General features: G+C 69.3%; 217 protein-coding genes, 5 tRNA genes and 2 pseudogenes (2 of these 224 running past the window's edge). 77 read left to right on the top strand and 147 right to left on the bottom strand.

Going from position 1 to position 223,240, the window contains the following annotated elements; all coding sequences use genetic code 11:
- Together ACYVGQ_RS09155 and ACYVGQ_RS09150 are read left to right on the top strand one after the other, a co-directional pair.
- Window positions 1-640 carry the 3' portion of a glycerophosphodiester phosphodiesterase family protein gene (locus ACYVGQ_RS09155; protein ID WP_460784317.1) on the top strand. 134 nt of this gene lie to the left of the window's left edge, so the window shows 640 of its 774 coding nt (coding positions 135-774); the start codon falls outside the window, past its left edge; the stop codon is at window positions 638-640.
- A gap of 114 nt (window positions 641-754) precedes the next feature.
- Window positions 755-1,138, top strand: a complete 384-nt coding sequence (locus tag ACYVGQ_RS09150) for an RNA polymerase-binding protein RbpA (protein ID WP_460784316.1) — start codon at window positions 755-757, stop codon at window positions 1,136-1,138.
- Here ACYVGQ_RS09150 and lnt read toward each other — a convergent pair.
- The 9 genes from lnt to ACYVGQ_RS09105 form a co-directional block, all read right to left on the bottom strand.
- Entirely contained in the window at window positions 1,135-2,667 is a 1,533-nt protein-coding gene (gene lnt / locus ACYVGQ_RS09145; protein WP_460784315.1) for an apolipoprotein N-acyltransferase, read from the bottom strand. The two genes, ACYVGQ_RS09150 and lnt, sit on opposite strands and share 4 nt — an antisense overlap.
- Window positions 2,668-2,690: 23 nt before the next feature.
- Window positions 2,691-5,165, bottom strand: a complete 2,475-nt coding sequence (locus ACYVGQ_RS09140; protein ID WP_460784314.1) for a DEAD/DEAH box helicase — start codon at window positions 5,163-5,165, stop codon at window positions 2,691-2,693.
- A complete protein-coding gene (tatC, locus tag ACYVGQ_RS09135) occupies window positions 5,162-5,923 on the bottom strand; it encodes a twin-arginine translocase subunit TatC (RefSeq protein WP_460784313.1) in 762 nt (253 codons plus the stop codon). Before tatC ends, ACYVGQ_RS09140 begins: the two co-directional genes overlap by 4 nt.
- Before the next feature lie 62 nt (window positions 5,924-5,985).
- On the bottom strand, window positions 5,986-6,240 hold the full coding sequence (tatA, locus tag ACYVGQ_RS09130) for a twin-arginine translocase TatA/TatE family subunit (RefSeq protein ID WP_460784836.1): 255 nt from the start codon (window positions 6,238-6,240) through the stop codon (window positions 5,986-5,988).
- 29 nt (window positions 6,241-6,269) lie between these two features.
- Window positions 6,270-7,265, bottom strand: coding sequence for a helix-turn-helix transcriptional regulator (locus ACYVGQ_RS09125; protein ID WP_460784312.1), 996 nt, complete (start codon window positions 7,263-7,265; stop codon window positions 6,270-6,272).
- Window positions 7,262-8,251 carry a helix-turn-helix transcriptional regulator gene (locus ACYVGQ_RS09120; RefSeq protein WP_460784311.1) on the bottom strand — a complete coding sequence of 330 codons (990 nt, stop codon included), beginning with the start codon at window positions 8,249-8,251 and terminating at the stop codon, window positions 7,262-7,264. The genes ACYVGQ_RS09125 and ACYVGQ_RS09120 overlap by 4 nt, the downstream gene beginning before the upstream one ends.
- Complete coding sequence (locus tag ACYVGQ_RS09115; RefSeq protein WP_460784310.1) at window positions 8,251-9,192, bottom strand: FKBP-type peptidyl-prolyl cis-trans isomerase; 942 nt, start codon at window positions 9,190-9,192, stop codon at window positions 8,251-8,253. The genes ACYVGQ_RS09120 and ACYVGQ_RS09115 overlap by 1 nt, the downstream gene beginning before the upstream one ends.
- A gap of 10 nt (window positions 9,193-9,202) precedes the next feature.
- On the bottom strand, window positions 9,203-10,222 hold the full coding sequence (locus ACYVGQ_RS09110; protein ID WP_460784309.1) for a tRNA (adenine-N1)-methyltransferase: 1,020 nt from the start codon (window positions 10,220-10,222) through the stop codon (window positions 9,203-9,205).
- On the bottom strand, window positions 10,219-10,905 hold the full coding sequence (locus ACYVGQ_RS09105; protein ID WP_460784308.1) for an HAD family hydrolase: 687 nt from the start codon (window positions 10,903-10,905) through the stop codon (window positions 10,219-10,221). Before ACYVGQ_RS09105 ends, ACYVGQ_RS09110 begins: the two co-directional genes overlap by 4 nt.
- Window positions 10,906-11,009: 104 nt before the next feature.
- Between ACYVGQ_RS09105 and ACYVGQ_RS09100 the strand changes: the two genes are divergently transcribed.
- Entirely contained in the window at window positions 11,010-11,861 is an 852-nt protein-coding gene (locus ACYVGQ_RS09100; RefSeq protein ID WP_460784307.1) for a PAC2 family protein, read from the top strand.
- Between the two features lie 18 nt (window positions 11,862-11,879).
- Here the strand turns inward: ACYVGQ_RS09100 and ACYVGQ_RS09095 are convergent, their stop codons facing one another.
- Together ACYVGQ_RS09095 and ACYVGQ_RS09090 are read right to left on the bottom strand one after the other, a co-directional pair.
- Window positions 11,880-12,707, bottom strand: a complete 828-nt coding sequence (locus ACYVGQ_RS09095; protein ID WP_460784306.1) for an undecaprenyl-diphosphate phosphatase — start codon at window positions 12,705-12,707, stop codon at window positions 11,880-11,882.
- A 30-nt stretch (window positions 12,708-12,737) separates the two neighbouring features.
- Complete coding sequence (locus ACYVGQ_RS09090) at window positions 12,738-14,033, bottom strand: M20/M25/M40 family metallo-hydrolase (protein WP_460784305.1); 1,296 nt, start codon at window positions 14,031-14,033, stop codon at window positions 12,738-12,740.
- Window positions 14,034-14,143: 110 nt separating this feature from the next.
- On the opposite strand from ACYVGQ_RS09090, the gene ACYVGQ_RS09085 reads away from it, so the two are divergent.
- Window positions 14,144-14,228: transfer RNA gene (locus ACYVGQ_RS09085), tRNA-Leu, on the top strand.
- A 43-nt stretch (window positions 14,229-14,271) separates the two neighbouring features.
- Here the strand turns inward: ACYVGQ_RS09085 and ACYVGQ_RS09080 are convergent.
- From ACYVGQ_RS09080 to ACYVGQ_RS09065, 4 genes are all read right to left on the bottom strand, one after another.
- The gene (locus ACYVGQ_RS09080; protein ID WP_460784304.1) at window positions 14,272-15,090 is read right to left on the bottom strand and encodes a shikimate 5-dehydrogenase; all 819 of its coding nucleotides are present in this window, start codon (window positions 15,088-15,090) and stop codon (window positions 14,272-14,274) included.
- 42 nt (window positions 15,091-15,132) lie between these two features.
- Complete coding sequence (locus tag ACYVGQ_RS09075) at window positions 15,133-16,227, bottom strand: VIT1/CCC1 transporter family protein (protein ID WP_460784303.1); 1,095 nt, start codon at window positions 16,225-16,227, stop codon at window positions 15,133-15,135.
- 133 nt (window positions 16,228-16,360) lie between these two features.
- Entirely contained in the window at window positions 16,361-16,930 is a 570-nt protein-coding gene (locus ACYVGQ_RS09070; protein ID WP_460784302.1) for a YdcF family protein, read from the bottom strand.
- Window positions 16,931-17,140: 210 nt separating this feature from the next.
- Window positions 17,141-18,886, bottom strand: a complete 1,746-nt coding sequence (locus ACYVGQ_RS09065; protein WP_460784301.1) for a DEAD/DEAH box helicase — start codon at window positions 18,884-18,886, stop codon at window positions 17,141-17,143.
- 124 nt (window positions 18,887-19,010) lie between these two features.
- Here ACYVGQ_RS09065 and ACYVGQ_RS09060 point away from each other — a divergent pair, with 124 nt between their 5' ends.
- The gene (locus tag ACYVGQ_RS09060; protein WP_460784300.1) at window positions 19,011-19,838 is read left to right on the top strand and encodes an SGNH/GDSL hydrolase family protein; all 828 of its coding nucleotides are present in this window, start codon (window positions 19,011-19,013) and stop codon (window positions 19,836-19,838) included.
- A 217-nt stretch (window positions 19,839-20,055) separates the two neighbouring features.
- Here ACYVGQ_RS09060 and ACYVGQ_RS09055 read toward each other — a convergent pair whose 3' ends face one another.
- The 4 genes from ACYVGQ_RS09055 to ACYVGQ_RS09040 all read right to left on the bottom strand — a co-directional run bounded on the left by ACYVGQ_RS09055 (window position 20,056) and on the right by ACYVGQ_RS09040 (window position 24,331).
- Window positions 20,056-20,889, bottom strand: a complete 834-nt coding sequence (locus ACYVGQ_RS09055; RefSeq protein ID WP_460784299.1) for a tetratricopeptide repeat protein — start codon at window positions 20,887-20,889, stop codon at window positions 20,056-20,058.
- A gap of 174 nt (window positions 20,890-21,063) precedes the next feature.
- Window positions 21,064-21,672, bottom strand: coding sequence for a hypothetical protein (locus tag ACYVGQ_RS09050; protein ID WP_460784298.1), 609 nt, complete (start codon window positions 21,670-21,672; stop codon window positions 21,064-21,066).
- Window positions 21,673-22,032: 360 nt separating this feature from the next.
- A complete protein-coding gene (locus tag ACYVGQ_RS09045) occupies window positions 22,033-23,139 on the bottom strand; it encodes a DUF4240 domain-containing protein (protein WP_460784297.1) in 1,107 nt (368 codons plus the stop codon).
- 4 nt (window positions 23,140-23,143) lie between these two features.
- Entirely contained in the window at window positions 23,144-24,331 is a 1,188-nt protein-coding gene (locus tag ACYVGQ_RS09040) for a DUF4240 domain-containing protein (RefSeq protein WP_460784296.1), read from the bottom strand.
- Window positions 24,332-24,730: 399 nt separating this feature from the next.
- Here ACYVGQ_RS09040 and ACYVGQ_RS09035 point away from each other — a divergent pair, with 399 nt between their 5' ends.
- Window positions 24,731-25,069: a hypothetical protein gene (locus ACYVGQ_RS09035; protein ID WP_460784295.1), complete on the top strand. Its 339-nt coding sequence runs from the start codon at window positions 24,731-24,733 to the stop codon at window positions 25,067-25,069.
- Between the two features lie 16 nt (window positions 25,070-25,085).
- On the opposite strand, the gene ACYVGQ_RS09030 is transcribed toward ACYVGQ_RS09035, so the two are convergent.
- Complete coding sequence (locus tag ACYVGQ_RS09030) at window positions 25,086-25,907, bottom strand: TrmH family RNA methyltransferase (protein WP_460784294.1); 822 nt, start codon at window positions 25,905-25,907, stop codon at window positions 25,086-25,088.
- Window positions 25,908-26,000: 93 nt separating this feature from the next.
- On the opposite strand from ACYVGQ_RS09030, the gene ACYVGQ_RS09025 reads away from it, so the two are divergent.
- Window positions 26,001-26,564, top strand: coding sequence for a hypothetical protein (locus tag ACYVGQ_RS09025; protein WP_460784293.1), 564 nt, complete (start codon window positions 26,001-26,003; stop codon window positions 26,562-26,564).
- A gap of 66 nt (window positions 26,565-26,630) precedes the next feature.
- Here ACYVGQ_RS09025 and ACYVGQ_RS09020 read toward each other — a convergent pair whose 3' ends face one another.
- Window positions 26,631-29,123, bottom strand: coding sequence for an Ig-like domain-containing protein (locus ACYVGQ_RS09020; RefSeq protein WP_460784292.1), 2,493 nt, complete (start codon window positions 29,121-29,123; stop codon window positions 26,631-26,633).
- Between the two features lie 273 nt (window positions 29,124-29,396).
- On the opposite strand from ACYVGQ_RS09020, the gene ACYVGQ_RS09015 reads away from it, so the two are divergent.
- Both ACYVGQ_RS09015 and ACYVGQ_RS09010 read left to right on the top strand, forming a co-directional pair.
- Window positions 29,397-30,257, top strand: a complete 861-nt coding sequence (locus tag ACYVGQ_RS09015) for a Sir2 family NAD-dependent protein deacetylase (protein WP_460784835.1) — start codon at window positions 29,397-29,399, stop codon at window positions 30,255-30,257.
- On the top strand, window positions 30,254-30,838 hold the full coding sequence (locus tag ACYVGQ_RS09010) for a histidine phosphatase family protein (RefSeq protein ID WP_460784291.1): 585 nt from the start codon (window positions 30,254-30,256) through the stop codon (window positions 30,836-30,838). The genes ACYVGQ_RS09015 and ACYVGQ_RS09010 overlap by 4 nt, the downstream gene beginning before the upstream one ends.
- A 180-nt stretch (window positions 30,839-31,018) precedes the next feature.
- Here the strand turns inward: ACYVGQ_RS09010 and ACYVGQ_RS09005 are convergent, their stop codons facing one another.
- Genes ACYVGQ_RS09005 through ACYVGQ_RS08985 form a run of 5 tightly spaced genes read right to left on the bottom strand, consistent with a single transcriptional unit; the run spans window position 31,019 to window position 36,967 of the window.
- A complete protein-coding gene (locus ACYVGQ_RS09005) occupies window positions 31,019-31,837 on the bottom strand; it encodes an HpcH/HpaI aldolase/citrate lyase family protein (RefSeq protein ID WP_460784834.1) in 819 nt (272 codons plus the stop codon).
- Window positions 31,837-32,310 carry a MaoC family dehydratase gene (locus ACYVGQ_RS09000; protein WP_460784290.1) on the bottom strand — a complete coding sequence of 158 codons (474 nt, stop codon included), beginning with the start codon at window positions 32,308-32,310 and terminating at the stop codon, window positions 31,837-31,839. The genes ACYVGQ_RS09005 and ACYVGQ_RS09000 overlap by 1 nt, the downstream gene beginning before the upstream one ends.
- 10 nt (window positions 32,311-32,320) lie before the next feature.
- Window positions 32,321-33,469, bottom strand: coding sequence for an acyl-CoA dehydrogenase family protein (locus tag ACYVGQ_RS08995; protein WP_460784289.1), 1,149 nt, complete (start codon window positions 33,467-33,469; stop codon window positions 32,321-32,323).
- A complete protein-coding gene (locus ACYVGQ_RS08990; protein WP_460784288.1) occupies window positions 33,450-35,417 on the bottom strand; it encodes an acetyl/propionyl/methylcrotonyl-CoA carboxylase subunit alpha in 1,968 nt (655 codons plus the stop codon). The genes ACYVGQ_RS08995 and ACYVGQ_RS08990 overlap by 20 nt, the downstream gene beginning before the upstream one ends.
- Window positions 35,414-36,967, bottom strand: a complete 1,554-nt coding sequence (locus ACYVGQ_RS08985) for a carboxyl transferase domain-containing protein (RefSeq protein WP_460784287.1) — start codon at window positions 36,965-36,967, stop codon at window positions 35,414-35,416. Before ACYVGQ_RS08985 ends, ACYVGQ_RS08990 begins: the two co-directional genes overlap by 4 nt.
- 96 nt (window positions 36,968-37,063) lie before the next feature.
- Here ACYVGQ_RS08985 and ACYVGQ_RS08980 point away from each other — a divergent pair, with 96 nt between their 5' ends.
- Window positions 37,064-37,651, top strand: coding sequence for a TetR/AcrR family transcriptional regulator (locus ACYVGQ_RS08980; RefSeq protein WP_460784286.1), 588 nt, complete (start codon window positions 37,064-37,066; stop codon window positions 37,649-37,651).
- Window positions 37,652-37,662: 11 nt separating this feature from the next.
- Here ACYVGQ_RS08980 and ACYVGQ_RS08975 read toward each other — a convergent pair whose 3' ends face one another.
- Genes ACYVGQ_RS08975 through pdhA form a run of 3 tightly spaced genes read right to left on the bottom strand, consistent with a single transcriptional unit; the run spans window position 37,663 to window position 41,160 of the window.
- Window positions 37,663-39,036 (bottom strand): dihydrolipoamide acetyltransferase family protein, encoded by a 1,374-nt coding sequence (locus tag ACYVGQ_RS08975; RefSeq protein ID WP_460784285.1) that lies wholly within the window; start codon window positions 39,034-39,036, stop codon window positions 37,663-37,665.
- A complete protein-coding gene (locus ACYVGQ_RS08970) occupies window positions 39,033-40,043 on the bottom strand; it encodes an alpha-ketoacid dehydrogenase subunit beta (protein WP_460784284.1) in 1,011 nt (336 codons plus the stop codon). The genes ACYVGQ_RS08975 and ACYVGQ_RS08970 overlap by 4 nt, the downstream gene beginning before the upstream one ends.
- Before the next feature lies 1 nt (window position 40,044).
- A complete protein-coding gene (pdhA, locus tag ACYVGQ_RS08965) occupies window positions 40,045-41,160 on the bottom strand; it encodes a pyruvate dehydrogenase (acetyl-transferring) E1 component subunit alpha (RefSeq protein ID WP_460784283.1) in 1,116 nt (371 codons plus the stop codon).
- 169 nt (window positions 41,161-41,329) lie between these two features.
- Here pdhA and ACYVGQ_RS08960 point away from each other — a divergent pair, with 169 nt between their 5' ends.
- Window positions 41,330-41,803 carry an Lrp/AsnC family transcriptional regulator gene (locus tag ACYVGQ_RS08960; RefSeq protein WP_460784282.1) on the top strand — a complete coding sequence of 158 codons (474 nt, stop codon included), beginning with the start codon at window positions 41,330-41,332 and terminating at the stop codon, window positions 41,801-41,803.
- On the opposite strand, the gene ACYVGQ_RS08955 is transcribed toward ACYVGQ_RS08960, so the two are convergent.
- Complete coding sequence (locus ACYVGQ_RS08955; RefSeq protein ID WP_460784281.1) at window positions 41,775-42,668, bottom strand: alpha/beta fold hydrolase; 894 nt, start codon at window positions 42,666-42,668, stop codon at window positions 41,775-41,777. The genes ACYVGQ_RS08960 and ACYVGQ_RS08955 overlap by 29 nt on opposite strands.
- A gap of 86 nt (window positions 42,669-42,754) precedes the next feature.
- On the opposite strand from ACYVGQ_RS08955, the gene ACYVGQ_RS08950 reads away from it, so the two are divergent.
- Window positions 42,755-43,483, top strand: a complete 729-nt coding sequence (locus ACYVGQ_RS08950) for an exonuclease domain-containing protein (protein WP_460784280.1) — start codon at window positions 42,755-42,757, stop codon at window positions 43,481-43,483.
- A gap of 42 nt (window positions 43,484-43,525) precedes the next feature.
- Window positions 43,526-43,828, top strand: a complete 303-nt coding sequence (locus ACYVGQ_RS08945; protein ID WP_460784279.1) for a hypothetical protein — start codon at window positions 43,526-43,528, stop codon at window positions 43,826-43,828.
- Window positions 43,829-43,918: 90 nt separating this feature from the next.
- Here the strand turns inward: ACYVGQ_RS08945 and ACYVGQ_RS08940 are convergent, their stop codons facing one another.
- The 3 genes from ACYVGQ_RS08940 to glgA all read right to left on the bottom strand — a co-directional run bounded on the left by ACYVGQ_RS08940 (window position 43,919) and on the right by glgA (window position 46,255).
- Window positions 43,919-44,176: a type B 50S ribosomal protein L31 gene (locus ACYVGQ_RS08940; protein WP_460784278.1), complete on the bottom strand. Its 258-nt coding sequence runs from the start codon at window positions 44,174-44,176 to the stop codon at window positions 43,919-43,921.
- Window positions 44,177-44,267: 91 nt separating this feature from the next.
- Window positions 44,268-45,053, bottom strand: coding sequence for an ABC transporter ATP-binding protein (locus ACYVGQ_RS08935; RefSeq protein ID WP_460784277.1), 786 nt, complete (start codon window positions 45,051-45,053; stop codon window positions 44,268-44,270).
- Between the two features lie 17 nt (window positions 45,054-45,070).
- The gene (gene glgA, locus ACYVGQ_RS08930; protein ID WP_460784276.1) at window positions 45,071-46,255 is read right to left on the bottom strand and encodes a glycogen synthase; all 1,185 of its coding nucleotides are present in this window, start codon (window positions 46,253-46,255) and stop codon (window positions 45,071-45,073) included.
- A gap of 46 nt (window positions 46,256-46,301) precedes the next feature.
- Between glgA and ACYVGQ_RS08925 the strand changes: the two genes are divergently transcribed.
- The 3 genes from ACYVGQ_RS08925 to ACYVGQ_RS08915 are packed head-to-tail and all read left to right on the top strand — an operon-like array spanning window position 46,302 to window position 48,962.
- Window positions 46,302-47,546: a glucose-1-phosphate adenylyltransferase gene (locus ACYVGQ_RS08925; RefSeq protein ID WP_460784275.1), complete on the top strand. Its 1,245-nt coding sequence runs from the start codon at window positions 46,302-46,304 to the stop codon at window positions 47,544-47,546.
- A 37-nt stretch (window positions 47,547-47,583) separates the two neighbouring features.
- Entirely contained in the window at window positions 47,584-48,219 is a 636-nt protein-coding gene (serB, locus tag ACYVGQ_RS08920) for a phosphoserine phosphatase SerB (RefSeq protein WP_460784274.1), read from the top strand.
- A 50-nt stretch (window positions 48,220-48,269) separates the two neighbouring features.
- Entirely contained in the window at window positions 48,270-48,962 is a 693-nt protein-coding gene (locus ACYVGQ_RS08915; RefSeq protein WP_460784273.1) for an alpha/beta fold hydrolase, read from the top strand.
- A gap of 27 nt (window positions 48,963-48,989) precedes the next feature.
- On the opposite strand, the gene fabG is transcribed toward ACYVGQ_RS08915, so the two are convergent.
- On the bottom strand, window positions 48,990-49,700 hold the full coding sequence (gene fabG / locus ACYVGQ_RS08910) for a 3-oxoacyl-ACP reductase FabG (protein WP_460784272.1): 711 nt from the start codon (window positions 49,698-49,700) through the stop codon (window positions 48,990-48,992).
- Between the two features lie 102 nt (window positions 49,701-49,802).
- On the opposite strand from fabG, the gene ACYVGQ_RS08905 reads away from it, so the two are divergent.
- The 5 genes from ACYVGQ_RS08905 to ACYVGQ_RS08885 all read left to right on the top strand — a co-directional run bounded on the left by ACYVGQ_RS08905 (window position 49,803) and on the right by ACYVGQ_RS08885 (window position 52,795).
- On the top strand, window positions 49,803-50,654 hold the full coding sequence (locus ACYVGQ_RS08905; protein ID WP_460784271.1) for a DUF4190 domain-containing protein: 852 nt from the start codon (window positions 49,803-49,805) through the stop codon (window positions 50,652-50,654).
- A 54-nt stretch (window positions 50,655-50,708) separates the two neighbouring features.
- Entirely contained in the window at window positions 50,709-51,065 is a 357-nt protein-coding gene (locus ACYVGQ_RS08900; RefSeq protein ID WP_460784270.1) for a DUF3099 domain-containing protein, read from the top strand.
- Window positions 51,062-51,274: a hypothetical protein gene (locus ACYVGQ_RS08895; protein WP_460784269.1), complete on the top strand. Its 213-nt coding sequence runs from the start codon at window positions 51,062-51,064 to the stop codon at window positions 51,272-51,274. The genes ACYVGQ_RS08900 and ACYVGQ_RS08895 overlap by 4 nt, the downstream gene beginning before the upstream one ends.
- Window positions 51,271-52,098, top strand: a complete 828-nt coding sequence (locus tag ACYVGQ_RS08890; RefSeq protein ID WP_460784268.1) for an SURF1 family cytochrome oxidase biogenesis protein — start codon at window positions 51,271-51,273, stop codon at window positions 52,096-52,098. The genes ACYVGQ_RS08895 and ACYVGQ_RS08890 overlap by 4 nt, the downstream gene beginning before the upstream one ends.
- 133 nt (window positions 52,099-52,231) lie before the next feature.
- Window positions 52,232-52,795, top strand: coding sequence for a GrpB family protein (locus ACYVGQ_RS08885; RefSeq protein WP_460784267.1), 564 nt, complete (start codon window positions 52,232-52,234; stop codon window positions 52,793-52,795).
- Window positions 52,796-52,883: 88 nt separating this feature from the next.
- On the opposite strand, the gene ACYVGQ_RS08880 is transcribed toward ACYVGQ_RS08885, so the two are convergent.
- The gene (locus tag ACYVGQ_RS08880) at window positions 52,884-54,482 is read right to left on the bottom strand and encodes an ABC-F family ATP-binding cassette domain-containing protein (protein WP_460784266.1); all 1,599 of its coding nucleotides are present in this window, start codon (window positions 54,480-54,482) and stop codon (window positions 52,884-52,886) included.
- A gap of 147 nt (window positions 54,483-54,629) precedes the next feature.
- Here ACYVGQ_RS08880 and ACYVGQ_RS08875 point away from each other — a divergent pair, with 147 nt between their 5' ends.
- The 4 genes and pseudogenes from ACYVGQ_RS08875 to ACYVGQ_RS08860 form a co-directional block, all read left to right on the top strand.
- On the top strand, window positions 54,630-55,292 hold the full coding sequence (locus ACYVGQ_RS08875; RefSeq protein WP_460784265.1) for a DedA family protein: 663 nt from the start codon (window positions 54,630-54,632) through the stop codon (window positions 55,290-55,292).
- On the top strand, window positions 55,289-56,548 hold the full coding sequence (locus ACYVGQ_RS08870; RefSeq protein ID WP_460784264.1) for a sensor histidine kinase: 1,260 nt from the start codon (window positions 55,289-55,291) through the stop codon (window positions 56,546-56,548). The genes ACYVGQ_RS08875 and ACYVGQ_RS08870 overlap by 4 nt, the downstream gene beginning before the upstream one ends.
- Window positions 56,545-57,213 (top strand): response regulator, encoded by a 669-nt coding sequence (locus ACYVGQ_RS08865; protein WP_460784263.1) that lies wholly within the window; start codon window positions 56,545-56,547, stop codon window positions 57,211-57,213. The genes ACYVGQ_RS08870 and ACYVGQ_RS08865 overlap by 4 nt, the downstream gene beginning before the upstream one ends.
- Window positions 57,214-57,346: 133 nt before the next feature.
- Window positions 57,347-58,390, top strand: a pseudogene (locus ACYVGQ_RS08860) (acyltransferase family protein); the annotation flags it as partial.
- Window positions 58,391-58,644: 254 nt separating this feature from the next.
- On the opposite strand, the gene ACYVGQ_RS08855 reads toward ACYVGQ_RS08860, so the two are convergent.
- The 7 genes from ACYVGQ_RS08855 to sufB all read right to left on the bottom strand — a co-directional run bounded on the left by ACYVGQ_RS08855 (window position 58,645) and on the right by sufB (window position 65,271).
- Window positions 58,645-60,018 carry an MFS transporter gene (locus ACYVGQ_RS08855; RefSeq protein ID WP_460784262.1) on the bottom strand — a complete coding sequence of 458 codons (1,374 nt, stop codon included), beginning with the start codon at window positions 60,016-60,018 and terminating at the stop codon, window positions 58,645-58,647.
- Entirely contained in the window at window positions 60,015-61,166 is a 1,152-nt protein-coding gene (locus ACYVGQ_RS08850) for a MalY/PatB family protein (protein WP_460784261.1), read from the bottom strand. The genes ACYVGQ_RS08855 and ACYVGQ_RS08850 overlap by 4 nt, the downstream gene beginning before the upstream one ends.
- Window positions 61,167-61,262: 96 nt before the next feature.
- Window positions 61,263-61,592, bottom strand: coding sequence for a metal-sulfur cluster assembly factor (locus ACYVGQ_RS08845; RefSeq protein WP_452329823.1), 330 nt, complete (start codon window positions 61,590-61,592; stop codon window positions 61,263-61,265).
- 9 nt (window positions 61,593-61,601) lie between these two features.
- Window positions 61,602-62,372, bottom strand: coding sequence for a Fe-S cluster assembly ATPase SufC (sufC, locus tag ACYVGQ_RS08840; protein ID WP_460784260.1), 771 nt, complete (start codon window positions 62,370-62,372; stop codon window positions 61,602-61,604).
- Window positions 62,373-62,699 carry a non-heme iron oxygenase ferredoxin subunit gene (locus tag ACYVGQ_RS08835; protein WP_460784259.1) on the bottom strand — a complete coding sequence of 109 codons (327 nt, stop codon included), beginning with the start codon at window positions 62,697-62,699 and terminating at the stop codon, window positions 62,373-62,375.
- A complete protein-coding gene (gene sufD, locus ACYVGQ_RS08830; protein ID WP_460784258.1) occupies window positions 62,696-63,850 on the bottom strand; it encodes a Fe-S cluster assembly protein SufD in 1,155 nt (384 codons plus the stop codon). Before sufD ends, ACYVGQ_RS08835 begins: the two co-directional genes overlap by 4 nt.
- 2 nt (window positions 63,851-63,852) lie before the next feature.
- Complete coding sequence (sufB, locus tag ACYVGQ_RS08825) at window positions 63,853-65,271, bottom strand: Fe-S cluster assembly protein SufB (RefSeq protein WP_460784257.1); 1,419 nt, start codon at window positions 65,269-65,271, stop codon at window positions 63,853-63,855.
- 232 nt (window positions 65,272-65,503) lie between these two features.
- Between sufB and ACYVGQ_RS08820 the strand changes: the two genes are divergently transcribed.
- Together ACYVGQ_RS08820 and ACYVGQ_RS08815 are read left to right on the top strand one after the other, a co-directional pair.
- Window positions 65,504-66,622, top strand: coding sequence for a COX15/CtaA family protein (locus ACYVGQ_RS08820; protein ID WP_460784256.1), 1,119 nt, complete (start codon window positions 65,504-65,506; stop codon window positions 66,620-66,622).
- A gap of 34 nt (window positions 66,623-66,656) precedes the next feature.
- Window positions 66,657-67,091: a hypothetical protein gene (locus tag ACYVGQ_RS08815; protein WP_460784255.1), complete on the top strand. Its 435-nt coding sequence runs from the start codon at window positions 66,657-66,659 to the stop codon at window positions 67,089-67,091.
- 57 nt (window positions 67,092-67,148) lie between these two features.
- Here the strand turns inward: ACYVGQ_RS08815 and ACYVGQ_RS08810 are convergent, their stop codons facing one another.
- Entirely contained in the window at window positions 67,149-68,069 is a 921-nt protein-coding gene (locus ACYVGQ_RS08810) for a heme o synthase (RefSeq protein WP_460784833.1), read from the bottom strand.
- Between the two features lie 222 nt (window positions 68,070-68,291).
- Here ACYVGQ_RS08810 and tkt point away from each other — a divergent pair, with 222 nt between their 5' ends.
- The 6 genes from tkt to pgl are packed head-to-tail and all read left to right on the top strand — an operon-like array spanning window position 68,292 to window position 76,400.
- Window positions 68,292-70,388, top strand: coding sequence for a transketolase (gene tkt, locus ACYVGQ_RS08805; RefSeq protein ID WP_460784832.1), 2,097 nt, complete (start codon window positions 68,292-68,294; stop codon window positions 70,386-70,388).
- Window positions 70,385-71,497, top strand: a complete 1,113-nt coding sequence (tal, locus tag ACYVGQ_RS08800; RefSeq protein WP_460784254.1) for a transaldolase — start codon at window positions 70,385-70,387, stop codon at window positions 71,495-71,497. The genes tkt and tal overlap by 4 nt, the downstream gene beginning before the upstream one ends.
- Complete coding sequence (locus ACYVGQ_RS08795) at window positions 71,494-73,101, top strand: glucose-6-phosphate isomerase (RefSeq protein WP_460784253.1); 1,608 nt, start codon at window positions 71,494-71,496, stop codon at window positions 73,099-73,101. Before tal ends, ACYVGQ_RS08795 begins: the two co-directional genes overlap by 4 nt.
- 34 nt (window positions 73,102-73,135) lie before the next feature.
- Window positions 73,136-74,683 (top strand): glucose-6-phosphate dehydrogenase, encoded by a 1,548-nt coding sequence (gene zwf / locus ACYVGQ_RS08790; protein ID WP_460784252.1) that lies wholly within the window; start codon window positions 73,136-73,138, stop codon window positions 74,681-74,683.
- A complete protein-coding gene (locus tag ACYVGQ_RS08785) occupies window positions 74,680-75,615 on the top strand; it encodes a glucose-6-phosphate dehydrogenase assembly protein OpcA (protein ID WP_460784251.1) in 936 nt (311 codons plus the stop codon). Before zwf ends, ACYVGQ_RS08785 begins: the two co-directional genes overlap by 4 nt.
- 5 nt (window positions 75,616-75,620) lie before the next feature.
- Window positions 75,621-76,400 (top strand): 6-phosphogluconolactonase, encoded by a 780-nt coding sequence (gene pgl, locus ACYVGQ_RS08780; RefSeq protein WP_460784831.1) that lies wholly within the window; start codon window positions 75,621-75,623, stop codon window positions 76,398-76,400.
- Here the strand turns inward: pgl and ACYVGQ_RS08775 are convergent.
- Window positions 76,394-77,389, bottom strand: a complete 996-nt coding sequence (locus ACYVGQ_RS08775) for a DMT family transporter (RefSeq protein ID WP_460784830.1) — start codon at window positions 77,387-77,389, stop codon at window positions 76,394-76,396. The genes pgl and ACYVGQ_RS08775 overlap by 7 nt on opposite strands.
- 61 nt (window positions 77,390-77,450) lie before the next feature.
- Between ACYVGQ_RS08775 and def the strand changes: the two genes are divergently transcribed.
- From def to ACYVGQ_RS08760, 3 genes are all read left to right on the top strand, one after another.
- Complete coding sequence (gene def / locus ACYVGQ_RS08770; RefSeq protein WP_460784250.1) at window positions 77,451-78,017, top strand: peptide deformylase; 567 nt, start codon at window positions 77,451-77,453, stop codon at window positions 78,015-78,017.
- Window positions 78,018-78,158: 141 nt separating this feature from the next.
- A complete protein-coding gene (locus ACYVGQ_RS08765; protein ID WP_460784249.1) occupies window positions 78,159-78,677 on the top strand; it encodes a septum formation family protein in 519 nt (172 codons plus the stop codon).
- Between the two features lie 31 nt (window positions 78,678-78,708).
- Entirely contained in the window at window positions 78,709-79,032 is a 324-nt protein-coding gene (locus tag ACYVGQ_RS08760) for a hypothetical protein (RefSeq protein ID WP_460784248.1), read from the top strand.
- A 492-nt stretch (window positions 79,033-79,524) separates the two neighbouring features.
- Here the strand turns inward: ACYVGQ_RS08760 and ACYVGQ_RS08755 are convergent, their stop codons facing one another.
- The 7 genes from ACYVGQ_RS08755 to dusB form a co-directional block, all read right to left on the bottom strand.
- Window positions 79,525-79,977, bottom strand: coding sequence for a helix-turn-helix domain-containing protein (locus ACYVGQ_RS08755; protein ID WP_460784247.1), 453 nt, complete (start codon window positions 79,975-79,977; stop codon window positions 79,525-79,527).
- A gap of 17 nt (window positions 79,978-79,994) precedes the next feature.
- Window positions 79,995-80,681, bottom strand: coding sequence for a hypothetical protein (locus tag ACYVGQ_RS08750; protein ID WP_460784246.1), 687 nt, complete (start codon window positions 80,679-80,681; stop codon window positions 79,995-79,997).
- Window positions 80,682-80,771: 90 nt separating this feature from the next.
- A tRNA-Asn gene (locus ACYVGQ_RS08745) sits at window positions 80,772-80,844 on the bottom strand.
- A gap of 96 nt (window positions 80,845-80,940) precedes the next feature.
- A complete protein-coding gene (locus ACYVGQ_RS08740; RefSeq protein WP_460784245.1) occupies window positions 80,941-81,714 on the bottom strand; it encodes an ATP-binding cassette domain-containing protein in 774 nt (257 codons plus the stop codon).
- A gap of 36 nt (window positions 81,715-81,750) precedes the next feature.
- The gene (gene dnaG, locus ACYVGQ_RS08735) at window positions 81,751-83,616 is read right to left on the bottom strand and encodes a DNA primase (protein WP_460784244.1); all 1,866 of its coding nucleotides are present in this window, start codon (window positions 83,614-83,616) and stop codon (window positions 81,751-81,753) included.
- Window positions 83,616-84,977: a deoxyguanosinetriphosphate triphosphohydrolase gene (locus tag ACYVGQ_RS08730; RefSeq protein WP_460784243.1), complete on the bottom strand. Its 1,362-nt coding sequence runs from the start codon at window positions 84,975-84,977 to the stop codon at window positions 83,616-83,618. Before ACYVGQ_RS08730 ends, dnaG begins: the two co-directional genes overlap by 1 nt.
- The gene (gene dusB, locus ACYVGQ_RS08725) at window positions 84,967-86,121 is read right to left on the bottom strand and encodes a tRNA dihydrouridine synthase DusB (protein WP_460784242.1); all 1,155 of its coding nucleotides are present in this window, start codon (window positions 86,119-86,121) and stop codon (window positions 84,967-84,969) included. Before dusB ends, ACYVGQ_RS08730 begins: the two co-directional genes overlap by 11 nt.
- 62 nt (window positions 86,122-86,183) lie before the next feature.
- Between dusB and ACYVGQ_RS08720 the strand changes: the two genes are divergently transcribed.
- Window positions 86,184-86,678 carry a glutathione peroxidase gene (locus tag ACYVGQ_RS08720; RefSeq protein WP_460784241.1) on the top strand — a complete coding sequence of 165 codons (495 nt, stop codon included), beginning with the start codon at window positions 86,184-86,186 and terminating at the stop codon, window positions 86,676-86,678.
- Between the two features lie 7 nt (window positions 86,679-86,685).
- Here the strand turns inward: ACYVGQ_RS08720 and ACYVGQ_RS08715 are convergent, their stop codons facing one another.
- Window positions 86,686-87,450: a helix-turn-helix domain-containing protein gene (locus tag ACYVGQ_RS08715; RefSeq protein ID WP_460784240.1), complete on the bottom strand. Its 765-nt coding sequence runs from the start codon at window positions 87,448-87,450 to the stop codon at window positions 86,686-86,688.
- Window positions 87,451-87,587: 137 nt separating this feature from the next.
- Between ACYVGQ_RS08715 and ACYVGQ_RS08710 the strand changes: the two genes are divergently transcribed.
- The 5 genes from ACYVGQ_RS08710 to ACYVGQ_RS08690 are packed head-to-tail and all read left to right on the top strand — an operon-like array spanning window position 87,588 to window position 92,955.
- Window positions 87,588-88,670 (top strand): ABC transporter substrate-binding protein, encoded by a 1,083-nt coding sequence (locus tag ACYVGQ_RS08710; RefSeq protein WP_460784239.1) that lies wholly within the window; start codon window positions 87,588-87,590, stop codon window positions 88,668-88,670.
- Between the two features lie 10 nt (window positions 88,671-88,680).
- Complete coding sequence (locus tag ACYVGQ_RS08705) at window positions 88,681-89,721, top strand: FecCD family ABC transporter permease (RefSeq protein ID WP_460784238.1); 1,041 nt, start codon at window positions 88,681-88,683, stop codon at window positions 89,719-89,721.
- Window positions 89,718-90,797 (top strand): FecCD family ABC transporter permease, encoded by a 1,080-nt coding sequence (locus tag ACYVGQ_RS08700; protein ID WP_460784237.1) that lies wholly within the window; start codon window positions 89,718-89,720, stop codon window positions 90,795-90,797. Before ACYVGQ_RS08705 ends, ACYVGQ_RS08700 begins: the two co-directional genes overlap by 4 nt.
- The gene (locus ACYVGQ_RS08695) at window positions 90,794-91,630 is read left to right on the top strand and encodes an ABC transporter ATP-binding protein (protein WP_460784236.1); all 837 of its coding nucleotides are present in this window, start codon (window positions 90,794-90,796) and stop codon (window positions 91,628-91,630) included. Before ACYVGQ_RS08700 ends, ACYVGQ_RS08695 begins: the two co-directional genes overlap by 4 nt.
- On the top strand, window positions 91,627-92,955 hold the full coding sequence (locus ACYVGQ_RS08690) for an alpha/beta hydrolase (protein WP_460784235.1): 1,329 nt from the start codon (window positions 91,627-91,629) through the stop codon (window positions 92,953-92,955). The genes ACYVGQ_RS08695 and ACYVGQ_RS08690 overlap by 4 nt, the downstream gene beginning before the upstream one ends.
- Here ACYVGQ_RS08690 and ACYVGQ_RS08685 read toward each other — a convergent pair.
- Complete coding sequence (locus ACYVGQ_RS08685) at window positions 92,922-93,611, bottom strand: DsbA family oxidoreductase (protein WP_460784234.1); 690 nt, start codon at window positions 93,609-93,611, stop codon at window positions 92,922-92,924. The genes ACYVGQ_RS08690 and ACYVGQ_RS08685 overlap by 34 nt on opposite strands.
- A gap of 52 nt (window positions 93,612-93,663) precedes the next feature.
- On the opposite strand from ACYVGQ_RS08685, the gene ACYVGQ_RS08680 reads away from it, so the two are divergent.
- Window positions 93,664-94,245: a P-loop NTPase family protein gene (locus ACYVGQ_RS08680; RefSeq protein ID WP_460784233.1), complete on the top strand. Its 582-nt coding sequence runs from the start codon at window positions 93,664-93,666 to the stop codon at window positions 94,243-94,245.
- Window positions 94,246-94,310: 65 nt separating this feature from the next.
- Here the strand turns inward: ACYVGQ_RS08680 and ACYVGQ_RS08675 are convergent, their stop codons facing one another.
- Both ACYVGQ_RS08675 and recO read right to left on the bottom strand, forming a co-directional pair.
- Entirely contained in the window at window positions 94,311-95,114 is an 804-nt protein-coding gene (locus tag ACYVGQ_RS08675; protein ID WP_460784232.1) for an isoprenyl transferase, read from the bottom strand.
- The gene (gene recO / locus ACYVGQ_RS08670) at window positions 95,111-95,839 is read right to left on the bottom strand and encodes a DNA repair protein RecO (protein WP_460784231.1); all 729 of its coding nucleotides are present in this window, start codon (window positions 95,837-95,839) and stop codon (window positions 95,111-95,113) included. The genes ACYVGQ_RS08675 and recO overlap by 4 nt, the downstream gene beginning before the upstream one ends.
- A 36-nt stretch (window positions 95,840-95,875) precedes the next feature.
- Between recO and ACYVGQ_RS08665 the strand changes: the two genes are divergently transcribed.
- Entirely contained in the window at window positions 95,876-96,562 is a 687-nt protein-coding gene (locus ACYVGQ_RS08665; protein WP_460784230.1) for a trimeric intracellular cation channel family protein, read from the top strand.
- A 77-nt stretch (window positions 96,563-96,639) separates the two neighbouring features.
- On the opposite strand, the gene leuA is transcribed toward ACYVGQ_RS08665, so the two are convergent.
- A complete protein-coding gene (gene leuA, locus ACYVGQ_RS08660) occupies window positions 96,640-98,400 on the bottom strand; it encodes a 2-isopropylmalate synthase (protein WP_460784229.1) in 1,761 nt (586 codons plus the stop codon).
- 193 nt (window positions 98,401-98,593) lie between these two features.
- Here leuA and ACYVGQ_RS08655 point away from each other — a divergent pair, with 193 nt between their 5' ends.
- Complete coding sequence (locus tag ACYVGQ_RS08655) at window positions 98,594-99,247, top strand: hypothetical protein (RefSeq protein ID WP_460784228.1); 654 nt, start codon at window positions 98,594-98,596, stop codon at window positions 99,245-99,247.
- A 7-nt stretch (window positions 99,248-99,254) separates the two neighbouring features.
- Here the strand turns inward: ACYVGQ_RS08655 and ACYVGQ_RS08650 are convergent, their stop codons facing one another.
- Genes ACYVGQ_RS08650 through ACYVGQ_RS08610 form a run of 9 tightly spaced genes read right to left on the bottom strand, consistent with a single transcriptional unit; the run spans window position 99,255 to window position 106,231 of the window.
- The gene (locus ACYVGQ_RS08650) at window positions 99,255-100,190 is read right to left on the bottom strand and encodes an NADP-dependent oxidoreductase (RefSeq protein ID WP_460784227.1); all 936 of its coding nucleotides are present in this window, start codon (window positions 100,188-100,190) and stop codon (window positions 99,255-99,257) included.
- Between the two features lie 6 nt (window positions 100,191-100,196).
- Complete coding sequence (locus ACYVGQ_RS08645; protein ID WP_460784226.1) at window positions 100,197-100,706, bottom strand: peptidase inhibitor family I36 protein; 510 nt, start codon at window positions 100,704-100,706, stop codon at window positions 100,197-100,199.
- Window positions 100,703-101,689 carry a hypothetical protein gene (locus tag ACYVGQ_RS08640; protein ID WP_460784225.1) on the bottom strand — a complete coding sequence of 329 codons (987 nt, stop codon included), beginning with the start codon at window positions 101,687-101,689 and terminating at the stop codon, window positions 100,703-100,705. Before ACYVGQ_RS08640 ends, ACYVGQ_RS08645 begins: the two co-directional genes overlap by 4 nt.
- Window positions 101,673-102,239 carry an RNA polymerase sigma factor gene (locus tag ACYVGQ_RS08635; RefSeq protein WP_460784224.1) on the bottom strand — a complete coding sequence of 189 codons (567 nt, stop codon included), beginning with the start codon at window positions 102,237-102,239 and terminating at the stop codon, window positions 101,673-101,675. The genes ACYVGQ_RS08640 and ACYVGQ_RS08635 overlap by 17 nt, the downstream gene beginning before the upstream one ends.
- Entirely contained in the window at window positions 102,197-103,093 is an 897-nt protein-coding gene (gene era, locus ACYVGQ_RS08630; RefSeq protein WP_460784223.1) for a GTPase Era, read from the bottom strand. The genes ACYVGQ_RS08635 and era overlap by 43 nt, the downstream gene beginning before the upstream one ends.
- On the bottom strand, window positions 103,086-104,360 hold the full coding sequence (locus tag ACYVGQ_RS08625) for a hemolysin family protein (RefSeq protein WP_460784222.1): 1,275 nt from the start codon (window positions 104,358-104,360) through the stop codon (window positions 103,086-103,088). The genes era and ACYVGQ_RS08625 overlap by 8 nt, the downstream gene beginning before the upstream one ends.
- Window positions 104,357-104,815, bottom strand: a complete 459-nt coding sequence (gene ybeY / locus ACYVGQ_RS08620; RefSeq protein WP_460784221.1) for an rRNA maturation RNase YbeY — start codon at window positions 104,813-104,815, stop codon at window positions 104,357-104,359. The genes ACYVGQ_RS08625 and ybeY overlap by 4 nt, the downstream gene beginning before the upstream one ends.
- Window positions 104,812-105,834, bottom strand: coding sequence for a PhoH family protein (locus tag ACYVGQ_RS08615; RefSeq protein ID WP_460784829.1), 1,023 nt, complete (start codon window positions 105,832-105,834; stop codon window positions 104,812-104,814). The genes ybeY and ACYVGQ_RS08615 overlap by 4 nt, the downstream gene beginning before the upstream one ends.
- Window positions 105,835-105,883: 49 nt before the next feature.
- Window positions 105,884-106,231: an HIT domain-containing protein gene (locus ACYVGQ_RS08610; protein ID WP_460784220.1), complete on the bottom strand. Its 348-nt coding sequence runs from the start codon at window positions 106,229-106,231 to the stop codon at window positions 105,884-105,886.
- A 46-nt stretch (window positions 106,232-106,277) separates the two neighbouring features.
- On the opposite strand from ACYVGQ_RS08610, the gene ACYVGQ_RS08605 reads away from it, so the two are divergent.
- Both ACYVGQ_RS08605 and ACYVGQ_RS08600 read left to right on the top strand, forming a co-directional pair.
- Entirely contained in the window at window positions 106,278-106,934 is a 657-nt protein-coding gene (locus tag ACYVGQ_RS08605; RefSeq protein ID WP_460784219.1) for a hypothetical protein, read from the top strand.
- Entirely contained in the window at window positions 106,931-108,211 is a 1,281-nt protein-coding gene (locus tag ACYVGQ_RS08600; RefSeq protein ID WP_460784218.1) for an HNH endonuclease signature motif containing protein, read from the top strand. Before ACYVGQ_RS08605 ends, ACYVGQ_RS08600 begins: the two co-directional genes overlap by 4 nt.
- A 50-nt stretch (window positions 108,212-108,261) precedes the next feature.
- Here the strand turns inward: ACYVGQ_RS08600 and ACYVGQ_RS08595 are convergent, their stop codons facing one another.
- The 7 genes from ACYVGQ_RS08595 to lepA form a co-directional block, all read right to left on the bottom strand.
- The gene (locus ACYVGQ_RS08595; RefSeq protein ID WP_460784217.1) at window positions 108,262-108,990 is read right to left on the bottom strand and encodes a 16S rRNA (uracil(1498)-N(3))-methyltransferase; all 729 of its coding nucleotides are present in this window, start codon (window positions 108,988-108,990) and stop codon (window positions 108,262-108,264) included.
- A 3-nt stretch (window positions 108,991-108,993) separates the two neighbouring features.
- Complete coding sequence (dnaJ, locus tag ACYVGQ_RS08590; protein WP_460784828.1) at window positions 108,994-110,103, bottom strand: molecular chaperone DnaJ; 1,110 nt, start codon at window positions 110,101-110,103, stop codon at window positions 108,994-108,996.
- Window positions 110,104-110,105: 2 nt separating this feature from the next.
- Window positions 110,106-111,134 carry a heat-inducible transcriptional repressor HrcA gene (gene hrcA / locus ACYVGQ_RS08585; RefSeq protein WP_460784216.1) on the bottom strand — a complete coding sequence of 343 codons (1,029 nt, stop codon included), beginning with the start codon at window positions 111,132-111,134 and terminating at the stop codon, window positions 110,106-110,108.
- A 91-nt stretch (window positions 111,135-111,225) separates the two neighbouring features.
- Complete coding sequence (gene hemW, locus ACYVGQ_RS08580; protein ID WP_460784215.1) at window positions 111,226-112,443, bottom strand: radical SAM family heme chaperone HemW; 1,218 nt, start codon at window positions 112,441-112,443, stop codon at window positions 111,226-111,228.
- Entirely contained in the window at window positions 112,443-113,096 is a 654-nt protein-coding gene (locus ACYVGQ_RS08575) for a DUF1990 family protein (protein ID WP_460784214.1), read from the bottom strand. Before ACYVGQ_RS08575 ends, hemW begins: the two co-directional genes overlap by 1 nt.
- Window positions 113,097-113,106: 10 nt before the next feature.
- Window positions 113,107-113,604: a DUF1990 family protein gene (locus tag ACYVGQ_RS08570; protein ID WP_460784213.1), complete on the bottom strand. Its 498-nt coding sequence runs from the start codon at window positions 113,602-113,604 to the stop codon at window positions 113,107-113,109.
- A complete protein-coding gene (gene lepA, locus ACYVGQ_RS08565; protein WP_460784212.1) occupies window positions 113,605-115,458 on the bottom strand; it encodes a translation elongation factor 4 in 1,854 nt (617 codons plus the stop codon).
- Window positions 115,459-115,697: 239 nt separating this feature from the next.
- Here lepA and ACYVGQ_RS08560 point away from each other — a divergent pair, with 239 nt between their 5' ends.
- From ACYVGQ_RS08560 to ACYVGQ_RS08540, 5 genes are all read left to right on the top strand, one after another.
- Window positions 115,698-116,681 carry an ABC transporter permease gene (locus ACYVGQ_RS08560; protein WP_460784211.1) on the top strand — a complete coding sequence of 328 codons (984 nt, stop codon included), beginning with the start codon at window positions 115,698-115,700 and terminating at the stop codon, window positions 116,679-116,681.
- Between the two features lie 2 nt (window positions 116,682-116,683).
- Entirely contained in the window at window positions 116,684-117,598 is a 915-nt protein-coding gene (locus ACYVGQ_RS08555; RefSeq protein WP_460784210.1) for an ABC transporter permease, read from the top strand.
- On the top strand, window positions 117,595-119,526 hold the full coding sequence (locus ACYVGQ_RS08550; RefSeq protein ID WP_460784209.1) for an ABC transporter ATP-binding protein: 1,932 nt from the start codon (window positions 117,595-117,597) through the stop codon (window positions 119,524-119,526). Before ACYVGQ_RS08555 ends, ACYVGQ_RS08550 begins: the two co-directional genes overlap by 4 nt.
- A gap of 219 nt (window positions 119,527-119,745) precedes the next feature.
- A complete protein-coding gene (locus tag ACYVGQ_RS08545; RefSeq protein WP_460784208.1) occupies window positions 119,746-121,458 on the top strand; it encodes an ABC transporter family substrate-binding protein in 1,713 nt (570 codons plus the stop codon).
- A 67-nt stretch (window positions 121,459-121,525) separates the two neighbouring features.
- The gene (locus ACYVGQ_RS08540; protein ID WP_460784207.1) at window positions 121,526-122,254 is read left to right on the top strand and encodes an alpha/beta fold hydrolase; all 729 of its coding nucleotides are present in this window, start codon (window positions 121,526-121,528) and stop codon (window positions 122,252-122,254) included.
- Here the strand turns inward: ACYVGQ_RS08540 and ACYVGQ_RS08535 are convergent.
- Entirely contained in the window at window positions 122,202-123,476 is a 1,275-nt protein-coding gene (locus ACYVGQ_RS08535) for an MFS transporter (RefSeq protein ID WP_460784206.1), read from the bottom strand. The two genes, ACYVGQ_RS08540 and ACYVGQ_RS08535, sit on opposite strands and share 53 nt — an antisense overlap.
- A 203-nt stretch (window positions 123,477-123,679) precedes the next feature.
- On the opposite strand from ACYVGQ_RS08535, the gene rpsT reads away from it, so the two are divergent.
- Window positions 123,680-123,940: a 30S ribosomal protein S20 gene (gene rpsT, locus ACYVGQ_RS08530; RefSeq protein WP_460784205.1), complete on the top strand. Its 261-nt coding sequence runs from the start codon at window positions 123,680-123,682 to the stop codon at window positions 123,938-123,940.
- A 244-nt stretch (window positions 123,941-124,184) separates the two neighbouring features.
- On the opposite strand, the gene holA is transcribed toward rpsT, so the two are convergent.
- The 5 genes from holA to ACYVGQ_RS08505 all read right to left on the bottom strand — a co-directional run bounded on the left by holA (window position 124,185) and on the right by ACYVGQ_RS08505 (window position 132,394).
- Complete coding sequence (holA, locus tag ACYVGQ_RS08525) at window positions 124,185-125,216, bottom strand: DNA polymerase III subunit delta (protein ID WP_460784204.1); 1,032 nt, start codon at window positions 125,214-125,216, stop codon at window positions 124,185-124,187.
- A 10-nt stretch (window positions 125,217-125,226) separates the two neighbouring features.
- Window positions 125,227-127,557 carry a ComEC/Rec2 family competence protein gene (locus ACYVGQ_RS08520; RefSeq protein ID WP_460784203.1) on the bottom strand — a complete coding sequence of 777 codons (2,331 nt, stop codon included), beginning with the start codon at window positions 127,555-127,557 and terminating at the stop codon, window positions 125,227-125,229.
- On the bottom strand, window positions 127,554-128,156 hold the full coding sequence (locus tag ACYVGQ_RS08515; protein ID WP_460784202.1) for a ComEA family DNA-binding protein: 603 nt from the start codon (window positions 128,154-128,156) through the stop codon (window positions 127,554-127,556). The genes ACYVGQ_RS08520 and ACYVGQ_RS08515 overlap by 4 nt, the downstream gene beginning before the upstream one ends.
- A gap of 280 nt (window positions 128,157-128,436) precedes the next feature.
- Window positions 128,437-131,016 carry a leucine--tRNA ligase gene (gene leuS / locus ACYVGQ_RS08510; RefSeq protein ID WP_460784201.1) on the bottom strand — a complete coding sequence of 860 codons (2,580 nt, stop codon included), beginning with the start codon at window positions 131,014-131,016 and terminating at the stop codon, window positions 128,437-128,439.
- 61 nt (window positions 131,017-131,077) lie between these two features.
- A complete protein-coding gene (locus ACYVGQ_RS08505; RefSeq protein WP_460784200.1) occupies window positions 131,078-132,394 on the bottom strand; it encodes an anthranilate synthase component I family protein in 1,317 nt (438 codons plus the stop codon).
- Window positions 132,395-132,437: 43 nt separating this feature from the next.
- On the opposite strand from ACYVGQ_RS08505, the gene ACYVGQ_RS08500 reads away from it, so the two are divergent.
- From ACYVGQ_RS08500 to ACYVGQ_RS08490, 3 genes are read left to right on the top strand one after another with little or no spacing between them, the layout of a single operon-like run.
- A complete protein-coding gene (locus ACYVGQ_RS08500) occupies window positions 132,438-133,127 on the top strand; it encodes a DedA family protein (RefSeq protein ID WP_460784199.1) in 690 nt (229 codons plus the stop codon).
- A gap of 13 nt (window positions 133,128-133,140) precedes the next feature.
- The gene (locus tag ACYVGQ_RS08495) at window positions 133,141-134,169 is read left to right on the top strand and encodes an App1 family protein (protein WP_460784198.1); all 1,029 of its coding nucleotides are present in this window, start codon (window positions 133,141-133,143) and stop codon (window positions 134,167-134,169) included.
- Window positions 134,169-135,020 (top strand): 3-methyladenine DNA glycosylase, encoded by an 852-nt coding sequence (locus tag ACYVGQ_RS08490; protein ID WP_460784197.1) that lies wholly within the window; start codon window positions 134,169-134,171, stop codon window positions 135,018-135,020. The genes ACYVGQ_RS08495 and ACYVGQ_RS08490 overlap by 1 nt, the downstream gene beginning before the upstream one ends.
- Here the strand turns inward: ACYVGQ_RS08490 and ACYVGQ_RS08485 are convergent, their stop codons facing one another.
- The 3 genes from ACYVGQ_RS08485 to ACYVGQ_RS08475 are packed head-to-tail and all read right to left on the bottom strand — an operon-like array spanning window position 135,021 to window position 137,001.
- Window positions 135,021-135,674 carry an NAD(P)H-binding protein gene (locus ACYVGQ_RS08485; protein WP_460784196.1) on the bottom strand — a complete coding sequence of 218 codons (654 nt, stop codon included), beginning with the start codon at window positions 135,672-135,674 and terminating at the stop codon, window positions 135,021-135,023. It abuts the gene before it with no gap.
- Between the two features lie 5 nt (window positions 135,675-135,679).
- On the bottom strand, window positions 135,680-136,213 hold the full coding sequence (locus ACYVGQ_RS08480; RefSeq protein ID WP_460784195.1) for a hypothetical protein: 534 nt from the start codon (window positions 136,211-136,213) through the stop codon (window positions 135,680-135,682).
- Entirely contained in the window at window positions 136,213-137,001 is a 789-nt protein-coding gene (locus ACYVGQ_RS08475; RefSeq protein ID WP_460784194.1) for a hypothetical protein, read from the bottom strand. The genes ACYVGQ_RS08480 and ACYVGQ_RS08475 overlap by 1 nt, the downstream gene beginning before the upstream one ends.
- A gap of 144 nt (window positions 137,002-137,145) precedes the next feature.
- Here ACYVGQ_RS08475 and ACYVGQ_RS08470 point away from each other — a divergent pair, with 144 nt between their 5' ends.
- Window positions 137,146-137,868 carry a hypothetical protein gene (locus ACYVGQ_RS08470; protein ID WP_460784193.1) on the top strand — a complete coding sequence of 241 codons (723 nt, stop codon included), beginning with the start codon at window positions 137,146-137,148 and terminating at the stop codon, window positions 137,866-137,868.
- On the opposite strand, the gene ACYVGQ_RS08465 is transcribed toward ACYVGQ_RS08470, so the two are convergent.
- The gene (locus ACYVGQ_RS08465; protein WP_460784192.1) at window positions 137,843-138,949 is read right to left on the bottom strand and encodes an NAD(P)-binding domain-containing protein; all 1,107 of its coding nucleotides are present in this window, start codon (window positions 138,947-138,949) and stop codon (window positions 137,843-137,845) included. The genes ACYVGQ_RS08470 and ACYVGQ_RS08465 overlap by 26 nt on opposite strands.
- 84 nt (window positions 138,950-139,033) lie before the next feature.
- On the opposite strand from ACYVGQ_RS08465, the gene ACYVGQ_RS08460 reads away from it, so the two are divergent.
- Window positions 139,034-139,106 (top strand) — tRNA-Ala (locus ACYVGQ_RS08460).
- Window positions 139,107-139,246: 140 nt separating this feature from the next.
- On the opposite strand, the gene ACYVGQ_RS08455 is transcribed toward ACYVGQ_RS08460, so the two are convergent.
- Window positions 139,247-140,089 (bottom strand): helix-turn-helix transcriptional regulator, encoded by an 843-nt coding sequence (locus ACYVGQ_RS08455; RefSeq protein ID WP_460784191.1) that lies wholly within the window; start codon window positions 140,087-140,089, stop codon window positions 139,247-139,249.
- A gap of 102 nt (window positions 140,090-140,191) precedes the next feature.
- On the opposite strand from ACYVGQ_RS08455, the gene ACYVGQ_RS08450 reads away from it, so the two are divergent.
- A complete protein-coding gene (locus ACYVGQ_RS08450; protein WP_460784190.1) occupies window positions 140,192-140,869 on the top strand; it encodes an SDR family NAD(P)-dependent oxidoreductase in 678 nt (225 codons plus the stop codon).
- A 171-nt stretch (window positions 140,870-141,040) separates the two neighbouring features.
- Here the strand turns inward: ACYVGQ_RS08450 and ACYVGQ_RS08445 are convergent, their stop codons facing one another.
- Window positions 141,041-141,694: a TetR/AcrR family transcriptional regulator C-terminal domain-containing protein gene (locus ACYVGQ_RS08445; RefSeq protein WP_460784189.1), complete on the bottom strand. Its 654-nt coding sequence runs from the start codon at window positions 141,692-141,694 to the stop codon at window positions 141,041-141,043.
- Between the two features lie 83 nt (window positions 141,695-141,777).
- Here ACYVGQ_RS08445 and ACYVGQ_RS08440 point away from each other — a divergent pair, with 83 nt between their 5' ends.
- Window positions 141,778-142,752, top strand: coding sequence for an NAD(P)-dependent alcohol dehydrogenase (locus ACYVGQ_RS08440; protein ID WP_460784188.1), 975 nt, complete (start codon window positions 141,778-141,780; stop codon window positions 142,750-142,752).
- Window positions 142,753-142,763: 11 nt separating this feature from the next.
- Complete coding sequence (locus ACYVGQ_RS08435; protein WP_460784187.1) at window positions 142,764-143,156, top strand: hypothetical protein; 393 nt, start codon at window positions 142,764-142,766, stop codon at window positions 143,154-143,156.
- On the opposite strand, the pseudogene ACYVGQ_RS08430 reads toward ACYVGQ_RS08435, so the two are convergent.
- The 8 genes and pseudogenes from ACYVGQ_RS08430 to ACYVGQ_RS08395 all read right to left on the bottom strand — a co-directional run bounded on the left by ACYVGQ_RS08430 (window position 143,144) and on the right by ACYVGQ_RS08395 (window position 152,030).
- Window positions 143,144-144,128 (bottom strand): annotated as a pseudogene (locus ACYVGQ_RS08430) (NAD-dependent epimerase/dehydratase family protein). The gene ACYVGQ_RS08435 and the pseudogene ACYVGQ_RS08430 overlap by 13 nt on opposite strands.
- Before the next feature lie 40 nt (window positions 144,129-144,168).
- The gene (locus tag ACYVGQ_RS08425) at window positions 144,169-145,203 is read right to left on the bottom strand and encodes an Lrp/AsnC family transcriptional regulator (RefSeq protein WP_460784186.1); all 1,035 of its coding nucleotides are present in this window, start codon (window positions 145,201-145,203) and stop codon (window positions 144,169-144,171) included.
- Window positions 145,200-146,099 carry an alpha/beta fold hydrolase gene (locus ACYVGQ_RS08420; protein ID WP_460784185.1) on the bottom strand — a complete coding sequence of 300 codons (900 nt, stop codon included), beginning with the start codon at window positions 146,097-146,099 and terminating at the stop codon, window positions 145,200-145,202. Before ACYVGQ_RS08420 ends, ACYVGQ_RS08425 begins: the two co-directional genes overlap by 4 nt.
- 22 nt (window positions 146,100-146,121) lie before the next feature.
- A complete protein-coding gene (locus tag ACYVGQ_RS08415; protein ID WP_460784184.1) occupies window positions 146,122-147,303 on the bottom strand; it encodes a M24 family metallopeptidase in 1,182 nt (393 codons plus the stop codon).
- A 10-nt stretch (window positions 147,304-147,313) separates the two neighbouring features.
- Window positions 147,314-148,213 carry an ABC transporter permease gene (locus ACYVGQ_RS08410; RefSeq protein WP_460784183.1) on the bottom strand — a complete coding sequence of 300 codons (900 nt, stop codon included), beginning with the start codon at window positions 148,211-148,213 and terminating at the stop codon, window positions 147,314-147,316.
- Window positions 148,210-149,172, bottom strand: a complete 963-nt coding sequence (locus tag ACYVGQ_RS08405; RefSeq protein WP_460784182.1) for an ABC transporter permease — start codon at window positions 149,170-149,172, stop codon at window positions 148,210-148,212. Before ACYVGQ_RS08405 ends, ACYVGQ_RS08410 begins: the two co-directional genes overlap by 4 nt.
- A 30-nt stretch (window positions 149,173-149,202) precedes the next feature.
- Complete coding sequence (locus tag ACYVGQ_RS08400) at window positions 149,203-150,822, bottom strand: ABC transporter substrate-binding protein (protein ID WP_460784181.1); 1,620 nt, start codon at window positions 150,820-150,822, stop codon at window positions 149,203-149,205.
- Window positions 150,822-152,030, bottom strand: a complete 1,209-nt coding sequence (locus tag ACYVGQ_RS08395; RefSeq protein WP_460784180.1) for a dipeptidase — start codon at window positions 152,028-152,030, stop codon at window positions 150,822-150,824. The genes ACYVGQ_RS08400 and ACYVGQ_RS08395 overlap by 1 nt, the downstream gene beginning before the upstream one ends.
- A 159-nt stretch (window positions 152,031-152,189) precedes the next feature.
- On the opposite strand from ACYVGQ_RS08395, the gene ACYVGQ_RS08390 reads away from it, so the two are divergent.
- Window positions 152,190-153,854 (top strand): dipeptide ABC transporter ATP-binding protein, encoded by a 1,665-nt coding sequence (locus tag ACYVGQ_RS08390; protein WP_460784179.1) that lies wholly within the window; start codon window positions 152,190-152,192, stop codon window positions 153,852-153,854.
- A gap of 24 nt (window positions 153,855-153,878) precedes the next feature.
- On the opposite strand, the gene ACYVGQ_RS08385 is transcribed toward ACYVGQ_RS08390, so the two are convergent.
- Window positions 153,879-154,664, bottom strand: a complete 786-nt coding sequence (locus ACYVGQ_RS08385) for a helix-turn-helix transcriptional regulator (protein ID WP_460784178.1) — start codon at window positions 154,662-154,664, stop codon at window positions 153,879-153,881.
- A gap of 75 nt (window positions 154,665-154,739) precedes the next feature.
- Here ACYVGQ_RS08385 and ilvD point away from each other — a divergent pair, with 75 nt between their 5' ends.
- Entirely contained in the window at window positions 154,740-156,659 is a 1,920-nt protein-coding gene (ilvD, locus tag ACYVGQ_RS08380; RefSeq protein ID WP_460784177.1) for a dihydroxy-acid dehydratase, read from the top strand.
- 137 nt (window positions 156,660-156,796) lie between these two features.
- Here ilvD and ACYVGQ_RS08375 read toward each other — a convergent pair whose 3' ends face one another.
- The 10 genes from ACYVGQ_RS08375 to rplU form a co-directional block, all read right to left on the bottom strand.
- Window positions 156,797-157,486, bottom strand: a complete 690-nt coding sequence (locus ACYVGQ_RS08375; RefSeq protein WP_460784176.1) for an SDR family oxidoreductase — start codon at window positions 157,484-157,486, stop codon at window positions 156,797-156,799.
- Between the two features lies 1 nt (window position 157,487).
- The gene (rsfS, locus tag ACYVGQ_RS08370) at window positions 157,488-157,868 is read right to left on the bottom strand and encodes a ribosome silencing factor (RefSeq protein WP_460784175.1); all 381 of its coding nucleotides are present in this window, start codon (window positions 157,866-157,868) and stop codon (window positions 157,488-157,490) included.
- Window positions 157,868-159,010, bottom strand: coding sequence for a hypothetical protein (locus ACYVGQ_RS08365; protein WP_460784174.1), 1,143 nt, complete (start codon window positions 159,008-159,010; stop codon window positions 157,868-157,870). The genes rsfS and ACYVGQ_RS08365 overlap by 1 nt, the downstream gene beginning before the upstream one ends.
- The gene (gene nadD, locus ACYVGQ_RS08360; protein WP_460784173.1) at window positions 159,007-159,609 is read right to left on the bottom strand and encodes a nicotinate-nucleotide adenylyltransferase; all 603 of its coding nucleotides are present in this window, start codon (window positions 159,607-159,609) and stop codon (window positions 159,007-159,009) included. Before nadD ends, ACYVGQ_RS08365 begins: the two co-directional genes overlap by 4 nt.
- Before the next feature lie 8 nt (window positions 159,610-159,617).
- Entirely contained in the window at window positions 159,618-159,842 is a 225-nt protein-coding gene (locus ACYVGQ_RS08355; RefSeq protein ID WP_460784172.1) for a hypothetical protein, read from the bottom strand.
- Between the two features lie 52 nt (window positions 159,843-159,894).
- A complete protein-coding gene (locus tag ACYVGQ_RS08350) occupies window positions 159,895-161,184 on the bottom strand; it encodes a glutamate-5-semialdehyde dehydrogenase (protein WP_460784171.1) in 1,290 nt (429 codons plus the stop codon).
- A gap of 46 nt (window positions 161,185-161,230) precedes the next feature.
- The gene (gene proB, locus ACYVGQ_RS08345) at window positions 161,231-162,016 is read right to left on the bottom strand and encodes a glutamate 5-kinase (RefSeq protein ID WP_460784170.1); all 786 of its coding nucleotides are present in this window, start codon (window positions 162,014-162,016) and stop codon (window positions 161,231-161,233) included.
- The gene (obgE, locus tag ACYVGQ_RS08340; RefSeq protein ID WP_460784169.1) at window positions 162,013-163,530 is read right to left on the bottom strand and encodes a GTPase ObgE; all 1,518 of its coding nucleotides are present in this window, start codon (window positions 163,528-163,530) and stop codon (window positions 162,013-162,015) included. The genes proB and obgE overlap by 4 nt, the downstream gene beginning before the upstream one ends.
- Window positions 163,531-163,605: 75 nt before the next feature.
- Window positions 163,606-163,863, bottom strand: a complete 258-nt coding sequence (rpmA, locus tag ACYVGQ_RS08335) for a 50S ribosomal protein L27 (RefSeq protein ID WP_452329693.1) — start codon at window positions 163,861-163,863, stop codon at window positions 163,606-163,608.
- A 19-nt stretch (window positions 163,864-163,882) separates the two neighbouring features.
- Window positions 163,883-164,191 (bottom strand): 50S ribosomal protein L21, encoded by a 309-nt coding sequence (rplU, locus tag ACYVGQ_RS08330; protein ID WP_460784168.1) that lies wholly within the window; start codon window positions 164,189-164,191, stop codon window positions 163,883-163,885.
- A gap of 215 nt (window positions 164,192-164,406) precedes the next feature.
- Between rplU and ACYVGQ_RS08325 the strand changes: the two genes are divergently transcribed.
- Window positions 164,407-164,673, top strand: coding sequence for a DUF4031 domain-containing protein (locus ACYVGQ_RS08325; protein WP_460784167.1), 267 nt, complete (start codon window positions 164,407-164,409; stop codon window positions 164,671-164,673).
- On the opposite strand, the gene ACYVGQ_RS08320 is transcribed toward ACYVGQ_RS08325, so the two are convergent.
- Window positions 164,638-167,154, bottom strand: coding sequence for an Rne/Rng family ribonuclease (locus ACYVGQ_RS08320; RefSeq protein WP_460784166.1), 2,517 nt, complete (start codon window positions 167,152-167,154; stop codon window positions 164,638-164,640). The genes ACYVGQ_RS08325 and ACYVGQ_RS08320 overlap by 36 nt on opposite strands.
- Window positions 167,155-167,423: 269 nt before the next feature.
- On the opposite strand from ACYVGQ_RS08320, the gene ACYVGQ_RS08315 reads away from it, so the two are divergent.
- Window positions 167,424-168,041 (top strand): vitamin K epoxide reductase family protein, encoded by a 618-nt coding sequence (locus tag ACYVGQ_RS08315; protein ID WP_460784165.1) that lies wholly within the window; start codon window positions 167,424-167,426, stop codon window positions 168,039-168,041.
- 267 nt (window positions 168,042-168,308) lie between these two features.
- Here ACYVGQ_RS08315 and ndk read toward each other — a convergent pair whose 3' ends face one another.
- The 7 genes from ndk to ACYVGQ_RS08280 form a co-directional block, all read right to left on the bottom strand.
- On the bottom strand, window positions 168,309-168,722 hold the full coding sequence (ndk, locus tag ACYVGQ_RS08310) for a nucleoside-diphosphate kinase (RefSeq protein ID WP_460784164.1): 414 nt from the start codon (window positions 168,720-168,722) through the stop codon (window positions 168,309-168,311).
- 1 nt (window position 168,723) lies between these two features.
- Window positions 168,724-169,122, bottom strand: a complete 399-nt coding sequence (locus ACYVGQ_RS08305; protein ID WP_460784163.1) for a DUF4233 domain-containing protein — start codon at window positions 169,120-169,122, stop codon at window positions 168,724-168,726.
- A complete protein-coding gene (locus ACYVGQ_RS08300) occupies window positions 169,119-170,471 on the bottom strand; it encodes a bifunctional folylpolyglutamate synthase/dihydrofolate synthase (RefSeq protein ID WP_460784162.1) in 1,353 nt (450 codons plus the stop codon). Before ACYVGQ_RS08300 ends, ACYVGQ_RS08305 begins: the two co-directional genes overlap by 4 nt.
- 33 nt (window positions 170,472-170,504) lie before the next feature.
- Complete coding sequence (gene ileS / locus ACYVGQ_RS08295; protein WP_460784161.1) at window positions 170,505-173,825, bottom strand: isoleucine--tRNA ligase; 3,321 nt, start codon at window positions 173,823-173,825, stop codon at window positions 170,505-170,507.
- A gap of 460 nt (window positions 173,826-174,285) precedes the next feature.
- Window positions 174,286-174,813 carry a GNAT family N-acetyltransferase gene (locus tag ACYVGQ_RS08290; RefSeq protein WP_460784160.1) on the bottom strand — a complete coding sequence of 176 codons (528 nt, stop codon included), beginning with the start codon at window positions 174,811-174,813 and terminating at the stop codon, window positions 174,286-174,288.
- The gene (locus ACYVGQ_RS08285; RefSeq protein ID WP_460784159.1) at window positions 174,813-175,502 is read right to left on the bottom strand and encodes a VOC family protein; all 690 of its coding nucleotides are present in this window, start codon (window positions 175,500-175,502) and stop codon (window positions 174,813-174,815) included. The genes ACYVGQ_RS08290 and ACYVGQ_RS08285 overlap by 1 nt, the downstream gene beginning before the upstream one ends.
- The gene (locus tag ACYVGQ_RS08280; RefSeq protein ID WP_460784158.1) at window positions 175,499-175,648 is read right to left on the bottom strand and encodes a ribbon-helix-helix domain-containing protein; all 150 of its coding nucleotides are present in this window, start codon (window positions 175,646-175,648) and stop codon (window positions 175,499-175,501) included. Before ACYVGQ_RS08280 ends, ACYVGQ_RS08285 begins: the two co-directional genes overlap by 4 nt.
- Window positions 175,649-175,712: 64 nt before the next feature.
- On the opposite strand from ACYVGQ_RS08280, the gene ACYVGQ_RS08275 reads away from it, so the two are divergent.
- Window positions 175,713-176,363: a pentapeptide repeat-containing protein gene (locus tag ACYVGQ_RS08275; RefSeq protein ID WP_460784157.1), complete on the top strand. Its 651-nt coding sequence runs from the start codon at window positions 175,713-175,715 to the stop codon at window positions 176,361-176,363.
- 100 nt (window positions 176,364-176,463) lie between these two features.
- Here ACYVGQ_RS08275 and ACYVGQ_RS08270 read toward each other — a convergent pair whose 3' ends face one another.
- From ACYVGQ_RS08270 to ACYVGQ_RS08255, 4 genes are read right to left on the bottom strand one after another with little or no spacing between them, the layout of a single operon-like run.
- Complete coding sequence (locus tag ACYVGQ_RS08270; protein WP_460784156.1) at window positions 176,464-177,957, bottom strand: dipeptide ABC transporter ATP-binding protein; 1,494 nt, start codon at window positions 177,955-177,957, stop codon at window positions 176,464-176,466.
- Window positions 177,954-178,766, bottom strand: coding sequence for an ABC transporter permease (locus ACYVGQ_RS08265; protein WP_460784155.1), 813 nt, complete (start codon window positions 178,764-178,766; stop codon window positions 177,954-177,956). The genes ACYVGQ_RS08270 and ACYVGQ_RS08265 overlap by 4 nt, the downstream gene beginning before the upstream one ends.
- Complete coding sequence (locus tag ACYVGQ_RS08260) at window positions 178,763-179,698, bottom strand: ABC transporter permease (protein ID WP_460784154.1); 936 nt, start codon at window positions 179,696-179,698, stop codon at window positions 178,763-178,765. Before ACYVGQ_RS08260 ends, ACYVGQ_RS08265 begins: the two co-directional genes overlap by 4 nt.
- A 16-nt stretch (window positions 179,699-179,714) precedes the next feature.
- Window positions 179,715-181,334, bottom strand: a complete 1,620-nt coding sequence (locus ACYVGQ_RS08255) for an ABC transporter substrate-binding protein (protein WP_460784153.1) — start codon at window positions 181,332-181,334, stop codon at window positions 179,715-179,717.
- Between the two features lie 167 nt (window positions 181,335-181,501).
- On the opposite strand from ACYVGQ_RS08255, the gene valS reads away from it, so the two are divergent.
- Window positions 181,502-184,075, top strand: a complete 2,574-nt coding sequence (gene valS / locus ACYVGQ_RS08250) for a valine--tRNA ligase (RefSeq protein ID WP_460784152.1) — start codon at window positions 181,502-181,504, stop codon at window positions 184,073-184,075.
- Window positions 184,075-184,290, top strand: a complete 216-nt coding sequence (locus ACYVGQ_RS08245) for a hypothetical protein (RefSeq protein WP_460784151.1) — start codon at window positions 184,075-184,077, stop codon at window positions 184,288-184,290. Before valS ends, ACYVGQ_RS08245 begins: the two co-directional genes overlap by 1 nt.
- 5 nt (window positions 184,291-184,295) lie before the next feature.
- Here ACYVGQ_RS08245 and ACYVGQ_RS08240 read toward each other — a convergent pair whose 3' ends face one another.
- The gene (locus ACYVGQ_RS08240) at window positions 184,296-184,514 is read right to left on the bottom strand and encodes a hypothetical protein (protein WP_460784150.1); all 219 of its coding nucleotides are present in this window, start codon (window positions 184,512-184,514) and stop codon (window positions 184,296-184,298) included.
- On the bottom strand, window positions 184,511-185,125 hold the full coding sequence (locus ACYVGQ_RS08235) for an ArsR/SmtB family transcription factor (protein WP_460784149.1): 615 nt from the start codon (window positions 185,123-185,125) through the stop codon (window positions 184,511-184,513). Before ACYVGQ_RS08235 ends, ACYVGQ_RS08240 begins: the two co-directional genes overlap by 4 nt.
- 99 nt (window positions 185,126-185,224) lie before the next feature.
- Here ACYVGQ_RS08235 and ACYVGQ_RS08230 point away from each other — a divergent pair, with 99 nt between their 5' ends.
- Complete coding sequence (locus ACYVGQ_RS08230; RefSeq protein WP_460784148.1) at window positions 185,225-187,273, top strand: M3 family metallopeptidase; 2,049 nt, start codon at window positions 185,225-185,227, stop codon at window positions 187,271-187,273.
- Between the two features lie 223 nt (window positions 187,274-187,496).
- Here ACYVGQ_RS08230 and clpX read toward each other — a convergent pair whose 3' ends face one another.
- From clpX to ACYVGQ_RS08180, 10 genes are all read right to left on the bottom strand, one after another.
- Window positions 187,497-188,765: an ATP-dependent Clp protease ATP-binding subunit ClpX gene (gene clpX, locus ACYVGQ_RS08225; RefSeq protein WP_460784147.1), complete on the bottom strand. Its 1,269-nt coding sequence runs from the start codon at window positions 188,763-188,765 to the stop codon at window positions 187,497-187,499.
- A gap of 98 nt (window positions 188,766-188,863) precedes the next feature.
- Window positions 188,864-189,715, bottom strand: a complete 852-nt coding sequence (locus tag ACYVGQ_RS08220) for an aldehyde dehydrogenase family protein (protein ID WP_460784146.1) — start codon at window positions 189,713-189,715, stop codon at window positions 188,864-188,866.
- A complete protein-coding gene (locus ACYVGQ_RS08215; RefSeq protein WP_460784145.1) occupies window positions 189,712-191,154 on the bottom strand; it encodes an aldehyde dehydrogenase family protein in 1,443 nt (480 codons plus the stop codon). The genes ACYVGQ_RS08220 and ACYVGQ_RS08215 overlap by 4 nt, the downstream gene beginning before the upstream one ends.
- 19 nt (window positions 191,155-191,173) lie before the next feature.
- Window positions 191,174-192,142 carry a deoxyribose-phosphate aldolase gene (deoC, locus tag ACYVGQ_RS08210; protein WP_460784827.1) on the bottom strand — a complete coding sequence of 323 codons (969 nt, stop codon included), beginning with the start codon at window positions 192,140-192,142 and terminating at the stop codon, window positions 191,174-191,176.
- 29 nt (window positions 192,143-192,171) lie between these two features.
- Entirely contained in the window at window positions 192,172-193,107 is a 936-nt protein-coding gene (locus ACYVGQ_RS08205) for a sugar-binding transcriptional regulator (protein ID WP_460784144.1), read from the bottom strand.
- A gap of 213 nt (window positions 193,108-193,320) precedes the next feature.
- Window positions 193,321-193,962 (bottom strand): ATP-dependent Clp protease proteolytic subunit, encoded by a 642-nt coding sequence (locus ACYVGQ_RS08200; RefSeq protein WP_460784143.1) that lies wholly within the window; start codon window positions 193,960-193,962, stop codon window positions 193,321-193,323.
- Window positions 193,963-193,983: 21 nt separating this feature from the next.
- On the bottom strand, window positions 193,984-194,580 hold the full coding sequence (locus tag ACYVGQ_RS08195; RefSeq protein WP_460784142.1) for an ATP-dependent Clp protease proteolytic subunit: 597 nt from the start codon (window positions 194,578-194,580) through the stop codon (window positions 193,984-193,986).
- A gap of 80 nt (window positions 194,581-194,660) precedes the next feature.
- The gene (locus tag ACYVGQ_RS08190; RefSeq protein ID WP_460784141.1) at window positions 194,661-195,155 is read right to left on the bottom strand and encodes a tetratricopeptide repeat protein; all 495 of its coding nucleotides are present in this window, start codon (window positions 195,153-195,155) and stop codon (window positions 194,661-194,663) included.
- Window positions 195,156-195,224: 69 nt separating this feature from the next.
- Window positions 195,225-196,727 carry a trigger factor gene (tig, locus tag ACYVGQ_RS08185; protein ID WP_460784140.1) on the bottom strand — a complete coding sequence of 501 codons (1,503 nt, stop codon included), beginning with the start codon at window positions 196,725-196,727 and terminating at the stop codon, window positions 195,225-195,227.
- Window positions 196,728-196,788: 61 nt separating this feature from the next.
- Window positions 196,789-196,862, bottom strand: a tRNA-Pro gene (locus ACYVGQ_RS08180).
- A 108-nt stretch (window positions 196,863-196,970) separates the two neighbouring features.
- Between ACYVGQ_RS08180 and ACYVGQ_RS08175 the strand changes: the two genes are divergently transcribed.
- Window positions 196,971-197,041, top strand: a tRNA-Gly gene (locus ACYVGQ_RS08175).
- A 34-nt stretch (window positions 197,042-197,075) separates the two neighbouring features.
- Complete coding sequence (locus ACYVGQ_RS08170) at window positions 197,076-198,266, top strand: hypothetical protein (protein WP_460784139.1); 1,191 nt, start codon at window positions 197,076-197,078, stop codon at window positions 198,264-198,266.
- Window positions 198,267-198,420: 154 nt separating this feature from the next.
- Here ACYVGQ_RS08170 and ACYVGQ_RS08165 read toward each other — a convergent pair whose 3' ends face one another.
- The 16 genes from ACYVGQ_RS08165 to ACYVGQ_RS08090 all read right to left on the bottom strand — a co-directional run bounded on the left by ACYVGQ_RS08165 (window position 198,421) and on the right by ACYVGQ_RS08090 (window position 214,292).
- Window positions 198,421-198,777: an RNA polymerase-binding protein RbpA gene (locus ACYVGQ_RS08165; protein ID WP_460784138.1), complete on the bottom strand. Its 357-nt coding sequence runs from the start codon at window positions 198,775-198,777 to the stop codon at window positions 198,421-198,423.
- The gene (gene secG, locus ACYVGQ_RS08160; RefSeq protein ID WP_120228415.1) at window positions 198,777-199,025 is read right to left on the bottom strand and encodes a preprotein translocase subunit SecG; all 249 of its coding nucleotides are present in this window, start codon (window positions 199,023-199,025) and stop codon (window positions 198,777-198,779) included. The genes ACYVGQ_RS08165 and secG overlap by 1 nt, the downstream gene beginning before the upstream one ends.
- Window positions 199,026-199,104: 79 nt before the next feature.
- Window positions 199,105-199,899, bottom strand: a complete 795-nt coding sequence (tpiA, locus tag ACYVGQ_RS08155) for a triose-phosphate isomerase (protein ID WP_460784137.1) — start codon at window positions 199,897-199,899, stop codon at window positions 199,105-199,107.
- Window positions 199,890-201,104 carry a phosphoglycerate kinase gene (locus ACYVGQ_RS08150; protein WP_460784136.1) on the bottom strand — a complete coding sequence of 405 codons (1,215 nt, stop codon included), beginning with the start codon at window positions 201,102-201,104 and terminating at the stop codon, window positions 199,890-199,892. Before ACYVGQ_RS08150 ends, tpiA begins: the two co-directional genes overlap by 10 nt.
- 9 nt (window positions 201,105-201,113) lie before the next feature.
- Entirely contained in the window at window positions 201,114-202,124 is a 1,011-nt protein-coding gene (gap, locus tag ACYVGQ_RS08145; RefSeq protein WP_460784135.1) for a type I glyceraldehyde-3-phosphate dehydrogenase, read from the bottom strand.
- A 100-nt stretch (window positions 202,125-202,224) separates the two neighbouring features.
- Window positions 202,225-202,851: a superoxide dismutase gene (locus tag ACYVGQ_RS08140; protein WP_460784134.1), complete on the bottom strand. Its 627-nt coding sequence runs from the start codon at window positions 202,849-202,851 to the stop codon at window positions 202,225-202,227.
- Between the two features lie 151 nt (window positions 202,852-203,002).
- Window positions 203,003-203,980, bottom strand: a complete 978-nt coding sequence (gene whiA, locus ACYVGQ_RS08135) for a DNA-binding protein WhiA (protein ID WP_460784132.1) — start codon at window positions 203,978-203,980, stop codon at window positions 203,003-203,005.
- 90 nt (window positions 203,981-204,070) lie between these two features.
- Entirely contained in the window at window positions 204,071-204,943 is an 873-nt protein-coding gene (rapZ, locus tag ACYVGQ_RS08130) for an RNase adapter RapZ (protein ID WP_460784130.1), read from the bottom strand.
- Between the two features lie 25 nt (window positions 204,944-204,968).
- Complete coding sequence (gene uvrC / locus ACYVGQ_RS08125) at window positions 204,969-206,873, bottom strand: excinuclease ABC subunit UvrC (protein ID WP_460784129.1); 1,905 nt, start codon at window positions 206,871-206,873, stop codon at window positions 204,969-204,971.
- The gene (gene uvrA / locus ACYVGQ_RS08120; RefSeq protein ID WP_460784127.1) at window positions 206,873-209,761 is read right to left on the bottom strand and encodes an excinuclease ABC subunit UvrA; all 2,889 of its coding nucleotides are present in this window, start codon (window positions 209,759-209,761) and stop codon (window positions 206,873-206,875) included. The genes uvrC and uvrA overlap by 1 nt, the downstream gene beginning before the upstream one ends.
- A 47-nt stretch (window positions 209,762-209,808) precedes the next feature.
- Window positions 209,809-210,348: a hypothetical protein gene (locus ACYVGQ_RS08115; RefSeq protein WP_460784125.1), complete on the bottom strand. Its 540-nt coding sequence runs from the start codon at window positions 210,346-210,348 to the stop codon at window positions 209,809-209,811.
- Window positions 210,345-211,646 carry a DUF58 domain-containing protein gene (locus tag ACYVGQ_RS08110; RefSeq protein WP_460784123.1) on the bottom strand — a complete coding sequence of 434 codons (1,302 nt, stop codon included), beginning with the start codon at window positions 211,644-211,646 and terminating at the stop codon, window positions 210,345-210,347. Before ACYVGQ_RS08110 ends, ACYVGQ_RS08115 begins: the two co-directional genes overlap by 4 nt.
- On the bottom strand, window positions 211,643-212,638 hold the full coding sequence (locus tag ACYVGQ_RS08105; protein WP_460784121.1) for an AAA family ATPase: 996 nt from the start codon (window positions 212,636-212,638) through the stop codon (window positions 211,643-211,645). Before ACYVGQ_RS08105 ends, ACYVGQ_RS08110 begins: the two co-directional genes overlap by 4 nt.
- Complete coding sequence (locus ACYVGQ_RS08100; RefSeq protein WP_460784119.1) at window positions 212,635-213,105, bottom strand: hypothetical protein; 471 nt, start codon at window positions 213,103-213,105, stop codon at window positions 212,635-212,637. Before ACYVGQ_RS08100 ends, ACYVGQ_RS08105 begins: the two co-directional genes overlap by 4 nt.
- Window positions 213,102-213,815 (bottom strand): DUF4129 domain-containing protein, encoded by a 714-nt coding sequence (locus ACYVGQ_RS08095; RefSeq protein WP_460784118.1) that lies wholly within the window; start codon window positions 213,813-213,815, stop codon window positions 213,102-213,104. The genes ACYVGQ_RS08100 and ACYVGQ_RS08095 overlap by 4 nt, the downstream gene beginning before the upstream one ends.
- A 27-nt stretch (window positions 213,816-213,842) precedes the next feature.
- The gene (locus tag ACYVGQ_RS08090; RefSeq protein WP_460784117.1) at window positions 213,843-214,292 is read right to left on the bottom strand and encodes a MarR family winged helix-turn-helix transcriptional regulator; all 450 of its coding nucleotides are present in this window, start codon (window positions 214,290-214,292) and stop codon (window positions 213,843-213,845) included.
- Window positions 214,293-214,336: 44 nt separating this feature from the next.
- Between ACYVGQ_RS08090 and ACYVGQ_RS08085 the strand changes: the two genes are divergently transcribed.
- Window positions 214,337-214,579 (top strand): hypothetical protein, encoded by a 243-nt coding sequence (locus tag ACYVGQ_RS08085; protein ID WP_460784115.1) that lies wholly within the window; start codon window positions 214,337-214,339, stop codon window positions 214,577-214,579.
- Window positions 214,580-214,600: 21 nt separating this feature from the next.
- Here ACYVGQ_RS08085 and ACYVGQ_RS08080 read toward each other — a convergent pair whose 3' ends face one another.
- On the bottom strand, window positions 214,601-214,930 hold the full coding sequence (locus ACYVGQ_RS08080; protein WP_460784114.1) for a TfoX/Sxy family protein: 330 nt from the start codon (window positions 214,928-214,930) through the stop codon (window positions 214,601-214,603).
- A gap of 14 nt (window positions 214,931-214,944) precedes the next feature.
- Window positions 214,945-217,020, bottom strand: coding sequence for an excinuclease ABC subunit UvrB (uvrB, locus tag ACYVGQ_RS08075; RefSeq protein ID WP_460784112.1), 2,076 nt, complete (start codon window positions 217,018-217,020; stop codon window positions 214,945-214,947).
- Between the two features lie 56 nt (window positions 217,021-217,076).
- Here uvrB and ACYVGQ_RS08070 point away from each other — a divergent pair, with 56 nt between their 5' ends.
- The gene (locus ACYVGQ_RS08070; RefSeq protein ID WP_460784110.1) at window positions 217,077-217,694 is read left to right on the top strand and encodes a DUF4126 domain-containing protein; all 618 of its coding nucleotides are present in this window, start codon (window positions 217,077-217,079) and stop codon (window positions 217,692-217,694) included.
- Here the strand turns inward: ACYVGQ_RS08070 and coaE are convergent.
- Together coaE and rpsA are read right to left on the bottom strand one after the other, a co-directional pair.
- On the bottom strand, window positions 217,691-218,290 hold the full coding sequence (coaE, locus tag ACYVGQ_RS08065) for a dephospho-CoA kinase (RefSeq protein WP_460784109.1): 600 nt from the start codon (window positions 218,288-218,290) through the stop codon (window positions 217,691-217,693). The genes ACYVGQ_RS08070 and coaE overlap by 4 nt on opposite strands.
- A 204-nt stretch (window positions 218,291-218,494) precedes the next feature.
- On the bottom strand, window positions 218,495-219,952 hold the full coding sequence (rpsA, locus tag ACYVGQ_RS08060; RefSeq protein WP_460784108.1) for a 30S ribosomal protein S1: 1,458 nt from the start codon (window positions 219,950-219,952) through the stop codon (window positions 218,495-218,497).
- 211 nt (window positions 219,953-220,163) lie between these two features.
- On the opposite strand from rpsA, the gene ACYVGQ_RS08055 reads away from it, so the two are divergent.
- The 4 genes from ACYVGQ_RS08055 to ACYVGQ_RS08040 form a co-directional block, all read left to right on the top strand.
- Entirely contained in the window at window positions 220,164-220,700 is a 537-nt protein-coding gene (locus ACYVGQ_RS08055; RefSeq protein ID WP_460784107.1) for a hypothetical protein, read from the top strand.
- A gap of 20 nt (window positions 220,701-220,720) precedes the next feature.
- Window positions 220,721-221,524, top strand: coding sequence for a PKD domain-containing protein (locus tag ACYVGQ_RS08050; protein ID WP_460784105.1), 804 nt, complete (start codon window positions 220,721-220,723; stop codon window positions 221,522-221,524).
- 86 nt (window positions 221,525-221,610) lie between these two features.
- Entirely contained in the window at window positions 221,611-222,864 is a 1,254-nt protein-coding gene (locus ACYVGQ_RS08045) for an HNH endonuclease signature motif containing protein (RefSeq protein ID WP_460784104.1), read from the top strand.
- Window positions 222,865-222,984: 120 nt separating this feature from the next.
- Window positions 222,985-223,240, top strand: the 5' end (the start) of a protein-coding gene (locus tag ACYVGQ_RS08040; RefSeq protein WP_460784102.1) for a 5'-3' exonuclease. Its footprint extends 665 nt past the window's final position; only the first 256 of its 921 coding nucleotides appear in the window; it begins with the start codon at window positions 222,985-222,987; its stop codon lies off the right edge, out of view.

Below are 223,240 nucleotides of genomic sequence, written 5' to 3'. Positions count from 1 at the left end.
AGCCGGAGCCGAGTACATCGAGTCGGACTGCCGGGTGACGGCAGACGGCGACATCGTTTTGTTCCACGACGAGACCCTCCAGCGGCTTCTCGGCGATCCGCGCCCCGTAGCCGAGGTGCGCACCCGTGAGCTCGCCGGCCTCCTGGCTCCCCACGGCGGCCTCCTCACCGTCGCGGAGGCTCTGGAGGCCTTCCCCGAGTCTCGCTTCAACATCGACGTGAAGACGGATGCCGCGGCCGAGCCCCTCGGCGGGATCGTCGCCTCGTATGCGCATCGCGTCCTGCTGACGAGCTTTTCGGATGCCAGACGGCGCCGTGCCGTCTCCGCGACGCTCGCCGCGGGTGCGAGCATCCGCCCCGCGACCTCCGGCGGTCGAGGCGTGATCGCCCGCGTGCGCGCTCTCGCCGCATCGCACCTCTCCCCCGCCCGCGTCCTCCGTGACGTGGACGCCCTGCAGATCCCTGTGCGCTCCGGCGGTCTGAAGGTCTTCGTCCCGTCGCTCGTGCGCGCCGCGCATCGGCTGGGCGTCGAGATCCACGTGTGGACCGTCAACGATCCCGAGGTCATGATCGCTCTCGTCGAGGCGGGTGCGGACGGCATCGTCACGGACCGCGCCGACCTCGCCCTCACGACGCTCTGAGCGCATAACGCGATCCTGCTGGGATTCCACTGTGAATCTCGCCGGGGAATCGATCGTGTGGATGAAGCGCACAGGTCCGAGCGTTATACCTGAGAGCGACGAGAGGACCACAAAATGGCAGATCGCAGCTTGCGCGGCATCCGACTCGGCGCCCAGAGCCTACAGAGCGAAGAGGGCGTCGTCTTCATGGAACGCCGTGAGACCACCTATACCTGTGACGAGTGCGGACACGTCACCACCCTGATGTTCGCAGCCGACGCCGAGCCGCCCCAGACCTGGGAATGCCGCAGCTGCGGCGCGGACGCCGTCCTGCAGGTCGACGGCAAGCCCGTCGCCCGCGAGGAGACGGATGAGAAGGCGGCCCGCACTCACTGGGACATGCTGATGGAGCGCCGCACCCGCGCCGAGCTCGAAGAGCTCCTCGAGGAGCGCCTCGCCTTCATCCGCGCCCGTCGTGGCGCCGGCGAAGACCCCACGCGCGAGAAGATCGGCGCCTAAGAGCGCCTGCGTGCGCGCCACCACGAGACGACGAGGGCGCCCAGCCCTCCCCAGAGCAGCAGCTGCTGCACCCAGGGCCCCAGAACGACCCCAGCCGTGAGGCCGGAGCGCAGCTCGACATCCTCGAGCATGGCTCCGGCCTCGTCGGCGTCGAGGGACACGACGGTCGACCCGTCGGGGCGGATGATCTGGCTGGTGCCCACCGTCGACACGTTGACCACGGAGCGGCCGGTCTCGATCGCGCGCATCCGCGCGAAGGCGAGCTGCTGGAGGTTCTCGTCCGTACCGCGGAAGTCGGCGTTGTTCGTCTGGAAGACGAGCACCTGCGCGCCGCCCTGCACGCCCTCGGTGATCAGGTCGTCGTAGATGACGTCGAAGCAGATGGCGAGCCCCACGAGCGTGCCGTCGACCTCGACCAGCGGAGGGTTCGTCCCCGGGGTGTACTCGCGCTGGAGCAGCCCGATGAGATCGGGCACGATCGCGTTGTAGAACGCACGATCGGGCACGTACTCGCCGAAGGGCACAGGATGCCGCTTGTCGTGCGTCTGCTCTGCGGTTCCATCCGGCAGCCAGAGCATCGAGGTGTTGAAGTACTCGTCGCCGCGGCCCGTGGCGGCGTTCGCGAGCAGTGGGGCACCGATGCGCGTGGCCACCAGCGTCATCCGCCGCGCCAGCGCGTCGTTCTGGAAGGGATCGCCGTCGACCCCGCCCTCCGGCCAGACGAGCAGGTCGACGTCCTCGCCGTAGAGCTGTTCCGTGGCCTCGGTCTGCGCCTGGATGACCGCGTACGGCTCTCGGGCGTCGAAATAGCCCGTCGGCCCGTTGCCCTGCACCGCGGCGATGCGCATGCTCCCCGCGCCGGAGGTCGGGAACTGCGGCGTCACGAGCAGCAGGACGATGAGCGCAGCGGGGACGATCAGCCGCGCCGGACGCCGCCACGAGCGCAGCCGCACGGCCTCGATGACCATCGCGACGACGAACACCATGAGGAAGCTCAGCCCGCTGACGCCCGCCCAGGAGCTCAGCGTCGCGAGCGGGCTCTCCGCCTGGCTCATCCCCAGCCGGGCCCAGGGGAACCCGCTGTACGGCCAGGAGCCGAGGAAGACCTCACGGCCGACCCACAGGGCGGCGACGAGCGCGGGAAGCGCGACGAGCCGCCCCGTCGTCCTGCCGAAGGCGCGCGGCATCCACCGGTACGCGAGCGCGATCGGGATCGCGGTCACGGCGGTCAGCCCCGCTTCGACGCCGGCGAGAGCCGCCCACGGGATCGGCCCGAGGTAGCGGGCGGTCCACGAGACGAGCAGGAGATAGAACACGAGGCCGTAGACGAGCCCCACGAGCAGCGCACCCCCGGCCCTGCGCCCCCTCAGCGCGAGCAGGAGCAGCGCCGTCGCCGGAAAGGCGAGGCCCCAGATCCCCACGTCCGGGTAGGAGAGATCCATCAGCAGGCCGGCTCCCGCCCCGGCGACGACGGCGAGCCACAGCGGCATCGGAGCGCGGGGGCGCTGCGGTCGACGGGCATCCGGCATCGGTCTCCTCCTCGCTCCGCCGCTCAGACCGCCGCGTAGGCGACGATGCCGCGGCGCACGCCGTCCAGCGCCTGCCTGGCCGTTCGGGCGAGCGCGGCGTCCTCTGCGACGATCGAGAGCTGGTCGAGCAGGTCGATCGTCTGCTTCGCCCAGCGCACGAAGTCCCCGGCTGCCATGTCGGCATCGATCAGCACTCTGTCGAGCATCCCGCCGCGCGCCCAGGAGTGCATCGCGGGCGCGAGTCCCGGCGCCAGCGGCTCCGAGCCCGGAAGATGGTGATCCTGTTCGAGATCGTCGAGCTGCGCCCACAGGGCGGTGGTCTTCTCATAGGCCGCGCGGAAGGCGCCGCGGGGCAGACCGCGCTCCCCCGCGTTCGCCTCATCCCTCCTCGGCTCGTAGACCAGGCAGCACGCCATCGCGGCCAGCGACGGTGCGTCGAGCCCCTTCCAGAGCCCCTGACGCAGGCTCTCGGCGACCAGGAGATCGCGTTCGCCGTAGATGCGGCGCATCGTGCGGCCCGCATCCGTCAGCTCGGCCTCCTCCCCCGCACCGGCGACGTAGTCGAGCGCGGCGAGAACCTCCACGACACGGTCGAAGATGCGGGCGACGGTGCCCGTGCGGGTCTCGATCTGCCGACGCTTGCGATCGGTCTCCCGCTTGAGCTTGTAGTAGCGCTCGCCCCAGCGCGCATGCTTCTCACGGTCGGGACAGTTGTGGCACCCGTGCCGCTGCATCCGCCGTCGGAGACTCTCGATCTGCTTGTTCCTCTTCTCACGCGCGGCACGCGGGGCTCCCGAATCCTGGCGGTTCTTCTTCTCCAGGTCGCTGAGCTCGCGGCGGATGGCCGCGTAGTCGGCGAAGTCGCCGTGCTCGCATTCCATGGAGGTCAGATAGCCGGCGAGCGAGGCCTCCGCCTCGCGCACTTCACGCGCCAGCCCGACGACGGCGCGATCGGCCTGGAACTGCGCGAAGGAGCTCTCCAGGATCTCCCTGGCCCGTGTGCGTCCGAACCGGTCGATGAGGTTGACGGCCATGTTGTAGGTCGGCCGGAAGCTGGAGTTGAGCGGATAGGTGCGTCGCGAGGCGAGAGCGGCCACCGCCTGCGGGTCCATGCCCTCCGTCCACTGCACGACGGCGTGTCCCTCGACATCGATCCCCCGACGTCCGGCACGTCCGGTGAGCTGGGTGTACTCCCCCGAGGTGATCGCCACACGCGCTTCGCCGTTGAACTTCTCCATCTTCTCCAGCACGACGGTGCGAGCCGGCATGTTGATGCCGAGCGCGAGGGTCTCGGTGGCGAAGACGACCTTGACGAGCTTGAGGCGGAAGAGCTCCTCGACGATCTCCTTGAAGGCGGGCAGGAGGCCGGCATGGTGTGCCGCGACGCCGCGCTCCAGGTTCTCGCGCCACTCCCAGAAGCCCAGGACTCCCAGATCCTCGTCCTGCAGAGACCTCGTGCGATCGGCGACGATGGCACGGATCTCGGAGCGTTCCTCGGCCGTGGTCAGGCGGATGCCGGAACGGCTCACCTGCTGCACGGCCGCATCGCATCCGACGCGGCTGAAGATGAAGAAGATCGCCGGCAGGAGGTTCGACTGCTCCAGCAGGCGGACGACCTCCGGTCGATCCATCCTCTCGATCCGCCGGGCGTTGGATGCTCTGACCGGCCGCCGCCCTCCGCGCTGAGGTCGCTGTGCCTGACGTCCCGCATGACGGTCACTGCGGTACGCCTGCGCGTGACGATTGCCGTCGTAGCGGGAGCCGGTGAATGAGCGGATGCGGAGCAGCTCCTGATTCACCTGCGCGGTCGCGACGCCCGCACGATCGTCGAACAGCGGCAGCAGATCGTCGCGGACGAGCACGTGCTGCTCGAGCGGGACGGGACGGATCTCGGAGACGATCACCTCGGTGTCGCCGCGTACCGTGTCCAGCCAGTCGCCGAACTCCTCGGCGTTGGAGACCGTGGCACTCAGCGAGACGAGCCGCACGCGCGACGGCAGGTGCAGGATCACCTCCTCCCACACGGGCCCGCGGAAGCGGTCGGCGAGATAGTGGACCTCGTCCATGACGACATAGCGGAGGTCTCGCAGCGCCGGAGACTCCGCATAGAGCATGTTGCGCAGCACCTCGGTCGTCATCACCACGATGCGCGCGTTGCCGTTGATGTTCGTGTCGCCGGTGAGCAGTCCGACCTCATCGGCCCCGTAGACCTCCACGAGCTCGCGGAACTTCTGGTTCGACAGCGCTTTCATCGGCGTGGTGTAGAACGCTTTGTCATCGGGCGTCTGCATCGCCAGGTGGATGGCGAACTCGCCGACGATCGTCTTCCCCGCACCGGTGGGGGCGGCGACCAGCACGCTCTGGCCGCGTTCGAGGGCTCGGCATCCGGCCAGCTGGAACGGATCGAGATCGAACCTCTGACGGGCGGCGAAGACCGCGGTCTCGGGAGACTCCGCCGCGGCGCTGGCGGCGGCGTAGCGCTCGGACGGGGAGCTCATGCCGACGCATCCGGAAGAAGCCCCCCGGCCGCATCGCGCTTGCGCCTGCGGCGGTCGAAGAGGAGCGAGAGCAGAGCAGCGGCGAAGTAGAGCACGATGAGGATGCCGCCGAGGATGAGCATGCTGACGACATCGGCCGCCGGCGTCGCGAGCGCGGCGAAGACCGTGGCGATGAGGATGGCGACCCGCCAGCCCTTGAGGATCGCCCGGCCCGACATGATCCCCGCGACGTTGAGGGCGACGAGGAAGACCGGGAGGACGAAGGCCACCCCGACCACGATCATCAGCTTGAAGACGAAGTCGTAGAACTTCGATGCCTCATAGAGGTTCGTGCCGCCCTCCGGCGTGAATCCGGCCATGATCTCGATGACGTGCGGGACGAGGATCGTCCCCACGTAGCAGCCCGCGAAGAAGAGGGGGATCGCCGCCCCCACGAAGCCGAGCGTGTACCGGATCTCCTTGCGAGTGAGGCCGGGCATGAGGAAAGCCCAGACCTGCCACAACCACACCGGCGCGGACAGGAAAAGCCCGATCGAGAACGCGATCCGGATGCGCAGATCGAACGGACTGGTGACCGAGGTGAAGGACAACGCCACGATCTCCTCGCCGCGTTCATCCGCGATCGTGCGGATCGGCTCCGTGATGAAGTGGATGATCGGATCCGTGACGAAGAACGCCACGACCATCGCCACGACGAGCGCGATCGCGGAGATGATGAGCCGCCTGCGCAGCTCCACGAGGTGAGCCGCCAGCGACATCCTGCGGTCACGCCGAGGACGGTCTCCGCTCGGCGGAGACGCTGCCCCTTCCGACACGTCGGTCAGGAGGAGCGATCAGACCTGGGCGCGACGGTCGAGTCGCTCGCCGCAGACGCTGCCGGGGCCTCGGTCGCATCGGCCGTGCCATCGCCCTTGCGCGCGGCATCCTCCTCCTTCATCGCGTTCATCTCACCTTTGAAGACGCGTGCGGACTGCCCCATGCTCTTCGCGAGCGCAGGCAGCTTCGCTGCGCCGAAAAGGAGCAGGATGACAGCGAGGACGATGAGCAGGTGCCAGCCTTGCAATCCGGCCATGATGATCTCCTCGGTTCGGGGTTCCCTAGAGTCTACCCGGCGATGCCATCAGCCGGCTGATGGTACAGCGCGAGTCCCGCCGCCGCCCATTCGCGCGCGGAGCCGCGCGCGATCTCCGGACTCGTCACCTCCATCCTGCCGCCGAAGCGCCCGGCGAGACGCTTGATGCCCCGCGGATCGGCCAGGCGCAGGGTCGCCGTCGCCAGATCTCCGTCCCGCTCCGCCCCGGGCACGAACCCGCTCAGCAGCGGCAGCAGCCGCGCCGGCACCCGCACGACGACCTCGCCTTCCGCCGCCTCCGCCCCGGAGGGCGCGCCGAACGCGTCGGGGACGCTGTCGCCCTGGTGCGTGCTGAGGATGTCGGTCAGCCGGACCTCGCTCACCCTGTCGAGATGGAAGGTGCGCATCGCCTCGCGAAGATGGCACCAGCCCTGCAGATACCACTGGCCGTTCGTGATGAGGATCTGCACCGGATCGACCGTGCGCGTCGTGGCCGCGGCATCCGGGGCCTGGTAGGTGAACGACACCGCGACGCCGCTGTTCACCGCAGTGGAGACGACCTCGCGCACCTCATCGACCGCGCCCGTCGCGATGACGAGATCGGCCGGCGCGTCGGCGGCGCCGCGTGCGAGCTTGGCGATGAGCCCGGCCACGAGGCCCGAGTCCGCGACCTGCGGAACCGCGGCGACGAGCTGGAGGCCTGCGAGCAGCGCCGCGGCCTCGCGGGCGGTGAAGCGGGGCACGCGGCGAAGGGCGACGTCGTTCGTGATCTCGATGACGTCCTGCTCGTCGAGCAGATCCCAGTCGATGTCGAACATCTCGTGGGGCTGCTGCCAGTACCCCGAATCCCCGGGAAGCCCGATGACGGTGAGCTTCTCCACCATCGAGCGCATTTCCTCGGGAGTGACGGCGAACTCGGCCGCCGCCTCGTCGAGCGACACCTGGCCGTGCTCGAGCAGGTAGGGGACGAGCGTGAGGTACAGCCGCACGCGGTCGGCGGCCAGCAGCGGCCTCGGCTTCTCGCTCATGCGGAGGCCTCGCCCTCATGCACGGCGACAATCGCAGTGAGCCGCTGGATCACGGCATCGCGCAGCTCCGCCGGCTCCACGACGCGCACCTCCGGTCCGTACGAGGCGAGCTCGTCCGCGAAGATGTGCAGATCGACGTAGTGCACATGGATGCCCTGGGTCGCGGGAACGGCGCGCCTCCCGAGCCGCAGCGCGGCCTCGGTGCCGGGAGTGACCTCCAGGAGGGCCCGGTTCTCGGCCGCGACCTGCTCGAGGCCGGCGAGAGCCCGATCGCCCGCTCCTTCTCTGAGCCCGGCGTCGAAGCGCGTGTTCGTGACCCTGACCTTGCCGACGATCCGGCTGAGCAGGAACATGCGGTCGTCCTCGACGTCCGTGTCGATGCCGAAGACGTGCCAGCGCGCCTCGTAGTCCACGAGCGCGAGCGGCCGGATGCTGCGCCGCCCGGGAGCGTCCTCTCCCGGCTTCAGATAGTCGAACTGGACGACACGGCTCTTCTCGATCGCCTCCTGCAGGGGGCCGAAGGCGGGGTCGCGCGTCGTGATCCGCGGTGCGAAGCCGATGATCGGCTCATCGCCGTCGATGCCGAGCGCACGGATCTTGCGGACGCCGGAGAGCGCATCCGACGACGCGGACTCTGCGCTCCACACACTGCCGGCGAGCCGCAGCACGGCGAGCTCGGCCGGGGTGAACGCGATGTCGGCGGGAAGGTCGTACTCGGCCTGCGGGATGCGATAGCGCGCTTCACGGAGATCCTGAGGGTCCGTCGGGTCGCCGATCGTCTCGATCGGGACGCCGAGCGCACGCAGCTCGTCCTTGTCGCGCTCGAACATCTTCTCCAGAGCATCGGCTCGGACACCCGCATCCGCCCGCTGGCGGTATCCGGAGACGTTGTCAAGGATCTGCTGCTTGGTGAGCCCGATCTCCGTGGCCATGAGCGCCACGACGAGATTCGTCAGACGCTCCTCCGCGGGGATCTGGACCGCCATCACTGCTCCGGTGCTGCGGTGGTTCCGAGGATGTCGACGACGTAGACCGTGGCCGGGGCGCCGTCGGCTCCCGGCTCGACGACGAGCAACTGCGAGCCGACGGTCTGGCCGACGAGCGTCTCGGCGAGGGCAGGAGAGACATCGGCGAGGGAGGAGACGGGGTTGGTCCCCCAGGTCGTCGCGATCTCCTCGCGGGTGTCCCAGCCGACCGACGTGTAGTTCGTCCAGACCGCGGCGTCCTGGTCCGTCACCTCGGGACCGTCGCCCTTGATGAGGACCTGCGTGACCTGCTCGGCAGGGGCATCCGTCCTGGGCACGATGATTCCGGGACGCCCATCGGGCGCGCGCACCACGGTGGGCAGGCTCCGGGCGTCGTTGAAGACGAGCGAGCCCTCGGCGCGCGCGAGCTTCGTGTCGAGCACGTCGATCACGGCGATGACGGTCGTGTCGTCTCCCAGGTTGAAGCCGGTCAGCGCCGCCTCGCCGAAGTCCTCGGGCGAGATCGCCGCGAGCACGCGGGTTCCAGGGGCCGCGCATTGGATGACAATGCCGATGCCGGGCACCTGCTGGGCCCAGGAGTCGATGTTCGACATGCGGATGAGGCTGCCGTCGAACTCTGTCTGAGTGATCTGGGCGCCCGTCTCGCCGTTGTAGAGCGCGATGTCGACCACCGTGAGCTGCTGCGGCGTGGTCAGAGGGGTTCCGGCGCCTTCCAGGATGTCCGTGTACGACGTCTCCGTGACGTTCACCGGCCCCGCGATCTCGACGTCGGGGGCGACGCCGAAATCGCCTTCCACCGTCACTGAGTCGTCGATCCCGCTCGTGGACGCCGGACGGTCGCAGGCCTGCCCGTCGAACGAGTCGGGGGCGCTGACGGAGCAGCCCGTCAGAGCGAGGGCGGCGAGGGTGAGGCTGACGAGGGCAGCGGACGTTTTACGCACGCTCTCCAGTCTATTCGGTCGCCTGGTCTGTCGTGCGCGAAGCCGCCGCCCTCCGCGCGCCGCTGGCAGCCTTCTCAGCCTCTCGGACACGTTTGCGCAGGTTCTTGTCTGTGATCTCTCGATCCCCGACCGCGCCGGGAGTCCACAGCTCGACGTCCTCATCGCCGTAGCTGCTCTTCGAGGCACGGCGCTTCACCTCGGGAGGGACGGCGCCCGGCGCAAGCCGCCGGGCCGTGATGAGGAACCCGGTGTGCGCGACCATCCGGTGGTCAGGACGCACGGCGAGGCCTTCGACGTGCCAGCCACGCACCATCGTCTCCGACGCATCCGGCTCCGTGAACAGCCCCGTGCCGCGGATGTACTCGGCGACGCGGGACAGCTGGGTGGCCGTCGCGACATAGCAGAGCACCACGCCCCCGGGGGTGAGCGCGTCTGCGACGACGTCGATGCACTCCCACGGGGCGAGCATGTCGAGCACGACCCGGTCGACGCCGCCGATCGGCAGCTCCCCCGGCAGCGCTTCGACGAGATCGCCGACCACGACCCGCCAGGTGTCGGGGCTGCCGCCGAAGAACGTCTCGACGTTCGCCCTGGCGACATCGGCGAAGTCGTCGCGGCGCTCGAAGGAGACGAGGGTTCCGGTGGGACCGATCGCGCGCAGGAGGGCGAGCGAGAGGGCGCCGGATCCGACGCCCGCCTCGACCACCACCGCTCCGGGGAAGATGTCCGCCTGCATGACGATCTGGGCGGCGTCCTTCGGATACACGATGGCTGCGCCTCGCGGCATCGACATGGCGAAGTCGCGCAGCAGCGGGCGCAGGGCGAGGTAGTCGTGGCCCGAGCTGTTGGCGACGACCGATCCGTCCGGCTGGCCGATGAGATCGCGGTGGCGGAGCACTCCGTGGTGGGTGTGCAGCTCGCCGTCCTCCCGAAGGGTGATGGTGTGCATCCGGTTCTTGGGGCCGGTCAGCTGCACGCGGTCGCCCTCGCGAAAGGGTCCGGATGGCCGGGTATCGGCGACTTCGGTCATGCGGGGGCCTCCGTCAGGCTGATGCGGTGCGCCCGGTGCAGCGCGACGATGTCCTGCGCAGAGCGGCCGTTCAGGGTGGGCCACAGCTCGTGGGCGCCGACGCCGTCCAGCGGCACGATGTGCGGAACGCCCAGAACGACGGCGCCCGATGCGATGCCCGCACGGAGACCGGTCGGCGAGTCCTCGATGACCAGCGCGTCCGCGATGTCGATGCCGAGCAGGCGGGCGGCGGTGAGATACGGCTCGGGATGCGGCTTCGGGTTCTGGACGTCGTCACCGGCCACGATGAGGTCGAAGCCGTCGAAGTCCATCAGCTCGACGATTCCCTCGGCCATGCGCCGCAGGGACATCGTGACGAGAGCCGTGCGGATGCCGGAGGCGCGCAGGTCGTGCAGCAGCTCCCGCGCCCCGGGGCGGAATGGCACGCCGTCCCTGGCCAGAGCGGTCCTGACGTCGTCGGTCAGGCGTTGGATGATCGCATCGGCATCCATCCGTACACCGGCTCGCTGCAGGATCAGAGCACTGTCGTGCAGGCCGTTGCCGACGAGCTGCAGGGCGTCCGCATGCGTCCAGGTGCCGCCGAAGGACTCGACCATGCCCGTCTCGGCCGCCATCCAGAACGGCTCGGTGTCGACCAGGGTTCCATCCATGTCCCACAGGACTGCGCTCGGCGTCTCATTCACCGGACCGATTCTATCCGTCCGAACCGCGGAGCCCGGCGCGCCCTGTCGACGAGGGCACTAGCCTGGAGGGATACCACCGGCGATCGACCAGGAGGGAGACCGGGATGGACGCACTGGGCCCCCGCATCATCGTCGCCGCCTTCGACGGGTGGAACGACGCCGGCGAGGCGGCGAGCGGCGCGATCGAGGCGATCCGCGGCTCCGGCGACTACGAGCTGGTGCACGCCGTCGATCCGGAGCTGTACTTCGACTATCAGTACACCCGTCCGTCGACGCGGATGGACGCCTCAGGGCGCCGCGAGCTGACCTGGCCCGGCGCCTCGCTCTGGCGACCGGTGCCGACCGCCCAGCTCGGCCCGGAGTTCTGGATCCTCACCGGCGCCGAGCCCGCCCGCACCTGGCAGGCCTTCGCGAACGAGTTCATCGATGTCGCCCTGCGCGACGACGTCACAGGGTTCCTGACGCTGGGGGCGATGCTCTCGGACGTCCCGCACACCCGCCCGATCTCCATCTTCGCGTCGAGCCCGAACGAGCAGGTCCGCGAGGCCCATGGGCTCGAGCGCTCGCTGTACGAGGGGCCGGTCGGCATTCTCAGCGTTCTGGAGCACTTCGCCGAGCGTGCGGGCATCCCGACGGCCGGGCTCTGGGCGAGCGTTCCGCACTACGTGGCATCCGCGACTCCTTCTCCGAAGGCGACGTTGGCGCTGCTGGACCGCCTCGAGGAGCTCACCGGGGTCGACGTCCCGCGCACCCATCTGCGCACGGAGGCCGCGGCCTGGGAGGCGTCCATCGACGCCGCGGCCGCCGAGGACGAGGACATGACGGAGTACATCCATCAGCTCGAGCGCACCAGGGACACCTGGGATTCGCCGGAGGCTTCGGGCGACGCGATCGCCCAGGCGTTCGAGCGCTACCTCCGCCGCCGAGGCGAGGGCCCCGGCGAGCACAAGCGCTGAGCGCCGTCCGTCCGGCGCTCAGCCGGCGATGACTCCCGTGCCGAGGAGGATCAGCAGCGTGACGCCGAGCAGCACGCGGTAGATCACGAAGGGCAGGAAGCTGCGCTTGGAGATCCAGCTCATGAAGAAGGCGATCACGCCGAGCGCGACGACGAACGCGATGCCGGTGGCGGCGAGAGTCTCCCCCATCGAGAAATACTGGTCCGGCTCGTCCCAGCTCTTGAACAGCTGATAGAAGCCGCTGCCGAACACGGCGGGGATCGCGAGCAGGAAGGCGTAGCGAGCGGCGGCCGCGCGCTCGTAGCCCAGGAACAGCCCCATCGTGATCGTGCCGCCCGAGCGGGAGACGCCGGGGATCAGCGCGAGCGCCTGAGCGGCGCCGAAGGCGATGCCGTGCGGCACCGTGATCTGGTCGAGCGCACGACGCTTGGCGCCCACCTGATCGGCGACGCCGAGCAGGACGCCGAACACGATCAGCATGATCGCGACGATCCACATCGAGCGCAGCACGGTCTCGATCTGGTCCTGGAAGAGGAGCCCGAGCAGCACGATCGGGATGCTGCCGATGATGATCAGCCAGCCCATCCGCGCGTCGGGGTCGTTGCGTGGCAGCCTGCCGGCCAACGAGCGGAACCAGTGCCCGATGATGCGCACGATGTCGCGCCAGAAGAACACGACGACGGCCGCCTCTGTCCCGATCTGCGTGATCGCGGTGAAGGCGGCGCCTGGATCTTCGCCGGAACCGGTGAAGGTGCCGACGATGCGCAGGTGCGCGCTGGAGGAGATCGGGAGGAACTCGGTGAGCCCCTGGATGATGCCGAGGAACAGCGCTTCGAGCAGGTGCATGGCGGGGCTTTCTGATTCGGGAGGCGCAGCTCAGCAGGTGCGCAGCAGGTCGGTCAGGACCTGCTGACCGAAGACAAGCGATTCTACGGGCACGCGCTCGTCGACGCCGTGGAACATGCCTGTGAAGTCGAGATCCGCGGGCAGGCGCAGCGGCGCGAACCCGTAGCCGGTGATCCCGATCCTGGAGAGCGCCTTGTTGTCCGTGCCTGCTCCGAGGAGGTAGGGGATCACGGGCACTCCGGGGTCGTGACGACCGAGCGCCGCGACCATCGCCTCGACGAGCGGGCCGGCGAAGGGCGTCTCCATGCCGATGTCGCGCACGACCATCTCGATGGCGATGCCGTCACCGACGATGCGCTGCAGCTCGGCGAGGACGTCGTCCTCGGTCCCGGGGAGCACACGGACGTCGATGAGCGCCTCTGCACGCTCCGGGATCACGTTGTGCTTGTAGCCCGCGGTGAGTCCCGTGGGATTGGCGGTGGTGCGGAACGTGGAGCGCAGGAAGGCCTCGGCGGGGCCGGCGGCCGCGGCCAGCGCATCGGGGTCGTCCGCGGCGCGGCCGGTGAGCTCGCCGAGTCCTCGCAGCAGCGCCTCGGTCGTCGGCGTCAGCCGGATGGGCCACCGGGTGCGTCCGATGGCGGAGACGGCCTCGGCGAGGCGCGTGATGGCGTTCTCCTCGTGAAGGCGGCTGCCGTGGCCGGCCCGGCCCTTCGCGACGAGGCGGATCCAGAGGAGGGCCTTCTCCCCCACCTGCAGCAGATACGCCCGGCGGTCGTCGACCGAGATCGAGTATCCGCCTACCTCGCTGATGGCCTCCGTGGCCCCGGCGAACCACTCGGGACGATCCTTCACGACGAGCGCGGAGCCTTCGACGCCGCCGTTCTCCTCATCGGCGAAGAACGCCAGGATCAGGTCGCGCTCCGGCCGCTCCCCGGCTCGGAGCATGTCGGCGACGGAGGTCAGGATCATCGCGTCCATGTTCTTCATGTCCACGGCTCCCCTGCCCCACAGCATCCCGTCCTGCACGATCCCGGCGAAGGGATCCACGCTCCAGTCGTCGGCCATCGCCGGAACGACGTCCAGGTGGCCGTGCACGACGAGCGCCGGGCGGGAGCGATCGCGACCCGGGACGCGTGCCATCACGTTGGTGCGACGCGGGATCGGCTCGTAGTACTCGGGCTCGAGCCCGAGCGACTCCAGATAGGCGCCGACGTAGGCGGCGGCCTCCCGCTCGCCCTTCGCGTCGCCGCCGCCGAAGTTCGAGGTGTCGAAGCGGATCAGGTCCTGCGCGACGCGGACGACTTCTGGCAGCTGCGGATCCGTCATCCGTCCAGGCTATCGAACCCCCACGGCGCGCCCGAGGTGCGCCCTGGTTCGAGCGGTCGGCGAGAACGTGCTAATCTCATTCTTCGGTCGGCAACGACTTCTCATCACCTGCGCGGGTGGCGGAATAGGTAGACGCGCTAGCTTGAGGTGCTAGTGCCCGAATAGGGCGTGGGGGTTCAAGTCCCCCCTCGCGCACAGAATGAGAAGGCCCGGATTCTTCGGAATCCGGGCCTTCTTCTCATCCTGCGCGCATGAACTCCTCCGCGGCTCGCACCTGCTCGGGCGAGGGACGGATGCCGGTGTAGAGGACGAACTGCTCCAGCGCCTGCAGCGTCGCCACCTCCGCGCCCGTGATGACCGTCTTCCCCGCCGCGCGTGCCGAGAGGATGAGCGGCGTCTCGGCCGGCAGCGCGACGACGTCGAAGACCACGGATGCCGCGGCGACCGCGGCATCTTCGAACGCCGGCGTCTGCGAATCCGGTCCTCCGGCCATGCCGAGGGGGGTGACGTTGACGAGGACGTCTGCGGTGAGCCCGGCAGGATCCGCCGACCAGTCGAACCCGTACAGCGCGGCCAGAGCGCGTCCTGCCTCCTCGTTGCGGGCGACGACGGTGACCCGTGAGAAGCCGCCGCCCCGGAAGGCCGCTGCGGTGGCCTTCGCCATTCCGCCTGAGCCGCGCAGCAGCACCGAGGATGCCGGATCCAGTCCGTTGCTCCGGATGAGCTGCGCGATCGCGGAGTAATCCGTGTTGTACGCCGTGAGCACGCCGTCGTCGTTGACGATCGTGTTGACGGATTCGATCGCCGACGCAGAGGCGTCCATGCGATCGACGAGCGCGATGACGTCCTCCTTGTAAGGCATCGATACGGCGCATCCGCGGATCGCGAGTCCTCGGACCCCGGCGATCGCCTGGCCGAGGTCGGTCGGCGCGAACGCCTTGTAGATCCAGTTCAGGCCCAGAGCCTCATAGAGGTGGTTATGGAAGCGCGTCCCGTTGTTGCTCGGGCGAGCGGACAGCGAGATGCACAGGGTCATGTCCTTGTTGAGCAGTGTCACGGGTCCAGGCTACTCACCTGCGACTCTTCGTCCGTGCGGCTCTCAGGCCGCCCCGACCCCGAAGACGAGGCCGAGGAGGTAGGTGATCGCCGCCGCGCCGAACCCGATCGCCAGCTGACGCAGCGCCCGCCGCAGCGGCGGCCCTCCAGAGAGGATGCCGACCATGGCGCCCGTGCTGAGGAGCGCGATCCCGACGAGGACGAGGGCGACGACGACCGCCGGCAATCCCTCGAGGCCGAAGATCCAGGGCAGGACCGGGATGATCGCCCCGGAGGCGAAGAGCAGGAAGCTGGAGAGCGCGGCGGTCCAGTCGCTCCCGACGATGTCGTGCTCGTCGCCCTGGATGCGGACCGGACCGGTGCTGGCGGCCCGCGCCCCGGCCTGCGCCGCGGCGACGATCCGACGCGCCCGTGCGAGAGCCTCGGCCTCATCCATCCCGCGGGCGCGGTAGACGAGCGCGAGCTCGTTCTCGTCGATGTCCAGGTCCGCGGCGGAGTCGTGGGCGTCCTCGTTGACCTCGGTGGCGGCGAGCAGCTCCCGCTGGGAACGGACGGACACGAACTCCCCCGCCCCCATCGACAGGGCGCCGGCGAGGAGGCCGGCGATCCCGCTGAACAGGACGAAGCCGGAGCCGACGCCCGTGGCGCCGATGCCGAGCACGAGCGCGAGATTGCTGACGAGCCCGTCGTTGGCGCCGAAGACCGCGGCGCGGAAGGAACCGGACAGGCGACGCCGCCCCCGGGCGGCGAGCCCCCTGACGACCTCGTAGTGGATCTTCTCATCGGCGCGCATCGCGGGAGTCGCGTACTGCTCGGTGTCATAGGGCGAACGCGCTTCGGCGCTCTGCGCCAGGGCGAGCACGAAGATCGATCCGAAGCGTCCGGCCATCCAGCCGAGCAGACGGGAACGGAGACCGGCCTTCGGGAGCCGTGCGGGCGCTTCGCCGAGGAGGTCGAGCCAGTGCTGCTCGTGGCGGCGCTCGGCGTCGGCGAGGCTCAGGAGGATGTCGCGCTCCTCCCCCGCGCGTCGCTCGGCGAGCTTCTGGTACACCAGGCCCTCTGCCCGTTCCTCGACGAGGTAGCGAGCCCAGCGACGGCGATCGGCAGCGGTCGGCTCGGCGGTCGTGGGCGCGCTCACGAGATCTCCTGACGGGTGGATGACGGACTCGTTCCACCGTATCGACGGCCGTGTCGCGGGATGGGCGAAAGCCGCGGATTGACAGCATTTCGGGGATCCGAACGTCCCGTCCCACAGGCCTCCGATCCAGCTGTCAGCGGAGCATCACACGCACGGTCGAGTACAGCTTCTGGGCGACGACCTCTCCGAAACGGTGCTCCTGCGCCGGCCGGAGGCGGGCGGCGAGATCGGGGCGATGCTGCGCCAGCACAGACCGCGCCATCTCGGCGTGCAGCGAGTTCGACACGATCCGGATGGCATCGGCATCCTCGATCAGAGGGATCGCGTTTCGGATGTTCTCCTCCGTCGTCCGGCTCTCGTCCTCGAGCGCGATCCGGCCCCGGTATCCGCATCGGCGGGCGTGGTTCGCCATGATCACGGCCTCCGGGACCGCGCTTCCGATCGGTCCTCCGCACAGCACGAGGATGCTCTGTGCCGCATCCGGCGCGATGGAGCGCAGTCCGGCGCGCACGCGATAGCGATTCACGGCGTTGGCGCGTGCGCCGCGATTGCGGAACCCCAGGACGACGATCGCCTCCGTGAAGGGAGCGGACGGACTCGATGCGGGCAGGCCTCGACGGGACGCGCGCCGGTGCACGGACTCTGCGTGCAGCACGGCGACGAAGAAGAGGATGATCACCGTGAGAACGACGAGGCCGGGCACGCGGCGAGTGTAGCGGGTCACGCTCGGAGGGAGATCCGTTTCGACTCGCTCGCGCTGCGCGCGGGCTCGCTCAACGAACGGCGAAATAGGCGAGCTGCGCGCGTGCTCGCTCGACGAGCGGGGGAAAAGGCGAACTGCGCGGACTCGCTCAGCGAACGGGGAAAAGGCGACCTGCGCGGGCTCGCTCGGCGAGCGGGGCGAGACCGAGGCTCAGCGGGACTTCACGCGCTTGCGGAGCACGTCGATGCGCGACTGCAGCTGGGTCACCGTCGCCTGGGCCACGGCCGGCCCTCCGCAGATGCGGCGGAGCTCGGCGTGCACGGCGCCGTGCGGCTCCCCCGCCTGACGCGCGTAGAGGCCGACGAGGCTGTTCAGCAGCTGACGCTGCTCCTTGAGCGTGCGATGCAGCGGCGGGGGAAGCGTCGTGACGGCATCCGGCCCCTGCTCGGCCTCACGCGCCTCACGGAGCCGCGACTGGCGGGCGCTGCGCTGCATGAGCAGCTCGTGGACGTGCTCGGGCTCGAGGAGGCCCGGAATCCCGATGAACTCCTCCTCCTCCGGCGTGCCGGGCTCGGCGAGCTGGCCGAACTCCTTGCCCTCGAAGACGACACGATCGAAGTGGGCGAGCGAGGAGATCGCCTGATAGCTGAACTCCTGCGTCAGAGCGTCCGAGGCCTCGTCCTCGCGGTTCGCACTCTCCAGCAGCGAGTCGTCGAGGCCGTCCTCGTCTTTGGTCTGACGATCGAGAGCATGGTCCCGCTGCCTCTCCATCTCGTTCGCGAGCCCCATGAGCACGGGCACGTTCGGGAGGAAGACGCTCGCGGCCTCCCCTCGACGACGGGCCCGCACGAAGCGACCGATGGCCTGGGCGAAAAAGAGCGGGGTCGACGAGGACGTCGCGTAGACGCCGACGGCGAGACGCGGCACGTCCACCCCCTCGGACACCATCCGCACCGCGACCATCCAGCGCGCGGTGCTGGCGCTGAACTTCTCGATCCGCCCGGAGGCGGATGCGTCGTCGGAGAGCACGATCGTCGGCTGCTCGCGAGTGATGCTGTGCAGGATCTTCGCATAGGCGCGGGCGACGGTCTGGTCGGTGGCGAGCACCAGTCCGCCGGCGTCGGGGACGTGATGGCGGATCTCGGTGAGCCTTCGGTCGGCGGCGGACAGCACCGCAGGCATCCAGGCCCCCTCCGGGTCGAGCGCCGTGCGCCAGGCCTGGGAGTTGACGTCCTTCGTGTTGTCCTGCCCGAGATGCGCCTCGAGCTCGTCGCCGGCGCTCGTGCGCCAGCGCATCCTGCCGGAGTACATGTGGAACAGCACGGGCCGCACGACCCCGTCGGCGAGGGCCCGCCCGTATCCGTAGGAGTAGTCGGTGCTCGACACGCGCGCGCCGGACTCGTCCGGCAGGTACTCGACGAACGGGATCGGCGCGGTGTCGCTGCGGAAGGGCGTCCCCGACAGCAGCAGGCGTCGCCGGGCCGGGCCGTAGGCATCGCGGATGGCGTCGCCCCAGCTGAGCGCATCGCCGCCGTGGTGCACCTCGTCGAGGATCACCAGGGTCTTGGCGTCCTCGGTGAGATGCCGGTGCACCGAGGACTTGGCCGCCACCTGCGCGTAGGTCACGACGACGCCGTGATACTGACGCGACGGCGCCCAGTGACTGTTCTTGAACTGCGGGTCGAGCCGGATGTGGACGCGTGCCGCGGCATCCGCCCATTGCGTCTTGAGGTGCTCCGTCGGCGCGACGACGATGACCCGGTTCACCTCTCCCAGGCGCATGAGCTCGACGGCGAGGGTGAGCGCGAAAGTGGTCTTTCCTGCGCCGGGCGTCGCAGCGACGAGATAGTCGCGCTTGTCGGCGTGGAAGTAGTCTTCCAGCGCCTCCTGCTGCCACGCCCTCAGCTTGCTGGCGGTACCCCACGGGGCGCGCTGGGGGAAGGACGGAGAAAGCATCCCCTCCACGATAGGCGGTGCCGGCGACACACAGCGCCGTCGCCCCGGCTCCCGCGCGTGGCGAGTAGGCTCGATCCCTGCGAGGCCGCCATCCCTGGCCGCGCAGGCTGCGAAGGAGAGCACGATGGCCGATCAGGAATCGTCCCGTACCCCGTTCGTCCCCAACGAGGGACCACACCCCTGGCACCGTTTCGTCGCCGTGGGCGACTCGTTCACCGAGGGCATCGGCGATCCGGATCCCGCAGCGCCCGGCGGCCATCGGGGATGGGCGGATCGGGTCGCAGAGGTCCTCGCGCGTCAGGTCGACGACTTCGCGTACGCGAATCTCGCCGTGCGCGGCAAGCTCATCGCCCAGATCGTGGCCGACCAGATCGAGCCCGCGGTCGCGCTGCACCCGGATCTCGTGTCGATCTGCGCGGGAGGGAACGACGTCATCCGGCCCGGCACCGACCCCGACGAGATCGCCGTGCAGCTGGAGGACGCCGTCGCGAGGCTTGCCGGCACCGGCGCGGCCGTGATCCTCTTCACCGGCATCGACACCGCGTTCACGCCGGTGTTCCGCCCGTTCCGCGGCAAGGTCGCGATCTACAACGAGAACGTGCGGGCCATCGCCGATCGGCACGACTGCATCGTCGCCGACCAGTGGGCGCTGAAGACCGTGCAGGACACCCGGTTCTTCGACGACGACCGCCTGCACTACAACGCGCTCGGCCACCATGAGGTCGCGCGGATGGTGCTGCGGGCGCTGAACGTGCCGAACGACCTCCAGGCCATGCAGCCAGACCCGCTTCCCCTGCGCACCTGGAGAGAGGCTCGCGGCGAGGATCTCGGCTGGGCGCGCGAGCACCTCGTCCCCTGGGTGCTCCGGCGCCTTCGGCACCAGTCGTCCGGAGACCACGTCGCGGCGAAGCGCCCGGACTACATCCCTGTCGAGATCACCGGCGCGGAGTAGAGGTCCTCGCCGGGAGCCTCCGTGTCGAGAACGTTCGTCTGCCCGTGAAGAACCGGGAGGAAGACAGACCTTCCTCGCTCCGCGCGGAGATTCCGGCCCTGGTATGTCACCGCCTCATCACAAAATGAGTACGAACGGAAATTCGGGACGCCTTGCGCGGATCTATGGCCGTCCGAGAAGTTGGACGCTCAAGGCCGCCTATGTCTTGGTGTATGAATTATTCGACCGTATTCTCACCTCCCGCGCCGCCGAGATCGTCCTCCGGATATGGCCATTCGCTCATGTCACCCATTCGCCGCGCGCGTCGTAGATAGATCGATGACTCATCATCTCGCCCTTGTCGTCGGAGCATCAAGGCGAGATTGTATGCCGAGAACGCGTCGCCCTCTTCAACACCTCGTCTATACGCAACCTCAGCACTCGATTCATCATCGAACTCGTCTCGGAGCAGGTTAGCGAGCATGATTGCGGCACCACATTCCTCCGCATTTATAAGTCGATTAAGCAGAGCACGTGCTTCTTCGAACCGATGAAGACGGATGAGGCCGTGTGCATATTCAATCCCGAACCGATCGAAGTGTTCCGCACCCGCAGCAAGAAATTCTGTTATATCGGCATCATGAACTCCGATTCGCCAAAGAGCTTGTCCTAATAGCCCAAACAGCAAGTTTCTGTCTCCGGAACGAGCTTCAATCGCTCGACGCAGTATTGGAACGGCTTGCTCGTATGCCCCCATCCAGCTGAGCGCTTCACCTAAATCTGGAAGTGCTTTCGTCGACCCCATGGAGACAGCCTGTCGAAATATCTCTATTCCTTCAATTTCCGACCCCGACACTGCCCAGATATACGCCGCCAATATAGCAAGAGCATCGGCGTCGCTCTCCGCCTCGCGCACATAATAGACGATCTCCTCGACCTCAGCGGCATCCGCAGCCAGGGTTGCCCCAAGATGATCACTCAATTGATCAGATATTCCCAAACGCACGTCGCGAATCCAGTCAAGGTAAGGCGTCGTATCTCCTGTGGATCTATTCGACAAGATAGGGACCACCACTCTAGAGTTGGTCCGAGCCTAGCCAAAGAGGAGTTTCTATTCCCTCCATTGCAGGCACGTTCCAAAATTTCATCAGGGCTCAATTCAGCGGCCTCCAAGAGCTGCCATGCTATACGCGTTCAAAAGTCCCGATGCCGAGGCCAGCCGGTCCGCCCAGACAAAGCAGCGTGCCTAACCCGGCGATGAGTTCCCATTGCCACTGGTGTTGATCTCATCTGCTGCGTTGAGCAGATAATTGAAATAGTTCTTCTGTAGAGGGGCATCGGAGGCAGCCACGCTGTTCAGATCTATTTCGACTCCGCGAATGGATATAGCATCCAACCGTTCTCCATGACCACGGCATCGAAGCGCCTCGGTGGCATACGAACTTGTCAACTGGATCAAGTCGTATCCGAAATGCAATCTCTCCGGAACGTTCCTGAAACCAGTAACATATGGGCAGTGGTACGCGACGTTTCTCCTTCCCCAGGTGAATAAGACCCACTTCAGGTTCGGATTCCGATGTATCATCGCCTCGCCGAGAAACCAGGAGATATCCTCACAAAGTGAGTACGAACGGAAATTCGGGACGCTGGGGCGCTCTGGGTTCGGTTCCAGAGCATCGACAAAGAAGTCATTGAGCTGCTGAACAGATTCTTGGCCATAATCTGACAGTTCAACTCCGTTAGCAGTCGTGAGATTGCCTAACTGCTCGATACGCTCCGCGCGACTGCCGTATCCCACTTCGAATTCAGCTCGTGCGAGCGCTCGCGGGGCGTCCGCCAGAAGCCAGTACGGCATCCGGTCGGTAGGCTCGTATTCCGCCCATCTCACGGCAGGATCTCCCAGATTATGTCGTTCGCGAGAGAATATTCATGTGTCTGCGAAGTTTGGTTGGACTTGATTTCGAAAGCATACCGCCTGCTAAGGATTTCGTTCCGTCGCCCCCCAAGGCGTACTCCTATACCGCTCAGGTCGCGAGCCCGTCACCGTAGATGATTACCCAACCGCAGGCAGCGTCACCCACCAGCGCAAGCATCTGATTCGTGGATGGATCTCCCGCACCGTTGCCAAATATGACCAAGAAGTTTCCATCATTCACCGATGGGATCGATGAGACGCACATCGTCGGGGCCGCATCCTTCGGCAGGCCTCAGCCCTTCAACGGGCGGCGGGCGGCTTCGGTGCTGGCCGTTCGCCGAGATAGTACGTCTGGATGTATTCGTCCATAGACAGCGAATTACGACGGAAGATGCCCGCCAGCGGCCTTCCCTTTGTCGGACTGGCGACCCCGAGCTGATACACCGGAAGAGAAGGATGTAGTGCCTCGTCCTTCGGAACTCTCCAGGAGAGGAAATCGAGGACCTCCTCACGCGCGGCTCTGAGTGAACCGGCCATCAGACACCCCATCAGTTCACGCACCGTGCCGTCCGGCTTCGTCGTGTAGGCAAGAAACGATGTCAGGTTTCGCCGCAAGCGAACCCCTCGAAGAGAAGTAGTTTCCCGAACGACCTCGGAAAATGGGCCTGGACTCGGCCAAACTTCCCACTCCGGCGCTACCGGTCCGGGAGCGTCAGGCCAATACTGACGGTTGTGCCCCGTTTCGATCTCCACCTCGGCCGGGGGCAAGTCTCGCTCTGATACGTCTTCGGCGACGTAAAGAAGCGGCTCTCCGTCAGCACCCGCATCACCGATGCCCTGCCGAGCATCCCTAACCAGATCGAGAAACGTCTCCCGTCCGGCGGCGATGATCTCGCAGCGGTAGTACAGCGAGGCATCGGCGCTGACAACCCCGCCCCGCTCCACGGTGTTTCCCGGCTGGTCCAGTTCGTGAAGCCTCGCCCATAACGTGTCACGAAACGAGAGAATCTCTCGGTACGAAAGCTCCGCCATACCGTCAGCAAGGCGCATGATCCCTTCGTAGTCGATCAGGCCGCCCAACAGATCGATCAGACCCCAAAACTCGGTATCACTCATTAATGTGCGGGGCGACGGATCCTCCGCAGGCACCTCAAGAATCACATCGGAAGTCACGGTATCCACCCAACCGAGGGGGTCGTCGAACCGAGTCGGCAATATCCGATCGATCACCACTACGGGGCCGGTATCCGCTTCGACGGGCACCTGGGACTTCGCCAGAACAACTGCTTCGCCCGTTGTGTTGTAATAGCCGAAATCATCGTCTTCCGAACGTCCGTACAACACGAGATCATCGAACTCCTGTCCGGAGCGAAACAGCACCCGCGACGTCCAGATCTCAGCAATCAAGTCCTCACCTCCGCCGCCTCGCCGGCAGATGCTTGCCGAGGTAGTACGTCGCAATGTAGTCGTCCATGCTGAGCGAACTGCGACGCGTCACGTCCGCCAGCGGGACGCCCAAAGACACACCTCCAGTACCGTTTCGCTTCACCAAGAGCGTCGGGTGTAGAACTTCTCCTTCTCGAAGCCGGCCTCGGAGAAAGTCTTCCGCTTCTTCCTCAGCGATCTTGACGGATCCCGCCATGAGGCAACCCATCAGCTCGCGAACCTCATCACCGCGCACAGCGTAAGCGAGAAAGGACACCAAACTGCGTCGCAACGGCGGGATTATGCGCAGCCGACTGAGTTGGACCTCGTACGAGAAGGGGCCCGGGCCGGGCCACGTTTCCCAAGGTGCCAGCTGGGGCTTCCGAGCATCAGACCAGTAACGCTCGTTCTGCCCCGTTTCGATCGTCACCTGTGGCGCTGCAAGTTCATGGGGTGCTGCTTCCGCCGCCACGCGAAGTAGCGCGTCGCTCAAGACATCAGCGCGTCCCGTTCGCCGTTGAGGATTTCGCAACCGTTCGAGGAAGGATCCAGGCCCCGAAGCGACTATTTCACACCGATAGGACAGCGATCTCTCGTGGTCGATGATACCGTTCATCCTCACGGTGTTCTCTGGATGGTCCAGCTCGTGTAAGCGCTCCCATAGAGCATCCCGGAAGGCCTGAATCTCACGAAACGGGAGCTCCGTGAGCGCTTCGCTCAATCGCGTAATGCTGATATCGTCTACGCCCCCATCCAGCAAATCGATCAAAGACCAGAAGTGTGCTTGGGGCATCGGGGGCCGAGGCGGCATATCCTTCGCCCACGATTCGATCAAGACATCGGCGGTGACCGCGTCCACCCACGCTTCAGGACCTTCCATCCGCGTGGGAATGATGCGATCGACAACCAGAACCGGCCCGATGTCCGACAGGATCGGAAACTTTGCACGAGAGAGCACGGCGACCTCCCCTTCAGCCTGCGAGTAACCCGAGGCATCGTCCTCCCCGCGTGCGAACATCACGTGATCTTCGAAGCGCCGTCCGCGACGGAAGAGAACCCGCACCGCCCATCCCTCGCGCACCAGGCCTCCATCGAAACCATGTGCGTCGAGCGAGCCCTGCATGTTCAAGGCAACAGCCCGCTCGTGAATCTCCTCGGGACTCAACCTCGTCACGTTCCCACGCTTTCCTCTTGCAGGTTTCACTTACAGCTTGGTTGACCGGGCGGGCAATGCCCGTCGATCCGCACATAGGCATTGAGATTGAGACCGGAACCGCGGCAGTCCGCGTTGTCACGATATAAGCGACCAACAACAGGACGACCAATGGTACTGCGGCGAGCAACGGAATCAGGGGTAGCGCAAACTCTCGCGACAGGTCATGTGAGTTGATTGGATCTGGAGGCCACACGTAGTCATTGGCTCCGCCTCCTTCGACAGGATTGACCTGGAGGAAGCGGCCGAGCGCAGGCACGTACAGCCGGGCGCCCACCTCTTCCAATCATCGCCCAGCCCCGGTGCGATCACGACAGGGCCATGAGAACGCGATAGTTTCGACGATCGGCTCGTCGATCAGTGATTCGAATCCCCTATGGGAACGTCAGCCGGCAGGGCAAGCGCGTCAGAAGAGGGAAGACCGAGACGTTCAGCATCATCCACGGAGAGTTCGCCGACATCGGGGACCTCCTGAGATGCATCGACACCCGTTTCGATACCAGCCGGCACAGCCGCGGGGACGACATCCGCGATTGCCGCCGAATCCGGCAAGACCGCCAAGGCGCCGACGAGCACAGATGCCAGCGGAACAGAACCAACCCGACGATCCACGAAACCCCCAAGAAACCCGGCGACACAGTCCTCGCACAGCTCATCTGTAGCGGAATCATCAGCTTCGACAAGGTCACGATCTCGTAACGCCCCCGCTCCTGCGTCAAAGGGCGCCGGTTCTGTCCCTGGTCTTCAGCTCCCAGAGCGCCACCGCCGCTGCGGAGGCGACGTTCAGAGAGTCCACTCCCCCGCTCATGGGGATCGTCACGACGGCATCCGCGACCTCCAGCGCACGGGCGGTGAGCCCGTCGCCCTCCGTTCCGAGGACGAGCGCGACCTTCTCCGGCCGCGCAGTCGCATAGGCGTCCAAGGACACCGCATCCTCGCTCAGCGCGAGCGCCGCCAGCTCGAACCCGGCACCGTGCAGCTCCGCGGCGGCGTCCGCCCACTCGCCGATCCGCGTCCACGGCACCTGGAAGACGGTCCCCATGCTCACCCGGACGCTCCGCCGGTACAGCGGGTCCGCGCAGCGCGGCGAGACGAGCACGGCGTCCGCGCCGAGGCCGGCCGCCGCGCGAAAGGCGGCGCCCACGTTCGTGTGGTCGAGAAGGTCCTCCAGGACGAGCACGAGGGATGCGTCCCTCACGACGTCTGCCACGGACGGCAGAGCCGGGCGGTGCATCGATGCCAGGGCGCCGCGGTGCACCGCGAAACCGGTCACGCTCTCGGCCACCTCGTCCGGCACGAGGAACACCGGCACCTCGGCATCCCCGAGGATCGCCTCGATCCCGGCGACCCACCGCCGCTGGGCCAGCACCGAGCGCGGACGATGCCCCGCCGCGATCGCGCGCGCGATCACCTTCGCGGACTCCGCGATGTAGAGGCCGCCCGCCGGCTCCTGCACGCGCCGCAACGCGGTGTCGGTGAGGTTCCGGTAGTCGTCGAGCCGAGGGTCGTCCGCATCGGTCACATGCTGCAGGTCCACGCGTCCACTCTGCCAGCCCCACGCCCGCCGCGATGAACGCCTTGTCCCGCCGCCGTCCGCCTCCTACCGTGGACCGCGAGGAGAGGAACGGGGATGACCGACGCCGCACCACGACGCGAACGGATGCTGCGCGGCTGGCCGGCGATCGTCGGCGTCCTCTTCGCGGCAGGACTCGTCCTGCTCCTCCGCATCGGCCTCGCGGACTCCGTCACCGCCGCAGAGGTCCTCACCGCTGCGGCCTTCGTCTACCTCGGCGCCGCCGCGCTCGGACGCCGAGCCGCAGCATGGCCTCTCTTCGGCCTCACCTTCGTGCTCATCGGCGCCGGCATCGCGCTCAAGGGATTCTCGCCGTCGTGGGCCATGATCGTGCTCGGCGCCGTGCTGCTCGGCTACGGGCTGTTCCGCGGACGTCTCCAGCCCGGCTGGGGCATCCCCGCCCAGACGCTTGCTCTGCTCGTCGTCCTCGGGATCGCTCTCCTCGTCCCCCTGCTCCCCGCACCGTGGGGCTCGATCCTCGTCGGGGTCGGACTCCTCGCCCACGCCGCCTGGGATCTGCGCCACCTCCGCACCCGCCGTGTCGTCGCGCCGACCATGGCGGAGTTCTGCGCCGCGCTCGACACGGTGCTCGCCGTGGGCGTCATCGCGGTCGCCCTCTGACTCCGTGGATATCGCACGGGGCGGGATCCGAACCCGGACCCCGCCCCGTGCGACGGTGCGAAGCGATCAGCTCAGCTGACGGCGCCTGCGCAGAACAACCAGTCCAGCGCCCGCCGCGACCGTGAGCATCGCGAGGAGCGCCAGCCCGATCGGGGCTCCGCCACCGGTGGTCGCGAGCTCCCCGTCCCCGGTGCCGTCCGCGTCCGCTGCCCCGCCGTCCGCGTCCGCGTCAGTATCGTCCGCCGCGGACGAGCCGCCGTCGGCGTCCGCGTCCGCCGACGCCTCCGCATCGGTGTCGCACGCGACGGTCGCGAACTCGGTCGCATCGCCTTCGACGCCGTCGACGATCTGGACCGCCGTGTAGACGGTGCCGCAGACGAGCAGGTCGGCAGGAACCGTCCAGGCGCCGTTCTCGTCGACCTCGGCCGTGGCCGTGACATCGCCGTCCGCGGTGCGGATCTCGACGGTCGCCCCGGCCGTTCCCGTGCCCTCCACCGCGTCCTCGGTGACGGAGACGACGAGCGGAGCAGCGGGAACGACGCTCGGTGCCTCGGGGTCCAGACTCGAATACTGCGACACGAACCCGTTCGCATCGACCGTCTGCAGGCGCAGGAAGCCGTCCGTGTGAGTGGTCGGGATGGTGACGACATCGTCGGCGTCGACGTCCTCGATCGCCCCGAGGTACTCCTCGGCGTTGTCCGCGGCCGTCCAGTAGACGTGGAGGGTCACAGGACCCGTCGCAGGATTGTTGCCGATCAGCGGATCGGGCTGCACAGCCGTGAACGTCGCGTTCTCGCCATCGAACGACGGCTCTCCGACGCGGAACGTCTGCACCGTGTCGTTGCTCACGGAGTCGCCGACGTTCCAGAGGAACCAGTACGCCGAGTGCTCGACATCGGTCGTGACGCCTCCGCGTGTGCTCGGCCCGAAGGTGTTGCCGACGACATCGAGGATGCCGCGCGCATTGTGCACGACGGGCGCCTGAGAGCGGTCCTTGCCGCCGAAGCCGTCGATGGCGTTCCTGACGATGGACCAGCCCACCGGCGTCGTGACGTCGGAGGCGTTCGCCGAGTTGTAGATCGCCCAGTGGTTGTCGATGTCCGCCGGCAGCGAGGAATCCGCGATGTCCTGCGTCAGCGTGTTGTCTCGGACGATATTGCCCGAGCCCGCCACGTCGATACGGATCGCCGAGCGGCTCACGCTCGCGGTGAGGTTCTCGAGCGTGTTGTCCTCGATGACGACATCCGTCGCGCTCGTGCCCTCGACGCGGATCGTGTCCACCGCCCAGATGTCGTCGAAGCTGTTGCCGGAGACGACGATGCCGTCCAGCTCGTTGCCGAGGTGAAGAGCGGCGAAGGAGCCGTCGTTGATGTTCGTGAACGTGTTGTCCGCGAACGTCGCGTTCGAGACCGAACCGCCGAACTTCACGGCCTGGGCCTCGTCGATCGTGTTCCGTGCGAAGACGAGGTCGTCCCAACGCGCGGTGTTGTCACCGATGACCCGGGAGATGTTGCCCGCATCGAAGCCTCGCACTCCGTCGCCGGTGCCGCTGATGTCGTTGCCCGTGATCGCGGTCCCGGTGAGCGTCTGCGCTCCCCCCTCGAAGAAGAAGAGGTTCTGGCGCGGCGAATGGAACTCCGAGTCCACGAACTCGAGTCCGGTGGCGGTGACGCCGGGGTTCATCCAGTAGCCGTGGGTCGGCGAGATCTCCTCGGCGGCGCCGAAGACGCTGTTCGAGACTACGAAGCCGTCGACCGTGGCGCCGTCCTCGATGTCGACGTGCGCCCACGCCTGAACGCCGCGGCTCTCCGCTCCCGTGATCGACACGTTCGAGACCGTGGCCCCGGCCTCGACGCCGAAGCTCGTGTAGTAAGGGCTGTACACCACGACATCTGTGAGGGCGATGTCGGCCGCGCCGTCGAGCAGTGCGATCCCGACTTCCATGTTGCTGGTCTCGGCGTCCTTCGCCTGGACATCGGCGATCGACACATTCGAACCGCTGATGGCGATCGCCGCCTCCGCGGCGACGATGTTGGCCAGATTCGAGAGCCGCACGTCATCCGATGCGACCAGGATTGTGGCGGCGCCGGAGCCGTCGACGTCGGCGATCCCGTCGAGGTTGGTGAAGTCGATCGACACCGGAACGACGGAGTCGACGACGAACCGGGCGCCATTGGGTCCGATGGCGCCGGCGAGGTTGCCGGTTCCGTTGCCCACGCGCTCCGTCGACATGCTGCTACCGCCTCCGCCTGTCACAGACAGCTCTCCTGCGCCGGACAGTGCCGGATCGAAGACGATCTCCACACCGTCCGGGTTCGTCGACGCGTTCGCGATCTCGAGCGCGCCGCGCAGCGTGCAGTCGCCTGCTCCCGATGACGCCTCGCAGTCGCCTGCGACGAGGTTGCCTCCGAGGCCGAGACTGGTCACCGTGATCGTGTCGACCGCCGCCTGTGCCGCGGGCGCACCGATGATGAGAGATCCGGCGACGAGACCGCCGACGATGAAGACGGAGCCGATCCTCCTGCTGCTGCGATGTCCTGGTTGTGGGTTGTCCGCCATAGTTCCTCCTCTAGGGCATGCACGCGCGCGGCATGCACACCTGTGGGGGCTGCGATGCGTGCAGGTCAGTACCGACGCCCGCGATGCGCGGACATCGGTCCCACCTAAGCGGCGCCGACGTTCGCGAAGGAGGATCCGAACGGAGATGACCTCCTTCCGGGGGTCAGATTCCCCCGAGCACGTCACTTCGGCGACCGGCGACGTGATCGGCCGCGGCGAAGGCGCTGTCCGGCAGGTCGTAGACTCGCACAGGGAGGTTCCGTGACCGTGACGATGAGTGCCGAGCTGTCAGCCGGCATCGCCCGCACCGCCGAACTCCTGCACGGCAAGAAGATCGCCCTCCTCACCGGAGCCGGCATCTCCACGGACTCCGGCATCCCCGCCTACCGCGGCGAGGGTGCTCCGGTCCGGACCGATCCGATGACCGTTCAGCGCTATCTCTCGGATGAGGCGGCCCGGCGACGCTACTGGATCGGCGGACACCTGGGCTGGCAGGCGTTCGCCCATGCCCGGCCCAACGCCGGACACGTCGCGCTCGCCGAGATGGAGAGGGCCGGCGCCGTCACCGGCGTCATCACCCAGAACGTCGACGGCCTGCACCTGCGTGCGGGCAGCTCCCACGTCATCGAGGTGCATGGGACCATGCGCAGGGTCACGTGTCTGCAGTGCGGTCAGGTCTTCGACCGCCGGGACATCGCGAGCCAGATCGAGGACCTGAATCCTTGGATCACCGTTCCGGAGAGCATCCGGCTCAACCCGGACGGCGACGTCACCCCCGAGACCGCCGACGGCTTCGTCGTGCCCGTCTGCACGGTCTGCGGGGGGATGCTGAAGCCGGACGTCGTCTTCTTCGGAGAGTTCGTCCCCGGCGACCGCTTCCGCGCCGCCGAGTCGCTGCTGCGCGCCAGCACCGCGATGATCGTCGCCGGCTCGTCCCTCGTCGTCAACTCCGGCGTGCGCCTCGTCGACCGCGCCCGGCGCCGCGGCATCCCCCTCGTCATCATCAACCGCGAACCGACCAGAGCGGATGCCTGGGCCGACGTGACGCTCGCCGGCGGCACGAGCGAGATCCTGTCCGCCCTGCAGCCACTGCTCGTGGACGCCGTGCCGAACAGCCGAGGGGAATCGACGTGACCTTCATCACCCTGGTCAGACACGGCCAGACCGACTGGAACCTGGATCGTCGCATCCAGGGCTCGACGGACATCCCGCTGAACGAGACCGGCCGAGGCCATGCCCGCGAGGCTGCAGCGCTCCTGGCCGACGGAGCGCACCACGCGATCTATGCGAGCCCGCTCGTGCGCGCCCGCGAGACGGCGCAGATCATCGCCGGACTCATCGGACTCGGCGAGCCGGAGCTCGTGCCGGAGCTGCGCGAGCGCGAGTTCGGCGAGGCCGAGGGGATGCTCGTCGCCGACTACATCGAGAGATACGGGGACTGGCATGCGGAGGTGCCGGGCGCCGAGTCCTTCGCCCAGGTGCGCGACCGCGCCCTCGGCGCTCTGGACATCATCGCCCGGCAGTCCAGACTGCGCTCATCGCCCGTCGCCGAGTCGGTGATCGTCGTCGCGCACGGCGGCGTGATCCGTTCGCTGCTGGATCACGCGTCCAGCGGGACCCTTCCCCTTTGGGGCGTGCCCCTGACAAACGGATCGGTGCACCGCTTCGAGGCCTCGCCCGGCGTCCTGCGGCTCCTGGAGAACGTCGTCGGCTGAGTCCCCTCCCGCTCGTTGAGCGAGGGCGCGAAGCGACGCTCGGCACGGACTCCGTTTCGACTCGCTGCGCTCGCTCAACGAACGGGAGGGGACGCTCGCTCAACGAACGGGGGTGAGGAAGAGACTCGAGCCGTTCCCGCTCGTTGAGCGAGGACGCGAAGCGACCGAGTCGAAACGCGCTCAGCGAGCGGATGCGGCCCTGCTCAGGATCGAACGGGCATGGCGCAGCACCGGCTCATCGATCATCCGGCCCTCATGGCGGAACACTCCGCGCTCCCCCGTGGCGGCCGAGAGCACGGCGTCCGCCCACGCCACCGCCGAGGCGTCCGGCCGGTACGCCGCGCGGATCGCGGCGACCTGCCCCGGATGGATGCACGCGGTCGCGGCGAACCCGCTCGCCGCGGCATCCTCCGCCTCGGCGACCAGTCCGTCGATGTCGTCGATGGCGAGGTGCACCGCATCGATCGCAGCCTTCCCGCGCGAGCCTGCTTCGAGCAGCACGCGAGCCCTCGCGAACCGGGCGATGTCGCGATAGCCCCCGTCCGGGCCCCTGCTCGACGTCCCGCCCAGCGATGCGACGAGATCCTCTGCGCCCCACATCAGGGCGACCACTCGTTCGTGCGCCGCCAGCCGGTCGGACGAGGCGACGCCCCGCGCCGTCTCGCACAGGGCGATCAGCGAGAACTCCGCCCCGAAGGCGTCCAGATCTGCTGGATCCTCCGCCTTGGCGACCATCACGGTCCGGAAGCGGGTCTGCGTCAGCGCCTCCAGATCGTCCGAGAACGCGTCTCCGCCGGGGGCGTTGACTCGGACGATCACGCGGTCGGGGTCCAGGTCGGCCGCCGCCACGATGCTCGCGCGCGCCGAGGGCTTCTCGGCGGGCGCGACGGCATCCTCGAGGTCGAGGATGACGGCATCCGCGCGCTCCATCGCCTTCGCGAAGCGCTCGGGCCGGTCCGCCGGGCAGAACAACAGCGCCGGCCCCAGATCGAAAGTCATCATTCCCCTTCCGGCATACAGGTCACGAGCACTGTCCTCGTCGCCGTCGCGACGACGACGTCGTCCTGATTGCGCCCGGTATGCGCGATCGTGCATATCCCCTGACCGGGTCGCGATGACGACAGCCGCTTCCCCGTCACGACGCTCGACGTGTAGAGCGTGTCGCCGGCGAAGAGCGGGTGCGGGAATGCGATGTCCCCGAGCCCGAGCTGCGCGACGAGGGTGCCCTGGGTGAGCTGCGCCACCGACGATCCGACCATCGTCGAGAGCGTCCACATCGAGTTCATCAGCCGCTGTCCGAACTCCTGGGAGGCAGCGAAGGCGGCGTCCAGATGCAGCGCCTGGGTGTTCATCGTCAGTGTCGTGAACAGCACGTTGTCCGCCTCGGTCGCTGTGCGACCGGGACGGTGCGCGTACGTCGCCCCCACCTCGAACTCCTCGAAGTACAGCCCGCGCTGGACGATCTCCGTCATGACGTCAACGCTACCCGGCGAGACCCAGCGTCCGCGCGATCACCAGCAGCTGGACCTCGGTCGTCCCCTCGCCGATCTCGAGGATCTTCGAATCGCGATAGTGCCGCGCGACGGGGAACTCGTCCATGAACCCGTTGCCCCCGAAGATCTGCGTCGCATCCCTGGCGTTGTCCATCGCCGCCTCACCGGCGACGAGCTTGGCGATCGCCGCGGCCTCGCCGAACGGCTGGCCCGCATCTCGGAGACGGGCGGCATGGTGCCACGCCAGTCGTGCGGTGTGCACGCGCGCTCGCATCCGCGCGAGCGTGAACTGGGCGTTCTGCCTGGTGCTCAGTGCCGCTCCGAAGACCGTGCGGCTGCGTGCGTAGGCGACGGCCTCCTCCAGGCATCCCTCGGCGGCTCCCGTCGAGAGCGCCGCGATGGCGACGCGTCCCTCGTCCAGGATGCTGAGGAAGTTGGCGAAGCCCCTCCCCTCCTCCCCGAGCAGATTCTCCTCGGGGACGCGCGCATCGACGAAGGTGAGGGGATGCGTGTCGGAGGCTCGCCAGCCGAGCTTGTCGTACGGCGCCTCGACGGTGAACCCCGGCGTGCCGTTCGGGACGATGATCGTGGAGATCCTCTTGCGTCCCTCCTGCCCGCCCGTCACCGCGGTCACGGTGACGAACCGGGTGATGGGGGTGCCGGAGTTCGTGATGAACTGCTTCGCGCCGTCGATCGCCCACGCACCGTCGTCGCGCCGTGCGGTCGTCCTCGTCGCACCGGCATCGCTGCCGGCCTCCGGCTCGGTGAGGCCGAAGCCCGCCAGGGCGCGCCCGGCGAGCAGATCCGGAAGCAGGGCGGCCTTCTGAGCCTCGTTCCCGAAGCGGAAGACGGGCATGGCGCCGAGGCTCACGGCCGCCTCGAGGGTGATGGCGATCGACTGGTCGACCCGCGCCAGCGCCTCGATGGCGATTCCGAGCGCCATGAGATCCCCGCCCTGCCCGCCGTGCTCCTCGGGGAAGGGCAGCCCGAACAGGCCGAGCGCGCCCATCTGCGCGACGACGTCCATGCTGAGCGTGTGCGTGCGATCCGCCTCGTAGGCCTGCGGGGCGACGACGGACTCGGCGAACTCGCGCACCATCCCTGCGAGCTGCCTCTCCTCATCGGTCAGATCGGTCATCGTTCCCCTCCGCTTCCACACGCGCGACCGTCTGATCGCGTCGTACCTGATCGCCCAGCGCGACCAGAAGCCGCACCACGCCGTCGTGCGGCGCGGTCACGGGGTGCTCCATCTTCATCGCCTCGATCGAGACGAGGACATCGCCCGCCCGCACGGACGCGCCGTCGGCCACGTGCACGGCCACGACCCCGCCCGGCATGGGAGCACGCGCCTCCGGCGCGGTCGCCGTGATCTCCGGATGCCTCGCCGCCAGGCGATGCTCCATCCGCTGCCGACGGGTGAGCGGGCGGAGGCGCACCGTGCGGCCCGCCTCGGCGACCCAGACGGAGCCGTCCGACGCGAGCGCGACGGGCAGAGCGGCGGTGTCTGCAGGCTCCGAGGGCGCGTTCACGAGGACGCCGTCGTCCGTGAGGAGCGCACGGGCGTCCTCCCGGGCCTCGTCCCCGGCGAGCCGCCATCCGCGCAGCATGCCCCACGCCTCCCCCGCCCGACGAGAAACCAGATCCGTCGTGAGAAACCCCCGCGTCCGCGGTTTCCCATGCTCCGCGTGGTTTCTCATGGCGGCGGCGGCCGCGGCCGTCATCCGCGGCGTCACATCCGGCGGAGAGAACGGCAGCAGCGTCTCGATGAGACCGGTGTCCAGATCGCCGGCACGGACACGTTCGTCCGCGCACAGCGTTCGCAGGAAGGCGATGTTCGTCTCCACGCCGAGCACGACGGTCTGCGCCAGCGCCTCGTCCAGCAGGCCCAGCGCCGCCGAGCGATCGCCCGCGTGCGCGATCACCTTCGCGATCATCGGGTCGTAGAACCCGGTCACCTCGGAGCCCGTCTCGACGGCGGCGTCCACGCGGACGCCTTCCGGCGCGTCGAAACGCAGGATCGTGCCCGTCGAAGGCAGGAAGCCGCGTTCCGGTGACTCCGCGTACACCCTGGCCTCCACGGCGTGGCCTCTCGCCGCGGGAATGGCGGGCAGCGCCTCGCCGGCCGCCACCCGCAGCTGGAGCTCCACCAGATCGAGTCCGGTGACCGCCTCCGTCACGGGATGCTCCACCTGCAGGCGCGTGTTCATCTCGATGAAGAAGAGCTCCTCCGGAGCGTCGGCGTCCACGAGGAACTCCACGGTGCCGGCGCCGAGGTAGGCGACGCTCTCCGCGACCCGCACGGCCTCGGCCCAGAGGCGTTCGCGCATCTCGGTCGTGATGCCGGCGGCCGGCGCCTCCTCGATCACCTTCTGATGCCGTCGCTGCAGAGTGCACTCGCGCTCGCCGATCGCGACGATCCGACCGCGCGCATCGCCGAACACCTGCACCTCCAGGTGCCGGGGACGGCGGATCAGCCGCTCGATCACCAGGGCGTCGTCTCCGAAGGATGCCGCCGCGACGCGTTGCGCGGACGCCAGCGCAGGCCTCAGCCCGGCCGCGTCGGCGACGACCTCCATACCCTTGCCGCCCCCTCCTGCACTGGGCTTCACCAGCAGCGGGAATCCGATCTCGGCGGCACGCAGGGCGATCTCGTCCTCCGTCATTCCCGCCGCGTCGAACCCAGGCACGATCGGCACCCCGTGCTCGGCCACGTGCCGGCGCGCACGCGCCTTGTCCGCCATCACCTCGAGCGCCTTCATCCCCGGCCCGATGAACACGATCCCCTGTTCCGCACAGGCCCGAGCAAGCGATGCGCTCTCGGAGAGGAAGCCATAGCCCGGATGGACGGCCTGAGCTCCGCTCCTGCGGGCGGCGGCCACGATCGCCTCGACATCGAGATAGGACTCGGATGCGGGCGATGGCCCGATCCGCACGGCCTCGTCCGCCTCGCGCACATGCGGCGCTTCAGCGTCGGCATCCGAGTGCACCGCGACGCTGCGCACGCCGAGGACGCGCAGGGTGCGGATGATGCGCCGGGCGATCTCGCCGCGGTTCGCGACCAGGACGGTTCCGAACACGGGGATCACATCCGGAAGACGCCGAAGCCCGGCGCGGGCAGCGGGGTGCGGGAGACGACGTCGAGGGCGAGGCCCAGCAGATCACGGGTGCGCTCCGGATCGACGACGCCGTCGTCCCACAGTCGCGCCGTGGCGTAGAAGGGGTCGCCCTGCTTCTCGTACTGGGCGCGGATCGGCTCCTCGAAGGTCGCCCGCTCCTCCGGAGACCAGGTCTCGCCGCGGGCCGTCAGCTGATCCTCCTTGACGGTGGCGAGGACCGCCGCCGCCTGGCTCCCGCCCATGACGGAGATGCGGCTGGCGGGCCAGGTCCACAGGAAGCGCGGTGAGGAGGCCCGCCCGCACATCGAGTAGTTCCCGGCGCCGAAGGAGCCGCCGATGATCACCGTGAGCTTCGGCACCCTGGCCGTGGCCACTGCCGTCACCATCTTCGCGCCGTCCTTCGCGATGCCGCCGGCCTCGGCGTCGGCGCCGACCATGAAGCCGGTGACGTTCTGCAGGAACAGCAGAGGGATGCCGCGCTGGTCGCACAGCTCGATGAAGTGCGCACCCTTCAGCGCCGACTCGCCGAACAGGACGCCGTTGTTGGCGACGATCCCGAGCGGATGCCCGTGCAGTCGTGCGAAGGCGGTGACCAGCGTCGTCCCGTAGTCGGGCTTGAACTCGAGGATGCTCCCGCCGTCCGCGAGCCGGTCGATGACCTCGTGGACGTCATACGCGGCGTTCACGTCGACCGGCACCACGTCGTACAGCGGCGACTGCTCGGCCGGCGGGCGCGACGCGTGCACGTCCCAGGCGGGATCGGGTGGGGGCGGAAGCGTCGCCACGATGTCGCGCAGGATCTCCAGGGCGTGCTCGTCGTCCTCTGCGAGGTGGTCCACCACGCCGGAACGTCGGGCGTGCAGCTCTCCCCCTCCGAGCTCCTCCGCCGTCACGACCTCGCCGATCGCCGCCTTCACCAGGGGAGGACCGCCGAGGAAGATCGTGCCCTGGTTCCGCACGATCACGGTCTCGTCGCTCATCGCCGGGACGTAGGCGCCGCCTGCGGTGCACGAGCCGAGGACGGCCGCGAGCTGCGGGATGCGCGCGGCGGAGAGGCGGGCCTGGTTGAAGAAGATCCTCCCGAAGTGGTCGCGGTCGGGGAACACCTCGTCCTGCGCGGGGAGGAAGGCTCCGCCGGAGTCCACCAGGTACAGGCAGGGAAGCCTGTTCTCCAGAGCGATCTCCTGCGCACGCAGATGCTTCTTCACGGTCATCGGCAGATAGCTCCCGCCCTTCACCGTGGCGTCGTTGCAGACCACCATCACATGCCGCCCGTGGACCAGCCCGACCCCCGCTATGACGCCCGCAGCCGGCGCCTCTCCGCCGTACAGCCCCTCCGCGGCGAGCGGTGCGATCTCGAGGAACGGGCTCCCCTCGTCGAGGAGCCGCGTCACGCGATCCCTCGGCAGGAGCTTGCCCCGCTCGACGTGGCGGCGTCGCGACGCCTCTGGCCCGCCGAGAGCGACCTCGGCGAGGCGATCGCGCAGACGCTCGGCCAGTCGGCGCTGGGTATATGACATCGTGATGTCCTCCTCGACTCACGCACTGGCGTGCACGCACCCAGGTCGGTTAGTGTTCACTAACCCGTGCATTTAGGTTAGTGAGCATTAACTGAGATGACAACCCCGATCACCTCCAGGGATCGCGCCAAGGCCGAGCGCTCCGATGCCCTGTTGACCGCCGCCGCCGGCCTCTTCGCCGAACGCGGATTCTCCGGCGTGAGCCTGGAGGACATCGGCGCGGCCGTCGGCGTCTCCGGCCCGGCCGTCTACCGTCACTTCGCCGGCAAGCAGGCGCTGCTCGGCGCGCTTCTCGTCGGCGTGAGCGGGCGTCTCGTCGTCGGCGGCACGGAGGTGTCCGAGTCCGCCACCGGCGACGAGGAGCGGATGCGGGCGCTGATCCGCTTCCATGTGCACTTCGCCCTGGGCAACGCCGACGTCATCCGCGTGCAGGATCGCGACCTCGCCCACCTCGCGGAGGAGGACAGGGCGCAGGTCCGTAAGCTCCAGCGCACGTACATCGATCTGTGGATGGCCGCGCTGTCGCCTCTGCGGGATGCTCCGGCCGACGAGCTGCGTCTGCGGGTGCAGGCGGGGTTCGGCCTCATCAACTCCACCCCGCACAGCACCCGGTCCGCCGCGCGCGGCCGTTCGGCGACGGCGTCCGTCCTCGCCGACATGGCCTATGCGGCCCTGATGGCGTGATCGCACGGCGTTCAGGACATCAGCATCGCGCGCCCCGGCTCCTCGAGCACGTCGCCGACGTCCTTGAGGAAGCGCGCGCCCTCGGCGCCGTCGACGACTCGATGGTCGAAGGACAGGCTCAGCGTCATCACCTGGCGCACCGCGAGCTCTCCGCGATGGACCCACGGCTGGGGACGGACGGCTCCGACGGCGAGGATGCCGGACTGGCCCGGCGGAAGGATCGGCGTTCCGGCGTCGATCCCGAATACGCCGATGTTCGTGATCGAGAACGTCCCGTCTGCCAGCTCCGCGGGACTCGTCCGCCCGGATCGCACCGTCTCGGTGAGCGCGCGCAGGGCGTCGGCGAGGTCCACGAGCGAGAGCCGCTCGGCGTCGCGGATGTTCGGGACGATCAGGCCCCGGTCCGTCGCCGCGGCGATCCCGAGGTCGACGAAATGATGCTGGACGATCTCACCCGCCTCCTCGTCCCAGCGCGCATTCAGTCCCGGAGTCCGTGACAGCGCGAGGCACACGGCCTTCGCCACCACGGCCAGCGGGCCGATCCGATGCTCCGACAGCGCCGGATCCGCACGCAGCGAGCCGATCAGGTCCATCGTCGCCGTCACGTCGACGGTGTGGAAGCAGGTGACGTGAGGTGCGGTGAAGGCGCTCGCGACCATCGCCTCCGCGGTCTGCTTGCGCACTCCGCGGATCCGCGTCCTGGTCTCCCGCTCCCCGTCGGCCCGCGTGCGGACGGGCGATGCCTCCTCCGATGCGCTCGCGACGCCCCTGCGCGCGCCGATGCGCTCGGCGAAGGCCTCCACGTCCTCGCGAGTGACGACCCTGTCCCCCACCTCGGCGGCGACGAGGGCGAGATCGACGCCGAGTCGCTTCGCATGGGCGCGCACCGGCGGCGTCGAACGCGGGCGCTCGCCGATCGTCATCTCCGCGGCGCTGGAGACCGGCAGCGCGTCGTGCGGCGGCGCATCCCGCACGACTGCATCCGCGGCGGCGCTGCTCCCCGTGCTTCGACGGGCACGCCGCATGGGGCGGCCGCCTCCTGCGGGAGCGGCGCCGTAGCCGACGAGATTCGCCTGCCGTGCGTCTCCCGACGCCTCGGGCGGAGAGGCCTCGGATGCCGGCCTCTCTTGCTCGGCGCGCTCCTCCCCCGCGATCTCGAAGGCGATCAGCGGCGCTCCGACGGCGATGGTGTCCCCCGCGCCCGCGTGCAGCGTCGTCACCGTGCCCTCGAACGGCGAGGGCAGCTCGACGACGGCTTTCGCCGTCTCCACCTCCGCGAGGGTCTGGTTCAGGCCGACGGCGTCTCCGGGCGCGACCAGCCACTGCACGATCTCGGCCTCCGTGAGCCCCTCGCCGAGGTCGGGGAGAAGGAACTCCGTGTTCATGCGCCCGCTCCCGTCATGCTGTTCGGCCGATCGAGCACGCGGTCGACCGCGTCCAGGATCCGATCCAGATCCGGCAGGTGATGCCGCTCCAGCTTCGCGGGCGGGTACGGGATGTCATGGCCCGTCACCCGCAGCGGCGCCGCTTCGAGATACTCGAAACAGCTCTCCGTGACGCCGGCGATCACCTCGGCGGCCACCCCCGCCTCGCGGGATGCCTCGTGCACGACCACCACCCTGCCGGTGCGGCGCACGGATGCGGCGACGGTGTCGACGTCGACGGGCGAGATCGATCGCAGGTCGATCACCTCGAGCGAGACGCCGTCCGCTTCAGCGGCGGCCGCGGCATCCCGTGCCGTCGCGACCATCGCGCCGTACGTGACCACGGTCGCGTCCGTCCCCTGGCGCACGACCCGCGCGAGTCCCATCGGCGGCGCATCCGCGAGCGGCGCATCCAGATCGACCTCGCCCTTGTGATGGTAGAGGCGCTTCGGCTCGAAGAAGACGACCGGATCGTCGCTCGCGATCGCCTGCCGCAGGCAGCGATAGGCGTCCTGGGGGTTCGACACCGCGATCACGCGGAGGCCGGCGGTGTGCGCGAAATACGCCTCCGGGGATTCGGAGTGGTGTTCGGCCGCGCCGATGCCGCCCGCCCACGGGATGCGGATCGTGATCGGCATCCGGACCCTGCCCTGCGTCCGGTAGTGGAGCTTCGCCACCTGCGAGACGATCTGATCGAAGGCGGGGTAGACGAAGCCGTCGAACTGGATCTCGACGACGGGGCGATAGCCGCGGTAGGCCAGGCCGACGGCCGTGCCGACGATCCCCGACTCCGCGAGCGGCGTGTCGATCACACGCGCGGCGCCGAACTCGTCGAGCAGACCGTCCGTGATGCGGAAGACGCCGCCGAGCCGGCCGATGTCCTCCCCCATGAGGACGACCTTGGCATCATCGCGCATGGCTCGCCTCAGTCCAGCGCTCAGAGCCTTCCCGAGCGTCATCTCGGTCATCTCACGCCTCCGTCGCGAACGAGTCGAGGTATGCCGCGTACTCGGCCCTCTGCCGGTCGATGCCCGCGTGCGGCTCGGCGTACACGCCGTCGAAGACCGCGAGCGGGGCCCGCGTCGCCATCGCGATGCACGCGGCGCGCATCGCGCGGGCCATCGCCTCCGCCTCGTCGGCGACCTCGGCGATCCGCGCGTCGTCCAGCTCTCCGAGGCCGCGCAGGTATGCCTCCAGCCGCACGATCGGATCCCGGCCGCGCCAGGACTCCCACTCGGCCGGATCCCGATAGCGCGTGGGGTCGTCCGCCGTGGTGTGCGGGCCCATCCGGTACGTGACCGCCTCGATGAAGGCGGGGCCCCTGCCGCCGCGCGCGTGATCGAGCGCCCACCGCATCGCGGCGAGGCAGGCGAGCACGTCGTTGCCGTCGACCCGCAGGCTCGGGATGCCGAAGGCGGGGGCTCGACCCGCGATCGGGGAGGAGGACTGCACCGAGACCGGCTCGGAGATCGCCCAGTGGTTGTTCTGGCAGACGAACACCACCGGGACCCGGTAGGAGGAGGCGAACACCATGGCCTCGTTGACGTCCCCCTGGCTCGTGGCGCCGTCGCCGAAATAGGCCACGGCGACCTCGTCGGCCTCATCGCGCTGGATGCCCATCGCGTACCCCACCGCGTGCAGGCTCTGCGCGCCGATGATGATCTGCATCGGCGCGCAGCGCAGCCGGGCAGGGTCGTACCCGGCGCCCTCCTCGCCGCGCCAGGTGCGCACGAAGTCGGCCGGCTCGGCGCCGCGCGCGAGGATCACACCGGTCTCCCGATAGCTGGGGAACACGAAGTCCTGCGGATCGAGCGCCCTCGCCGTGCCGATCTGAGCGGCCTCCTGACCCTGGCACGGCGCCCAGAGTCCGAGCTGGCCCTGGCGCTGCAGGGCGAAGCCCTCGGCGTCGATGCGGCGGAGCACGACCATGTCCCGATGCAGTCCGCGCAGGGCGTCGGCCGTGATGTCGGCGATGAGGGGATCGAGCTCGGGGTGGACGAGACGCGTGCCGTCCGGGGCGAGAAGCCGCTCCGTGAGCTCGAGATCCTGGACGGCGCTGGTTGTCGGGCCTGCCTGCGGTGACATCTTCGTCCTCCTGTCTCGCACGCCCTTCGTGGGGGCGATGCGCGATCCGCCGACGTCGTCATCGGCTGATCCGAGGCTACGTCCGATGAACACCTCGCTCAAGCATTCACAGTCGGCTTGAGCATGTTGCTGAAATCGGGCGGACAGGAGGCTGCTATCGTTTGGCACTATGTCAACGCTGGACCGCATCGACCTCGAGCTGCTGACCGCGCTCGCGGAGGATCCCCGCGCGACCGTCGTCGCGCTGGCCGAGCGTCTCAGCCTGTCGCGGAACACCATCCAGGCGAGGATGGCCCGTCTCGAGCAGACCGGCGTCCTGCTGTCCTATGAGCGGTCCTTCTCCCCCGAGGTCCTCGGCTTCCCCCTGCAGGCGTTCATCAGCATCGGCCTGCGGCAGACGGAGCTCCCCCGCATCACGACCGAGCTTGCACGCGTCCCTGAGATCCTGCAGGTGCACGGCCTGAGCGGATCCATCGACCTCATGGCGCGCGTCGCGTGCCGCGACGCCAGGCACCTCTTCGACACCGACGCCCGGATCCTCGCCATCGAAGGTGTGGAGCGCACCGAGACCTCACTGGCGATGGGCGAGGTCATCCCCTATCGCGTGGCAGGGCTCATCGGCCTCGCGCGACGGGAAGCCTGAGGAAGCGGCGGATCTCTCCTGCAGCTTCCGCCGGGGTCTCGTAGTGGATCAGATGGCCGACGCCCGCGATCTCGACGAGCTCGGCGTCTGGGAACAGCGTCGCCAGGCGCCGCTCCGCGTCGATCGGCGTGATGTCGTCCTCCTGCGCCGCGATGAGGAGGGTGGGCACGTCGATCAGCGGTGCGAACTCGCGAACGTCGTGCGAGACGCTCGTCACGAACGCCTCCTTGAGCACGTCGCGGTCGGCGAACCTCGAGAAGTAGGCGTCGTGCTGCGCGTGGATGAAACGGCGCAGCTCCGGATCGCGGGTCTTCGCCATCGTCACGCTCATGGCGCGCACGATCATCCTGTTGCGCAGCAGCGCGGTGCCGAATCGTGCCGGAAGCCTCGCTCCGAGCGCGTAATAGAGCACGGCGAGACGGGTGAGGATCCCCTTCGGGCCCTCGAGGGCAGGGGCGCCGATCGGATTGACGAGGATGAGCCGCGGCGTCCGCAGTCCGGCGGCCACCGCGGCCGAGACGACGATCGATCCGAAGGAGTGACCGAGGATGACGGCGCCGGGGGCGACCGCACCGGCGAACTCGATGAGCCAGCCGGCGTAGCGATCGAGGTCGTGTCCTCCCCCCGGCAGCGGGGCGGTCTCGCCGAAGCCGGGCAGATCGGGTGAGATCACGCGGATGTCGGGCAGGAAGGCGAGCACCGGCTCCAGCCCGTGGTGGTCGCCGCGGAAGCCATGCACGGCGATGAGCGTGGTGGTCGCATCCGGCGCGCCGTACTCCCAGTAGGCGGTGGTCCCCTCCGCCACCGCGACCTCGCGGCGCTGGACGGGGAGCCTGCTGAGGCGTTCGGCGTACGGCGAGGACATGGTCCGATCCTACCGAGGCGCCGTTGCGGCATCGCCGAGCGGAGCGCCTCCGCGGCGATGTCCGATGGGCGGCCTAGTTTGTGTGCATGGCCGAAGACACCGCACTCCCCGACTGGATCACCCGCGTCGGCGTGTTCGATCTGGAGACCACGGGGGTCGACGTGGAGCACGACCGCATCGTCACCGCGCACGTCGGCGTGCTCGACGCGAAGGGACGTCAGATCGCGGCGCGCAACTGGATCGCCGATCCCGGCGTCCCCGTGCCCGACGGCGCGGCCGCGATCCACGGGTTCACCACCGACCGGGTGCGCCGCGAAGGACGCCCGGCCTCCGAGGTCGTCGCCGAGGTCGCGTCGTCACTGCGCGCGCTGCTGAGCCAGGGCGTCCCGGTGGTGGCGTACAACGCCTCCTACGACTTCTCCCTGCTGTTCCACGAGTGCCTCCGGCACGGCGTCGAGCCGCTGATCGACCCCTCGCCGGTGATCGATCCCCTCGTCATCGACAAGGCCGTCGACCGCTACCGTCGGGGCAAACGGACGCTCGAGGTCGTCGCGGAGCACTACGCCGTCCCGCTCGACGGCGCGCACGAGGCCTCCGCGGACGCCATCGCGGCCGGTCGCGTCGCCCTCGCGCTCGCGCGCCGGTTCGCCCTCGCCTCCTCCGCCTCCGAGCTGCACACCCAGCAGATCGGCTGGGCCCGCACCCAGGCGGAGAGCCTGACGGAGTACTTCATCCGGATCGGACGCCTCGAGCCGGAGCAGTCCCTCGACGGCTCCTGGCCGGTCCGCGACGCGACGGGTTCCGCATCCGCCTGAGGGGGGATGCCGGGCGGCTCAGGCGCTGTCTAGGCTGAGGGCATGCGGGATCTGATGGGCTGGGCCTATGTGGTGCTGGTCCTCGCCGCGGGTCCGATGCTGCTCGTCTTCGGAATGATCCACACCTTCTCACGCAAGCCCGTCGAGAAGAAGTACGAAGGAACCGGCGGCGGCTTCGGCGGCGCCTTCGATGCGATCTGGATGCCGTCCGCGCACGAGGCCGGAATGGAGCGCGATCGGCAGACCAAGCGCACCGCCCCGGCTCCGGCGCCCGGCGATCCGCCCTGGAAGATCGACAGCGGACGCATCACCCTCGACATGGCGTCCCCGGACGACACCGGCTGACGCTGTCGACGCCTGCTCGCGGTCCCCCGGACACGGCGAAGGCCCCGACTCCATCGCGGAGTGCGGGGCCTTCGAATCGGACGGAGCCGCTTACTTGCTGCCGCCGCCGAAGCCCTTGAAGCGCTGGTTGAACTTCTCGACGCGACCGGCCGAGTCCATGATGCGCTGCTTGCCGGTGTAGAACGGGTGCGAGGCCGAGGAGATCTCGACGTCGATCACGGGGTACTCCACGCCGTCCAGCTCGATCGTCTTGTCGCTGGTGACGGTGGAACGGGTGAGGAAGGTCTCTCCCGAACCGAGGTCGCGGAACACGACCGCCTGGTAGTCGGGGTGGATGTCAGTCTTCATGGGATTCCTTAAGTGGTGCCCTGGATTGTGCCAGGAGCGAGGGAAGTCTGCGGTGCGTGTGCACCGAGGATCCATTCTAGCAGAAAGGTCCTCAGACCCCTGCCCTGGCGGAGAAGCGGCCGCCCTCGGCGTCGAGCACGATCGGCATGCCGAAGGCGGAGCTCAGGTTCTCCGCGGTGAGCGTCCCGTCGATGGGCCCCACGGCCACGACTCCCCCGTCGCGCAGCAGCAGCACGTGGGTGAAGCCGACCGGGATCTCCTCGACATGGTGCGTCACCATCACCATCGCCGGCGTCGTCGGAGAGGAGGCGTAACCGCTCAGGAGCGACAGCAGCTCCTCGCGGGAGCCGAGATCGAGCGAGGCCGTCGGCTCGTCGAGCAGCAGCAGCTCCGGATCCGTCATCACGGCCCTGGCGATCTGGACGCGCTTCTGCTCGCCGTCGCTGAGCGTTCCGAAGAGCCGGTCGGCGAGATGGTCGAGCCTCCAGTCCGCGAGGACGCGCAGTGCGCGGCGCTCGTCGATGTTCTCGTACTCCTCGTTCCAGCGGCCCATGACCGAGAAGGCCGCGGTGAGCACGGTGTCGAGCACGGTCTCGTCGCGCGGGATGCGCTTGGCCAGCGCGGAGGAGGCGAAGCCGATCCGGGGACGCACCTCGAAGAGGTCGCTCCTGCCGAGGGTCTCCCCCAGGACGGTGACCGTGCCGGACGTCGGATGCAGCAGCGTGTCGGCCAGCTGCAGGAGGGTGGTCTTGCCCGCGCCGTTCGGGCCGAGGACGACCCATCGTTGGTCGTCCGCGACCTGCCAGGTCACGTGATCGACGATGTTACGCCCGTCACGGCGCACGACGACATCGGTGAGATCCAGGGCACTCGGCATGCCGCCAGCCTATCGGCTCAATCCACGAGCTCCGCGTAGAGCGCGCGCGTGGTGTCCGCGATCGCCGCCCAGCTGAACGCCGTCCGCGCGCGCTCCCGTCCTGCGGCGCCGTAGGCGCGTGCACGCTCGGGATCCCCGACGACCTCGGTGATGACCGCGGCCAGATCGGCGACGAAGCGGTCGGGGTCCACCGGGGTCCCCGTGCCGTCCTGGAGCTGCTCGATCGGCACGAGACGACCCGTCACGCCGTCGTCGACGACCTCCGGGATCCCTCCCGTCGCCGTGCCGACGACGGCGGCGCCGCACGCCATGGCCTCGAGGTTGACGATGCCGAGCGGCTCGTACACGGACGGGCAGATGAAGGTCGTCGCTGCGGTCAGGATCGCCGAGAGCTGCGCACGAGGGAGCATCCGCTCGATCCAGACGACGCCCTGACGCGTCTGCTGCAGAAGGCGGACCCCCTCCTGCACCTCCGCCATGATCTCGGGAGTGTCCGGCGCACCGGCGCACAGCACGAGCTGCACATCCGGCGGAAGGTCCGCCGCCGCGCGGAGCAGGTACGGCAGGCCCTTCTGGCGGGTGATGCGGCCGACGAACACGACCGAGGGGCGGGCCGGATCCATCCCGATGCTCGCGAGGAACTCCGCATCCCGCACGGGCTGCCACCGTTCGACGTCGATCCCGTTGTGGATGACCCGCACCCGTGCGGGGTCGACCTGCGGATAGCTGCGCAGGATGTCGGCGCGCATGCCGGCGCTCACCGCGACGATCGCCGCGGCGTTCTCGTAGGCGAGGCGCTCGATGCCGCTCGAGACGGCGTAGCCCCCGCCGAGCTGCTCGGCCTTCCACGGCCGGAGCGGCTCGAGGCTGTGCGCGGTGAGCACGTGCGGGATGCCGTGCAGCTGTGCGGCGATGTGCCCCGCGAAGTTCGCGTACCAGGTGTGGCTGTGCACGAGATCCGCCCCCGCGACATCGCCCACCATCGCGAGGTCGGTGCCGAGCGTCTGGATCGCGGGATTCGCCGTGGCGAGCTCCGACGGCGTCCGGTAGGCCATCGTGCCCGCTTCGTCCCGGTCCGCTCCGAAGGCGCGCACCCGCACGTCGAGGCTCCCGCGGAGCGCGGCGACGAGCTCCGTGACGTGCACGCCGGCACCGCCGTAGATCTCCGGCGGGTATTCCTTGGTGATCATGTCGACGCGCATGTCTGAACGGTAGTACAGCCGGGCCACGGGGATCTATGGTTGAGCCATGGCGGCACCGCTGAAAGTCTTCGGGATCATCCTCGCCGGCGGCGAGGGCAAGCGACTCATGCCTCTGACGGCGGACAGGGCGAAACCTGCGGTGCCCTTCGGAGGCCAGTACCGGCTGATCGACTTCGCCATCTCGAACCTCATCAACTCGGGGCTCCGGCAGATCGTCGTCCTCACCCAGTACAAGTCGCACAGCCTCGACAGGCACATCTCGCAGACCTGGCGCATGTCGGCGCTGCTGGACTCCTACGTCACCTCCGTGCCGGCGCAGCAGCGGCTCGGCAAGCGCTGGTTCTCGGGTTCTGCGGACGCGATCCTGCAGAGCCTCAACCTCATCAACGACGAGAAGCCCGACATCGTGGTCGTCATCGGGGCCGATCACGTGTACCGGATGGACTTCCGGCAGATGCTCGAAGCGCACGTGGCCTCCGGGGCCAAGGCGACGGTCGCGGGCATCCGACAGCCCCTCGCGCTGGCGTCGCAGTTCGGCGTGATCGACGCGGATCCGGACGGCTCCGGCCTCATCAAGGACTTCCTCGAGAAGCCCGCCGATCCGGCCGGTCTCCCCGACTCGCCGCACGAGGTGCTCGTGTCGATGGGCAACTACATCTTCGACGCGGACGCCCTGATCGCCGCCGTCGAGGCAGACGGAGAGCTGACGACGTCCGGGCACGACATGGGCGGCGACATCGTGCCCTACTTCGTCTCGCGCGGCGAGGCGGCGTACTACGACATGAAGCACAACGACGTGCCCGGCTCCTCGCCTCGGGATCGCTCGTACTGGCGCGACGTGGGAACGATCGACTCGTTCTTCGACGCCCACATGGATCTCATCTCCACCCTGCCGATCTTCAACCTGTACAACATGGAGTGGCCGATCCACTCGCAGGCGGTGAACTCGCCGCCCGCGAAGTTCGTGCGCGACTCGGTCGGGCGGATCGGCAATGCCATCGACTCGATCGTCTCGCTGGGGTCCGTGCTCTCCGGCACGCATCTGGAGCGCAGCGTGGTCGGACCGTGGACGCTCGCGGGCGGAGGATCGACGATCACCGACTCGGTGCTCTTCGACCACGTCCACATCGGTCAGGGCGCGCGCGTGCACAGGGCCGTCCTCGACAAGAACGTGGTCCTCGAGGACGGGGCCACGGTCGGCGTCGACCGCGAGCAGGACATCGCCCGCGGATACACCGTCACGGACTCGGGGATCACCGTGGTCGGGAAGGGCATCCGCGTCTCGCGCTGACGTCGCTCCTGGCCCGCCGTGCCCTAGGCTTTCACGCGTGACCTCAGCGCGCTTCCTCGTCGTCCTCGACGCCGACTCCACCCTGATCCGCAATGAGGTCATCGAGCTCCTCGCCGACGAGGCGGGGCGACGTGCAGAGGTCCAGGCCGCCACCGAGGCCGCGATGCGCGGCGAGGTCGACTTCGCCGCGAGCCTCCGCTCGCGCGTGCGCGCCCTGGCCGGAGTGCCGACCGCGGCCTTCGAGCGCGTGCTCTCCCGCATCGAGCCCACGCCCGGGGTGCGCGAGCTCACGAGCGCCGTGCACGACCGCGGCGGCGGCGTCGGCGTCGTCTCCGGCGGCTTCCACGAGATCCTCGACCACGTCGCACCGGGTCTCGGAGTGGACCGCTGGCGGGCGAACCGCCTCGCGGTGCGGGACGGCGCGCTCACGGGCGAGGTGGACGGCGAGATCGTGGATGCCGCGGCGAAGGCCGCCTCGCTGCAGGAATGGGCCGCCGATCTCGGCGTCGCGGACCGTGCGACGATCGCGATCGGCGACGGCGCGAACGATCTTCAGATGATGGCGGCGGCCGGTCTCGGGCTGGCCTTCAACGCGAAGCCGGCGGTCCGCAGGAAGGCCGCCCTGGTCATCGGCGACGTGGATCTCCGCGAGGTCATCCCGCTGCTGCCCTGACGGCTCCTCGCGCTCTGGCGGATGTCGGAGCGGCGGCGTAGCGTCGGGCCATGGACATCATCCTGATACCGGGCCTCTGGCTGGACGCATCCTCCTGGAGCGCCGTCTCCCCCGCGCTGACCGCCGCCGGTCACCGCGTGCACGCCCTGACCATGCCCGGCGTCGGCGAGCCGGCCGGGAGGTCCTCGGAGATCGGCATCTCCGATTGGGTGGATGCCGTGGTCGAGCGCATCGACGAGCTCACCGGCGACGTGGTCCTCGTCGGGCACAGCGGCGGCGGCAACGTCGCGTGGGGTGCGGCCGACGCCCGCCCGGAGCGAGTGAGGCGCGTCGTCTTCGTCGACACCGTCCCCCCGCCTCCGGGCGGCGGCATCTCGGAGTTCCCCGTCGTCGACGGCGTGATCGCCTTCCCCGGATGGGACTTCTTCCCCGACGAGGATGTCAGCGATCTGACCGTCGAGGTCAAGACCCGGACCGCCCCTCTGACGAAGAGCGTGCCCGCGCGGGTGCCCGTCGATCCGATCCCGCTGTCCGGCTCACGCCACCAGGTGCCGGTCACGCTCCTGATGGGAGGACTCGACCAGGCCGGTCTCGAGGCCGAGATCGACGGCTGGGGAGCCTATGGCGAGGAGTACCGTTCGATCGCCGACGCCACCGTCGTGCGGATCGGCTCGGGGCACTGGCCTCAGTTCAGCGTCCCCGAGCGTCTCGCGCAGCTGATCCTGGATGCCGTGGCGAGCTGATCCGGAACGCCCTGACGAACCGAGCGGTCAGTGGCCCATGCCGAGGCCGCCGTCCACCGGGATGACGGCGCCGGAGATGTAGGACGCGTCGTCACCGGAGATCCAGGTGACGACACCGGCGACCTCGTCCGCGGTCGCGAAACGTCCGGCCGGGATGCTCGCCTTGTACTGCTTCTGGGTCTCCTCCGGGAGCTCGGCCGTCATGTCCGTCTCGATGAAGCCCGGCGCCACGACGTTCGCGGTGATGCCGCGGCCGCCGAGCTCACGGGTGAGCGATCGCGCGAAGCCGACCAGGGCGCTCTTCGAGGCCGCATAGTTGATCTGGCCGGCCGAGCCGTAGAGTCCGACGACGCTGGAGATGAGGACGACACGACCGAAGCGCGCCTTGAGCATTCCCTTCGACGCCCGCTTCACCACGCGGAAGGCGCCTCCGAGGTTCGTCGCGACGACACTGTCGAAGTCCTCCTCGCTCATGCGCAGCAGGAGCGTGTCCTTCGTGATGCCGGCGTTGGCGACGACGATCTCCACCGGACCCAGGACGCTCTCCACCTCGGTGAACGCCGCGTCGACCGCGGCGGCGTCCGTCACATCGGCGCGGACCGTCAGGGTGCCCTCCGGCCCCTCTCCGCTGCGAGCCGTCACGGCGACGCGGTACCCGTCCCGCACGAAGCGCTCCGCGATCGCACGGCCGATGCCGCGGTTTCCTCCGGTGACCAGGACGACGCGTCCTTCGCTCATGACTTCACTCCAGCTCGGTGGGGACTCGGGCTCCGCAATCCTATCCGGGTGTTTGACACGCCTCGCCGAGGCTGGAAGCCTGTCCGTGACGAAAGGTACATCGTGAGCGACAACAGCACCCAGGGCGAAGGCCCCGATTCCCCTCCTGCCGCCGACGCGCAGCAGATCGCACCGCCCACGGTGACCGGCGTGCCGGCCGACGTCGCAGGCGCGGCCACCGGAGCCCCGGCCGTCGCCGCTCCTGAACCCCCAGCGGCACCGGTGCCCCCGATCCCCGCGGACTCCGCACCGCCCGCGCCGGCCTCATCGCCGTCGGCGGCCGGTGCTTCCCCCGTTGCTCCGCCGGCAGCCCCCTGCGTTCCCGCCGCCGCTTCACCGAGCGCTCCGGCCGCGCCGGTGCCTCAGGCGGCGCCCGGGTATCCGCCGGCGCCCGGCTATCAGGCGCCGACGGCTCCCTCCTACCCCACGCCTCCCGGATACCCTGCCGCACCCGGCTATCCCGTGGCCACGACACCTGCCGCACCCGGCTATCCCGTGGCCACGCCTCCCGGGTACCCCGCAGCCGCGGCTCCGGCCTATGCCCCCGCCCCCGGCTACGCGTCGCAGGCGGCTCCCGGCTATCCCGCACCGGTCTACGTCGCTCCCGTCTATCCCGCGCGTCCGACCAACGGCCTCGCGCTCGCCACCCTGATCTGCGGCATCGCTGGCATCGTGTTCAGCTGGCTGATCCTCGTGGTCTTCGTCCCGATCCTGATCTCGGTCGCCGCGATCATCATGGGGCACATCTCGCTGTCCCAGATCAAGAAGAACCCGACTCTCGGCGGCAGGGGGATGGCGCTGACCGGGCTGATCCTCGGCTATGTGCCGATCGCGATCAGCCTCCTGCTGCTCGTCTTCGGCATCCTCGCGCTCTTCGCCTTCGGAGCGTTCACTATTCCGTTCCTGACCTCGTGAGCTCCGGCCGCCGAGGTCCGCACGGGCCTCGGCGCGGCGTAGGCTGGAGGCATCGTGAAACGCTCCCGTGACGCCGCATCCGTCACCTCCCTTCCGCAGGCGCCGAAGGCGGAGGCGGACTCCCGCACGCGCCGGTACCTGATCTCGATGGCCATCCGCATCGTGTGCTTCGCGCTCATGGTGCTCGTCACCCCGTACGGGTGGTACACCTGGGTCTTCGGCATCGCCGCGGCCGTCCTCCCCTACATCGCCGTCGTCGCCGCGAACACGGGACGCGACAGCGACGTCGTGACCGCCGAGTCCCCGCAGCAGGAGATCGCGGCGCCCGATGCGGGCACCGTGACCGACGAGCAGCCGCAGGTGCTCACCGTTCTGGAGGTCCGCCGGTCCGACGAGGACGATCCGAAGTGACCGCGCTCGAATGCTCGCGGGCAGGATGCCGTGAGGCCGCGACGCACCACGTGGTGTGGCGCAATCCGCGCATTCACCCGGAGGGCCGCGAGAAGATCTGGCTGGCGTGCGACGAGCACGTCGGATTCCTGAGCGAGTACCTGCGCGCGCGGGACTTCCCAGTGTCCGTGCACGACGGAGAGCCGCTGCACGAGGGGATCAGGGAGTGAGCAGCCGCGCCGTCCGCTGGAGCGCGTACGTCGCGGTCGCGGTCTGCTTCGCGATCGCCTGCGGGTTCCTGTCGAACTGGCAGTTCTCGCGCTCCGAGGAGAAGAACGCCACGATCGCGCTCGTTGCGGCGAACTACGACGCGCCGCCGGTCGCCCTCGGCGCCGTGCTCGGTGCGGAGGACTCCTTCGATGCGGACAGCGACGAGTGGAAGCAGGTGCAGCTGCACGGCGAGTACGTCTCGGATGAGCACGTCGCCGCGCGCAACCGCGTGCACAACGGCACGAGCACGTACGAGATCCTGGTGCCGTTCCGCAGCGACGACGGGCGGATCCTGATCGTGAACCGCGGCTGGGTGGGGGCCGCCTCCGGCGACGAGCCGGAGGCCGTCGCCGACGCCCCGAGCGGCGAGATCACCGTGGTCGTGCGGATGCGCCCCAGCGAGCGGCTGCCCTCGTCCGGACGTTCGGCGCCCGCCGGACAGGTTCCGACGATCCATCTCGACACCGTCGCCGGCGAGCTCGACGAACCGGAGGCGATCACGACCGCCTACGGCGAGCTCGTCTCCGAGGATCCGGCGCCGGGTACGGCGCTGGGCAGCTTCGACATGCCGGAGGAGGATGCCGGCATGAACCTCTCCTATGCCATCCAGTGGATCCTCTTCGCCGTCATGGGATTCGTCTTCATCGGCTACATCATCCGCACGGAGATCCAGAAGCATCGCGAGGAGGTCGAGGGCCGCGAGCCCGCGCCGAGGAAGCGCCGTCGCGACCGCGACGCCGATGTCGAGGACGAACTGCTCGACGCCGAGCCGGCGGTGCGCTGAAGCTTTCCGTCGCTGAGACGTCCTTAGCGGGCTGAGACCTTCCCACGACGGCAAAGCCTCGCGCTGCACGCGAAGTCTCGCACCGTCGGCGAAGTGCCGGCCGACCGCCGCGTGCCCGGGGTAGCGTGGCGAGGTGGACGAGCGAGCACGAATGGCGGATGCCTTCGAGGGGGCGGCCCTGGGGCTGCGGCGAGGAGTCGTCGCCCTCTCCCCCGCCCGCGCCGAGTGGGTCGAGGCATACGCCCGCGTCCATGAGGTGCTGGAGCGATCCGCTCCGCCCTCGGTCGTGGCGATCGAGCACATCGGCTCGACCTCCGTGCCGGGGCTCGCCGCGAAGCCGATCCTCGACGTGGCGGTCGGCGTCGATCGTGCGATCGTCCCCGGCGCCGTCCTGCCGAAGGTCGACGAGTGGCTGACGGATCTCGGCCTGCTGTTCCGCGGAGACGCGGACGACATCCGCCCCGACCGGATGTACGGCTACGAGCTCGAGCCGATGGTGCGGCTGGCGAACGTGCACGTTCTGGAGCACGCCACGGCGCCGTGGCGGCACTACATCGGGTTCCGCGATCGCCTGCGCTCCTCGGCCGCCGATCGCGACGCCTATGCCGCGATGAAGCGTGCCCTCGCCCACCAGCATCCGGACGACCGCATCGCCTACGTGGAGGCGAAGGGTGCCTTCATCCGCCCACGCCGCTGAGCGACCGAGAAACCAGGTGCGTGGCGAGAAACCATCCCCCCGAGGTGGTTTCCTCACGCGGGAGGTGGTTTCTCGAGTGTGAGGCGGGTCAGGCCAGCTCGATGAGGTCCTGGTACTCCTGGCTCCAGATGTCCTCGACCCCGTCCGGCAGGATGAGCACGCGCTCCGGATTGAGCGACTGCACTGCGCCGGGGTCGTGCGAGACGAGGACGACGGCGCCCTCGTAGTGCGCGAGCGCGCCGAGGATCTCCTCGCGGGACGCCGGGTCGAGGTTGTTCGTCGGCTCGTCGAGCAGGAGCAGGTTCGCCGAGGACACCACGAGCGTCGCGAGCGACAGCCGCGTCTTCTCCCCGCCGGAGAGGACGCCTGCGGGCTTCAGCACATCGTCGCCGGTGAACAGGAACGAGCCCAGCACCTTGCGAGCCTCCGTCTCCGTGATGTGCGGGGCGGCCGAGACCATGTTCTCCAGCACCGAGCGGTTCACGTCGAGATTCTCATGCTCCTGGGCGTAATAGCCGACCTTGAGACCGTGGCCGGGCTCGAGCTGACCGGTGTCGGGCTGATCGACGCCCGCGAGCATCCGCAGCAGGGTCGTCTTGCCCGCGCCGTTGAGACCGAGCACGACCACCTTGGAGCCGCGGTCGATGGCGAGATCGACATCGGTGAAGATCTCCAGAGATCCGTACGACTTCGACAGCCCGGATGCCATGAGGGGCGTCTTCCCGCAGGGCGCGGGCTTCGGGAACCGGAGCTTCGCGACCCTGTCCTCCTGGCGCACCTCGTCGAGGCCGGCGAGGAGCTTCTCCGCGCGGGCGATCATCTGGTGCGCTGCAGCGGCCTTGGACGCCTTGGCGCCGAAGCGCGCCGCCTGCTGCTGCAGCGTGGTCGCCTTCTTCTCGGCGTTGGCGCGCTCCTTCTTGCGACGCTCCTCGTCGGCCGCGCGCTGACGCAGGTAGTTCTTCCAGTTCATGTTGTACGCATCGATCACCTGGCGGTTCGCATCCAGGTAGAAGACGCGGTTGACGGTCTCGCCGACGAGCTCGACATCGTGGCTGATGACGATGAGCCCGCCCTTGTAGTTCTTCAGGAACTCGCGCAGCCACACGACGCTGTCGGCGTCGAGGTGGTTGGTCGGCTCGTCGAGGATCATCGTCTCCGCATCCGAGAACAGGATGCGCGCCAGCTCGATCCGGCGACGCTGGCCGCCGGAGAGCGTCTTGAGAGGCTGATCGAGGATGCGGTCGGGCAGCGAGAGGTTGTTCGCGATCGACGCCGCCTCCGCCTCCGCCGCGTATCCGCCCTGGCCCTCGAACTGCTCGGTGAGACGCGCGTAGCGCTTCATCGCCTTGTCGGCGACGGCCGGGTCGTCGGAGCCCATCGCGACGGTCGCCTCCGCCATGCCGAGCGCGAGCGTCCCGAGCCCGCGCGCATCGAGGATCCGGGTGCGGGCGAGCATCTCCGGATCGCCGGAACGCGGATCCTGCGGCAGGTAGCCGAGCTCTCCGGAGCGCGTGACGTTCCCGCCGGAGGGCAGCAGATCACCGGCGAGCACCTTGGTGAGCGTCGTCTTGCCGGCGCCGTTGCGTCCGACCAGTCCGATCTTGTCGCCGTCCGACACGCGGAACGACACATTCTCCATGAGCAGGCGCGCACCAACGCGAATCTCGAGGTCGTGCACGGCGAGCACAGCGGATGTCCGATCGTCAGGGGTGGAGGGCGGCCGAGGGGCCAGCCTCCCAGTATAGATCTCCGCGCTGGAAGACCCCTCTCCGGTATGACACGCACGATACCCGGGAGTGATGCGCCGGAAGGCGGCGCCTCCTAGCGTCGAAGGGTGGACATCATCAACGAGCTCATCCTCCAGGCCGCAGCCTCCCCATGGCTCCTCCTCGTCATGTTCGCGACCGCTCTCATCGACGGCTTCTTCCCGCCGATCCCGAGCGAGACCGTGCTCGTCGCGGCGTCCGCGGTGGCGATCTCGACGGGCGACGCGAACGTGCTGCTGCTGTGCGCCGTCGCCGCGCTCGGGGCCGTGATCGGCGACAACATCGCCTATGCGATCGGCCGTTCGGTGGGAACGACGCGCTTCGCGTGGATGAGGCGTCCGCGGATCGCGGCCGCCTTCGCCCGCGCGCGACGAGCCCTGACGCGGAACGGGGCCGGCCTGATCCTCGGCGCGCGGTACATCCCCGTCGGCCGGGTCGCGGTCAACATGTCCGCCGGGGCGCTCGGATACCCGTGGCGACGATTCCTGCCCGTCAGCGCCGTCGCAGCGGCCACCTGGGCGGCCTACAGCGCAGGCATCGGGATGCTCGCCGGACGCTGGCTGGAGGAACAGCCTCTGCTGAGCGCCGTCCTGGGCGTCGTCGTCGCTCTCGCCATCGGGGTGATCATCGATCGCGTCGCCGCGCACCGCCGGCGACGCTCCGGCGGCGGCGCGATCGCGAGCGACGAGGGCGAGGTGCGGGAAGCGGTCGCCGCAGGGATGGCAGGATGACTTCCATGAGGGCGAAGAAGCGAGAGCCGCGCACGCCTCGCCCTGAGCGACGACGGCTGCCCGAGAAGGAACGACGTCCCCTCTCTCCGCGCGGTCGCCGCATCGTGATGGTCGTGATCCTCTCGATCATCGCCGTCGTCCTGTACTCGGTGCTCGTCCCCCTGCACGCCACGGCGTACGGGAGCGCCGTCGCGGTCACGATGCTGTTCGGCGCGCTCGCGGTGTCGGCGCCGCTGATCTCGATCCGTTATCCGGACCTCGCGATCATCGCCTTCACGGGATCCGCCGTGCTCCTGCCGCTGATGATCTCCCGCGACCGCCCCGTCGACGCCCCCTGGCCGTGGTCGGTGCCGATGCTGCTCGCCTTCGCGGCGACCGTCGCCGCGATCACCTTCCAGCACGGCTGGCGCCGCGGCCTCGTCCAGCTCGCCCTCGGCACCGCCGCGGGGCTCACCGCCGCGATCATGCTGCCCGCGGTTCCGAGCGCGAACTCGCTGATCGTCACGACCTCGATCGTCGGCGGCGTGTACCTCCTCGCCGTGCTGCTCGCCGGCCGTCTCCGTCTGGGGGACGAGCTCACCCGCGAGCGCGCGCACACCGCGCAGGAGCAGGCCAGGCGCGAGCTCGTCGAGGAGCGCACCCGCATCGCCCGCGAGCTTCACGACGTCGTGGCTCACAGCATGTCGCTCATCCAGGTGCAGGCGTCCACGGCGAGATACCGCGTTCCCGGTCTGGCGCCGGACACCGCCGCGGAGTTCGATGACATCGCCGCATCGGCGCGCGGCGCGCTCACCGAGATGCGACGCATCCTCGGCGTGCTGCGCACGGAGGATCACACCGCAGAGCTCGCCCCGCAGCGCGGCGTCGACGACATTCCCGCGCTCGTCGAGACGACGAGGCGCGCCGGCGCCGACGTCGCGCTCGCGATGGCCGTGAACGGCGACGTCTCCCCCGCCACCCAGATCGCCGCCTACCGGATCGTGCAGGAGGCGCTCAGCAACGCGGTCCGTCACGCGTCGGGGGCCGCGATCGAGGTCTCCGTCACCGCCGACGACACCGTGCTCCATCTGACCGTGCGCAACGCCCCCGCAGAGGACGTCCCCTCGGCTCCCGGCGGACACGGCGTGCGGGGCATGGTCGAACGTGCGACCCTGCTCGGCGGTAGCCTGGATGCGCGCGCCGACCCCGACGGCGGCTGGAGCGTCATCGCCCGGCTGCCCCGCCATCCCCCGGCCGCACGGGAAGGCTCTCCGTGACGATCGACGTCCTCATCGCCGATGACCAGGCCATGGTGCGCGCCGGCTTCGCCGCCCTCCTCGACGCGCACGACGGCATCCGCGTGACAGGGCAGGCCGCGAACGGTGCGGAAGCCGTCTCCCTCGCTGCCCGCCTGGATCCCGATGTCATCCTGATGGACGTGCGGATGCCGGAGCTCGACGGCATCCAGGCGACCAGACGCATCCTCGGCCCGTCCTATCCCGCGGCGAAGGTCCCGCGGATCATCATGCTCACGACCTTCGACATCGACGACTACGTCTACGACGCGCTTCAGGCGGGTGCGAGCGGCTTCCTTCTGAAGGATGCGCTGCCGGAGGAGCTCGTGCAGGCCGTGCGGGTCGTGGCGGCGGGCGATGCTCTGCTGGCCCCCAGCATCACGCGTCGGATGATCTCCCGGTTCGCGGCGCAGAAGCCGCACGCCTCTTCGCACGCGCCGCGCCTCGCCGAGCTCACCGAGCGCGAGCGCGAGGTGCTCGTCCTCATCGGCCAGGGGCGCTCGAACGCCGAGATCGCCGCGGAGCTCTTCATCGCGGAGCAGACCGTCAAGACCCACGTGGGGAAGGTGCTCGCGAAGGTCGGCGCCCGCGATCGCGTGCAGGCTGTGATCTTCGCCTACGACGCCGGCCTGGTCGAGCCCGCCTGATCTCATACTGCGGTACGGGGTGCGACGACCCCGCCGGGTGATGCCGTGACGATCACCGCGTCCATAGCCTCGGTGCGACACCGAGGAGGCACCCGTGACGATCACACCCCCACACACCGCCGCTCAGGCCGCCATGCCGGCCCAGGCGCGAGACCGGGACACCGGGATCGACCTCGTCCGCGCCCTCTGCGTGCTCGGCGTCGTCGTGCTGCATGCGCTCATGGTCGGCGTCACCGTCACGGATGCCGGCCCGGTCTTCGCGAACGCGAGCGAGGGCTCGGCGTGGATCGCGCCGCTGAGCTGGGTGCTGCAGGTCATGCCGCTGTTCTTCGTCATCGGCGGATTCGCGGGATTCACCTCCTACGGGCGGGCCCGGCGCAGAGGCGGTACGGCCGCCGCCTTCGTCGCGGCGCGCGTGCACCGCCTGCTGCTGCCCGCCGTCGCCACGATCGCCGTCGCGGGGGTCGGCCTCATCGTGCTGGCGGCGGCGGGCGTGTCGGCGGACCTGCTGCTCATCGCGGGCTACCGGTTCGGCCAGCCGCTGTGGTTCCTCGGCGTCTTCCTGCTGTGCCAGGCGCTGCTGCCGATGCTCGCCGGCCTGCATTCGCGGGCACCGCTGCGCACGCTCGGCGTTCTCGCCGGCGCGGCCGTCGCGGTCGACGTCCTCCGCGGGATCAGCGGCATCGAGGGGATCGGATTCCTGAACCTCGCCTTCGTGTGGCTCGCTCTGCAGCAGGTCGGCTTCTTCCTCGCCGATGGAGCATTCGACCGCCTCTCCCGGGGGATCCGCCGCCGGCTCGCTCTCCTGTCCGTCGGCGTCCTCGCCGCCGGCATGCTGACGGGCATCTGGTCCCCGGATCTGGTCGCGCACATCAACCCGCCGACCACCGCGCTTCTGCTCGTCGGGCTCGCGCATACGATGCTGCTCTCGCTGCATCGCGAGCGGCTGGCCGCCTGGAGCGGACGTCCGCTCCTCGCCGGCTTCCGCCGCTTCGTCACGGCTCGCGCGATGACGATCTATCTCTGGCACATGCCGCTGCTGCTCACGATGGCAGGAGGCATGGCCCTGACGGCGATGGTCTCCGGCACGGAGCTGCCGGAGCCGGGCAGCGCGCCATGGTGGCTCGGACGCCCGCTGTGGCTCGTCTGCGCGCTGGCTCTCACCGCCCTCGTCTCCACGGCACTGGCTCGTCTGGAGAGCTGGCGCGCGCCGCACGAGCCCGGCTCGATCCGTCGGGTCACGATCGCGGTGCTCTCCGGCCTCCTCGGAATCGTCCTGCTGCTCGTCGCCGGCACCACGGCGCTCACGGCCGGCGTCTCGGTCGCGCTCCTCGTCTCCGCGCTCGTCCTCGCCCTCGCGCCGGTCCGGCGGACGGTCATCGCTCCTCCTCGCGACGCCGAGTGCACGGGGCTCGACCGGGCGATCCTCCCTCAGCGCCGTTCCGCGGCGTGCCCGAGCCGGAATCCGGGGATCGCTCCGACCAGCACCAGCACGACGCAGAACGCGAACACGGCTCCGAAGGCCCCGACGCCGCCCCCGAGCGTTGCGACGCCGAGCCCTGCCGATGCGATCGCGACGGCCGATCCTGCGGCATCGGAGATCGACAGCGCCGAGGAGTTGAAGCCCTGGTTCCCCCCATCGGAGTACGCCAGCGTGAGCACGGTGAGCCGCGGGTAGAGCAGCCCCATGCCGCCGCCGGCGAGAGCCCAGCCTGCGACGACGAGCAACGGCGAGATGCCGAGGGCTGCGGTCGTCAGCACCGCGAGCAGCGCCAGGATCAGCAGCGTCAGGCTGGCCAGGACGATCCTGCGATTGCCCCACCGCTCACCGAAGCGGCCCTGCAGCGCTGACGCCCCCGCCCAGGCGAAGGCGGCGAACATCAGGGCGATCCCCGCGAACGTCGCCGTGAACCCGAAGCGCTCCATCAGCAGGTACGGGATATAGGCCTCGGCCGCGAAGAAGGCTCCGGCGACGATCCCCCGCATCAGCACGACGCTCGGGAGTCCCCGGCGCGCGCGAAGGGTGCCCCGCGGCACGAGCCGCAGGATCGCGAACCCGATCACGAGGACGGATGCCGTCGCCACCGGCCACCCGATCCCCGGCGGAGCATCCGCGGAGAAGCCGACGGCGACCGCCGCCGCAGCCACGACCGTCGCGAGGAGCAGCCGTACGACGACCGTCCCTCGCTCCAGCGGCTCTCCTGCGCCGAGATCGACCCCGCGCAGGCGCGCGGCGACGGTGAGGAAGGCGGCCGCGGTCAGGACGGCGACGCCGAGGAAGGCCCATCTCCAGTCGAGGTAGTCCGCCGTGGCGCCGGCCAGGAAAGGACCGATCATCGACGGTACGACCCAGGCCGCGGCGAACGCGGCGAAGACCCGGCCGTGCAGCTGAGGCGGATAGAGACGCGCCACGACCACGTAGAGCGCGACCGTCTGCCCGCCGGCGCCCAGCCCCTGCACGAGGCGCCCGATCAGGAACTGATGCATCGTGAGTGCGAGTCCCGAGATCACGAGACCTGCGAGGAAGAGCGTCACGGCCGCGTACAGCGCTCCGCGAGGACCGCGCGCGTCCGACCATGCGCCGCTCGCGACCATTCCGATCACGCTCGTCGCGAGCGTTCCGGCGAAGGCGACGGCGTACAGCGCCTCGCCATCCAGCGCAGCGCTCACCACCGGCATGACCGTGGTGACGGCGAGGGATTCGATCGCGGCCAGGAAGATCAGGGCGACGGCTCCCGCTGTCACCCACCGGCGCTGCCGGTCCCAGATGGATGCCTGCGCGCCGACGTCCGTCCTGCCGCTCATCGCAGCGCCGCGACGCGAGCGATCGCCTCGGCGAGGATCTCCGGTCCCGTCCCGAAGTTGAGGCGGACGTGACCGGCGCCCTCGGCGCCGAAGGCCGGCCCGAAATGCAGGGCGACCTTCGCCTCACGCAGGATGCGCTTCGACGGGTTGTCCCCCCAGCCCAGGTCCGTGAGATCGATCCACGCCAGATATCCGGCGTCAGGCACGCGGTATCGGGCCTCAGGGAGATGCTCGGCGAGCAGGCCGGCCAGCAGCCGGCGGTTCTCGTCGAGGGTCACGAGCAGACCGTCCAGCCATGCATCGCTGACGGGGTCGAACGCCGCCGTCGCGGCGAGGAGGCCGAACTGCCCGGTGCGCCATTCGACTTCGACGGGCAGACCTCGCACCACCCGGCTGGTCTCCTCGGAAGCCGTGACCATGAGCGCGCATTTGAGGCCAGCCAGGTTGAAAGCCTTGCTCGCGCTCACGACGGCGTAGCCGACGGCGCGAGCGGCATCCGAGACCGCCAGGAACGGCGTGAAGACCGTGCCCGGCTGGACGAGAGGAGCATGGATCTCGTCGGAGACGACGACCGCGTCGTGGGCGGCGGCGAGCTCGGCGAGGACGGCGAGCGACGCGGCGGAGTGCACCGTCCCCGTCGGGTTGTGCGGATGGCAGAGCAGGATCGCCCGCGCGCCGTCGTCCAATGCCGCGGCGACGGACTCCAGGTCGATCTCCCATGACGTTCCGGTATCGCGCAGCGGCACCCGTTCCACGCTCGCCCCCGCCTCCGTCACCAGTTCGTAGAACGGCGGGTAGACCGGTGGCATGACGATGACGCGGTCGCCTGGCGCTGTCACACGTCGGAGGATCTCCACGATCCCCAGGCTCACATCGGCGGTAGACCGCATCCGTGCGGGGTCAGGCGCCCACCCGAACCGCCGCTCCGCGAAGGCGGCGTACGCCGTAGGCAGCGGCGTACGCGAAGCGACATACCCGGTGTCTCCCGCGGCCACCGCTCGCTGGAGGACCCTGGTGATCTCCGGAGCCAGAGGGAAATCGGTCTCGGCGACGAAGAGAGGGAGTACATCGGCGGGATACTCCCGCCATTTCTCGCTCGAACGCTCGCGGAGCGCTTCGAGCGGAAGCGCCTGGACGCGGACCGGCATGACAGACCTCCGGGGTTGAGCTCAGCGCGCTGACGAATGCCGAGGTCTCGGCTCCGCCGCCGCAACGAGGGCGCGGCGTCCGCGCACCGTCGTCCGTCAGATGGCGAAACCGAGGGCGCGCATCATGTCGCGCCCGTCGTCGGTGATGCGCTCCGGACCCCACGGCGGCATCCACACCCAGTTGATGCGGAAGCGCTCGACGACGTTGTCCAGGGCCTGCGCGGTCTGCTCCTCGAGCACGTCCGTCAGCGGGCATCCCGCGCTCGTGAGCGTCATGTGGATCACGAGGGCGTCGTTCTCCTCGTCCCAGGCCAGGTCATAGATCAGCCCGAGATCGACGACGTTGATCCCGAGCTCCGGGTCCATGACGTCCTTGAGAGCCTCGGTGACCTCGTCGTACTTCTCGCCTGCAAGCGTCGCGGTCATGCGCTCAGCCTACGCCTCGATCGGGGCTGCGGGGTCGAGGAAACGGTCGTATCCCTCGTTCTCCAGCCGGTCGGCCAGCTCGGGACCGCCCTCTTCGACGATCTTGCCCGCGACGACGACATGCACGAACTCCGGACGGATGTAGCGGAGGATGCGGGTGTAGTGCGTGATGAGGAGCACGCCGAGGCCCGTCGCGTCCTTGGCGCGGTTCACGCCTTCCGACACGATCTTCAGCGCATCGACGTCGAGTCCGGAGTCTGTTTCGTCCAGGATCGCGAACTTCGGCTTGAGCACCTCGAGCTGGAGGATCTCGTGCCGCTTCTTCTCACCGCCGGAGAAGCCCTCGTTGACGTTGCGCTGCGCGAACTTCGGGTCCATGCGCAGGTTGCCCATGGCCTCCTTGACCTCCTTGGTCCAGGAGCGGATGGACGGCGCCTCGCCGTCCAGCGCGGTCTTGGCCGTGCGGAGGAAGTTCGTCACGGTGACGCCGGGGATCTCCACCGGGTACTGCATGGCGAGGAAGAGACCGGCGCGGGCGCGCTCGTCCACGGTCATCGCGAGGACGTCCTGGCCGTCGAAGAGGATGGATCCGCTCGTGACCGTGTACTTGGGGTGGCCGGCGATCGTGTACGCCAGCGTGGACTTGCCGGAGCCGTTCGGGCCCATGATGGCGTGCGTCTCGCCGGTGTTCATCGTGAGGGTGATTCCGTTGAGGATCGGGGTGGTCCCGGCCTCGGTCTCGACCGTCACGTGCAGATCGCGGATCTCGAGAACAGACATTCAGACTTCCTTCGTCACAGTGGGGTCGATGAGCACGTCGTCTCCGTCGATCTCGACGATGTAGACCGGGACGGGCTCGAAAGCGGGGAGGTTCTGGGGCTTGCCGGTGTGCAGCGAGAATGCGGAGCCGTGGGCCCAGCACTCCAGCGTGTCTCCTTCGACGAACCCCTCCGACAGCGAGATGTCGCCGTGCGTGCAGGTGTCTCCGATCGCATGGACCGCGCCCTCCGAGTCGAGGACGACGGCCATCGGGACGCCGTCGAGCTCGACGCGCAGCGGCGTGTCCTGCTCGAGGTCGCTCAGGGCGCAGGCGCGCTGAGCGCTCATGCACTCACCGCCGCGATCTCGGCTTCGATCTTCGAGAGCAGCTCCTCCTCGAGGGAGGGGATGCCGAGTCGCTGGACGATGTCGCTGAGGAAGCCGAGCACGACGAGGCGGCGGGCCTCCTCCTCGGTGATGCCGCGCGCCTGCAGGTAGAACAGCTGCTCGTCGTCGAAGCGGCCCGTCGCGCTGGCATGGCCTGCTCCGAGGATGTCGCCGGTCTCGATCTCCAGGTTCGGGATCGAGTCGGCGCGGGCGCCCTCGGTGAGGACGAGGTTGCGGTTCGCCTCATAGGAGTCGGTCCCCGTCGCGTCCGTGCCGATCAGCACGTCGCCGATCCACACGCTGTGCGCGCCCTCGCCCTGCAGAGCGCCCTTGTAGAGCACGTCGCCGACCGTGTGCGCGCCCTTGTGGTGCAGGTAGACCTGGCTCTCCAGGTGCTGACCGGCATCCGCGTAGGACAGGCCGTACAGCCGCCCCTCCGCGCCGTTGCCGTTCAGCTCGACGTTGGGGTTGATCCGCACGAGGCCGCCGCCGAAGCTGACGACGAAGTGCTTGAGCAGGGCGTCGGCGTCCACACGTGCCTGATGGGACGCCGCGTGCACGGCGTCGTCCTCCCACTGCTGCACCGAGATCACGGACAGGCGCGAGCCGGCGCGGGCGATGATCTCGACGTTCTGCGCGTACTGCGCGGAACCGGTGTGGCGCAGCACGACCGTCGCGGAGCTGTGCTCCAGCGCCTCGATCACGATGTGCGCGTCGGCCCGACGGCCGGAGCCCTGGCCTGCGATCGTGACGACGATCGGGTCGGCGACCTCCTCCTCACGGGGGATCCGCACATGCAGCGCTTCGCCGCCACCCTGCCAGGCCACCGCGGCGACGACGTCCTCCGGCACGAAGAACTCGCCGCGCGGCGCGGTTCCGACCGCGAGGGGAGCGGCGATGTACTGCTCCCCCGCGGCGAGCTCATAGGCGACGCCGTCGTTCTGCTCCGCGACCTCGAACAGCGCGCTCAGCCGCGCGACCGGGGTGTGCTTCCAGTTGACCTCACGGCCGCTCGGGGCGCCGAAGTCGGCGGGCTCGAAGGAATGCGGGCGCTCCGAACGCGTCTGCACCGGCACGAAGGCAGGCTCGACCTCGGTGTACGTCGTGGTCATGCTCAGCCGACCGATCCTTCCATGCCCATCTCGATGAGCTTGTTGAGCTCCATCGCGTACTCCATCGGCAGCTCGCGCGCGATCGGCTCGATGAAGCCGCGCACGATCATGGCCATCGCCTCGTCCTCCGGCATGCCCCGGGACTGCAGGTAGAACAGCTGCTCCTCGCTGACCTTCGAGACCGTGGCCTCGTGGCCGAGCTGCACGTCGTCGACGCGGATGTCGATGGCGGGATAGGTGTCGGAGCGGGACTTGGTGTCGACGAGCAGCGCGTCGCAGCGCACCGTGTTGGCGGAGTGGTGCGCGTTGGCGTCGACCCGGACCTCGCCGCGGTAGCCGGCGCGGCCGCCCCCGCGGGCGATCGACTTGGAGACGATCGAGGACTGCGTGTAGGGCGCCATGTGGATCATCTTCGCGCCGGCGTCCTGGTGCTGGCCGGGGCCGGCGAAGGCGACGGAGAGCGTCTCGCCCTTGGCGTGCTCCCCCATCAGGTAGATCGACGGGTACTTCATCGTCACCTTGGAGCCGATGTTGCCGTCGACCCACTCCATCGTCGCTCCCTCGTGGGCGACGGCGCGCTTGGTGACGAGGTTGTAGACGTTGTTCGACCAGTTCTGGATCGTCGTGTAGCGCACGCGGGCGTTCTTCTTCACGATGATCTCGACGACGGCCGAGTGCAGCGAGTCCGACTTGTAGATCGGAGCGGTGCAGCCCTCGATGTAGTGGACGTAGCTGTCCTCGTCGGCGATGATGAGGGTCCGCTCGAACTGGCCCATGTTCTCGGTGTTGATGCGGAAGTACGCCTGCAGCGGGATCTCGACGTGCACGCCCTTGGGGACGTAGACGAACGACCCGCCCGACCAGACGGCGGTGTTGAGCGCGGCGAACTTGTTGTCCCCGGCCGGGATCACCGTTCCGAAGTACTCCTCGAAGAACTCCGGGTGCTCGCGCAGCGCGGTGTCGGTGTCCATGAAGATGACGCCCTGCGCCTCGAGGTCCTCGCGGATCTGGTGATAGACGACCTCGGACTCGTACTGCGCCGCGACGCCGGCGACGAGGCGCTGACGCTCCGCCTCCGGGATGCCCAGGCGCTCGTAGGTCTCGCGGATGTCCGCCGGGAGGTCCTCCCAGGACTGCGCCTGCTTCTCCGTCGAACGGACGAAGTACTTGATGTTGTCGAAGTCGATCTCGCTGAGGTCGGCGCCCCAGGTCGGCATCGGCTTGCGCCCGAACAGCTGGAGGCCCTTCAAGCGGGTCTTCAGCATCCACTCGGGTTCGCTCTTGAGCGCGGAGATCCCGCGCACGACCTCTTCGGAGAGACCGCGTCTCGCCGTGGCACCGGCGGCATCCGTATCGTGCCAGCCGAACTCGTACACCCCCAGGCCTTCGAGCTCCGGGCGGTCAATCAGCACATCCGACATCACACACTCTCCTTGTCGGCCCTGACGGTGTCATCCGCTCCGGCACGCCGTATCCCCGTCGAGTGAACGGGGGTGGGATGCCGCTGTGGGGCCCTCATCACGGACGCGATCATCGCGCCTAAACTGTTGTTGATGCATCCCGCGCTTCTCGCGAGCATCGCAACAATCCGATTCTACAGGTTCCCCTGACATCCGGGCCCGTCCCGGCGGTTCGGCGCGAACCGGAGGCCTCATGCCCGAGAGCACCATCGCGCCCGCCGCCGTCACGCGCATCGCCTTCTCCCCGACTCTCCGAGTGCTGGCCTGGCTGTCCTTCCTCGCGGAGGTCGTCATCATCGGCACCGGGGGCGCGGTGCGGCTCACGGGCTCCGGTCTCGGATGCTCCGAGTGGCCGCTGTGCACGCCGGAGTCCCTCGTTCCGCTTCCCGAGCAGGGGATCCACGGCATCATCGAGTTCGGGAACCGCACGATGACGGGCCTGGTGGGCGTCCTCGCCCTCGCGGTCCTCCTGCTCACCCTCGCCGCCGTCGGCGGCCGGAGGCCGGTGCTGCGCGCGGTATGGTTCGCCGTCGGCGGCATCGTGCTCGGCGTGCTCGCCTACGCCGTGACCGCGCCCTTCGGGCTGCCCGGCGCCGGCTTCTTCTCCGGGGCCCTCCTCCTGGCTGTGCTCGTCGCCGCCGTCGACTCCGTCCGTCGCGTCGGCGACCGTCGCGACCTCGTCGTGCTGGCCTGGATCGTGCTGGCCGGCGTCATGGCGCAGGCCGTGGTCGGAGGGCTGGCGGTCGTCACCGATCTGAACGCCTTCATCGTCGGTTTCCACTACACCTCCTCGCTCCTGCTGGTGTGCGTCACCGCCGCCTACCTCGTGCGGATGGGCGCGGCGCCGGGCACTCGGCTGCGCGCGGTCCCGCGCTGGTTCGCGACGCTCGCGCACGTCACGGGACTCGCCCTCGCCGTCACGATCGTCTTCGGCGTGCTGACCACCGGCAGCGGCCCGCACTCCGGGGACGCGAACGTCGTGCGCGACGGCTTCGACGCGACCGTCCTCGCGCACATCCACTCGTGGCCCGGGTACCTCCTGGCCGCGCTCGTGCTGACGCTCGCCGCCGTCGCCGTCATGCAGAGGCTCCCGGTGCTGCGCTGGCTGCTCGTCCTGACGGCAGCGATCGCTGTGCAGATCGCCGTCGGCGTCTGGCAGGCCCGAGAAGGACTGCCGGAGATCCTCGTGGGCGTCCACATGGTCCTCGCGTCGCTGTCCGCGGCCGCGTACACGGTCGTCGTGCTGAACCTGAAGCAGCCGGTCGCGGCGAGCGGGCACGCCACGCTCAGCGCATCCACAACCTCCGCATAGACCACGCACCGACTCCCCGGGCAGGGTGGCTCGGATGAACACCACAGCGCTCATCCGAAGCATCCCCTTCTGGCTCCTCCTCGTCCTCTCGCTCGCCGCGATCGGCGTCGGCGGCTGGATCGCGACCGATCAGATCGAGGTCATGACCACGACCCTCCTCGACGGGACGGCGACCGGCGTCGAGGTCTATGCGGGTCAGTCATGGGTGGTCGTGGCCGGCGCGCTCATCGCCGCCGGCGTCGTCGGGCTGTTCCTGACTCTCTTCCTGGCGGCCGCGAGGACCCTTCTCCCGAAGCCCGTCGTCGAGGTCGTCGAGGCGATCGACTGGACCGCCGACGGCGGCGAGGACGAGCCCGAGGCGGGCCCGGCCGCCGAGACCCCCGCAGATGCGGAAGCGGATACGTCGGATGCCGCGGCATCCGACGTCCGGACCGAGGACGCCGAGGAGCAGGTCGTCACCCCACGCTGACCGTGCGACGCCGCGCCCGCCCCTTCGACGAGGTCACAGGGAGCGGGCGCGGAGGCGTCAGAACGGGAGCAGCGGGTCGATCGCGACGGCGAGGAAGATCAGGGTCAGGTAGGTGATGGACGCGTGGAACACGCGCATCGGGCGCGGCTCGGTGCCCCGCACTGCACGGTTGTACAGCCGGTGCGACTCGTAGATGAACCATCCGCCGAAGACCAGCGCCGACACCGAGTAGACCAGCCCCATCCCCGCCACCGGGATCAGCAGCAGCGAGCACGCGATGGTCGCCCAGGCGTACAGGATGACCTGCAGGCCCACCTGCGAGGCGTTGCGCGTCACGCCGAGCATCGGGACGTCGACGTCCTCGTAGTCGCCGCGGTACTTCATCGACAGCGGCCAGTAGTGCGGCGGGGTCCAGAGGAAGACGAGCAGGAACAGGATCAGCGCGGGCCAGTCGACCGAACCCGTGACGGCCGCCCAGCCGATGAGGACGGGGAAGCATCCGGCGATCCCTCCCCACACGATGTTCTGCTCGGTGCGGCGCTTGAGGATCATCGTGTAGATCACGACGTAGAAGAAGATCGCGCCGGCGGACAGCGTCGCCGCGAGCCAGTTCGTCGTGAGCCACAGCCAGATCGTCGAGCCGACCGCCAGCGTCCACGAGAAGACGAGAGCGCCCCGCGGCGTCACCTCGCCCGTGACGAGGGGCCGGTTCTCGGTGCGGTGCATGTGCGCGTCGATGTCCCGGTCGAGGTACATGTTGAACGCGGCGGCGGATCCGGCGCTCAGGGAGCCGCCGACGACCGTGGCCAGCACGAGCCAGAGGTCGGGGAGCCCGCCCTGCGCGAGGAACATCACGGGCACGGTGGAGACGAGCAGGAGCTCGAGGACGCGCGGCTTCGTGAGGGCCACATAGGCCTTCACGGTGCGTCCGAGCGGCTTCCTGGCCGTGACCGGCTGCGTCTGCGTCGAGATCTCGATCCCCTCCTCCGGGCAGCGGGACAAACCCGCACCAGTCTACGGCACGGCCCGGCCGAGCCGGTCAGCGGCTCCGCCGTCTCTCTCCGACGCACGCGCGCTGCGAGCGAACCAAGCGGGCTATGCTGAAAGCACTCGCGCGCCCGGCGCTGTGCACCTGTCCGTGACGATGCGGATGCGCCAGGGAATACGGGCGCCCTCGTTACTGTCGGAAAGGGCATGACCGTGTCGGAATTGCAGTGGGATGAGATCGATCGACGTGCGGTGGACACCGCGCGCATTCTGGCGGCGGACGCCGTGCAGAAGGTCGGCAACGGTCACCCCGGAACCGCCATGAGCCTCGCTCCGGTGGCGTACCTCCTCTATCAGCGGGTGCTCCGTCACGACCCGGCCGACACCGACTGGCTCGGCCGCGACCGCTTCATCCTCTCGGTCGGCCACTCCTCGCTCACGCAGTACGTGCAGCTCTACCTCGGCGGGTTCGGTCTCGAGCTCGGCGACCTCGAGTCGCTGCGCACCTGGGGCTCCCTCACGCCAGGCCACCCGGAGTACGGCCACACCAAGGGCATCGAGATCACCACCGGCCCGCTCGGCCAGGGGCTCGCCTCCGCCGTCGGCTTCGCCTACGCCGCCCGGTACGAGCGCGGACTCTTCGATCCGGAGGCGGAGGCGGGCACGAGCCCCTTCGACCACTACGTCTACGCGATCGCCGGTGACGGCGATCTCCAGGAGGGCGTGACCAGCGAGGCCTCATCGCTCGCCGGCCACCAGCAGCTGGGCAACCTGATCGCCATCTACGACTCGAACCAGATCTCGATCGAGGGCGACACGAACGTCGCGTTCACGGAGGACGTCGCCGCCCGCTACCGCGCCTACGGCTGGCAGGTGCTCGCGGTCGACTGGACGCGCACCGGCGAGTACGTCGAGGACGTCCAGGAGCTGCTGGACGCGATCGAGGAGGGCAAGGCCGAGACCGCCAAGCCCACCCTGATCATCCTGAAGACGATCATCGGCTACCCCGCGCCGAACAAGAAGGGCACCGAGTCCGTCCACGGCAACGCCCTGGGAGCCGACGAGGTCGCCGCGACCAAGGAGGTGCTCGGCTTCGATCCTGCCCAGAGCTTCGTCGTCGAGGACGCCGTCATCTCGCACACCCGCGAGCTCGCCGCGCGCGCCGTCGAGACCCGCGCAGCCTGGCAGGCGGACTTCGACGCCTGGGCCGCCGCGAACCCCGAGCGCAAGGCGCTGCTCGACCGCCTCGAGGCGCAGGCCCTGCCCGAGGGCATCGAGCAGTCGCTCCCGGTCTTCGAGGCAGGCACAGAGGTGTCGACCCGCGCCGCGAGCGGCAAGGTCATCAACGCGCTCGCCCCCGTGCTGCCCGAGCTCTGGGGCGGCTCCGCCGACCTCGCCGGCTCGAACAACACGACCATCTCCGATGCCGCCTCGTTCATCCCGGCCGAGTGGTCGACGCACGACTGGTCGGGCAGCCCCTACGGCCGCGTGCTCCACTTCGGCATCCGCGAGCACGCGATGGGCTCGATCCTCAACGGCATCACCCTGCACGGGAGGACCCGCGCCTTCGGCGGCACGTTCCTGATCTTCAGCGACTACATGCGCCCCGCCGTCCGCCTCGCCGCGCTGATGGACATCCCGAGCATCTTCGTCTGGACGCACGACTCCATCGCCCTCGGCGAGGACGGGCCGACGCACCAGCCCGTCGAGCAGCTCGCGACGCTCCGCGCGATCCCGAACTTCACGGTCGTGCGCCCGGCGGATGGAAACGAGACGGCGGCGGCGTGGCTCGAGATCCTGCGCCGTCACGGCGGCCCCACCGGCATCGCCCTCACCCGCCAGAACGTGCCGAACTTCGCACGCGGCGACGGCGACGCCTCCGGTGACGTCTTCGCGTCCGCTGACCGCACGACCAAGGGCGCGTACGTCCTCGCGGAGGCGCCGAGCGGCACCCCGGACGTCATCCTCATCGCGACCGGCTCCGAGGTCCAGCTGGCCGTCTCCGCTCGTGAGACGCTCGCCGCGGAGGGCGTGAACGCGCGCGTCGTGTCGGCCCCGTCCCTGGAGTGGTTCGAGGAGCAGGACGCCGCCTATCGCGAGTCCGTCCTGCCCGCGGCCGTCACGGCCCGCGTCTCCGTCGAGGCGGGATCCGTCCTCACCTGGCGCGGAATCGTGGGCGACAGGGGCCGCTCGATCGGCATCGACCACTTCGGCGCCTCCGCCGACTACAAGACCCTGTTCCAGAAGTTCGGCATCACCGCCGAGGCCGTCGTCGAGGCGGCGCGCGAGACCCTCAAGGAGAACGCATGACCACCCCCACAGCCTCCCTCGCCGCGGCCGGCGTCAGCATCTGGCTGGACGACCTCTCCCGCACCCGGATCAGCTCCGGCAACCTCGCCGAGCTCATCGAGACGCGCAACGTCTCCGGGGTCACCACCAACCCGACGATCTTCGCGAACGCGATCACCGATCAGAACGACACCTCGTACGACGCTCAGGTCACCGAGCTCGCCGCCTCGGGCGCCACCGCGGAGGAGGCCGTCTTCGCGGCGACGACGCAGGACGTCGCCGCCGCGCTCGACGTCTTCCGCCCCGTGTGGGAGGCGTCCGGTCACGTCGACGGCCGCGTCTCGATCGAAGTCTCCCCCGATCTCGCCCACGACACCGAGGGCACCGTCGCGCAGGCCAAGGAGCTCTGGGCGAAGATCGACCGACCGAACCTGCTCGTCAAGATCCCGGCGACGAAGGCCGGCCTGCCCGCGATCGCTCAGGCGATCGGCGCCGGCATCAGCGTCAACGTCACGCTCATCTTCAGCCTCGAGCGCTACGCCGAGGTCATCGACGCCTACCTGACGGGCCTCGAGACCGCGAAGGCGGCCGGCATCGACCTGTCGACCATCGAGTCGGTCGCCTCGTTCTTCGTGTCCCGCGTGGACACCGAGACCGACAAGCGCCTGACCGCGATCGGCACGGATGCGGCACTGGCGCTCAAGAGCGAGGCCGGCCTCGCCAACGCCCGTCTCGCCTACGAGCTGTTCGAGAACACGTTCGCCGGCGACCGCGCGAAGGCGCTCCTCGAGGCCGGAGCGAACCTGCAGCGCCCGCTGTGGGCCTCCACCGGCGTCAAGGACCCCGCTCTCCCCGACACGCTGTACGTCACGGAGCTGGTCGCCCAGGGCGTCGTCAACACGATGCCCGAGAAGACGCTCGAGGCGACCTTCGACCACGGCGTCATCGCCGGCGACACCATCACCGGCGGCTATGAGGAGGCCCGGGCGGTCTTCGCCGGCCTCGCCGAGGTCGGCGTCGACTTCACCGACGTCACCCAGGTCCTGGAGGACGAGGGCGTCGCGAAGTTCATCGACTCCTGGCACGACCTGCTCACCCAGGTCGCCGAGGCCCTGGAGGCCCAGCGGTGACATTCGCCCTGCACGCCTCCGGCGCTGCCAGGGCCGCGATCGACGAGGTCGTCCCCGGCCTCGTCCGTGATCTGGTCGCGTCCCGCATCACCTCCGGCGATGCGACGCTGTGGGGCCCCGCCGCCGAGGCCGAGGCATCCGTGCGGCTGGCGTGGGTGGACGCCGTGTCCCTCTCGCGACCCCTCGTCGCGGAGATCCTCGCCCTGCGGGAGTCGCTCGCGGCCGAGGGCGTGACCCGCGTCGTCCTCGCCGGGATGGGCGGTTCCTCGCTCGCCCCCGAGGTGATCGCGCAGACGGCCGGCGTGCCGCTGACGATCCTCGACTCGACCGCTCCCGGTCAGGTGCTCGCCGCTCTCGACGAGGGACTTGCGGAGACCGTCCTCGTGGTGTCGTCGAAGTCCGGATCGACGGTGGAGACCGACTCGCAGCGACGGACGTTCGAGACGGCCTTCCGGGATCTCGGCATCGACCCCGCCGGCCGCATCGTCGTGGTCACGGATCCGGCGTCTCCCCTCGACGCCTCGGCCAGGGAGGCGGGCTACCGCGTCTTCACCGCCGATCCCAACGTCGGCGGACGCTACTCCGCCCTGACCGCCTTCGGTCTCGTGCCCGCCGGCCTCGCCGGTGTCGACATCGCCGAGCTGCTCGACGAGGCCGAGGCCTCGCTCCTCGAGGTCGCCGTCGACTCGGCGGAGAACCCCGCACTGCGGCTGGCCGCGGCGATCGCCGCCACGAGTCCGCGCCGGGACAAGCTCGGCCTCGTCACCGACGGGACGCACATCGACGGCCTGCCGGACTGGATCGAGCAGCTCATCGCGGAGTCGACCGGCAAGGAGGGCACCGGGATCCTCCCCGTCGTCCTGCTTCCCGTCTCTCCGGAGCTCGAGGATCGGCCCTCCGATCTGCAGATCGTGCGACTGGTGGACGACGCGAACGAGTTCCATCTGCGGGAGCGTCACGAGGGGGAGATCCTCGTGAGCGGCACGCTGGGTGCGAACTTCATCGTCTGGGAGTACGCCACCGCGATCGCCGGTCGGCTGCTCGGGATCAACCCGTTCGACCAGCCCGATGTGGAGTCCGCCAAGGTCGCGGCGCGCGGCCTGCTCGACGCTCGCCCGGCTCCGGTCTCCCCCGCGTTCGTCGAGGACGGCGTCGAGGTCCGGGTGTCCGACCCGGCGCTCGCGGCATCCGGGACGGTGGAGGGCGTCCTCGACGCCCTGTGGGCCCGGCTGCCCGAGGACGGCTACGTGGCGATCCAGGCGTACGTGAACCGCCTCGATCTGCCGCAGCTGCGGGGCCTGCGCGAGCTGGTCGCGGCGGATGCCGGGCGGCCGGCCACGTTCGGCTGGGGCCCGCGCTTCCTGCACTCCACCGGCCAGTACCACAAGGGTGGCCCCGCGCAGGGCGTGTTCCTGCAGATCCTCGAGCGCACGGAGGTCGACCTCGAGATCCCCGACCGGCCGTTCACCTTCGGTCAGCTCCTCGAGGCCCAGGCCGCCGGTGATGCCGCCGTGCTCGCCGAGCACGGCCGTCCTGTCGTCTCGCTGACCATCACCGATTCCTCGGCCGATGTCCTCACCCTCTTCGAAGCCGCTCAGAAGTAGTTCAGAAGTCGTTCTCTAGGAGAATCCCCCACTGATGTCTGTCCCTGTCACCCGCGGGCACAACCCGCTGCGCGATCCCGACGATCGACGCCTGAACCGGATCGCCGGGCCCAGCGCCCTCGTGATCTTCGGCGTCACCGGCGACCTGTCGCGCAAGAAGCTCATGCCCGCCGTCTACGACCTCGCCAACCGCGGCCTGCTGCCGCCCGGATTCGCGCTCGTCGGGTTCGCCCGAAGGGACTGGGAGGACCAGGACTTCGCCCAGGTCGTCCATGACGCGGTCAAGGAGCACGCCCGCACGCCCTTCCGCGAGGAGACCTGGCAGCAGCTGCTGCAGGGCATCCGGTTCGTCTCCGGCGAGTTCGACGATCCGGAGGCTTTCGCCCGGCTCCGGTCGACGCTGGACACGCTGGACGTCGAGCGCGGCACCATGGGCAACCATGCGTTCTACCTCTCGATCCCGCCGAAGGCGTTCCCCGTCGTCGCGCGTCAGCTCAAGGACTCCGGTCTCGTCGGCGACGAGGTCAGCGAGGATCACTGGCGCCGGGTCGTCATCGAGAAGCCGTTCGGCCACGACCTGGCGTCGGCCCGCGAGCTGAACAAGGCGCTCGAGGTGGCCTTCGCGCCCGACTCGATCTTCCGCATCGACCACTACCTCGGCAAGGAGACGGTCCAGAACATCCTGGCGCTGCGGTTCGCCAACGAGCTGTACGAGCCGATCTGGAACCGCAACTACGTCGACCACGTGCAGATCACCATGGCCGAGGACATCGGCGTCGGCGGTCGTGCCGGCTACTACGACGGGGTCGGCGCGGCGCGCGACGTCATCCAGAACCACCTGCTGCAGCTGCTCGCGCTGACGGCGATGGAGGAGCCGATCAGCCTGTCCGCGGAGCATCTGCGCGCGGAGAAGGAGAAGGTCCTCGCGGCCGTCCATCTCCCGGAGGATCTCTCCCTCGCCACCGCGCGCGGACAGTACGCGGGAGGATGGCAGGGCGGTGAGCAGGTCACCGGCTTCCTCGACGAGGACGGCATGGACCCGAAGTCCACGACCGAGACCTACGCCGCCATCAAGCTCGAGATCGCGACGCGCCGCTGGGCGGACGTGCCGTTCTACCTCCGTACGGGCAAGCGCCTCGGCCGCCGCGTGACCGAGGTCGCGGTCGTCTTCAAGCGGGCGCCCGAGCACCTGTTCGGACGGTCCAACGCCTCCGAGCTCGGCCAGAACGCGCTCGTCATCCGCGTGCAGCCCGACGAAGGCGTGACGATCCGCTTCGGATCCAAGGTGCCCGGTTCCGGCACGAACGTCCGGGATGTGACGATGGACTTCGGCTACGGACACGCCTTCACCGAGGCGAGCCCCGAGGCGTACGAGCGCCTCATCCTCGACGTGCTGCTCGGCGATCCGCCGCTCTTCCCCCGTCACGAGGAGGTCGAGCTCAGCTGGAAGATCCTCGACCCCGTGGAGGAGTTCTGGACCGCCGAGGGCGGCCCAGTGGAGCAGTACGCCCCCGGCTCATGGGGCCCGGCATCCGCCGACGCCCTACTGGCCCGCGACGGACGAGTCTGGAGACGACCGTGATCATCGACCTGCCCGACACGACCGTCAGCCAGGTCGCAAAGAAGCTCGTCAGCGTCCGCGAGGAGGGCGGCGCCGTCGCCCTCGGCAGGGTGCTGACGCTCGTCATCACCGCTCGCAACGGCGTGGCCGAGGCTGCGATCGACGCCGCGAACGATGCCTCCCGCGAGCATCCGATGCGTGTCATCGTGCTCACCACCGGCGACGGAGAGTCTCATCTCGACGCCCAGATCCGGGTCGGCGGCGACGCCGGCGCGAGCGAGGTCGTGGTCCTGCGCGCCTACGGAGACGCGGCGAGCAACGAGGAGAGCCTCATCACCGGCCTGCTGCTGCCGGACGCACCCGTCGTGGCGTGGTGGCCGGAGGAGGCGCCCACCGACACGGCGTCCTCGCCGCTCGGCAGGATCGCCCAGCGCCGGATCACGGACGCCGCGACCTCGCCGGACGTGCGCGACCGTCTGGCGCTGCTCGACAAGACGCACGCGCCCGGTGACACCGATCTGGCGTGGACACGGCTCACGCACTGGCGCGAGCAGCTCGCCGCAGTCCTCGACCAGCCGCCTTTCGAGCCGGTCACGGGCGTCGAGGTGCGCGGCGCCTCCGCTTCGCCCTCGACGGCGCTGCTGGCGGCGTGGCTCCGACTCGCGCTGGACGTCCCGGTGCGCTGGGCGTACGAGAACCCCGCCACATGGAACGAGGGCATCAAGTCGGTGCGTCTCACGCGCGCTTCCGGTGACATCCTGCTGGAGCGCCCCGAGCCGGGGGTCGCGGTGCTGACCCAGCCCGGTCAGCCCGATCACGACCTGCATCTGCCCCGGCGCACGCTGCGCGAATGCCTGGCCGAGGAGCTGCGGCGTCTCGACCCCGACGTGCTGTACGGTCGAGTGATCACCGAGGGCTGGGAGAAGCTGGGTCCGCCCGAGACGGGAGCGTGAGCGCCATGGAGGCAGCAGCCGCCGAGAAGACCGTCGTCGTCGAGGCGACGCCGCAGGCCCTGGCCGCCCGTGTCGCCGACCGATTCCTCGCCCGGCTCCGCGCCAGGACGAGGAACGGCAGGGTCGCGCACGTCGCGCTGACCGGCGGCTCCATGGGCGGCGCGGTGCTCAGTGCGGTGCGCACGCATCCGCGCGCCGCGGAGATCGACTGGAGCCTGGTCCATTTCTGGTGGGGCGATGAGCGCTTCGTTCCTCGCGCAGATGGCGACCGCAACGCGCTGCAGTCGCGGACGGCGCTGCTGGATCATCTCTCCGTTCCCGCCGAGAACATCCACGAGGTCGCAGCTTCGGACAGCGGCGTCACCCTCGACGAGGCCGCCGCCGCCTATGCGGAGGAGCTCGCGCGCTGGGGGAACGAGGATCAGCCCTGGCCCTCGTTCGCCGTGTGCTTCCTCGGCGTCGGTCCGGACGGCCACATCGCCTCCCTCTTCCCCGATCGGCCGGAGGTGACGGTGACGGACGCCGCCGTGCTCCCGGTGCGCGACTCCCCGAAGCCGCCGCCGGAGCGCGTCACGCTGACGCGACCGGTGATCAACGCGTCGAAGCGCGTGTGGCTGGTGCTGACCGGTGCGGACAAGGCGTCCGCGCTCGGTCTCGCCCTCGCCGGCGCGAGCTACACGAGCGTTCCGGTCGCCGGCGCCAAGGGGCGCAGGCGCACGGTGTTCTTCGTGGACGAGGCCGCGGCCTCCGAGGTCTCGCCGGATCTCATCGACCAGGCCTACTGAGCGTCGTCTTCCCCGGCCGGGGGATCCCTCGGCTCGTCGCTGCCGCGCGTGATGCCGAGCTCCTGGCTCTCGCTGAGCACCTGCGGGTGGTACCGCGCAAGACCGACCACACCCCAGACGGCGACGGCGCCGGAGATGCCGAAGGCGATGAGCACCCACAGCGGAGCGGCGTCGGTCTCGCCGAGCACCACAGCGCCGATGAGGACGGCGATCATCGGGTCGACGACGGTGAGCCCGGCGATCACGAGGTCGGGCGGTCCTGAGCTGTACGCGGTCTGCACGAAGTAGGCGCCCACCGCGCCGGCCGCGATGAGCGCGAGGACGCAGACGGCGGTGATCCAGTCGAACTCCCCCGCCTTGACCCTCTCGATGACGGCCTTGGCGAGCGTGGCGACGAAGCCGTAGAGGATGCCGGCGCCGACGACGTAGAACAGCGCGCGCATCCGGTGGCGCAGGATCAGCCAGCAGGCGCCGAGCAGGATGATCACCACGAGCAGGATCACGAGGATCGTGAACAGCTCGATCGTGGTGATGTCCTTCTCCACGGCATAGATCGCCGCGAAGAAGACGAAGATGAAGATGCCGCCGACGCACGAGGTGATCGCGATGAGCGACTGCCTCGTCGGCGTGTGGCCCGAGACGCGGGCGTTCAGCAGCGTCGTGATGACGAGCGCGATGGCCCCGAGCGGCTGCACCACGATGAGCGGGGCGACCGAGAGGGCGGCGAGCTGACACACGATCGCGAGGCCGAGCATGAGCGTGCCGATGATCCAGGAAGGCCGGCTCAGCAGACGCTTGAGCTGCGCGACGGTCAGACCCGACGCGCCGTCCTCCCCGCTGAGCCTCTCGACCTTCTCCACGCCGCGATGCTGATACTGCGCGCCGAGCGACATGAACACCGCTCCCGCGAGAGCGAGCGGGATGCCGAGGAGCAGGCCGGGATTCTGGAACACGCCGACGAGCTGGTCGCCGACGTCCACCCCCGCCATCCACACACCCGCGCTCACACTACGACCTTACCCGGCGGTTCGCCGCCGGTAGGGTTGTGGCGTGGCTGTTCTTCCGATTCGCATCATGGGCGACCCCGTCCTGCACTCCCCGGCCTCGGAGGTGGAGGAGATCACCGACGAGATCCGCACCCTCGTCGCCGACATGTACGAGACGATGGACGCCGCGCCCGGCGTGGGCCTCGCCGCCCCCCAGGTCGGCGTTCCGCTGCGGATCTACACATACGCCTATGTGGACGACGAGGAGCGTCCTTGGCGCGGCGAGATCATCAACCCCGTGCTGTGGATGTCTCCCCCGGAGCCCGGCGCGCCGGATCCGGATGAGGAGTCCGAGGGCTGTCTCTCCTTCCCCGGCGAGCGATTCCCGCTGCGTCGGGCAGACCGCGTCCTCGTGACGGGGAGGGATCTGGCCGGAGAGCCGGTGCGCATCGAGGTCGACGGCTGGCGCGCACGGATCATGCAGCACGAGTTCGACCACCTCGACGGCATCCTCTACCTGGACCGTCTCTCCGACGCCGATGCGAAGACCGTGCAGAAGATCGCGCGCAAGCGCGGATGGGGCAGGCCGGGGCGAAGCTGGATCCCCGGAGTGGATGATCTCGAGGCCTGACGACCCCTCGGGATGCCGTCCTCGACGTTCAGCTCCTCGATAGGTTCCTCGAAGTTGCGTCCCAGGTTCGCGATCGATACGGTTCCATGGGCGGGAACCTCACACCCGCCGATTCCACACAGCTTCGGAGGGGAAATCCACATGATGAAGATGCGCACGCGACGCGCTCTCGCACTGGCCGGCTCGGCTGCTGCGCTCAGCCTCGCGCTCACGGGCTGCAGCGTCCTGAACGGCATCATCGGCGGCGGCGGCGACGCGCCGCGCGACGACGACAACAACGTCACCGAAGAATCCAATATTGACATCTTCTCACTCCAGGTCGGTGATTGCCTGCCTGAAACCGACATGAACGGCGGCGAGACCTCGGATACCGATGTCGTTCCCTGTGATGAGGCCCATTCCTATGAGGTTTATCACGAGTTCGATCTCGCCGATGGCGACTACCCAGGCAGTGATGCCATCTACGACCAGGCAGTCTCCGAGTGCACGACGGCCTTCGAGGCTTTCATCGGGATCTCCTGGGATGATTCGTCTCTCGACTTCACCTGGTACGAGCCGACCGAGGCTAGCTGGGGGCAGGCAAATGACCGTCTCGTGCAATGCCTCGTCTACGACACCGCGGGTAGTGTGAAAGGGTCCCTCAAGGGCGTCGCGCGCTGATGGCGCGGTACGAAAAAATAAGGAGTAAACGATGAAGAAGAATCGGTTTATTGCTGGTGCCATTGCGTTGGTGCTTGCAGCGGGAATCGGGCTCGTTGGTGCTGCACCGGCCAATGCCGCGCCCTTGGCTGGCTGCAAGTCCGAATTTGGGGCACTCGTAACCTATAGGCTCACGCCCAGTCGCAACGCGGTGAAGTGCATCTCCACATTCGCAGGCTCTTTGAACAACGTCGTTCGAATTCAGACAAATATTATTGGGAAAGTGGTTAAGCTTAGTGGAGCAACCTTCGAAATCCCGCCGCATTCCGTCAAAATTTACGGCGGCTTGGAACTCACGAGTATGAACAACTGGTAGGTTCCCGCTAGCGCAGGGCACGTGGCGCGTTAACAAACTCTCTTCCTTCAGAAGGCCATTGGGAACTTAACTGTCTCCGGGGATGGCGTTGGACTGCAAAAAGTGCTTCAGCAAGCTACCGTGCTGTCGGACGCTTGTCGCCGGGCCGCTAATCGCAGCAACGTCCTGAGGCAGGCCTCGGCGACGCTTCGACGAGGCCTGCCTCCTTTAGGGATCGTTCCTGTCCATCCATTCGGCTCAGGGCTGTTGCTGTTGTTGTTGGCAGGATGAGCGAGTGAGCTGTTCCTTGATCGTCTGGGTCCGCGATGACCTCCAGCTTGCTGACTACCCCTTCGGCACGTGCAAGCACCGAACGCGGCGCGCCCGTCATCACCCTGTGAGTGCTCGATAAGGAATCCGCCGGGATGGGAACGCTCGAGGGCGCCGCACGCTGATGGCAGATCGCTGTCGAGAAGGCCCCGTCGATCGACGGGGCCTTCTCGCTTCCTCGGATCACACGAGGACGAGATTGTGCGACAGGGAAGGGTTCCTGACCTCGTCGGCGATCTGTTCCACCGCCACGAGAACGTCCATCGAGGGAGTGACTTTTCCCGAGAGATAAGAGTTCAAGCGCGTACGCGAGGTCCCCAGACGATCAGCCAGTTCTGCTTGCGTCATCCTGGTCCCTCGATAAGCTCTGCGAAGCCGAGAGAGGGCGATCTCCGACGGCGCCGCGTCGGCCTCCTTGAGCGCCGCGTCCAGCAGAACAACAGTCGAACGCGACTCGGCCGCCGCTCGCGCCTCCTGAAAGATCACTCGCAACGCAGGATCAACGGCGACCGCGGAGACGAGCTTGCGCCAATCCGCCGCGTAGCCGCGGTCGATCGCTGCGAGCATGCCTTCGAAACCCCACTCCTCGACGGGGTCGGCCGGGGTCGCATCGATATTGCGAAAGCGCAGGGGCATCGCGAATCCTTTCGTTCTCAGATCATGCGGACGGCGATACGCCGGCATTCGCCGACGACCTCCTCCCAGTCCTGCCAGCGGGCGACCAATCCCTTGTAGGAACCAAGATCGGCGATTCGCGTCCGGTCTCTCGGGGCAGGATCGGCAAGTTGGCGCGCAAGCTGTGTCTGGACGGGATGATCCTCCGGGTGAGTCGAATCGCTGTAGTAATCGTCTATCCGTGCGAGCACGGATCCAACCAGAACCGCGCCGAAACGTCCGGACAACGCCGCAACGTCCAGATAGTCACGCATCTGATTGCGCTTCACGATCAGATACCCCTTGATGCGCACGATCTCTTCCAATGTCGGAACGGTGATCTCGGCGCCGGAACGCAGTCGAACCCGATGGACCTCCAGAGCACGCGTGCGGATCAGCTGACGAACACTGGCCTCGATTCCGCCCAGTTCTCCAAGGATGATCTTCCCCGGTGTCGCTCTGTTGAGCACGAAATCGCCATCTCGATCCAGCGCATCGAGAACGACATCGAAACGATCGCGCAGATCGGAGAGCACGTGATCATGGTCGGTGGACATCCGGCGCCTGGCGTAATATGCCGCGACCGAACCTCCGACCAAGACCGCGTCGGGGACGAGCCGCTGCAGCCGCGCTGCAGACTCGAGCACCTCCTCAAGACCCTCCGGGAACTCGTCCGCATCCAGCATTTCTTGAGTGTATCACTTCCGATACACCTAAGAAACGGGATGCCGGAAAGAGAAAAGCCCTCGCCTGAAGAAACAGGCGAGGGCTCATCGCTCCCCGGCTTGGACTCGAACCAAGAACCTGCCGGTTAACAGCCGGCTGCTCTGCCAATTGAGCTACCGAGGATCATCCTCTGCTGCCGAAGCAACTCCACTAGCTTAGCAAACTCCACGGGCTCCCCAAGACACCGGAGGGCGATTCCGCTCCCCGGGAGTGTCGTGTTCAACGCTTCGAGTCGGCCTCGGCGTTCGGCACCCAGAGCAGGTCGTCGCCGACGCCCCTTGCGACCACGTGCCCGCCGCGCAGCATCAGCGTCTCGGCGTTGAGCTCGCGGATGAACGCCGCGTCGTTCGTGACGAGGAGGGCTCCCATCCCCTGATCGCGTCGACGACGGGTGATCGCGTCGAAGACGACCGGCCGGACCTCCAGGTCGAGGTTGGCGAGCACCTCGTCGGCGATGAGCACCTTCGGTTCGAGCACGAACGCCCGCGCGATCGCGACGCGCTGCCGCATGCCGGCGCTGAGCTCGTAGGGGAACTTCGCCGCCGTGCCGAGCGGCAGGTGCAGCTCGTCGAGCAGCGTCGCAACACGGATCGACAGCGCCTTTGCGTTCACGCGCTTCTCGCGGATGAGGATCGGCTCCGCGATGACCTCGTTGACCGTCAGGCTGGGCGGGAGATCGGCGCCAGCCCCTTGCGGGACGAACCCGCTCAGGTAGGTCAGCTCCCTGTGGCGCCGACCGGGCTTTCGCACATTCACGCCGCAGACCACCGCGGTGCCGCCGACGATCCGCACCGAGGGATCCGTCGACCCTGCCAGCGCGGCGACCAGCGTGGACTTCCCCGACCCGGTGGGACCGGCCACGCACAGCAGCGCCCCCGGCGCGACCGCGAAAGACACGCCGTCGACGGCGCGGGTCGGATTGCCGTGGCCCAGCCGATCGATGACGAGGTCCGAGCAGTCGATGACGTTCGGGGACGGCGGCCTGCGAGACATGCGTCCATCCTCCCCCGAACCCGTGGGGCGCAGCGGTTACGACTCGGTGAAGCGCCGACGTTCCAGATCGATGTCGCGCAGGCGGACGCGCAGCGCGCGCCCCCCGTCTGAGTCCGCGGGCACGCGCTGGACCGCTCCGAGCAGCTCCTGCTTCTCGCGCTCCAGGCTCCGCACGATGAGTCGCCGGGCGAGGTCGGTCGTCGAGGCCACTGCGCCCTCCTCGTCCCGTGCCGGGAAGTTCCGCATGAGCAGCTCGCCGCCCAGCGCCCGGTACGGCTCGCGCACGCTGTTCACGGCGTCCGTGACCCACCCGGCCCTGGTGCGGTCGGGGACGGCGGCGATCGTCTCGCGAACGGCATCCAGGGCGGGATGCCGGAAAGGATGCTCCAAGGCACGGTTCAGCAGCGTCGGATCCACCTGATGGCCGTACTGCAGCGCCCCGGTGAGCGCATCCCGTTCGAGGGCGACGTCGGCGGTCCGCGGCAGGCTCGCCAGCGTCACCGGCGCCAGGGCCGGCGTCCCGGCGGGTCCCTCGGAGGAGGCCTGTGGCGCCTGCTCTCGTGCGGATGCCTGCCGCGAGGCTCCGCGGGCGGCACGCTCGACCTCCGCGCGCACCTCCGTCGGATCCATGCCGAGGCGACGGGCGAGCACGCGCTCATAGCCGGGGCGCAGCAGGCGATCCCTGATCTCCGCGACGATGGGAGCGGCGGCGCGCAGGGCGCCGACCTGCCCCTCCACGGTCGACAGATCGAATCCCGCGAGCTTGCGATCGATCGCGAACTCGAACATCGGCACCTTCGCGTCCATGAGCCCCCGCACGGCCGCATCGCCGCGCTGCAGCCGCAGATCGCAGGGATCGAGTCCGTCCGGCGCCACCGCGACGAAGGTCTGCGCGTTGAAGCGGTCGTCCTCGGTGAAGGCGCGCAGGGCGGCCTTCTGCCCCGCCTCGTCGCCGTCGAAGGTGAAGACGACCTCGCCGGCGGCGGAGTCGTCTCCCATCACACGCCGCAGCACCTTGATGTGCTCGGTGCCGAACGCCGTCCCGCAGGTGGCGATCGCGGTGGTCACGCCCGCGAGGTGGGCGGCCATGACGTCGGTGTAGCCCTCGACCACCACGACCCGGCGCGGATCGCCCCGCGAGATGTCGCGCTTGGCGAGATCCAGGCCGTAGAGCACCTGCGCCTTCTTGTAGATCGGCGTCTCGGGCGTGTTCAGGTACTTCGGGCCCTGATCGTCGTCGTAGAGCTTGCGCGCGCCGAAGCCGATCGTCTGCCCCGTGACGTCGCGGATGGGCCAGACCAGGCGCCCGCGGAACCGGTCGTACACGCCGCGCTGCCCCTGGGAGACGAGGCCGGCGGCGAGGAGCTCCTCGCGCGTGAATCCCTGGGAGCTCATCGCCTTGAGCATCCCATCCCAGCCGCGGGGCGCGTATCCGACGCCGAAGTGGGCGGCGGCGCCCGCGTCGAACCCGCGCTCGCCCAGGAAGCGCCGGCCCGCCTCCGCCTCCTGCGAGAGCAGCTGACCGCGGAAGAACTCCGCCGCCGCCGCGTTCGCCGCGTACAGCCGGCTGCGCCCGCTCGTCTCGGGCGCGGCCCCGCCGTCCTCGTAGTGCAGCGTGTAGCCGAGCCTTCCCGCGAGCCGCTCCACGGCCTCCGTGAAGCTCACGTGATCCATCTCGCGCAGGAAGGAGTAGACGTCGCCCGACTCGCCGCATCCGAAGCAGTGGTAGTAGCCCACCTGCGGCCGGACGTGAAAGCTCGGGCTCTTCTCGTCATGGAAGGGGCAGAGCCCCTTGAGCGAGCCGACGCCGGCCGACTTCAGCGCGACGCGCTCCCCCACGATGTCGGCGATGTTCGTCCGGGCCTTGACCTCGTCGACGTCGGCCTGACGGATCCGGGGCATCAGACCGCCCCTTCGGTCGCTGTCCGCGGGACGACGTGCGCGCGCGCGCCGTGCCGCGCGTGCCGAGGCGTCCAGATCCCGACCTCGGCGGGATCGATATCCCCGATCAGCCGGCCATGCCAGTCCAGCGCCGTCTGATCGGTGAGGCTCGCGATCTGGTCCACGACCACGCGGGCCCGCTCGGCATCCGTCCCCGCAGCGAGGAAGTCCGCGGCGAAGGCCGGCTCGAGCACGTCGGCGCCGGCCACCCACAGCGCGTCCGTGGACCACAGCGCGTCTGCGAGCCGCTTGAGCACGCGGCGCTGCTCCTTGTAGAAGCCACGGCGCGCATCGATCGTGACGATCGCCTGGCCCATGATGCCCTTGAGCACCGCGATCTCCGTCTCCACCACGCGCGGGACCACGACGTGGGCGTTGTAGCGCGCCAGCGTCGGCCCGCCGTATGCGGCACGCGTCTCGGTCACGGCGGCTCGCGCGAAGCGGCCGATGAGGTCGCTCGTGAGGTTCTTGAGGCCGGCGAGGTCCCGACGGGAGCGATCGAAGGAGCGCAGCCACATCGCCTGCGAGGAGAGCCGGTAGAGCGCATCGGCGAGCTCGTCGCGGGTGAAGTCGTAGCCGACCCATTGCTGCACACGACTCAGAAGCGCCTCGTGCTGAGCGGGGTCGGAGAGCTGGGCGACGTCGAGGTAGCCGTTCACGATGGCGTCCTCGAAGTCGTGCACCGAGTAGCCGATGTCGTCCGACAGGTCCATGATCTCGGCCTCGATGCAGCGCAGCCGACCGGGAGCTCCATCGCGCATCCAGCGGAACACGGCCTCGTCCTCCGGGTACACGCCGAACTTGAGCCGTCCGCCGGGATCGGGCACCGGGTTGTCGACCGTCCACGGGTACTTGCAGGCGGCGTCGAGGCTGGCGCGCGTCAGGTTCAGCCCGACGGAGTGCTCGTCGTCGTCGAGCACCTTCGCCTCGAGGCGGGTGAGGATGCGCAGCGACTGGGCGTTGCCCTCGAAGCCGCCGATGTCCTCCGCCCACTCGTTCAGCGCGCGCTCTCCGTTGTGGCCGAACGGCGGATGCCCGAGATCATGGCTCAGACACGCGGTGTCCACGACATCGGCGGAGACGCCGAGGGCCACGGCGAGCTCGCGCCCGACCTGCGCGACCTCCAGCGAGTGTGTGAGGCGGTTGCGGGCGAAATCGGCCGTGCTGGCGGGACTGAGGACCTGGGTCTTCGCAGCGAGGCGGCGGAGGGCGGCCGAATGGAGCACCCTGGCCCTGTCGCGGGCGAAGTCGTCGCGCTCGGAGCGATGCGTCTCGGCGAAGAAGCGCTCCGTGTCGTGCGCGCCGTAGCCTTCAGCCGCCACTGTTCTCGATCTCCGCTCCCCGCAGCATCTCCTGCGTCTCGGATGCCACCTCGCGGGAGTCGAGCCATCTGTCCGGCAGTGCGGGGCGCTTCGGGTGCCCGGCTCGGCCGCGCTGCCCCTCGGCATCCGCCCCGGGATACGGCGCCGAGCGGTCGAGCTCGCCGAGCAGGTCGTCCATCTGCGCGAGGCTCTCGACCTTGGCGAGGGCCGTGCGCAGCTCGCCGCCGACCGGGTACCCCTTGAAGTACCAGGAGACGTGCTTGCGGATGTCTCGGCATCCGCGGTCCTCGTCCTCGAAGAACTCCACGAGCAGGTCCGCGTGTCGGCGGAACGCGTCGGCGACGAAGCCGAGCGTGGCGTCCACCGGATGCGACTCGGCGCCGAAGGCCGCGGCCAGGTCGCCGAACAGCCATGGACGTCCGAGGCATCCGCGGCCGACGACGACGCCGTCGCAGTCCGTCTCCGCCATCATCCGGACGGCGTCCTCGGCGGACCAGATGTCTCCGTTGCCGAGCACGGGGATGCTGGTGACGGCCTGCTTGAGCTCGCCGACGGCATTCCAGTCGGCATGCCCGGAATAGAACTCGCTCGCGGTGCGCGCGTGCAGGGCGACCGCGGCGGCCCCGGCGTCCTCGGCGGCACGACCCGCCTCGAGGAAGGTGAGGTGATCGCGATCGATGCCCTTGCGCATCTTCACCGTCAGCGGGATGTCGCCGGCCGCCTTGACCGCCTGATCGACGATGTCGGCGAAGAGTCCGGTCTTCCAGGGCAGCGCCGCTCCCCCGCCCTTACGCGTGACCTTCGGCACCGGGCAGCCGAAGTTCAGATCGATGTGGTCGGCGTGGTCCTCGGCGACGATGATGCGGACGGCCTCGGCGATCGTGGCGGGATCGACGCCGTAGAGCTGGATGGAGCGGGGCGTCTCCGACTCGTGGTGGCGGATGAGACGCATCGTGACCTCGTTGCGCTCGACCAGGGCCCGTGAGGTGATCATCTCGCTGACGTAGAGTCCCGCGCCGTACTCGCGGCACAGCCGCCGGAACGCGGTGTTCGTGATGCCGGCCATCGGCGCAAGGACCACGGGCACGTCGATGTCGATGGGGCCGATGCGCAGCGGACGGGCAGGAGCGGGAGCGAGAGTCATATCCCCCTCATTCTCCCATCGACTCGGCCCTCCGCGGCGCAGCGCGTCATAGGCTGTGGAGTATGAGCGATGCGAGCCTCCGTCAGATCCCGTTCACCGACGCCGCAGGCGCCACGAAGACCCTCGACGACTACGGCGCCGATGTGCTGCTCGTGGTCAACGTGGCCTCCAAGTGCGGTCTCACTCCGCAGTACGAGCAGCTCGAGGAGCTCCAGCAGACCTACGCGGAGCGCGGCTTCAGCGTCGTCGGCTTCCCGTGCAACCAGTTCATGGGGCAGGAGCCCGGGTCGATGGAGAAGATCCTGGAGTTCTGCTCCACGACCTACGGCGTGACGTTCCCCATCAACGACAAGATCAAGGTCAACGGGCGAAACGCCACCGACCTCTACAAGGAGCTCAAGAAGGCGCAGGACACCGCGGGGCACGCCGGCCGCGTCGAGTGGAACTTCGAGAAGTTCCTCGTCCTCCCGGACGGCTCGGTGCGGCGCTTCCGCCCCAAGCAGAAGCCGGACGACCCCGAGATCGTCTCGGCGATCGAGAACGCGCTGACGCGCTGAGCCGCCGTCAGCGCGGGATCCCGTGCCGCCTGGCGTACTCGCTCGGCACGATCCCGTACTGGCGTTTGAACGCGCGCCGGAACGCGGAGGGGCTGCGGTAGCCGACGGCGGGCGCCACCGAGCCGAGTGCCTTCCGGCCGCTCAGCATCGCTGCGGCGATCTCCATGCGACGCCGGCCGCGCCAGTGCTGCGGCGACATACCCGTCTCCGCGATGAAGACGCGTTCGACGGTCCGCGGTGAGACATGGTGCTCGGCGGCGAGCTCCGCGATCGAACGACCATCGGCCGGCTCGTCGCGGAGACGCTCGGCGATCGCGCGGGCATAGTCCGTCGACGGCATCGGAAGTCCTGTGGGCGGCACCGTGCGGTCGCGCAGCATCCGGATCAGCCTCCGCTCGAGATCCACATCGGGCCTGATGATCGAGTTCTGCATCTGCAGCAGCGCGAGGATGACGGTTCGGAGCTCGCCGTCGACGGCCACCCAGGTGGGCTCGGCGAGCACGCCGACCGGCTGCAGCCTCGGGTCCAGGTGCAAGGGCAGGACGACGGAGTCGGCGTCCACGTCGATCGCGTGAACCGTGCCCGCGGGGATCCACAGACCGTGTCCGGCGAGCAGCCGCCTGGTCGTCCCGTCCAGGATGCAGGTGGATGCGCCCCGCGCCTGCCACAGCAGCACCGCACGCTCGGCGTGCACGCGCTCGGCCACGGACACCGCGGGAATTCCCATGGATCCGGATGCCCGGCCCGCCGTTTCCGTCCGTGATGCGGCCATCCCGCCTCCTCCTGTCGTGTCCGGGGCGCACGCTGTCGTTTTCGGCACCCCTCAATTAGGCTACCCTCACCTAACGTTGAGAGCTGTGCCTCGACGGCCGCGCCCGACCCGAACCGGGCGCCGGGAGAAAGAAGACCATGAACAGCATCACTCGTGCACGCTCCGGCGCCCTCGGCGCGCTCGTGCTGGCCGGAGCCCTCGCCCTCAGCGCATGCTCCGCGACGACCACACCCTCGACGACCTCCCCCACGGGCGACGAGTCCGACAGCGGCCTTCCCGCCGCCGAGGGGACCACGAGCTACCCGCTCGAGCTCGGCTCGCCGTGGGGGACGACGACGCTGGAGCAGCGCCCCGAGCGGATCGCCGCCATCACCCCTTCGCAGGACGACGTCGAGGCGCTCGCCGCCCTCGGCGTGACGCCGGTGCTCGCCAACGAGTACTCGACGGACGCCTGGGTGGAGCGCGCATTGACCGAGGAGATCCCCGAGCGATACAGCTCGGCGGACACCAGCTTCCCCGTCGAGCAGATCGCCGCCGCGGATCCGGACCTCATCGTCGTCCTCGGCGCGGATGTCAGTGCGGAGTACGACAAGCTCGCCGCCATCGCGCCCGTGCTCAGCACCGCGGAGTCGAGCGCCGGTGAGCAGTCCGTCGCGAACGACTGGGAGAAGACGCTCACCGCCATCGGCGAGGCGCTCGATCTGCAGGCGGCCGCTCAGGACGCGCTGGACGCCGAGGAGCAGTTCTTCGAGGACTTCCGGGCCGAGCACCCGGAGTTCGACGGCCTCACCGCGTCCTACGTCGTCTACTACGGCGCGGAGTCCGGGCTGCAGTACCACTCCACCGAGGGGAGCCCTGCCGGAGGCGTGCTCGCGGAGATGGGCTTCGCTCCCAACCCGAACGCCGCGGAGCTGGAGTACCGCGGCGTCGTGAGCAACGAGATGCTCTCGACCATCGACGCGGATGTGATCATCTTCTCCGACAACTCCGACGGAGCGTATGCCGAGGTGACGGATTCGCCGCTGTTCCAGAATCTCGCCGCGGTTCAGGACGAGCACCTCATCCTCATCGACAACAGAGCCGCCGACGGCGTGTTCGTCATCGACGGCGTCGAGCACGAGGGCAACCTGCCCTGGGCGCTCGCACGCAGCGGACCGCTCTCCGCGACCTGGGCCGCCGAGCAGCTCGCCCCCGCGCTGGCGGATGCCCTCGCGGAGTGACGATCGCACGATGAGGACGGCCCCGACCGCGTCCAGAGGTGCAGCCGCGCCCGGCCCGGCGCTCCCCCGACGTGCGGTCGGGGCCGTCCTCCTCCTCGTCGGGCTGGCGCTCGCGTTCCTGCTCAGCCTCGCGGTCGGCGCGAACCCGCTCGCACCGGAGCAGGTGTGGCAGGGGCTCATCCACCCGGACGCGAGCGAGGCGTCGATCATCGTGTGGACGGAGCGGATGCCCCGGACGCTCCTGGGCGTCCTCGTCGGCATGGCGTTCGGCGTCGCCGGCGCCCTCATCCAGGCCATGACGCGCAACCCGCTCGCCGACCCCGGCATCCTCGGCGTGAACGCCGGGGCCGGATTCGCCGTGACGCTCGGCGTCGGGCTGCTCGGGCTCTCCGGGATCTCCGGCTACATCTGGTGGGCGTTCCTCGGAGCGGCCGGAGCCACGGTGCTGGTGTACGTGATCGGATCGCTCGGGCGCAGCACCTCCCCCGTGACGATGGTCCTCGCCGGCGTCGCCCTCGGGGCGGTGCTCGGCGGGATCTCCACGTTCCTTACCCTGCTCGACGAGGACACCTTCCGCTCCGTGCGCGGCTGGGGCGTCGGATCCATCGCGCGCACGAGCATCGGGGACACGCTGAGCATCCTGCCCTTCCTCGCGGCCGGCCTCGTGCTCGCCGTCGTCCTCTCCGGTTCGCTGAACGCCGTCGCCCTCGGCGACGACCTCGCCGCCTCGCTCGGCACGGATGTGCGTCGCACGCGCATCCTCGGCGTCGTCGCGGTGACGCTGCTCGCCGGCGGCGCCACCGCCTTGACCGGAGGCATCGCCTTCGTGGGGCTGATGGTCCCGCACGTCGTCCGGTGGTTCACCGGACCCGATCAGCGCCGGATCATCCCCGGCAGCGCCGCGGCCGCCGCCGTCCTCCTGCTCGTCTCCGATGTCATCGGGCGCGTGGTCGTCCGCCCCGGAGAGATCGAGGTCGGCATCGTCACCGCCGTCGTCGGCGCGCCGGTGCTCATCGCGCTGGTCCGGCGCAGGAAGGCGAGCGGGCTATGAGCGTCCCCTCCGCGCCGGTCGACTTCGGCTATCGCGTGCGGCGCGTGCGATCGCCGCTGCTCTCCGGACGTGTCGGCCTCCGGCTCGCCGTCGCGAGCGCCACCCTGTTCCTGCTCGCCGCCGGCATGGCCTTCGCCGCGCTCTTCCTCGGCGACTACCCCCTGACGCTGGGCGACGTCTCCGCCGCGCTCACCGGCCGGGCCGATGCGTTCATCACGATGATCGTGATCGAATGGCGGATGCCCATCACCATCGCGGCCGTGCTCTTCGGGGCGCTTCTCGGGATCGGCGGTGCGATCTTCCAGTCGCTCACGCGCAACCCCCTGGGGTCGCCGGACGTGATCGGCTTCGACGCAGGCTCGTACACCGCCGTCGTGCTGGTGATGCTCGTGTTCGGCTCGCAGGCGACCTGGTCCGTCGCGGGCGCCGCCATCGCCGGAGGGCTGGCGACGGCGATGGTCGTGTACCTCCTCGCCTACCGACGCGGCGTGCACGGCTTCCGACTCATCATCGTCGGCATCGCCGTCTCGGCGATGCTGGGCTCCGTCAACGCATACCTCATCACCCGGGCAGACATCGACGACGCGATGCAGGTCGGCTTCTGGGGAGCGGGCTCGCTCAGCCGCGTGTCCTGGCCGACGCTCGCGCCGTCGCTCTCGATCGCCGCGTTCATCGCGATCGCGGTCATCCTGCTCGCCCCGTCGCTGCGCTCGCTGGAGCTCGGCGACGACGCGGCCATCGCCCACGGGACGCGCGTGGGCGCGGCCAGGCTCGCGCTGCTCGTCGTCGGCGTCGCCACGACCGCTCTGGTGACCGCCGCCGCGGGCCCCATCGGGTTCATCGCGCTGGTCGCCCCTCAGCTGGCCCGCCGCATCACGAGGACCGCCGGCGTCCATCTGCTCAGCGCCGCCGCCATGGGCGCCGCCCTCCTCAGCGCGGCGCACCTGCTGTCCCAGACCCTCGCGGTGCTGTACCGACCGGTTCCGGTGGGACTGCTCACCGTCTGCGTCGGCGGCATCTATCTGATCGCCCTCCTCGTCCGTGAAGCCCGTGCCCAGTCAGGAGCACCCCGTTGACCGCATCCGAGACGCCTGCCCTGCTCGCCGAGGGGATCACCGTCGGCTACGACAGACGGACCATCTCCGACGACCTGACCATCGGCATCCCGCACGGATCGTTCACCGCGATCATCGGCCCCAACGGCTGCGGCAAGTCGACCCTGCTGCGGACCTTCGCCAGGGTCCTGAAGCCCACGGCCGGGGACGTGCTGATCGACGGCTCCTCCCTCCGCTCCGTGCCGACGAAGCAGCTCGCGCGCAGGATCGGCCTCCTCCCGCAGACCTCGCTCGCGCCGGACGGCATCCGCGTCGCAGATCTCGTGGCGCGCGGCCGCTCGCCGTATCAGTCTCTGATCCAGCAGTGGCGTCCCTCCGACGAGGATGCCGTCCGCGAGGCTCTGGCCGCGACCCGGCTGGAGGACCTGTCGGGGCGGCTCGTCGACGAGCTCTCCGGCGGGCAGCGGCAGCGCGCATGGGTCGCCATGCTCCTCGCCCAGCAGACGCCCGTCATGCTGCTCGACGAGCCGACGACGTTCCTCGACATCGCGCATCAGTACGAGCTGCTCGAACTGCTGCGCGGCTTGCATCTCGGGGGCAAGACCGTCGTCACCGTCCTGCACGATCTGAACCAGGCCGCCCGCTACGCCACCCACGTCATCGTGATGAAGGACGGCGCGATCGTCGGCTCCGGCGACCCGGCGGAGATCGTCACCGCGGAGCTCGTGGAGCACGTGTTCGGCCTGCCGTGCCTGGTGGTGACCGATCCGGTCACCGGCACGCCGATGGTGGTCCCCCGCGATCCACGGCATGCCCCGTCCGCAGCGTCGTCCGCCGAGGAGGATCCGCGATGAGCGCGTCCGCGGGCTCCGCGCGCTTCCCCGGCGACGGGATCCCCGTCCGCATCCACCGGGATCGGAGGGGAGGCGCCCATCGTGAGCGACGTCCGGCGCCGCGGCCGGACGACGCGGGGATGCCCAGAGTCGTCGGGCCCCTGGAGCAGGCCTGGGCGGACGCCGCCCGTCGGCCCGCCCTTCGCCGTCAAGCCCTCGAGCGGCCGAATCCCCTCATCGAACCCGATCCCGACGATCCCTCGCAGAGTCTGTGGACCTGGACGGTTCCTGCGGCGGACGCCACGACCGTGCTGCTGTGGACCAATCCCGTCTTCCCGCATGACGATGTCGCGAAGGCGGAGCTGACCCGGCTCGCCGACTCCGATCTGTGGACCATCTGCCTTCGGCTGCCCTCCGCCCTGCGCGCCTCGTACCGGATCGGCATACGGACCGACGAGGAGACACCGCCGTGGCGGAGCGCGGAAGGACGCCGCCCTGTCCTGCTCGCCGCGATGGCGGCGACGCACGAGGATCCGCGCGGCGTCGACAGGGTGACCGGCTCACGCGGCGCCGTGTCCTCCGTGGCGGCCGGTCCCCTCGCTCCCCGCGACCCCGTGCGACCGCGGGCGGCGGAAGGGCCCTCGGGGGGCCGCGTCGAGTCGATCGATCTGCCCCATGATGAACGCGCCTGGATCTACTCGCCCGTCGCTGCACCGGAGCCGACGCCTGCGCTCATCCTGTTCGACGGCGACGTCTGGCGCCACGAGCTGCCGCTTCTGCTCGACGCCGCGATCTCCGCCGAGCTGATCCCGCCACTGCACGTCGCGATGCTCGAGGCCGGTGACGCCGACCGGCGCTGGAACCGGCTGGGAGTCCCCGCGGGTCAGGTCGACACCGTCCTCGATGAGCTGCTGCCGCGGCTGCAGGAGAACGGGAACGTGCGCAGGGGCGGCGAGGACACGATCGTCGCCGGACAGAGCCTGGGCGGGATCGCCGCGCTGTGGACGATCGCACTCTCCGGCGGCGCCGTCGGTCATGCCATCGCCCAGTCGCCGTCGCTCTGGCGCTTCGACATGGCCGAGACGCTGCTCTCGGCCGCCGAGTGGCGGTCGGTCGACCTGCAGGCCGGCACTCGGGAGGGCGACATGCTCTCCGATGCGACGGCGCTCGCCGCGGCGCTGCGCGCCGACCCCCGCGCGAGCGAGCGGGCGGTGACGCTGTCCGCCTTCGAGGCCGGCCACGACTGGGCGGTCTGGCGGACGAATCTGATGCGATCGCTCGTCGCCCATCCGTGGGGAGGGCGAACGCCGGCTCAGGCCGCGGACTCGTCCTCCGGCGCGGTCTGACCGCGCTTGGCCCAGAGGTCCCGCAGCACGCTCTCGAAGGTGGCGGGCGGCTGCGCGCCGGAGATGCCGTACTGACCGTCGATGACGAAGAAGGGCACGCCCTGGATGCCGTATGCCTGGGCCTGCGCCTGATCCTGGCGGACGGCGGGGAGGAAGCGCTCGCTCTCCAGCGCCGCGCGGGCCTCCTCGGCGTCCAGCCCCACCTCGACGGCGAGCTGGACGAGGTCGTCGATGCGGCCGATGTGCTTGCCCTCGGTGAAGTAGCCGGACATCAGCCGCTCCTCCATCTCGTGCTGCAGGCCCTTCGCCTTGGCGTGGTGGAGCAGCTCGTGGGCCTTCACGGTGTTGGTGTGCTGAAGGAGGTCGAACCGGTACTCGAGGCCCGCCTCGCTCGCCACGCCCGTGACACGGTCGAGCATCTGCTGGACCTGCTCGCGCGGCATGCCCTTGTGCCCCGACAGGAAGTCGACCTCGTCGCCGTGGAAGTCGACCGGAGTGTCGGGCGAGAGCTCGAAGGAATGGAAGGTGACGACGACCTCGGGGACATCGTCATCACCGGCGACGGCTTCGAGCCCCTTCTCGAGATTGCGCTTGCCGATGTAGCACCACGGGCAGGCGATGTCGGACCAGATGTCGATCGAGATGGGTTCGCTCACACCTTCGGCAACGCCACGGCACGAGGATGTATTCCGTTGATAGCATCTCCGGATGCTCTCCATCGCCGACGCCGTCTCGTTCCGGCCGGAGCGGATCCTCATCGCCGGGGTGTCCGGCGCGGGCAAGACCACGTTCGCGACACGCCTTTCCGCGGTGCTCGACCTCCCGCGGCACGAGTTGGACGCGCTGCACCATGGTCCGAACTGGACGCCGCGTCCGGAGTTCCTCGACGAGGTCCGCGCGTTCGCGTCCGCGGAGCGCTGGGTCACCGAGTGGCAGTACACCGCGAAGGGCGTGGACGCGGTCCTCCCGCCCCGCGCGCAGCTGGTCGTCTGGCTGGACTATCCCCACCGCATCGTGCGGGCGAGGCTCTGGCGGCGGACGCTCGCGAGGAGCATCCTGCGCCGTCGGCTCTACAACGGCAACGTGGAGCCGACGCTGTGGAAGCTCGCCACGACCGCCGAGCCCGCGGAGAACGTGCTGCGCTGGCAGACCGCGACGCTCGAACGCTGGCGCGAGCGGATGCCGGGCTATGCCGCGCAGTTCCCGCACCTGACGATTCTCCGGCTGACGCATCCACGTGAGGCGCGCCGCTGGCTGCGCTCACTCCGGGGGCCGACACGCCACCTGTAGGACAGCACCGACTGTTTCGGCCGGCATCCGGCGCGTCGGCCCCCCGAGCCGCAGTGCCCCGGACCTCAGGCAGGGGCGTCCGGCGCATCGACGGCCCCGCCGAAGCGGCGGTCGCGCGAGAGGTAGACGCCGATGGCCCGCCACAGCTCCTCGCGGGAGAAGTCCGGCCAGAGCGTGTCGAGGAAGACCATCTCGGCATAGGCGGACTGCCAGAGCAGGAAGTTGGAGGTGCGCTGCTCCCCCGAGCTGCGCAGGAACAGGTCGACGTCCGGCACGTCGGGGACGTACAGGTGCCGACGGATCGTCTTCTCGGTGATCGCCTTCGGCCTCACCCGCCCCGCCGCCACATCGGCGGCGATCTCGCGGAAGGCGTCGACGAGCTCGACACGGCCGCCGTAGTTCACGCACATCGTGAGGGTGAGGACGTCGTTGCCGCGGGTGAGCTGCTCGGCGTACTGCAGTTCCCTGATGACGGATCCCCACAGCCGCGGCTTGCGCCCCGCCCAGCGCACGCGCACGCCCCATTCGTTGAGCTGATCGCGGCGACGGTGCAGCACGTCGCGGTTGTAGCCCATGAGGAACCGCACCTCCTCCGGGGAGCGCGCCCAGTTCTCCGTGGAGAAGGCGTACACGCTGAGGTGCTTCACACCCGCCTGGATCGCCCCGGCGACGACATCCAGCAGCACCTCCTCGCCGGCCTTGTGCCCCTCGATGCGGCTGAGCCCTCGGCGGTTGGCCCATCGGCCGTTGCCGTCCATGACGATCGCGACGTGCTCCGGCACCTTCGGGAAGGCGGGCGGGTAGAGCCCCGTCCAGTCCAGCGGGCGGAACGCCACGGCGTCCTTGTGCGTGTACGGCCTCGGGCTCACCGCGGTCCTTCCAGATGGGCGAGCGAGCGGATGCCGCGCTCGAGGTGCCATTGGGCGTAGGCGGCGATGACGCCGGATGCGGCGGCGGCATCCGGCGTCGATGCCTTGTCGATCGCCTCCCACTCCCCGGCGAGGAGCGAACGGAGCAGTGCCAGCGTGGACGCCGCGATGCGCGGGCTTCCGGCCGGGGCGTCGTCGTCGCACACCGCGCCGCCGAGCTGGCCGACGAAGCTCGTGTGCGGACCGGCCCTGCCGCAGCGGGCGCAGTCGGAGAGGGAGGGGGCCCAGCCGGACAGCGCCATGACCCGGAGCAGATAGGAGTCCAGGATGCTGCGCGCCGCATGCTCCCCGCGGGAGAGGGCGCGCAGGCCGCCGACGAGCAGCAGGTACTGGTCCGGCGTCGTCTCGGCGTCGCTGAGCCGGTCCGCGGTCTCGACCATGGCGCTGGCCGAGGTGAACCGGTCGTAGTGGACGGCGATGTCCGTGCCGTAGGAGCCGAGGGACTCGGCCTGCTGGACGATGTCCAGGGAACGCCCCTGATACAGCTGCACATCGGCGACCATGAAGGGCTCGAGCCTGGCGCCGAACTTCGAGGAGGTGCGCCGGACGCCCTTGGCGACCGCCCGCACCTTGCCGTGCCGCCGGGACAGCATCGTCACGATGCGATCCGCCTCCCCGAGCTTGTGGGTGCGCAGGATCACCGCTTCATCTCGATAGGTGGGCACTGTCCGATTATCCTCCGGTCACGGGAGAATGGATGCGTGACCGAACCGCTCTTCTCCATTCCGCTATGGGCCGATCTGCTCGGCGTCGGGCTGGGCGGCGTCCAGGGCGCCCTGTTCGCCTCCGGGTTCCAGGGTCAGCGACGCCTCGATCTGCTCGGCGTCGCCATCATCGGCATCCTCATCGGGATGGGCGGCGGGCTCATCCGCGATCTGCTGCTGGGACAGCCCCCGGCGACGCTGCAGAACAACTGGTATCTGGTCACCGCCGCCGGGGCCGCCATCCTCGGCATGCTTCTGGCAGGCCTGCTGAACCGGGCGAACGCCGTCATCGTGGGTCTCGATGCCGTCGTCATCGGCATGTTCGGTGCTTTTGGCACCAGCAAGGCACTGGGTCTGGGGGTTCCCCCTGTGCCCGCGGTCTTCATCGGCGTGTGCGCCGCCGTGGGCGGCAGCGTCCTGCGCGACGTGATCATGGGACTGCCCGTGGCGATCATGCACGTCGGGTCGCTCTACGCGGTCGCCGCCGGCCTGGGCTGCACGGTGATCGTCGCCGTCTCCTCCTTCGGCGTCGATGTCGTCACGGCGAGCGTGATCGGGATCGTGGTCACCGCCGTCATCCGCGTGCTCGCGGTGGTCTTCGACCTCTCGCTGCCGGAGCAGCGCCGCCTGCACCGCCGTCGCGTGGAGGCCGAGACCGGGACGATCCCGATCGTCAAGCCCTGACCCTCATCGAGACTGCGACACCACGCCGAAACCGCAGCGATACGGCGCTGTCTCGGCGTGGTGTCGCAGTCTCGCGCTCAGACGGCGGCGAGCTCCGCGGCGAGTGAACGCGCGCGGATCGAGCGGTTCACCGCCGACACGATGGCCTTGAGGCTGGCCGTCGAGATGTCGCCGTCGATGCCGACGCCCCAGAGCCGGTCGCCCTCCACCTGCAGCTCGACGTAGGCGGCGGCCTGCGCGTCCCCGCCGGTCGAGAGCGTGTGCTCCACGTAGTCGTAGAGGGAGATGTCGAAGCCGCGCGAGCGGATCACCTCGAGGAACGCGGCGATCGGCCCGTTCCCGTGCCCGATCTCGTCGGACGCCGTGTCGCCGTCGCGCAGCCGGACGCTGAGCTCGACGTCTCCGGTCATCTCGCTCGAGGTCTTCGTGGCCAGCAGCTCGAAGCGGCCCCACTTGTCCGCGACCTCCGCGGACGGCAGGTACTCGTCGCTGAAGATCGACCAGATCGCATCGCTGGTGATTTCTCCGCCCTCGGCATCCGTCATGGCCTGCACGACGCCGGAGAACTCGATCTGCAGCTTGCGCGGCAGGTCGAGCGAGTGGTCGGCCTTCAGCAGGTACGCGACGCCCCCCTTGCCGGACTGCGAGTTGACGCGGATGACCGCCTCGTACGACCGCCCGAGGTCCTTGGGGTCCACGGGCAGGTACGGCACAGCCCACTCGATGTCGTCGACCGTGACGCCCTTCTCGGCCGCCGTCGCCTCCATCGCCTCGAAGCCCTTCTTGATCGCGTCCTGATGAGATCCGCTGAAGGCCGTGAAGACGAGGTCGCCCGCCCAGGGGCTGCGCTCCGGCACGGGCAGCTGGTTGCAGTACTCGACCGTGCGCTTGACGTGGTCGATGTCGCTGAAGTCGATCTGCGGGTCGATCCCCTGGGTGAACAGGTTGATGCCCAGCGCCACCAGGTCGACGTTGCCGGTGCGCTCCCCATTGCCGAACAGGCATCCCTCGATGCGATCGGCGCCGGCCATGTAGCCGAGCTCGGCCGCGGCGACCGCAGTGCCGCGATCGTTGTGCGGGTGCAGGGACAGGATGACGTTCTCGCGGTGGTTCAGGTGACGGCTCATCCACTCGATGGAGTCCGCGTAGACGTTGGGCGTCGCCATCTCGACGGTCGCGGGCAGGTTGATGATGACCTTGCGGTCCGGGGTCGGCTCGAGCACCTCGAGCACCTGGTTGCAGATGTCCACCGCGAACTCCAGCTCGGTGCCCGTGTAGCTCTCCGGCGAGTACTCGTAGAAGACCTGCGTCCCTGGAACGGTCTTCTCGAACTCACGGCACAGACGTGCGCCCTCCAGCGCGATGTCGACGATGCCCTGCCTGTCGGTGCGGAAGACCACCTCGCGCTGCAGGATGCTCGTGGAGTTGTACAGGTGCACGATGGCCTGCTTCGCACCGGCGATCGCCTCGTAGGTGCGCTTGATCAGGTGCTCGCGCGCCTGGGTCAGCACCTGGATCGTGACGTCGTCCGGGATGAGCCCTTCCTCGATGAGCTGACGGACGAAGTCGAAGTCCGTCTGGCTGGCCGAGGGGAAGCCCACTTCGATCTCCTTGTAGCCCATGCTCACGAGCAGGTCGAACATGATGCGCTTGCGCTCCGGCGACATCGGATCGATGAGGGCCTGGTTGCCGTCGCGGAGGTCGACGGCGCACCAGCGGGGCGCCTCGGTGATGGTCGCGGACGGCCAGGTGCGGTCCGGGAGGTCGACGGCGATCAGCTCGTGGAACGGCCGGTACTTGTGGATCGGCATCGAGGACGGGCGCTGGGTGTTCTGCATGATGGGCTTCTTCTCTTCGTCAGGATGATCGGGCCAACACAAGCGCCGCGACGAGGAAGGCCCCAGGTATCAGGACTCGTCGCGGCAGCTAAGAAGAAGCAGACCGCCGAATGGCATAGCGCCATGCTAGCAGGGCCGGGCGGATGCTTCGACCACACCTGAGACGATCGCTCCGGCGTGGACACTGAGGAGCATGAGCAGAATGCACGGTCGATCGATCGCCCTCACCGCCGCACTCGTCGGAATGCTCGCGTCGGCCGGGTGCGCGATGTCCCCCGGATCCCAGGCTCCGGCGAGCTCCGACGCGCCTGCGGGGCAGAGCCTCGGATCCCTCCTTCCCGGCGCCCCGGAGGGCGAGGTGCGGGCCACGGGCACGATCATGGACGTCGCAGGGACGGTCGAGCTGTGTCTCGGCGCGGTGGCGGAGTCCTATCCCCCGCAGTGCGGCGGAGTCCCCGTCAAGGAGTGGAGCTGGGAGGGAGTGGACGGCAGCGAGCAGGTCGACGAGGTGCGCTGGGGTTCCTACGCCGTGACCGGCCTCTTCGACGGGACGGCCTTCACCGTCACGCAGTCCCCCGTCCTGCTCGCCCTGTACGACCCGATGCCCGTGGAGGACCCCACCGGCGGGGAGCCGGGGACGACCGACGAGGCGCGCCTGAACGAGATCGTGGACGACATCGGCGTGCGTCTCGCGGACTCGCGAGAGCTGTTCCTGGGCGCCTATCCCGACAACGGCTATGTCTGGATGGACGTGCTCTGGGACGACGGCACCCTGCAGCGGGCGGCGGACGACGACTTCGGAGCCGAGGTCGTCGTCGTCCGGTCGGCCCTTCAGCCCGTCGGCTGACGCGCCGTCACGGGATCAGGGCGATCTTGCCGCCGGGATGCCCCTCGGCGAGGAAGGCGAGCGCCTGCGGCGCCTCGGCCAGAGGATACGTCCTCGCGACCGGGACGAGGAGCCTGCCCTGCGCCGCGAGATCGACGAGCCGTCCGCGGATGCCGTCGCGGAATCGTGCGCTCTCGGGGAGCGCCCCTGCGATCCACCGGAACCCCTCGGACTCGGCGCGCCCTGCCGCGGCGATCGTCACGATGCGCGAACGGTCCGGGATCAGCTCCAGGGAGACGTCGACGGCCTCGCCTGTGCCGACCGCGTCCAGCGCCGCGGCGAGCGATCCTCGGACCTCGGCGCGCACGCGATCCGCCAGCCCGGGCCCGTATGCGACCGGGGTGCCGCCGAAACAACGCACCTCCTCGAAGCGGGAAGGGCTCGCGGTCCCGATGACGCGGATGCCCGCCAGCGCGGCCTGCTGCAGGACGCTCACGCCGACCGCTCCGGAGGCGCCGTGGAGGAGGATCGTCTCCCCCTTCGCGGCGCCGGTCGCCGCGATCATCTCGGCAGCCGTGGTCCCGGCGAGCAGAAGGTTCGCCGCCGCGGCCGGCGGCAGCGCCTCCGGCCGGTGGAACGCCTTCTCCGCCGGGAAGGTGAGCTCCGTGGCGTATCCTCCCGAGACGCGGAACGCGAGCACCTCATCCCCCACCGACGCCGGCCCGGAGCCGATCGTCGTGTCCGGGCCGATCGCCGTGATGACGCCTGCGACCTCATAGCCGATGGCGATCGGCAGGGCGACCCCTGCTCGAGGCGCGGCGACGTGCTTGGCGTCCGCGGGGTTCACGCCCGCGGCCTGGACACGGATCGTGACCTCGCCCCTGCGCGGAGCCGGAACGTCGTGATCCACCAGGCTCCAGGCGTCCGGCGTGCCCCATTGGGAGGCGATCCAGTGCTTCGCCATCGCGGATCAGGAGACGCAGGTCACGCGGCTGACGGTGCCGTACACGTTGACGTAGTGCCCGGCGTTCGCCGTGCCGCGCACGGTCGTCCCGTACCTGGCCTGCGCGTACCCGCTCGAGCGGGCGTCCGCGACCGACCGGACAACGAACGACCCGACCGGGAAGGAGGTGTCGCAGGCGGTCCAGCTGAGCCGGGAGCCGGCGGTCGCGGCCTGGCTGAAGGCGCACACGCGCCCGCTCGGACAGGCGCCGACCGCCGCCAGAGCGCTCGCCGAGCGCGCCGTCGCGATCCTCGCCGAAGAACTCGCCGACGAGGACGGGACGACGAGATCCATGCCCAGCTCCGGCCACACCGCGTGCGTCTCGCTGAGCACGACGCCGCCCGGGATCGCCTCCAGCATCTCGAGGATGGCGGGGTCGACCCGTTCATCCTCGGAGGCAGAGGCGGCAGGGGCCGTCAGCAGGGCGCCGAGGGCGAGCAGTGCAGCGGCGAGTGCCGCCGCGAGAGAGCGTTTCATTCCGGTATCCCTTCGTCGAGGTCCCACAGGCGGTAGCTGACCACCGCGCCCGCGGGGATGATCCCGTCACCCTCCGTCTGCTCCGTCTCGACCCCCACGATCCGCCCCGTCTGCTGCGAGAGGAGCACCGTGTCCGAGACTCCCCGCTCCGCCTCCACGCGTACGGCGTCCACGGGCCGCCCGAGCCGGTCGGTCGTGGACCCGAGCATCTCCACACCTCCGCGCGACACCAGGTAGTCGAGGAGCCGCGCATGCTGCACGTCCGTCAGCGTCCACTGATCGAGCGCGGTGAACAGCGCGATCATCACGTCTCCCGAGGACGGATCGGCCGGCATCCCGAACGCTCTGAGCATGGCGACGACGTCATCCGTCGACTCGCCGGGGGGCTGCACCACAGGCGTGTTGAACTGTCCCGGCTCGAACTCCATGTCCACGAGGACCTCGTCCCCCGGCACGGCCTCCGCCTGCTCGGCGCCCACGTCGGACGGCCAGTAGGCCTCCCCCGCCAGCACCGTCAGACCGCCCGAGAAGTCCTCGTTCCACGTGAGCGTCGTCCACTGCGGCACGATCTCCGAATGCTGTTCGTCGACGTCCACGGCCAGCGACCAGGTCACGGACTCGACCTCGCGCACCGGCGTCTCGGGACCGGCGCCGTCCGCGAGCAGCGCGTCCGCGCGAGCGATCACGTCCTCGACCGATCCGGCATCCGTGAACACGAGCGGCATCGGCGTGACGGCGACCGCCGCCCCTCCCGGCGCGACGATGCCGAGGACCACGACCGCCCCGGCGACGGCCGCCGCGGCGACGCCCGCCCAGGCAGCTTTCCGCGAAACGCCGCGCCGCCGCTGCGGACGAGGGGCGTCGGCGATGATCTGCCGGCGCATCCGCCGTGCGGCGTCATCGGGTCGCGCGTCCCTCGGAGTCCGCGCCGGATTCGCCTCGACGAGCAGACGGGTCAGCTCATCGTCATCCAACATCGTCACCACTAGCCCCGCCCTCCAGTTCGGCGCGCAGCTTCTCCCGCGCCCGCCGCAGCGTGGCGCGCACCGCCCCCGGTCTTCTGCGCATCGCTTCTCCGGCCTCCTCGATGGAGAGACCGTCCCAGTACATCAGGACGACGATCCTCCGCTCCGGCTCGGTGAGCCTCGCCATCGCGCGGATGACATCCTGACGCCCGACACTACTCGCATTCGACCCGCCCGTCACGACATTCCTGTGCACGGCGTCCAGTGCAGGGGCACGCACCGGTCCTCTCCGGCGCCGGCCGCTGAGGACGCCGTCGGAGAGCCGCAGCAGCCAGGGAAGCCCGCCAGGGCGGCTCGGCCTCAGCCGCTCCCAGGCGAGCTGGAAGACCTCGGCGACCACTTCGTGCACCTCGGGGTCCGACTCGATGTAGCACTCCGTGTGACGCGCGACGGCCGACCAGGAGCTCGTGAAGATCTGGTCGAAGACGCGGCGCCGGGTCGCCTCGCGTTCCGCCGAGCGCGCGCTCAGAATCCCAGCCGCCCGAGCTGCTTGGGATCGCGCTGCCACTCCTTCGCGACCTTGACGTGCAGGCCGAGGAACACGCGCGTTCCCAGCAGTTCCTCGATGCCGGCTCGCGACCGCGCGCCGACGTCCTTCAGCCGGCTCCCCTTGCGCCCGATGATGATCGCCTTCTGACTGTCGCGCTCGACGACGATCTGGGCGTGCACATCGGTGAGGTCGCCGTCCGGACGTGCGGAGACGTCGTCCACGACGACCGCGATCGAGTGCGGGAGCTCGTCGCGGACGCCTTCCAGTGCCGCCTCGCGGATGATCTCGGCGATGCGGTCCTCGGTGGACTCGTCCGTCGTGATCCCCTCCGGATACAGCGCCGGGCCCTCCGGCATGAGCCCGACGATCTCATCGGCCAGCACGTCCAGCTGCTCGCGGGTGAGTGCGGAGAGCGGGATCACGGCCGCCCAGTCCTCCCGCAGCGCGTCGACCTCCATCAGGCGCTCCGTGATCTCGTCGCGCGCGGCCGCATCCGTCTTCGTCACGATCGCGATCTTCTTCGCCCGCGGGTAGCCGTCGAGGGAGGCCGCGATGCGGCGATCGCCCGGCCCGACCTTCTCGGTCGCCGGCACGCAGAACCCGATCACGTCGACGTCGCCCAGGACCTGCTCTACGAGGTCGTTGAGGCGCTCGCCCAGCAGCGTGCGGGGCTTGTGGATGCCGGGGGTGTCCACGATCACCAGCTGGCCGTCGGGACGGTTGAGGATGCCGCGGATGGCGCGCCGCGTCGTCTGCGGCTTCTCGCTCGTGATCGCGATCTTCTCGCCGACGAGCGCGTTGGTCAGAGTGGACTTGCCGACGTTCGGCCGTCCGACGAAGGTCACGAACCCGCTGCGGATGGTCTCAGTCATGATCGTCTCCTTCGTCGTTCGGCGCGCGCTCCACGAACACGGTCGCGATTCCGCGGCCACGACCGCGGGACGCTCCGCCTGTCAGGATCAGGGAATCCACCACCGCGGTGGCCCCCGGCTGCGGCACCTGACCGAGCGCCTTGCCCAGCAGCCCGCCGATCGAGTCGACGTCCTCGTCGTCGAGCTCCCGCCCGAACAGGTCGCCGACGTCCTCCAGGGGCAGACGGGCGCTGACGCGGTAGCGCCCGTCGCCGAGCTCCACGACCTCGGCGGGTCCGTGATCGTACTCGTCGGCGATCTCGCCGACGAGCTCCTCGATGAGGTCCTCGAGGGTCACGAGGCCCGAGATGCCGCCGTGCTCGTCGATGACGAGGCAGACGTGCACCGCGTCCCGCTTCATCTGCTGCAGCAGCGTCTCCGCCCGCATCGACTCCGGCACGAACGTCGCAGGGCGGGCGATCGGCCGGACAGGGACTCCACGCCAGGCGTTCTCGTCGCGGTAGGCGAACTGCACGAGGTCCTTGAGGTAGAGCACGCCGACGACGTCGTCGGCCTCGTCGTCGACCACCGGCATGCGCGACACGCCGCGGCTGAGGAAGAGCCCCATCGCCTCGCTCGTGGTCGCCGTGGCGTCGACCGTCACCATCTCGGTCCGCGGCACCATCACGGCGCGCACGAACTGGTCGGTGAAGTCGAACACCGAGTGGATGAGGTCGCGGTCGTCCTCCTCGATGAGATCGTTCGAGGCGGCTTCGTCGACCATGCTGAGCAGCTGGTCCTCGCTCGTGAAGGTGCTGCGGCCCGCCCCGGGCGTCACCCGGTTGCCGAGCGCGACGAGGCCCTGGGCGAGCGGGCCGAGCAGGATGCGCAGGCCGCGTACCAACGGGGCACAGGCGCGCAGCAGCCCCGGTGCACGCCGACGCCCGACCGAGCGGGGACTCGCGCCGACGAGCACGAACGTGATCCCCGTCATGAGCACCGCGGCGGCGAGCATGGCCCACCAGATATTGCCGATCAGGTTCGTGAAGGCGACCGTGACGAGCACGGCGGCGGTGGTCTCGGAGAGGATGCGGATGAAGGCGACGGCGTTGACGTGCACGTCCGGGTCGGCCGCGATCCTGCGCAACGAGAGCGCGTTGCGCCCCTGCTCGCCGAGCTCTTCCAGATCCGAGCGCGACGTGACGCCGAACGCCGCGTCGATGGACGACATCAGGCCGCCGGCCGCCACCAGCAGCACGGCGGCGACCAGGAGCAGAGTCTCGGTCATCGGCCGCGTTCGGCGCGGGCGAAGCCTGCGATCAGCTCCTTCTGCAGTCCGAACATCTCACGCTCCTCGTCGGGTTCGGCATGGTCGTAGCCGAGCAGGTGCAGCAGGCCGTGCGTGGTGAGCAGGATCAGCTCGTCCATCAGCGAATGGCCTGCCGCCTGGGCCTGGGACTCGGCGACCTGCGGGCAGAGCACGATGTCGCCGAGAAGCCCGGGAGGAGTCGGCCGGTCCTCCGTGCCAGGACGCAGCTCGTCCATGGGGAAGCTGAGCACATCGGTCGGGCCGGGCTCGTCCATCCACTGCACGTGCAGCGCCTCCATGGCGCCCTCGTCGACCAGGACGATCGCGACCTCGGCATCCGCGCTGACGTGCAGCTGCGCGAGGTTGCGGTCGGTGAGCCGCTGCAGCACGGTCTCGTCGACGTCGATCGCCGACTCGTTGTTGATCTCGATCATGCGCGTCCTCGCTTCGGCATCCGATCCCGTGGTCCTTGCAGCGGCGACCTGCGCTCGGCGCGATTGGCGAACTCGGCCGCCTGCTCGCGTTCGTGTCGCGCCGCGGTGCGCTGCTCGTCGTACTCGCTGTACGCGTCGACGATGCGTCCGACCAGAGAGTGGCGGACGACGTCCTCGCTCGTGAGCCGCGCGAAGTGGATGTCCTCGATGTCCTTGAGCACGCGCGTCACCAGCCGCAGACCGGAGGCTCCCTGCGGGAGGTCCACCTGGGTGATGTCGCCCGTGACGACCATCTTCGTTCCGAAGCCCAGTCGCGTCAGGAACATCTTCATCTGCTCCGGTGTGGTGTTCTGCGCCTCGTCGAGCACGACGAAGGAGTCGTTCAGGGTCCGTCCGCGCATGTAGGCGAGCGGTGCGACCTCGATCGTGCCGGTGGCCATCAGCCGGGGGACGATCTCGGGGTCCATCATCTCGTTGAGCGCGTCGTACAGCGGACGCAGGTAGGGGTCGATCTTGTCGTTGAGCGTGCCGGGCAGGAAGCCGAGCCGCTCGCCGGCCTCGACCGCGGGACGGGTGAGGATGATCCGGGTGACCTCCTTGCGCTGCAGCGCCTGGACGGCCTTCGCCATCGCGAGGTAGGTCTTTCCGGTTCCCGCCGGCCCGATGCCGAAGACGATCGTGTTCTCCTCGATCGCGTCGACGTACTCCTTCTGGCCGAGGGTCTTAGGACGGATCACCCTGCCACGCGTGGACAGGATCGCCTCGCCGAGCACCTCGCTCGGGCGCGGTCCGCCCTCCTGGCGGAGGATCCGCGCGGAGCTGGACACGTCGCTGGGCACGAGGTCGTGGCCTTCCTTCGTCATGGTGAGCAGCTCCTCCACCAGCCTCTTCGCCGCGGCGACGCGGGGCGCCTCGCCGGACAGTGTGATCTCGTTGCCCCGGACGAGCACCTGGACCTCGGGGTGCTCCTTCTCCAGCATCCGCAGCAGGCGGTCCTGCGGGCCCAGGACCCGCACCATGGCCACGCCGTCCGCGTACAGGCGTTCGGTGACGTTCTCCGGTTCCGGGTCAGGCACCGAGGCTCTTCTCGCTCAAGCCGCCCGCGAGGACGTGGCCGTGGACGTGCGGCACGGTCTGCCCCGCGTTGCTGCCGGTGTTGAACACGAGCCGGTAGTGGCCGTCCGCCAGCTCGTCGGCGATGCGCTGCGCGAAGGCGACGAGCTCCGCCAGCAGCGCGGGGTCGCCGGCCGCCAGCTCCGTGACGTCGCGGTACTCGGCGCTCTTCGGGATCACCAGCACGTGGACCGGCGCCTGCGGCGCGATGTCGCGCAACGCGAAGAGGCGGTCGGTGGACGCCACGATCTCCCCGGGGATCTCCCCGTCGAGGATGCGCGTGAAGATCGTCGGCTCGGTCATGCGTCCAGTCTAGCCAAGGGGATGTCATCAGGTCCGTGCGGGCGCCATGGCGGTGCCCGGCTGTCCGCTCGCATCGCACAGGCTGCCCGACTTCAACGTCTCTATGTGCCATACTCGACTCTTTATTGGTCTTGCTTATTTCACATCTTTGTTCTATTATAGATGCCTGGATGCACATCAGGATAACGGTGAGGACGCCCTCGAACGCCGTCGTCGCCTGCTCGACGACTGGGTCGTGCGGGAGCGCCGGATCGCTGTCATCCAAGCGGAGCAGGCGCGCCTTCTCGCCGAGCGTTTCGACATGCTCGCCGGCGAACCCGATTTCGATCAAGGCGGTGATATCTCCCTTCGCTCCCTGGCGGGCGAGTACGGCGCGGCCGCGCATCTCCCGCCGTCGACAGCGGCAGCGCGCCTGACCGATGCCTGGATGCTCGTGCACCGCTTCCCTCAGACACGGGAGGCGTTCGGAACCGGTTGTATCAGCCGTCGTCACGTCGACGTGATCCTCCACGAGCGTCACCCGAACTGCCCGAAGACGCGGACGCCGCCGCGGTGCGGTCAGCGTATGAGGAGCGCGTTCTCCCGGTCGCCGAGCGGGACACGGCTTCGCGCACCCGCGCACATGCGAGGGGCGTCGCCGCCGCTCTCTCGCCGGAGCCGACCCTGGCTGCGCACCACCGAGGTCGAGCCCGCCGGACGGTGACCGTCGCACCGGCCGACGACGGCATGGCGATTCTGACCGTGCTCCTCTCCGAGATCCTCGCGCACGCCATCAAAGACCGGCTCACCGAGCAGGCCAAGCAGGTTCTCTCCGCGCGAGACGAGAAGCGGGCTCCAGATTCTTCTGCCGCATCGGCGCAGGATGATGTGCCCGATCTTCCCGAGGTCCCGGACCGACTCTATGAGGAGTTCCTCCGGGACCTTGCGGCGGACGAAGATCACGACGACGGGGAAATCCGATCGGCCGTCGTCGCGTCCCCGTACGGCAAAGGAGCATACGAGGCTGCGGTTCCCTGGGAGGCCGGCTCTGCTCCCGGCTCCGACCCTGCCAGCGACGGAATCGGCTCCGACTGCGCAGCCGGCTCTGGTCCCGCTTCCGACAGAGATGGCGCCCTTGTCCCCGATCCCGCATGCTTCGACCCGATCTTCGCCGAGGACCTCAGCCCATTCTCAACGGCAGCAGCGGAACACGATCTGCTCCCGTCCCCGGAACTCGCGCCGATGCCGCCGATGCCGCCGCCGGATCACGATGCGCCCGAGATCGACGAGGAGCGGGAAGCGCTCTTCGTCGCGTTCGCAGACGGATTCCCCGAAGACCCGCTTCCCTGGGATCCTCAGCGTCTGCATGTGTTGGGCAGGAGCGTGCCGGACGGCGCCATCGGCGCGCAGGAACTCGATGAGCGCACGCTGGATCAGCTCCGTGCCGATCTCCTCGCCGATATGCTGCTGTGCGCCGACCCGACGACGAGTTCCCGCAGCGGCCTGGAGTCGCTCCGCGCGAGGGTGCAGGTGACGATCGGGGCGAGGACCCTCGCGGGCATCGATGAGCGCCCCGCCGAGCTGGACGGCATCGGACCGGTGGAACCGGATTGGGTACGAACGCTCGCGGGACTCGCTCCCAGCCTCGACCGTCTCTTCCTCGATCATCGAGGCATGGTCACCGCTACGGACAGCTATACCCCTACCGCCAATATGAAGCGGTTCCTGCGGGCGAGGGATCAGCATTGCCGTTTCCCTGGATGCCGGGCGCCGCTGCACCGCAGTCAGGGCGATCACAACCGGGATCATGCGAAGGGCGGAACCACCGACCTCGAGAATCTGGCGATGTTCTGCACCGGGCATCATCCGCTCAAGCATCCGGATCTCCGCGACGACGATCGCTGGAGCGCCCGGCAGCTCGCGGGCGGCATCATCGAATGGACCAGCCCCTTGGGGCGCGTCTACGCCGACATGCCGCCGACCCGGGTGATGCTCGTCTGAGCGGCCCCGCCTGCGAAGGGGCGCAGCACCGGGTCCATCTGAGCGAACCGCTACCAGCGCCCGAGCACGGTCGACAGCACCGCGATCGCCGCGGGGCCGGCCGTCGAAGTGCGCAGCACGGTGTCGCCGAGCCTGACCCGCTCCGCCCCCGCAGCCGTGAGCCGCTCGAGCTCCTCCGGGGCGATCCCGCCCTCGGGGCCGACGACGAGCACGAGATCGCGGCCGTCCGGCACGACGGACGACAACCGGGTCTCGGCGACCGGATCCAGCACCAGCACGCGCTGCGCGCCGGCACGCTGTACGACCTCGCCCGTCGTCGCGACGGAGGCGACCTCGGGGATCCACGCCCGATGCGCCTGCTTCGCCGCCTCGCGCACGATCGTCCTCCAGCGATCCCGCCCCTTCGCCGCCTTCGGCCCCTCCCAGCGCGACACGCTGCGGGCGGCCTGCCATGGCACGATCTCGTCGACGCCGAGCTCGCAGGACGCCTGCACGGCGAGCTCGTCCCTGTCGCCCTTCGCGAGCGCCTGGATCAGGACGAGCCTCGGCGAGGGCCGCGGCACCTCCGTGCGTACCGACACCTCGACGTCGACGCGCGAAGGCGAGGCTTCGATCACAGAGCCGTCCAGCCAGACCCCTGCGCCGTCGCCGATCGTCACGGCCTCCCCGGCGCGGACGCGCCGGACGACCGCGGCATGCTTCGCCTCCGCGCCGCTCAGCGTCACGACATCGCCCGGCCCGGCATCGGAGGCGGACTCGACGACGAAGTGCAGCACCATGTCTCAGTGCCCGCGGAAGCGGTCGCGCAGCTTGTGGAACAGCCCCTGCTGGAACTGCGCGAGCTGAGGGGCAGGAGCCTTAGCCTTCTTGGCGAAGTCCTCGATGATCCTGCGCTGGGCCGAGTCCAGCCTGGTCGGCGTCACGACCTGCACGCCGACGCGCAGGTCGCCGCGCTGAGAGCCGCGCAGCGGAGTGACGCCGCGCCCCTTGATCGTCAGCACATCGCCCGACTGCACGCCGGGACGGATCTCCAGCTCCACGGGCCCGTCGACCCCCTCGATCGTGGTCTCGGTGCCGAGCACGGCATCCGTCATCGCCACCTCGAGGGTCGCGAGCAGATCGTCGCCTTCGCGGCTGTACGTCGGATGCGCGTTGACGGTGACCTCGACGTACAGGTCGCCGTTGGGGCCTCCGGCCCTGCCGACCTCGCCGGAGCCGGGGAGCTGCAGCCGGAGCCCCGTCTCCACGCCGGCCGGGATGTCCAGCGAGACCGTGCGGCGGGAGCGCACGCGCCCCTGACCCGCGCAGGTCGCACAGGGGTAGGGGATCGTGGTGCCGTAGCCCTCGCACGTGCCGCAGGGCTGCGAGGTGACCACGTTGCCGAGCAGGCTGCGCACCTGACGCTGCACATGCCCGCTGCCGCCGCAGATGTCGCAGGTGACCGGCGAGGTGCCCTCCTGGCAACAGGACCCCTTGCAGGTCTCGCACAGCACCGCCGTGTCGACCTCGAGGTCGCGGTGCGCGCCGAACACGACGTCGCCGAGATCGAGGGAGACGCGCACGAGCGCATCCTGACCGCGCTCGCGGCGCGAACGCGGTCGTGCGCTGCGTCCGCCGCCCGCGGCTCCGAAGAAGGTCTCGAAGATGTCGCCGAACCCGCCGAACCCACCGCCGAACCCGCCGTTCTCGTCCCCGCCCATGTCGTAGCGACGGCGCGAGTCCTCATCGCTGAGCACGTCATAGGCGTGCGTCACGAGCTTGAACCGCTCCGAGGCGTCGTCCCCGGGATTGACGTCCGGGTGCAGCTGACGCGCCAGCTTGCGATATGCCTTCTTGATCTCGTCCTGCGACGCATCACGCGCCACCCCGAGGACCTCGTAGTGGTCCGCCACTTTCACCTCTCGTCTTCGTCGAGCAGCCGCGACAGATAGCGGGCGACCGCCCGCGCCGCTGCCAGGTTGCTCGGATAGTCCATCCGGGTCGGGCCCATCACGCCGACCCGCGCCATCCCGCTGGGGGTGGCGTAGTTGCTCGCGACGATCGACGCCTCGCCGAGGCCGAACGACGCGTTCTCCGTGCCGATGCTGGCGGCGAGCCCGTGCTCGTCCGTCACCATCTCGTTCATCAGCCGCAGCAGCGTGACCTGCTCCTCGATCGCCTCGAGGAGCGGATGGATGCTGCCGCGGAAGTCCTGCTCCCGGCGGGCGAGCGTCGCGGCGCCCGCCATGACCAGTCTCTCCTGCCGGAACTCGTCCAGCTCCTCGGCGATCACGCCGGCCAGGACGGAGAGCGCGACCTCGGTCTTGACGGGCGGGGAGGGATTCGCGAGCTGGGCCACGCGCTCACGGGCGTCGCCGACCGCGCGACCCGTGACGAGGGTCAGGAGCCTGGCGCGGAGCACGGCGACCTCCGCCTCGTCCAGGTCGGCGGGGAGCATCGCGATGCGCTGCGACACGCCGCCCGCGTCGGTCACGAGCACGACGAGCATGCGGTTCGGTGCGAGCGCGACGAGCTCCAGGTGCGTCAGCCGCGCCCGGGCGAAGGAGGGGTACTGGGCCAGAGCGACCTGACCGGTCAGCTGTGTGAGCACGCGGACCGTTCGCGCCATGAGATCGTCGAGATCGGCCGGATCGGCGAGGAACGTCTCGATCGCGCTGCGCTGCGCACCGGAGAGGGGGCGGATCTGGGCGAGGTGGTCGACGAACACCCGATAGCCCTTGTCCGTCGGCACCCGCCCCGACGACGTGTGCGGCGCGGTGATGAGCTCCTCGTCCTCGAGCAGGGCCATGTCGTTGCGGATCGTGGCTGCGGACACGCCGAAGGAATGACGATCGACGATCGACTTGCTGCCGACCGGCTCGTGGGTCTCGACGTAGTCCTGCACGATGGCGCGCAGCACCTGGAGTCCGCGTTCCGTGACCATGTCCGCTCCCTCCCGCCTGGCACTCCGTGCTTCCGAGTGCCAATTCTACCCGCCGCGCGCGTTCCCGCTCCGAACGGACGCGGCCGGCCGTTCAGTCGGTGAGCTCTCTGACCACCGCGTCGGCGAGCAGCCGCCCCTTCAGCGTGAGCTGGACCCGGCCCCGCACGGCGGCCGCGGCATCCACGAGCCCGTCGGCGATGAGTCCTGCCACCCGCGTCCTGTTGCCCACCGGGAGCTCGGCCACGGCGATGCCCTCGCGGATCCGGCTCAGCAGCAGCACACGCTCCAGCATCCGCGACTCGGCGTCCGGCCGTTCGGTGCCCGCGGCGGGCGACTCCCCCGCCGCCAGGCGCTGCGCGTACGCCGCGGGATGCTTCACATTCCACCAGCGCAGCCCTGCCACGTGACTGTGCGCGCCGGGCCCGAAGCCCCACCAGTCGCTCCCCCGCCAGTAGGCCAGGTTGTGACGCGAGCGCTGTGCGATGCCGCGCGCCCAGTTGCTCACCTCGTACCAGTCGAAGCCGCCCGCGGCGAGCTTCGCGTCGGCGAGCTCGTACATGTCCGCCTGCACATCGTCGTCCGGCGTCGGCACCTCGCCGCGCCGGATCTGCCTGGCGAGCTTCGTGCCGTCCTCGATGATCAGCGCGTACGCCGAGATGTGGTCGGACTCCAAGGCCAGCGCGGCGTCCAGCGACGTCTCCCAGTCGGAGAGCGTCTCCCCCGGCGCCCCGTAGATCAGATCGACGCTCACCGCGAGCCCGGCATCCCTGGCGGCGTCGACCGCCGTGCGCACGTTCTCCGGACGATGCGTGCGGTCCAGGGCGGCGAGCACGTGCGGCACCGCCGACTGCATCCCGATCGACAGCCGGGTCACCCCGGCGACGGCCAGCGTTCTTGCGACCTCCGGCGTGACGGTGTCCGGGTTCGCCTCGACCGTGACCTCTGCGCCGTCACGGAGCCCGAAGGCCGAGACGGCGGCGTCCATCATCCTCGCGAGGTCGCCGGCCGGGAGCAGCGTCGGCGTTCCGCCGCCGAAGAACACCGTGTCCATCGGGCGCAGCGCGCCGGCATCCGACAGCACGGCTTGGGCGAGCGCGATCTCGGCCGCGAGCGTTTCGGCGTAGTCCTCCTGCCGCGCACCGCGCAGCTCGCCGGAGGTGTACGTGTTGAAATCGCAGTATCCGCATCTCACGCGGCAGAACGGGATGTGCAGGTAGGCGGAGAACGGAGTGGACGCATCCGGCTCCAGGTCCGCGGGCAGGCGGCCGTCGATCGGCGCCGGATCGCCGACGGGAAGAGGACCGGCCATCAGACGGGCGTCGCGTACAGCGGCGAGATCGCGCGGAGATAGCGCGCGAAGAGCTCGCGACGACGACGCTTCACCAGCGCGGGCATCGTGCGGTAGAGCAGCCCCGTCGGCGCGTCGAAGGCCCGGACGGTGAACCACACCTCGTCGTTGTCCTCGCGCCAGTCCACGTCGAACGACTCCTCGCCGCTGACGACGGACCCGCCGACGGTGCCGAGCACGAAACCGATCCTGCGCGCCTCCTCGGTGACCGAAATCACCCGCAGCTCCGCATCGGCGCGCATGCCGCCGACCCTGCCGCGCAGGCGCACGGTCATGCCCGCACCGGCATACGGCAGTCCCTCGGCGTCGAAGCGCTGCTCCACATCGCGCTTGCTCGGCGCGATCGCATTGCCCTCCGCGTCGAAGCTGACTCCGGTGTAGGAGGGGCCCGGTGCGGGACGGACGTCCTCGATGCCGAGCCCGGCTGCGCGCTGCGCCGTCCAGGACAGCAGTGCGTCTCCGGCGCTGCGGAACCGCTCGGCCCCGCTGCCGATCCGCCAGGAGTCCTCGGCCGGAATGCTGCGCTCCGGCGGATACTGCATCAGGTCGGGAGCATGCGTCGCCCCCACGGCCGCATAATCCACCGTGCCGTCTCGGAAGGTACCGCGCCGCATGTCGGCCAGCCTACTCATCGATTCTGGGAGCCGACTGGCGACCCACGGCGTCCAGCACGATCCGGGTGTACCGGCGATGCGTCCGCCACTGCAGCATCCGCAGTCCCGGGGACAGGATCCGCCAGAGGACGGTCGCGGGCCTCGACACGGAACGCGCCGAGAACACGCCGTCTTCGTCGATGCGGAAGGACTCCTCGCCGTAGATCGGATGTCCAGGACGCGTCTCGTAGCCGAAGCCGCTCTCATCCGCCCAGACGATGCGCACGGGCTCGCCGAAGCGGATGCCGAGCACGCGCTTCGCGAGGACCGCTTCGTCCCCCGCGGCCGGCCGGGCGTCCGGCGTCTCGAAGCCGGCCCTGCGCTTGAACTCCCAGTCGCTCACGAGAGCGGCGACGGCCGCTCTGGCGTGCGCGGGGACGCTCACGGCGTGCTCCGAGAGACGCATGCCCTCGGGCGCCGTGCCGATCGGCTCGCGCGTCATCCCGCGCCGGTACGGCGGAAGCGCCACCTACTTCTTGTCCTTGCCCTCGACGTCACCGCTCAGCGCCGCGATGAACGCCTCCTGTGGGACCTCGACGCGGCCGACCATCTTCATGCGCTTCTTGCCCTCCTTCTGCTTCTCCAGGAGCTTGCGCTTGCGGGTGATGTCACCGCCGTAGCACTTGGCGAGCACGTCCTTGCGGATCGCGCGGATGGTCTCGCGGGCGATGATGCGCGCACCGATCGCCGCCTGGATGGGCACTTCGAACTGCTGGCGGGGGATGAGCTTGCGCAGCCGCTCCGCCATCATCGTGCCGTAGGCGTACGCCTTGTCGCGGTGGACGATCGAGCTGAACGCATCGACCTTCTCGCCCTGCAGCAGGATGTCGACCTTCACGAGGTCCGCCTCCTGCTGGCCTGCCGGCTCGTAGTCGAGGGAGGCGTAGCCCTGGGTCTTGGACTTCAGCTGATCAAAGAAGTCGAAGACGATCTCGCCGAGCGGCATGGTGTAGCGCAGCTCCACGCGCTCCTCGCTGAAGTACTCCATGCCCAGCAGCGATCCTCGGCGCGACTGGCACAGCTCCATCACCGTGCCGACGTAGTCCTTCGGCAGCAGGATCGCCGCCTTCACCATCGGCTCCGAGACCGAGCCGATGCGCCCGTCCGGATACTCGCTCGGGTTGGTGACGGTCACCGTCTCCCCCGTGTCGCTGGTGAGGACCTCGTAGATCACGCTCGGCGCCGTCGTGATGAGGTCGAGACCGAACTCGCGGGACAGCCGCTCCGTGATGATCTCCAGGTGCAGGAGGCCGAGGAATCCGCAGCGGAAGCCGAAGCCGAGGGCGACGGAGGTCTCCGGCTCATACTGCAGGGAGGCGTCGGACAGCTTGAGCTTGTCCAGCGCCTCGCGCAGCTCGGCGTAGTCGCTGCCGTCGATCGGGTAGATGCCGGAGAACACCATGGGCTTGGGATCGGTGTATCCCGAGAGCGCCTCGGATGCCGGCTTCCGCGCGGTCGTGACCGTGTCGCCGACCTTCGACTGGCGGACGTCCTTCACCCCCGTGATGAGATAGCCCACCTCGCCGACGCCGAGGCCCTTGGACGGGATCGGCTCGGGGCTCGAGACCCCGATCTCGAGGAGCTCGTGCGTCGCGCCCGTCGACATCATCTGGATGCGCTCGCGCGGCGCGAGGCTGCCGTCGACCATGCGCACATAGGTGACGACCCCACGATAGGCGTCGTAGACCGAGTCGAAGATCATGGCGCGGGCGGGCGCCTCCGCCTCGCCGTGCGGCGCCGGGATCTCCTGCACGAGCCGGTCCAGCAGCTCCTCGACGCCGGCTCCGGTCTTGCCCGAGACGCGCAGCACGTCGTCCGGGTCGCCTCCGATGAGCGAGGCGAGCTCCTTGGCGTACTTGTCCGGGTCCGCGGCGGGCAGGTCGATCTTGTTGAGCACGGGGATGATGTGCAGGTCGTTCTCCAGCGCCAGGTACAGGTTCGCGAGCGTCTGCGCCTCGATGCCCTGCGCCGCGTCGACGAGCAGGATCGCGCCCTCGCAGGCGGCCAGCGACCGGGAGACCTCATAGGTGAAGTCGACGTGGCCCGGCGTGTCGATCATGTTGAGCGCGAAGGTCTCGCCGCCGATCTGCCAGGGCATCCGCACCGCCTGGCTCTTGATCGTGATGCCGCGCTCGCGCTCGATGTCCATGCGGTCGAGGTACTGGGCGCGCATGTCGCGGTCGGACACGACGCCGGTGATCTGGAGCATCCGGTCGGCGAGGGTCGACTTGCCGTGATCGATGTGGGCGATGATGCAGAAGTTGCGGATCTGCGAAGGCGGCGTCGCGGCCGGCTGGAGCGGAGTGAGGGCGCGTGGTGACATGTCCCGACGATTCTACGGTCAGGACCGCCTAATCCCCGATTCGCCGGAACCAGTGATAGTCTCGCGAGGTTGCCTTGGGCCACTCGGAGACACTGAGTTCCAAAGGCGATGCGACTCCGTCACAGACAGCGGTCCGGCAACTCATCGCGCGACAGCGCGGAAGGTGCCAGAATTGCATCTCGACTCAGCGCCGTGTCGGCAATCCCGAGCGCGTCTGTAAAAGAGAAAGAATCAACACCTTGATCAAGTATCTCCTGCGCCGAACCCTCGGCTGGTTGCTCATGATCGTGATCGCGACCAACATCACGTACTTCCTCGCGTGGAGCTTCCTCAACCCGAAGAACAACTTCGTGGGGCGCCGTCCCCCGATGTCGGAGGAGCAGATCTCCCAGCTGCTGCGCCCGCGCAACCTCGACTCGACGGTCCCGATCCTCGAGCGCTGGTGGAACTGGATCATGGGGATCGTCCTGCGCTGGGACTGGGGCGTCAGCCCGACCGGCGGATCCGTCAACGAGCAGCTGGCCTTCCGCATGTGGGTGAGCGCGGAGCTCGTCCTCGGCGCGACCATCATCATGACGGTGCTCGGCATCTGGCTCGGCGTGTACACCGCATCGCGGCAGTACAAGCTGGCCGACCGCATCGGGCAGGCGACGTCCATCATCACGATGAACATCAACACCATCGTCGCCGCCCTCGGCATCGTGCTGCTCGCCATCGCGCTCAACTCCTGGACCGGGGTGCGCATCTTCTACGTCACCGGAGCCTCCAGCAAAGGCGTCGAGGGCTTCTTCCCCGTCCTCGTGGACACGCTCCAGCACCTGACGCTGCCGACGATATCCCTCGTGCTCGTCGGCTATGCGGGCACTCACTTCCTGCAGCGCTCCCTGCTCCTGGACAACATCAACGCCGATTACGTCCGCACCGCACGCGCCAAGGGCCTGACCAAGCCGCAGGCCATCCGCAGGCACGCCCTGCGCACATCGCTCATCCCCGTCGCCACGCAGGTCGCGTTCAGCATCCCCGCCGTCTTCACCGGCGCGATCCTCACCGAGCAGATCTTCGCGTGGAACGGCATGGGCAAGTACTTCATCGAGACCATCACGAAGAGCGACGTCCACGGCGTCGTCGCGACCGCGGCCTTCGCCGGCCTCCTGACCGCGCTCGGAGCCATCCTCTCCGACGTCGTGGTCGTCGTCCTCGACCCCCGAGTGAGGGTGAGCTGATCATGACCATCGAAGCAACCGAGACCACGGCGGAGACCACGCCGTCGAGCGGCGGCAGGCCGCTGTCCAAGTGGACGCTCTACACCCGGCGCTTCATGCGCAACCGGCCCGCCGTCGGCGGCGTCGTCATCTTCATCGTCCTCGTCCTGTTCGCCGTCGTCGGCCCGCTGATCGCCAAGTACGACCACATCGAGCTGGACTTCCTGAACCTCGGCACGCCGCCGTCCGCCGACCACTGGTTCGGCACGACGCCGTCGGGCAACGACACCTTCGCCCAGGTCGCGATCGGCCTCCAGCGCTCGCTCATGATCGCCATCACGGTCTCCGTCGGGACGACGATCATCTCGGCGCTCGTCGGGACCGCGGCCGCCTACTTCGGCGGATGGACCGAGAAGATCTCCCTCGCCGTCATCCACTTCATGATGGTCATCCCGAGCTTCCTGATCCTCTCCCTGCTGTCCAACCGCTCCGGCGGCGACTGGCGGGTGATCGCCCTCATCATGATCTTCATCGTGGGCTGGTACTTCCCCGCCAGGGTGATCTGGACCACCGCCCTCTCGCTGCGCGAGCGCGAGTACGTGCACGCCTCCCGGTACATGGGCGTGCGCGGGATGACGATCGTCCTGCGGCACCTGCTGCCGAACATCGGCTCCCTGCTCGTCATCAACTTCACGCTCGGCATCGTCAACGCCGTCATGGCCGAGACGAGCCTGTCGTTCATCGGCTTCGGCGTGAAGATCCCGGACGTCTCGCTGGGGTCCCTCATCGGCTCCGGCGCCAACACCATCTCCAGCGCGCCGTGGCTGTTCTACTTCCCCGCCGCCGCCCTCACGCTGCTCACCGTCTCCATGGCGCTCGTCGCCGACGGTCTGCGCGACGCCCTCGATCCGACTTCGGCGGCAGGAGGCCGCGCATGAGCACTATTCTCTCCGTCCGCGACCTCGCCGTCAGCTTCGCCTCCGAGGCCGGCCGCGTGGACGCCGTCCGCGGCGTCTCCTTCGACCTGGAGGCCGGCAAGACGCTCGGCATCGTCGGCGAGTCCGGTTCCGGCAAGTCCGTGACCTCCCTCGCGATCATGGGCCTGCTCGACGAGAACGCCAAGGTCACCGGCTCGATCGTCTACGACGGCCAGGAGCTGCTCGGCAAGAGCGACAGGCAGATGTCGGTGATCCGAGGCAACGGCCTGGCGATGATCTTCCAGGACCCGCTCACCTCGCTGACCCCCGTCTACACGATCGGCGACCAGCTGATCGAGGCGCTCACGATCCATCGCGGGATGTCCAAGAAGCAGGCCTGGGATCGCTCCATCGAGCTGCTGCAGCTCGTCGGCATCACCCAGCCCGAGAAGCGAATGAAGGCCTTCCCGCACGAGTTCTCCGGCGGCATGCGCCAGCGCGTGGTCATCGCCATCGCCATGGCGAACAACCCGAAGCTGATCATCGCCGACGAGCCGACCACGGCCCTCGACGTCACGATCCAGGCGCAGATCCTCGACCTGATCGAGAAGGCTCAGCGGGAGACCGGGGCTGCGACCATCATGATCACCCACGACATGGGCGTCGTCGCCCGCATGGCCGACGACGTGCTCGTGATGTACGCGGGCAAGCCCGTCGAGCACGCCGAGGCGCGCGAGCTCTTCCACCACACCCGGATGCCGTACTCCATCGGCCTGCTCGGCGCGATCCCGCGCGTGGACAAGAAGGAGAAGGAGCCGCTCACGCCGATCAAGGGAAACCCTCCCCTGCTGATCGACCTCCCCGACGCGTGCCCCTTCGCCGATCGCTGCCCGATCGCGATCAGCGCCTGCCGCGAGGGCGAGCCCCCGCTCGCCGACGTGCCCTCCGCCTCCGGAGCGCCGCACCAGGCCGCCTGCATCCGCTCGCACGAGATCGGCCTGGACGGCCTCATCGACGGACTGCCGGTCTACCCCGTCCGCGAGGCGCCCGAGAGCGCTCTGACCCGCACGCCCCGCGAGGAGCGCGAGGTCACCCTCGACGTGCGGAACATGACCAAGACGTTCCCCCTCATGAAGGGCGCGTTCTTCAAGCGCAAGGTCGGCGAGGTCCACGCGGTCAAGGGCATCAGCTTCGACGTGCGACAGGGCGAGACGATGGCGATCGTCGGCGAGTCCGGCTCCGGCAAGACGACGACGCTCCTGCAGATCATGGACCTGGTCAAGCAGCAGGACGGCGACATCGTCATCAACGGGACGAGCGTCAACGACATCACGAGCCACCGCATCGAGCGCGACGTACGCCGCGACATCCAGATCGTGTTCCAGGACCCGATGGGCGCGCTCGACCCGCGCATGACCGTCGCAGACATCATCGCGGAGCCGCTCAACGCCATCGGCACGAAGAAGGACGAGGTCCACCGCCGCGTCAGGGAGCTGATGGACGTCGTCGGGCTCAACCCCGCCCATGTCGACCGCTTCCCCGGCGCTTTCTCGGGCGGCCAGCGCCAGCGCATCGGCATCGCCCGCGCGCTGTCGACGAACCCCAAGATCATCGTCCTCGATGAGCCGGTGTCCGCGCTCGACGTGTCGATCCAGGCCGGCGTCATCAATCTGCTCGACGATCTGAAGGTCTCCCTCGGCATCTCCTACCTGTTCGTCGCGCACGATCTCTCCGTGGTCCGGCACATCGCCGACCGCGTCGCGGTCATGTACCTCGGCGAGTTCGTCGAGCACGGCGACGTCGATGATGTGTTCGACGATCCGCAGCATCCGTACACCAAGGCGCTGCTGTCCGCCATCCCGGTTCCCGACCCCGACATCGAGCGCACGCGGCGACGCGTGGTGTTCAACCCGGAGACCCTTCAGGCCGAGACCGCGCCCGCCGTCTGAGGCCCTCACCACCGCCCGGAGAGCGGCCCGTCGCACGTGTCGACGGACCGCTCTCCGGGGTTGCCGGGCACCGAATGTTACTGGTGAGTAACAGTCGATCACCGTCCGATAACGGTTAGGCGACCTTCACTCGACGGGCAGGATTTTGCCTGCAGGGCGAACTATTCTTCCCCTATGACACGCCGACAGGCGAACACGCCTACAGGCGAAAGGAGCACCATGAAGCAGCACAAGCTGATGGGGGCGCTCGCGTTCAGCGGAGCCCTCGCACTCGCTCTCGCGGGTTGTGCCACCGGTACCGGAGACGGGAACGGCGACGGCAACGGCGACGGAGAGGCGACGGAGACCGCGTTCGCGGACTACAACCCGCAGCCCCGCGAGAACCTGGAGACGGGCGGCGAGGTCCGCTTCCCGATCAACGAGATCCCGGAGCAGCTGAACGCCTTCCACGGCGACGCATCGTCCGACACCGCGCGCGTCGCCGCGTGGTACACCCCGCAGGTCCTCCTGCAGGAGGACGACGGCACGCCGTACAAGAACGACGCGTACCTCGACGAGTGGTCGATCGACACCGTCGACGGCAACACCCAGATCACCTTCACCTTCACGGACGAGGCGCACTGGAACGACGGCACGGACATGGACTGGACCGCCATCGACGCCACGTGGAAGGCCAACCGCTCCATCGACGAGGGCTTCGTCCCGAACGCGACCGACGGCTACAAGGCCATCGCGTCCGTCGAGGAGGGCGACACCCCGAAGACCGCCATCGTCACCTTCGACGGTGAGTTCGCCTGGCCCGAGATGCCGTTCCTCACGGGCATCTTGCACCCGGCGCTGGCCGACCCCGACACGTTCAACACGGCGATGATCGACAACCCGCACCCCGAGTGGGGCGCCGGTCCGTACAAGATCGACGAGTTCGACGCGAACACCGACTACGTCTCGTTCGTCCCGAACGAGGAGTGGTGGGGCAACGAGCCGCTGCTCGACAAGGTCTCCTTCCAGGGCATGGACGCCGCGGCGTCCATCAACGCCTTCAAGGCGGACGAGATCGACTCCGTCGGCGTCGGCACCAAGGACCGCCTCGAGCAGGTCAAGGACATGGACGGCATCACCATCTACCGTTCCACCCAGACCGCCAACACGCTGATCCAGGTCGACTCGACGAAGCCGCAGTTCGAGGACGCCAAGGTCCGCGAGGCGTTCTTCAAGGCGATCAACATCGACCAGCAGAAGGAGATCGCCTGGAACGGTCTGGACTACGAGGAGGAGCCGGCCGGCTCCCTCACGCTGTTCCCGTTCCAGCCCGGCTACAGCAACGCGCTCGCCGAGGCCGGCTGGGAGTTCAACCCCGACGACTCCAAGGCGCTTCTTGACGAGGCCGGCTGGACCGAGGGCGAGGACGGCATCCGCGAGAAGGACGGCGAGAAGCTGTCCGTCGTCTACCCGGTGTGGAGCGACGACCCCACGCAGGAGGCGCTCGCCAAGGCCCTTCAGCAGCAGATGAAGGAGGTCGGCATCGACCTCCAGATCGACATCCGCCCGTCGACCGACTTCTCGGACGACTACAACAACATGAACTGGGACGTCTCCAGCCTTCGGTTCACCTCCTCCGACCCGTTCGGCGCCGCCTGGTTCTGCCAGCTGTACTGCATGGACATGGGGCTGAACCTGTCTGGCGTTCAGAACGAGGAGACCGACCAGCGCATCCACGACGAGGTCGAGTCGCTCCCGACCGCCGACGAGCAGACGGCTGCGGCCATGAAGCTCGAGGCGGAGATCTTCCAGGAGTGGGGCCTGATCCCGCTGTACAACGGTCCGTCCATCTCGGCCGTGAAGACGGGTCTCGCCAACCTCACCCCCGAGCCGTACGTCGGCCTGGACGGCTTCGGCGTCCAGCCCGTCGAGAACGTGGGCTGGGAGAAGTAAGCACGCCGTGCACGAGGCGGGGTCGGTGGTTCGTCCACCGGCCCCGCCTTCTTCGTATCCTGAGGGGGTGACTGTCCGTGTCGTCCTCGTGCACGGCATCCGCACGTCTCGCACCATGTGGCGCACCCAGGTCGAGCATCTCGCCGCCGGCGGGATCCGTGCGGAAGCCGTCGACCTGCCCGGCCACGGCGCGCGCACGGACGAGGAGTTCACTCTCGCCGGCGCCCTCGCCACGATCGACGCGGCCGTCAGGGACGCCGCCGCAGCAGGCCCGGTCCTGCTGGTCGGCCATTCCATGGGCGGGCTCCTCTCCGTCGCATACGCCGGCCGGGCGGAGGATCCTCCTCCCGTCGCCGGCTTCATCGGAGCCTCCTGCACCGCTCTCCCGCGCGGCGCAGGTCTCGCCGCCTACCGCTTCCTGGCTCGACGCTTCGACGCGCTGCCCGACCGCGGGCTGTGGCTGAGCTCTCAGGTCCTCGCCGCCACGCTCCCCGCAGAGACGAGGGCGGACTTCGCGGCCGGCGGATACGCCTTCGATGCACAGGACGTCGCGCTCGCCAGCCTCGCCGCTCTCGACCTCTCCGCCGACGTGCGCCGCATCCGCGTGCCGGTGTGGTGGATCAACGGCCAGTTCGACCAGCTGCGCGTCCACGAGCGGCTCTTCCGGCGCCTGACGCCGCACTCCGAGCTCATCGTGGTGCCTCGAACCTCGCACCTGGTCACGGCGATGCGTCCCCGGGTGTTCAACGCGCTGCTGGATGTGGCCGTCGCGACTCTCGCGTCAGCTGCGTCATGACGGCCCCCGCGACCGAGAACACGCCTGCGGCGAGGAACAGCAGCCAGAAGCCGCCCACGAGCGCCACCAGGCCCGCGCCGAGCAGGGGCCCGAGGAGCTGACCCAGATTCGCCGAGACGTTCACGATGCCGAGGTCCCTGGCGTTGTCGGCGTCGTCGGGGAGCATGTCCGTCGCCCAGGCCAGGCCGACCGCCATGTACGCGCCGTATCCCGCGCCCATCACCGCGGCGGCGATCGCCGTGCCGACGAGCGTCGGCGAGGCGAGGATCAGCAGAGCCGACGCGGCCTGCACGAGCGCGGCGATCAGCACGTACGGCTTGCGGCGATGCCGGCGATCCGAGAGCGCGCCGGTGGCGACGGACGCCGCGACGACGAACACCGTGTAGATGACGATGAGCAGCAGCAGGTCGTCCTCCGCCGTGGAGGATCCGATCCCATGCAGCAGGAAGAAGAGCAGCAGAGCGGTTCCGAGCGCATTGCCGAGGTTCACGGTGAGTCGTCCTGCCAGCAGCCATCGGAAATCCCTGTCCGCGAGAGCGCCGGACACGCGCACGGGCGCCGCCGCGGCGCCGTCCCCCCGTCGCGGCCGGCGGACGGCCGTCTCGACGGCGACGGGATCGGGCAGCAGGATCGCCGTCCCGACGCCGACGACGGCGATGAACACGGCGAGGAGCAGGTAGCTGTCGAGGATGCCGAGCCCGAGGAGGACCACGGCGCCCACGCCGACGACGATCCCCACCGCCTGCGCGGAGCTCACCACGGCCGACGCGGCGCCGCGCTGCTCGCTCAGCTGGTCGGCGATCAGCGCCGTGAGCGCCGCCGACATCGTCGCGACGCCGATCCACACGCCCACCCAGGCGGCTCCGATCGCGAACGGCGTCTGCGCCAGCCCCGTCAGGACGAGGAATGCCGCGGTCACGAGCGATCCTCCGATCGCCCACGGCCGGCGCCTCCCCCAGCGGGAGCGGGTGCGATCCGAGAGGTAGCCGGCCACCGGGCCGGCGACGATGCCGGCGAGACCGCCGAGCGAGAGGATGAGCCCTGACCAGACGACGCCCTCCACCCACGCGCCTGCGGTGTCCTTGGTGTCCAGCTGCAGAGGCAGCAGCAGCTGGACCGGCGTCAGCTGCACCGTCCAGATCGCGAGCCAGGCGAGGGAGAAGAGCAGCATCCACCGCCGGCCCGCCCGCGGCGATCCGTGCGCTGCCTCCTGCGAACCCATGTCCGTGCTCCTCTGCGATGCCCCTGCGCTCAGACTGCCGCATGGCCGGCGCGCGCGCACGCAGCGACGCGCACGGACTTTCCGCCGGACCTGGTAAGCTTGATTCTTGGCTTGCGTGTGGGATCACCCCTCACGATCGCCGGACAGCAGGCCCTCTCCCGCTCCCGGCACATCCATCCATCCCTGAACGAAGGTTTCCACACGTGGCAAACATCAAGTCGCAGATCAAGCGCATCAAGACCAACGAGAAGGCTACGGCACGCAACAAGGCCGTCAAGTCCGAGCTCAAGACCGTCGTCCGTCAAACCCGTGAGGCCGTCGCCGCCGGCGACAAGGCTGCGGCGCAGGCTGCGCTGAAGAAGGCGTCCACGAAGCTCGACAAGGCCGTCAGCAAGGGCGTCATCCACGAGAACCAGGCTGCGAACCGCAAGTCGTCGATCGCGAAGCAGGTCGCCGCTCTCTGAGTCGCACGCTGTGAAAGGCCCGTCCCGCAAGGGGCGGGCCTTCGCCGTCTCCCCCGGTAGCACCTCTGTCGGTCACGAACGCTGTCGGTCACGAATGCGGATGTCGGTCGAGAACACAGGTGCACGGACACAGATGTCGGTCGAGAACACAGATGTCGGCCGATCCCGGCCCTCTCGACGTACAGCTGTCTTCTCGACGGGCATCCGTGCCGAGGACGGGCCTGCGCCTGGCCCGCCGGCTCCCTCAACCGCCGAACGGGGCCCGGGTGGCGATGACGGTCACCATGCGCTCGAGTGCGAAGACGGGGTCGCGAGCGGCGCCCTTGACCTCGGCATCCGCCCTGGCCGTCGCCTGGATCGCGAGACCGAGCGAGCGCTCGTTCCAGCCGGTCAGATCTCGACGCGCACGATCGATCTGCCAATCCTTCATTCCCAGCCGCCCCGCGATCTCGCGGCTCGAGCCGCGAACACCCGCGACGCGCGCCATCGTGCGCAGCTTCATCGCGAAGGCGGCGACCAGCGGAACCGGGTCGGCACCGGATGCCAGCGCATGCCGAAGGGCGACGAGCGCCTCGCCGTAGCGTCCGGCGATCGCCGTGTCGGCGACGACGAACGCGGAGACCTCGACCCTGCCGCCGTAGTACTTCGTGACGACATCCTCCGTCACGTCGCCCTGCACATCGTTGATCAGCTGCTGGCAGGCGGCGGCGAGCTCCGTCAGGTCATCCGCGAAGGCGGACACGAGAGCTCGCAGTGCCTGAGGCTGGATGCGCCTGCCGGCGGCCTTGAACTCCCCCGCGGCGAAATCGAACCTGTCGCTGTCGCGTTTGACGGCGGGGCAGGCGATCTCGATGCCGCCCCCTGCTCCGGAGCGCAGCGCGTCGAGCAGCTTCTTGCCGCGGACGCTCGCCCCGGTGTGCCGGAGGACGACCGTCGCGCCCTCCTGCGGATTGTCGAGGTAGGACACCGCCTCCTGCAGGAAGGCGTCGGAGCACTTCTCGACGCCGGACACCCGGATCAGGCGCGGCTCGCCGAACAGCGACGGGGAGCTCAGCGCGAGCAGCGTACCCGGTGCGTAGTCGTCCGCGCGCACATCGCTCACCTCGAGCGCGGGGTCTTCGGCGCGGAGATAGTCTCGGACACCGGCGATCGCCCGCTCGGCGCAGACCTCCTCCGGGCCTGAGACCAGGACCACGGGCGCCGGCCGCGGCTCCCGCCAGGAGACCTGAGCGATCTTCACCGCCGCCTTCTTCGCGGTGGTCCGAACAGCTGCCATGCTGTTCAGCCTACCCGGGGCGTGCGACGTCGTCGGCGTCATCGGCGGCCGCCGGCCGCTCGGTCCAGACCGAGAGCGCACCGTCCTTCACGCCGAGGAGGACCCGACCCTGCAGATCGGTGCGCAGCACGACGGAGCCGGCGGCTTCCAGCAGGTCGAGGGTCTCCCTTCGGGGATGCCCGTAGTCGTTCCCCTCCCCCGCGCTGAAGATCGCCGCAGACGGCCGCAGGAGCGCATACAGGCCGGCGTCCTGATCGGCGCTGCCATGATGCGCGACCTTCACGACCGCATACGGCGCATGCAGCGTCCCCGATGCCGCGAGAAGCTGCTGGGGCACCGCCGAGAGGTCGCCGAGGAACAACGATCTCGGCACATCGCCCCCGGCGAGCTCGATGACCACGCTCGCGTCGTTGCCGGACGGGAACGACGCCTGATCGGCCCTCGGCCACAGCACCCGCCACTGCGCCTCGCCGAGAGCGCCGTGCTGACCGGCTGCGGCCTCGACGAGCTCGGCGCCGGACTCCCGCAGAGAGGCCAGCAGCCGCTCGTCCTCCGGCTCCGCCACCGGCCCGTGCAGCAGCGTGCTCGTCCGCCCCTCGATCGCCGCGGCTCCGCCGACGTGATCGAGATCGAAGTGGGTGAGCACGACGAGATCGAGATGATCGACGCCGAGCGACGTCAGGCAGCGTTCGAGCGGCGCCGGTTCCGGACCGGTGTCGATGAGCGCGATGCGACCGGCGGAGCGCACCACGAGCGCGTCCCCCTGGCCGACGTCGCAGGCGGCGACCGACCAGCCCTCCGGCGTCGCGGATGCCGCGAGCGGTCCGTCCAGCAGCGTCCGCGCACCGCCCAGCGCGACGGCGATCACGAGGACGGCGGTCGCGGTCCTCGTGATCACGCGCGGCGGCGGGAGCCCCCCGCCGTTCCGCCACAGCAGCACTCCAAGGGCGGCGCCGAGGACCAGCACCGCCACCGCCGTCAGGACGCCGGGCGCGACGAGCAGCTGTGCGCCGGGAAGAGCAGCCGTCATCGTCGCGGTCGCGGCGATCCAGGCGGCCGGCAGCCATGCGGATGCCGCCAGCAGGTCGGCGAGGGGAGCCGCCGGCGAGGCCAGGCAGGCCAGCAGACCCACGACCGTCGCGATCGGGGCGGCCGGCGCGGCGAGCAGGTTCGCGACGACGCCGATGAGCGACTGCTGCTCGGAGAAGAGGGCGATGATCGGCCCGCACACCAGCTGGGCCGCCAGCGGCACGCCGATCGCGAGCGCGAGCGGCTGCGGCATCCAGCGCTCCATCCCCCTGGCGAGCGGAGGAGCGAGCAGGATGAGCGCGCCGGTGGCCGCCGCCGAGAGCGCGAAGCCCGGCGTCGCGGCGAGCCATGGATCCGCCAGCAGGATGCCGATCACCGCCAGGCAGAGCACGCCGACCCCCGCGCTCGGCCTGCCCAGCAGCACGGTGATCATCGCGAGTCCCGCCATCACCGACGCGCGGATCACGCTCGGCTCCGGAGTGACGAGCACGACGAACGCGGCCAGCGCCCCGATCGCCAGGATGACACGCAGTCTCCGGCCGCCGCCGCAGAACGCGACGAACCAGAACGCCGCGGCGACGACGATCGCGCAGTTCGCGCCGCTCACGGCGGTCAGATGCGACAGCCCGCTGGCCAGTATCGCGGCGTTCAGCTCCGGGGACATGGCGCGCGTGTCCCCCACCGCAAGCCCGGGAAGCAGGCCCGCACCCGGCTCCGGCAGCCGCACGGCCCTGGCGGAGAAGTCGGCGCGCACGTCCGCAGCCACGGCGAACGCTCCTCCGGCCGGTCCCGTGATCTCCGCGCGCGTCGCGAACACGACGAGCACCGCTCGCTCGCCGGCATCCGTCGCCATCGCCTCTCCGAGGACCCGGATCCGCGCGCCCAGCTCCGCGCCGTCCAGGAGTTCGATCCCGATCCGCACCGGCACGCTCAGCGCCGACCGCGCATCGCCCGGCCCCATCCGCACGGTCTGCGCGTCGAACCAGAGCCGCCCGTCCGCGCCGATCGAGGAGGACGAGGCGATGTCCGCCTCGATCGTGACCACTCGCCCGTCGGATCGCGCCGCCTCCGAACGCCACGGCGTCGCGAAGGCGACCGTCATCGCGACGCCCGCCGACGTCGCGCAGAGCACGGCCAGGAGCGGAGCCCAGCTCCTGTGCCGCCCCGCGCCGGCGAGCGACAGCAGCGACGCGGCGACGATGACGGCGCACCCGGCGCACCACCAGGCGATCGCCGGCGCGAAGACGCAGATCAGCGCCATCGCCCATGCGCCGGCGGCGATCGGGACGAGCCGGAGATCGCGACGGGTCATACCCGCACCAGGTCGCGGAGCGCAGCGAGCATCTTCTCACCGATGCCCGGCACCGCCAGAAGATCGTCCACCGAGGCGAACCGGCCGTTCTCCTCCCGCCACTGGATGATCCGCTGCGCGAGGGCGGGGCCGATCCTCGGCAGGGTCTCCAATGCCGCCTGGTCGGCGGCGTTGAGGTCGATGAGCGCTTCGCCCGGCGAACCGGGAGCCGCGCTCTGCGCGCTCGACGTCTCTCCGACCGCCGGCACGATGATCTGCTCCCCGTCCGTCACAGGTCGCGCGAGATTGACCGCCTGCAGATCGGCATCGTCGAGAGTGCCCCCTGCCGCAGCCAGGGCATCGGCCACGCGGGCGCCCTGATCGAGCACGAAGAGCCCTGGATCGCTCACCCGCCCGAGCACGTGGACGTAGATCTCCGCCGGCGCGATCGTTGCGCTCTGCGCATCCGTGACGTCGATGACCTGCGACGCCCCGGCCTGGCCGCGCAGGATGCCCAGCCCGACGGCGCCGGAGAGCACGACGAGCCCGAGGGCTATCGCGGCCCCCACGCCGAGGCGCAGACGTGTCCTGGCGCGGGGCTGTTGCGGTTCTTGCGGCACGCCGCCACGCTACGCACGCCGGCCGACGTCCGAACGCCCGGATCCCGATCCCCGTGGAAAAGTCCTCCGAGATCTCGGCTGTGCAGGCCGGCTGGCTCGCGCGGCGCGTGATCGAACCTCCGCCGGAGGTTCCCCGTGACCTCCGAGGGAGGTTCCCCTATGGTCGCCTCCCTCCGTCTGACGCGACCACAGGGGGAACCTCTACGAAGCCCTCGCACCGCGACCCGACCACACGAGCCGCCTCGCGGGCACGCGGGTCGCCTCACGAACGGTCGAGACCTCAGCCCTTGACGACCACGCTCACGATCTTCGGCGCGCGCACGACGACCTTGACGATCTCCTTGTCGCCCACCGCGCGGATGACCCGCTCATCGGCACGGGCGAGGGCCTCGAGCTCCTCGGCGCCGATCTTCGCGGACACCTCCAGCTGCGAGCGCACCTTGCCGTTCACCTGCACGACGGCGATGACGGTGTCCTCGATGAGCAGCGCGGGGTCGGCGGAGCGCCACTGCGCGAGGCCGACGGACGGCTCATGTCCGAGCAGCTCCCACATCTCCTCCGCGGTATGAGGGGCGATGAGATCGAGCATCACGGCGATCGTCTCCGCAGCCTCCCGCACGGCGGGATCGGCTGCGCCGGCGCCTGCGTCGATGGTCTTGCGGGTGAGGTTCACCAGCTCCATGAGGCGTGCGACCAGAACGTTGAACTTCGTCTGCTCCACGAGCGAAGGAGCGTCGGCCAGCAGGCGATGCGTGCCGCGGCGAAGTGCGGCGTCGCCGCCGGCGAACACGACGTCGACCGGGCTCGCGACCTCCTGCGCTATCCGCAGCGCGCGCGCCAGGAACTTCTGCGCGCCGGTCGTCGAGACGTCCGCCCAGTCCTTGTCGTCCTCCACCGGGCCGGCGAAGGCCAGTCCGACGCGCAGCGCATCGGCCCCGTGGGCGTCGAGCTCCTCCTGGAACAGCACGAGGTTGCCCTTGGACTTGGACATCTTCGAGCCGTCCAGGATCACCATGCCCTGGTTGATGAGGCTCGAGAACGGCTCCGTGAAGTCGATCAGGCCCATGTCGAACAGGACCTTCGTGATGAAGCGCGCGTACAGCAGGTGCAGGATCGCGTGCTCGACCCCGCCGATGTAGCTGTCCACCGGCGCCCAGCGGTACGCCTCGGACTGCTCGAACGCGACGGAGTCGTCCTTCGGCGAGAGGAAGCGCAGGAAGTACCAGGAGCTGTCGACGAAGGTGTCCATCGTGTCGGGGTCGCGCAGCACGGGGTCGCCGGTGGCCGGGTCCGTCGTGCGCACCCAGCTCTCCGCCGCACCGAGCGGCGACGATCCCTTCGGCGACAGGTCGAGCCCCGCCACGCTCGGCAGCGTCACCGGGAGCTGGTCCTCGGGGACGGGGATGATCCGGCCGTCCTCGGCGTGCAGCATCGGGATCGGCGTGCCCCAGAAGCGCTGCCGGGAGATCAGCCAGTCGCGCAGCCGGTAGTTCTTGGCGGCGCGACCGGTGCCTGCGGCCTCGAGCTGCTCGATCGTGCGGGCGATCGCGGTGCGCTTGGACATGCCGTTGAGCTCGCCCGAGTTGATCAGGCGCCCCTCTCCGGTCAGGGCGACGCGCGTGACGGAGGGATGCTGCTCGTCCAGGCTCGGCAGCGTGTCGATCGGCACGCCCTCCTCGTCCACCTCGATGACGGGCATCGCGCCGGTGATCGGCGCCGTCGTGTCCACGACGACCTTCACCGGCAGGTCGAAGGCCAGTGCGAAGTCGAGGTCGCGCTGGTCATGGGCGGGCACCGCCATGACCGCGCCATGGCCATAGTCGGCCAGGACGTAGTCCGCGGCCCAGATCGGCAGCCGCTCGCCGTTGACCGGGTTGACCGCATAGCGCTCCAGGAAGACGCCGGTCTTGGGGCGCTCGGTGGACTGACGGTCGATGTCCGTCGTCTTCTGCACCTCGGACAGGTAGTCGGCGAAGCGCTGGCGCACCTCGATCGGAGCGTCCGCCGCCAGTTCGGATGCCAGGTCGGAGTCCGGGGCGACGACGAAGAACGTGGCGCCGTGCAGCGTGTCCGGACGCGTGGAGAACACGGTGACCGGCTCGGCGCGGCCCTCGATCGAGAAGTCGATGTCCGCGCCGACGGAACGGCCGATCCAGTTGCGCTGCATCTGCAGCACCTTGTGCGGCCAGAAGCCCTCGAGCTGGTTCAGATCGTCGAGCAGGCGGTCGGCGTAGTCGGTGATCTTGAAGTACCACTGGGTGAGCTTCTTCTTCACGACCTCGGCGCCGCAGCGCTCGCAGCGCCCGTCGACGACCTGCTCATTGGCGAGCACGGTCTGATCGTTCGGGCACCAGTTCACCGGGCTCTTCTTGCGGTACGCCAGGCCACGCTCGTGCAGCTTCAGGAACAGCCACTGGTTCCAGTGGTAGTACTCCGGGTCGGAGGTGTGCAGCTCGCGCGTCCAGTCGAAGGAGACGCCGTACTGCTCGAAGCCCCTCTTCTGCTGCGCGATGTTCTTGTACGTCCACTCGCGCGGGTCGGCGCCGCGCCGGATCGCCGCGTTCTCCGCGGGCAGGCCGAAGGAGTCCCATCCGATCGGGTTCAGCACGTTGTGACCGCGGTGCCGCCAGAAGCGGGCGACGATGTCGGAGTACAGGTAGTTCTCCGCGTGCCCCATGTGCAGGTCGCCCGAGGGATAGGGGAACATCGCCAGCACGTACTTGCGCGGGCGCGTGTCCTCGACGCCGCCGGCGAGGAACGTCTCGTTCTCGGCCCAGTAGGTCTGCCACTTCGCCTGGAGGGCGTGCGGCGAGGGCAGAGCGGAAGCGTCTTCGGGTGCGGAGGACAGGTTCTCGGACAAGAGCGAACGGCCAATCTGGGAGTGCAGGGAGCGCGGAATCGCGAAGTTCCAGGCTATCGGATCATTCTGGCAGCCAGGCTTCGGGCAGCACCGCCCCGAGGGCCGCCAGCGGCGCGCGCGCCTTCGTCGCGACCTCGGCCACCTCCTCCGCCGCGTCCGACCGCCAGGTGATCCCTCCCCCGGCGCCGACCCAGGCCCTGTCGGGTTCGACGAGGATGCTGCGGATCACCATCGCCAGGTCGAGGCCGCCGTCCAGCCCGACGTGGCCGAAGCATCCGCTGTACACGCCACGAGCGTCTCGCTCGAGGGAGTGCAGGATGCCCATCGCCGACAGCTTCGGAGCGCCGGTCATGCTGCCGGCGGGGAAGGCCGCGTCCCAGAGGTCGGCCACCGTCGCACCGGCGGAGAGCGCGCCGCTGACGGTGCTGACGAGCTGGTGCACCGCCGGATAGCTCTCGACCTCCCAGAGCCCGTCGACGCGGATGCTGCCCGGCGTGCAGACCCGCGAGAGGTCGTTGCGCATGAGATCGACGATCATGACGTTCTCCGCGCGCTCCTTGACGCTCGCGACGAGCTCGGCCGCCAGGGCCGCATCGTCGGCGGCGTCCGCCGCGCGCGGACGCGTGCCCTTGATGGGTCTGGTCGACACCCGGCCCTCCGCGGTCTGCAGGAACAGCTCGGGACTGGCGCTCAGCAGTGCGCGGTCTCCGATCCGGATGAAGCCGCCGTGATGCGCAGGCGTCGCCGATCGCAGACGCAGATAGCTCTGGACCTCGTCGTGGCGGCCCGGCACGGTGAAGCGTGTGGTGAGGCACAGCTGATAGGCGGAGCCCGCGCGGATGGCGGCACGGCAGCGCTCGATGAGCACGGTGTACTCCCCCGGTGCGTGGCGAGCCTCCGCGCGCGCCCCGCCCGCGGTCACGACCTCGGGTTCGGACGCCGTCGCCGACAGGCGCTCCAGCTCTGCGATCCAGCCGTCCAGCTCACCCGAGGGAGCGAGCGCCCACAGGATGCCGGCCGCGTGATCGAACGCGACGGCGCGGTCCACGCGCAGCCAGGCCGGCCCGTCCTCGGATGCCGAGACCGGCGCGCCGGCATCCGCGGCGCCGCTCTCGTAGTCCCGCCATCCCACCCAGCCGCCCCGGAAGGGGGGCGTGCCGCGGGCGATCGGCGGGGCGAGGTCGATGCGCACCCGGCCGGGCGCGGCGGGGTCGGGCTCCGGCTCTCCCGTGCCGAGGATGCTCCAGCCCTCGATGGCGGACGCCCCCGCATCCAGCCAGAAGACCTGCGCGCGCTCCCGCGCCAGCGCGGCGAAGAGCGCGACGGGCGTCGAGACGATGCTCAGCGCACGCGGCTCGAGGGGAGCGGGACGGGGCACTCTCCCAGCGTAGGGGCGGAGCGCTCGGCGTATCCTCGTCTCGATGGACGACTTCCTGATGTGGCTGTTCGATGTCGTGCAGTCCGTGCCCCCGGTATGGCGCACGCTCATCGCCGGCGTGGCCGTGATGCTCGAGACGAGCATCCTCATCGGGCTCATCGTCCCCGGAGACACGATCGTGATCGTCGCCTCGCTCGGGGTGGCCGGGCTCCCCGAGGGGATCGCGCTCGGCGTCGCCGTCGTCGTCGGCGCCCTGATCGGCGAGAGCATCGGCTTCGCGCTCGGCCGGTGGCTCGGTCCGCACATCCGGCACTCCTGGCTCGGACGGCGCATCGGCGAAGCCCATTGGCAGCGCGCGGAGAACTACCTGCGCCGGCGTGGCGGCGTCGCGATCTTCCTGTCCCGCTTCCTGCCCGTGCTGCACTCGCTCGTGCCGCTCACCGTCGGCATGAGCGGCTACTCCTACCGGCGCTTCCTCGCCTGGACCGCTCCCGCGTGCGCGATCTGGGCGGCCGCCTATGTGAGCGTCACCTCCCTGGCCGCCGGCGGCTTCCGCGAGCTGGTGGACCGGGTGCACTTCGCCGGATACGTCTTCGTCGGCGTCATCATCGTCTTCCTGCTCCTGCTCCTGCTCGGCAAGAAGCTGCTGCAGAAGTGGGAGGCACGGCACATGATCCCGGCGGAGGACGCGCTCGAGGCCTCCCGGGAGGGCGAGGGGACCCCTCAGGCATGAAAGACTGAGGGGGATGCCCGATCACGCCGCTCCTCAGGCCAGGATCCACTGGTTCGCACGCCTGGAGAACCGCCTCCACGTGTGGCGCGAGAAGCGCGCCCGCAAGCGCGGACGCACGGCCAGCGTGCTCCCGTTTCCCGGCTACGGGGGCGCAGGATGGGTCCGTATCGTCGGACGCGTGCTGATCCTCCCTCCGCAGCGCCGACGATCGGGCCGGCAGGATGCGAGCGTGCGCGGGTGGCGGAGCTTCGTGAGCATCCCGGTGAGCTTCGCGAACGTGCAGGTCACGATCGGAGGACGCACGCGAGAGGTGGTCGCCGACCGCGGCGGCGTCGTCGACACGGTGGTGCAGGCCGATCTCGCACCAGGGTGGCAGACGTTCACGGTATCGGTCGATGGCCAGGAGGCGGCCAGCGGAACCGTGTTCATCGTCGACGAGAGCGTCGACTTCGGCGTGGTGTGCGACGTCGACGACACCGTCATGGTCACCGCTCTGCCCCGCCCGTTCATCGCGGCGTGGAACTCCTTCGTCGTCGACGAGCACGCGCGCCTCCCGGTTCCGGGGATGGCGGTGCTGCTGGAGCAGCTGATGCGGCAGCATCCCGGCTGCCCGATGATCTACCTCTCCACCGGCGCGTGGAATGTCGCGCCCACACTCCGCCGCTTCCTCAGCAGGCACCTGTTCCCGCTGGGCTCCATGCTCCTGACCGACTGGGGCCCCACGCACGATCGCTGGTTCCGCAGCGGGCGGGAGCACAAGCTCACGAACCTGCGCCGCCTCGCCGCCGAGTTCCCCCGTGTGCGGTGGCTGCTCATCGGCGACGACGGACAGCACGACGAGGCGATCTACACGGAGTTCCAGCAGGAGCATCCCGCCTCCGTCGCCGGCGTCGCCATCCGGCAGCTCTCCACGACCGAGGCGATGCTCGCGGGCGGCCGCGCGCCGAGCGACGACCACTCCATGGACGAGGTGCCGTGGGTGGCCGCATCGGACGGCGCTGGTCTCCGTGAGCGCCTCGGCGAGGCGGGGATCCTCCGCTGATGGACGGCGCGCTTTCCCCGGGCGAGTGGCGCGAGCGGGAACGGGCGCACCAGGAGCGCACCGACGCCTTGACCGCCGCGCATCGCGAGCGCGCGGCACGCGGCGAGAGGCATCCGGTCTGGGACTTCCTCTTCACCTACTACTCCTTCAAGCCCGCCCAGCTGCGGCGCTGGCATCCCGGCGCGGGGATCGAGCTGACGGACGCGGCCGAGAGGCAGTCCTGGCGCTGGTACGCCGTCGGGGCGACGTCCCAGGCGGCGGTGCCGGACGCCGCGGCCTTCCGGGCGGAGAAGGCCCCGCTGGCGGATCTCGTGGAGCGGATGCTGCGCCGCACCGCCGCGCGCCCGGGGCAGTTCGGATGCTTCGGCCTGCACGAGTGGGCGATGGTGTACCGGGAGGACGAGCACCGGCATCCCGTGCCTCTGCGGCTGGGCCAGGCGGGCACGGACGCCGTGGTCGAGTCCCAGGAGCTGCGCTGCACGCACTTCGACGCCTTCCGCTTCTTCACACCGGACGCGGCGCCCCGCAACCGCACCGCCCTCACGAGAGAGAGCCAGTCCGATCTCGACCAGCCGGGATGTCTGCACGCCGGGATGGACGTCTACAAGTGGGCGACGAAGCTCGGACCGCTCGTGCCGGGCGAAGTGCTGCTGGACGCCTTCGAACTGGCGCGGGACATCCGCCTCCTCGACATGGAGGCGGCGCCCTACGATCTGAGCGATTGGGGCGTCGTCCCCGTGCCGATCGAGACCGCCGAGGGAAAGGCGGAGTACGTGCGCCGACAGCGCGTCTTCGCCGAGCGGGGCAATGCGCTCAGGGAGCGCGTCCTGCGCGCCTGGCTCGGCGGCTGACTATCGCAGCGCCTCGGCGATCGGGCGCGGGGAGCCGTCCAGGCCGTTCCCGAAGCGGATGGTCCGGCCGATCGTCGCCGGTTCGATCAGCGTCTGCGCGATGACGGCGGCGACGTCCGCCCTGGCCACGGCCCCTCGCCCCGCCTCGTCCACCTCGATGAGGCCGCGGGGCTCATCGAGGGTGAGCGTGCCGGGACCGAGCACCGTCCCCTCGAGATCCGTGCTCCTCAGATGCTCATCGGCCGCCCATTTGGCATCCGCATAGGCGAAGAAGCCGTCCGCCGGGTCCACGCCGTGCTCGGCGGAGGAGCCGATCCACGAGACCATGACGTACCGCTGCACGCCGGCCGCCGACGCCGCGTCCATGCTGCGGATCGCCGCATCGCGATCGACGGCGTACGTGCGTGCCGCGTCCCCTCCCCCGGCGCCGGCCGACCACACGACCGCGTCGTGTCCCGTGATGAGCGCGGCCAGGGCGTCGGCATCCGCCCGCTCGACGTCCACGACGAGAGGGACGGCGCCGCCGGCCGCCACCTCGTCCGCGTGGTCCGGATTGCGGATGACCGCGGTGACCTCGTCCCCTCTCGCCACGAGGATCGGGGCGAGCAGGAGCGCGATGCGGCCGTGGCCGCCGAAAACGATGATGCGGGACATGTCCTCTACCTCTCGCCGATCTGCGTCGTGTCGATGACGAACGCCTGGGGGTGATCGGGCAGATAGCGCACGACCAGCTCCGTTCCCGAGGGTACCCATGCGTCGCGGTCGGGGTACAGCGCCGGGGTGAAGAAGTTGCTCTCCACCGTGTAGGTCTTCCCGGTCGATGTCGTGAAGGTGACCCAGTCGCCGTCCATCGTGGCGATGGCCGGCTGGCCGTTGGCGTGGATGTAGCCGGCCGTCACCGGGACTCCGGTGAGCCCGAGGATCCCGAGGACGAGGCCGGCGAGCATGACGACGGCCAGCACCCGGAACCCGAATCGCTGGATGTGCGCGATCACCGAGCGACGCGCGTGCCCGGCGTCCGCCTCGGGGAGCCCCTCGCGCTCGCGGACCGCGCTCAGGCGCGAGCTCGATCCGACGCCGCGGAACGACAGCGTCAGCAGTCCCATCAGCGAGAAGCCCGCGATGAAGACCATCGCATAGCCGTGCGCGACGGGGAAGTTCACGAGCCAGACGACCGTGTCCATGATGTCCATCAGCGGTCCTCCCTCTCGATCGTCATGGCGACCGTGTGCGGGTCGTCCCGCAGGTATCGCGCCCAGACCGGCGAGCCGACCTGCACCCGGGAGACGGCCTCGGGATAGACGAACACCGTGGTGTCCGCCTCCCAGGACGCCTGCCCGTCCGGAGTGATGAGCAGGCGGATCTCGAGCTCGCTCTGGCCCTCCTTCCGTGCGCCCGTCGGGCGCACGGAGAGCACGGATGCGGGCGCCTGCAAACCGCTGCGACGAGCGCGCACCAGGCGCGGATCGATGAGGCCGCGCTGGATGCGCCAGTCGAGCAGGGCGTCGCGGACGACGGGGTCCTGCGGATCGGCCAGCTCGACGGCATCCCGGTCGCTCAGGCTGTACCGCACGGGCAGCGGGACGCCGGGCTGCGTGAAGGACTCCTCGTTCGGCGCGATCATCGTGCGCAGCCGGCTCACGAACTCGGTGCCGTCGTACGCGGACACCCGCACGAAGACGTCGTACTGCGGGACGTCGTTGACGGTGAGCCCTGTGCGTCCGGCCTCGACGATGCGGCCGACGCCGACATGGGTCTCGCCGCGGACCCTGTTGCGCCGGCTGAAGCCTCCCATCGTCCCGCCGAAGGTCAGGACGAGGCCCCACGCGACCCCGATCATGATCGGGGCGCCGAGGGTGTCCTCGCCGCCGAAAGGAAGGATCGAGGAGCGCTGGTCGACGCCGAACAGGCCCTCGCCGGCCCAGATCAGCAGCCAGGCGGAGAGCAGGAGCCACACGCCCGTGAGGAGGAAGCGGAACATGGACCCAGGCTATCGGCCGGGTTCTCTCCCGATCACAGGTCGGAGACGCGGACGGGTCCTGACCGATCACGACCGCGCCATAATGAAAGCGATGAGCGGAGGGAACGTATGAGAGCCGATGGATCGCCGCGCAGAGAGTCCGGGATGCTCAGGCCGTTGCTGATCCTGCTCGGCACTGTGGTGGGGCTGGTGGCGGTCCTCGTCGTCGTGTACTTCCTCCTGAACGGCTCGGGAGGGGCTCCCGGATCCTCGTCCGACGATGACTTCAGCTATCCCTGGGACGACGACGATCCGGTGGTCGCCGTCTCCACGGAGTCGGGTTGGACGGCGTCCGGCACGGGGGTGATTCGTCTCGACGGCTGGGAACGCGGTTCGGTGATCGAGCTCTCCTTCGCGGATGACGACGACCCTGCCGCCGAGCCCGTCATCGACTCCTTCGCGCTGACCTTGCCGGGAGGCGAGCCCGTCGTCGGCGACTACACGACCAGTCAGAGCGCCTATCAGTCGCCGGTGTACTTCGTCGCGCCGGCCGCCGAGCTGGAGATCTGGGTCGAGACAGAGCACGGTGGCGAGTGGGTCGTGTCCGTCTCGAGGGCTGATCTCCCCCGGCCCGATGATGTGATGTCGGGAACCGGGGATGCGGCCTTCATCTACACCGGCGGCGCGTCCACGGCCAGAGTCACGGGCGGCGGCGATGGCCCCCTGTTCATCGATGCCGTCACCGCATCCGGGCGTGAGTCGATACCGACGATCGAGGAAGGCGAGCCCCGCTCGATCGCGTGGCGTGATTCGCCGACCGTCGTCTTCCGGGTGACGGCCTTCGGCGACGCCCCGTGGACGATCAGGTTCGGAGAACCGGTGCGCTGAGCGCGCGCTGCACGCCCTTGGCCGCCGAGCGCCCGGCCCTGTTGGCGCCGATCGTGCTCGCCGAGGGGCCGTAGCCCACGAGCTGGACGCGCGGATCCGCGACGGCGGTCGTGCCGCGACCGTCGCGATCGAGCTGGATGCCCCCGGCGGCGCTGCGCAGATGCAGCGGGGCGAGGTGGCCGATCGCGGGACGGAACCCGGTGGCCCACAGGATCACGTCGACGCGCTCGAATGCGCCGTCCGCCCAGCGCACGCCATCCGGTTCGATGCGCACGAACATCGGGCGTCTGCGCGCGTACGCTCCGAGACGTTCAGCAGCCCGCTCCTGCGGGCGGAGCATGAGACCCGTGACGCTGACGACGCTCTCCGGGGGCAGTCCCTGCGCGACGCGCTTCTCCACGAGGGCGACGGCAGCGGCCCCGGCCTCGGGCGTGAAGTCGTCGGTGCGCCAGACCGGCTCGCGGCGCGTCGCCCAGATCGTGTCCGTGATCGGCGCGAGGGCTCCGAGGAACTGCACCGCGGACGCTCCCCCGCCGACGACGAGGACGCGCTTGCCGCGGAAGTGCTCTGGACCTGGATAGTCGACGGTGTGCAGCTGCTCGCCGAGGAACGTCTCCATTCCCGGATAGTGCGGCAGGAACGGGTGGGTCCATGTGCCGGTGGCGTTCACGATCGTCCTCGTCCGCCAGAGACGCTGCCCGGCGTGGACGACGAGCATGCCGCCGTCGTCGGTCACGCGGTCGACCTGGACGGGCCGGACGACCGGCAGGTGATGATCGGTCTCATAGGACGAGAACGATGCGGGCACGGCGACGTTCGCGCGCTGCGCGTCACGGGGAGGCGGGGTGGAGCCGGGAAGCTCGGCGACGCCGTGGACGTCCGTCATCGTGAGCGCGTCCCAGCGATGCTGCCATGCTCCTCCGGGGTGTTCGTTCGCATCGAGCACGAGATGACGGATCCCGAGGCGCGTCAGGTGGTAGGACGCCGAGAGCCCGGCCTGTCCCGCGCCGATCACGACGCTGTCGAAGATGTCCACGGTGAGAGGAACGCCGATGCCCCGGGGGATGTTCCGGTCGGACACTCCCGACGTCGCACCCGATTCGCGTGCGGCGTCGGATCTGTTGTATTCTTTTCGAGTTGCCCCGGCTCGTCCAGGGCGGTTTCTGGGCCTGTGGCGCAGCTGGTAGCGCACCTGCATGGCATGCAGGGGGTCAGGGGTTCGAGTCCCCTCAGGTCCACCCGACGCAAGAAGTTCACACCCTCGGCCGACGAAGTTCGGTCGGGGGTGTGAACGTTTCGAGGCAGTCCGCCGGCTCTTCCCGCTTGTCGGGCTCGTTCTGATCTCGACCGCCCTGACACGCCCGGGCCGGGCGGGCTGTCATGACGGGGCGGTGACGAGGCTCTGGAGCCCGGTGACGCGCAGCAGGTCGAGGGCCGCCGCGTCGGCGGTTCGGGGCGCGACGGTGTAGACGACGATGCGCAAGTCGCTCCCCGGCACACTCAGGACGTCGCAGTCGAGCGTGATCGGGCCGACGGAGGATCGCGTGAAGGTCTTCCGGCTCGAGGGGTGTCTGGCGATGCGGGCCTCCGCCCAGTGACGCTCGAAGTCCGCAGAGGCCTCGCGCAGACGCGCGACCAGTTGCGCGATCGAGGTGTCGAGCGGATAGCGTCCGATCGCGATGCGGAGCTCCGCGGCGAGATCGCGCGAGAACTGCGCCTCATGATCCTCGTCGAACAGCACCCCGTCATGGCCGTTCACGAAATGACGCCACACCAGGTTCCGCTCGAGGCCCTGGAAACGAGAGGGGTCTCCGGACAGGGCGGCCCACAGCGGGTTCCACATCAGGATGTCGAACGTCGCATTGAACACCGCGATCGGCACATCCCCGAGGCGGTCGACGATGCGCTGCACGCCGGGGGTGATGTGCCTGGGGACAACGGCGGGGGACGGCGGTGCCGCCCCCGCCGTGCGGTACAGGTGGTCGCGCTCCTCCTCGGTGAGGCGCAGCGCCAGCGCCAGCGCCCCGAGCAGTTGCGGGGAGGGGTTGGTGGCCCTGCCCTGTTCCAGCCGCACGATGTAGTCCACGCTCACCCCCGCGAGAGCGGCGAGCTCCTCGCGGCGCAGCCCGGCTGCTCGCCTCCCCGCGCCGGCGGGCATGCCGACCTCGGCAGGGGTGACACGGTCGCGCCAGGCGCGCAGCACACTGGCGAACTCGGTCATGTTCTCCATCATGCGACATGATCCGACGGACACGGTGGTATCCGCAGTCCTACCGTCATGCGATGCCTTGGTCGCACGCCGGGCGGAGCGCAGGCTCGACACATGACAACCACATTGATCACCGGGGCGAATAAGAGCCTCGGTCTGGAAACCGCACGTCGCCTGATCGCCGAAGGCCACACCGTCTACGCAGGGGTGCGCGACCTCACGAAGGGGGCGGAGGTCGCGGCGCTGGGCGCTCATCTGGTGCAGCTCGAGGTCACCGACCAGGCGAGCGTGGACGCCGCGCTCGCCTCCCTGCCCGAGCTCGACGTGCTCGTCAACAACGCGGGTGTCCTCGGCGCGCACCTGTTCGACGACCTCTCCCCCGCGACCATGCAGGAGGTCCTCGACACCAACGTCGTCGGCATCGTTCGCGTGACCCAGGCGGCGCTGCCGCTGCTGGAGAACTCGGCACACCCCGTCATCGTGAACGTGTCCTCGGGCGTGGGATGGCCGCGATATCTGCGTACCGAGGGTCGCGACGAGTACTCCGTTCCCTCGATCCCCTACGCCGCCTCGAAGGCCGCCGTCATCGCCCTCACCGTGCAGTATGCGAAGAACCTGCCACGGTTCCGGGTGAATGCGAGCGACCCCGGATACACCGCGACTGACTTCAATCGCCACAGCGGCCACCAGACCGTGACGGAGGGGACGGATGCCACCGTCGCGCTCGCGCTCGTGGCGGCCGACGGTCCGACCGGCGAGTTCCACGACCGCCACGGACGCATCGAGTACTGATCCGCCGACCGAAGGCCCCGGTCGCGCACGCCCCGCGTCGCGACCGGGGCCTTCCCTGCGAACGCCGCCGTTCTCTCATAGTCGGCTTCGCACCGGGTCGGAGACTCCGCGGTCGCAGCCCATCGATCAAAGCGATCGACCGTCGGCGTAGAGGCGACCTGCCCTAGCGTGTCAGGCGCAAGCGGTAGGCGCGAGACGACGCGCGAGCTCATCGAGGATGATGTCCAGACCGACCTGGAACTCCGCGGAGAACGAGTAGTCCGCGTCCTCCGTGAGCTCGCCGACCAGTTCGGCGAGGTAGGGGTACTCGCCCCAGGACACGTCCACCTCCGCGGCGAACCCCGATGCACCGGTGGCCGGGCCGAACGGCAGATTCCGCTCGGTGAGCGCGAAGCCGTACACGTATGCGTCGATGACCGAGGTGGCGTGCGAGGCGAGGGCCACGGAGAATCCGCCGCGACGGAGACAGCCGATCAGCGCATCGTGTCGTCGCAGCACAGCCGGTCCCGGTGCGCTGCGCGTCTCCACGAGGGTCAGCGACCACGGGTGCGCGGTGAGGATGCTCCGCACCGATTCCGCGTGACGCCCGACGGCCTCACGCCAGGACGGCCCGACGTCCGGCAGCGCGATCTGAGCGAACACCCAGTCCGTGAGCGCGTCGAGCAGCGCCTCCTTGCCTGCGACATGGTGGTAGAGCGACATCGCCTCGACGCCGAGTTCTCGTCCGACGCTGCGCATGGTCACCGCGGCCACGCCGCCGCGGTCGGCGACGACGGCAGCGGCCTCCACGATGCGCGCGGTGCTCAGAGGAAGACGATCGTTCACTCGTGCTCCTGATTGTTCACTTGCATGCTTACACGTGTAAGGCTACCGTGTTCGACGTAGGCTTACGAGCGTAAGGGGATGCCATGCGGGCAGCCGTCGTCGACCGGTTCGGCCCTCCGGACGTCATCGAGATCGCGGAGGTGCCGGTGCCGGACCCTCGGGAGGACGAGGTGCTGGTGCGGGTCACGGCCACGGCCGTCACCGCGGCGGACTCCCGGATGCGAGCAGCGCGCTTCCCCTCCGGCTTCGGCGTCATCGCCCGGCCGGCGATCGGTTTCCGCGGACCTCGGATGCGGATCCTCGGGAACAGTCTCTCGGGCATCGTCGAACGCGTCGGCGCCGGCGTGAAGCGGTTCGCGCCCGGCGACGAGGTCGCCGGCATGACGGGCGGCCGGATGCGGGGGCACGCCGAGTTCGCCGTCGTCCCGGTGCACGCGCTCGCCCGCAAACCCGATCGCGTGTCGCACGTCGACGCGGCCGGGATCCTGTTCGGCGGGACGACCGCGCTGTTCTTCCTACGGGACCGCGCGAAGCTCTCCGCCGGAGAGACGGTGCTCGTCAACGGCGCCGCGGGCTCCGTCGGCTCGGCCGCCGTGCAGCTCGCCCGCCACTTCCACGCGACGGTGACGGCGACGGCCAGCGCGCGCAACGCCGTTCTCGTACGGCGCCTCGGCGCCGATCGGGCGATCGACTACGCGACCATGTCGGTCGCGGCACTCGACGAGAGCTTCGACGTGGTGCTCGATGCGGTGGGGACCCTCGCCGGCGGCACCGGTCAGCGGCTGCTCACGGATGAAGGACGTCTGCTGCTCGTCGCCGCCGGGCTCTCGGACACCATCCGCGCGGCCGTGCGGGGACGAGGGCGGATCTTCGCGGGGGTCACGCCGGAGCGCGCCGACGACATCGCCCTCCTGCTGTCGCTGCTCGCCTCCGGCCGGCTCGACGCCGTCACGGAGGTCGCGGGCGGTCTCGAAGCGCTGCCGGAGGCACACCGCGTCGTCGACTCCGGCCACAAGATCGGAAACCTCGTCGTGCTGCCGCACGGCGGGGCCGCATGAGGAGGCTGAGCATGGTCGTCGTGACGTTGGAGGCCGAGCGCATCGTCCTCGCGGGCGCCTGGATCAGTCTCATGCTCATCTATCTGCTCGGCGATGTCATCCGGATCTTCGCGGGCCACGTCGAGCCCGGCAAGATGGGAGGGCAGGACGTGGCGGGCTGGGTGTGGATGCTCGCTTCGGCCCTCATGCTCGTCCCGATCGCCATGATCCTCGTATCGCTCCTGGCGCCCGCCGGGCCGCTGAAGTGGATCTCGATCATCGTCTCGATCGCCCTGGTGGTCTTCAACGCGATGGGCTTGGCCTCCTACCAGGGCTTCTCCGACAAGATGCTCCTCGTCGTCAGCTTCCTCGTGAACGCGCTCATCGTCTGGATCGCCTGGATCTGGCAGCCTCACGCGGCGTGAGGGAGCAGCCTCTCGTACAGCTCTTCCATCGCGGAATCGACGCGCTTCAGCTCAGGATGCGCATCATGCCATTCGACGATCTCGATCGCCGAGCGATGCAGGGCGATGGTCGGGGCGAAGTCCGGCACCAGGCGGCGGATCTTCGTGTTGTCGAAGACGACCGAGTGCGCCATGTCGCCCCTCAGCTGACCCGCCCGCTCCGGCGCGGCCTGCTCGATCGCCGCGCTGGTGGCGTAGCGGATCCTCGGCTCCGCGCCCGCCGCACGCCCGAGGATCGCATAGATCTCGTTCCAGGTGTAGACGAAGTCGCTCGTGATCTGGAACGTGTCGCCGTACGCCAGCGGGTTGCCGAGAAGGCCGACGAATCCGACGGCGAAATCGTCCGCGTGCGTCAGCGTCCACAGCGAGGTGCCGTCGCCGTGGACGACGATCTCCTCGCCACGCCGGATCCGGTCGATCGCCGTCCACCCCGCCGAACGCCGGGATCGTCCACTTGTCGTAGGTGTGCGACGGGCGCAGCACGGTGACGGGGAAGTCACGGTCCCGGTACGCGGAGGCGAGCAGCTCCTCGCAGGCGATCTTGTCGCGCGAATACTGCCAGTACGGGTTGCGCAACGGCGTCGACTCCGTGATCGGCAGGTGCGCCACGGGCTTCTGGTAGGCGGACGCCGAACTGATGAAGACGTACTGCCCTGTCCGGCCCTCGAAGCGGTCGATGTCGCGCCGGACCTGATCCGGCGTGAACGCGATCATGTCGGCGACGACGTCGAACTCGCGGCCGGCCAGAGCCGCGTCCACCGCCGCGGCGTCCGACACGTCGGCGGTGAGCACCTCGACGCCCTCCGCCGGCGCCCGGCGGGACCGTCCTCGGTTCAGCAGCGTCACCTCCATGCCGCGCGCGGACGCGAGGGCGCTCGCCGCCGATGAGATGATCCCGGTACCGCCGATGAACAACACCCTCGTCGCAGACATGGACAGCACTCTATCGACTCGAAGGGCGCGGCACGCGGCATCAGCCCGCCTGCACCTGCGGCGCCCCCGCGTCCACCTGCGCCCGCCACCACGGCGTCTCGATGAATCCGCGCTTCATGAACACCAGCTCCATGGAGGCGTTCCATCCCCGCACGCCCTTCAGATGCGCGATCGTGCCCGTCATGAAGTCGTGGAGGGACTCCGTGGTGGGCAGGATGATCTCGCAGTACAACGAGTTCTCGTCGAGCGCCGCCGCGAGGAAGCGCACCGAGACGTGCTGCGCGAGCGTGTGCGCGACGGCCTCGATCCTGGACGGCTCGACCCGCAGCATCAGCAGCGTCTCCGCGCTCATCCCGAGAGCGGATGCCGGCACCATCGTGACCGTCGTGAGGCATCCGGCGGCGCGCATCCGCTCGTAGCGGCGACGCACGCTGCTCTCGTTCATGTCCAGCTTCGCCGCGATCGAGAGGAAGGACGCACGCCCGTTCAGCCGCAGCTCGTCGATGATCGCGCGGTCAGCATCGTCGAAGTGCGAGGGGTCGCACGTATTCGGCGCGGGCATGTAGCTCGCCGGATCGCTCGCGGCGTCCGCGTGCGCGTCGTACAGCTGGCGCCCCCAGTCGAAGCTGACCTTGTAGTTGTGCAGCATCATGTCGCTGCGCCAGCGCTCCACACCGGGGATGGCCTGCAGCTCGGTCAGCACGTGCGCGTAGGTGGCCGAGTCTCCGGGGATCACGACCTCGGCGAAGATGTCGAACTTGCCCGTGACCATCGTCACGAAGCGCACGTACGGCGAGTCGGTCAGCCGCTCGGCGACGGACAGCTGCGCCCCCGGTGTGCAGTTGATGCGCACGAAGAACGTCTCCACGTGCCCCTCGCTGCCGAGCGTCGGGACGATCCCCACCCGCACCACGCCCTCGGACAGCAGCTGCTGTCCGCGGCGCGTGACGGTGGACACCGAGGCGCCCGCGAACTCGGCGATCGAGGTCCAGCTGGCCCTGCCGTCCTGCTGGAGGGCCACGACGATGCGGCGGTCGAGGTCGCTGACCCCCCTGTCCCCTCGGATGCCGCTCATCGGATGGGCGGGTACACCCGGTGGAGGAACTCGCGCACTGTCTTCGTCCATGCGTCTGCCTCCTCGATCTGCGGGGAATGCCCGGACTTCTCGAACACGACCATCTCCGAGTTCGGCACGAGATCCGCGATCACCTGGCTACACGATACTGGCGTGATCCAGTCCGTCCTGCCCACCGTGATGAGTGTCGGCGCAGTCAGACCGGGCAGTTGGGGCTTCAGATCGTAGTTCGGCAGGTTCACGGAGAAGGCGTAGTTGTGCGCGCGGTAGCGGTACGGCGTCGCCTCGACCTTGCGCTCGACGGCCGCGGGATCGTAGACGAAGTCGTAGAGCGGCAGGATCTCCCGCCAGCAGTCCTTGAGGTCCTCGTCGTCGCGCACGGCGCCGACGTCGATCCTGTCGAACTTCTCCATGTCGATGTCGACGCGATCCGAGGCCAGCGCGTTCTCCCTGGCGAGGTGCGCGTTGGAGTTGTCCGGGGACGTGTCCCGCAGCACGACGGCCGCGACCCTGTCGGGATAGCGCAGCGCGTACTCCATCGTCATGAAGCCGCCGTAGGAACCGCCGGCCATGACGATCCTCTCGGCGCCGATCCACTCCCGCAGCCCGTCGATGTCCGCCGCCCACTGCTCGTGGCTGTAGACGCCCTCCCCCTCGCTCTGCCCGCTTCCGCGCGCGTCGAACACGACCACGCGGTACTCGTCGGCGAGCCGTCCGAAGCTGGCCTTCGGCTCCGCCCGCGAGCCGAGCCCCGGTGCGCCGTGATGGGTGATGATGACGGGCGCGCCCTCCGGGCCGAGGACCTCGACGGCGAGATGGTTGCCGTTGATCTCGACCCGCTGATGGTCGCCGACGGCGGCGGCGAACTCCGGGGAGACGGGCGGGATGGATGTCATTTCTTCCTCGATTCTCTCGCGCTCACAGCGCGATCGTGCAGCCGTCGAGACCGCGCGGATAGGTGGTCAGCGCCTCCGCGCCGGTCTCGGTCACGAGCATGCTGTCGCTGATGCGGTATCCGGCGTGCCCCGGTACGTAGATCCCCGGCTCGTTCGAGACGACCATGCCCGCCTCGAGCGGCGTCGCGTCTCCGTCCTCGAGCCACGGGGCCTCGTGCATCCCGAGACCGATGCCGTGCCCCTGGCGGTGCCGGATGTACTCCCCGAGCCCTGCTTCTCGGATGACGTCGAGGCACAGCCTGTTCGCCTCCCGGCATTCCAGGCCGGCCCTGATGCTCTCGCGGCCGGTCTGCTGCGCGAGCCGGATCGTGTCGTGATAGCGCCGCTGCTCGGCGGTCGGCTCGCCGAGGACGAAGGTCCTCTCCCCCTCGATGAACCTGCCGCCGACGGCGCATCCCAGCGAGAGCATGAACGTGTCGCCGTCCTTCACGCGGTTCACCGAGGGGAGCCCGTGCGGGAAGGCGGAGTTCGCGCCCGAGTAGACCAGCCCGCCGGCCAGCAGCGAGGCGACGACGACGTTGCGGTGCTCGGCGTACATGATCCCTGCGCCCACTGCCGTGACGTGCCGTTCCAGCTCCGTCTCGGTGGGGAGATCCCCGCCCGCCGCGACGGCGTCCGCGACCAGGGCGACGCCGGCCTCCAGCATCCGGTCGGTGATGCGCGCCGCCTCGCGGTGCAGCACGATCTCCTCGGGGAACTTCACGTACCGCGCCCTGATGATCAGATCGGATGCCTCGAACCGGGCCTGCGGCATCGCCGTCCTGGCGGCCGTGACCCGCTGGTACGGCATCGTCGAGGCGAACCCCACACGCGCAGGCGGCGTCCGCACCGCCCCGGCGAGCACGGCGAACGGCGGGACGACGCCCGGGAACTCGGGGAAGGCGACCAGCTCGGCGCGCGCCGACTGCGACTCGGCGTACTCGCGCTCCAGTTCCGGCAGGAGCATCACCACCCTGCCGCCGGCCTCCAGCCAGATCGCGACCGGCCGCTCGGAAGGATGATGGAAGAATCCCGTGAGGTAGGCGATGTCCTCCGGATGATCGGTCAGGAACGCGTCGAAGCCCTCGTCCGCCATCCGCTCCAGGATGCGGGCCTGCACGCGGTCGAAGAACTCCGGAGCCATCCGCTGATCGAGATCGTTCATCTGCTTCTCCTCATCGGGCCAGGTAGCGGGGGTTGCGGGCGTCGTTGTACGCGATCGAGAGCAGCGTCGCCGACAGCACCAGGATGAGGATCGCGATGGAGGGGAACAGCGTCAGCCACCACGCGCTCACCATCGCGCCGGCCTGCTGCGCCTCGTAGAGGATGCGTCCCCACGACCACGTGGTCGGGTCGCCGAGGCCGAGGAAGGCGAGCCCGGCCGCGGACAGCACCGCCCTGGATGCGGTGACGACGACGGAGACCACGATCACGGGCGTGACGGCGGGCAGCACGTGCCGGGTGATGATCCACCACGGCGACGTCGTCATGAGCCGCGAGGCGTCGACATAGGGAAGGCCGACGACGGTCAGCGCCTGGGAGCGGACGAGTCGTGTCACCTCCGGCCAGGAGAAGGCGGCCACGACGAGGATGATCGTGGAGGTGCTCGGCCCGACCAGGGCGGCGATGAGGATCATCAGCGGGAGCACCGGCAACGAGAGGGTCATGTCGACGATGACGCTGATGATGCCGTCCAGCCGGCGGAAGTACGCCCCGATCACGGCGATGATCGTGCCGAAGACGATCGCGATCACGGAGGCAGCCACCGCGACGAGGACGCTCTGCTGCGTGCCCCAGATCACCTCGGAGAACACATCGCGCCCGAGCGCATCCGTGCCGAACCAGTACTCGCCGCCCGGCGGGCGCAGCACGTCGGAGCCGTAGCTCGCCGGATAGGGGGCGATGACCGGTGCGGCGATCGCGATGATCGCCAGCAGGAGCAGCAGCCCGAGCGAGATCATCCCGAGGGGGTCCCTCCGGAACACGCGCCAGGTGTGAGCGCTCGCACGCTCGCTGCCGACGGCGACGGGCTCGGCGACGACGGCCGATTCCTGGGAAGGAAGGGGTGCGGTCATGACGTCTTCACTCTCGGGTCCAGATAGCCGTAGACGATGTCTGTGAGGGTGTTCGCGACCACGACCGTGATCGCGAGCATGAGGAAGGCGCCCTGCAGCACGGGGAAGTCGAGCTGGGTCACCGCCTCGTAGATGCCCCGGCCGATTCCCGGGTAGGCGAAGACCGTCTCGGTGAGCACGGCCCCGCCGACGAGGAAGCCGAGCTGCAGGCCGATGAGGGTCGTGGTGGGCAGCAGGGCGTTGCGCAGGGCGTGCTTCCAGAGGATGCGGCGTCCGCGGAGGCCGTTGGCCTTCGCGAGGAGGATGTAGTCCTCCCCCAGCGTCTCGATGAGGGTGGAGCGCATCGTGAGCACATACGAGCCGACCTGGATGAGCATGAGCGAGACGGCGGGGAGGATGAGGTGCTGCGCGACGCTCAGATACCACTCGGCGCCGTAGGTGTCGTTCGTGTACGCGCCGCCGATCGGAAGCCATCCGAGGTTCAATCCGAAGACGAACAGCAGCAGGATCGCGACGCTCGGCACGAACAGCGACTGACCGGTGACCCCGAGGATCTGCACGCCCCTGTCGATGAAGCGGCCCTTATGGGATGCGGCCGCCACGCCGAGCGGGATGCCGACGATGATCGTCAGGACGAGCGCGGTGATCGTCAGCAGGAGCGTCCAGGGCAGCCGCTGCAGGAGCACATCGGTGACGGGGATCGACTGGGTGAAGGAGATGCCCAGGTTGCCCTGCAGCAGCTGCCACATGTACAGCCCGTACTGGACCGGCAGCGGCTGATCCAGTCCGTACTGCCCGAGGATGGTCGCCCGGATCTCGTCCGTCATGTTCGGACTCGCCAGCGCGAGCGCCGGATCGCCGGGCAGCAGACGCAGGAGCAGGAACGTCACGGTCACGGCGAACCAGATCGTGAGCAGACCGCGGCCCGCACGGCGGAGAATGAACGATGCTCGGGACACCCGGGCGACCTTCCTCGTGGTGGTGATGGACTATTCGACCGGGTGCGCGCTCGCGAGGGAGAGCGCGTTCACGATCGAGAGCAGCTCGCTCGGCTTCGAGATGAAGCCGGCCCATTCGTCGCTGGCGGCGAAGAACAGGTTCTGCGTGTACATGATGTTGTCGTAGACCTGCTCGTGCACGATCTTGTTCGCCTCGCGCATGAGGGAGATCTTCTCGTCCTCGTCGAAGGTGACCGCACCCTGCTCGATCAGCGCGTTCAGCTCCGGATCGTCGACGTAGGTGTAGTTGATCGCTCCGCCGGGCAGGTACGAGAGGGCGAAGTTGGTGACCGGGTCATCCATGATCGCGAAGTTGCCCGCGTAGATGTCGTAGTCCCCCTCCGCCGTCATCGACAGGTAGGTGTTCCGCTCTGTACCCTGCAGCTCGATCGCGATGCCGGCCTCGGCCGCGCTGTCCTTCACCATCTGCGCCCACTGGCTGGTCACGCTGTCCTGCAGCGAGTAGATCAGCCGGAAGGAGACCGGGAAGTCGCCGTCCGCGTTCGCCGTGTAGCCGGCCTCCTCCATCAGGGAGCGGGACAGATCCGGGTCGAACTCGTACTCCGTGACGGAGTCGTCGTAGTAGTTCGCGAGAACCGGCATCAGCGCGCTGGAGCCGGTCGAGACGGCCTGCCCCTGCAGCACCACCGTGCGGATGGCCTCGTAGTCGACCGCGTGGGCGAGCGCCTGACGGACCAGGACGTCGTCCAGTCCCTCCTTGGTCATGTTGTAGACCAGGTGGGCGTAGCCGAGCCCTGACGCCTCGATGACCTGCAGGCCGTCGGTCTCGCCGAGCTGCTCGACCTGCGCCGGCGGCAGCGCGTTGGCGATCACGTCGATCTCGCCGCTCTGCAGGGCGAGGATCTCGGTGTTGACGTCCGGATAGACGCGGTAGACGACCTCTGCCGGCCCCGGGACGCCGCCGTCGACGAGCGGGTAGTCCTCCACCCGCTCCAGCGTGTAGTGCTGGCCGACCTGGAACTCCGACAGGATGAACGGGCCCATCCCGACCCAGCCGCCGTCGCTGCCGTCGTTGGCGAACTCCGCGATCGAGCCCTGCGGATCGAACACGTGCTTCGGCACCACGACGCCCCAGAAGCCGATCTCGTCGATGATCGAGGAGTCCGGCTGGGTGAGGGTGAGCTCGACGCGGGTGTCCGACACGGCGGTCGCCGTGTCGAGGTTCCCCAGCTGGCCGTAGAACGTGCCAGGCGCCTGATCGCGCTTGACCGCGTTCAGGGTCCAGGCGACGTCCTCGGCCGTGAGCGGCTCGCCGTCGCTCCAGGTCAGATCGTCGCGGATCTCGTAGAACCCGGTGGTGTCGTCGACGTAGCCCCACTCCGTGGCGACGTGCGCCTCCTTCGACCCGTCGTCGCTGATGCTCAGCAGATGCGGGTACATCAGGTTCGTGATCCACGAGTCGGTGCGGCTGTTGCCGAGCACCGGGTTGAAGTTGACCACGTCCGTCGTCGTGCCGATGCTGAGCGTCTCGTCGCTCGGCCCCGCGCCGCCGGACGATTCCGACGGCTCCGGAGCGGAAGGGGCGCACGCGGCGAGGCCGACGGCGAGTGCCGCGGCCGCACCGAGGGCAAGGAACTTGCTGTGTTTCATCAGACCCAAACCTCCTCGAGTACGCGCATGGTGTTCCCTCCGACGACGGCGCGAATCTCGTCGTCGGAGTAGTCGTGCTTCACGAGCCAGCCGATGATGTTGTAGAAGGCCTCGGCCGGGTTCTCGATGCCGTCCACGTACGGCTGCTTCTCGTACTCCACGTTCGCGTGCGCCTGCCCGAGGGACAGGTTCGACGAGAACGCGTCGTGCAGGCCGACGTGATCGCCGAACAGCGTGTCCGGTCCGAAGCTCACGTGCTCGAGGCCCACCAGGTCCACGCAGTACTGGAAGTGGTCCATGACCGACTCCAGGGAGTGCTTCGGATGCTGGGGCGAGATCGTCGTGTGCGGGGCCGCCTCGATGCCGATCACCCCGCCGCGCTTCGCGCACTCGATGATGGTCTCATCGGTCTTCATCCGGTTCGTCGGCCACAGCCCGCGCGCGCCGGCGTGGGTGATGAACACAGGGACCTTCGAGTGCTTGATGACGTCGACGCAGGTCCGGTCGCCGGAGTGCGAGATGTCGATCGCGATCCCGAGCTTGTTCATCCGCTCGACGGCGCGCTCGCCGAAGAACGTCAGCCCGCCGTCGCCGCGCTCCTTCAGGCCGCCGCCGAGCATGTTCGCCTCCGAGTAGGCGATGCCCATCTGGCGGACGCCGAAGCCGTACAGCACGTCGAGCCGGTCGACCTCGTTCTCGATCATCGTCGCGGCCTCGAGGGCGAAGATGTGCGCGACGCGCCCGGTCTCCGCCGCGTAGCGGATGTCCTTGATCGATTCGGCCTTGATCACGTAGTCCTGATGGGCGAGGTCGGCCATGCGGACGCCGAGGTCGAACAGCACGTCCTGATACTTCCAGCCGGCGTCGCTGGAGATGCAGCAGGTCCCGTCCATGCCGTTGTCGAAGACGGCCGTGAGGCCGGACCGTGCGAGACCCTGATATCCGGTGGGCTCCCGGCCCTGACGGATGTGGTCGCGGAGCTCGCCCATGTCCTCGGGGAACACCTGGACGTGCTCGTGCAGGGAGATGACCGTCTCCTCCCGCAGCAGGCGCTCCGCGCGTTCCCGCTGCGCGTCGCTGAGGTCCAGTCCGGCGTAGACGGGGACCCGGCCGATCTGCTTGGCGTAGCGGAACTCGCGATAGTCCCTGCCTGCCTCGAGGTATTCGTATGCGGTGTAACCGGTGTACCGGTCTGCTTGTTCGAGCACGGATGCGCTCCTTCGATTCGATGTTCCGGGGTGGTCCTCCCCGCATCGCACGAGGAGAATGAATCGAATCTCGTAGATTTCGGCACGACTGTCAACTTCAATGCCGATTTTCGGCTGAGATGTTTCATATTCGAAACAATTCAGTGGCATGGCGATGGCATGATGGCAGACATGGAGAACGCGAACACCGCCGACCTCGTCCTCGAGGTGCAGAACCTCACCGTCACCCTCACCGGGGGCGACGAGCCCCATCGGGTCGTCGACGGCATCGATGTGTCGGTGCGCCGCGGCGAGGTGTTCGCCCTGCTCGGCGAGTCCGGATCCGGCAAGTCCATGACCGCGCGCGCCGTCATGGGCCTCATCGAGCAGGGCGAGGTCACCGCCGACGTGCTCGCGCTCCACGGCGCCGATCTGCTCGCGCTCGGCCCCGAGCAGCGACGAGCGCTGCGCGGAGTCCGGGTCAGCCTCGTCATGCAGGATGCGCTGTCCGCCTTGAACCCCGTCCTCAGCATCGGCGATCAGATCATCGACATGCTGCGCTCGCATCGCCCGTTCACCCGTCGCGCAGCCCTGGAGCGCGCGATCGAGCTCCTCGGGCTCGTCGGCATCCCCTCCCCGAAGCGGCGCGTGCACGACTTCCCGCACCAGTTCTCGGGCGGCCAGCGCCAGCGCATCCTCATCGCCATGGCGATCGCCCTGGAGCCGGACCTCATCATCGCCGACGAGCCCACCACAGCGCTCGATGTCACCGTGCAGGCGCAGATCCTCGATCTGCTCCTGTCGCTGCGCGACCGCCTCGGCATGGGCATCCTCCTCATCACCCATGACCTCGGCGTGGTGATGGAGGTGGCCGACCGGGTGGCGGTCATGCGGACCGGACGCATCGTCGAGGCGGGCGACGCCGACGTCGTGCTCACCGCCCCCCAGCATCCGTACACCCTGCAGCTGCTGAACTCGATGCCCAAGGACGTCACCGCCGCCGCTCCGGCCGAGGAGGCGGAGGAGCCGATCCTGGCGGGCGCCGACCTGCGCAGGACGTTCCGTTCCGGGACGGGGAGAAGAGCGCACAGGGTCGCCGCCGTCGACGGTGTCGACCTGGATCTGCGCAGCGGAGAGATCCTCGCGATCGTCGGCGAGTCGGGCAGCGGCAAGTCTACGCTCGCGCGCATGCTCGTCGGGCTCGACGCACCCGACTCCGGCCGCCTGCAGTACCGCGGACAGGACGTCACCCGTAACCGCCTGAAGGATCGCCGCACGCTGCGCCGCGGCGTGCAGATGGTGTTCCAGGACCCGTTCATGTCCCTCAACCCGCGCATGACGGTCCAGCAGCTCATCGCCGAGCCGCTCGCGGCCACCCGGGCGGGGACGCCGGCGACCCGACGCGCCCGCGTCGCCGAGCTGCTCGAGCTGGTGGGCCTCTCCCCCGAGATGGCCTCGCGCTTCCCCCACCAGTTCTCCGGAGGACAGCGGCAGCGCATCGGGATCGCGCGCGCCCTCGCCCTGGACCCGGACGTCCTCGTCTGCGACGAGCCCGTCTCCGCGCTGGACGTCTCGATCCGCGCCCAGATCATCGACCTGCTGTGCGATCTGCGCGAACGGCTGGGCATGTCGATCGTCTTCATCGCGCACGATCTCTCGCTCGTCCGGCACATCGCCGATCGCGTCGCCGTGATGTACCTCGGCAACATCGTCGAGATCGGCGAGACCGAGCAGGTCTACCGGCACCCGTCGCACGAGTACACGCGCTCCCTGCTGTCGGCGATCCCGCCGCAGACGCGCGCGGAGCGCGGCATGCTCGGCCGCCGCTCGAAGCTCACCGCCTGAGGACGAGAGGTGCCGCCGACGTGCTCAGAGCGGCGCATAGAACAGCAGCGTGAGGTCGGGCGACTCGGCCGGCGCCAGATTGTGCTGCTCGTAGCGCACCAGCCCGCGGACAGGGTGCAGGAAGGTGCGCTCCCTCGTGCCGAAGCCCGCCACATCGCGCTCCTGCCAGATGGCGGCGAACTCCGGGGAGGCTTCCGACACCCGTGCGACGATGCCGCCCTCGCCCGATGGGCTGAGCCAGCCGCGCGTCTCCGCTCTGAAGGCGCCGACGAAGCTCCTGCTCTGCTCTGTCCAGTCCGGAAGCATCCGGCGCAGCGTCGGATCGGTGAAGACGAGCCAGAGCAGGTTCCGGTCGGCGTCGTCGATCGTCTCGATCCGCGGGTACAGCTCCGCGTATGCGCGGTTCCAGCCGATGATCGTCCAGTCCGCCGAGAGCAGGAAGGCCGGGAAGCCGACGGAGGCGAGGAGTCGCCCGAGCGCAGCGGACAGCGGAGCGGACGCGAACGTCGCCGGCGCCGACTCCCGATGACCTCCGAGAGAGAGCAGATAGGCCGTCTCGACCGGTGTCAGGCGGAAGAGCCTGGCGAGGGCGTCCAGCACCTGACGCGAGGGGTTGATCGGACGCGCCTGTTCGAGCCAGGTGTACCAGGTCACGCTGAGCCCGGCGAGGGTCGCGACCTCCTCCCTCCGAAGGCCCCGCAGCCTCCCCCGCCCGCCCTCCGGCAGGCCGTGCGAGGCCCGGTCCGCCCTGGCGCGACGGTCCTTGAGGAAGGCGGCCAGCTCCTCGCGGCGCTTCTCATCCGCATCCATCGTTCCCCCTAGTAGTGCCACTACTAGTATCACTGCCATCTGGAACGAGCGCGCGATCCGTGCCGGAATGGTTCAATGCCCACTCCTCTTCGCTCACGCACCATCACCCACGGCCGCAACATGGCCGGCGCCCGCGCACTGCTGCGCGCCGCCGGCGTCGACGGCGCCGACCTCGGCCGCAAGCCCATCATCGCCGTCGCCAACAGCTTCACCGAGTTCGTCCCCGGTCACACGCATCTCCAGCCCGTTGGCCGGATCGTCTCCGAGGCCATCTCGGCCGCCGGCGGCATCCCCCGCGAGTTCAACACGATCGCCGTCGACGACGGCATCGCGATGGGGCACGGCGGGATGCTGTACTCGCTGCCCTCGCGCGACCTCATCGCCGACTCCGTCGAGTACATGGTGAACGCCCACTGCGCCGACGCCCTCATCTGCATCTCGAACTGCGACAAGATCACCCCCGGCATGCTCATGGCGGCGCTCCGGCTGAACATCCCGACCGTCTTCGTCTCCGGCGGCCCGATGGAATCCGGCCGCGCGACCCTCGTCGACGGCTCGATCCGCACCCTCGACCTCGTCGATGCGATCTCAGATGCCGTGAACGAGAACATCTCGGATGCCGACATGCAGCGCATCGAGGACTCGGCCTGCCCGACCTGCGGCTCGTGCTCCGGCATGTTCACCGCCAACTCGATGAACTGCCTCACCGAGGCGATCGGCCTGTCGCTGCCCGGCAACGGCTCGACGCTCGCCACCCACACCGCCCGCAGGGCGCTGTACGAGGATGCCGGAAAGCTCGTCGTCGACATCACCCGCAAGTTCTACGACGAGGATGACGCCTCCGTCCTCCCCCGGAGCATCGCGACGCCAGCGGCCTTCGGCAACGCGATGGCCCTGGACATCGCTATGGGCGGCTCCACGAACACGATCCTGCACCTGCTCGCCGCGGCCCACGAGGCGGGAGTCCCGTTCGGCCTCGACGAGATCGACGCCGTCTCGCGCCGCGTCCCCTGCCTGGCCAAGGTCGCCCCCAACGCCGCAGGCGCCGGGAAGATCTACTACATGGAGGATGTCCATCGCGCCGGCGGCATCCCTGCCATCCTCGGCGAGCTCCGCCGCGGCGGACTGCTGGACGAGAACGTCCACACGGTGCACTCCGCGACCATCGGCGAGTGGCTCGACGAATGGGACATCCGCTCCGGCTCCGCGTCGGAGGAGGCCTTCGAGCTGTGGCATGCGGCTCCCGGCGGCGTGCGGTCCTCGAAGGCCTTCTCCCAGTCCGCCCGCTGGGAGGAGCTCGACCTCGATGCGACGAGCGGCTGCATCCGCGACGTCGAGAACGCGTACTCGAAGGATGGCGGCCTCGCCGTGCTTCGCGGCAACGTCGCCGTCGACGGCGCCGTCGTGAAGACGGCCGGCGTCGACCCGTCGATCTGGACGTTCACCGGCCCCGCCGTCGTCTGCGAGTCCCAGGACGAGGCCGTCGAGAAGATCCTCAACAAGCAGGTCACGGAGGGGGACGTCGTCGTGATCCGCTACGAGGGCCCCAAGGGCGGGCCGGGGATGCAGGAGATGCTGTACCCCACCTCGTTCCTCAAGGGGCGCGGGCTCGGCAAGAAGTGCGCCCTCATCACGGACGGCCGCTTCTCCGGCGGAACCTCCGGGCTCTCGATCGGCCACGTCTCCCCCGAGGCGGCATCCGGCGGCGTCATCGCCCTGGTGGAGGACGGCGATCTGATCTCGATCGACATCCCGAGCCGCGGCATCACCCTGCAGATCTCCGAGGAGGAGCTCGCCGCACGGCGCGAACGGCTGCTGGCCACGACCGGCTACCGTCCACGGAGCCGCGAGCGCGTCGTCTCCCCCGCGCTGCGCGCCTACGCGGCGATGGCGCTGTCGGCAGACAAGGGCGCAGTGCGCGACGTCGATCGCGTCGAGCGGGCGCTGCGCGAGGCCGACGAGCGGACGGCGGCGCTTCAGGCCGTGTCGGTCTGAGCTCTCATCCCGGGCCTTCCTCCCGCGCCCGGAAGAGATGCCTCGTATGGTCGTCCCGCGCTGAGCGTGCCGACCATGCGAGGCACCCACGCACGGGGCCGAGGCGCCGGGAACCCGACCCGGTGCACCGAGGGCGGTCACGCCCCGGGGCGCACCGTCAGATCGGTGATGTCGGCATCGCGCGGGAGATCCAGCGCCGTGAGGATGGCCGTCGCGACGGATTCCGGATCGATGAACCGCTCCGGTGCGTACTCCTGCCCCTCCTGCCGGTGCACGCGCTCCTGCATCGGCGTCGCCGTGCGCCCCGGATACACCGAGGTCACGCGGATGCCGTGCTCGGCCTCCTCCGCCCGCAGGGCGTCCGCCAGCGCCTTCAGCCCGTGCTTGGAAGCGGCATATGCCGACCAGCCGGCGTGCGCGTGCAGTCCGGCGCCCGAGTTCACGAAGACAACTTTCGCGCGCGAGACGCGCAGCACCGGAAGCAGGAGCCTCGTCAGCTCGGCGGGGGACATGAGGTTGACGGTCAGCTGACGCTCCCACAGGCCCGACGGCAGATCGCCGACGGCGCCGAGGTCGACCACCCCCGCGACATGGATCAGCGCGTCGATGCGCTCCGGCAGAGCCTGCTGGGAGAGCGCCCACGACAGCCTGCCGGGCTGCGAGAGGTCGCCCACCAGCGTGGTCGCTCCGGGGAAGGCCCGGGCGAGCTCCCGCGCTCGCCCGGCGTCCCTGGCGAGCAGAACGAGGTCGTCGCCGCGCTCCTGCAGCCGACGCGCCACGACGGCGCCGATCCCGGAGCCCGCTCCGGTGATCAGATGCACGCTCATGTCAGGCGGGCTCGTCCGCGGACTGCGTCAGTTGGAGGGGAACGACAGGGCAGTCCTTCCAGAGCCTCTCCAGGCCGTAGTACACGCGCTCCTCGGAGTGGAAGACGTGCACGATGAGGTCCCCGAAGTCCAGCAGCACCCAGCGGGCCTCTGCACGTCCCTCCCGCCGCACGCGCTTGTGGCCGGCCTCGACCAGCCTGTCCTCGATCTCATCGGCGATCGCGGCGACGTTGCGCTCGCTGTTGCCCGTGACGAGGAGGAAGATGTCGACGAGCGGGAGGGGCTCGGAGACGTTGAGCGCGACGAGATCCTCTCCGCCCTTGGAGACTGCGGCGTCCGCCGCGATCTGCAGCATCTCCTCAGCGGATTCTGGTGACTGCATCAACCCAGCACATTCGTGGTGAAGGCGAAGACCAGGGCCGCCGCCAGGACGAGAGCGAGACCACCGGCGGTGATCGCGAGGATGAGCATCAGCCTGTTGCCCTTCTCAGGTGCCGGGGGACGGATGATCTCCCCGGCCGGCTTGCTCGTGCTGATCGCGGAGCTCGCCGCGATCGGCGTGGGAGAGGAGGCCGGCGGCAGCTCTCCGTCGATGAGCACCGCGTCGACGTCCTTGCCGTCCGCGACGCCCTTCGCATGCCCCTGGGACCCGATGCCCTCGGGGAGCTCGTAGGTCCCCGTGATGAGCACCTCGCCGGTCGACGCGACGGGACCGGAGAGCGAGCCCTCCCCGGGCGGAGGGGTGAAGATCAGGGCGCTGGGGGCGATGCTCTGCGAGCCGGTCGTGTCGCCCACGGTGATCAGGTCGTCGAAGGACGGTGTGAATGCCGGAGCCGGCGCCTCCGCGGAGAGGACGCCGCTGCCGAAGGCGGAGCTCACGGTAGGACGTTCATCGGCGTCATCCGGCTCGTCCTCGTCGTCGAGGTCCTCGATCGCCTCGGCGTCGACGCCGAGGGCGGTCAGATCGGCGGCATCGTCCGCTCCGGGCTCCGTGCTGGCGGCTTGCTCCTCCGCAGGCACCGCCTCGGCGTCGGTCTCGTCCGCGGAGGTCTCGTCCGCGACAGGCTCCTCTGCCGCGGCATGCGTCTCAGTCGATGCCGGGATCGGAGCGAACGCCGGGATCTCGGACACGAGCTCCGCGCGCTGCGGCTGCTCGTCGGCCGCCGGCGCGTCCTCCTCGACCTCGGGCGCCTCCGTCACCGCGGCGGCCTCGGATGACGCGAGCCCACCGTCCTCCCCCGTCCGCTCCTCCGCGGCGATCACCGGGACGGATGCCGTGCGGATGCGCTCCTGCTCCCGAGCCTGGCGACGGGTGAGCGGCGCGGACTCCAGGTCGACGTCCGCGTCGGCGACAGGCGCGGGCGCGACGGGCATCGGCTCGACCGCACGGGTCGGCGTCGACGCCTGCGCGGGCGACGACGCGGCCTCCTCCTCGCTGATCACCGGGGTCGACCCCGTCAGGCGCAGCTCCCGCATCTGCTTGCGCGTCAGCGGTTCCTTCCCCTGGCTGTCCGATGTGCTCATGCCTTGCTCCGATACAGGTGATGCTTCGCGATGTACTGAACGACTCCATCGGGGACCAGGTACCAGACCGGCTCGCCGTCGTTGACACGCTTTCTGCAGTCCGTCGAGGAGATCGACAGGGCCGGTACCTCCAGCTGGCTGACGTCGTCGCTCGGGAGGCCGTCGGTGCTCAGGACGTGTCCTGGACGCGAGACCGCGACGAAGTGGGCCAGATCCCACAGTTCATCATGGTCCCTCCAGCTGAGAATCTGCGCCACGGCATCCGCGCCGCTGATGAAGAACAGCTCCGCGTCGGGTCGCTGCGTCTTCAGATCGCGCAGCGTGTCTATCGTGTACGTGTCGCCGTCGCGGTCGATGTCGACCCGACTGACCGTGAAGCGGGGATTGGACGCCGTGGCGATGACGGTCATCAGATAGCGGTGCTCGCTGGACGTCACCGTCTTCTTCTGCCACGGCCGGCCGGTGGGGACGAAGATCACCTCGTCGAGATCGAAGGAGTGCGCGACCTCGCTCGCGGCCACCAGGTGCCCATGGTGGATCGGATCGAACGTCCCGCCCATCACACCGATGCGCGGTGCCCGCGCGGTCGAGTTCTCCATCGGCGGCCTCAGTGGCCGTGTCCTGCCCCGTGGCCGTCCTTGCCGTGCTGGGCCGCCCAGGCCTCGGCCTTGGCCGAGTGACGGTTGGCGACGTGCCGGTAGGAGAAGGTCACCAGCCCGAGAAGCGCGAACACGATCGCGGCGATGACGCCGAAGATCAGCGTCTCGAGCGCCACGTTGCCGTGGTGCTCGCCTTCTGCGGCTGCCATCGCAAGCTGTGCGACGAGGTTCATCCTGTCTCCGTTTCGTGACCTGGGGCGAAAAGACGCGTCCTCATCCTATCTCTCAGCCGCGCGTCTGCCCCGCTCCACGCGCGAGCCACTTCGTGCTGGTCAGCTCCGTGAGCCCCATCGGCCCCCGCGCATGCAGCTTCTGGGTGGAGATGCCCACCTCCGCCCCGAAGCCGAACTCTCCCCCGTCGGTGAAGCGCGTGGAGGCGTTGGCCATGACGACCGCGGAGTCGACCTCGGCGAGGAAGCGCTCCACGCTGCGCGCATCGGTCGTGATGATCGACTCGGTGTGCCCCGTGCTGTAGCGGCGGATGTGGGCGAGGGCCTCGTCCAGCGAGTCGACGACCTTCATCGCGATGTCGAGGCTGAGGTACTCGGTCTCCCAGTCCTCCTCGGTCGCCGGGACGACTCCCGTGGCGAGCCCTGCCACGACGTCGTCGCCGTGGATGGTGACGCCCTCGCTCTGCAGGGCGCTCGCCACCGGCGGGACCAGACGCGGCGCCGCCGCGCGCAGCACGAGCACCGTCTCGGCCGCATTGCAGACGCTCGGGCGCTGCACCTTGGCGTTCACGACGATGTCGCGCGCCCAGTCCTCCGGCGCCGATTCGTCGAGCACGATGTGGACGTTGCCTGCCCCGGTCTCGATCACCGGGACGGTCGACTCCGTGACGACCGTCTCGATGAGCGCGGCGCTGCCGCGCGGGACGAGGACGTCGATGAAGCCGCGACCGTGCATGAGCGCCTTCGCACCCTCGCGGCCGAAGTCGTCGACCGTCTGGATCGCCTCGGCCGTGACTCCGACGCCGGCCAGCGCATCGCGCATGATCTGCACGAGGACCGTGTTGGAGTCGCGGGCGGCGCTGCCGCCGCGCAGGACCACGGCGTTCCCGGAGCGCAGCGCCAGAGCGGCGATGTCGACCGTCACATTCGGTCGGGCCTCATAGATCGCGCCGACCACGCCGAACGGCACGCGAACCTGCTCGAGGGCGACGCCGTTCGGCATCCGATGGCCACCGATCACCTGGCCGACCGGATCGGGCAGCGCCGCCACGTCGCGCACCGCGGAGGCGAGCGCGGCGACGCGCTTCCCGTCCAGACGCAGCCTGTCGATGAGCGCCGTGCCGATCCCCTCGGCCTCGCCACGGGCGATGTCGAGGGCGTTGGCCGCGACGATGCGGCCGGCCTCGGTCTCCAGCGCCCGCGCGATGGCCTCGAGAGCCTCCGCCTTCTCCGCGCTGGTGAGGCGTGCGATCGCACGCGAGGCGTCCTTCGCGAGGATCAGACGCGCCTGCGGACTGTCGAGATCGGCGGCCACGACGGATTCGGTGAGGGATTCGGCGCTCATCCGCCCAGTGTATCGACGCGAGGAGCCGAGCGGGGCGCCCGCGCGGTCAGCGTGACGCCGGAGCGAACCAGGTGCCGATGCTCTCGCCGGCGAGAGCGCGGCCGACCAGGTCGGCGCTCGTGACGAGGACACCGATGCCGGACGCCGCGGCGAGCCGCGCGGCGGAGACCTTCGTCGCCGCGCCTCCTGTGCCGACGCTGTTCACGACCGTGGCGCCGAACTCGAGGCCGGCGAGATCGGCGTCGGGCAGGACGACGTCGATGGGCTCCGCTCCCGGGTCTGTCGGCGGCTTCGTGTAAAGCGCCTCGACGTCGCTGAGCAGGACGAGCGCGTCCGCCTGGATGAGCTGGGCGACCAGGGCTGCCAGCCGGTCGTTGTCCCCGAAGCGGATCTCCTGCGTGGCGACCGTGTCGTTCTCGTTCACGATCGGCAGGATCCTCAGGCCGAGCAGACGCTCCATGGCGCGACGGGCATTGCTGCGCGACGTGGGATGCTCCAGGTCGCCCGTGGTCAGCAGGACCTGCCCCGCGACGATCCCGAACGGGCGCAGCGCCTCCTGATAGCGGTAGACGAGGATGTTCTGGCCGACGGCCGCGGCCGCCTGCTGAGTCGCGAGATCGGTGGGCCTGGCGTCCAGATCCAGGAAGGGGATGCCGGTGGCGATCGCACCGGACGACACCAGGACGATCTCGCAGCCGCGACCGTGCGCGGACTGCAGAGCGTGGACGATCATCGGGATCCGCCACGACGCCTCGCCGCTGATGGACGACGAGCCGACCTTCACGACGATGCGCGCCGCGGACGCGAGATCGGCGCGTTCGCGGGCCGTCACTCCTCGTCCTCGCCGCTGTCCTCCGCCGTCACGCGACGGCGCTCCTCGGCCTCTGCGCGCTGCGCCGCGCGGGCGTCCATGCGCTCGTAGTACCGCTCGCGACGCTCACTCGTCGTCCGGCGTCCGACGCCGCCCCCGGCCGCGAACCGCGGGTCGGTGCCGCGCGGGGCCACGAGGAGCTCCGCCGCGGACGACATCGACGGCTCCCAGTCGAACACCAGCCCGTCGCCCTCGCCGATGACGACGGTGGCCCCCGGCGTCGCGCCGACGCGGAACAGCTCGTCCTCCACGCCGAGGCGCTCGAGACGCTCCGCGAGGTAGCCGACGGCCTCCTCGTTCTGGAAGTCGGTCTGCTGCACCCACCGCACCGGCTTCTCGCCGAGCACGCGATAGACGTTCCCGTAGGTCCCGCCCTCCACGCGCACGGTGAAGGGCTTCTCCGATCCCCTGGGACGGATCACCACCCGCTCGGGCGGAGCCTCGACGGCCGTCTCGGCACGATGCCTCTCGACGATGTCGCCGAGTGCGAAGGTGAGCGGGCGCAGCCCCTCGTGGGAGACCGTCGAGATCTCGAAGACCCGGAACCCGCGCGCCTCGAGATCCGGACGCACCATCTCGGCGAGCTCGCGGGCCTCGGGGACGTCGATCTTGTTCAGCGCGACCAGCTGAGGGCGCTCGAGCAGGGGCACCTGCCCCTGCGGCACCTCATAGGCCGCGAGCTCGGCGAGGATCACATCGAGATCGCTGAGCGGATCGCGACCGGACTCGAGCGTGCCGCAGTCGAGCACGTGCAGGAGAGCGGAGCAGCGCTCGACGTGGCGGAGGAACTCGAGCCCGAGACCGCGGCCTTCGCTGGCCCCTTCGATGAGTCCGGGGACGTCCGCCACGGTGTAGCGCGCATCGCCCGCCTGGACGACGCCCAGATTCGGGTGGAGCGTCGTGAAGGGATAGTCGGCGATCTTGGGCCGCGCGGCGGAGATCGCGGCGATGAGGCTGGACTTGCCCGCCGACGGGTAGCCCACGAGCGCCACGTCCGCGACGGTCTTGAGCTCGAGGACGACGTCGCCCTCGAAGCCCGGCGTTCCCAGCAGCGCGAACCCGGGCGCCTTGCGCTTGGTGGTGGCCAGTGCGGCGTTGCCGAGGCCGCCGCGGCCGCCTTGAGCGACGACGAACCGCTCGCCGGGGACGACCATGTCGACGAGGACCTCGCCGCTCGGGTCCTTCACGACGGTTCCGACCGGGACGGGCAGTTCCAGCGATTCCCCCGCGTAGCCTGCGCGATGGTCGCCCATCCCGAAGCCGCCGTTCCCCGAGGAGCGGTGGGGCGAGTGGTGGTAGGACAGCAGCGTCCCGGTCTGTGTGTCCGCGACGAGCACGATGTCGCCGCCGTCGCCGCCGTTGCCGCCGTCCGGGCCTCCGAGCGGCTTGAACTTCTCGCGGTGCACCGAGACACAGCCGTTGCCGCCCTTGCCGGCGCGCAGATGAAGCGTCACCGTGTCGACGAACGTGACCATGCCTGGTGCTCCTCCTGAATGCAGGAGCGGGGCGGGCCTAAGCCCGCCCCGCTCCGATGAATGCCTGCGCTGCGATTACTCGGCAGCCGCGACGATGTTGACGACCTTGCGGCCGCCCTTGGCGCCGAACTCGACCGCACCGGCCGCAAGGGCGAACAGCGTGTCGTCTCCACCGCGGCCGACGTTCACGCCGGGGTGGAAGTGGGTGCCGCGCTGACGGACGATGATCTCGCCGGCGTTGACCTGCTGGCCGCCGAAACGCTTCACACCCAGTCGCTGGGCGTTGGAGTCACGACCATTGCGGGTGGAGCTTGCGCCCTTCTTATGTGCCATGTCCTTGCCTCTTCCGTGCTTACTTGATGCCGGTGATCTTGACGCGCGTGAGCTCCTGGCGGTGGCCCTGGCGCTTCTTGTAGCCGGTCTTGTTCTTGAACTTCTGGATGACGATCTTCGGGCCGCGGAGGTTGCCGAGAACCTCTGCGGTCACGGTGACCTTGGCCAGCTTGTCGGCGTCGGTGGTCACCGTGGCGCCGTCGACGAGCAGCACGGCGGGCAGCTCGATCTTCTCGCCCTGAGCAGCCTGAACACGGTCGAGCTGAACGATCGTGCCGACCTCGACCTTCTCCTGCCGTCCACCGGCGCGCACTACTGCGTAAACCACTTCATACCTGTTTCATCGGGGAGCACTTCGGCTCCGAAAATCTCACGGGAAGACTGTGCCTGCGATCGCCGCAGGTCTCACGGGTGCGAGCACGAGGCCCTGGCGGATCGCACCGTGGGGACGATCCGACTCACGCACCAAAGGACAACTTTACCGGATCGGGAGCGATACGGCAAAAGCGTCCGATGCCGTGTCGCGGGAAATAGGCTGGCGTCATGACCGTCCTCGTCGATGACCCCGTCTGGCCCGCGCACGGAAGGGTCTGGGCGCACCTGGTCAGCGACGCCAGCATCGACGAGCTCCACGCCTTCGCGCGAAGGCATGGCATCCCGGAACGCGCCTTCGACCTGGACCACTACGACGTCCCCGAGGACGCCGTCCCCCGCCTCCTCGCCGGCGGCGCGGAGGCGGTCGGCGGCAAGGAGCTCACCCGCCGGCTGATCGCCTCAGGCCTGCGCGTCCCCGCCCGCGACAGACGCTGAGCCCTCGCCGTTCACGGCGACAGGAGTGCCCGTGAGGGCCGCCGTCGTCACCCGGCGGCGGTTGCGCCCCTGCCCGGGGGCCTTCGGCTCGGGAAGAGCGTCCAGCACGGAGTCGAGCAGCTGCTCCGCCTCGCTGCGCGGCGCCTTGGCGCGCTCCGGGATCCGCTTCTTGCGCGGCTTCTTCGAGCGTTCGGGCGCACCGACCGGCTCGGCCGCGTCGACGGCCGCATCCGCGATCGCCGGACGCGTGGACGCGGCGATCTGAGCGAGCGCCGACTTCGCCCCCTCGGGGATGCTGTGCGTGACACCGGCGGGGATCGAGGCGGGCGCGCTGTTCTGCGTCCCGCTGCCGTTCCCTCCGCGCTGACGGCGGCCGTTCTGCGGGCCGGCGGCCGCACGGTGCTTCACGACGGGGTCGTGGTGCACGATGACGCCGCGTCCCGCGCAGACCTCGCACGGCTCGCTGAAGGTCTCCAGCAGTCCGAGGCCGAGCTTCTTCCTGGTCATCTGCACGAGGCCGAGCGAGGTGACCTCCGCGACCTGGTGCTTGGTGCGGTCCCGGCTGAGGCATTCCACGAGACGGCGGAGCACGAGGTCGCGGTTGGACTCCAGGACCATGTCGATGAAGTCCACGACGATGATGCCGCCGATGTCGCGCAGGCGCAGCTGCCGGACGATCTCCTCGGCCGCCTCGAGGTTGTTCTTGGTGACGGTCTCCTCGAGGTTCCCGCCCGAGCCGACGAACTTGCCGGTGTTGACATCGACGACGGTCATCGCCTCGGTGCGGTCGATGACGAGGGATCCGCCGGAGGGCAGCCACACCTTCCGGTCCAGCGCCTTCTCGATCTGCTCCGTGACGCGGAAGGCGTCGAAGGGGTCGGCATCCTCCTCGTAGGCCTCGACGCGCTCGAGCAGGTCGGGCGCGACGCTCTCCAGATAGGCGCGGATCGTATGCTGCGCGTCCTCTCCCTGGATGAGCATCTTGGTGAAGTCCTCGTTGAAGACGTCGCGGACGATCTTGACGAGCAGATCCGGCTCGGCGTGCAGCAGGGCGGGAGCCTGCTGGCTCTCGACCTGCTTCCGGATGTGCTCCCACTGGTTGGTGAGACGCTGCACGTCGCGGGTCAGCTGATCCTCCGTCGCGCCCTCCGCAGCCGTTCGGACGATGACGCCGCTCGACTCGGGGAGCACCTCCTTGAGGATGCGCTTCAGGCGTGTGCGCTCGTTGTCGGGGAGCTTGCGGGAGATGCCGTTCATCGAACCGTTCGGCACGTAGACGAGATAACGACCCGGAAGCGAGATCTGGCTCGTCAGGCGAGCGCCCTTGTGACCGACCGGGTCCTTGGTCACCTGCACGAGCACGCGGTCGCCCGGCTTGAGCGCCAGCTCGATCCGCCGGGGCTGGTTCCCCGTCTCGACGCCGTCCCAGTCGACCTCGCCCGAGTACAGCACGGCGTTGCGACCGCGGCCGATGTCGACGAAGGCGGCCTCCATGCTGGGGAGCACGTTCTGCACGCGCCCGAGGTACACATTGCCGATGAGCGACGCATCCTGGCTGCGCGCGACGTAGTGCTCGACGAGGACGCTGTCCTCCAGCACGGCGATCTGGGTGCGGCCGTTCTTGGAGCGGACCACCATCTCGCGGTCGACGGCCTCACGGCGGGCGAGGAACTCTGCCTCGGTCACCACGGGACGACGACGGCCGGCATCCCGCCCGTCGCGACGGCGCTGCTTCTTCGCCTCGAGACGGGTGGACCCCTTGATCGCCTTCGGCTCGGTGATGTACTCGACCACCCGCTGGCGCTGACGCGGCTCGGGACGCTCGTCCTGGCCTTCGTCGCTCCCGCCCCGGCGGCGGCGTCCACGGCGCGCGGACGTCGAGGAGGCATCGTCCTGATCGGCATCGCGCTCGCGGCCGGGCCGGGAGGGGAGGGGCACGATCTCCGGGGCGTAGAAGCTCAGCTTCGTCGAGACCTGCGAGACGAAGACCTCCGGGATCAGCCCGAGGCTCACGGCGGTGACGGGCTCGGGCTTCGCCGGGGCGATGGGCTCCTGCTCGACGGGCCGCACCGTCGCGTCTGCAGCGTCGGATGCCGAGGCGTCCGCGGACTCCGTGCTGGACTCGACGACCTCGGTCGCCCCGACTGCGACGGGTTCGGCGTTCTCCGCGACGGGATCGATGACATCCGCCGCGCGTTCGTCGACAGCCTCAGAGACCTCCGGTGCCGAGGCGTCCGCGAACTCGGTCACCGCATCGGAAGGCGCCTCGACGGTCTCATCGGCGGGAGCCTCCGCGGACGGCTCCTCGAGCTCCGCGTCGCCTCTCTCTTCGACCGGCGCTGCGGCCTCGGCCGCCGCGGAGGGGACCTCGGTCTCCGCCGCGGTCACGGTGACCTCGGAAGACGGCGTGGACGCGTCTAGCGCGGACTCCGCATTCTCATCGAGGATCGGTGCGTTGTTGACATTGTTCTCATCGGCCATCTCTGGCGTACTCCCTGCACGGGCACTGTGTGCTCCGCGAAATCTCATGCGACACGTGTCGCGAACTCACTCGGCGTGCGATCGGCTGTTGTGCTCTGACCGCCTGGGGCGTGCGCCCCGAAGTCTTCGTCGATGCGTTCTGCGGCGGCGCCGCGAGGTGCATCACAGCTCATTATCGCATCATGTGCGCAGGATCGCGGCATCCACGGCTCCCGTTTGTCCCGGCTGCTTCACGCCCGGCCCATAGCAAGCGCTGGGATACTGGCGCTATGAGCGAGCAGCGCCCCCGTCACGTCGTGTATGGAATCTGGTTGATCATCGCGAGCGTCATCGGCTGGTGGGCGGCGTTCCAGCTGACGCTGGACAAGTTCATCCAGCTCGAGAACCCCGCCGCGGATCTCAACTGCAACGTCAGCGTCATGATCCAGTGCGGGAAGAACCTCGGCTCCTGGCAGGGCGAGGTCTTCGGCTTCCCCAACCCGATCATCGGGCTCACCGGCTGGATGGCGACGATGGTCGTCGGCGTCGCCCTGCTCACCGGCGCCCGCTTCCCGCGCTGGTTCTGGGCGACCTTCGGCGCGGGCGTCCTCTTCGCCTTCGGCTTCGTGTGCTGGCTGATCGGTCAGAGCCTGTACGCGCCGAACCTCGGCGTCCTCTGCCCCTGGTGCATGCTCACGTGGTCCGTGACGATCCCGACGTTCTTCGCGACCGTGGTGCATCTCACCCGCAACGGCACCTTCAGCAGGAGCGAGAAGGTCACCTCGTTCGGCGAGAAGGCGATGGCCTGGGTGCCGTTGGCGACGATCCTCGCCTATGCCCTCGTCATCCTGCTCATCCAGCTGCGCGGCCTCGACCTCATCGGCGAGGTCATCGGCATGATCTTCTGAGTTCATCCACGCCGCCTGCGCCTGCGTTTCGACTCGCTCCGCTCGCTCGACGAACGGGAAGGGGGACGCCCGCTCCCTCCCCCGCCCGTTGAGCGACGAGCGCAGCGAGGAGTCGAAACGCCCATCCGCCGGGAGCACGTTTCGACTCGCTCCGCCCGCTCAACGAACGGGAAGGGGCACGCCCGCTCAACGAACGGGAAGGGGGACGCCCGCTCGACGAACGGGAAGGGGCACGCCCGCTCGACGAACGGCAGGCGTCGAGCCGCGTCAGAACCAGATGGCGAGTTCGCGCCGAGCGGACTCCGGGCTGTCCGAGCCGTGCACGAGGTTCTGCTGAACAGCGAGGCCCCAGTCGCGTCCGAAGTCGCCGCGGATCGTCCCCGGCGCTGCGGTCGTCGGATCGGTCGTCCCCGCGAGCGAGCGGAAGCCCTCGATCACACGGTTGCCCGCAAGGCGGATCGCCACAGAAGGACCTGAGAGCATGAACTCGAGGAGCGGCTCGTAGAACGGCTTCCCCTCGTGCTCCGCGTAGTGGGCGGCGAGAAGGTCGCGGTCGGGGTCGACGAGGCGGATGTCGACGAGCGCGTAGCCCTTCGCCTCGATGCGGGCGAGGATCGCACCGGTGAGTCCGCGGGCGACGCCGTCCGGCTTGACGAGGACGAGGGTTTCTTCGGTGGCCATGTCATTCACTCTCTGTCGGAGAACCAGTTTCGGGCGAGGTCGAGCGCCGTGCGTCCACTCTCGCCCCTCCGATCGTCGCATACGCCCACATGCCGCCGAAAACCAGCACGACGAAGAGGATCGCGGGGACGAGGAAGGCCGACAGCGCGATCACGACCTGGATCACCCATCCGGCGGTGATCGCCCCGGGCCTCGTGATCATGCCCGCCAGCGCGATGCACGCCACGGCGACCACGCTGCCGCCGACGATGCCCCACCAGTCCGGGATGCCATCGGGCAGCGCCTTGAGGCCGAAGACCGTCAGCCCGGCGAGGAACACCACGATCGCCTCGAAGCCGAGGACGATCGGGGCGAGCTTCTGGACGAGAGTGCGCTGCGGGCGCGGCGCCGCGCCGCTCATGCGCGCCACCCCGTCTTCCAGTCCTCTTCCTCCGCCAGGGCGATCGCCTCGCCGGCCAGCACGACGGAGCCGGCGATCACCACGGCCCGGCGGTCGGAGGAGGCGGCCCACTCACGCGCGGCATCAGCGGCATCCGCCAGGGAGGGATGCACGGTCGCCCGGAAGCCGGCCTGCTCGACGAGATCCGCGATCGCGTCCGCGTCGCTCGCCCGATCGGACTCCGGCGCCGTCGCGAACACATGGGCGGCGGCCGGCGCCAGACGGGCGACGATGCCCTCGGCGTCTTTGTCGGACAGGATGCCGAGCACGAGCCCCCACTCATCGAAGTCGAAGCTGTCGTCCAGCGCCTGCGCCAGCGCGGCGGCGCCGTGCGGATTGTGCGCGGCGTCCACGACCACCGTCGGCGCGATGCCGACCAGCTGCAGGCGGCCTGGCGAGGTCGCACCCTGCAGCCCCTCGGTGATGATGTCCCCGGCGATCGGCTGCGTCCCCCCGCCGATGAGCGACTCGACCGCCGCGACGGCCAGAGCGGCGTTGTGCCCCTGATGCGCGCCGTACAGCGGCAGGTACTCCTCGACGTACTGACCCGCAAGACCTCGGATGGTGAGCAGCTGCCCGCCGACGGCGAGCTTCTGCTCGGCGAGCCCGAAGTCCGTCCCCTCGAAGACGATGTCGGCGCCCTTCGCCCCCGCGACGCGGCGCAGCACGGCCTCCGCCTCCGCCGGCTGCTGCGCGGAGACGGCAGCTGCGCCGTCCTTGATGATCCCCGCCTTCACCGCGGCGATCTCGGCGATCGTGTCGCCGAGACGGTCCGCATGATCGATGTCGATCGGCGTGAAGACCGCGACGTCGCCGTCGGCGGTGTTCGTGGAGTCCCACTCCCCTCCCATGCCGACCTCGAGCACGAGGACGTCGACCGGCGCGTCGGCCGCCGCGACGAAGGCGAGCACCGTGAGCAGCTCGAAGAAGGTCAGCGGCGCGTCGTCCGCCGCCTCGAGCTCGGCGTCCACGATCCCGACGAAGGGCTCGATCTCGTCCCAGGCGTCCGCCACGGTGCCGTCGTCGATCGGCTCGCCGTCGATCATGATGCGCTCGGTGAAGCGTTCGAGGTGCGGACTGGTGAACAGGCCGGTGCGCAGGCCGTGCGCACGCAGCAGGCTCTCGATCATCCTGGCCGTGGACGTCTTGCCGTTCGTGCCGGTGATGTGCACGACCCGATAGGTGCGCTGCGGGTCGTCGAGCAGCGTCAGGATGCGCGCGGTGCGCTCCTTGCGAGGCTGCACCCAGCGCTCCCCCGCCCGTGCGAGCAGGGCATCGTAGACGGCATCCGCCCGGCTGCGGTCGCTCATTTCGACTCGCTCCGCTCACTCGACTCAGGCATGTCAGGCCCCGATCCGCGCGACGTCGATCGTGAAGACGCCGCGATTGGCATAGGTCCCCGCGGAGACGTCCGCCTCGAACTCCGGTGGGAGAGCGTGCTCGCCGGCCTCGACGAGCACCGCGGTGGCCGACCGCACCGCGTGGTCGACGGCGAGGGTCTCCCCCGCCACGTCCGCGGTCGCGAATGCGGATGCCACCGCCGCGGCGTCCCGCTCGTCCTGGAAGGTCAGGATCAGCTGGATGCGGTCGCTGACGTCGAAACCGGCGTTCTTCCTCGTCTCCTGCACGGCGCGGATGACATCCCGCGCGAGGCCCTCGGCCTCGAGCTCCGGCGTCGTCGCGGTGTCGAGCAGCATGAAGCCGCCGGTCGGCACGATGGCCAGCGCCTCTCCCGCCGGGCGACCGGTCGTCTCCAGGACGAGCTCGTACTCGGCCGGCTCCAGGGCGATGCCTCCGGCCGTCACGACGCCGTCGGTCTCCGACCAGTCCCCGGCCTTCGCCGCCTGGATGACCTGCTGCACCTGCTTGCCCAGACGAGGACCCGCGGCGCGGGCGTTCACGCTCAGGCGGTGGCTGATCCCGTACTCGACGGCCGTTGTCTCCTCGAGCGGAACGAGCTCGACGGACTTGACGTTGAGCTCCTCGCGCAGGATGTCCTCGAAACGGCCGAGCGACTCCGCCAACGGCGAGACGACGGTCAGACGGGCCAGCGGCAGCCGCACGCGCAGCCTCTCCTTCTTGCGCAGGGCGTTGCCGACCCCGGACAGCTCGCGGACGGCATCCATCGCATCGCGGATCTCGTCCGCCGCCGGGAAGGCGGCGGGGTCCGGCCAGTCCTGCAGATGGACGCTGCGTCCTCCGGTGAGGCCCTGCCAGACGCGCTCGCTGATCAGCGGGACGAGGGGGGCCGCGACGCGGCTCAGCGTCTCGAGCACCGTGTAGAGCGTGTCGAACGCGTCGGCGCTGCCTCCCTCCCAGAACCGGTCACGCGAGCGGCGGATGTACCAGTTCGTCAGCGTCTCCGCGAAGTCCCGCAGACGCGCGGCGGCCGTGGTGGAGTCGAGTCCCTCGAGGTCCGCGCGCACCTCGCGGACGAGATCGCCCAGACGCGCCAGGATGTAGCGGTCGAGCACGTCCGTGGAGTCGGTGCGCCACACGGCCTCGTAGCCGCCGTCCTTCGCGGCGTTGGCGTAGGTCGCGAAGAAGTACCAGGAGTTCCACAGCGGCAGCAGGAACTCGCGCACGCCGGCCCGGATGCCCTCCTCCGTGACGGAGAGGTTTCCGCCGCGCAGCACCGAGCTCGACATGAGGAACCAGCGCATCGCGTCCGATCCGTCGCGATCGAGCACCTCGGAGACGTCGGGGTAGTTGCGCAGCGACTTCGACATCTTCAGCCCGTCGCTGCCGAGCACGATGCCATGGCAGCTGACCCCCGTGAACGCGGGCCGGTCGAACAGCGCCGTCGAGAGCACGTGCATGACGTAGAACCAGCCGCGGGTCTGACCGATGTACTCCACGATGAAGTCCGCGGGCGCGTGCGTGTCGAACCACTCCTGGTTCTCGAACGGATAGTGCACCTGCGCATAGGGCATCGATCCGGAGTCGAACCAGACGTCGAAGACGTCCTCGATGCGGCGCATCGTGCTCTTGCCGGTCGGATCGTCGGGATTCGGGCGGGTGAGGTCGTCGATGTACGGCCGGTGCAGGTCCACCTCGCCCTTCTCGTTGCGCGGCAGGGCGCCGAAGTCGCGCTCCAGCTCTTCCAAGGAGCCGTAGGCGTCGACGCGCGGGTGCTCAGGGTCGTCGCTCTTCCAGATCGGGATCGGCGATCCCCAGTAGCGGTTGCGGCTGATCGACCAGTCGCGCGCGCCCTCGAGCCACTTGCCGAACTGACCGTGCTTCACGTTCTCCGGCACCCAGGTGATCTGCTCGTTGTTCGCGAGCATGTCGTCCTTGATGTCCGTGACCCGGATGAACCAGCTCGACACCGCCTTGTAGATCAGGGGGTTCCGGCACCGCCAGCAGTGCGGGTAGGAGTGCACGTAGCTCTGCTCGCGGAGCAGGCGTCCCCGGGCGCGCAGCAGGCGGATGATCGGCGTGTTCGCATCCATCCACAGCTCGCCGGCGACGTCCGCGACGTTGGGGAGGAAGCGCCCGCCGTCGTCCAGGGACAGGATCGTCGGGATGCCCGCCACGGTGGCGACGCGCTGGTCGTCCTCGCCGTAGGCCGGCGCCTGGTGGACCACGCCCGTGCCGTCGGAGGTCGAGACGTAGTCGTCCATGAGGACGCGCCAGGCGTTCTCGGTCCCCCAGGTCGCCGTGTCCGTGTAGTAGTCGAACAGCGGCGCGTAGGACAGCCCCCCGAGCTCCGTGCCCGTGACGGTGCGCTCGACGGAGGCGGACGCCGCAGCGGCATCCTCGTAGCCGAGATCCCTCGCATAGCCGCCGAGGAGGTCCTGGGCGATCAGATAGCGGCCATCGCCCGCTGCCGCGCCGTTCGGGCCGGCGGGGACGACGGCGTAGACGATGTCCGGCCCGACCGCGAGCGCCATGTTCGTCGGCAGCGTCCACGGCGTCGTCGTCCAGGCGATGACCTTGACGCCCTCGAGGCCGCCGGCGGCGGCGTCCGCCCCGGTCAGCGGGAACGAGACCGTCACCGAGGGGTCCTGGCGGTCCTGGTAGACGTCGTCGTCCATGCGCAGCTCGTGCGCGCTCAGCGGGGTCTCATCCCGCCAGCAGTACGGCAGCACGCGGTAGCCCTCATAGGCGAGCCCCTTGTCGTACAGGGTCTTGAAGGCCCACAGGACGCTCTCCATGTAGCCGAGGTCGAGCGTCTTGTAGCCGCGCTCGAAATCGACCCAGCGCGCCTGACGGGTGACATAGTCCTCCCATTCGCGCGTGTAGGTCAGCACCGAATCGCGCGCCTTGCCGTTGAAGACGCCGATGCCCATGTCCTCGATCTCGCTCTTCTCGGTGATCCCGAGCTGCTTCATCGCCTCCAGTTCGGCGGGCAGGCCGTGCGTGTCCCATCCGAAGACCCGGTCCACCTTCTTGCCGAGCATCGTCTGGAAGCGCGGGAAGAGATCCTTCGCGTAGCCGGTGAGGAGGTGGCCGTAGTGCGGAAGGCCGTTGGCGAACGGCGGGCCGTCGTAGAACACCCACTCCTCCGCGCCCTCGCGCTGCGCGATCGAGGCGCGGAAGGTGTCGTCCGCCTTCCAGAACGCGAGGACATCCTCCTCGATCTGCGGGAAGCGGGGGCTCGGCGGGACGGTGCTCGCCTCGTCGGCGGCGGGGCCGAAGGCAGAAGGACGGGGATAGGTCATCGTGTCTCGCAGTGTTCGTGGCGGATGCTGCTGCGAGGACGATCCGAGGACCGCGGTACCACCCCGCGTGCTCCGCCTCACGACGGGGCCGCTCTCACTGCGGCGATGACGGGCCTGCCCCGCTCGGTTCTAGTGACCTCCGCCTGCGTTCCGCCGGCCGAGGCGTTCTTCCGAGAGCTCCCCGGTGATGGCCGGATCGATGCTGGTCCGTCCATTGTACGCGCCTCACGGCATCCCTCTCGCCTCCTCCGCGCTCCCCTGCCCGTCGCGCACGGGCCCGTGTGCGCTTCGGGCGGAGGTGCGCAGCTTCCTCGGACGCGCTCGCGAGATATCCCTCCAAGATGGCGTGCGTCTCTCCGCAGCCGGTGCACAGCGCAGCATCCACGGCTGGTGCACAGCGCAGCATCCACGGCTGGTGCACAGCACCGCGTGTCCGCGACGGGTGCGCAGCAGGGGCGACTCAGGTCGCGAGCCTCGCGAACAGCGCGACGTCGTGGCGCATCCCGCCCACGGGAAGGGCGCTGCGGAGCGTCCCCTCGCGCTCGAAGCCGAGCCGCTCGGCGAGGCGGATGCTCCGTGCGTTGTGCGCGGAGGTCCTGATCTCGATCCGCGCCACTCCGTCGGCGAACAGGTCGTCGATCAGCGCCCGGCAGGCTCGGCGCACGACGCCCTTCCCCTCCGAGGCCGTATCGATCCAGTATCTGAGCTCCGCGGTGCCCAGGTAGCGATCCATCTGCGCAGACACCGCTCCGATCGGATGCCCGTCCCTGTTCACGACGGTCGGGATCGCGGTGCCGGCGACGAAGCGCCGGAGCTGCTCCCGGTCGTCGTCGTCGTGAGCCTCGTCGGCATCGAAGTCATGCGCCCACGGCTCCCACCGACGCAGTCGATCGATGTTGGCCGCGATGACCGGGCGCAGGCCGCGCCCGACGTCAGGGGTGCGCAGCGCCAGGGAGAGGCCATCGCCGAGGTCTCGTTCGAATACCATCAGCCGACGCGGTGGTAGCCGTGCAGGTCGTCCTGCACGCCGTTGACCCAGATCTCGGCGGCGCCGTCGGGGTCGGCGATCCGCACGGTCCTGGCGTACGCCTCGTCCACGACGGAGGCTTCGAAGCCGGCATCCCGCAGCCGCGCGGACAACACGTCCACATCGTCGCGCGTCTCGAAGCCGAGACCGATCCGGGACTCGCCCTCATGCAGCCCGATCGATCCGCCGTCGGCGTGGAGCTCGGCCCATCCGCCGCGATCGGCGACGATCCCGGCGCGCAGCCCCAGCGCCTCGAGGATCGCACGCGACTCGCCGAGACCGGGCTGGAACCAGATCGGCTGCACCGAGATCGACCCGCTCGTCCCGCCCGAACCCGCCGACACCGTCACGCCGATGCCGGATGCCGCACGCACGGTGAGGAGCTCGCCCACCCCCGCCATCTCGCTTCGCGTCGCGTCGAATGCCGCGAGGGCTACGGCTGCGGCGTCCAGATCGTCGACGAGGACGTGGATGTCGGATGCGCCGGCCGCGCGGTCGTCAAAGGCGCGATGCACTGCGAGCACGCCGTCGCCGTGGAACTCCCCCCACTCCGGGGCCGGCGGATACGGCGCGATGAAGCCCAGCGCCTCGGCAAGGCGCCACCAGCGCTGCGGATGCTCGGTGTAGACGATCTGCTGGATGACGGTCATGATTCCCCCTCGAGATATGCGCGCAGCGCCTTCTCCACGAGCGCCGACAGGCTGGTGGCCTCGTCGATCGCGCGGTGCTTCACGCCGCGCACGAGATCCGGCGGCAGATAGACGTTGAACTGCACCTTCGATTCGGATGCTTGCATACTAGCAATCTATAACAGTAGCCATCAGTCGGCAAGCGTCCGTGCTCCGCCCTACGCTCGGAGCATGGCCCGCGCCTCAGACTCCCCCGCCGCCCCCCGCGTCACCGCCCCCGACCTGCCGCCCGTTCTGGCCCCCGCCGCGCCCTCACGCGGCGCGGACCTGATCGCAGCGCATCTCGATCTCGCCGGAGACGTCGACCTCTCCCACGCGACGCTCGAACAGTGCACGGTCGCCGCGGAGGCCGGTCGCGTCGACCTCCTCGGCGCCACCCTGCTCGACGTCGACGCGACAGACGTCCGGATCGCGTCTCTCGGTCTGCGCGATGCCGGCATCCGGCGCCTGCGGATCAGCGGCGGCCGCATCGGCACGCTCGATCTCAGCGGGGCGCGGATCGACGAGCTGGAGCTGCGGGATCTCCGCATCGACTACCTGAACCTCGGCGGGGCGAGAGCCTCCGACATGATCTTCGCCGACAGCGTCGTCCGCACGCTGGACATGCCGCAGGCCGAGCTGAGGCGGGTCCGTTTCGACGCGTGTCGCAGCGATGAGGTCGATCCGCGGGGCCTGCGTTCCACCGACGTAGACCTTCGCGGGCTGGATGCCGCGGCCTTTCTCGATGCGAACGGCCTGCGCGGCACGACCCTCACGACCCTCCAGGTGCAGCAGCTCGCCGCGACGCTGGCCGCCGGGGTCGGCATCCTGGTGAAGGACTGACGACACTGCGGAAGGGCCGCCGGAAACTCCGCTTCGACTCGCTCCGCTCACTCAACGGACGAAGGGGCGACGCGCCGAGGAGCGAGCGGGGACGGACGCCTCAGCGCCCGGCCTCCAGGAGCTCCCGCGTGAACGGATGCTGCGGCGCGGCGAACACATCGGCGATCGTCCCCTGCTCGACGATCGCGCCGAACTGCATCACCAGGACCTCATCGGCCACCGCAGCCACCACGTCCAGGTCGTGCGAGACGAACACCATCGTCAGGCCGCGTTCGCGCTGCAGACGCAACAGCAGCTGCAGCACCCGTTCCCGGACGGAGGGATCCAACGCCGATACGGGCTCGTCGAGCACCAGCACGTCCGGGTCCGCCGCCAGCGCCCGCGCGATCGCCGCGCGCTGACGCTGGCCGCCCGACAGCGCGGCCGGGCGCCGCATCGCGAGCTCGGGATCGAGATCGACCTCGGCGAGCAGTGCGGACACGGCGGATCCGCGGTCACCGCGCGGAACCCCCGCCGCCTGCAGCGCCTCCCGCAGCGATCGTGCGACGCTCCAGCGCGGGTCGAAGGCGCCGAGCGGGTTCTGATGCACGAACTGCACGCGATGCTCGCCCTGCCAGCGCACGCGCCCGGCATCCGGGCGTTCCACTCCCAGCAGGATGCGCGCCAGCGTCGTCTTCCCCGAGCCGGACTCCCCCACGACCCCGATCGTGCGCCCGCGCGCCAGCGTGAACGAGGCGTCCACGACGGCCGGAACGCCGCCGAACGCCTTCGAGACCCCGGACACGGCGAGCATCTCCTCCGACGCGCCGAGGACGACGTCGCGCGGCTCGTGCGACGACGCCGCGATCAGTTCCCTGGTGTACTCCTCACGCGGCGCGTCGAGCACCTGGGCCGCCTCGCCCGCCTCGATCACCCGCCCGTCCCGCATCACGAGGATCCGATCCGCGACCCGGCGGACCGCGGCGAAGTCGTGACTGATGAAGACGACCGCCGTTCCGGCGTCCGCGATCGCCCGCAGCAGATCCAGCACCCTCGCCTGGACGGTGGCGTCGAGAGCCGTCGTGGGCTCGTCGGCGACGAGGATCATCGGATCCGCCGCCAGAGCCGAGGCGATGAGCGCCCGCTGGCGGAGTCCTCCGGAGAGCTCATGCGGATGCTGGCGCGCGCGCCGCTCCGGCTCCGGCATCCATACCCTTCGAAGCAGCTCCTGCACGCGCTCGCGCCGGAGGGCCCCGCGCAGCGCAGGCCGATGCAGTCGCAGCGGCTCCGCGATCTCGGATCCTATCCGCTGCAGCGGATCGAGCGAGACGAGCGCGTCCTGCGAGACGAGTGCGATCCGATCTCCGCGCAGTCCTCGCCATCCCCGCTCCTGCAGCGCGGTGGCATCGGTTCCGTCGATGTCCAGCCGCTCCGCCGTCACCTCCGCGTCCGCCGGGGTGAGCCCGAGCAGCGCCCTGGCCGTCAGGGACTTCCCCGCGCCCGACTCGCCGACGATCGCCAGGCACTCCCCCGGCTCGACCGAGAACGAGACGCCGTCGACGGCGACATGTCCCCCGAACCGCACCCGGAGCTCCTGCACGTCCACAGCGGTCATGTCGTCCGCCCCTCCGCCCGCGCGCGCAGCACGCGTCCGACGACCGTCGCGGCGACGACGGTGAGCGTGATCGCAAGCCCAGGGAAGACTGAGACCCACCACGCCTGACCGAGCACGTTCCGGCCGGCGGAGAGCATGAGCCCCCACTCGGGCGCCGGCTCGATCGGACCGAGGCCGAGGAAGCTGAGGCCGGCAGCGGCGAGGATGCTGGATCCGATCCCGATCGTCGCGAGCACGCTGAGCGATCCGAACACTCCTGGCACGACGTGCCGCCAGAACGACCGAGCACGGCCGACGCCGAGGATCCGTGCGGCCTCGACATGCTCGGCCAGTCGAAGGCTTCTGGTCTGCACCCGCGCCAGGCGGACGTACACCGGGATCGCGGCGAGCGTCACCGCGATCGCCACATTCACCGGCCCCGGTCCGAGGATCGCGACGACGACGAGAGCGACGAGGAACTCGGGGAAGGCCATCAGCACGTCGTTGACGCGCATCAGCACGGCGTCCACGATTCGCGGTGCGATGCCCGACAGCGCACCGACCGCGAGCCCGACGACGACCGCGACGGCGGTCGCGAGCAGGCCGATGCCCACGGAACGGCCGGCGGCGTGCACGACCCTGGCGTACACGTCCCTGCCGCTCTGATCCGTGCCGAAGGGGTGCTCCGCGCTCGGCGGCAGCAGCATCGCCCTGACATCGGCCTGGAGCGGGTCCTGATGCGCGAGCATCCCCGGCGCGACCGCGGCGACGGCGATCAGCGCGAGCACGCCGAGTGCGACGGCGAGGACGATGCGGCGAGCGAGCGTCATCGTGCTCCTCCGCGACGGCGGAGCCGGGGATCGAGCAGCGGATGCACGAGCTCGGTCGCGATGCTCACGACCACGAACACGAGGGCGCTCAGCAGGATGATGCCGGTGATCACGGGGAGGTCGCGATCGGTGATGGCCGCGAGGGTCACGCGGCCCAGCCCCGGACGTGCGAAGACGGTCTCCACGAGCACCGCCCCGCCCAGCACGGAGCCGGTGAGGTAGGCGGCGAGCGTCAGAGCTCCAGCGGCCGAGTGCCGGATGCTGTGCCGCAGCGTGAGCCGCACGGGTCCGGCGCCCCTGGCCCGCACGGTCTCCGCGAACGGCTGGCGCTCCGCCTGGTCGATGCCGTCGCGCAGCACCTGACCGAGGAGCGCCGCCACCGGCAGAGCGAGCGTGACGGCGGGAAGCACGATCGTCGCGGGATTCCGCGTCCCCGTCACGGGGAACCACCCCAGCCCGAACGCGAAAACGCTCAGCAGGATCAGGCCGATCCAGAACACCGGCGATGACAGCACGACCAGCTCCACGCCGGTCGCGATCGCGCGCGAGACCCTGCCCCTGGCGAGGAGCGCGACGGCGAGGGCGATCAGCACGGCGAGGACGAGAGCGGCAGCGGACAGCTGCAGCGTCGCCCCGAGCTGCCTGCCGATCACCTCGGTCACCGGCATCCGCAGCTGGTACGACTCGCCGAGGTCGCCGCGCAGCAGCCCGCCGAGGTACGACAGGTACTGCTCGAAGGGCGGTCGGTCGAGTCCGAGCTCCGCGCGGATGCCGTCCTTCACGCCCTCGCTGACCTGCGCCTGGGGCCCGAGCATCACCGACACCGGATCGCCGGGGATCACGCGGAAGGCGAGGAAGGCCAGCGTCGCAGCGCCCCAGAGCACGAGAAGGGCCGATGCCAGCAGGCCGGCGACGCGTGCGACGACGTTCACCGGGACCTCCTCGAGCTCAGCCGACGGTCACGCCGGAGAACAACGGCCGTCCGTAGAGATCGTAGGCGAGACCCTGCACGTTCTCGTTCCGTGCCGTGATCAGCGAGGGGCTGTAGAGCGGCACGATGGCCACGTGCTCCGCGTTCCACTGCTGCAGCTGGGTGTAGATGTCGTTGCGCGCATCCTGGTCTGTGGTCGCGACGCCCTGCTCCAGGAGCTCGTCGATCTCCGGGTCGGAGACCTGCGAGGCGTTCTGGAAGCCGTCCGTGTGCAGGTGGCTGCGCAGCAGATCGGGGTCGACGCCCGAGAAGCCCCAGTCGGTGAGGTCGAACGTCTTCGGACCGTACTGCTCGTTGTACGCACCGGGCTCGAGCACCTCGCGGACGACCTCGAGGCCGATCTCCTTGAGATCCGACTGCACGGCATTCGCCAGCGCGGCGTTGTCGTCCGAGACGGGCGTCCAGGCGATCCAGCGCACCGAGAGGCGTTCGCCGTCCTTCATCCGGATGCCGTCGCTGTCCCGATCGGTCCACCCTGCCTCGTCGAGCAGACGGTTGGCCTCGCCCTGATCGAAGGGCCAGCTGCCCTCGAGCGATGCGTCGTAGCCGGGCGTCGTGGATCCGAGGACGCTCCACGCCCGCGGGAACTGGCCGTAGAAGATCTCCTCGACGGCGGCGTCGATGTCGATTCCGCGCGCGAAGGCCTGACGCACCCGCTCGTCGGCGAACACGCCGTACTTCTCGTTCAGGTACAGCGAATAGGGCAGGCCGGGGTACTCGTTCGCGTCGACGGTCAGGGAGTCGGGCAGTTCGGACGCGAGGTTCGGCGGGATGTTGCTCGCGAGGTCGGCCTCGCCGCTCTCGACGACGCCGGCACGCACGGATGCTTCGGGCAGGATCTCCACCCGCAGGGTCTCGAACTGCGCGGCGCCCGCACCGTCCGGGCCCCAGGCGTAGTCCTCGTTGCGCGTGTAGACGATCTCCTGGTCCGGCGTGTACTCGGTCAGCTCGAAAGGACCGGTGCCGACGTTGATTCCCGGACCTCCCGCCTTCAGCTGGTCGGCGGAGCCGGACAGCACGGCCGGCGAGTAGAAGCCGAGAAGTGCCGTGCTCGCCGCCTGGAGGAACGGAGCGTAGGGCTGGGTGAAGTTCACCCGGACCTCGTAGTCGCCGAGCACTTCGGTCCCCGCGTACCATTCGCCGCCGAGCATGCTGGCCGCCTGCGCCGAGGCCGTCTCCGGGTCGGCGATGCGATCGAAGTTCGCCTTGACCGCCTCCGCGTCGAAGGGCTCGCCGTCGGTGAAGGCGACATCGTCGCGGAGGGTGAAGGTGTAGCTGGTCGCGTCGTCGGAGACCGTCCAGTCCGTGGCGAGCCAGGGCGAGAACGTGCCGTCGGCCTCCTGGAAGACGAGGGAGTCGAGCACGACGCGCTGCACCATGGCTGAGACGTCCAGCTGGCTGGTCTGGGGGTCCATGTGCCCGGCGGACAGATTCGCCCCCTCGATGGCCCAGACGACCTCGCCGTCACCCGCCGCGGGCGGGTCGTTCACGGTGGTGGTGCACCCGCTCAGGGCGAGTGCGGCGACGGCGGCGAGAGCCGTGATGGGCAGGAGACGACGCGAAAGCGCAGTGGACATGCGGGACCTCGGGAGGATCGGAAGGGATGGAACGAGTCTAGTGCGGATTCTTGGACGGGGTCGATTTACGGCAGGATCGACGGCTGCGCGAAGTCGCTAGACTGTCAGCACCACCCACACTCAGGCACGCAGACACCGTGCCGCATACATCGCTCGAGGAGACCCCGATGCCCGTGATTCCCGACAAGCCCGCACTCGAAGGTCTCGAAGCGAAGTGGGACGGCGTCTGGGCGGAACAGGGGACCTATCTGTTCGATCGCCTCCGCGCCGCCGAGCTCGGTCGCGCGGGCGTGTACTCGATCGACACCCCGCCCCCCACGGCATCGGGCTCGCTGCACATCGGCCACGTGTTCTCGTACACGCACACCGATGTGAAGGCCCGCTACGAGCGCATGCGCGGCAAGAACGTGTTCTACCCGATCGGCTGGGACGACAACGGCCTGCCCACCGAGCGCCGGGTGCAGAACTACTACGGCGTGCGCTGCGATCCCTCTCTCCCCTACGACGCCGCCTTCGTGCCGCCGTACCAGGGCGATGCGAAGAGCCTCAAGGCCGCCGATCAGATCCCGGTGAGCCGCCGCAACTTCATCGAGCTGTGCGAGAAGCTCACCGTCGAGGACGAGAAGCAGTTCGAGGACGTCTTCCGCCAGCTCGGCCTCAGCGTGGACTGGACCCAGACCTACCGCACGATCTCCGACGACACGATCCGCCAGAGCCAGCTCGCCTTCCTGCGCAACGTCGAGCGCGGTGAGGCGTATCAGGCGCTCGCGCCGACGCTCTGGGACGTGGACTTCCGCTCCGCCATCGCACAGGCGGAGCTCGAGGACCGCGAGCAGCAGGCCGCGTATCACCGCCTCGCGTTCCACCGGACGGACGGCTCCGGCGACATCCACATCGAGACGACCCGCCCCGAGCTGCTGGCCGCCTGCGTCGCCCTCGTGGCGCATCCGGACGACGCGCGCTACCAGCCGTTCTTCGGCTCCACGGTGCGCACTCCGGTCTTCGACGTCGAGGTGCCGGTCCTCGCCCACCACCTCGCACAGCAGGACAAAGGTTCAGGCATCGCCATGGTCTGCACCTTCGGCGACGTGACCGACATCGTCTGGTGGCGCGAGCTCGACCTCCCCAACCGCACGATCCTCGGCCAGGACGGCCGTGTGATCGCCGAGGCACCGGAGGCGATCACCTCGGATGCCGGGCTCGAGGCCTACGCCGCGCTGGCGGGCAAGACCGTCTTCAGCGCGCGCAAGGAGATCGTGGAGCGTCTGCAGGCCGCAGGGGACCTCATCGAGGTGTCCACGCCGTTCACTCACGCGGTGAAGTTCTTCGAGAAGGGCGACCGCCCGCTCGAGATCGTCTCGACGCGCCAGTGGTACATCCGCAACGGCGCCCGCGACGAGGAGCTTCGCGACCGGCTCATCGCGCACGGCCGTGAGCTCGCCTGGCACCCGGACTTCATGCGCGTGCGCTACGAGAACTGGGTCGGCGGCCTGACCGGCGACTGGCTGATCTCGCGTCAGCGCTTCTTCGGCGTGCCGATCCCGGTCTGGTACGGGCTGGACGAGAACGGGGATCGCGAGGACGACCGCGTGATCTTCCCCGACGCGGCGTCCCTTCCGATCGATCCGACCAGCGACGTCCCCGCCGGCTTCACGGCCGAGCAGCGCGGCGCAGCAGGAGGCTTCGAGGCGGAGAGCGACATCCTCGACACCTGGGCGACCTCCTCCCTCACCCCGCAGCTCGCCGGCGGCTGGCAGCGCGACGAGGAGCTGTGGAGCCTGGTCGCCCCGTTCGACGTGCGCCCGCAGGCGCAGGACATCATCCGCACCTGGCTGTTCTCGACCATGCTGCGATCGACGCTCGAGGACGGCCGCTCCCCCTGGGCCAACGCGTCGATCTCCGGCTTCATCGTCGATCCGGATCGCAAGAAGATGTCCAAGTCCAAGGGGAACGTCGTGACTCCGGCGGACATCCTCGACAAGCACGGCTCTGACGCTGTCCGCTACTGGGCCGCCTCCAGCCGCCTCGGCGTCGACGCTGCGTTCGATCCGCAGAACCCGACGCAGATGAAGATCGGTCGGCGTCTGGCGATCAAGATCCTGAACGCGGCGAAGTTCGTGCTGTCGTTCCCTGTCCCCGAGGACGCGGAGATCACGCACGCTCTGGACGCCTCGATGCTCACCACGCTCGACGGAGTCGTCCGCGAGACGAGCAGGGCCTTCGACGCCTTCGACCACGCCAAGGCGCTGGAGACCGCCGAGTCGTTCTTCTGGACCTTCTGCGACGACTATCTCGAGCTCGTCAAGGAGCGCGCCTACGACCGCGCGGACGTCGGCCAGGCATCGGCAGCCCTCGCGCTGCGCACGGCCCTGTCGACGCTCCTGCGTCTGCTCGCGCCGGTGGTGTCCTTCGCCGCCGAGGAGGCCTGGAGCTGGTTCGAGGAGGGTTCGATCCACACTGCGGCGTGGCCCGATCCGCTCGGCGTCGAGGGCGACCCTGCTGTGCTCGCAGTCGCGAGCGAGGCGCTGATCGGCATCCGACGGGCCAAGACGGAGGCCAAGGCATCCCAGAAGACGCCGGTCGCACGCGCCACGATCACCGCCCCGGCCGATGCCTACGCGGCGCTGAGCGCCGCCGCGGCCGACCTCGCAGCGGTCGGCCGCATCGCCGAGCTCGGCCTGACGGTGGGCGACGAGCTCGCCGTCACCGAGATCGAGCTCGCTCCTGCGGAGGAGAGCTGATGCAGCTGGGCACGCGATGGGCGGCCGGGTCGGAGCCGCCGGCGTCCGTCCCCGCCTCGCTGCGGCCGGGCATCGCCTCCGTCGAGGCGGCCGGGAACCGCGGCAACTGGACGCTCACCTGGCTGGAGGGCCGGCCGATCGCCGAACTGGACTCGGGATGGGAGGTCCTCGCCACGGCATCCGGTGACGTGGTCACCCGTCCCTTCGAGGACTGAACCCGCTACTTCCGCGGCAGTCCGCGCTGTGCGAGCAGGTGATCGACGGCCAGGGGATCCCGCCGGCGCGCCTGCTGCTCGCGAAGCAGATCCAGGGCGAGTTCACGGCGCTCGGCACGACGTCCACGCCGACGGGCCACGAACACGGTGAGACGTCCGGCGATGCTCAGCAGCGTGCGCTCGACCAGGGTCGGCGCAGCGATGTGCACAGTCGCAGCGGTCATGACTCCTCCTTCGGCGCGCGACGACGATCGGGACCATCGGGCAGATCGAAGATCTCGGCCCGCATCGAGACGCGGCGGGTTCCCGGCAACCCCAGCTGATCCCGGTACTTCTCGACCGCTGAGTCGAGAACGGCCTTCAGCTCTTCCCGCACCTCGACCATCTGCTCGGGAGTGAGTTCGAGACGCGAGGTGAGGACGAGACCGAGCTGGCGCCATTCCTCCGGCTCGTCGGCCGAGAAGCGGTTCAGGTACTCCAGCAGGGAGTCGTTGCGCAGGCGGAAGAACTCCGACATCACGACCTGCGAAGCCGCGCGGGCGGCCGGGGATGACATCTCATCCGGACCGGGGACGTTGATGGCCCCCTGGGGGAGCTCCCACCACCGCTCCCGTGCCGTCCCGCGGCCCGGCACCTCTCGGATGAGATCGTGCGACGCCAGCGCCCTGAGATGGTAGCTCGTCGCCCCTGACGTCTCGCCGATCAGCTTCGCCAGCGTGCTCGACGTCTGCGGCCCGCGCTGGCTGAGCAGGTCGTAGATGCGGACACGGAGCGGATGCGCGAGCGCCTTGAGCGCTCCGGCATCGAGTGTCCTGCGCTGCTCGTTCTCCGTCATGATGCAAAGATATCAATGCAAACTAAGCTTTGCAAGCTTAATTTTGCATCTATATGCGACCGTTCCCGCATCCGCCCGGCGGCGCAATAGGCTCGAAGGATGATCGAGGCCACGAACCCGCTGCTCGCCGCATCCGCACTCCCCTACGGGCTCCCCGACTACGCCGCGATCCGGCCGGAGCACTACCTGCCCGCGTTCCGTGCGGCGTTCGACGAGCACCTGTCGGAGATCCGGCGCATCGCCGCCGCCGGGTCGGCGCCGACGTTCGAGAACACCCTGATCCCCCTCGAGCAGGCGGGCGGGCTGCTGGAGAGGGTCGCCCACGCCTTCTACACCGTGAGCTCCGCCGACGCCACCGAGGAGATCCAGGCGGTCGACGAGGAACTCGCCCCGCTCATGGCCGCCCACCAGGATGCCGTCGCGCTGGACGCTCAGCTGTACCGTCGCGTCCGTGTCGTGCACGAGCAGCTGGTCGGCCTCGGCCTCACCTCCGAGGATCGCTACCTGGTCGAACGGCGCTTCCGGGAGATGACCCATGCCGGGGCGGCTCTCGACGAGGAGGCGAAGGCCCGGCTCACCGCGCTCAATCAGCAGCTGTCGACCCTGACGACGACGTTCGAGAAGAACCTGCTGAACGACACGAACGACCTCGCCGTCGTGTTCGACGACCCGATCGAGCTGGACGGGCTCAGCGACGGCGAGCTCTCGGCCGCGTCCCGCGCCGCCGCCGACCGCGGCCTCGAGGGCAAGCTCCTCGTGACGCTCCCGCTGTTCACGGGCCACCCCTACCTCGCCTCGCTCACGAATCGCGCGAGTCGGCGCCGGATCATGGCCGCGTCCCGTGCGCGCGCGTCGCGAGGGAACGCGAACGACAACCGGGCCGTCCTGACTGAGATCGCCCGCCTCCGCGCGGAGCGTGCGGGGATCCTCGGTCACACCTCGCACTCCGCCTACGTCACCTCCGATGAGACGGCGGGAACGCCCGAGGCCGTCGCCGGACTGCTGCACCGTCTCGCTCCGCCCGCCGCGGCGAATGCGAGAGCCGAGCAGGAGGCGCTGCAGGCGATCATCGACGAGACCGAGGCGGAGCCCTTCGTCCTCGAGGCGCACGACTGGGCCTACTACACCGAGAAGGTGCGCGCCGCGGAGCATGACATCGACACGGCGGCGCTGCGACCGTGGTTCGAGGCGGAACGCGTGCTGCGGGACGGTGTCTTCTTCGCCGCGTCGCGCCTCTACGGCATCACCTTCGAGGAGCGCACCGACCTCGTCGCGTACCATCCAGACGCCCGCGTGTTCGAGGTCTCCAACGCGGACGGCTCCGAGCTCGGGCTTTACATCCTCGACCTGTACACCCGCGATTCCAAGCGCGGCGGCGCCTGGATGAACCCGATCGTGAGCCAGTCCCGGCTGCGCGGCACCGCTCCCGTCGTCGTGAACAACCTCAACGTCGCCAAGCCTGCGGAAGGACAGCCGACGCTCCTGACGCTGGATGAGGTGACGACCCTGTTCCACGAGTTCGGCCACGCCCTGCACGGCCTTTTCGCGGTCGTCACCTATCCGCACTTCGCGGGTACGAACGTGTTCCGCGACTTCGTCGAGTTTCCCAGCCAGGTCAACGAGATGTGGATCCTGTGGGGCGAGGTCCTGGACAGCTACGCCCGCCATGTCGAGACCGGCGAGCCGCTGGACCGCGGTGTCGTGGCGCGGCTCCGCGCGACCGAGACGTTCGATCAGGGGCATGCGACGAGCGAGTATCTGGCCGCGGCCTGGCTCGACCAGGCCTGGCATCGGCTGGGTGCGACGGATGCCGTCGCCGACGTGGGCGCGTTCGAAGCATCCGCACTGGCGGAGATCGGTCTCGACAACCCCGCGGTGCCGACGCGTTACTCCTCGACGTACTTCGCGCACGTGTTCGCGGGCGGCTACAGCGCCGGCTACTACTCCTACATCTGGAGCGAGGTGCTCGATGCGGACACGGTGGAGTGGTTCCGCGAGAACGGCGGTCTCACCCGCGGGAACGGCGAGCGATTCCGCGCGCTGCTGCTCGGCGTGGGCGGTTCGAAGGATCCGCTCGAGGCCTACCGCGACTTCCGCGGCCGGGATGCCGAGATCGCCCCGCTCCTGAAGCGGCGCGGACTCGGCTGAGCGACTCGAGCCCCGTTTCGACTCGCCTGCGGCTCGCTCCCTCCAACCCGCTCATCTCTACCCGCTCGTTGAGCGAGCGAAGCGAGTCGAAACGCCGTTGCCCCCGCACCCCTGCCCGCTCGTCTCCACCCTCTCGTCTCCACCCGCTCGTTGAGCGAGCGAAGCGAGTCGAAACGCCGTCACCGCGAACGGCCTCGCCCGAGAGCCACGGGAGGCAGGCGGGTCAGGCGCTCTTGCGCTTGCGCTCCATCACGATCGTAGGGGCGGAGCCCTCGTCGACGGCCGCCTTCGTGACGACGACCTTCGCGACGTCGTCGGCGGAGGGGATCTCGAACATGATCGGACCGAGCACGTCCTCGAGGATGGCCCGGAGCCCGCGAGCACCGGTCTTGCGCTCCACGGCGAGGTCGGCGACCGATCGCAGCGCGTCCTCCTCGAACTCCAGCTGAACGCCGTCGAGCTCGAACATGCGCTGATACTGCTTGACCAGGGCGTTGCGCGGACCCGTGAGGATGTCGATGAGCGCATCCTGGTCGAGCGGCGAGACGGAGGCGACGACAGGGAGACGACCGATGAACTCGGGGATCAGCCCGAACTTGTGCAGGTCCTCCGGGAGCACCTCGCTGAAGAGGTCGAGATCCTTCGACTTGTCGTGCAGCGGGGCGCCGAAGCCGACGCCGTGCTTGCCGACGCGCGAGGAGACGATGTCCTCTAGCCCGGCGAAGGCGCCCGCCACGATGAACAGCACGTTCGTCGTGTCGATCTGCAGGAACTCCTGGTGCGGATGCTTGCGGCCGCCCTGCGGCGGGACCGAGGCGACCGTGCCCTCGAGGATCTTCAGGAGCGCCTGCTGCACGCCCTCGCCCGACACGTCGCGTGTGATGGAGGGGTTCTCCGCCTTGCGGGCGATCTTGTCGATCTCGTCGATGTAGATGATGCCCTGCTCGGCGCGCTTGACGTCGTAGTCGGCGGCCTGGATGAGCTTGAGCAGGATGTTCTCGACGTCCTCGCCGACGTAGCCCGCCTCGGTGAGCGCCGTGGCGTCCGCAACCGCGAACGGCACGTTGAGGCGCTTCGCGAGCGTCTGCGCGAGATAGGTCTTGCCGCAGCCGGTCGGGCCGATCATGAGGATGTTGCTCTTGGCGATCTCGATCTCCTCGGCCTTCTGCTCGGCCGGCTGGAGGGTGCCGCGGGCGCGCACGCGCTTGTAGTGGTTGTACACCGCGACGGCGAGGGCCTTCTTCGCCGGCACCTGGCCGACGACGTACTCCTCGAGGAACGAGAAGATCTCACGCGGCTTCGGCAGGTCGAACTCGGCGACGCCTGATGCCTCGGACTCGGCCATGCGCTCTTCGATGATCTCGTTGCACAGCTCGACGCACTCGTCGCAGATGTACACACCGGGTCCAGCGATCAGCTGCTGCACCTGCTTCTGGCTCTTTCCGCAGAACGAGCACTTGAACAGGTCGGCGCTCTCACCGATACGAGCCATGCGCATCCTCCTCAGGATCCTGAGATCTTCCTGATGAGCCTAACCTCTCCCCCGGACACCGGCGCGCATTGGCGCGATCTCTCCGCCCAGGGCGAACCTCAGACCATGCTCTTGGTATGCCAGACCGTCTTCGTCTCGGTGAACGCCGCGATCCTGGACGGCGACGCGTCTGCCGCTCCCGGGGAGAGGACGCGCTTCAGCGTCCCCGCTGCCGCGATCTCGTAGTCCACCCAGTCGAGGTCGCCGGCTCCGGCGAGATCCAGCGCGTTGACGTCCGCATGCGAGGCGAGCCATGGCGTCACCTCGGCCGGCGAGCCGGTGAGGATGTTGACGACGCCTCCCGGGACGTCGCTCGTCGCCAGCACCTCGGCGAGGCTGATCGCCGAGAGCGGGAAGCGCTCGCTGGCGATCACGACGACGGCGTTGCCGGCCACCAGTGCAGGGGCGACGACCGAGACGAGACCGAGCAGTGCGGAATCCTGGGGCGCCACGATCGCGACCACACCGGTCGGCTCCGGCACCGAGATGTTGAAGTACGGGCCGGCGACCGGATTGGCGTTGCCCGCCACCTGGGCGTACTTGTCGCACCACCCCGCGTACCAGACCCAGAGGTCGATGGCCTCGTCCACCTGCGCTCCCGCGACGGATGCCGGGACGCCCTCCTGCGCGACGATCTCGTCGATGAACTGGGCGCGCCGCCCCTCGAGGACCTCCGCGACGCGGTACAGCACCTGCCCCCGGTTGTAGGCCGTCGCTCCCGACCAGCCCTTCACTGCTGCGCGCGCGGCGACGACGGCGTCCCTGGCATCCTTGCGCGACGCCTTCGCGGCGTTGGCGAGGAAGTCGCCCTTGGCGGAGCGCACCTCGTAGGTGCGACCGGATTCGCTGCGCGGGAACGCGCCGCCGATGGCCAGCTTGTACGTCTTGGGGACGGTCAGACGCTTGCTCATGCGGAAGCTCCCTTCAGGTACGCGGTGAGACCGTGACGGCCGCCCTCGCGGCCGAATCCGGACTCCTTGTAGCCGCCGAACGGGCTCGACGGGTCGAATCGGTTGAACGTGTTCGCCCAGATCACGCCGGCGCGCAGGCGGTCGGCGACGGCCAGGATGCGGGAGCCCTTGTCGCTCCAGATTCCGGCGGACAGGCCGTACGGCGTGTTGTTCGCCTTGGCGATCGCCTCGGCAGGCGTGCGGAAGGTGAGCACGGAGAGGACCGGCCCGAAGACCTCCTCGCGGGCGATGCGATGGGACGCCTCGACGCCGGTGAAGATCGTCGGCGCGAACCAGAAGCCCTTCTCGGGGATCTCGCAGTCGGCGGTCCAGCGCTCCGCTCCCTCGGCCTCGCCGACGTCGCTGAGCTCCCGGATGCGGGCGAGCTGGGCGGCGGAGTTGATCGCGCCGATGTCGGTGTTCTTGTCGAGCGGGTCGCCGAGGCGCAGAGTGGACAGGCGCGCCTTCAGCCGGTCGAGCACCTCGTCGTGGATCGACTCCTGCACGAGCAGGCGGCTGCCTGCGCAGCAGACGTGGCCCTGATTGAAGAAGATCCCGTTGACGATCCCCTCGACCGCCTGGTCGATGGGCGCGTCGTCGAAGACGATGTTCGCCGCCTTGCCGCCGAGCTCGAGCGTGAGCTTCTTGCCCGTGCCGGCCACGGCCCTGGCGATGTCGCGTCCCACGCCCGTCGAACCGGTGAACGCGACCTTGTCGACGTCGGGGTGGCGCACGAGCGAGGCCCCGGTCGCCCCTGCGCCGGTGACGATGTTCACGACTCCGGCCGGCAGGTCCGCCTGCTGCAGGATCTCGGCGAAGATCAGCGCGGTCAGCGGCGTCGTCTCCGCCGGCTTGAGGACGACGGTGTTGCCCGCCGCGAGGGCGGGCGCGATCTTCCACGCCAGCATGAGCAGCGGGAAGTTCCATGGGATGACCTGACCTGCGACGCCCAGCGCACGAGGGCCGGCGCCGAGACCCGCGTAGTCGAGCTTGTCCGCCCAGCCGGCGTAGTAGAAGAACCAGGCGGCGACGAGAGGCACATCGACGTCACGGCTCTCCTTGATGGGCTTGCCGTTGTCGAGGCTCTCCGCGACGGCGAGCTCGCGGGCGCGCTCCTGCACGAGCCGCGCGATGCGGAAGAGGTACTTGCCGCGATCCCGGCCGCTCATCCTCGACCAGGTCTTGTCATAGGCACGCCGGGCTGCGATGACGGCGCGGTCCACGTCCTCCTCCGAGGCCCCGGCGATCTCCGCGATGCGCGTCTCGTCCGCCGGTGAGATGGTGGTGAAGCCCGGGCCGGAGCCGTCGACGAACTCGCCGTCGATGAACAGGCCGTAGCTGTCGCGCAGGCTCAGGACGGCCTTCGACTCGGGAGCCGGCGCATATTCCAGGAATGACATATCTCTCTGTCCTTCGGTCTCAGTCGATCGTGACGTAGTCGGAGCCGGAGTAGTGGCCGGTGGCGAGCTTCTGACGCTGCAGCAGCACGTCGTTGAGGAGACTGGACGCCCCGAACCGGAACAGGTGCGGCTGCAGCCATTCCTCCCCGACCGTCTCGGCGACGGTGACGACGTACTTGATCGCATCCTTCGACGAGCGGATGCCGCCGGCGGGCTTGACGCCGATCCGCTCCCCCGTCATGCGGTTCCAGTCCCGCACCGTCTCGAGCATCAGCAGCGTGGTGGGCAGCGTCGCGGCGGGCTGCACCTTGCCCGTGGAGGTCTTGATGAAGTCGCCGCCCGCGAGGATGCCGAGCCAGGAGGCCCGTTTGATGTTGTCGTAGGTGTTCAGCTCCCCCGTCTCGAGGATCACCTTGAGCGAGGCATGGCTGCCGTCCTGGCGACGGCAGGCCTCCTTCACCGCGGCGATCTGATCGAAGACCAGGCCGTAGCGACCGGACAGGAACGCGCCGCGGTCGATGACCATGTCGATCTCGTCCGCGCCCGCCGCAACGGCATCCGCGGTGTCGGCGAGCTTGACGTCGAGCGAGGCGCGGCCGCTCGGGAACGCCGTCGCCACGGCGGCGACGGCGATCTTCCCGTCGTCCGGGTCGCCGTGCAGCGAGCCGAGCGCGTCCACCGCGTACGGGACCATGTCGCCGTACACGCACACCGCGGCCACGAGCGGCGTCGCCGGATCCGATGCGTCAGGCGTCCTCGCCTTCGCGACGAGCGAGCGCACCCTGCCCGCCGTGTCCGCCCCCTCGAGCGTGGTCAGATCGATCAGCGAGATGATCCTGTCCAGCGCCCACGCCTTCGAGGACGTCTTGATCGAGCGCGTGCCGAGACCGGCCGCACGCTGCTCCAGCCCCACGGCGTCGACGCCGGGCAGGCCGTGCAGGAACCGGCGCAGCGTCGCGTCGTCCGGTTCGCCGCCCAGTACGTCCACCGCGCTCCTGCGGGCGAGTTCCTTGGTCGTCACAGTTCCTCCAACAATGCTCTGGCGGTGTTCTCGTCGGTCACGATCACGCTGCACAGTCCGCTGGTGACGACTGTACGCGCGATGTCGTGCTTGGCGACCCCCGCGGTCACGAAGACGGCGCGCTTCGCCGCCCGCAGGCGGTCGAGCCCCACACCGACCGTGCGGGCGTCGAGCTGCGGGTCCACGATGTTCCCCTCGGCGTCGATATAGCGTCCCAGCACGTCGCCGACGGCGCCGCGGCGGGCGAGCTCTTCGACATCGGATGCCGTCAGGTACCCGTTCTCGACATGGGCGGAGGACGCATCGCACGGCCCGGCGGTGAAGAGGAACGCCTGCGCACGCGCGGCCTCCTCGAGGATGCCTGCCACGGTGCGATCCGCCTCGATGGCGCGCTTGGTCTCGACGCGCTCGAGGATGGCGGGACTGGGCAGGAGCGATACCTGGCCGGAGGCGCGCTGCGCGATCGTGACGGCGAGACCGGACGCGCCGCCGGAGCGCCTGTTCACGCTGACCCCTCCGTTGAGCTGCACGACCGTCACCCCGGTCGCCCAGCCGTCGGGGAGCGCCTCGGCGACGGCTCGGAGCGTCCTGCCCCAGCTCACGCCGAGCGTGCGCGGCACCGGCCGCATGGCGGCGAGGTGGTCGGCAGCGGCCTGGGCGACGCGCTCCAGCGTCCCCTCGTCGCCGTCCGGTGCGGGCACGACGATCGCGGCGTCGAGCCCGTGGCGCTCGATGAGAAGACGCTCGAGCCCGAGACGCCTCGCGCGGGGATGGACGATCTCGATGCGTACGATCCCGCGTTCCCTGGCCTGGGTCAGGAGGCGTCCGACCTTCCAGCGGGAGATCTTGAGGAGGGCGCCGATCTCGTCCTGCGTCTTGTCCTCGTCGTAGTACAGCTCGGCGACGCGGACCATGACCAGCTCGTCCTCCACGGCATCCCCCTTCCTGTCTCCAGGGTACAGAAGGGCCAGCGCATGCGCATTGCCCTGCGCATATGAGCAGAATCGCCTTCGTACGGCACACATCCGCTGATCGCACGGGCGGGTTGCCGGGCGCTTCGCTCTGAGCTGTGCGGGCCGACGACGCCCTCCGCATACGGGAAAGGGGCGGCCGGCATGATGCCGGCCGCCCCTTTCCCGTATCGCTCAGGAGCGCTTGCGCGTCGTGAGCACCTGGTCGACGATCCCGTAGTCCAGCGCCTCGGCGGCGGAGAGGATCTTGTCGCGATCGATGTCGCGGTTGACCTGCTCGACCGGCTTGCCGGTGTGCCTCGCCATCGTCTCCTCGAGCCAGGTGCGCATGCGGAGGATCTCCGCCGCCTGGATCTCGATGTCGGATGCCTGGCCGTGCCCCGACTCGCCCATCGCGGGCTGGTGCATGAGCACGCGCGCGTTGGGCAGCGCGAGTCGCTTTCCCGGCGCGCCCGCCGCGAGGAGCACGGACGCCGCGGAGGCGGCCTGGCCGAGCACGACGGTCTGGATCTGCGGCGCGACGTACTGCATCGTGTCGTAGATCGCCGTCATCGCGGTGAACGAGCCGCCCGGCGAGTTGATGTACATCGTGATGTCGCGCTCGGAGTCCTGGCTCTCCAGGACGAGCAGCTGCGCCATGACGTCATCGGCGGATGCGTCGTCGACCTGGACGCCGAGGAAGATCACGCGGTCCTCGAAGAGCTTGTTGTACGGGTCCTGGCGCTTGAAGCCGTATGCGGTGCGCTCCTCGAACTGCGGGAGCACGTAGCGGCTGGAGGGAAGTTCGCCGGCCGAGCGGAAGGTGGGTGTGTACATGAGGATCCTTTCGCTTTCCGTCTACTTCGTGTCCTGGTCGGTGCCGCCGCCGCCGATGACGTCGGAGGCCGATTCGCGGATGTGGTCGACGAAGCCGTACTCGAGCGCCTCGTCGGCCGTGAACCAGCGGTCGCGGTCGCCGTCGGCGTTGATCTGCTCGACCGTCTTGCCGGTCTGCGACGCCGTGATCTCCGCAAGGCGGTTCTTCATCGAGGTGATCAGCTGCGCCTGGGTCTGGATGTCGCTGGACGTCCCGCCGAAGCCGCCGTGCGGCTGATGCAGCAGCACGCGGGCGTTGGGGGTGATGTAGCGCTTGCCCTTGGTCCCTGCGGTCAGCAGGAGCTGTCCCATCGACGCCGCCATGCCGATGCCGACCGTGACGATGTCGTTCGGGACGAACTGCATCGTGTCGTAGATCGCCATGCCTGCGGTGATCGATCCGCCGGGCGAGTTGATGTAGAGGTAGATGTCCTTCTCCGAGTCCTCCGCGGCGAGAAGAAGGATCTTCGCGCAGATCTCGTTGGCGTTCTCGTCCCGCACCTCCGAGCCAAGCCAGATGATGCGATCCTTCAGCAGCCTGTCGAAGACGCTTGTCGCGACAAGGGGTTCTGCAGCCATTTCAGCTCCTGTTTCCGTGTTCGGTGATTCGAATCTACCGGCGACGACGCGCGTGCCAGGCCGTGTTCGCCGTCGGCATATCAGGTGTCGCGACCCGCGATCTCCTCGGCGTACGCCGTCATCGACCGGTGGTAGCGCGGCAGGTGCGGCACGAGCGCGAGCAGGGCGACGGAGAGGCCTCGCGCCGGATGGCCAGCGCTCGCGAGCGTGAGCGCGTGCACCGCGGCGACGGCGTCCCGATACGGCGAGTCCGGATGTTCCCGCTGCTCCGCGGCGACGACCGTCAGAGCCTCGTCGTAGGCGCCGATGTTGCGCAGCGAGCTGGCCAGCTGGACGACCGCCTGCGGGCGGTGCTCGTCGTCGAGGCCCAGCGCAAGCGCCCGGCGGTACAGCTCGACCGCCTCCGCCTCGCGGCCGGCGGAGTCGCGTGCGCCCCCGCGCTCGAACTCCGCACGGGCGTCGTCGCCGCCGCGCTCGTCCGCGAGGGCGTCGATCCGTGCGATGGTCTCGTCCCCCACCGGGTCCCCCGCGGCATCCGCCCAGACCTCTGCGATCCGCTCGTCCCAGCTCTTCATCGTGCTCCCTCCGATACGGGAGAAGGCGGATGCCGAAGCATCCGCCTTCTCGTCAGGATCGCGCCGCGATCACTCCGCCGCGTCGGCGGCCTTCTTCGCGGGAGCCTTCTTGGCCGCGGGCTTCTTGGCCGGAGCCTTCTTGGCCGCGGGCTTCTTCTCAGCTGCGCCCTCGGCATCGTCCGCCTTCTCGGCGGCCGGCTTCTTCGCAGGAGCCTTCTTGGCCGCGGGCTTCCTGGCCGGAGCCTTCTCCGCCGGCGCCTCGGACGCGACGGAGGCCTCAGCCTCCGACTCGTCCTCGACGGCGACGAAGTCGGTCAGGTCGACCGCCTTGCCGTTCGTGTCCACGACCTTCACCCTGCCGAGGGCGATCGCCAGCGCCTTGTTGCGCGCGACCTCGCCGACGAGCGCGGGGAGCTGATTCGACGACTGCAGCGCGTCGACGAACTCCTGCGGAGCCATGCCGTACTGGGCGGCGGACTGGACGAGGTACTGGCTCAGCTCGTCCTGCGAGACCTGGACGTCGGCCTGCTCTGCGATCGTGTCGAGGAGGACCTGCGTGCGGAACTGCTTCTCGCTGGCCTCCGTGACCTCGGCGCGGTGCACGTCGTCCTCGAGGCGGTTCTCGGACTCGAGGTGGTTGTGCACCTCGTCCTCGATGAGCTGCGGGGGAACCGGGATCTCGACCTGCTCGAGGAGCGTCTCGACGAGCTTGTCGCGCGCTGCGGATCCCTGCGTGAAGACGCCCTGCTGATTCACGCGCTCGGCGACGCTCTCGCGCAGCTCGACGATGGTGTCGAACTCGCTGGCGATCTGCGCGAAGTCGTCGTCCGCCTCGGGGAGCTCGCGCTCCTTGACGGCCTTGACGGTGACCGAGACCTCCGCCTCCTCGCCCGCGTGGTCGCCGCCGACGAGCTTCGAACGGAAGGTGGTGTCCTCGCCCGCGGTGAGCGATTCGATCGCGTCGTCGATGCCCGCGAGCAGCTCGCCGGAGCCGACCTCGTAGGAGACGCCCTCGGCACGGTCGATCTCGGCGTCGTCGATCGTCGCGACGAGGTCGAGCTCGACGAAGTCGCCCTTCGCGGCAGGACGGTCGACGGGGATCAGGGTCCCGAAGCGACCGCGCAGGCGGTCGAGCTCCTCGTCCACGGCCGCCTCATCGGTCTCGACGGCGTCGACGGTGAGCGTGATGCCGTCGAACGCCGGGACCTCGATCTCGGGACGCACATCGACCTCGATGTCGACGAGCAGGTCTCCGGAGAAGTCCTTCTCGTTCGGCCACTGGGTGATGTCGGCCGACGGACGACCCACGACGCGGAGCTTGTGCTCGTTCGCCGCGTCGCGGAAGAACCGGTCGAGCCCCTCGTTGACGGCGTGCTCGATGACCGCGCCGCGACCGATGCGCTGGTCGATGATCGGCGCAGGGACCTTGCCCTTGCGGAAGCCGGGCACCTGCACGTCCTGCGCGATGTGCTCGTAGGCGTGCGCGATGCTGGGCTTGAGGTCGTCCGGGGTGACCGTGATGCTGAGCTTCACCCTGGTCGGGGTCAGCTTCTCGACGGTGCTGTTGGCCATGCTGTTGTGTTCTCCTTGTGGTTCCCGCGCGACAGCGCGGTCGTGAAGTGTGCGGGTCGAGTCGGGGCGACAGGATTTGAACCTGCGACCTCCCGCTCCCAAAGCGGGCGCTCTACCAAGCTGAGCTACGCCCCGGGGAATCCGCGCGCAGATTCAGCCCTGGAAAGTCTAACGGACAAGAGCACGCCCGGCTGTCCGCTATGCTTGAGCGGTCGGTTCCCGCGCCCTCGTGGTGGCGGATCCGGGGGTGTAGCTCAATGGTAGAGTCTCAGTCTTCCAAACTGATTGCGCGGGTTCGATTCCCGTCACCCCCTCTCTTTCTCGGCACGACGCCGATCGGGGGCAACGGTGAGCGATCAGTTCGTTCCGGGCGGTCATCGGCTGCCCGTCGTCCTCTCGGGGCCTGAGACCGCGCCTGTCGCCAGGCGTCGAGGCTTCGGACGCATCGTCTGGAGCATCCTCGGCGTCCTCGTCATCGCCGCAGCCGCCGTCGGCACGCACGTCGCCGCGAACCTCGGCTATGACGACGCGCGCGCCGCGTTCGTCGACGAGGAGACGATCACGTCGAATCGCCAGGACGATCTCGCTTCCGAGATCGACGCCCTGGTCCTGGAGAGCGAGACGGCCGCCGGCATCGCCGCAGCCGACACCGGCGTGCTCATGCCGGCCGATTCCCGCGCGGCATTGGACGCGTCGATCGTCGAGGTCGACACGGCGACGACGGACGCGGAGGCCGCCGCGTCGGCCGACCTCCCCGACGCCGGGGAGAAGCCCTCGTGGACCTGGGAGCTGTTCGGCGAGACCTCGCGACTCCAGGACGACACCGAGGACGTCGAGGAGAGCGCCGATGAGGTCGACGCCCAGCGCCAGGCGATCTCGGACGCCGGGACGGCGCTGGAGGAGACGGCAGTGGACGCTGTGCTCTCCGCCGCATCCGCCGCAGACGACTTCGAGGCCGCGCACGTGAACGCTCGCAACCCGGAGATCCTGACGATGCGGAACGCGGCGGAGTACGCCACGACCTCTGTCACGGCGCTGGACGCCGACGCCGCGGCCCGCTTCGCCGACCTGGAGGCCGCCGCGGCGGCGATGCTGGAGACCGAGCGAGCCGAGCTCGAGGAGAAGAAGGGGGCATTGCACGACTCCTATGTCGCCATCGAGAAGTTCGCCCGCAGTCTCGCCCCGGGGGTCCTCCTCGACTTCGACTGGTCCCCCACCGTTCCCGGCTACGACGGCCCGTCCAACGGCGGCTGGACGACCTGGTGGTACGGCGATCCCGGCTACTCCACGATCGCGCTCTCCGACTATGTCGCGGAGGAGTGGCCTGCGGCATGGACGAAGGCCCTCGTCGCCCACGAGGTCGGGCACGCGATCAGCGTCAAGTGCGAGTCGATGTACGACTCCTCGGACCAGGACACCATCGAGGAATGGGCGACGGCCTGGGCGATCAGCATGGGGTACACCGATCGCAACAACGGCTCGGCCGTGTACGGCTCCCCCTCCCAGGCGATGATCGACGCCGCGGCGAAATGCCGCTGATCACCGGAAGAGCGCGCTGTCCGGCATCGGAAGCATGCTCTTCGCCACGCTCGTGACGGCCGGCGCCCTGCTTGTCGACGGTGATCGTCGTCATCCGCCGGATACGACGAGACCGCCGCACCCCAGGGGATGCGACGGTCTCGGACGATGATGGTCAGGCCTGACCGCGGCGCTCCCGCAGCTGGGCGAGCGCGTCCTCGAGGAGCTGAACCGCCTCCTCGTCGGTGCGGCGCTCCTTCACGTAGGCCAGGTGCGTCTTGTACGGCTCGGTCTTCGACAGCGCAGGAGGGTTCTCCTTGTCGCGGCCGGCCGGGAGCCCGGACTGCGGATGGTCGATGATCTCGGGGATCTCCTCCTCGGGGAGACCCGCTGCGAAGTACCGCACCGTCTCGTTGCCGAGACCGTCCCAGTAGGAGACCGCGATGCGGTCGGCGTGGTAGCCGTGGTCCTGCTCCCCCATCGGGCCGGAGCCGACGCGGGTGCCGCGGATCGCGTTGCCGCCGGTGGCCATCAGATCACCTCGAACTTCGTGATGAGGCCCAGCGCCACGATCGACACGAACCAGGCGAGAGCCAGGACGACCGTGAACCGGTTGAGGTTGCGCTCGGCGAGCCCTGAAGATCCGACCGCCGTGGACATGCCACCGCCGAACATGTCGGACAGGCCGCCGCCGCGACCCTTGTGAAGGAGGATGAGGAGGGTCAGCAGGACACTGGTGATGCCCAGCACGACCTGCAGGACGAACTCAAGAACTTGCACGAGTCAAACCTTTCGCTCGGGCAGTATGCCCGCGTAACGCTCAAGTATACGGTGCGGCGGGGCCGCAGCCCCGCCGCACTCACACGCCGACGTGCTTCTGATAGCGGACGATCGCGGCGAACTCGTCCACGACGAGGCTCGCGCCTCCGACGAGAGCGCCGTCGACGTCCGGCTCCCGCATGAAGCTCGCGATGTTGGCGGACTTCACGGATCCGCCGTACAGGATGCGGGTGCGAGCGGCCGCGTCGGCGTCGAGCGCCTCGGTGAGCACGCCGCGCAGCGCGGCGCAGACGTCCTGCGCCTGCTGCGGGGTCGCCGCCTGCCCGGAGCCGATCGCCCAGACCGGCTCGTAGGCCACGACGATGTCCGCGGAGGCCGGAACACCCTCGAGCGCTGCCTTGAGCTGCCCCGCGGGAACGGCGCTGGCGCCGAACTCCTCCAGGTCCTCCGCCGTCTCGCCGACGCAGATGACGGGGACGAGCCCGTGCTTCAGCGCCGCCTTGACCTTCGCCGCGACGATCTCGTCGGACTCTGCGTGATACTCACGACGCTCCGAGTGGCCGATGATGACGTAGGTCGCATCGAGCTTCGCCAGGAAGGCGCCGGACACCTCGCCGGTGTACGCGCCGGAGTCGTGCGCCGACAGATCCTGCGCACCGAGGGCGAAGGGGATCTTGTCCGCGTCGATCAGCGTCTGGACGCTGCGGATGTCGGTGAACGGAGGGAAGACCGCGACCTCGACGGAGCCGTTCTCGTGTCCGGCATCCTTCAGCGTCCAGTGCAGCTTCTGCACGGTGGCGACCGCCTGCAGGTGGTCGAGGTTCATCTTCCAGTTGCCCGCGATCAGCGGGGTACGGGTCGTGGTCACGCCCATCCGAGCACCTCCAGGCCGGGAAGCTTCTTGCCCTCGAGGAACTCGAGGCTGGCCCCACCGCCGGTGGAGATGTGGCCGAACTGATCGTCCGCGAAGCCGAGCTGACGCACGGCGGCCGCTGAATCTCCGCCGCCGACGACGCCGAGGCCGGAGACCTCGGTCAGCGCCTGCGCGACGGCCTTGGTCCCTGCGGCGAAGGCCGGGAACTCGAACACGCCCATCGGACCGTTCCAGAACACCGTCCTCGACCCGCGGATCGCCTCCGCGAAGGTCGCAGCCGTCTCGGGGCCGATGTCGAGCCCGATGCCGGCATCGCCGAACGCCGTCTTCGCGATCGCGTCGGCCGCGGCGGTCTCATGCGCGGCGTCCGCGGCGAAGCCGGAGGCGACGACGACGTCCGTCGGCAGCACGATCTCGACGCCGCGCTCCTTCGCCTCGGCGAGGTAGCCGAGAACGGTGTCGAGCTGATCCGCCTCGAGGAGACTGGAGGCCACGTCGTGCCCCTGGGCCTTCAGGAACGTGAACAGCATGCCGCCTCCGACGAGGATGCGGTCGACCCGCGGGAGCAGATGCGAGATGACCCCGAGCTTGTCGCTGACCTTCGAGCCTCCGAGGACGACCGTGTAGGGGCGCTCCGGGTTCTCGGTCAGCCGGTCGAGGACGTCGAGCTCCGCGGCGATCAGGAGCCCGGCCGCGGACGGCAGGATCTGGGCCAGCTCGTAGACGCTGGCCTGCTTGCGGTGCACCACGCCGAAGCCGTCGGAGACGAGCACGTCGCCGAGGGCGGCGAGCTGCTCGGCGAACGCGCGGCGCTCCGCCTCGTCCTTCGCGGTCTCCCCCGGGTTGAAGCGGAGGTTCTCCACGACGGCGATGCCGCCGTCGTCCAGGGACGCCACGGCCTCGCCTGCCGATTCGCCCACGGTGTCACGGGCGAAGGCGACGGGCTTGCCGAGGAGCTCGGAGAGCCGCTGAGCGACGGGCGCGAGGCTGTACTGCGGGTCGGGCGCGCCGTCCGGCCGGCCGAGATGCGACGTGACGATCACGCGAGCGCCGGCGTTGAGGAGCGCATTCAGGGTCGGCAACGAGGCGCGAACACGGCCATCGTCCGTGATGATCCCGTCCCGCAGGGGGACGTTGAGATCACAACGGACGATGACGCGCTTGCCCTCGAGCGACCCCAGGGATTCCAGGGTGCGCAGAGACATGTTCGGTTCTCAGAGACGCTCGGCGACGTACTCGGTCAGGTCGACGAGGCGGTTGGAGTAGCCCCACTCGTTGTCGTACCAGCTGGAGACCTTGACCAGGTTGCCGCTGACGTTGGTCAGCGTCGAGTCGAAGATCGAGGAGTGCGGGTTGTGCTGGATGTCGCTGGAGACGATCGGGTCGGCGTTGTACTGCAGGTAGCCGGCGAGGCTTCCCTCTGCCGCCGCCTTCTGGTAGGCCGCGTTGACATCGTCGACGGTGAGGTCGTCGCGGTCGGTGACCAGGGTCAGGTCGACGATGGAACCCGTGGGGACGGGGACCCGGTAGGAGGAGCCGCTCAGCTTGCCGTCCAGCTCGGGGAGGACCAGGCCGATCGCCTTCGCCGCGCCGGTCGAGGCGGGGACGATGTTGATGGCCGCAGCGCGGGCGCGATGCAGGTCGCCGTGCGGGCCGTCCTGGAGGTTCTGGTCGGCGGTGTAGGCGTGCGCGGTCATCATGAAGCCGCGCTCGATGCCGAAGGCGTCGTTGAAGACCTTGGCCAGCGGGGCCAGGGCGTTCGTCGTGCAGGAGGCGTTGGAGATGATGTGGTGGTTCGCGGGATCGTACGTCTCCTCGTTCACCCCGATCACGAACGTGCCGTCCGCACCCGTGGCCGGGGCCGAGATGAGGACCTTCTTGGCACCGGCGTCGATGTGCTTCTTGGCGAGCTCCGCCTTGGTGAAGAACCCGGTCGACTCGATGACGATGTCGACGCCCAGCTCGCCCCACGGGAGGCCTGCGGGGTCGCGCTCGGCGAACGCCTTGATCTGCTTGCCGTTGACGGTGATGCTGTCGTCGTCGTAGCTGATCTCCGCATCCAGCACGCCGCCGACCGAGTCGTACTTCAGCAGGTGGGCCAGGGTCTTGTTGTCCGTGAGGTCGTTGACGGCAACGATCTCCAGGTCAGCTCCCTGCGCGAGCGCCGCGCGGAAGTAGTTGCGTCCGATGCGGCCGAAGCCGTTGATGCCGATCTTGACAGACACTCAGGTCTCCCGATGTTTCTCATGCGCTTTCGCGCGGTGTTGGTGGAGATTCGTGGACGACGGCGTCCCGACGGGGATCCCGTCGGGACGCCCGTCTTGGTTACGACAGTACCAGCAGGCCGTTGGTCTGCTTGCGGGCGACGTCGAGGCGCTGAGCGACGTTCTCCCAGTTGGCGATGTTCCACGCGGCCTTGACGTAGTCGGCCTTGACGTTGAGGTAGTCGAGGTAGAAGGCGTGCTCCCACATGTCGAGCTGGAAGACCGGGATGGTTCCCTGCGCGGTGTTGGACTGCTGGTCGAACAGCTGCTGGATGATCAGGCGCTGGCCGATCGTGTCCCAGCTGAGCACGGACCAGCCGGAGCCCTGGATGCCCAGGGCGTTGGCGGTGAAGTGCGCCTGGAACTTCTCGAAGGAGCCGAAGAACTCCTCGATCGCCGCTTTCAGCTCGCCCTCGGGCTCGCCGCCGCCGTTCGGAGACAGGTTCGTCCAGAAGATCGAGTGGTTCACGTGACCGCCGAGGTTGAACGCGAGATCCTTCTCGAGCTTGTTCACGTTCGCGAGATTGCCGGTCTCCCGGGCCTCGGCCAGCGCCTCGAGCGCCGCATTCGCACCGGCCACGTAGGTCGCGTGGTGCTTGTCATGGTGCAGTTCCATGATCTTGCCGCTGATGTGCGGCTCGAGAGCTGCGAAGTCGTAGGGAAGGTCAGGGAGCGTGTAAACAGCCATGTCGCTTTCATCCAATCCGCGCCGCGCCGCGGCGCTTGCCGGTCCTCCGCGACGCCGAGATGCGGCGCGGAGCGGACGGTTTCCATCCTAGTGACGACAACGCGCCCGCGGCGGGGATCCTTCCGGCAGATGACGGAAAGCGACGCCCCGATCAGTCCTCGAGACCGGCCGGCACCGCCGCCTCGGTGCCCGGGATGCCGTCGACCTGGGCACGCTTGTCCGCCATGGCGAGCAGGCGGCGGATGCGTCCGGCGACGGCATCCTTGGTGAGCGGCGGATCGGCGTGGTGCCCGAGCTCGTCGAGACTCGCATCGCGGTGCGCGAGCCGCAGCTCGCCCGCGACCTTCAGGTGATCGGGGACGTCCTCCCCGAGGATCTCCAGCGCGCGCTCCACGCGCGCGCACGCGGCGACGGCGGCCTGCGCCGAGCGGCGGAGGTTCGCGTCGTCGAAGTTCACGAGGCGGTTCACGCCCGCGCGCACCTCGCGGCGCTGACGGATCTCCTCCCAGGCGGCGGCGGTGCGCGCGGCGCCGATCTGGGTGAGGATCGAGCGGATCGCCTCGCCCTCTCGGACGACGACGCGCGGCATCCCCCGCACTTCACGGGCCTTGGCGGCGACGCCGAGCCGATGCGCGGCGCCGACGAGGGCCATGGCCGCCTCGGACGAGGGGCAGGCCACCTCGAGCTGCGCGGAGCGGCCGGGTTCGGACAGCGAGCCCGCGGCGAGGAAGGCGCCCCTCCAGAGGCCGGCGATCTCCTCGCGCGATCCCGTGGTGAGCCGATTGGGAAGACCGCGCACCGCACGACGGCGCTGATCGAGCAGGCCGGTCTGCCTGGCGAGGGTCTCGCCCGCCGCGATCACACGGACGGCCCAGCGCGCACCGTCGTTCGCGCTGGAGGACTGGACCTGGGCGATCTCCGGACGGACGCCGTAGATCTCCGCGAGGTCACGGGCGACGCGACGCGCGAGCGTCTCGGCGTCCACCTCGGCCTCGACGGCGACACGTCCAGCGATCGAGTGCAGGCCTCCGGCGAACCGGAGGATGGCCGTGACCTCCGCGACGCGCACCGTCGGGGGTGCGTTCCGGATGGCGACCAGCTCTGCCTTGACGTCGGTGGTGAGTGCCACGAGACTCCTTTTTCGCTCTTCGCACCGGATCGCGGCGCGAAGGACAAGCCTACCCGGCTCCGGCGGTTTCCACCTGCCGCGTTGCCGCCGCTACTCTCTGCCGAGGTCCCGATGGCGCACGTTCACGGCGACCCCGGGAATCCCGGAAAGACGACGTGCGAGCTCCTCGGACATCGCCACCGATCGGTGCTTCCCGCCGGTGCATCCGATCGCGACCGTGGAGTGGCTCTTGTTCTCCCGCTGATAGCCCTCCAGCACGGGCACGAGCGCCTGCGCGTAGGCGTCCAGGAACTCCAGAGCCCCCTCCCGAGAGAGGACGTAGTCGCGGACCTCCTCGTCCTGCCCCGTCTGGCCGCGCAGCTCCTCGTTCCAGAACGGGTTGGGGAGGAACCGCATGTCGGCGACGAGGTCGACGTCGGTGGGCAGGCCGTACTTGAAGCCGAAGCTGAGCAGCGTGAGCCTATGCCGCGCCGCCCCCTCCTCCGAGAAGATCTCGGTCGTCTTCGTCGCGAGCTGGTGGATGTTCAGGGTCGAGGTGTCGATGACGATGTCGGCCGCCTCGCGCACGAGCGTGAGTCGTGAGCGCTCCAGCCGGATGCCGTCGAGCAGCGTCCCATCGGCCTGCAGCGGGTGGGGGCGCCGCACGGATTCGAAGCGCCGGACGAGGACATCGTCCGAGGCGTCGAGGAAGAGCACCTGCACCGACCCTCGGGAGCGCAGCGCCCTCGCCACGTCCGGCAGTTCGTCGAAGAGGGTCCTCCCCCGCACATCGACCACGGCGGCGACCTTCGGCAGCGCTCCCCCGCCGAGGTCCGTGAGGTCCAGCAGCGGCCGGAGCATCTGCGGGGGAAGATTGTCCACGACGTACCAGCCGAGATCCTCCAGGGCGTTTCCCACCGTCGACCGCCCCGCACCGGACATGCCTGTGACGATGAGGAACTGTCCTTCGCCCTCGTCTGCCATCGGTTCTCCCTCCCGTGCGACAAGCCTAGCGAGTGGAGAGATGCCCGTGGATGCTCCCGGCGAGTGCGGGACCGATGCCCTGCACCTCCTGGATCTCCTCCACGGTGGCCGTGCGCAGCCGCGCGACGGACCCGAAGTGCTTCAGCAGCACCTTGATGCGTGCGGCGCCCAGCCCCGGCACCTCGGCCAGCACGCTGGTGATGTCCCGCCTGCGCCGCGCGCGCTGATGCGTGATGGCGAAGCGGTGGGCCTCGTCGCGGAGCCGCTGCAGAAGGTACAGCGCCTCGCTCGTCCGGGGCAGGATGACGGGATACTCCTCGCCCGGCAGCCAGATCTCCTCGAGACGTTTCGCGATGCCGCACAGGGCGATCTCGGTGTGGCCGGCGTCCCTCAGCGCGCGGGCGGCCGCCTCGACCTGCGGCCTGCCGCCGTCGACGAGCAGCAGCTGAGGCGGATAGGCGAATCGCGGACGCCTGCGCGTCGTCGTCACAGGCTCGTCGCCGAAGGGATCCGGCTCCCGATCCGCCGGTTCGGCCTCCTCGGGCGCGTCCAGATAGGCGAGCCTTCGCAGGAGCACCTGGTGCATCGAGTCGGTGTCGTCGGTGGTCTCCGCGATGTTGAAGGATCGGTACTGATCCTTGCGCGGCAGGCCGTCCTCGAACACCACCATCGATGCGACCACGTTCGTGCCGCCCAGGTGCGAGATGTCATAGCACTCGATGCGCAGCGGCGCCTCGTCCAGGTCGAGTGCCTCCCGCAGATCGGTGAGCGCCTGGGTCCGAGCGACGTAGTCGCTGGTGCGCTTCGTCTTGTGCCGGATCAGCGCCTGCTGGGCGTTCAGCGTCGCAGTGCGCATCAGATCGGCGCGCTGCCCCCGCTGGGCGACGGCGATCTCGACGCGGCGTCCCCGCCGCCCCCGCAGCCACTCCTCCAGCTCGGCGGCGTCCTCCGGGAGGGCGGGAACGAGGATGCGCCGCGGGATGTCGGCGTCGGCGGCCTCGCCGTAGACGCGCTGCAGGACCTGATCGACCAGGTCCGCCGTCGTCAGGTCGATCTCCTTCTCGATCGTGGAGGCCCGCACGCCGCGCACGCGCCCGCCGCGGATCACGAAATGCTGCACCGCGGCGGAGAGCTCATCCTCGGCGATGCCGAACAGGTCGGCGTCCTCGTCGGCGGGAAGGACGAGGGAGCTCTTGCCGAGCACGGCCTCGATGGCGCCGAGCTTGTCGCGGTATCTCGCCGCGGCCTCGTAGTCCATCGCGGCTGAGGCCTCCCGCATCCGCCTGGTCAGCTCACGCGTGAAGCGCTCGTCCCCTCCTGCCATGAAGGCGACGAAGTCGTCGACCATGGCCCGATGCTCCTCGATCGTCACCGTCATCGAGCACGGGCCGCCGCACTTGCCGATCTGGCCGGGGAAGCACGGCCGGCCGGTCTGCATCGCCCGCTTGTAGCTCGCGTCGCTGCACGTGCGGATCGGGAACGCCTTGATCATCAGGTCGATGGTCTCGTGCACGGCCCACACCTTGGGGTAGGGGCCGAAGTAGCGGGCCCCTGGAATCCTCCTGTTGCGGGTGACGATGACCCTCGGCGCCTCGTCCGCCATCGTGATCGCCATGAACGGATAGGACTTGTCGTCCTTGTAGCGGACGTTGAAGGGCGGATCGAACTCCTTGATCCACATGTACTCCAGCTGCAGGGAGTCCACATCGGTCGGCACGACCGTCCACTCCACGGATGCGGCCGTGGTCACCATCCGCCGGGTGCGCTCGTGCAGCGTCCGCAGGGGGGCGAAGTAGTTCGACAGCCTCTGGCGGAGGTTCTTCGCCTTTCCGACGTACAGCACGCGCCCCTGCGCATCGCGGAAGCGGTAGACGCCGGGATCGGTCGGGATCTCGCCCTGCTTGGGCTTGTACGGGAGGACGTCGGCCATCAGCCGGCCTTCCGCTCCTCACGGCGTCCGCCCAGGATCTCCGCCAGGAACTGCCCGGTGTGGCTCTCCTCGACGGCGGCGATCTGCTCCGGCGTGCCGGTCGCGAGGATCTCCCCGCCTCCCGAGCCGCCCTCCGGACCGAGATCGATCACCCAGTCGGCCGACTTGATGACGTCGAGATTGTGCTCGATGACGACGACCGTGTTGCCCTTGTCGACGAGGCCGTTCAGCACCTCGAGGAGCTTGCGGACGTCCTCGAAGTGCAGACCGGTGGTCGGTTCGTCGAGCACGTAGATGCTGCGGCCGTTGCTGCGGCGCTGGAGCTCGGTGGCCAGCTTCACACGCTGCGCCTCGCCGCCGGACAGGATCGTGGCGGACTGACCGAGCCGCACGTATCCGAGGCCGACGTCGACGAGGGTCTTCATGTAGCGGTGGATCGCCTGGATCGGCTCGAAGAACTCCGCGGCCTCCTCGATCGGCATCTCCAGTACCTCGGCGATGTTCTTGCCCTTGTAGTGCACGGCGAGCGTGTCGCGGTTGTACCGCTTGCCGTGGCACACCTCGCAGTCGACGTAGACGTCGGGCAGGAAGTTCATCTCGATCTTGATCGTGCCGTCGCCGGAGCACGCCTCGCAGCGTCCTCCCTTGACGTTGAAGCTGAAGCGGCCGGGCTGGTAGCCGCGGACCTTCGCCTCGGGCGTCTCGCTGAACAGCGTGCGGATGCGGTCGAACACGCCCGTGTAGGTCGCGGGGTTCGAACGCGGGGTGCGGCCGATGGGCGCCTGATCGACGTGGACGACCTTGTCGAGGTTGTCCAGGCCGGTGACGCGGGTGTGCTTCCCCGCGAGCGAGCGCGCGCCGTTGAGCTTGGACGCGAGCACCCGGTAGAGGATGTCGTTCACGAGCGAGGACTTCCCCGACCCGCTCACCCCGGTGACCGCGGTGAGCACGCCGAGGGGGAACTCCGCATCGACGTTCTTCAGGTTGTTCTCGCGCGCTCCGACGACCTTGAGCATCCGCTTGCGGTCGAGCCTGCGGCGCTTCTTCGGCGTCGGGATCTCGCGGCGGCCCGCGAGGTAGTCGCCGGTCATCGACGCGGTCTCCCCCAGCAGCGCGGCGAAGGGACCGGAGTGCACGACGTCGCCGCCGTTGACGCCGGCCCCGGGGCCGATGTCGACGACCCAGTCGGAGGCCTCGATGGTCTCCTCGTCGTGCTCCACGACGATCAGCGTGTTGCCGAGGTCGCGCAGCGCGAGCAGGGTCTCGATGAGCCGGCGGTTGTCGCGCTGATGCAGGCCGATGGAGGGCTCGTCGAGCACGTACAGCACCCCGGTCAGCCCCGACCCGATCTGCGTGGCCAGCCGGATGCGCTGCGCCTCTCCGCCGGACAGGGAGCCCGCCGAGCGGCTGAGGTTGAGGTACGCGAGGCCGACGCGCAGCAGGAAGTCCAGGCGCAGCCGGATCTCGCGCAGCACCTGGGCCGCGATCTTCGCCTCGCGGTCGGTGAGCGTGAGCGTCTCCATGAAGGCTCGCGCGTCGGCGAGGCTCAGGTGCGAGACCTCGGCGATCGAGTGCCCGTGCACGGTGACCGCGAGGACCTCTGGCTTCAGCCGGTCGCCGTCGCAGACGGGGCACGGCACCTCGCGGAGATACTCGCCCCAGCGCGCACGCTGGGTGTCGCTCTCGGCCTGGGCGTACTGCCGCTCGATGTACGGCACCACGCCCTCGAAGCCCGACGCATAGCGCATCTCGCGCCCGTAGCGGTTCTTCCACTTGACGGTGACCTTGTAGTTGTCGCCGCGCAGGATGGCGTCCTGGACGTCCACGCGGAGGTCGCGCCACGGCGTGTCCAGATCGAAGTTCAGATCGCGCGCCAGTCCTTCGAGCAGCCGCTCGTAGTACTGGAACAGTCCCTTGCCCTGCGTGGTCCACGGGATGATGGCGCCCTCGCGGATCGAGAGGTCCTCGTCGCCCAGCATGAGATCCACGTCCACCGACATGCGCGTCCCCAGGCCGGAGCACGAGGGACAGGCGCCGAACGGCGCGTTGAACGAGAACGTCCGCGGCTCGATCTCGGTGAGCGTGATCGCGTGCCCGTTCGGGCAGGCCAGCTTCTCGGAGAACGACTGCCAGGCGGCATCCCCCTCCTCGTCCACGAAGTTGATCTGCACGACCCCGCCGGCCAGGCCGAGGGCGGTCTCCACGGAGTCGGTCACCCTGCCGAGGATGTCGTCGGAGGCCACCAGCCGGTCGACGACGACCGCGATGTCGTGCTTGTAGCTCTTCTTCAGCGTCGGCGGCTCGGCGAGCTGGATGAGGTCGCCGTCCACGATCGCGCGGGAGTAGCCCTTGGCGCCGAGCTCGCGGAACAGGTCGACGAACTCGCCCTTCTTCTGCGAGACGACCGGGGCGACGATCTGATAGCGGGTGCGCTCCGGCAGCTCCATGAGCTGGTCGGCGATCTGCTGCACCGTCTGGCGCTGGATCCGCTCCCCGCACTGGGGGCAGTGCGGGATGCCGATGCGCGCCCAGAGCAGGCGCATGTAGTCGTAGATCTCGGTGATGGTGCCGACCGTGGAGCGCGGGTTGCGATTGGTCGACTTCTGATCGATCGACACGGCAGGGCTCAGCCCTTCGATGAAGTCGACGTCCGGACGGTCCACCTGGCCGAGGAACTGGCGCGCGTACGCGCTCAGAGATTCGACGTAGCGGCGCTGCCCCTCGGCGAAGATCGTGTCGAAGGCCAGACTCGACTTGCCGGAGCCGGACAGCCCGGTGAACACGACGAGCGAGTCGCGCGGGATGTCGATGTCGACGTTCTTGAGGTTGTGTACGCGGGCACCGCGGACGCTGAGCTTTCCGGGGCTGGAGACAGGGACGATGGGCACCGGACAAGTCTACGAGGGACCACCGACACCGGGCTCGCTGCGCGCGTTCAGCGCCGCAGCGCCGCCCCGCCGTCGGAGCCCTCGCCGCGCTGGACGCGCAGGACGAGCACCGCGAGCGCCACGACGATCAGCGCGCCGGCGGGTGCCAGCCACGCGAAGCCGCTCGTGCCGAGCACCGGGAGCAGCACGCCCAGCAGGGCGATCGGCTGGGCGATGACCTCCACCAGGAGCACGCGAGCGAGGGTCGGCCGCAGCGCGGCGAGCGAGATGCGGCTGGACAGCGGCATCGTCAGGCACAGGCATCCGAGGACGTGCACCAGATGCACGGCGAGCAGCGCCCCGGCCGTGCGCAGCGGCGCAGGCTCGGCGAGCAGGATGCCGAGCACGATGCCCGCCGCACTCCCCCACGCTGCGAGCGTCTGCGGGAAGGCCGCGCCGACGACGGCCGCGAGAAGGCCGATCCACTGCCACAGCGGGTACGGGTTCAGCAGGAACCCCGCGCCCCCTCCGACGGCCACCAGCAGCAGGCGGAGCACCGGCGCCGGAATTCCGGCGCGCACCTCGAACGAATGCGCGCGCGCCGTCATCGCCGCACCCGGGCCGCCACCCGCATCGCGGCATCGGAGCCGTCCTGCGACCAGGAGACCGCGTCGATCCCGACATGCTGCAGCGCGGCGGTGGTGTTGGCGCGCTCCACGGCGAGGGCGCGCAGCGCCAGGCGCTGCTCCGGGGTGAGCCTGCGGGCGTCGGATGCCGGCAGCACGTCGATCGCCACGACCCGGTGCCCGCTCGCCTGCCACTGCTCGGCCAGCCGCGCGGCGGTTCCGTCGAAGAACGTCGAGAGCACGAAGATCACGGAGCCGTTCGGCATGTGCGGCGTCCGCCGGAAACCCGTGGCGTCCCCGCTGACGCCGGTCGCCGCGACGGCGCTGCGCAGCCGGGCGAGCTGACGCGAGCCGGTCCCGGGCAGGACGGTGCGACCGCCCGGTGCGAGCTCATGGAAGGAGACACGGTCGCCAGCGCGGATCGCCGTCGTCGCGATCGAGAGGGCGGCCTGCCTGGCGAGGTCGAGCGAGGTGATGCCGCTGCGCTCCGGATCGGCTGTCCCCCAGGTCGCGACCACCGCGCCGAGATCGTCGGCCGTGTCCATCGCGATCACGATCGAGGCCTCGCTCAGCGCGTCGGTGCGGCGGACGAGCAGGTCGCCCGGCCGGCGTCCGAGGCGAGCGGTGGCGCGCCAGTCCACCCTGCGCAGCTCGTCGCCGGGCGCGAAGGCGTGGATGTCGCGGAACTCGCCGCCCTGCCCGGGGCGCGATCCGCGATGGATGCCGTGCAGCCCGCGGAGGCGCCGGCCGACGGGAAGCCCGCTCAGCTCGATGGGACGTGGCGCGGCGTTCCAGACGGCCTTCACCGGCGAGAGCGGCTGACTCACCCATGCGCCGTCCCCGTCGACAGCGCGCGCGGTCACCCCGATGAGCTCGACGGGCCCGGAGTGCTGCAGCCGCGTGCGCGTGCGGACCGCGCCGCGCCCGGAGCCCGCATCGGCCGTGCCTCGTCGCCGCCCGCCCTGGTCGATGGCCAGCTGGACCCAGTCCGCATCTGCGTCGATGTCGACCCGGCCGGTCACGACGGCCGCATCCTCGGCGGCGACCGCGGACAGGGCGACGCCGACGCTGCGATGCGCGGGCCGGAACAGCGTGAAGGCGCACCACAGTGCCAGCGGCAGCCCGAGAGCGACGACGTCCGGCCGGGAGAAGAGCAGCCCGGCGCCTGCGAGGACAAGGGCCGACATCGATCCGATCGCGAACGCCGGTGTACGACGCCAGCGCAGCGTCTGACGGATGCTCGCCTCGACGTCGCCGCGCGGCGCGGCATCCGGAGTCATCGCGCCACGGCGACGGTCGGCGGAACCGGCGTGGTCGCGACCACGCCGTCGACGATGGACGCCGGATCCACGCCCTGAGCCCACGCCTGAGGGGTGAGGGTGAGCCGATGCGCCAGCACGGGGACGGCGATGCGCTTGATGTCGTCCGGACGCACGAAGCCGCGCCCGTCCAGTGCGGCGAGGGCGCGGCCGAGGAGCACGAGCGTCTGAGATCCGCGCGGGGAGGCGCCGACGGCGACGTGAGCGGCCGTGCGGGTCGCGCGCACGATCTCGACGCAGTAGCGCGCGACGTCCGGGTCGACGTGGATGCTCTCCACGGTCCGCTGGAGAGCCCGCAGTCCCGCGGCATCGACGACGGGCGCGACGACGGTCTCGGGAGCGCCTCTGCGCGCTCTGGCGAGGATGATCTCGGTCTCGGCGTCCGGGGAGGGGTAGCCGACCGCCAGACGCACCATGAACCGGTCCAGCTGCGCCTCCGGCAGCGCATAGGTGCCCTCGTACTCGATCGGGTTGGCCGTGGCGATGATGTGGAAGGGCTGCGGCAGCGCGAACCGCTCGCCCTCGACGGTGACCTGCCGCTCGGCCATCGCCTCGAGCATCGCCGACTGCGTCTTGGGCGTCGTGCGGTTGATCTCGTCGGCGAGCACGAGGCCCGCGAAGATCGGGCCGGGACGGAAGCGGAACTCGCCGGTGTCCGGTGCGTACACATAGGACCCGGTGACATCGCCCGGAAGCATGTCCGGCGTGCACTGGATGCGACGGAAGTCGAGTCCGAGCGCCGAGGCGAGGCTGCGCGCGGCCAGCGTCTTGCCGAGGCCGGGAACGTCCTCGAACAGCACGTGGCCGCCGGCGAGGATCGTCGCCAGCGCGACCGTCAGCGGCTCGTCCATCCCGACGACGGCCGTGCGGACTCCGGCCAGGATGCGGGCGCCTGCGGCGGCGATCTCGTCGATGCGCTGCGCGGGGCTCGGGGAGGTCTCGGTCTCGGTCATCTTCTCTCCAGGGTGGGCGGTACGGATTCGAGGGCGGCGAGGATGCGCTCGACGTCGTCACGACGCACGACTCGCGCCTCCAGCGCGGTGCGGATGCCGGGGCCGAAGAGCGCTTCGATCTCGGCGACGTGCGCAGGGTCTTCGGGATCGAGACCGTGCGCGGCGGCGCGGTGCCGCACAGCCCGGTCGAGACGACGCACCAGACCGAGTCCGACGATCCCCGATCGGGTGTTCACCGCCCAGGCGAGGCGTGACACCTCCGAGCCGCGGAACGGGGGTTCCGGGGCAGGAGGCGGCCAGGCGGTGTCCTCGGAGAACAGCGTCTGCCGCGTGATGACCCCGATCGCGATGACCAGCACCAGCCAGGCGATGACGAACAGCGGCGGCATTCCGGCGACGGCCGCGGCGACGACGAGACCGGCCGTGAAGAGGAGCCCGATGACGACGAGAACGATCCTCCCCTTCATCGCCAGTGCTCCTCGATGCTCCGAAGCAGCTCGCGGGCGATGCCGCGCTCGCGCTCCGTGGCCGCGATCCCGCCGAAGCGGACGTTCTCGTAGAGACGCAGCAGGGCGCGGATGTCACCCGCACTGCTGCGCCGGGCGGCGACGATGCGGACGGTGAACTCCGCCGCGGTCTCGGCCGCGCCCCTGGTGTGCCCCGCGCGCTCGGCGCTCTGCTCCAGGCCGAGCCAGGCGGCGACGATCGCGTCGCCCGGATCCGCGGTCGCATCGACGGCATCCAGCGCACCGGCGATCCCGCGACGCACGATGGGAGCATCGACGGTCTCTTCGACGGCGAGGACGTCGGCTTCCGCGCCGGGAGCCGTCCCCTCGACGCGGGCGAGCGGCCGCGCGCGCCACCGGTCCCGGATGAGACGCACCAGCACGCGGATGAGGAAGATCGCGAAGAGCACGGCGATGATGGCGCCGATCAGGCCTGCGATGATGCCGAGCCAGGGATTCGGCTCCGGTGGCACCGGCGGTGCGGAGTCGATCGGGAGCGCTGTCTGCGACTCCGCTGCGGGCAGCGCCGCCGGCTCGATGCCGGGGAAGGTCCCGAAGACCGGCAGCCCCTGCAGGGACGCGATGCACATCACGCCCGCGAAGGCCACGGCGACGACGACGGCCGCGCGCACCCTGGCGCCGCTCGGGGAGCCGGTGTGGTCGCGACGCATGCGACCCACCTTATGCGACGCGGTGCGTCAGGCTCCGACGACCGGCGTCGTCCGCCCCGCGAAGCGCTGCACGCCGTCGCGGAGCACGGCGACCTCTTCCCCGTCCATGCCGACCGCCGCCAGGACCTGTCGCGGGACGTCGAGGGCTCTCTCGCGCAGGGCGATGCCTTTTTCCGTGAGCACGATGTCGAGACGGCGTTCGTCCTCCCTGCTGCGACTCCGCGCCACGAGGCCTTCCGACTCCAGGCGCTTCACGAGCGGAGACGCGGTCGCGGGTTCGAGGGCGAGGTCGGCGGCGAGGTCGCCGAGCGTACGCGGAGCGCGCTCCCAGAGCGCCAGCATCACGAGGTACTGCGGATGCGTGAGGCCGAGCGGCTCGAGGATGGGCCGGTAGACGGCGACGACGTTGCGCGCCGCTGTCACCAGCGCGAAGCACAGCTGGTTCTCGAGCCTCAGGGTGTCATCCGTCTCGGTCATCCCCCGAGTATACATTTGCCCTAATAGTTAGTACACTAATCAACATGGCAAAGGATTCAGAACACGTACCCCTCCGCGAACGCGTCCGCGCCGCGGGCGGGTGGTATTCGTGGTTCAACTCGAATCTCATCCGGTTCGGCGGTCCTGCATCCGTGGGGCCGTACGAGGCGACGCCTCCGCCCAGCGCCGCCGAGCGCGCGGAACGCGCGTGCCCGCTGTGCGGCGCGCCGATGTCCGCGCACGAGATCGACAGGTCGGGGCCGAAACCGCTCATGTACTGCCCCTGACCGATGCCTCCCGTTCCGTTCTCACACCTCCGGACGGGATTCCCGGGCGGCATCGATCCAGAACATCAGCGCCTCGTCGTCGGCGATCGCAGGCGATGAGACGTCGAGCCAGCTCGGGCCCATCGTCCTTCCGCCCATGGTCGCGACCGCGGCGCCCGGCTCGCCCTGGAGGACGATGCCGCGCTCCTCGCTGACCCGAACCAGCAGTACCCCTTCTTTTCTCGCGCCGACGAGGATCCGGCCTTCCAGCAGGAACGCGCGCGTGCCGAACATGCGCTTCTCCTCCAGGCCGTCCTCCGCCATCAGCAGCGCCCGCACCCGATCGGCGAGCTCCTGCCCTCGCGCGTCCATGGCCATCCGCGTGCTCAGACGTGTCCGGCGCGTTCCATCGCGCGCAGTTCCTTCTTGAGATCCTGCACCTCGTCGCGCAAGCGCGCCGCGAGCTCGAACTTCAGCTCCTCGGCCGCGGCGAGCATCTGATTGGACAAGTCCTCGATCGTCGCCTCCAGCTGCGCCGCGCCTTCGGCGGCGATGCCGCCGCGTCGGAGCTGCGGCGTCGGGCTCTTGCCCCTGCCCGAGGCGTTCCGGCCCTTGCCCCGGAGCATGTCCTGGGTGTCGGACGCCTCTCGCGCCAGCACCGCGGTGATGTCGGCGATGCGCTTGCGCAGCGGCTGCGGATCGATCCCGTTCTCGGTGTTGTAGGCGATCTGCTTCTCGCGACGACGCTCGGTCTCTTCGATGGCGTTCGCCATCGAGTCCGTGATGCGGTCCGCATACATGTGCACCTGTCCGGAGACGTTCCTGGCCGCGCGGCCGATCGTCTGGATGAGGGAGGTGCCCGAGCGGAGGAAGCCCTCCTTGTCGGCATCGAGGATCGCGACGAGCGAGACCTCGGGGAGGTCGAGCCCCTCCCGCAGGAGGTTGATGCCCACGAGCACGTCGTAGACGCCCGCACGCAGCTCGCTCAGCAGCTCGACCCGGCGCAGCGTGTCGACGTCGGAGTGCAGATACCGGACGCGGACGCCGTGCTCGCCGAGGAAGTCGGTGAGCTCCTCGGCCATCTTCTTGGTGAGCGTCGTCACGAGCACGCGCTCGTCGCGTTCGACGCGCAGTCGGATCTCCTCGAGCAGGTCGTCGATCTGCCCTTTGGAGGGCTTCACGACGATCTCGGGATCGACGAGCCCTGTCGGACGGATGATCTGCTCGACCACCCCGTCGGCGATGCCCATCTCGTACTTGCCCGGCGTGGCCGAGAGATAGACGGTCTGGCCGATCCGGTTCTTGAACTCGTCCCAGCGCAGCGGGCGGTTGTCGAGCGCGCTCGGAAGCCGGAAGCCGTGGTCGACGAGCGTGCGCTTTCGCGAGGCGTCCCCTTCGTACATCGCTCCGATCTGCGGAACCGTGACGTGCGACTCGTCGATGACCAGCAGGAAGTCGTCGGGGAAGAAGTCCAGCAGGGTGTGCGGCGGCTCGCCGGGCGCACGGCCGTCCATGTGCCGGGAGTAGTTCTCGATGCCCGAGCAGAACCCGAGCTGCTGCAGCATCTCCAGGTCGAAGGTCGTGCGCATCCGCAGCCGCTGCGCCTCGAGCAGCTTGCCCTGCCTCTCGAACTCCGTCAGGCGCTCCTCGAGCTCGGTCTCGATCGTGCCGATCGACCGCTGGATCACGTCGGTGCCGGCCACATAGTGGGAGGCGGGGAAGATCGGTACGGCGTCGAGCTTCTCGATCACGTCGCCGGTGAGCGGATGCAGGGAGTAGAGCGCCTCGATCTCGTCGCCGAACAGCTCGATGCGGATCGCGTGCTCCTCGTAGACCGGGATGATCTCGATCGTGTCGCCGCGGACGCGGAAGTTGCCGCGAGAGAAGTCGACGTCGTTGCGGTTGTACTGCATCGCGATGAACTGCCTGATCAGGGCATCGCGGTCGTACCGCTCCCCCACCTGCAACGCCACCATGGCCCGCAGGTACTCCTCCGGAGCGCCGAGCCCGTAGATGCACGAGACGGTCGAGACCACCACCACGTCCCGCCGCGACAGCAGCGAGTTCGTCGTCGAATGCCTCAGCCGCTCGACCTCCGCGTTGATCGAGGAGTCCTTCTCGATGAAGGTGTCCGTCTGCGGAACGTAGGCCTCGGGCTGGTAGTAGTCGTAGTACGAGACGAAGTACTCGACGGCGTTGTTCGGCATGAGCTCGCGGAACTCGTTCGCCAGCTGCGCCGCCAGCGTCTTGTTGTGCGCGAGGACGAGGGTCGGACGCTGCACCTGCTCGACGAGCCATGCGGTCGTCGCCGACTTGCCCGTACCCGTGGCGCCGAGCAGCACGATGTCGGTCTCGCCGGCGTTGATGCGCGCCGCGAGGTCGGCGATCGCCTGCGGCTGGTCGCCGGCCGGGACGTACTCGCTGACGACCTCGAAGGGGCGGACGCTGCGCGTTGGTTGCATTCTTCCAGCGTAGGCGGCGCCTCGGACATCGGGGGCCGTCGCCCTAGAGTGGAGCCGTGATCGAGTTCCTGATCGGTTCCAGCCTGGCGGCGTCCGCCGGTCTCAATGCGTGGATGCCGCTGTTCCTGCTCGGCCTCGCAGACCGCCTGCTTCCCGCGGTCGAGCTGCCGTCGGGGTGGACGTGGATCTCCAGCGACATCGCCCTGTGGATCCTCGGCGGGCTGCTCGTCCTGGAGATCGTGGCCGACAAGATCCCGGCGCTCGACTCGATCAACGACGTCGTCCAGACGGTGCTGCGCCCAGCGGCGGGCGGTGTCGTGTTCGGCGCGGGATCCAGCGCCCAGACCGTCGCCGTCGACGATCCTTCGACGTTCTTCAGCGAGAACACCTGGGTGCCCATCGTCACGGGCGTCGTCATCGCGCTCGTCGTCCATGCGACCAAGGCGACCGCACGGGTCGCGGCGAACACGATGACCGGGGGCCTCGCCGCCCCCGTGCTGAGCACGGCGGAGGACGGTGCGTCCTTCCTGCTGGCGGGGCTCGCGATCGTCGTACCCGTCCTCGCCGGCCTCCTGCTGATCGCGCTGATCGTGTGCGCCGTGGTCTTTCTCCGCCGGCGTTCCCGGCGTCGACGCGAGCGCGCCGAGGCCTCCGCCGGCGGTGCGTCGGCCTAGCGGACCGCGAGCCTCTCCCAGAGGGCATCGGTCTGCTCGATCGTCTGCTCCACGGTTCCCGAGGTGTCGATCACGACATCCGCGATCGCCCGGCGGTCAGCATCCGACACCTGCGCGGCGATGCGCCTGCGCGCCTCGCCCTCCGTCATGCCGCGAAGGCTCACCATCCGCTGCACCCGGGACTCGGCTGGGGCATCGGCGACGACGATGAGGCTCCACGGGTCGTCCGCCCTGGCCTCGACGAGCAGGGGGACGTCGTAGACGACGACGGCAGAGGGATCCGACGCGAGCGCCGCGTCGAACCGGCGCTGCGACTCGGCCCGAACCGCAGGATGGACGATGGCGTTCAGGCGCGCCAGCGCCTCAGGATCGCCGAACACGACGGCTCCGAGCGCCGGGCGGTCGAGAGCCCCGGACGCATCGAGGACGTCGCGCCCGAACTCCTCGACGATCCGCTGCAGCACGGGCGAGCCGGGCGCCTGCACGTCACGGACGATCCGGTCCGCGTCCACGACGACGGCTCCGTGCTCCTCCAGGCGCCGGGCGATCGTGGACTTGCCGGAGGCGATGCCGCCGGTCAGCGCGATGAGAGGCATGGTCTCATCCTGGCATGCCCGCTCCACGCGACGGACCTCGCACGTCGGCACGACGGCGGGCGGTCTCGAGCCCGGCCGCGGATCCCGGATGCCGGCTGGAGGCAGGGTGCAGTCCGTCCCGGCATCCGCACGGGAGCGACGAGGACCTGAAGACGCGGAACGGGCCGCCGCCCGAAGGCGACGGCCCGTTCCGATGAGCGCTGCTTAAGCGTTGCCGCCCGAGAGCTTCTCGCGCAGAGCCGCGAGGGCCTCGTCATCGGCGAGCGTGCCCGCACCGGCGGACTCGCTGGAGAAGGTCTGACCCGCGGCGAAGTCGTCGCCAGCGGCGGCCTCGGCCTCGGCGGCCTTGGTGACCTGGGCCTTGTGAGCCTCCCAGCGCGCCTGAGCCGCTGCGTACTCCTGCTCCCAGGCCTCGCGCTGAGCGTCGAAGCCTTCCTTCCAGGCGCCGGTCTCGGGGTCGAAGCCCTCCGGGTACTTGTACTCGCCGTTCTCGTCGTACTCCGCGACCATGCCGTACAGGGCAGGGTCGAACTCGGTGCCGAACGGGTCGACCGACTCGTTGGCCTGCTTGAGCGAGAGCGAGATGCGGCGGCGCTCCAGGTCGATGTCGATGACCTTGACGAAGACCTCTTCGCCGACGGAGACGACCTGCTCGGCCAGCTCGACGTGCTTGCTGGAGAGCTCGGAGATGTGCACGAGGCCCTCGATGCCGTCCGCGACGCGGACGAAGGCGCCGAACGGGACGAGCTTGGTGACCTTGCCCGGTGCGATCTGGCCGATCGCGTGGGTGCGGGCGAAGACCTGCCACGGGTCCTCCTGCGTCGCCTTCAGCGACAGGGAGACGCGCTCGCGATCCAGGTCGACCTCGAGGATCTCGACGGTGACCTCCTGGCCCACCTCGACGACCTCGGAGGCGTGCTCGATGTGCTTCCAGGACAGCTCGGAGACGTGCACGAGGCCGTCCACGCCGCCCAGGTCGACGAACGCGCCGAAGTTGACGATCGAGGAGACGACGCCCTTGCGAACCTGACCCTTGTGCAGGTTGTTGAGGAACGTGGTGCGCGACTCGGACTGCGTCTGCTCGAGCAGCGCACGGCGGCTCAGGACGACGTTGTTGCGGTTCTTGTCGAGCTCGAGGATCTTCGCCTCGATCTCCTGGCCGAGGTACGGCGTGAGGTCGCGGACGCGGCGCAGCTCGATAAGCGAGGCCGGCAGGAAGCCGCGGAGGCCGATGTCGACGATGAGGCCACCCTTGACGACCTCGATGACGGTGCCGGTGACGACGCCGTCGTTCTCCTTGATCTTCTCGACGTCGCCCCAGGCGCGCTCGTACTGCGCACGCTTCTTGGAGAGGATCAGACGGCCTTCCTTGTCCTCCTTCTGGAGAACGAGGGCCTCGACCTCGTCGCCGACCTTGACGACCTCATTCGGGTCGACGTCGTGCTTGATGGAGAGCTCGCGCGAGGGGATGACGCCCTCGGTCTTGTAACCGACGTCCAGCAGAACCTCGTCGCGGTCGATCTTGACGATCGTGCCCTCGATGATGTCGCCGTCGTTGAAGAACTTCAGGGTCTTCTCGACCGCGGCCAGGAAGTCCTCGGCAGATCCGATGTCGTTGATCGCGACCTGCTTGGTGGCCGGGGCGGTCGTTGCGGTAGTCATGTAGTGGGTTGTCCTTGTTGAATGGAGACTCGGGCATCCGGCGCCGTGCGGACACGGTTCAACCGCCGGAAGCGGGTGGATTGTGGACTGCTCGTCACACAGGCATGCAGGAGCACGCCACGAGTGACACTTCAGATTACCAGAGAATCGCCCGGCGTGCGCCTGTGGATAACACCCGACGGCATCCCGCGGTTCGCGTTAGCGTGTGCGGGTGAGAAACTCGCGCCCTCTGACCGTACTGACCGCCGCCGTCGCCACGCTCGCCCTGCTCGCCGGCGGGATGCTGGGGTGCTCGCCGCAGCCCGAGCCGAGCCCGACGCCCACAGCGGCCTTCGCCTCGGAGGAGGAGGCCTTCGCTGCGGCGGAGGAGGTTTATCGGGCTTATACCCATGCCTTGAATGCCGAACGCGCAGGCGACACCTCGACGAACTCGCTTGACTATCTGACCGGCCTGGCTCTCGAAGACCACCTTGACAGCCAGGAGGAGCTGGACAGCAACGGAATCAGGGTCATTGGGAACACATCGGTCGCTTCTTTCGCGCCGATCGATTCTGAGCTGGATTCAGTTCCATACTCCCTTACGGGCATGGTGTGCATCGACATCAGCGGAACAAGCGTGATTGACGAACACGACGAAGACGTCACGCCCCTTTCGCGCGCCAGGACCGCCATGCTGGAAGTCGGTTTCACGGGGTCGGCAGCCCAGTTACTCATCTCAACGTCAGATCTGGCAGAGACATCGTGTTAGCGGGTGTCGCGGTACAGGTATTGATCGTCGCAGCGCTGACAGTCCCAGCCGCGGCTGGATGTAGTCAGCTCGATGTTCTAACGGGCGCGTGCGGATCCAACGACGGCACCTCCATCATCATCGACGGCACGCAGACGACTCCCGGCTCCCCCGGCACGTCATCCCCCGGCACCTCCGGGCCGGATCTCGACCAGTGGGGCGATCCGGTGCAGGATCCGTTCGGCCAGCCACGGAACGACTTCGACCAGGACGCCTGCATGGCCAGCTGGGAGGCGCACATCGCCTGCTTCCTCACCGAGGAGGTGGAGGACGACGAGAAGGAGGACGACTCCCCCGCGATCCCTGCCGTCACGATCGACGATCTCGTCCGCTTCATCCCCGCGGGGACCGCGCTCGCCGGCGAGCCGGAGAACGTCGGCGTGGCCGGCCTGCCGACGAACTTCGTCGCCGCGGCATCCGCGCACAGCGAGAACGGGACGCTGTTCGGCTACCCGATAGCCGTGCGCTTCACCCCCGTCGGCTACGACTTCGACTTCGGCGACGGTTCGACCGCATCGTCCCCCGAGACGGGACGCGGCTGGGAAGAGCTGGGGCAGGCGCAGTTCACGCCGACCCCTACGAGTCACACTTACTCGGAGCGCGGGGAGTACACCGCGAGCGTCGATGTGCGGTACACCGCGGAGGTCGACCTGGGCATCGGCTGGTTCCCGGTCTCCGGCGAGCTGACCGCGGCGGGAGCCGACCAGCAGATCCGCATCTTCGAAGCGCGCACAGCGCTGGTCGCCTATACGTGCGAGCAGGCACCGGCCTCTCCTGGCTGCTGATGCGCAGTGCATTTTTTTAGAGAATTTCTTCCATAAAATACGCGTTTCAGCCTTTTCATATTCGAATATCTGTGCCAAAATGAGATATGGCCATCTTCCAGAACGATCGAACGCAGCGCGCAGAAGCCCTGCGCGACGACTGGGAGCGCGTGAACGCCGAGATCGCCGCCCTCGAGGCCGAGCGCGCGGCATTGCTCGCCGAACGCCTCGATCTGCTTCTGGAGGAGGATCCGTTCGGATCCGTCCATCATGACGTCGCGGTGCGATCGCTGTCCGCCGAATACGCCGCCTCCGCGCACCTTTCCCACGGCGTGGTCGAGGGCGCCCTCTTCCGGTCGCACACGCTCGTCAAGAGGTATCCGCGCACCTGGCGCGCCCTGGCGGACGGGGCGATCACACCTCGCCACGCGGAGATGGTCGTGCAGGGCGCCTCCTCCTTGATCGAAGCGACCGAGGAGCAGCGCGCCGAGTACGAGGCTCGCGCTCTCGACGTGGCCTTGGCGGATTCACCTGGACGCACGCTCGCCGCGGCGAAGATGATCGCGGCCGCGATCGCCCCTGCGTCCGTCGCCGAACGGCACCGAGCGGCCCGCGAGCTCCGCGGCGCCAGGGTTCAGTCGCTCGACGACGGCATGGGCCATCTGGGCATCACGGCGTCGGAGCTCTTGACCAGGGCCTGCTTCGATCGCGCCACGCAGATGGCCAAGCAGGTCATCTCGCAGCGTCCCGGCGGCGGTTCGCCGAGCGACGAGGCCGACACCCGGACCCTCGACCAGATCCGATCCGACATCATGATCGAGCTGCTGCTCGCCGCGGATGCCGGCGCCGTGGCCGGCACGCCCGCCGAGGCGATCACGGCGACCGTCCAGGTCACGATCGCCGCCTCGACGCTGGTGGGCGATGACGATCTGATGGCCGAGCTCGACGGGTTCGGCCCCGCGCTCCCCGAGGATGTCCGCACCCTTGCCGGGCACGCCTCCTCCTGGAGTCGTCTCTTCCTCTCCCCCGGCGGCATGCCCTCCGCGACCGATTCGTACACCCCGACCGCCGCGATGAAGCGCCTCCTCCGTGCGAGGGACCAGCGATGCCGCTTCCCGGGATGCCGAAGAGCGGCCGCCCGGTGCGAGATCGATCACAACCACGATCACGCCAAGGGCGGCAGGACCGAGATCGGCAATCTGTCCTGCTTCTGCACGGGGCATCACACCCTCAAGCATCCTGATCTGCTCGATCGGCACCGGTGGTCGGCCAGGCATCTCCCCGGTGGCGTGATCGCGTGGATCAGCCCCGAAGGGAGCACCTACATCGACGAACCGCCCCGACGTGTGGCGTTCGTCTGATCCATGGCGTTCGCCAGACGCATGGCGTTCGCCTGGCGCGTGACAGCCGCAACGCGCACGAGGCCAGACCAGCACGCACGACGACGACGTGCGCTCATGTCGCTGTGCCATGCTGAACGCATGAGCGACCGGCTGATGCTTCTTGACACCGCCTCCCTCTACTTCCGCGCCTTCTACGGCGTGCCCGACAAGGTCACCGCGTCCGACGGCTCCCCGATCAATGCGGCCCGAGGGCTCCTCGACATGATCGCCAAGCTCGTCACGACCTACCGCCCGACGCACCTCGTCGCCTGCTGGGACGACGACTGGCGACCGCAATGGCGGGTCGACCTCATCCCCGGCTACAAGGCCCACCGCGTCGTCGAGGTCGTCCCCG

This window comes from Microbacterium tumbae (assembly GCF_054780175.1).
The sequence above is the reverse complement of the archived record's forward strand: the minus strand, read 5'-3'. Positions and strand labels throughout refer to the sequence as shown.

Bases quoted from the DNA above. Each gene is read 5' to 3' on its own strand.
- ACYVGQ_RS09150 (WP_460784316.1), top strand. From the start codon at position 755: ATGGCAGATCGCAGCTTGCGCGGCATCCGACTCGGCGCCCAGAGCCTA.
- lnt (WP_460784315.1), bottom strand. From the start codon at position 2,667: ATGCCGGATGCCCGTCGACCGCAGCGCCCCCGCGCTCCGATGCCGCTG.
- ACYVGQ_RS09140 (WP_460784314.1), bottom strand. From the start codon at position 5,165: ATGAGCTCCCCGTCCGAGCGCTACGCCGCCGCCAGCGCCGCGGCGGAG.
- tatC (WP_460784313.1), bottom strand. From the start codon at position 5,923: ATGTCGCTGGCGGCTCACCTCGTGGAGCTGCGCAGGCGGCTCATCATC.
- ACYVGQ_RS09125 (WP_460784312.1), bottom strand. From the start codon at position 7,265: ATGAGCGAGAAGCCGAGGCCGCTGCTGGCCGCCGACCGCGTGCGGCTG.
- ACYVGQ_RS09120 (WP_460784311.1), bottom strand. From the start codon at position 8,251: ATGGCGGTCCAGATCCCCGCGGAGGAGCGTCTGACGAATCTCGTCGTG.
- ACYVGQ_RS09110 (WP_460784309.1), bottom strand. From the start codon at position 10,222: ATGACCGAAGTCGCCGATACCCGGCCATCCGGACCCTTTCGCGAGGGC.
- ACYVGQ_RS09100 (WP_460784307.1), top strand. From the start codon at position 11,010: ATGGACGCACTGGGCCCCCGCATCATCGTCGCCGCCTTCGACGGGTGG.
- ACYVGQ_RS09095 (WP_460784306.1), bottom strand. From the start codon at position 12,707: ATGCACCTGCTCGAAGCGCTGTTCCTCGGCATCATCCAGGGGCTCACC.
- ACYVGQ_RS09090 (WP_460784305.1), bottom strand. From the start codon at position 14,033: ATGACGGATCCGCAGCTGCCAGAAGTCGTCCGCGTCGCGCAGGACCTG.
- ACYVGQ_RS09065 (WP_460784301.1), bottom strand. From the start codon at position 18,886: ATGCTTTCTCCGTCCTTCCCCCAGCGCGCCCCGTGGGGTACCGCCAGC.
- ACYVGQ_RS09060 (WP_460784300.1), top strand. From the start codon at position 19,011: ATGGCCGATCAGGAATCGTCCCGTACCCCGTTCGTCCCCAACGAGGGA.
- ACYVGQ_RS09050 (WP_460784298.1), bottom strand. From the start codon at position 21,672: ATGCCGTACTGGCTTCTGGCGGACGCCCCGCGAGCGCTCGCACGAGCT.
- ACYVGQ_RS09025 (WP_460784293.1), top strand. From the start codon at position 26,001: ATGACCGACGCCGCACCACGACGCGAACGGATGCTGCGCGGCTGGCCG.
- ACYVGQ_RS09020 (WP_460784292.1), bottom strand. From the start codon at position 29,123: ATGGCGGACAACCCACAACCAGGACATCGCAGCAGCAGGAGGATCGGC.
- ACYVGQ_RS09015 (WP_460784835.1), top strand. From the start codon at position 29,397: ATGAGTGCCGAGCTGTCAGCCGGCATCGCCCGCACCGCCGAACTCCTG.
- ACYVGQ_RS09005 (WP_460784834.1), bottom strand. From the start codon at position 31,837: ATGACTTTCGATCTGGGGCCGGCGCTGTTGTTCTGCCCGGCGGACCGG.
- ACYVGQ_RS09000 (WP_460784290.1), bottom strand. From the start codon at position 32,310: ATGACGGAGATCGTCCAGCGCGGGCTGTACTTCGAGGAGTTCGAGGTG.
- ACYVGQ_RS08995 (WP_460784289.1), bottom strand. From the start codon at position 33,469: ATGACCGATCTGACCGATGAGGAGAGGCAGCTCGCAGGGATGGTGCGC.
- ACYVGQ_RS08985 (WP_460784287.1), bottom strand. From the start codon at position 36,967: ATGTCATATACCCAGCGCCGACTGGCCGAGCGTCTGCGCGATCGCCTC.
- ACYVGQ_RS08980 (WP_460784286.1), top strand. From the start codon at position 37,064: ATGACAACCCCGATCACCTCCAGGGATCGCGCCAAGGCCGAGCGCTCC.
- ACYVGQ_RS08975 (WP_460784285.1), bottom strand. From the start codon at position 39,036: ATGAACACGGAGTTCCTTCTCCCCGACCTCGGCGAGGGGCTCACGGAG.
- ACYVGQ_RS08970 (WP_460784284.1), bottom strand. From the start codon at position 40,043: ATGACCGAGATGACGCTCGGGAAGGCTCTGAGCGCTGGACTGAGGCGA.
- pdhA (WP_460784283.1), bottom strand. From the start codon at position 41,160: ATGTCACCGCAGGCAGGCCCGACAACCAGCGCCGTCCAGGATCTCGAG.
- ACYVGQ_RS08960 (WP_460784282.1), top strand. From the start codon at position 41,330: ATGTCAACGCTGGACCGCATCGACCTCGAGCTGCTGACCGCGCTCGCG.
- ACYVGQ_RS08955 (WP_460784281.1), bottom strand. From the start codon at position 42,668: ATGTCCTCGCCGTACGCCGAACGCCTCAGCAGGCTCCCCGTCCAGCGC.
- ACYVGQ_RS08950 (WP_460784280.1), top strand. From the start codon at position 42,755: ATGGCCGAAGACACCGCACTCCCCGACTGGATCACCCGCGTCGGCGTG.
- ACYVGQ_RS08945 (WP_460784279.1), top strand. From the start codon at position 43,526: ATGCGGGATCTGATGGGCTGGGCCTATGTGGTGCTGGTCCTCGCCGCG.
- ACYVGQ_RS08940 (WP_460784278.1), bottom strand. From the start codon at position 44,176: ATGAAGACTGACATCCACCCCGACTACCAGGCGGTCGTGTTCCGCGAC.
- ACYVGQ_RS08935 (WP_460784277.1), bottom strand. From the start codon at position 45,053: ATGCCGAGTGCCCTGGATCTCACCGATGTCGTCGTGCGCCGTGACGGG.
- glgA (WP_460784276.1), bottom strand. From the start codon at position 46,255: ATGCGCGTCGACATGATCACCAAGGAATACCCGCCGGAGATCTACGGC.
- ACYVGQ_RS08925 (WP_460784275.1), top strand. From the start codon at position 46,302: ATGGCGGCACCGCTGAAAGTCTTCGGGATCATCCTCGCCGGCGGCGAG.
- ACYVGQ_RS08915 (WP_460784273.1), top strand. From the start codon at position 48,270: ATGGACATCATCCTGATACCGGGCCTCTGGCTGGACGCATCCTCCTGG.
- fabG (WP_460784272.1), bottom strand. From the start codon at position 49,700: ATGAGCGAAGGACGCGTCGTCCTGGTCACCGGAGGAAACCGCGGCATC.
- ACYVGQ_RS08870 (WP_460784264.1), top strand. From the start codon at position 55,289: ATGACTTCCATGAGGGCGAAGAAGCGAGAGCCGCGCACGCCTCGCCCT.
- ACYVGQ_RS08855 (WP_460784262.1), bottom strand. From the start codon at position 60,018: ATGAGCGGCAGGACGGACGTCGGCGCGCAGGCATCCATCTGGGACCGG.
- ACYVGQ_RS08850 (WP_460784261.1), bottom strand. From the start codon at position 61,166: ATGCCGGTCCGCGTCCAGGCGCTTCCGCTCGAAGCGCTCCGCGAGCGT.
- ACYVGQ_RS08845 (WP_452329823.1), bottom strand. From the start codon at position 61,592: ATGACCGCGACGCTTGCAGGCGAGAAGTACGACGAGGTCACCGAGGCT.
- sufC (WP_460784260.1), bottom strand. From the start codon at position 62,372: ATGTCTGTTCTCGAGATCCGCGATCTGCACGTGACGGTCGAGACCGAG.
- ACYVGQ_RS08835 (WP_460784259.1), bottom strand. From the start codon at position 62,699: ATGAGCGCTCAGCGCGCCTGCGCCCTGAGCGACCTCGAGCAGGACACG.
- sufD (WP_460784258.1), bottom strand. From the start codon at position 63,850: ATGACCACGACGTACACCGAGGTCGAGCCTGCCTTCGTGCCGGTGCAG.
- sufB (WP_460784257.1), bottom strand. From the start codon at position 65,271: ATGTCGGATGTGCTGATTGACCGCCCGGAGCTCGAAGGCCTGGGGGTG.
- ACYVGQ_RS08820 (WP_460784256.1), top strand. From the start codon at position 65,504: ATGCCCGAGAGCACCATCGCGCCCGCCGCCGTCACGCGCATCGCCTTC.
- ACYVGQ_RS08815 (WP_460784255.1), top strand. From the start codon at position 66,657: ATGAACACCACAGCGCTCATCCGAAGCATCCCCTTCTGGCTCCTCCTC.
- tal (WP_460784254.1), top strand. From the start codon at position 70,385: ATGACCACCCCCACAGCCTCCCTCGCCGCGGCCGGCGTCAGCATCTGG.
- zwf (WP_460784252.1), top strand. From the start codon at position 73,136: ATGTCTGTCCCTGTCACCCGCGGGCACAACCCGCTGCGCGATCCCGAC.
- pgl (WP_460784831.1), top strand. From the start codon at position 75,621: ATGGAGGCAGCAGCCGCCGAGAAGACCGTCGTCGTCGAGGCGACGCCG.
- ACYVGQ_RS08775 (WP_460784830.1), bottom strand. From the start codon at position 77,389: ATGGCGGGGGTGGACGTCGGCGACCAGCTCGTCGGCGTGTTCCAGAAT.
- ACYVGQ_RS08765 (WP_460784249.1), top strand. From the start codon at position 78,159: ATGATGAAGATGCGCACGCGACGCGCTCTCGCACTGGCCGGCTCGGCT.
- ACYVGQ_RS08760 (WP_460784248.1), top strand. From the start codon at position 78,709: ATGAAGAAGAATCGGTTTATTGCTGGTGCCATTGCGTTGGTGCTTGCA.
- ACYVGQ_RS08755 (WP_460784247.1), bottom strand. From the start codon at position 79,977: ATGCCCCTGCGCTTTCGCAATATCGATGCGACCCCGGCCGACCCCGTC.
- ACYVGQ_RS08750 (WP_460784246.1), bottom strand. From the start codon at position 80,681: ATGCTGGATGCGGACGAGTTCCCGGAGGGTCTTGAGGAGGTGCTCGAG.
- ACYVGQ_RS08740 (WP_460784245.1), bottom strand. From the start codon at position 81,714: ATGTCTCGCAGGCCGCCGTCCCCGAACGTCATCGACTGCTCGGACCTC.
- dnaG (WP_460784244.1), bottom strand. From the start codon at position 83,616: ATGCCCCGGATCCGTCAGGCCGACGTCGACGAGGTCAAGGCCCGGACG.
- dusB (WP_460784242.1), bottom strand. From the start codon at position 86,121: ATGACTCTCGCTCCCGCTCCTGCCCGTCCGCTGCGCATCGGCCCCATC.
- ACYVGQ_RS08720 (WP_460784241.1), top strand. From the start codon at position 86,184: ATGAGCGATGCGAGCCTCCGTCAGATCCCGTTCACCGACGCCGCAGGC.
- ACYVGQ_RS08715 (WP_460784240.1), bottom strand. From the start codon at position 87,450: ATGGCCGCATCACGGACGGAAACGGCGGGCCGGGCATCCGGATCCATG.
- ACYVGQ_RS08710 (WP_460784239.1), top strand. From the start codon at position 87,588: ATGAACAGCATCACTCGTGCACGCTCCGGCGCCCTCGGCGCGCTCGTG.
- ACYVGQ_RS08705 (WP_460784238.1), top strand. From the start codon at position 88,681: ATGAGGACGGCCCCGACCGCGTCCAGAGGTGCAGCCGCGCCCGGCCCG.
- ACYVGQ_RS08700 (WP_460784237.1), top strand. From the start codon at position 89,718: ATGAGCGTCCCCTCCGCGCCGGTCGACTTCGGCTATCGCGTGCGGCGC.
- ACYVGQ_RS08690 (WP_460784235.1), top strand. From the start codon at position 91,627: ATGAGCGCGTCCGCGGGCTCCGCGCGCTTCCCCGGCGACGGGATCCCC.
- ACYVGQ_RS08680 (WP_460784233.1), top strand. From the start codon at position 93,664: ATGCTCTCCATCGCCGACGCCGTCTCGTTCCGGCCGGAGCGGATCCTC.
- leuA (WP_460784229.1), bottom strand. From the start codon at position 98,400: ATGCAGAACACCCAGCGCCCGTCCTCGATGCCGATCCACAAGTACCGG.
- ACYVGQ_RS08655 (WP_460784228.1), top strand. From the start codon at position 98,594: ATGAGCAGAATGCACGGTCGATCGATCGCCCTCACCGCCGCACTCGTC.
- ACYVGQ_RS08650 (WP_460784227.1), bottom strand. From the start codon at position 100,190: ATGGCGAAGCACTGGATCGCCTCCCAATGGGGCACGCCGGACGCCTGG.
- ACYVGQ_RS08645 (WP_460784226.1), bottom strand. From the start codon at position 100,706: ATGAAACGCTCTCTCGCGGCGGCACTCGCCGCTGCACTGCTCGCCCTC.
- era (WP_460784223.1), bottom strand. From the start codon at position 103,093: ATGACTGAGACCATCCGCAGCGGGTTCGTGACCTTCGTCGGACGGCCG.
- ACYVGQ_RS08625 (WP_460784222.1), bottom strand. From the start codon at position 104,360: ATGACCGAGACTCTGCTCCTGGTCGCCGCCGTGCTGCTGGTGGCGGCC.
- ybeY (WP_460784221.1), bottom strand. From the start codon at position 104,815: ATGATCGAGATCAACAACGAGTCGGCGATCGACGTCGACGAGACCGTG.
- ACYVGQ_RS08615 (WP_460784829.1), bottom strand. From the start codon at position 105,834: ATGGTGCGGGTCCTGGGCCCGCAGGACCGCCTGCTGCGGATGCTGGAG.
- ACYVGQ_RS08610 (WP_460784220.1), bottom strand. From the start codon at position 106,231: ATGACCGAGCCGACGATCTTCACGCGCATCCTCGACGGGGAGATCCCC.
- ACYVGQ_RS08605 (WP_460784219.1), top strand. From the start codon at position 106,278: ATGGCGGTGCCCGGCTGTCCGCTCGCATCGCACAGGCTGCCCGACTTC.
- ACYVGQ_RS08595 (WP_460784217.1), bottom strand. From the start codon at position 108,990: ATGGTGCTGCACTTCGTCGTCGAGTCCGCCTCCGATGCCGGGCCGGGC.
- hrcA (WP_460784216.1), bottom strand. From the start codon at position 111,134: ATGGTCACGGAACGCGGACTCCAGGTGCTGCGCGCCATCGTGCAGGAC.
- hemW (WP_460784215.1), bottom strand. From the start codon at position 112,443: ATGGCCGGTCCTCTTCCCGTCGGCGATCCGGCGCCGATCGACGGCCGC.
- ACYVGQ_RS08575 (WP_460784214.1), bottom strand. From the start codon at position 113,096: ATGCGGCGCGGTACCTTCCGAGACGGCACGGTGGATTATGCGGCCGTG.
- lepA (WP_460784212.1), bottom strand. From the start codon at position 115,458: ATGTCACCACGCGCCCTCACTCCGCTCCAGCCGGCCGCGACGCCGCCT.
- ACYVGQ_RS08555 (WP_460784210.1), top strand. From the start codon at position 116,684: ATGACCATCGAAGCAACCGAGACCACGGCGGAGACCACGCCGTCGAGC.
- ACYVGQ_RS08550 (WP_460784209.1), top strand. From the start codon at position 117,595: ATGAGCACTATTCTCTCCGTCCGCGACCTCGCCGTCAGCTTCGCCTCC.
- ACYVGQ_RS08545 (WP_460784208.1), top strand. From the start codon at position 119,746: ATGAAGCAGCACAAGCTGATGGGGGCGCTCGCGTTCAGCGGAGCCCTC.
- ACYVGQ_RS08535 (WP_460784206.1), bottom strand. From the start codon at position 123,476: ATGGGTTCGCAGGAGGCAGCGCACGGATCGCCGCGGGCGGGCCGGCGG.
- holA (WP_460784204.1), bottom strand. From the start codon at position 125,216: ATGGCAGCTGTTCGGACCACCGCGAAGAAGGCGGCGGTGAAGATCGCT.
- ACYVGQ_RS08520 (WP_460784203.1), bottom strand. From the start codon at position 127,557: ATGACCCGTCGCGATCTCCGGCTCGTCCCGATCGCCGCCGGCGCATGG.
- ACYVGQ_RS08500 (WP_460784199.1), top strand. From the start codon at position 132,438: ATGGACGACTTCCTGATGTGGCTGTTCGATGTCGTGCAGTCCGTGCCC.
- ACYVGQ_RS08495 (WP_460784198.1), top strand. From the start codon at position 133,141: ATGCCCGATCACGCCGCTCCTCAGGCCAGGATCCACTGGTTCGCACGC.
- ACYVGQ_RS08490 (WP_460784197.1), top strand. From the start codon at position 134,169: ATGGACGGCGCGCTTTCCCCGGGCGAGTGGCGCGAGCGGGAACGGGCG.
- ACYVGQ_RS08485 (WP_460784196.1), bottom strand. From the start codon at position 135,674: ATGTCCCGCATCATCGTTTTCGGCGGCCACGGCCGCATCGCGCTCCTG.
- ACYVGQ_RS08480 (WP_460784195.1), bottom strand. From the start codon at position 136,213: ATGGACATCATGGACACGGTCGTCTGGCTCGTGAACTTCCCCGTCGCG.
- ACYVGQ_RS08475 (WP_460784194.1), bottom strand. From the start codon at position 137,001: ATGTTCCGCTTCCTCCTCACGGGCGTGTGGCTCCTGCTCTCCGCCTGG.
- ACYVGQ_RS08470 (WP_460784193.1), top strand. From the start codon at position 137,146: ATGCTCAGGCCGTTGCTGATCCTGCTCGGCACTGTGGTGGGGCTGGTG.
- ACYVGQ_RS08455 (WP_460784191.1), bottom strand. From the start codon at position 140,089: ATGACCGAGTTCGCCAGTGTGCTGCGCGCCTGGCGCGACCGTGTCACC.
- ACYVGQ_RS08450 (WP_460784190.1), top strand. From the start codon at position 140,192: ATGACAACCACATTGATCACCGGGGCGAATAAGAGCCTCGGTCTGGAA.
- ACYVGQ_RS08440 (WP_460784188.1), top strand. From the start codon at position 141,778: ATGCGGGCAGCCGTCGTCGACCGGTTCGGCCCTCCGGACGTCATCGAG.
- ACYVGQ_RS08435 (WP_460784187.1), top strand. From the start codon at position 142,764: ATGGTCGTCGTGACGTTGGAGGCCGAGCGCATCGTCCTCGCGGGCGCC.
- ACYVGQ_RS08425 (WP_460784186.1), bottom strand. From the start codon at position 145,203: ATGAGCGGCATCCGAGGGGACAGGGGGGTCAGCGACCTCGACCGCCGC.
- ACYVGQ_RS08420 (WP_460784185.1), bottom strand. From the start codon at position 146,099: ATGACATCCATCCCGCCCGTCTCCCCGGAGTTCGCCGCCGCCGTCGGC.
- ACYVGQ_RS08415 (WP_460784184.1), bottom strand. From the start codon at position 147,303: ATGAACGATCTCGATCAGCGGATGGCTCCGGAGTTCTTCGACCGCGTG.
- ACYVGQ_RS08410 (WP_460784183.1), bottom strand. From the start codon at position 148,213: ATGACCGCACCCCTTCCTTCCCAGGAATCGGCCGTCGTCGCCGAGCCC.
- ACYVGQ_RS08400 (WP_460784181.1), bottom strand. From the start codon at position 150,822: ATGAAACACAGCAAGTTCCTTGCCCTCGGTGCGGCCGCGGCACTCGCC.
- ACYVGQ_RS08390 (WP_460784179.1), top strand. From the start codon at position 152,190: ATGATGGCAGACATGGAGAACGCGAACACCGCCGACCTCGTCCTCGAG.
- ACYVGQ_RS08385 (WP_460784178.1), bottom strand. From the start codon at position 154,664: ATGGATGCGGATGAGAAGCGCCGCGAGGAGCTGGCCGCCTTCCTCAAG.
- ilvD (WP_460784177.1), top strand. From the start codon at position 154,740: ATGCCCACTCCTCTTCGCTCACGCACCATCACCCACGGCCGCAACATG.
- ACYVGQ_RS08375 (WP_460784176.1), bottom strand. From the start codon at position 157,486: ATGAGCGTGCATCTGATCACCGGAGCGGGCTCCGGGATCGGCGCCGTC.
- rsfS (WP_460784175.1), bottom strand. From the start codon at position 157,868: ATGCAGTCACCAGAATCCGCTGAGGAGATGCTGCAGATCGCGGCGGAC.
- ACYVGQ_RS08365 (WP_460784174.1), bottom strand. From the start codon at position 159,010: ATGAGCACATCGGACAGCCAGGGGAAGGAACCGCTGACGCGCAAGCAG.
- nadD (WP_460784173.1), bottom strand. From the start codon at position 159,609: ATGGAGAACTCGACCGCGCGGGCACCGCGCATCGGTGTGATGGGCGGG.
- ACYVGQ_RS08355 (WP_460784172.1), bottom strand. From the start codon at position 159,842: ATGAACCTCGTCGCACAGCTTGCGATGGCAGCCGCAGAAGGCGAGCAC.
- ACYVGQ_RS08350 (WP_460784171.1), bottom strand. From the start codon at position 161,184: ATGAGCGCCGAATCCCTCACCGAATCCGTCGTGGCCGCCGATCTCGAC.
- obgE (WP_460784169.1), bottom strand. From the start codon at position 163,530: ATGGTCACGTTCGTCGACACGGTGACGCTTCATCTGCGCGCCGGCAAG.
- rpmA (WP_452329693.1), bottom strand. From the start codon at position 163,863: ATGGCACATAAGAAGGGCGCAAGCTCCACCCGCAATGGTCGTGACTCC.
- ACYVGQ_RS08325 (WP_460784167.1), top strand. From the start codon at position 164,407: ATGACCGTCCTCGTCGATGACCCCGTCTGGCCCGCGCACGGAAGGGTC.
- ACYVGQ_RS08320 (WP_460784166.1), bottom strand. From the start codon at position 167,154: ATGGCCGATGAGAACAATGTCAACAACGCACCGATCCTCGATGAGAAT.
- ACYVGQ_RS08315 (WP_460784165.1), top strand. From the start codon at position 167,424: ATGAGCGAGCAGCGCCCCCGTCACGTCGTGTATGGAATCTGGTTGATC.
- ndk (WP_460784164.1), bottom strand. From the start codon at position 168,722: ATGGCCACCGAAGAAACCCTCGTCCTCGTCAAGCCGGACGGCGTCGCC.
- ACYVGQ_RS08305 (WP_460784163.1), bottom strand. From the start codon at position 169,122: ATGAGCGGCGCGGCGCCGCGCCCGCAGCGCACTCTCGTCCAGAAGCTC.
- ACYVGQ_RS08300 (WP_460784162.1), bottom strand. From the start codon at position 170,471: ATGAGCGACCGCAGCCGGGCGGATGCCGTCTACGATGCCCTGCTCGCA.
- ileS (WP_460784161.1), bottom strand. From the start codon at position 173,825: ATGACCTATCCCCGTCCTTCTGCCTTCGGCCCCGCCGCCGACGAGGCG.
- ACYVGQ_RS08290 (WP_460784160.1), bottom strand. From the start codon at position 174,813: ATGGTATTCGAACGAGACCTCGGCGATGGCCTCTCCCTGGCGCTGCGC.
- ACYVGQ_RS08285 (WP_460784159.1), bottom strand. From the start codon at position 175,502: ATGACCGTCATCCAGCAGATCGTCTACACCGAGCATCCGCAGCGCTGG.
- ACYVGQ_RS08280 (WP_460784158.1), bottom strand. From the start codon at position 175,648: ATGCAAGCATCCGAATCGAAGGTGCAGTTCAACGTCTATCTGCCGCCG.
- ACYVGQ_RS08275 (WP_460784157.1), top strand. From the start codon at position 175,713: ATGGCCCGCGCCTCAGACTCCCCCGCCGCCCCCCGCGTCACCGCCCCC.
- ACYVGQ_RS08270 (WP_460784156.1), bottom strand. From the start codon at position 177,957: ATGACCGCTGTGGACGTGCAGGAGCTCCGGGTGCGGTTCGGGGGACAT.
- ACYVGQ_RS08265 (WP_460784155.1), bottom strand. From the start codon at position 178,766: ATGACGCTCGCTCGCCGCATCGTCCTCGCCGTCGCACTCGGCGTGCTC.
- ACYVGQ_RS08255 (WP_460784153.1), bottom strand. From the start codon at position 181,334: ATGTCCACTGCGCTTTCGCGTCGTCTCCTGCCCATCACGGCTCTCGCC.
- valS (WP_460784152.1), top strand. From the start codon at position 181,502: ATGCCCGTGATTCCCGACAAGCCCGCACTCGAAGGTCTCGAAGCGAAG.
- ACYVGQ_RS08245 (WP_460784151.1), top strand. From the start codon at position 184,075: ATGCAGCTGGGCACGCGATGGGCGGCCGGGTCGGAGCCGCCGGCGTCC.
- ACYVGQ_RS08240 (WP_460784150.1), bottom strand. From the start codon at position 184,514: ATGACCGCTGCGACTGTGCACATCGCTGCGCCGACCCTGGTCGAGCGC.
- ACYVGQ_RS08235 (WP_460784149.1), bottom strand. From the start codon at position 185,125: ATGACGGAGAACGAGCAGCGCAGGACACTCGATGCCGGAGCGCTCAAG.
- ACYVGQ_RS08230 (WP_460784148.1), top strand. From the start codon at position 185,225: ATGATCGAGGCCACGAACCCGCTGCTCGCCGCATCCGCACTCCCCTAC.
- clpX (WP_460784147.1), bottom strand. From the start codon at position 188,765: ATGGCTCGTATCGGTGAGAGCGCCGACCTGTTCAAGTGCTCGTTCTGC.
- ACYVGQ_RS08220 (WP_460784146.1), bottom strand. From the start codon at position 189,715: ATGAGCAAGCGTCTGACCGTCCCCAAGACGTACAAGCTGGCCATCGGC.
- ACYVGQ_RS08215 (WP_460784145.1), bottom strand. From the start codon at position 191,154: ATGTCATTCCTGGAATATGCGCCGGCTCCCGAGTCGAAGGCCGTCCTG.
- ACYVGQ_RS08200 (WP_460784143.1), bottom strand. From the start codon at position 193,962: ATGTACACACCCACCTTCCGCTCGGCCGGCGAACTTCCCTCCAGCCGC.
- ACYVGQ_RS08195 (WP_460784142.1), bottom strand. From the start codon at position 194,580: ATGGCTGCAGAACCCCTTGTCGCGACAAGCGTCTTCGACAGGCTGCTG.
- ACYVGQ_RS08190 (WP_460784141.1), bottom strand. From the start codon at position 195,155: ATGAAGAGCTGGGACGAGCGGATCGCAGAGGTCTGGGCGGATGCCGCG.
- tig (WP_460784140.1), bottom strand. From the start codon at position 196,727: ATGGCCAACAGCACCGTCGAGAAGCTGACCCCGACCAGGGTGAAGCTC.
- ACYVGQ_RS08165 (WP_460784138.1), bottom strand. From the start codon at position 198,777: ATGGCCACCGGCGGCAACGCGATCCGCGGCACCCGCGTCGGCTCCGGC.
- tpiA (WP_460784137.1), bottom strand. From the start codon at position 199,899: ATGGGCGTGACCACGACCCGTACCCCGCTGATCGCGGGCAACTGGAAG.
- ACYVGQ_RS08150 (WP_460784136.1), bottom strand. From the start codon at position 201,104: ATGTCTCTGCGCACCCTGGAATCCCTGGGGTCGCTCGAGGGCAAGCGC.
- ACYVGQ_RS08140 (WP_460784134.1), bottom strand. From the start codon at position 202,851: ATGGCTGTTTACACGCTCCCTGACCTTCCCTACGACTTCGCAGCTCTC.
- rapZ (WP_460784130.1), bottom strand. From the start codon at position 204,943: ATGGCAGACGAGGGCGAAGGACAGTTCCTCATCGTCACAGGCATGTCC.
- uvrC (WP_460784129.1), bottom strand. From the start codon at position 206,873: ATGGCCGACGTCCTCCCGTACAAGCCCAAGCAGGGCGAGATCCCGACC.
- ACYVGQ_RS08115 (WP_460784125.1), bottom strand. From the start codon at position 210,348: ATGACGGCGCGCGCGCATTCGTTCGAGGTGCGCGCCGGAATTCCGGCG.
- ACYVGQ_RS08110 (WP_460784123.1), bottom strand. From the start codon at position 211,646: ATGACTCCGGATGCCGCGCCGCGCGGCGACGTCGAGGCGAGCATCCGT.
- ACYVGQ_RS08105 (WP_460784121.1), bottom strand. From the start codon at position 212,638: ATGACCGAGACCGAGACCTCCCCGAGCCCCGCGCAGCGCATCGACGAG.
- ACYVGQ_RS08100 (WP_460784119.1), bottom strand. From the start codon at position 213,105: ATGAAGGGGAGGATCGTTCTCGTCGTCATCGGGCTCCTCTTCACGGCC.
- ACYVGQ_RS08095 (WP_460784118.1), bottom strand. From the start codon at position 213,815: ATGCGTCGCGACCACACCGGCTCCCCGAGCGGCGCCAGGGTGCGCGCG.
- ACYVGQ_RS08090 (WP_460784117.1), bottom strand. From the start codon at position 214,292: ATGACCGAGACGGATGACACCCTGAGGCTCGAGAACCAGCTGTGCTTC.
- ACYVGQ_RS08085 (WP_460784115.1), top strand. From the start codon at position 214,337: ATGGCAAAGGATTCAGAACACGTACCCCTCCGCGAACGCGTCCGCGCC.
- ACYVGQ_RS08080 (WP_460784114.1), bottom strand. From the start codon at position 214,930: ATGGACGCGCGAGGGCAGGAGCTCGCCGATCGGGTGCGGGCGCTGCTG.
- uvrB (WP_460784112.1), bottom strand. From the start codon at position 217,020: ATGCAACCAACGCGCAGCGTCCGCCCCTTCGAGGTCGTCAGCGAGTAC.
- coaE (WP_460784109.1), bottom strand. From the start codon at position 218,290: ATGCCTCTCATCGCGCTGACCGGCGGCATCGCCTCCGGCAAGTCCACG.
- rpsA (WP_460784108.1), bottom strand. From the start codon at position 219,952: ATGACTACCGCAACGACCGCCCCGGCCACCAAGCAGGTCGCGATCAAC.
- ACYVGQ_RS08045 (WP_460784104.1), top strand. From the start codon at position 221,611: ATGGCCATCTTCCAGAACGATCGAACGCAGCGCGCAGAAGCCCTGCGC.